Origin of the sequence: Klebsiella pasteurii, assembly GCF_018139045.1 — a bacterium.
GTDB classification, from domain to species: Bacteria; Pseudomonadota; Gammaproteobacteria; order Enterobacterales; family Enterobacteriaceae; genus Klebsiella; species Klebsiella grimontii.
Genome location: NZ_CP073236.1, coordinates 2,234,549 through 2,463,696, shown reverse-complemented (window position 1 = coordinate 2,463,696; position 229,148 = coordinate 2,234,549). Strand labels below are relative to the sequence as shown.

Annotated in this window: 213 protein-coding genes, 7 tRNA genes and 4 pseudogenes (1 of these 224 cut by a window edge); 146 read left to right on the top strand and 78 right to left on the bottom strand. The window is 56.1% G+C overall.

Annotated features, from left to right (window positions below):
* The first annotated feature begins 49 nt into the window (after positions 1-49).
* Together guaA and KCG39_RS11485 are read left to right on the top strand one after the other, a co-directional pair.
* The gene (guaA, locus tag KCG39_RS11490) at positions 50-1,627 is read left to right on the top strand and encodes a glutamine-hydrolyzing GMP synthase (protein ID WP_004123537.1); all 1,578 of its coding nucleotides are present in this window, start codon (positions 50-52) and stop codon (positions 1,625-1,627) included.
* A gap of 331 nt (positions 1,628-1,958) precedes the next feature.
* Entirely contained in the window at positions 1,959-2,117 is a 159-nt protein-coding gene (locus KCG39_RS11485; RefSeq protein WP_049112977.1) for a helix-turn-helix domain-containing protein, read from the top strand.
* Here the strand turns inward: KCG39_RS11485 and KCG39_RS11480 are convergent.
* From KCG39_RS11480 to mdlC, 5 genes are all read right to left on the bottom strand, one after another.
* Positions 2,114-3,022 (bottom strand): ketopantoate reductase family protein, encoded by a 909-nt coding sequence (locus KCG39_RS11480; protein WP_142468029.1) that lies wholly within the window; start codon positions 3,020-3,022, stop codon positions 2,114-2,116. The two genes, KCG39_RS11485 and KCG39_RS11480, sit on opposite strands and share 4 nt — an antisense overlap.
* Positions 3,019-3,249 carry a hypothetical protein gene (locus KCG39_RS28080; protein ID WP_420844549.1) on the bottom strand — a complete coding sequence of 77 codons (231 nt, stop codon included), beginning with the start codon at positions 3,247-3,249 and terminating at the stop codon, positions 3,019-3,021. The genes KCG39_RS11480 and KCG39_RS28080 overlap by 4 nt, the downstream gene beginning before the upstream one ends.
* A gap of 162 nt (positions 3,250-3,411) precedes the next feature.
* Positions 3,412-4,890, bottom strand: coding sequence for an aldehyde dehydrogenase family protein (locus KCG39_RS11470; protein ID WP_142468028.1), 1,479 nt, complete (start codon positions 4,888-4,890; stop codon positions 3,412-3,414).
* Between the two features lie 34 nt (positions 4,891-4,924).
* Positions 4,925-6,259: an MFS transporter gene (locus KCG39_RS11465; RefSeq protein WP_142468027.1), complete on the bottom strand. Its 1,335-nt coding sequence runs from the start codon at positions 6,257-6,259 to the stop codon at positions 4,925-4,927.
* Positions 6,260-6,329: 70 nt separating this feature from the next.
* A complete protein-coding gene (gene mdlC, locus KCG39_RS11460; protein ID WP_142468026.1) occupies positions 6,330-7,919 on the bottom strand; it encodes a benzoylformate decarboxylase in 1,590 nt (529 codons plus the stop codon).
* Between the two features lie 119 nt (positions 7,920-8,038).
* Here mdlC and KCG39_RS11455 point away from each other — a divergent pair, with 119 nt between their 5' ends.
* Positions 8,039-8,944 (top strand): LysR family transcriptional regulator, encoded by a 906-nt coding sequence (locus KCG39_RS11455; protein ID WP_004123517.1) that lies wholly within the window; start codon positions 8,039-8,041, stop codon positions 8,942-8,944.
* A 90-nt stretch (positions 8,945-9,034) separates the two neighbouring features.
* Positions 9,035-9,244: pseudogene (locus tag KCG39_RS11450) on the top strand (transposase); the annotation flags it as partial.
* Positions 9,245-9,964: 720 nt separating this feature from the next.
* Here the strand turns inward: KCG39_RS11450 and KCG39_RS11445 are convergent.
* Positions 9,965-11,161 carry an MFS transporter gene (locus tag KCG39_RS11445; RefSeq protein ID WP_087828495.1) on the bottom strand — a complete coding sequence of 399 codons (1,197 nt, stop codon included), beginning with the start codon at positions 11,159-11,161 and terminating at the stop codon, positions 9,965-9,967.
* A 98-nt stretch (positions 11,162-11,259) separates the two neighbouring features.
* Between KCG39_RS11445 and KCG39_RS11440 the strand changes: the two genes are divergently transcribed.
* Positions 11,260-12,147 (top strand): LysR family transcriptional regulator, encoded by an 888-nt coding sequence (locus KCG39_RS11440; protein WP_004123509.1) that lies wholly within the window; start codon positions 11,260-11,262, stop codon positions 12,145-12,147.
* Positions 12,148-12,163: 16 nt separating this feature from the next.
* Here KCG39_RS11440 and KCG39_RS11435 read toward each other — a convergent pair whose 3' ends face one another.
* Positions 12,164-12,355, bottom strand: coding sequence for a YfgG family protein (locus KCG39_RS11435; RefSeq protein ID WP_004123505.1), 192 nt, complete (start codon positions 12,353-12,355; stop codon positions 12,164-12,166).
* A gap of 370 nt (positions 12,356-12,725) precedes the next feature.
* Between KCG39_RS11435 and KCG39_RS11430 the strand changes: the two genes are divergently transcribed.
* Positions 12,726-14,948, top strand: a complete 2,223-nt coding sequence (locus KCG39_RS11430) for an EAL domain-containing protein (RefSeq protein WP_004123503.1) — start codon at positions 12,726-12,728, stop codon at positions 14,946-14,948.
* Between the two features lie 37 nt (positions 14,949-14,985).
* Here KCG39_RS11430 and ppx read toward each other — a convergent pair whose 3' ends face one another.
* From ppx to purM, 4 genes are all read right to left on the bottom strand, one after another.
* Positions 14,986-16,527, bottom strand: coding sequence for an exopolyphosphatase (gene ppx, locus KCG39_RS11425; protein ID WP_004123501.1), 1,542 nt, complete (start codon positions 16,525-16,527; stop codon positions 14,986-14,988).
* A 3-nt stretch (positions 16,528-16,530) separates the two neighbouring features.
* Positions 16,531-18,591, bottom strand: coding sequence for a polyphosphate kinase 1 (gene ppk1 / locus KCG39_RS11420; RefSeq protein WP_004123499.1), 2,061 nt, complete (start codon positions 18,589-18,591; stop codon positions 16,531-16,533).
* Positions 18,592-18,770: 179 nt separating this feature from the next.
* Positions 18,771-19,412, bottom strand: coding sequence for a phosphoribosylglycinamide formyltransferase (gene purN, locus KCG39_RS11415; protein WP_004123497.1), 642 nt, complete (start codon positions 19,410-19,412; stop codon positions 18,771-18,773).
* Positions 19,409-20,446, bottom strand: coding sequence for a phosphoribosylformylglycinamidine cyclo-ligase (purM, locus tag KCG39_RS11410; RefSeq protein WP_049114485.1), 1,038 nt, complete (start codon positions 20,444-20,446; stop codon positions 19,409-19,411). The genes purN and purM overlap by 4 nt, the downstream gene beginning before the upstream one ends.
* A 265-nt stretch (positions 20,447-20,711) precedes the next feature.
* On the opposite strand from purM, the gene bglK reads away from it, so the two are divergent.
* From bglK to KCG39_RS11385, 5 genes are all read left to right on the top strand, one after another.
* Positions 20,712-21,605: a beta-glucoside kinase BglK gene (gene bglK / locus KCG39_RS11405; protein WP_049114486.1), complete on the top strand. Its 894-nt coding sequence runs from the start codon at positions 20,712-20,714 to the stop codon at positions 21,603-21,605.
* Positions 21,606-21,614: 9 nt separating this feature from the next.
* Positions 21,615-23,045, top strand: a complete 1,431-nt coding sequence (locus KCG39_RS11400) for a 6-phospho-beta-glucosidase (protein ID WP_139529066.1) — start codon at positions 21,615-21,617, stop codon at positions 23,043-23,045.
* 183 nt (positions 23,046-23,228) lie between these two features.
* Positions 23,229-23,855 (top strand): uracil phosphoribosyltransferase, encoded by a 627-nt coding sequence (upp, locus tag KCG39_RS11395; protein ID WP_004123492.1) that lies wholly within the window; start codon positions 23,229-23,231, stop codon positions 23,853-23,855.
* Between the two features lie 95 nt (positions 23,856-23,950).
* Positions 23,951-25,240, top strand: a complete 1,290-nt coding sequence (gene uraA / locus KCG39_RS11390) for a uracil permease (RefSeq protein ID WP_142468025.1) — start codon at positions 23,951-23,953, stop codon at positions 25,238-25,240.
* A 95-nt stretch (positions 25,241-25,335) separates the two neighbouring features.
* A complete protein-coding gene (locus KCG39_RS11385; protein ID WP_211811628.1) occupies positions 25,336-26,037 on the top strand; it encodes a DnaA inactivator Hda in 702 nt (233 codons plus the stop codon).
* Between the two features lie 28 nt (positions 26,038-26,065).
* Here the strand turns inward: KCG39_RS11385 and arsC are convergent, their stop codons facing one another.
* Together arsC and bepA are read right to left on the bottom strand one after the other, a co-directional pair.
* Positions 26,066-26,425 carry an arsenate reductase (glutaredoxin) gene (arsC, locus tag KCG39_RS11380; protein WP_004123487.1) on the bottom strand — a complete coding sequence of 120 codons (360 nt, stop codon included), beginning with the start codon at positions 26,423-26,425 and terminating at the stop codon, positions 26,066-26,068.
* A 9-nt stretch (positions 26,426-26,434) separates the two neighbouring features.
* Positions 26,435-27,898 (bottom strand): beta-barrel assembly-enhancing protease, encoded by a 1,464-nt coding sequence (gene bepA / locus KCG39_RS11375; protein WP_004123486.1) that lies wholly within the window; start codon positions 27,896-27,898, stop codon positions 26,435-26,437.
* A gap of 229 nt (positions 27,899-28,127) precedes the next feature.
* Between bepA and KCG39_RS11370 the strand changes: the two genes are divergently transcribed.
* Positions 28,128-29,195: an AI-2E family transporter gene (locus KCG39_RS11370; protein WP_004123481.1), complete on the top strand. Its 1,068-nt coding sequence runs from the start codon at positions 28,128-28,130 to the stop codon at positions 29,193-29,195.
* 78 nt (positions 29,196-29,273) lie between these two features.
* Here KCG39_RS11370 and bcp read toward each other — a convergent pair whose 3' ends face one another.
* Both bcp and KCG39_RS11360 read right to left on the bottom strand, forming a co-directional pair.
* On the bottom strand, positions 29,274-29,744 hold the full coding sequence (gene bcp, locus KCG39_RS11365; protein WP_004104423.1) for a thioredoxin-dependent thiol peroxidase: 471 nt from the start codon (positions 29,742-29,744) through the stop codon (positions 29,274-29,276).
* Between the two features lie 3 nt (positions 29,745-29,747).
* Positions 29,748-30,317 carry a glycine cleavage system transcriptional repressor gene (locus KCG39_RS11360; RefSeq protein WP_004123480.1) on the bottom strand — a complete coding sequence of 190 codons (570 nt, stop codon included), beginning with the start codon at positions 30,315-30,317 and terminating at the stop codon, positions 29,748-29,750.
* Between the two features lie 153 nt (positions 30,318-30,470).
* On the opposite strand from KCG39_RS11360, the gene dapA reads away from it, so the two are divergent.
* The 6 genes from dapA to ypfH all read left to right on the top strand — a co-directional run bounded on the left by dapA (position 30,471) and on the right by ypfH (position 37,001).
* A complete protein-coding gene (dapA, locus tag KCG39_RS11355) occupies positions 30,471-31,349 on the top strand; it encodes a 4-hydroxy-tetrahydrodipicolinate synthase (protein ID WP_004123477.1) in 879 nt (292 codons plus the stop codon).
* Positions 31,350-31,365: 16 nt separating this feature from the next.
* Positions 31,366-32,400 carry an outer membrane protein assembly factor BamC gene (bamC, locus tag KCG39_RS11350; protein WP_004123476.1) on the top strand — a complete coding sequence of 345 codons (1,035 nt, stop codon included), beginning with the start codon at positions 31,366-31,368 and terminating at the stop codon, positions 32,398-32,400.
* A 108-nt stretch (positions 32,401-32,508) separates the two neighbouring features.
* Positions 32,509-33,222 (top strand): phosphoribosylaminoimidazolesuccinocarboxamide synthase, encoded by a 714-nt coding sequence (gene purC, locus KCG39_RS11345; RefSeq protein ID WP_004104417.1) that lies wholly within the window; start codon positions 32,509-32,511, stop codon positions 33,220-33,222.
* Positions 33,223-33,342: 120 nt separating this feature from the next.
* Positions 33,343-34,212 (top strand): KPN_02809 family neutral zinc metallopeptidase, encoded by an 870-nt coding sequence (gene ypfJ / locus KCG39_RS11340; RefSeq protein WP_004123474.1) that lies wholly within the window; start codon positions 33,343-33,345, stop codon positions 34,210-34,212.
* 12 nt (positions 34,213-34,224) lie between these two features.
* Positions 34,225-36,225, top strand: a complete 2,001-nt coding sequence (locus KCG39_RS11335) for a tRNA(Met) cytidine acetyltransferase TmcA (protein ID WP_142468024.1) — start codon at positions 34,225-34,227, stop codon at positions 36,223-36,225.
* Between the two features lie 77 nt (positions 36,226-36,302).
* On the top strand, positions 36,303-37,001 hold the full coding sequence (ypfH, locus tag KCG39_RS11330; protein WP_004123469.1) for an esterase: 699 nt from the start codon (positions 36,303-36,305) through the stop codon (positions 36,999-37,001).
* A 220-nt stretch (positions 37,002-37,221) separates the two neighbouring features.
* Here ypfH and KCG39_RS11325 read toward each other — a convergent pair whose 3' ends face one another.
* The 3 genes from KCG39_RS11325 to KCG39_RS11315 are packed head-to-tail and all read right to left on the bottom strand — an operon-like array spanning position 37,222 to position 38,937.
* Positions 37,222-37,425 carry a YpfN family protein gene (locus tag KCG39_RS11325; protein WP_004123464.1) on the bottom strand — a complete coding sequence of 68 codons (204 nt, stop codon included), beginning with the start codon at positions 37,423-37,425 and terminating at the stop codon, positions 37,222-37,224.
* Positions 37,426-37,452: 27 nt separating this feature from the next.
* Positions 37,453-38,580, bottom strand: a complete 1,128-nt coding sequence (dapE, locus tag KCG39_RS11320) for a succinyl-diaminopimelate desuccinylase (protein WP_049115203.1) — start codon at positions 38,578-38,580, stop codon at positions 37,453-37,455.
* A gap of 3 nt (positions 38,581-38,583) precedes the next feature.
* Positions 38,584-38,937, bottom strand: coding sequence for an ArsC family reductase (locus KCG39_RS11315; protein ID WP_004123458.1), 354 nt, complete (start codon positions 38,935-38,937; stop codon positions 38,584-38,586).
* A gap of 385 nt (positions 38,938-39,322) precedes the next feature.
* Here KCG39_RS11315 and ypfM point away from each other — a divergent pair, with 385 nt between their 5' ends.
* Positions 39,323-39,382 (top strand): protein YpfM, encoded by a 60-nt coding sequence (ypfM, locus tag KCG39_RS11310; protein WP_100181659.1) that lies wholly within the window; start codon positions 39,323-39,325, stop codon positions 39,380-39,382.
* Between the two features lie 137 nt (positions 39,383-39,519).
* Here the strand turns inward: ypfM and acrD are convergent, their stop codons facing one another.
* A complete protein-coding gene (acrD, locus tag KCG39_RS11305; protein WP_049115205.1) occupies positions 39,520-42,633 on the bottom strand; it encodes a multidrug efflux RND transporter permease AcrD in 3,114 nt (1,037 codons plus the stop codon).
* 381 nt (positions 42,634-43,014) lie between these two features.
* Here acrD and aegA point away from each other — a divergent pair, with 381 nt between their 5' ends.
* The 3 genes and pseudogenes from aegA to KCG39_RS11290 all read left to right on the top strand — a co-directional run bounded on the left by aegA (position 43,015) and on the right by KCG39_RS11290 (position 46,768).
* On the top strand, positions 43,015-44,979 hold the full coding sequence (gene aegA, locus KCG39_RS11300; RefSeq protein WP_142468023.1) for a formate-dependent uric acid utilization protein AegA: 1,965 nt from the start codon (positions 43,015-43,017) through the stop codon (positions 44,977-44,979).
* Positions 44,980-45,037: 58 nt separating this feature from the next.
* Positions 45,038-45,635: pseudogene (gene nudK, locus KCG39_RS11295) on the top strand (GDP-mannose pyrophosphatase NudK).
* Between the two features lie 65 nt (positions 45,636-45,700).
* Positions 45,701-46,768 carry a DUF1176 domain-containing protein gene (locus tag KCG39_RS11290; protein WP_123828973.1) on the top strand — a complete coding sequence of 356 codons (1,068 nt, stop codon included), beginning with the start codon at positions 45,701-45,703 and terminating at the stop codon, positions 46,766-46,768.
* Here KCG39_RS11290 and tkt read toward each other — a convergent pair.
* Complete coding sequence (gene tkt / locus KCG39_RS11285; RefSeq protein WP_049112885.1) at positions 46,737-48,731, bottom strand: transketolase; 1,995 nt, start codon at positions 48,729-48,731, stop codon at positions 46,737-46,739. The two genes, KCG39_RS11290 and tkt, sit on opposite strands and share 32 nt — an antisense overlap.
* Before the next feature lie 290 nt (positions 48,732-49,021).
* On the opposite strand from tkt, the gene maeB reads away from it, so the two are divergent.
* From maeB to eutR, 18 genes are all read left to right on the top strand, one after another.
* Positions 49,022-51,301 (top strand): NADP-dependent oxaloacetate-decarboxylating malate dehydrogenase, encoded by a 2,280-nt coding sequence (gene maeB, locus KCG39_RS11280; protein ID WP_142468022.1) that lies wholly within the window; start codon positions 49,022-49,024, stop codon positions 51,299-51,301.
* Positions 51,302-51,459: 158 nt separating this feature from the next.
* Complete coding sequence (gene eutS, locus KCG39_RS11275; RefSeq protein WP_004123425.1) at positions 51,460-51,795, top strand: ethanolamine utilization microcompartment protein EutS; 336 nt, start codon at positions 51,460-51,462, stop codon at positions 51,793-51,795.
* Positions 51,796-51,807: 12 nt separating this feature from the next.
* Positions 51,808-52,287 carry an ethanolamine utilization acetate kinase EutP gene (gene eutP, locus KCG39_RS11270; protein ID WP_049112883.1) on the top strand — a complete coding sequence of 160 codons (480 nt, stop codon included), beginning with the start codon at positions 51,808-51,810 and terminating at the stop codon, positions 52,285-52,287.
* Complete coding sequence (gene eutQ, locus KCG39_RS11265; RefSeq protein ID WP_004123422.1) at positions 52,265-52,957, top strand: ethanolamine utilization acetate kinase EutQ; 693 nt, start codon at positions 52,265-52,267, stop codon at positions 52,955-52,957. The genes eutP and eutQ overlap by 23 nt, the downstream gene beginning before the upstream one ends.
* Positions 52,954-53,757, top strand: coding sequence for an ethanolamine utilization cob(I)yrinic acid a,c-diamide adenosyltransferase EutT (gene eutT / locus KCG39_RS11260; protein WP_004123421.1), 804 nt, complete (start codon positions 52,954-52,956; stop codon positions 53,755-53,757). Before eutQ ends, eutT begins: the two co-directional genes overlap by 4 nt.
* Entirely contained in the window at positions 53,754-54,770 is a 1,017-nt protein-coding gene (gene pta / locus KCG39_RS11255; protein WP_004123420.1) for a phosphate acetyltransferase, read from the top strand. Before eutT ends, pta (KCG39_RS11255) begins: the two co-directional genes overlap by 4 nt.
* A gap of 36 nt (positions 54,771-54,806) precedes the next feature.
* Positions 54,807-55,097 carry an ethanolamine utilization microcompartment protein EutM gene (gene eutM, locus KCG39_RS11250; RefSeq protein ID WP_000387720.1) on the top strand — a complete coding sequence of 97 codons (291 nt, stop codon included), beginning with the start codon at positions 54,807-54,809 and terminating at the stop codon, positions 55,095-55,097.
* 114 nt (positions 55,098-55,211) lie between these two features.
* Positions 55,212-55,499 (top strand): ethanolamine utilization microcompartment protein EutN, encoded by a 288-nt coding sequence (gene eutN, locus KCG39_RS11245; protein ID WP_004123418.1) that lies wholly within the window; start codon positions 55,212-55,214, stop codon positions 55,497-55,499.
* An 11-nt stretch (positions 55,500-55,510) separates the two neighbouring features.
* Positions 55,511-56,914 (top strand): aldehyde dehydrogenase family protein, encoded by a 1,404-nt coding sequence (locus tag KCG39_RS11240; RefSeq protein ID WP_004123415.1) that lies wholly within the window; start codon positions 55,511-55,513, stop codon positions 56,912-56,914.
* A 10-nt stretch (positions 56,915-56,924) separates the two neighbouring features.
* Positions 56,925-57,764 carry an ethanolamine utilization protein EutJ gene (gene eutJ / locus KCG39_RS11235; protein WP_142468021.1) on the top strand — a complete coding sequence of 280 codons (840 nt, stop codon included), beginning with the start codon at positions 56,925-56,927 and terminating at the stop codon, positions 57,762-57,764.
* On the top strand, positions 57,754-58,941 hold the full coding sequence (gene eutG, locus KCG39_RS11230) for an ethanolamine utilization ethanol dehydrogenase EutG (protein WP_004123413.1): 1,188 nt from the start codon (positions 57,754-57,756) through the stop codon (positions 58,939-58,941). The genes eutJ and eutG overlap by 11 nt, the downstream gene beginning before the upstream one ends.
* 170 nt (positions 58,942-59,111) lie before the next feature.
* A complete protein-coding gene (eutH, locus tag KCG39_RS11225; protein ID WP_004123412.1) occupies positions 59,112-60,344 on the top strand; it encodes an ethanolamine utilization protein EutH in 1,233 nt (410 codons plus the stop codon).
* Complete coding sequence (gene eutA, locus KCG39_RS11220) at positions 60,341-61,744, top strand: ethanolamine ammonia-lyase reactivating factor EutA (RefSeq protein ID WP_004123411.1); 1,404 nt, start codon at positions 60,341-60,343, stop codon at positions 61,742-61,744. The genes eutH and eutA overlap by 4 nt, the downstream gene beginning before the upstream one ends.
* Before the next feature lie 11 nt (positions 61,745-61,755).
* Positions 61,756-63,117: an ethanolamine ammonia-lyase subunit alpha gene (eutB, locus tag KCG39_RS11215; RefSeq protein WP_004123409.1), complete on the top strand. Its 1,362-nt coding sequence runs from the start codon at positions 61,756-61,758 to the stop codon at positions 63,115-63,117.
* Positions 63,118-63,137: 20 nt separating this feature from the next.
* A complete protein-coding gene (gene eutC, locus KCG39_RS11210; RefSeq protein WP_032742185.1) occupies positions 63,138-64,031 on the top strand; it encodes an ethanolamine ammonia-lyase subunit EutC in 894 nt (297 codons plus the stop codon).
* Between the two features lie 9 nt (positions 64,032-64,040).
* A complete protein-coding gene (gene eutL / locus KCG39_RS11205) occupies positions 64,041-64,700 on the top strand; it encodes an ethanolamine utilization microcompartment protein EutL (RefSeq protein WP_004123400.1) in 660 nt (219 codons plus the stop codon).
* Positions 64,701-64,710: 10 nt separating this feature from the next.
* Positions 64,711-65,202 carry an ethanolamine utilization microcompartment protein EutK gene (eutK, locus tag KCG39_RS11200; protein WP_211811602.1) on the top strand — a complete coding sequence of 164 codons (492 nt, stop codon included), beginning with the start codon at positions 64,711-64,713 and terminating at the stop codon, positions 65,200-65,202.
* A gap of 48 nt (positions 65,203-65,250) precedes the next feature.
* Complete coding sequence (gene eutR / locus KCG39_RS11195; protein ID WP_004123391.1) at positions 65,251-66,303, top strand: HTH-type transcriptional regulator EutR; 1,053 nt, start codon at positions 65,251-65,253, stop codon at positions 66,301-66,303.
* 132 nt (positions 66,304-66,435) lie between these two features.
* Here the strand turns inward: eutR and hemF are convergent, their stop codons facing one another.
* The gene (gene hemF / locus KCG39_RS11190; RefSeq protein WP_049113195.1) at positions 66,436-67,335 is read right to left on the bottom strand and encodes an oxygen-dependent coproporphyrinogen oxidase; all 900 of its coding nucleotides are present in this window, start codon (positions 67,333-67,335) and stop codon (positions 66,436-66,438) included.
* Positions 67,335-68,210, bottom strand: a complete 876-nt coding sequence (gene amiA, locus KCG39_RS11185; RefSeq protein WP_004870750.1) for an N-acetylmuramoyl-L-alanine amidase AmiA — start codon at positions 68,208-68,210, stop codon at positions 67,335-67,337. Before amiA ends, hemF begins: the two co-directional genes overlap by 1 nt.
* Positions 68,211-68,421: 211 nt before the next feature.
* Here amiA and KCG39_RS11180 point away from each other — a divergent pair, with 211 nt between their 5' ends.
* The 9 genes from KCG39_RS11180 to cysM all read left to right on the top strand — a co-directional run bounded on the left by KCG39_RS11180 (position 68,422) and on the right by cysM (position 75,976).
* Complete coding sequence (locus tag KCG39_RS11180) at positions 68,422-68,847, top strand: GNAT family acetyltransferase (protein ID WP_004104360.1); 426 nt, start codon at positions 68,422-68,424, stop codon at positions 68,845-68,847.
* Entirely contained in the window at positions 68,834-69,283 is a 450-nt protein-coding gene (locus tag KCG39_RS11175) for a DUF2919 domain-containing protein (RefSeq protein ID WP_004123385.1), read from the top strand. The genes KCG39_RS11180 and KCG39_RS11175 overlap by 14 nt, the downstream gene beginning before the upstream one ends.
* Positions 69,284-69,346: 63 nt before the next feature.
* Complete coding sequence (locus KCG39_RS11170) at positions 69,347-69,922, top strand: RpoE-regulated lipoprotein (RefSeq protein WP_004123384.1); 576 nt, start codon at positions 69,347-69,349, stop codon at positions 69,920-69,922.
* 96 nt (positions 69,923-70,018) lie between these two features.
* The gene (locus KCG39_RS11165) at positions 70,019-70,918 is read left to right on the top strand and encodes a Dyp-type peroxidase (protein ID WP_004123382.1); all 900 of its coding nucleotides are present in this window, start codon (positions 70,019-70,021) and stop codon (positions 70,916-70,918) included.
* A 219-nt stretch (positions 70,919-71,137) separates the two neighbouring features.
* Complete coding sequence (cysP, locus tag KCG39_RS11160) at positions 71,138-72,154, top strand: thiosulfate/sulfate ABC transporter substrate-binding protein CysP (protein WP_004123380.1); 1,017 nt, start codon at positions 71,138-71,140, stop codon at positions 72,152-72,154.
* On the top strand, positions 72,154-72,987 hold the full coding sequence (gene cysT, locus KCG39_RS11155; RefSeq protein WP_004123378.1) for a sulfate/thiosulfate ABC transporter permease CysT: 834 nt from the start codon (positions 72,154-72,156) through the stop codon (positions 72,985-72,987). Before cysP ends, cysT begins: the two co-directional genes overlap by 1 nt.
* Positions 72,987-73,862, top strand: a complete 876-nt coding sequence (gene cysW / locus KCG39_RS11150) for a sulfate/thiosulfate ABC transporter permease CysW (RefSeq protein WP_004123376.1) — start codon at positions 72,987-72,989, stop codon at positions 73,860-73,862. The genes cysT and cysW overlap by 1 nt, the downstream gene beginning before the upstream one ends.
* Complete coding sequence (gene cysA, locus KCG39_RS11145; RefSeq protein ID WP_004123374.1) at positions 73,852-74,946, top strand: sulfate/thiosulfate ABC transporter ATP-binding protein CysA; 1,095 nt, start codon at positions 73,852-73,854, stop codon at positions 74,944-74,946. The genes cysW and cysA overlap by 11 nt, the downstream gene beginning before the upstream one ends.
* Before the next feature lie 118 nt (positions 74,947-75,064).
* Complete coding sequence (gene cysM, locus KCG39_RS11140) at positions 75,065-75,976, top strand: cysteine synthase CysM (RefSeq protein WP_211811601.1); 912 nt, start codon at positions 75,065-75,067, stop codon at positions 75,974-75,976.
* Here cysM and KCG39_RS11135 read toward each other — a convergent pair.
* From KCG39_RS11135 to ptsJ, 5 genes and pseudogenes are all read right to left on the bottom strand, one after another.
* Positions 75,973-76,377, bottom strand: coding sequence for a YybH family protein (locus KCG39_RS11135; RefSeq protein WP_004123370.1), 405 nt, complete (start codon positions 76,375-76,377; stop codon positions 75,973-75,975). The two genes, cysM and KCG39_RS11135, sit on opposite strands and share 4 nt — an antisense overlap.
* 45 nt (positions 76,378-76,422) lie before the next feature.
* Positions 76,423-76,908, bottom strand: a pseudogene (locus KCG39_RS11130) (glutamine amidotransferase-related protein); the annotation flags it as partial.
* 33 nt (positions 76,909-76,941) lie between these two features.
* A protein-coding gene (locus KCG39_RS11125; RefSeq protein ID WP_208431119.1) for an IS3 family transposase occupies positions 76,942-78,077 on the bottom strand; the annotation gives its coding sequence in 2 pieces (ribosomal slippage) (positions 76,942-77,831 and positions 77,831-78,077; 1,137 coding nt in all).
* A gap of 104 nt (positions 78,078-78,181) precedes the next feature.
* Positions 78,182-78,403 (bottom strand): annotated as a pseudogene (locus KCG39_RS11120) (glutamine amidotransferase); the annotation flags it as partial.
* 14 nt (positions 78,404-78,417) lie between these two features.
* Entirely contained in the window at positions 78,418-79,716 is a 1,299-nt protein-coding gene (ptsJ, locus tag KCG39_RS11115) for a MocR-like B6 salvage transcription factor PtsJ (RefSeq protein WP_123828982.1), read from the bottom strand.
* An 82-nt stretch (positions 79,717-79,798) separates the two neighbouring features.
* On the opposite strand from ptsJ, the gene pdxK reads away from it, so the two are divergent.
* Together pdxK and KCG39_RS11105 are read left to right on the top strand one after the other, a co-directional pair.
* Entirely contained in the window at positions 79,799-80,665 is an 867-nt protein-coding gene (gene pdxK, locus KCG39_RS11110; protein WP_004123362.1) for a pyridoxine/pyridoxal/pyridoxamine kinase, read from the top strand.
* Positions 80,662-80,901, top strand: a complete 240-nt coding sequence (locus tag KCG39_RS11105; protein ID WP_004123360.1) for a hypothetical protein — start codon at positions 80,662-80,664, stop codon at positions 80,899-80,901. Before pdxK ends, KCG39_RS11105 begins: the two co-directional genes overlap by 4 nt.
* A gap of 40 nt (positions 80,902-80,941) precedes the next feature.
* On the opposite strand, the gene crr is transcribed toward KCG39_RS11105, so the two are convergent.
* The 5 genes from crr to cysZ all read right to left on the bottom strand — a co-directional run bounded on the left by crr (position 80,942) and on the right by cysZ (position 85,796).
* Positions 80,942-81,451: a PTS glucose transporter subunit IIA gene (gene crr, locus KCG39_RS11100; RefSeq protein ID WP_000522253.1), complete on the bottom strand. Its 510-nt coding sequence runs from the start codon at positions 81,449-81,451 to the stop codon at positions 80,942-80,944.
* Positions 81,452-81,493: 42 nt separating this feature from the next.
* Positions 81,494-83,221, bottom strand: a complete 1,728-nt coding sequence (gene ptsI, locus KCG39_RS11095; RefSeq protein ID WP_004123358.1) for a phosphoenolpyruvate-protein phosphotransferase PtsI — start codon at positions 83,219-83,221, stop codon at positions 81,494-81,496.
* 44 nt (positions 83,222-83,265) lie between these two features.
* A complete protein-coding gene (gene ptsH, locus KCG39_RS11090) occupies positions 83,266-83,523 on the bottom strand; it encodes a phosphocarrier protein Hpr (protein WP_002913505.1) in 258 nt (85 codons plus the stop codon).
* Positions 83,524-83,903: 380 nt separating this feature from the next.
* Positions 83,904-84,875, bottom strand: coding sequence for a cysteine synthase A (gene cysK / locus KCG39_RS11085; RefSeq protein WP_004123356.1), 972 nt, complete (start codon positions 84,873-84,875; stop codon positions 83,904-83,906).
* 159 nt (positions 84,876-85,034) lie between these two features.
* Positions 85,035-85,796 (bottom strand): sulfate transporter CysZ, encoded by a 762-nt coding sequence (cysZ, locus tag KCG39_RS11080; RefSeq protein WP_004123354.1) that lies wholly within the window; start codon positions 85,794-85,796, stop codon positions 85,035-85,037.
* Between the two features lie 230 nt (positions 85,797-86,026).
* Here cysZ and zipA point away from each other — a divergent pair, with 230 nt between their 5' ends.
* The 3 genes from zipA (at position 86,027) to KCG39_RS11065 (ending at position 89,341) form a co-directional block, all read left to right on the top strand.
* Entirely contained in the window at positions 86,027-87,031 is a 1,005-nt protein-coding gene (zipA, locus tag KCG39_RS11075) for a cell division protein ZipA (RefSeq protein WP_185910496.1), read from the top strand.
* Positions 87,032-87,105: 74 nt separating this feature from the next.
* A complete protein-coding gene (ligA, locus tag KCG39_RS11070) occupies positions 87,106-89,130 on the top strand; it encodes an NAD-dependent DNA ligase LigA (protein WP_142468020.1) in 2,025 nt (674 codons plus the stop codon).
* Positions 89,123-89,341, top strand: coding sequence for a DUF3820 family protein (locus tag KCG39_RS11065; protein WP_004123346.1), 219 nt, complete (start codon positions 89,123-89,125; stop codon positions 89,339-89,341). The genes ligA and KCG39_RS11065 overlap by 8 nt, the downstream gene beginning before the upstream one ends.
* Here the strand turns inward: KCG39_RS11065 and KCG39_RS11060 are convergent.
* The gene (locus KCG39_RS11060; protein WP_004123343.1) at positions 89,338-90,336 is read right to left on the bottom strand and encodes a bile acid:sodium symporter family protein; all 999 of its coding nucleotides are present in this window, start codon (positions 90,334-90,336) and stop codon (positions 89,338-89,340) included. The genes KCG39_RS11065 and KCG39_RS11060 overlap by 4 nt on opposite strands.
* An 89-nt stretch (positions 90,337-90,425) precedes the next feature.
* Between KCG39_RS11060 and KCG39_RS11055 the strand changes: the two genes are divergently transcribed.
* From KCG39_RS11055 to KCG39_RS11040, 4 genes are all read left to right on the top strand, one after another.
* Positions 90,426-91,352 (top strand): LysR family transcriptional regulator, encoded by a 927-nt coding sequence (locus tag KCG39_RS11055; protein ID WP_004123340.1) that lies wholly within the window; start codon positions 90,426-90,428, stop codon positions 91,350-91,352.
* A 122-nt stretch (positions 91,353-91,474) separates the two neighbouring features.
* Entirely contained in the window at positions 91,475-92,308 is an 834-nt protein-coding gene (xapA, locus tag KCG39_RS11050; protein ID WP_004123338.1) for a xanthosine phosphorylase, read from the top strand.
* A 61-nt stretch (positions 92,309-92,369) separates the two neighbouring features.
* Complete coding sequence (locus tag KCG39_RS11045) at positions 92,370-93,626, top strand: nucleoside permease (protein WP_123828988.1); 1,257 nt, start codon at positions 92,370-92,372, stop codon at positions 93,624-93,626.
* A 98-nt stretch (positions 93,627-93,724) separates the two neighbouring features.
* Positions 93,725-94,609, top strand: a complete 885-nt coding sequence (locus KCG39_RS11040) for a LysR family transcriptional regulator (protein WP_004123327.1) — start codon at positions 93,725-93,727, stop codon at positions 94,607-94,609.
* A 248-nt stretch (positions 94,610-94,857) separates the two neighbouring features.
* On the opposite strand, the gene KCG39_RS11035 is transcribed toward KCG39_RS11040, so the two are convergent.
* From KCG39_RS11035 to KCG39_RS11020, 4 genes are all read right to left on the bottom strand, one after another.
* Positions 94,858-94,933, bottom strand: a tRNA-Lys gene (locus KCG39_RS11035).
* 4 nt (positions 94,934-94,937) lie between these two features.
* A tRNA-Val gene (locus KCG39_RS11030) sits at positions 94,938-95,013 on the bottom strand.
* A gap of 46 nt (positions 95,014-95,059) precedes the next feature.
* Positions 95,060-95,135, bottom strand: a tRNA-Val gene (locus KCG39_RS11025).
* 44 nt (positions 95,136-95,179) lie between these two features.
* A tRNA-Val gene (locus tag KCG39_RS11020) sits at positions 95,180-95,255 on the bottom strand.
* A 259-nt stretch (positions 95,256-95,514) separates the two neighbouring features.
* On the opposite strand from KCG39_RS11020, the gene gltX reads away from it, so the two are divergent.
* Positions 95,515-96,927, top strand: coding sequence for a glutamate--tRNA ligase (gene gltX, locus KCG39_RS11015; RefSeq protein WP_142468019.1), 1,413 nt, complete (start codon positions 95,515-95,517; stop codon positions 96,925-96,927).
* A 63-nt stretch (positions 96,928-96,990) separates the two neighbouring features.
* Here gltX and KCG39_RS11010 read toward each other — a convergent pair whose 3' ends face one another.
* Both KCG39_RS11010 and KCG39_RS11005 read right to left on the bottom strand, forming a co-directional pair.
* On the bottom strand, positions 96,991-97,386 hold the full coding sequence (locus tag KCG39_RS11010; protein WP_004123323.1) for a YfeC-like transcriptional regulator: 396 nt from the start codon (positions 97,384-97,386) through the stop codon (positions 96,991-96,993).
* Between the two features lie 4 nt (positions 97,387-97,390).
* A complete protein-coding gene (locus KCG39_RS11005) occupies positions 97,391-97,744 on the bottom strand; it encodes a YfeC-like transcriptional regulator (protein ID WP_004123321.1) in 354 nt (117 codons plus the stop codon).
* Positions 97,745-97,963: 219 nt separating this feature from the next.
* Here KCG39_RS11005 and KCG39_RS11000 point away from each other — a divergent pair.
* The 3 genes from KCG39_RS11000 to KCG39_RS10990 all read left to right on the top strand — a co-directional run bounded on the left by KCG39_RS11000 (position 97,964) and on the right by KCG39_RS10990 (position 100,542).
* A tRNA-Ala gene (locus tag KCG39_RS11000) sits at positions 97,964-98,039 on the top strand.
* A 41-nt stretch (positions 98,040-98,080) separates the two neighbouring features.
* Positions 98,081-98,156: transfer RNA gene (locus tag KCG39_RS10995), tRNA-Ala, on the top strand.
* A 205-nt stretch (positions 98,157-98,361) separates the two neighbouring features.
* Positions 98,362-100,542, top strand: a complete 2,181-nt coding sequence (locus KCG39_RS10990; protein ID WP_049114640.1) for an EAL domain-containing protein — start codon at positions 98,362-98,364, stop codon at positions 100,540-100,542.
* Positions 100,543-100,572: 30 nt separating this feature from the next.
* Here the strand turns inward: KCG39_RS10990 and KCG39_RS10985 are convergent, their stop codons facing one another.
* Positions 100,573-101,775: a NupC/NupG family nucleoside CNT transporter gene (locus KCG39_RS10985; RefSeq protein WP_142446731.1), complete on the bottom strand. Its 1,203-nt coding sequence runs from the start codon at positions 101,773-101,775 to the stop codon at positions 100,573-100,575.
* 347 nt (positions 101,776-102,122) lie between these two features.
* On the opposite strand from KCG39_RS10985, the gene KCG39_RS10980 reads away from it, so the two are divergent.
* The gene (locus KCG39_RS10980) at positions 102,123-103,358 is read left to right on the top strand and encodes an Nramp family divalent metal transporter (protein ID WP_004123315.1); all 1,236 of its coding nucleotides are present in this window, start codon (positions 102,123-102,125) and stop codon (positions 103,356-103,358) included.
* Between the two features lie 48 nt (positions 103,359-103,406).
* On the opposite strand, the gene KCG39_RS10975 is transcribed toward KCG39_RS10980, so the two are convergent.
* Both KCG39_RS10975 and mgrA read right to left on the bottom strand, forming a co-directional pair.
* Positions 103,407-103,757, bottom strand: coding sequence for a DUF2502 domain-containing protein (locus KCG39_RS10975; protein WP_004123311.1), 351 nt, complete (start codon positions 103,755-103,757; stop codon positions 103,407-103,409).
* A 130-nt stretch (positions 103,758-103,887) separates the two neighbouring features.
* Entirely contained in the window at positions 103,888-104,880 is a 993-nt protein-coding gene (gene mgrA / locus KCG39_RS10970; protein WP_004123308.1) for an L-glyceraldehyde 3-phosphate reductase, read from the bottom strand.
* A gap of 176 nt (positions 104,881-105,056) precedes the next feature.
* On the opposite strand from mgrA, the gene KCG39_RS10965 reads away from it, so the two are divergent.
* On the top strand, positions 105,057-106,718 hold the full coding sequence (locus tag KCG39_RS10965; protein ID WP_142468018.1) for an alpha-keto acid decarboxylase family protein: 1,662 nt from the start codon (positions 105,057-105,059) through the stop codon (positions 106,716-106,718).
* Here the strand turns inward: KCG39_RS10965 and KCG39_RS10960 are convergent.
* Positions 106,715-107,950 carry an ion channel protein gene (locus KCG39_RS10960; protein ID WP_049114642.1) on the bottom strand — a complete coding sequence of 412 codons (1,236 nt, stop codon included), beginning with the start codon at positions 107,948-107,950 and terminating at the stop codon, positions 106,715-106,717. The two genes, KCG39_RS10965 and KCG39_RS10960, sit on opposite strands and share 4 nt — an antisense overlap.
* A gap of 254 nt (positions 107,951-108,204) precedes the next feature.
* Here KCG39_RS10960 and glk point away from each other — a divergent pair, with 254 nt between their 5' ends.
* Complete coding sequence (gene glk / locus KCG39_RS10955) at positions 108,205-109,170, top strand: glucokinase (RefSeq protein WP_142468017.1); 966 nt, start codon at positions 108,205-108,207, stop codon at positions 109,168-109,170.
* A 46-nt stretch (positions 109,171-109,216) separates the two neighbouring features.
* On the opposite strand, the gene KCG39_RS10950 is transcribed toward glk, so the two are convergent.
* Both KCG39_RS10950 and KCG39_RS10945 read right to left on the bottom strand, forming a co-directional pair.
* On the bottom strand, positions 109,217-109,960 hold the full coding sequence (locus tag KCG39_RS10950; RefSeq protein ID WP_004123296.1) for a LytR/AlgR family response regulator transcription factor: 744 nt from the start codon (positions 109,958-109,960) through the stop codon (positions 109,217-109,219).
* Between the two features lie 11 nt (positions 109,961-109,971).
* The gene (locus KCG39_RS10945; protein ID WP_004123293.1) at positions 109,972-111,669 is read right to left on the bottom strand and encodes a sensor histidine kinase; all 1,698 of its coding nucleotides are present in this window, start codon (positions 111,667-111,669) and stop codon (positions 109,972-109,974) included.
* Between the two features lie 379 nt (positions 111,670-112,048).
* On the opposite strand from KCG39_RS10945, the gene alaC reads away from it, so the two are divergent.
* The gene (gene alaC, locus KCG39_RS10940) at positions 112,049-113,287 is read left to right on the top strand and encodes an alanine transaminase (RefSeq protein ID WP_004123291.1); all 1,239 of its coding nucleotides are present in this window, start codon (positions 112,049-112,051) and stop codon (positions 113,285-113,287) included.
* Positions 113,288-113,327: 40 nt separating this feature from the next.
* Here alaC and ypdK read toward each other — a convergent pair whose 3' ends face one another.
* Positions 113,328-113,399, bottom strand: coding sequence for a membrane protein YpdK (gene ypdK / locus KCG39_RS10935; RefSeq protein WP_077777854.1), 72 nt, complete (start codon positions 113,397-113,399; stop codon positions 113,328-113,330).
* Between the two features lie 364 nt (positions 113,400-113,763).
* Positions 113,764-114,951: a cyanate transporter gene (locus KCG39_RS10930; RefSeq protein ID WP_123828998.1), complete on the bottom strand. Its 1,188-nt coding sequence runs from the start codon at positions 114,949-114,951 to the stop codon at positions 113,764-113,766.
* 166 nt (positions 114,952-115,117) lie between these two features.
* On the opposite strand from KCG39_RS10930, the gene cynR reads away from it, so the two are divergent.
* On the top strand, positions 115,118-116,023 hold the full coding sequence (gene cynR / locus KCG39_RS10925; protein WP_049114644.1) for a transcriptional regulator CynR: 906 nt from the start codon (positions 115,118-115,120) through the stop codon (positions 116,021-116,023).
* 203 nt (positions 116,024-116,226) lie between these two features.
* Here the strand turns inward: cynR and KCG39_RS10920 are convergent, their stop codons facing one another.
* Together KCG39_RS10920 and KCG39_RS10915 are read right to left on the bottom strand one after the other, a co-directional pair.
* Positions 116,227-117,090: a hypothetical protein gene (locus KCG39_RS10920; protein ID WP_004123282.1), complete on the bottom strand. Its 864-nt coding sequence runs from the start codon at positions 117,088-117,090 to the stop codon at positions 116,227-116,229.
* Positions 117,091-117,639: 549 nt separating this feature from the next.
* Positions 117,640-117,894 (bottom strand): hypothetical protein, encoded by a 255-nt coding sequence (locus tag KCG39_RS10915; protein WP_032742184.1) that lies wholly within the window; start codon positions 117,892-117,894, stop codon positions 117,640-117,642.
* A 644-nt stretch (positions 117,895-118,538) separates the two neighbouring features.
* Between KCG39_RS10915 and KCG39_RS10910 the strand changes: the two genes are divergently transcribed.
* Positions 118,539-118,874: a lysozyme inhibitor LprI family protein gene (locus tag KCG39_RS10910; protein WP_049114645.1), complete on the top strand. Its 336-nt coding sequence runs from the start codon at positions 118,539-118,541 to the stop codon at positions 118,872-118,874.
* Positions 118,875-118,955: 81 nt separating this feature from the next.
* Here KCG39_RS10910 and KCG39_RS10905 read toward each other — a convergent pair.
* Both KCG39_RS10905 and KCG39_RS10900 read right to left on the bottom strand, forming a co-directional pair.
* Positions 118,956-119,027: transfer RNA gene (locus KCG39_RS10905), tRNA-Arg, on the bottom strand.
* A 74-nt stretch (positions 119,028-119,101) separates the two neighbouring features.
* Entirely contained in the window at positions 119,102-119,998 is an 897-nt protein-coding gene (locus KCG39_RS10900) for a formate/nitrite transporter family protein (RefSeq protein WP_142468016.1), read from the bottom strand.
* Between the two features lie 257 nt (positions 119,999-120,255).
* Here KCG39_RS10900 and mlaA point away from each other — a divergent pair, with 257 nt between their 5' ends.
* Positions 120,256-121,017, top strand: coding sequence for a phospholipid-binding lipoprotein MlaA (gene mlaA, locus KCG39_RS10895; protein ID WP_004123272.1), 762 nt, complete (start codon positions 120,256-120,258; stop codon positions 121,015-121,017).
* 62 nt (positions 121,018-121,079) lie between these two features.
* On the opposite strand, the gene fadL is transcribed toward mlaA, so the two are convergent.
* Complete coding sequence (gene fadL / locus KCG39_RS10890) at positions 121,080-122,444, bottom strand: long-chain fatty acid transporter FadL (RefSeq protein ID WP_075208544.1); 1,365 nt, start codon at positions 122,442-122,444, stop codon at positions 121,080-121,082.
* A gap of 372 nt (positions 122,445-122,816) precedes the next feature.
* Here fadL and KCG39_RS10885 point away from each other — a divergent pair, with 372 nt between their 5' ends.
* The 4 genes from KCG39_RS10885 to sixA all read left to right on the top strand — a co-directional run bounded on the left by KCG39_RS10885 (position 122,817) and on the right by sixA (position 127,411).
* Positions 122,817-123,101: a YfcZ/YiiS family protein gene (locus tag KCG39_RS10885; protein WP_004123267.1), complete on the top strand. Its 285-nt coding sequence runs from the start codon at positions 122,817-122,819 to the stop codon at positions 123,099-123,101.
* Between the two features lie 160 nt (positions 123,102-123,261).
* On the top strand, positions 123,262-124,572 hold the full coding sequence (gene fadI, locus KCG39_RS10880; protein WP_004123265.1) for an acetyl-CoA C-acyltransferase FadI: 1,311 nt from the start codon (positions 123,262-123,264) through the stop codon (positions 124,570-124,572).
* Positions 124,572-126,716: a fatty acid oxidation complex subunit alpha FadJ gene (fadJ, locus tag KCG39_RS10875; RefSeq protein ID WP_142468015.1), complete on the top strand. Its 2,145-nt coding sequence runs from the start codon at positions 124,572-124,574 to the stop codon at positions 126,714-126,716. Before fadI ends, fadJ begins: the two co-directional genes overlap by 1 nt.
* Positions 126,717-126,925: 209 nt before the next feature.
* Entirely contained in the window at positions 126,926-127,411 is a 486-nt protein-coding gene (gene sixA, locus KCG39_RS10870) for a phosphohistidine phosphatase SixA (protein WP_032741921.1), read from the top strand.
* Positions 127,412-127,430: 19 nt separating this feature from the next.
* On the opposite strand, the gene smrB is transcribed toward sixA, so the two are convergent.
* The gene (gene smrB / locus KCG39_RS10865) at positions 127,431-127,982 is read right to left on the bottom strand and encodes an endonuclease SmrB (RefSeq protein WP_004123257.1); all 552 of its coding nucleotides are present in this window, start codon (positions 127,980-127,982) and stop codon (positions 127,431-127,433) included.
* Between the two features lie 167 nt (positions 127,983-128,149).
* On the opposite strand from smrB, the gene prmB reads away from it, so the two are divergent.
* From prmB to KCG39_RS10835, 6 genes are read left to right on the top strand one after another with little or no spacing between them, the layout of a single operon-like run.
* On the top strand, positions 128,150-129,082 hold the full coding sequence (gene prmB, locus KCG39_RS10860; protein ID WP_142468014.1) for a 50S ribosomal protein L3 N(5)-glutamine methyltransferase: 933 nt from the start codon (positions 128,150-128,152) through the stop codon (positions 129,080-129,082).
* A gap of 37 nt (positions 129,083-129,119) precedes the next feature.
* The gene (gene aroC, locus KCG39_RS10855) at positions 129,120-130,205 is read left to right on the top strand and encodes a chorismate synthase (protein ID WP_004123252.1); all 1,086 of its coding nucleotides are present in this window, start codon (positions 129,120-129,122) and stop codon (positions 130,203-130,205) included.
* A gap of 3 nt (positions 130,206-130,208) precedes the next feature.
* Complete coding sequence (gene mepA / locus KCG39_RS10850; RefSeq protein ID WP_004123249.1) at positions 130,209-131,033, top strand: penicillin-insensitive murein endopeptidase; 825 nt, start codon at positions 130,209-130,211, stop codon at positions 131,031-131,033.
* Positions 131,033-131,842 carry a sulfite exporter TauE/SafE family protein gene (locus KCG39_RS10845; protein ID WP_004123247.1) on the top strand — a complete coding sequence of 270 codons (810 nt, stop codon included), beginning with the start codon at positions 131,033-131,035 and terminating at the stop codon, positions 131,840-131,842. Before mepA ends, KCG39_RS10845 begins: the two co-directional genes overlap by 1 nt.
* Complete coding sequence (locus KCG39_RS10840) at positions 131,842-132,390, top strand: elongation factor P hydroxylase (protein WP_004123243.1); 549 nt, start codon at positions 131,842-131,844, stop codon at positions 132,388-132,390. The genes KCG39_RS10845 and KCG39_RS10840 overlap by 1 nt, the downstream gene beginning before the upstream one ends.
* 31 nt (positions 132,391-132,421) lie before the next feature.
* Positions 132,422-132,700 carry a YfcL family protein gene (locus KCG39_RS10835; RefSeq protein ID WP_004123241.1) on the top strand — a complete coding sequence of 93 codons (279 nt, stop codon included), beginning with the start codon at positions 132,422-132,424 and terminating at the stop codon, positions 132,698-132,700.
* A 54-nt stretch (positions 132,701-132,754) separates the two neighbouring features.
* Here KCG39_RS10835 and mnmC read toward each other — a convergent pair whose 3' ends face one another.
* A complete protein-coding gene (gene mnmC, locus KCG39_RS10830; RefSeq protein ID WP_087829185.1) occupies positions 132,755-134,743 on the bottom strand; it encodes a bifunctional tRNA (5-methylaminomethyl-2-thiouridine)(34)-methyltransferase MnmC2/FAD-dependent 5-carboxymethylaminomethyl-2-thiouridine(34) oxidoreductase MnmC1 in 1,989 nt (662 codons plus the stop codon).
* Positions 134,744-134,901: 158 nt separating this feature from the next.
* On the opposite strand from mnmC, the gene fabB reads away from it, so the two are divergent.
* Positions 134,902-136,119, top strand: coding sequence for a beta-ketoacyl-ACP synthase I (gene fabB / locus KCG39_RS10825; protein WP_004123236.1), 1,218 nt, complete (start codon positions 134,902-134,904; stop codon positions 136,117-136,119).
* 206 nt (positions 136,120-136,325) lie between these two features.
* Positions 136,326-137,501, top strand: a complete 1,176-nt coding sequence (locus KCG39_RS10820; RefSeq protein ID WP_004123233.1) for an MFS transporter — start codon at positions 136,326-136,328, stop codon at positions 137,499-137,501.
* A 40-nt stretch (positions 137,502-137,541) separates the two neighbouring features.
* Here KCG39_RS10820 and flk read toward each other — a convergent pair whose 3' ends face one another.
* Positions 137,542-138,501: a flagella biosynthesis regulator Flk gene (gene flk / locus KCG39_RS10815; protein WP_004123231.1), complete on the bottom strand. Its 960-nt coding sequence runs from the start codon at positions 138,499-138,501 to the stop codon at positions 137,542-137,544.
* A gap of 110 nt (positions 138,502-138,611) precedes the next feature.
* Here flk and pdxB point away from each other — a divergent pair, with 110 nt between their 5' ends.
* The 15 genes from pdxB to hisP all read left to right on the top strand — a co-directional run bounded on the left by pdxB (position 138,612) and on the right by hisP (position 152,758).
* On the top strand, positions 138,612-139,748 hold the full coding sequence (gene pdxB / locus KCG39_RS10810) for a 4-phosphoerythronate dehydrogenase PdxB (protein ID WP_049114649.1): 1,137 nt from the start codon (positions 138,612-138,614) through the stop codon (positions 139,746-139,748).
* 62 nt (positions 139,749-139,810) lie between these two features.
* Positions 139,811-140,824, top strand: a complete 1,014-nt coding sequence (locus KCG39_RS10805; RefSeq protein WP_004123225.1) for an aspartate-semialdehyde dehydrogenase — start codon at positions 139,811-139,813, stop codon at positions 140,822-140,824.
* Positions 140,824-141,636, top strand: a complete 813-nt coding sequence (gene truA / locus KCG39_RS10800; protein ID WP_004123224.1) for a tRNA pseudouridine(38-40) synthase TruA — start codon at positions 140,824-140,826, stop codon at positions 141,634-141,636. Before KCG39_RS10805 ends, truA begins: the two co-directional genes overlap by 1 nt.
* Before the next feature lie 27 nt (positions 141,637-141,663).
* The gene (locus KCG39_RS10795) at positions 141,664-142,323 is read left to right on the top strand and encodes a DedA family protein (RefSeq protein WP_004123217.1); all 660 of its coding nucleotides are present in this window, start codon (positions 141,664-141,666) and stop codon (positions 142,321-142,323) included.
* Positions 142,324-142,517: 194 nt separating this feature from the next.
* Positions 142,518-143,432 carry an acetyl-CoA carboxylase, carboxyltransferase subunit beta gene (gene accD / locus KCG39_RS10790; RefSeq protein WP_004870882.1) on the top strand — a complete coding sequence of 305 codons (915 nt, stop codon included), beginning with the start codon at positions 142,518-142,520 and terminating at the stop codon, positions 143,430-143,432.
* Positions 143,433-143,504: 72 nt separating this feature from the next.
* A complete protein-coding gene (folC, locus tag KCG39_RS10785) occupies positions 143,505-144,773 on the top strand; it encodes a bifunctional tetrahydrofolate synthase/dihydrofolate synthase (RefSeq protein ID WP_112165573.1) in 1,269 nt (422 codons plus the stop codon).
* Complete coding sequence (gene dedD, locus KCG39_RS10780; protein ID WP_087829167.1) at positions 144,763-145,452, top strand: cell division protein DedD; 690 nt, start codon at positions 144,763-144,765, stop codon at positions 145,450-145,452. The genes folC and dedD overlap by 11 nt, the downstream gene beginning before the upstream one ends.
* Before the next feature lie 199 nt (positions 145,453-145,651).
* Positions 145,652-146,140, top strand: coding sequence for a colicin V production protein (gene cvpA, locus KCG39_RS10775; protein ID WP_004104143.1), 489 nt, complete (start codon positions 145,652-145,654; stop codon positions 146,138-146,140).
* Positions 146,141-146,173: 33 nt separating this feature from the next.
* Positions 146,174-147,691 (top strand): amidophosphoribosyltransferase, encoded by a 1,518-nt coding sequence (gene purF, locus KCG39_RS10770; RefSeq protein ID WP_004123211.1) that lies wholly within the window; start codon positions 146,174-146,176, stop codon positions 147,689-147,691.
* Positions 147,692-147,827: 136 nt separating this feature from the next.
* On the top strand, positions 147,828-148,397 hold the full coding sequence (locus tag KCG39_RS10765) for a UbiX family flavin prenyltransferase (protein ID WP_049114653.1): 570 nt from the start codon (positions 147,828-147,830) through the stop codon (positions 148,395-148,397).
* Between the two features lie 291 nt (positions 148,398-148,688).
* Positions 148,689-149,471 (top strand): lysine/arginine/ornithine ABC transporter substrate-binding protein ArgT, encoded by a 783-nt coding sequence (gene argT, locus KCG39_RS10760; RefSeq protein WP_004123206.1) that lies wholly within the window; start codon positions 148,689-148,691, stop codon positions 149,469-149,471.
* A 257-nt stretch (positions 149,472-149,728) separates the two neighbouring features.
* On the top strand, positions 149,729-150,511 hold the full coding sequence (gene hisJ, locus KCG39_RS10755; protein WP_004123203.1) for a histidine ABC transporter substrate-binding protein HisJ: 783 nt from the start codon (positions 149,729-149,731) through the stop codon (positions 150,509-150,511).
* A gap of 66 nt (positions 150,512-150,577) precedes the next feature.
* Positions 150,578-151,264, top strand: coding sequence for a histidine ABC transporter permease HisQ (locus KCG39_RS10750; RefSeq protein ID WP_004123199.1), 687 nt, complete (start codon positions 150,578-150,580; stop codon positions 151,262-151,264).
* On the top strand, positions 151,261-151,977 hold the full coding sequence (hisM, locus tag KCG39_RS10745; protein ID WP_004123196.1) for a histidine ABC transporter permease HisM: 717 nt from the start codon (positions 151,261-151,263) through the stop codon (positions 151,975-151,977). Before KCG39_RS10750 ends, hisM begins: the two co-directional genes overlap by 4 nt.
* 7 nt (positions 151,978-151,984) lie before the next feature.
* The gene (gene hisP, locus KCG39_RS10740; RefSeq protein WP_004123193.1) at positions 151,985-152,758 is read left to right on the top strand and encodes a histidine ABC transporter ATP-binding protein HisP; all 774 of its coding nucleotides are present in this window, start codon (positions 151,985-151,987) and stop codon (positions 152,756-152,758) included.
* A gap of 41 nt (positions 152,759-152,799) precedes the next feature.
* On the opposite strand, the gene KCG39_RS10735 is transcribed toward hisP, so the two are convergent.
* The 6 genes from KCG39_RS10735 to yfcG form a co-directional block, all read right to left on the bottom strand.
* Positions 152,800-153,297: a GNAT family N-acetyltransferase gene (locus tag KCG39_RS10735; protein ID WP_087829184.1), complete on the bottom strand. Its 498-nt coding sequence runs from the start codon at positions 153,295-153,297 to the stop codon at positions 152,800-152,802.
* Between the two features lie 67 nt (positions 153,298-153,364).
* The gene (locus KCG39_RS10730; RefSeq protein WP_004123189.1) at positions 153,365-153,931 is read right to left on the bottom strand and encodes a hypothetical protein; all 567 of its coding nucleotides are present in this window, start codon (positions 153,929-153,931) and stop codon (positions 153,365-153,367) included.
* A 3-nt stretch (positions 153,932-153,934) separates the two neighbouring features.
* Positions 153,935-154,189 (bottom strand): hypothetical protein, encoded by a 255-nt coding sequence (locus KCG39_RS10725; RefSeq protein WP_004123187.1) that lies wholly within the window; start codon positions 154,187-154,189, stop codon positions 153,935-153,937.
* A 215-nt stretch (positions 154,190-154,404) separates the two neighbouring features.
* Entirely contained in the window at positions 154,405-155,298 is an 894-nt protein-coding gene (locus KCG39_RS10720) for a TIGR01777 family oxidoreductase (RefSeq protein WP_142468013.1), read from the bottom strand.
* A gap of 23 nt (positions 155,299-155,321) precedes the next feature.
* Positions 155,322-155,684, bottom strand: a complete 363-nt coding sequence (folX, locus tag KCG39_RS10715; RefSeq protein WP_004104107.1) for a dihydroneopterin triphosphate 2'-epimerase — start codon at positions 155,682-155,684, stop codon at positions 155,322-155,324.
* A 65-nt stretch (positions 155,685-155,749) separates the two neighbouring features.
* Entirely contained in the window at positions 155,750-156,379 is a 630-nt protein-coding gene (gene yfcG / locus KCG39_RS10710) for a GSH-dependent disulfide bond oxidoreductase (protein WP_004123183.1), read from the bottom strand.
* A 208-nt stretch (positions 156,380-156,587) separates the two neighbouring features.
* Between yfcG and yfcF the strand changes: the two genes are divergently transcribed.
* Genes yfcF through yfcD form a run of 3 tightly spaced genes read left to right on the top strand, consistent with a single transcriptional unit; the run spans position 156,588 to position 158,453 of the window.
* Positions 156,588-157,232, top strand: coding sequence for a glutathione transferase (gene yfcF, locus KCG39_RS10705; protein WP_004123181.1), 645 nt, complete (start codon positions 156,588-156,590; stop codon positions 157,230-157,232).
* Between the two features lie 56 nt (positions 157,233-157,288).
* On the top strand, positions 157,289-157,840 hold the full coding sequence (gene yfcE, locus KCG39_RS10700; RefSeq protein WP_004123174.1) for a phosphodiesterase: 552 nt from the start codon (positions 157,289-157,291) through the stop codon (positions 157,838-157,840).
* A gap of 58 nt (positions 157,841-157,898) precedes the next feature.
* A complete protein-coding gene (yfcD, locus tag KCG39_RS10695; RefSeq protein WP_004123172.1) occupies positions 157,899-158,453 on the top strand; it encodes an NUDIX hydrolase YfcD in 555 nt (184 codons plus the stop codon).
* Positions 158,454-158,455: 2 nt separating this feature from the next.
* Here yfcD and KCG39_RS10690 read toward each other — a convergent pair whose 3' ends face one another.
* On the bottom strand, positions 158,456-159,475 hold the full coding sequence (locus KCG39_RS10690) for a LacI family DNA-binding transcriptional regulator (RefSeq protein ID WP_004123170.1): 1,020 nt from the start codon (positions 159,473-159,475) through the stop codon (positions 158,456-158,458).
* A gap of 236 nt (positions 159,476-159,711) precedes the next feature.
* Between KCG39_RS10690 and KCG39_RS10685 the strand changes: the two genes are divergently transcribed.
* The 5 genes from KCG39_RS10685 to KCG39_RS10665 all read left to right on the top strand — a co-directional run bounded on the left by KCG39_RS10685 (position 159,712) and on the right by KCG39_RS10665 (position 163,692).
* Complete coding sequence (locus KCG39_RS10685) at positions 159,712-160,155, top strand: PTS sugar transporter subunit IIA (RefSeq protein WP_139529136.1); 444 nt, start codon at positions 159,712-159,714, stop codon at positions 160,153-160,155.
* A 79-nt stretch (positions 160,156-160,234) separates the two neighbouring features.
* Positions 160,235-160,507: a PTS sugar transporter subunit IIB gene (locus KCG39_RS10680; protein WP_004123166.1), complete on the top strand. Its 273-nt coding sequence runs from the start codon at positions 160,235-160,237 to the stop codon at positions 160,505-160,507.
* Positions 160,508-160,527: 20 nt separating this feature from the next.
* Positions 160,528-161,919, top strand: a complete 1,392-nt coding sequence (locus tag KCG39_RS10675) for a PTS ascorbate transporter subunit IIC (RefSeq protein WP_049087141.1) — start codon at positions 160,528-160,530, stop codon at positions 161,917-161,919.
* Complete coding sequence (locus KCG39_RS10670; RefSeq protein WP_139529135.1) at positions 161,916-162,746, top strand: transketolase; 831 nt, start codon at positions 161,916-161,918, stop codon at positions 162,744-162,746. The genes KCG39_RS10675 and KCG39_RS10670 overlap by 4 nt, the downstream gene beginning before the upstream one ends.
* On the top strand, positions 162,739-163,692 hold the full coding sequence (locus KCG39_RS10665; protein ID WP_087829164.1) for a transketolase family protein: 954 nt from the start codon (positions 162,739-162,741) through the stop codon (positions 163,690-163,692). The genes KCG39_RS10670 and KCG39_RS10665 overlap by 8 nt, the downstream gene beginning before the upstream one ends.
* A 46-nt stretch (positions 163,693-163,738) precedes the next feature.
* Here the strand turns inward: KCG39_RS10665 and pta (KCG39_RS10660) are convergent, their stop codons facing one another.
* Positions 163,739-165,883 (bottom strand): phosphate acetyltransferase, encoded by a 2,145-nt coding sequence (pta, locus tag KCG39_RS10660; RefSeq protein ID WP_004123158.1) that lies wholly within the window; start codon positions 165,881-165,883, stop codon positions 163,739-163,741.
* Positions 165,884-166,083: 200 nt separating this feature from the next.
* Complete coding sequence (gene ackA, locus KCG39_RS10655) at positions 166,084-167,286, bottom strand: acetate kinase (protein ID WP_004123156.1); 1,203 nt, start codon at positions 167,284-167,286, stop codon at positions 166,084-166,086.
* Between the two features lie 335 nt (positions 167,287-167,621).
* Between ackA and yfbV the strand changes: the two genes are divergently transcribed.
* The 4 genes from yfbV to KCG39_RS10635 all read left to right on the top strand — a co-directional run bounded on the left by yfbV (position 167,622) and on the right by KCG39_RS10635 (position 171,238).
* Complete coding sequence (yfbV, locus tag KCG39_RS10650; RefSeq protein ID WP_004123154.1) at positions 167,622-168,077, top strand: terminus macrodomain insulation protein YfbV; 456 nt, start codon at positions 167,622-167,624, stop codon at positions 168,075-168,077.
* Between the two features lie 86 nt (positions 168,078-168,163).
* Positions 168,164-168,658 carry a YfbU family protein gene (locus tag KCG39_RS10645; protein WP_004123152.1) on the top strand — a complete coding sequence of 165 codons (495 nt, stop codon included), beginning with the start codon at positions 168,164-168,166 and terminating at the stop codon, positions 168,656-168,658.
* A gap of 11 nt (positions 168,659-168,669) precedes the next feature.
* Complete coding sequence (locus KCG39_RS10640) at positions 168,670-169,329, top strand: sugar phosphatase (RefSeq protein ID WP_032742182.1); 660 nt, start codon at positions 168,670-168,672, stop codon at positions 169,327-169,329.
* Between the two features lie 76 nt (positions 169,330-169,405).
* Entirely contained in the window at positions 169,406-171,238 is a 1,833-nt protein-coding gene (locus tag KCG39_RS10635) for an SLC13 family permease (RefSeq protein WP_004123147.1), read from the top strand.
* Between the two features lie 52 nt (positions 171,239-171,290).
* Here KCG39_RS10635 and yfbR read toward each other — a convergent pair whose 3' ends face one another.
* A complete protein-coding gene (gene yfbR / locus KCG39_RS10630) occupies positions 171,291-171,890 on the bottom strand; it encodes a 5'-deoxynucleotidase (protein WP_004123145.1) in 600 nt (199 codons plus the stop codon).
* A gap of 87 nt (positions 171,891-171,977) precedes the next feature.
* Positions 171,978-173,195, bottom strand: coding sequence for an alanine transaminase AlaA (alaA, locus tag KCG39_RS10625; protein WP_004123143.1), 1,218 nt, complete (start codon positions 173,193-173,195; stop codon positions 171,978-171,980).
* A gap of 889 nt (positions 173,196-174,084) precedes the next feature.
* Between alaA and KCG39_RS10620 the strand changes: the two genes are divergently transcribed.
* From KCG39_RS10620 to KCG39_RS10520, 21 genes are all read left to right on the top strand, one after another.
* Positions 174,085-175,011, top strand: coding sequence for a LysR family transcriptional regulator (locus KCG39_RS10620; RefSeq protein ID WP_142445920.1), 927 nt, complete (start codon positions 174,085-174,087; stop codon positions 175,009-175,011).
* Between the two features lie 651 nt (positions 175,012-175,662).
* Complete coding sequence (gene nuoA, locus KCG39_RS10615) at positions 175,663-176,109, top strand: NADH-quinone oxidoreductase subunit NuoA (RefSeq protein WP_004123140.1); 447 nt, start codon at positions 175,663-175,665, stop codon at positions 176,107-176,109.
* 15 nt (positions 176,110-176,124) lie between these two features.
* The gene (gene nuoB, locus KCG39_RS10610) at positions 176,125-176,799 is read left to right on the top strand and encodes an NADH-quinone oxidoreductase subunit NuoB (RefSeq protein WP_002913178.1); all 675 of its coding nucleotides are present in this window, start codon (positions 176,125-176,127) and stop codon (positions 176,797-176,799) included.
* A gap of 86 nt (positions 176,800-176,885) precedes the next feature.
* A complete protein-coding gene (gene nuoC / locus KCG39_RS10605; RefSeq protein ID WP_004123133.1) occupies positions 176,886-178,694 on the top strand; it encodes an NADH-quinone oxidoreductase subunit C/D in 1,809 nt (602 codons plus the stop codon).
* A gap of 2 nt (positions 178,695-178,696) precedes the next feature.
* The gene (gene nuoE / locus KCG39_RS10600) at positions 178,697-179,197 is read left to right on the top strand and encodes an NADH-quinone oxidoreductase subunit NuoE (protein ID WP_004104075.1); all 501 of its coding nucleotides are present in this window, start codon (positions 178,697-178,699) and stop codon (positions 179,195-179,197) included.
* A complete protein-coding gene (gene nuoF, locus KCG39_RS10595; RefSeq protein ID WP_004870941.1) occupies positions 179,194-180,531 on the top strand; it encodes an NADH-quinone oxidoreductase subunit NuoF in 1,338 nt (445 codons plus the stop codon). The genes nuoE and nuoF overlap by 4 nt, the downstream gene beginning before the upstream one ends.
* An 87-nt stretch (positions 180,532-180,618) precedes the next feature.
* Positions 180,619-183,345 carry an NADH-quinone oxidoreductase subunit NuoG gene (gene nuoG, locus KCG39_RS10590; protein ID WP_142468011.1) on the top strand — a complete coding sequence of 909 codons (2,727 nt, stop codon included), beginning with the start codon at positions 180,619-180,621 and terminating at the stop codon, positions 183,343-183,345.
* On the top strand, positions 183,342-184,319 hold the full coding sequence (gene nuoH / locus KCG39_RS10585; RefSeq protein WP_004104068.1) for an NADH-quinone oxidoreductase subunit NuoH: 978 nt from the start codon (positions 183,342-183,344) through the stop codon (positions 184,317-184,319). Before nuoG ends, nuoH begins: the two co-directional genes overlap by 4 nt.
* A 14-nt stretch (positions 184,320-184,333) precedes the next feature.
* Entirely contained in the window at positions 184,334-184,876 is a 543-nt protein-coding gene (nuoI, locus tag KCG39_RS10580; protein WP_004104066.1) for an NADH-quinone oxidoreductase subunit NuoI, read from the top strand.
* 10 nt (positions 184,877-184,886) lie between these two features.
* Entirely contained in the window at positions 184,887-185,441 is a 555-nt protein-coding gene (gene nuoJ / locus KCG39_RS10575) for an NADH-quinone oxidoreductase subunit J (protein ID WP_004123127.1), read from the top strand.
* Positions 185,438-185,740 (top strand): NADH-quinone oxidoreductase subunit NuoK, encoded by a 303-nt coding sequence (gene nuoK, locus KCG39_RS10570; RefSeq protein WP_004104062.1) that lies wholly within the window; start codon positions 185,438-185,440, stop codon positions 185,738-185,740. The genes nuoJ and nuoK overlap by 4 nt, the downstream gene beginning before the upstream one ends.
* Complete coding sequence (nuoL, locus tag KCG39_RS10565; RefSeq protein ID WP_004123124.1) at positions 185,737-187,578, top strand: NADH-quinone oxidoreductase subunit L; 1,842 nt, start codon at positions 185,737-185,739, stop codon at positions 187,576-187,578. Before nuoK ends, nuoL begins: the two co-directional genes overlap by 4 nt.
* A 313-nt stretch (positions 187,579-187,891) precedes the next feature.
* Complete coding sequence (gene nuoM / locus KCG39_RS10560) at positions 187,892-189,421, top strand: NADH-quinone oxidoreductase subunit M (RefSeq protein WP_004870953.1); 1,530 nt, start codon at positions 187,892-187,894, stop codon at positions 189,419-189,421.
* Between the two features lie 6 nt (positions 189,422-189,427).
* Positions 189,428-190,885: an NADH-quinone oxidoreductase subunit NuoN gene (gene nuoN / locus KCG39_RS10555; RefSeq protein WP_004123120.1), complete on the top strand. Its 1,458-nt coding sequence runs from the start codon at positions 189,428-189,430 to the stop codon at positions 190,883-190,885.
* 202 nt (positions 190,886-191,087) lie between these two features.
* On the top strand, positions 191,088-191,639 hold the full coding sequence (locus tag KCG39_RS10550; protein WP_004123118.1) for a tyrosine-type DNA invertase: 552 nt from the start codon (positions 191,088-191,090) through the stop codon (positions 191,637-191,639).
* Positions 191,640-192,065: 426 nt separating this feature from the next.
* Complete coding sequence (locus KCG39_RS10545; RefSeq protein WP_142468010.1) at positions 192,066-192,602, top strand: fimbrial protein; 537 nt, start codon at positions 192,066-192,068, stop codon at positions 192,600-192,602.
* 62 nt (positions 192,603-192,664) lie between these two features.
* Positions 192,665-193,327 (top strand): fimbrial biogenesis chaperone, encoded by a 663-nt coding sequence (locus tag KCG39_RS10540; protein WP_142445921.1) that lies wholly within the window; start codon positions 192,665-192,667, stop codon positions 193,325-193,327.
* Positions 193,328-193,357: 30 nt separating this feature from the next.
* A complete protein-coding gene (locus tag KCG39_RS10535; RefSeq protein ID WP_004123113.1) occupies positions 193,358-195,907 on the top strand; it encodes a fimbria/pilus outer membrane usher protein in 2,550 nt (849 codons plus the stop codon).
* Between the two features lie 19 nt (positions 195,908-195,926).
* Positions 195,927-196,967 (top strand): fimbrial protein, encoded by a 1,041-nt coding sequence (locus KCG39_RS10530; RefSeq protein WP_142468009.1) that lies wholly within the window; start codon positions 195,927-195,929, stop codon positions 196,965-196,967.
* Between the two features lie 12 nt (positions 196,968-196,979).
* Positions 196,980-197,489: a fimbrial protein gene (locus KCG39_RS10525; RefSeq protein WP_142468008.1), complete on the top strand. Its 510-nt coding sequence runs from the start codon at positions 196,980-196,982 to the stop codon at positions 197,487-197,489.
* 34 nt (positions 197,490-197,523) lie between these two features.
* On the top strand, positions 197,524-198,054 hold the full coding sequence (locus KCG39_RS10520; protein ID WP_211811600.1) for a tyrosine-type recombinase/integrase: 531 nt from the start codon (positions 197,524-197,526) through the stop codon (positions 198,052-198,054).
* A gap of 48 nt (positions 198,055-198,102) precedes the next feature.
* On the opposite strand, the gene rnz is transcribed toward KCG39_RS10520, so the two are convergent.
* Positions 198,103-199,023 (bottom strand): ribonuclease Z, encoded by a 921-nt coding sequence (gene rnz, locus KCG39_RS10515; protein ID WP_049112318.1) that lies wholly within the window; start codon positions 199,021-199,023, stop codon positions 198,103-198,105.
* 59 nt (positions 199,024-199,082) lie between these two features.
* Between rnz and KCG39_RS10510 the strand changes: the two genes are divergently transcribed.
* The 7 genes from KCG39_RS10510 to menE all read left to right on the top strand — a co-directional run bounded on the left by KCG39_RS10510 (position 199,083) and on the right by menE (position 206,665).
* The gene (locus KCG39_RS10510; protein ID WP_004123108.1) at positions 199,083-199,544 is read left to right on the top strand and encodes a GNAT family N-acetyltransferase; all 462 of its coding nucleotides are present in this window, start codon (positions 199,083-199,085) and stop codon (positions 199,542-199,544) included.
* Positions 199,545-199,641: 97 nt separating this feature from the next.
* Positions 199,642-200,937: an isochorismate synthase MenF gene (menF, locus tag KCG39_RS10505; protein WP_142468007.1), complete on the top strand. Its 1,296-nt coding sequence runs from the start codon at positions 199,642-199,644 to the stop codon at positions 200,935-200,937.
* Positions 200,938-201,014: 77 nt separating this feature from the next.
* Positions 201,015-202,685, top strand: coding sequence for a 2-succinyl-5-enolpyruvyl-6-hydroxy-3-cyclohexene-1-carboxylic-acid synthase (gene menD, locus KCG39_RS10500; protein WP_142468006.1), 1,671 nt, complete (start codon positions 201,015-201,017; stop codon positions 202,683-202,685).
* Complete coding sequence (menH, locus tag KCG39_RS10495; RefSeq protein WP_004123103.1) at positions 202,682-203,440, top strand: 2-succinyl-6-hydroxy-2,4-cyclohexadiene-1-carboxylate synthase; 759 nt, start codon at positions 202,682-202,684, stop codon at positions 203,438-203,440. Before menD ends, menH begins: the two co-directional genes overlap by 4 nt.
* 14 nt (positions 203,441-203,454) lie before the next feature.
* Positions 203,455-204,312: a 1,4-dihydroxy-2-naphthoyl-CoA synthase gene (menB, locus tag KCG39_RS10490; RefSeq protein ID WP_004123101.1), complete on the top strand. Its 858-nt coding sequence runs from the start codon at positions 203,455-203,457 to the stop codon at positions 204,310-204,312.
* The gene (gene menC / locus KCG39_RS10485) at positions 204,312-205,277 is read left to right on the top strand and encodes an o-succinylbenzoate synthase (RefSeq protein ID WP_112165591.1); all 966 of its coding nucleotides are present in this window, start codon (positions 204,312-204,314) and stop codon (positions 205,275-205,277) included. Before menB ends, menC begins: the two co-directional genes overlap by 1 nt.
* Entirely contained in the window at positions 205,274-206,665 is a 1,392-nt protein-coding gene (gene menE / locus KCG39_RS10480; protein WP_049114238.1) for an o-succinylbenzoate--CoA ligase, read from the top strand. Before menC ends, menE begins: the two co-directional genes overlap by 4 nt.
* Here menE and KCG39_RS10475 read toward each other — a convergent pair.
* From KCG39_RS10475 to KCG39_RS10460, 4 genes are all read right to left on the bottom strand, one after another.
* Positions 206,642-207,265: a DUF2238 domain-containing protein gene (locus KCG39_RS10475; protein WP_004123096.1), complete on the bottom strand. Its 624-nt coding sequence runs from the start codon at positions 207,263-207,265 to the stop codon at positions 206,642-206,644. The genes menE and KCG39_RS10475 overlap by 24 nt on opposite strands.
* Before the next feature lie 105 nt (positions 207,266-207,370).
* Positions 207,371-208,891, bottom strand: a complete 1,521-nt coding sequence (locus KCG39_RS10470; protein ID WP_004123094.1) for a tripartite tricarboxylate transporter permease — start codon at positions 208,889-208,891, stop codon at positions 207,371-207,373.
* An 11-nt stretch (positions 208,892-208,902) separates the two neighbouring features.
* On the bottom strand, positions 208,903-209,334 hold the full coding sequence (locus tag KCG39_RS10465) for a tripartite tricarboxylate transporter TctB family protein (protein WP_004123092.1): 432 nt from the start codon (positions 209,332-209,334) through the stop codon (positions 208,903-208,905).
* Positions 209,335-209,349: 15 nt separating this feature from the next.
* A complete protein-coding gene (locus tag KCG39_RS10460; RefSeq protein WP_369894088.1) occupies positions 209,350-210,324 on the bottom strand; it encodes a Bug family tripartite tricarboxylate transporter substrate binding protein in 975 nt (324 codons plus the stop codon).
* A gap of 140 nt (positions 210,325-210,464) precedes the next feature.
* Between KCG39_RS10460 and tctD the strand changes: the two genes are divergently transcribed.
* Positions 210,465-211,139, top strand: a complete 675-nt coding sequence (tctD, locus tag KCG39_RS10455) for a transcriptional regulator TctD (protein ID WP_004123089.1) — start codon at positions 210,465-210,467, stop codon at positions 211,137-211,139.
* Positions 211,126-212,541 carry a sensor histidine kinase gene (locus KCG39_RS10450; protein ID WP_004123087.1) on the top strand — a complete coding sequence of 472 codons (1,416 nt, stop codon included), beginning with the start codon at positions 211,126-211,128 and terminating at the stop codon, positions 212,539-212,541. The genes tctD and KCG39_RS10450 overlap by 14 nt, the downstream gene beginning before the upstream one ends.
* Here KCG39_RS10450 and nudI read toward each other — a convergent pair.
* A complete protein-coding gene (gene nudI / locus KCG39_RS10445; RefSeq protein ID WP_049115596.1) occupies positions 212,533-212,958 on the bottom strand; it encodes a nucleoside triphosphatase NudI in 426 nt (141 codons plus the stop codon). The genes KCG39_RS10450 and nudI overlap by 9 nt on opposite strands.
* 184 nt (positions 212,959-213,142) lie before the next feature.
* The gene (locus KCG39_RS10440) at positions 213,143-214,591 is read right to left on the bottom strand and encodes a catalase (protein WP_123829021.1); all 1,449 of its coding nucleotides are present in this window, start codon (positions 214,589-214,591) and stop codon (positions 213,143-213,145) included.
* A gap of 270 nt (positions 214,592-214,861) precedes the next feature.
* Here KCG39_RS10440 and KCG39_RS10435 point away from each other — a divergent pair, with 270 nt between their 5' ends.
* From KCG39_RS10435 to yfaU, 6 genes are all read left to right on the top strand, one after another.
* Entirely contained in the window at positions 214,862-215,404 is a 543-nt protein-coding gene (locus KCG39_RS10435) for a YfaZ family outer membrane protein (protein ID WP_004123076.1), read from the top strand.
* Positions 215,405-215,500: 96 nt separating this feature from the next.
* Positions 215,501-216,697 carry a nicotinamide mononucleotide deamidase-related protein YfaY gene (locus KCG39_RS10430; RefSeq protein ID WP_049115592.1) on the top strand — a complete coding sequence of 399 codons (1,197 nt, stop codon included), beginning with the start codon at positions 215,501-215,503 and terminating at the stop codon, positions 216,695-216,697.
* 204 nt (positions 216,698-216,901) lie between these two features.
* A complete protein-coding gene (locus KCG39_RS10425; protein ID WP_004123072.1) occupies positions 216,902-217,684 on the top strand; it encodes an IclR family transcriptional regulator in 783 nt (260 codons plus the stop codon).
* 13 nt (positions 217,685-217,697) lie between these two features.
* Positions 217,698-218,903, top strand: coding sequence for an L-rhamnonate dehydratase (rhmD, locus tag KCG39_RS10420; protein WP_004123070.1), 1,206 nt, complete (start codon positions 217,698-217,700; stop codon positions 218,901-218,903).
* Positions 218,904-218,955: 52 nt separating this feature from the next.
* Positions 218,956-220,245: an MFS transporter gene (locus tag KCG39_RS10415; protein ID WP_004123068.1), complete on the top strand. Its 1,290-nt coding sequence runs from the start codon at positions 218,956-218,958 to the stop codon at positions 220,243-220,245.
* A 14-nt stretch (positions 220,246-220,259) separates the two neighbouring features.
* Positions 220,260-221,063 (top strand): 2-keto-3-deoxy-L-rhamnonate aldolase, encoded by an 804-nt coding sequence (yfaU, locus tag KCG39_RS10410; RefSeq protein WP_004123066.1) that lies wholly within the window; start codon positions 220,260-220,262, stop codon positions 221,061-221,063.
* A gap of 23 nt (positions 221,064-221,086) precedes the next feature.
* Here the strand turns inward: yfaU and glpC are convergent, their stop codons facing one another.
* From glpC to glpA, 3 genes are read right to left on the bottom strand one after another with little or no spacing between them, the layout of a single operon-like run.
* Positions 221,087-222,265, bottom strand: coding sequence for an anaerobic glycerol-3-phosphate dehydrogenase subunit GlpC (glpC, locus tag KCG39_RS10405; protein WP_087829149.1), 1,179 nt, complete (start codon positions 222,263-222,265; stop codon positions 221,087-221,089).
* Positions 222,262-223,521 (bottom strand): glycerol-3-phosphate dehydrogenase subunit GlpB, encoded by a 1,260-nt coding sequence (gene glpB / locus KCG39_RS10400; RefSeq protein ID WP_211811599.1) that lies wholly within the window; start codon positions 223,519-223,521, stop codon positions 222,262-222,264. The genes glpC and glpB overlap by 4 nt, the downstream gene beginning before the upstream one ends.
* On the bottom strand, positions 223,511-225,133 hold the full coding sequence (glpA, locus tag KCG39_RS10395) for an anaerobic glycerol-3-phosphate dehydrogenase subunit A (RefSeq protein ID WP_142468004.1): 1,623 nt from the start codon (positions 225,131-225,133) through the stop codon (positions 223,511-223,513). The genes glpB and glpA overlap by 11 nt, the downstream gene beginning before the upstream one ends.
* Positions 225,134-225,404: 271 nt before the next feature.
* On the opposite strand from glpA, the gene glpT reads away from it, so the two are divergent.
* Positions 225,405-226,751, top strand: coding sequence for a glycerol-3-phosphate transporter (glpT, locus tag KCG39_RS10390; protein ID WP_004123062.1), 1,347 nt, complete (start codon positions 225,405-225,407; stop codon positions 226,749-226,751).
* Positions 226,752-226,760: 9 nt separating this feature from the next.
* The gene (gene glpQ / locus KCG39_RS10385; protein ID WP_004123061.1) at positions 226,761-227,831 is read left to right on the top strand and encodes a glycerophosphodiester phosphodiesterase; all 1,071 of its coding nucleotides are present in this window, start codon (positions 226,761-226,763) and stop codon (positions 227,829-227,831) included.
* Positions 227,832-227,902: 71 nt separating this feature from the next.
* On the opposite strand, the gene yfaE is transcribed toward glpQ, so the two are convergent.
* Both yfaE and nrdB read right to left on the bottom strand, forming a co-directional pair.
* Positions 227,903-228,157, bottom strand: coding sequence for a class I ribonucleotide reductase maintenance protein YfaE (gene yfaE / locus KCG39_RS10380; RefSeq protein ID WP_004123060.1), 255 nt, complete (start codon positions 228,155-228,157; stop codon positions 227,903-227,905).
* Positions 228,157-229,148, bottom strand: partial view of a class Ia ribonucleoside-diphosphate reductase subunit beta gene (gene nrdB, locus KCG39_RS10375; protein ID WP_211811598.1) — the 3' portion only. It continues 139 nt past the right edge of the window; only the last 992 of its 1,131 coding nucleotides appear in the window; the start codon falls outside the window, past its right edge; it ends in the stop codon at positions 228,157-228,159. Before nrdB ends, yfaE begins: the two co-directional genes overlap by 1 nt.

The following is a 229,148-nucleotide window of genomic DNA, read 5'->3' as shown; positions in this document are numbered from 1 at the left end:
CGCCGGGCGATTTATTTAACCTGTATTACTTGCCTCGGAATTATCGTCAATGACGGATAACATTCATAAACATCGTATTCTTATCCTGGACTTCGGTTCTCAGTACACCCAGCTGGTTGCGCGTCGCGTTCGTGAATTAGGTGTCTATTGCGAACTGTGGGCATGGGACGTGACTGAAGCTCAAATTCGTGAGTTTAATCCTAACGGCATTATTCTTTCCGGCGGCCCGGAAAGCACCACCGAAGATAACAGCCCGCGCGCGCCCCAGTATGTCTTCGAAGCCGGCGTGCCGGTATTCGGCGTATGCTACGGCATGCAGACCATGGCTATGCAGTTGGGCGGACACGTTGAAGCGTCTAATGAGCGTGAGTTTGGCTATGCGCAGGTTGAAGTTCAGACCGATAGCGCCCTGATCCACGGTATTGAAGATGCGCTGAGCGCGGATGGTAAGCCGATGCTGGACGTCTGGATGAGCCACGGCGACAAAGTTACCGCCATCCCGTCTGACTTCGTCACCGTCGCCAGCACCGAAACCTGCCCGTTCGCCATTATGGCTAACGAAGAGAAGCGCTTTTACGGCGTGCAGTTCCATCCGGAAGTGACCCACACCCGTCAGGGTCTGCGCATGCTTGAGCGTTTCGTACGCGATATCTGCCAGTGTGAGGCGCTGTGGACGCCGGCCAAAATTATCGACGATGCCATCGAACGCATTCGTCAGCAGGTTGGCGACGATAAAGTGATTCTCGGCCTCTCCGGCGGCGTGGATTCCTCCGTTACCGCTATGCTGCTGCACCGCGCCATCGGCAAAAACCTGACCTGCGTCTTCGTGGATAACGGTCTGCTACGTCTGAATGAAGCCCAGCAGGTTATGGACATGTTTGGCGACCGTTTCGGCCTGAACATTGTTCACGTTGAAGGCGAGGCGCGTTTCCTGACCGCGTTGGCGGGGGAAAACGATCCGGAAGCGAAGCGTAAAATCATCGGCCGTGTATTCGTTGAGGTTTTCGACGAAGAAGCGCTGAAGCTGGAAGATGTGAAATGGCTGGCGCAGGGGACTATCTACCCTGACGTGATCGAGTCTGCGGCTTCCGCAACCGGCAAAGCGCACGTTATCAAATCTCACCACAACGTGGGTGGTCTGCCGAAAGAGATGAAGATGGGCCTCGTTGAGCCCCTGCGCGAGCTGTTCAAAGATGAAGTGCGTAAGATTGGCCTCGAGCTGGGTCTGCCGTACGACATGCTGTATCGCCACCCGTTCCCGGGACCGGGCCTCGGCGTGCGCGTGCTGGGCGAAGTGAAGAAAGAGTACTGCGACCTGCTGCGTCGCGCTGATGCCATTTTCATCGAAGAGCTGCACAAAGCCGATCTGTACAACAAAGTGAGCCAGGCATTCACCGTATTCCTGCCAGTTCGCTCCGTTGGCGTCATGGGCGATGGCCGTAAGTACGACTGGGTGGTTTCCCTGCGTGCTGTCGAAACCATCGACTTTATGACCGCGCACTGGGCGCATCTGCCGTACGATTTCCTCGGCCGCGTGTCCAACCGCATCATCAATGAAGTCAACGGTATTTCCCGCGTGGTGTATGACATCAGCGGTAAGCCGCCGGCGACCATTGAGTGGGAATGATTTCACGTCTGGCAACAGCCTGCACGTAAAAGCAGTAAAGTACCTGTAAGCCCGCGTAACAGCGGGCTTTTTTGTTTTTGTGTCTGGCACTTTCTGGCAGCTGTTAGCAACGGGAAGCACGGTTTTTTCAATGGAATTTTTGATGGTACTCTCTGGTTTTGAATTTTGATCTCCTCCCTGAAAACAGTACCAGGGTCACCTTGCTGGTGTGGATTTCACAGCGCTCACGAGAGTGCTACCAGTTGGCCGCCAAGCCCAGGGAGCGCGGCCTGCAGTATCTGGAAAACCTGACGCTGCTGATCGAAAGTACTTCAGGGAGCCCCAGCGCATCATGACCGAAGCCAAGCGCAATCTTATCTACACCTCGATGACGGTTGGCCAGGTCGCCGACAGCCTGGGGTTCGTCGAGCAGGCTTACTTCTCACGGTTCTTCAAGCGCACAACGGACCTGACCCTGAAGGCGTTTCGCCTTCAGCGCCGGGAAATCTAGCCTTCGCTCAACTTCACCAGGCTGAACAGCATCTCCAGCACTGGCGTGGCGACGCCCAGGCGCTTGCCACGCTCGACCACCGCGCCATTGATGAAATCGATCTCGGTTTTGCGACCTGCCTCGACATCCTGCAGCATCGACGGTTTGTGCTGCTGGTGATTGCGAAAGGCATAGTCGACAGCAGCGATAACCCGCCGCTGATCAGCATCAACGCCAGCAGCCTGTGCAACCGCCACGGTTTCGCTGACGATGCGGGAGGTCACCTGCCGTCCCTCTTCAGCGTGGCCGACCGCGCCCACGGTCCGGCGGGTCACCGCGCAAACCGAATTGAGCGCTGCGTTGAACGCCACCTTCTCCCAGATCGACACCTGCACCTGCGGATCGGCCTTGCACGGCAAACCGGCCTGGCTAAAATTCGCCGCGATTTCGTGCACGGTCGGGCTGTCCTTACCATTGCCTGTCCAGATATTGATGTGCCCTTCGCCGTGGCTGTGCACCACGCCAGGCGCGACAAGGTCTGCCGGCAAGTTGGTCATGCCGACGATGATGCGCTCGGCCGGAACCACGCGGGCGATGAGCTCGGCATTGCCCAGCCCGTTCTGCACCGAAAGCGCCCAAGTCTTCGGCCCCACCAGGTGGCGCACTGACTCGATGGCGGCGGCGGTATGAAACCCCTTGGTAAAGATCACCAGCAGGTCGAAGTGGCCTGTCACTTGGTGTGCACGAGAGATCGGCACCCTGACGCTTTCCTGTACGTCAGGCGTCTCCAGGCGCAAGCCCTGGCGAGAGATGACCTCGATGGTCGTCTCCGACGCCTCCACGAAAGACACGTCCTGTCCAGCCAAGGCCAGGCGCGCACCAAACAGTCCGCCCATCGCCCCTGCGCCCACTATTGCAATTTTCATTGCTGCTCCTTCGAGTAAATGAATGGCCACTTCAGGAAGCCATTCTCTGTCTCACAAATAAATGCGTACCCGGCAAAACATAAATGCCGTCTATGTCCTGAGGCATTGCACCACCGCTGGCCCACGCCATGACCGCCGATTGTCAGGGTGGTCATGGCGCCGTAACTCTTGTTGTCGATATCGCCATACAATGCTTTGCCGTCTTCACGGTTCTGGGAGTGGCGCAACTCGGTCTGCAGCGAGTAGCCGGTCGACAAGACGGACGGTTGGACAAGTCCAGGTAATGCTGCTGATAAATGTCCTCGATCTGGCCGTAGAAAACAGAAGAATCACGGCGTCAGTGGATTCGCAGGACCAGGCGCAAGCCGAAAGGAACCTGCGCCAGTATGCTAGAACGGGTATTTGCGTGGTGTCATCTGCACGCTGATCCAGTGATCGGTGGTGAATTCCTCGATTGCCCACTCACCGTTGAAACGCCCCAGCCCCGAGTTCTTCTCACCGCCAAAGGGAGCGTGTGCCTCGTCGTTGACCGGAATGTCGTTCACATGGGTCATGCCAGCCTTGATTCGACGCGCGAAACGCGCGCCGCGCTCCAGGTCGGCGGTGAACACGGCGCTAGATAGCCCGAACTCGCTGTCGTTCGCAAGCGCCAGCGCGTGGGCCTCATCTCGCGCGCGCTGAATGCCGACCAGCGGGCCGAAAATTTCGTCGCGGGTGATCTCCATTTCTTCCGTCACATCGGCGAACACGTGAGGCGGCAGCAGTTGCCCACGCACGTCACCTTCGACGACTGGACGGGCACCCTCCTCCCTGGCCCGCGCTACCTTGCTCAGCAACGTGTCCAGTTGCTTGCGGTTGATGATAGGCCCGACCACGGTATCCGGCTCGCTGGGGTCGCCCACCTTCAACGCCTTGACCCTTTCGGCATAGCGCTCGACGAAGCGGTCATACAGTGCGTCCTCGACGATGATGCGGTTGATCGCCATGCAGATCTGCCCCTGGTGCAGGAACTTGCCCATCACCGCCGCTGCTACCGCCTGCTCCAGGTCGGCATCGGCCAGCACCACGAACGGGCTGTTGCCGCCCAGCTCCAGTGCCACGTGCTTGAGGTGCTTGCCACCGCTGGCGATACGGCCAATGTTGGCGCCCACAGGGGTCGAGCCCGTGAAGGAGATGAATTTGGGTACCGGATGCTCGACGAACGCATCACCAATCTCGGCACCAGAGCCGACCAGCACGCTAATCACGCCTGCCGGAACGCCGGCTTCCTCGAAGATGCGCGCGGCCAGCAGGCCGCCCGTCACGGGGGTATCGCTCGCGGGCTTGATCACCACGGCATTGCCCAGGGCCAATGCCGGTGCCACCGAACGCTGGGTGAGGTGGAGCGGGAAGTTCCATGGGCTGATCACCCCCACCACACCCAGAGGCTCTCGGTAAACGCGATTTTCCTTGCCTGGGACGTTGGACGGCAGAATGCGCCCGTGCACCCGCGCCGGAAAAGAGGCTGACTCCAGGGTGATGCTGCGCGCAGCGCCCCACTCGATTTGCGCCTTGATGCGGGTACTGCCCGACTCGCGGATGATCCAGCCGATGATCTCCTCGCGACGCTCATCGAAGATCTGCACCGCACGGTGCAGGATGGCCGAGCGCTGCCCCGGTCCTATCATCGCCCACTCGACCTGGGCGCGCTGCGCGGCCTGATAGGCTTCGTCCAGGTCATCGCGGGTAGCCTGCTTGATCTGCAGCAGGGTTTCTCCGTTGTACGGATCGCTGACCAGCAGTGATTGCGGCGCACTGCCTTCACGCCATGCGCCGGCAATCGGCAGCAGGTGAAGATCGCGATACGGCGTGTGATTGACTTGACTCACGGAATATCTCCTTTATCAGCATTGGGCACGTTGTTCAGTGATGGGTGTCTGCCGGCTGGGCATTCAAGCTCACGCTGGCAACGGCCCTTCTTTTGATCATGGCAATGGCGAAAATCGCCACCAATCCGGGGACCGCGCAGAGAATGAAATTGATCTGCAGTGGCAGGTTTATGCTCAGCATCAGGCCGCCCATTGCCGGGCCAGCCACGGCCCCGAAACGGCCAATTGCCGAACACCAACTCACGCCCGTCGCACGGATCTCGCTCGGGTACTGCTGTGCAGCGAAGGCGTGGATGACGGCCAGGGTGCCGATGGTGGTGGCACCGGCGATCAGCAACATAGCGTTGAGCAACAGCGGGCCAGGCTTGATACCCAGCGTGCAGAGTGAGATCACCGCCAGCAGAAAGAACAGTATCAACGTGGGCTTGCAGCCCCAGCGATCGGCGAGCCAGCCACCACCCAGGGCGCCGAAGGTGGCGCCAATGTTCAAGGTCACCAGGAACATCAGGCTCGAACCCAGCGGGAAGCCACCGGCGACCATGATCTTCGGTAGCCAAGTATTGAGCCCATAGACCATCAGCATGCACATGCCAAACCCCAGCCACAGGAACATCGTACCCACGCCACGTCCTTCGGTGAACAGACGCGACAACGGTGCCGCGCTCGAAGTGCGTACGGGCGCATCGAAACGTACCTGGTCAGCGTCGACGGCGGGATCGATGCGTTTGAGCAGCGCACTGGCCGCGGCCTTGTCCTTTTTCAGCAGGAAGTTCAGCGACTCGGGCAGCTGGCGGTACATCCACGGCAGGAACAGCAGCGGGATGCCGCCCACCAGAAACGTTGCCTCCCATCCAAAGCGAGGAATGATAAACATGGCTACCAGAGCAGAAAAAATTGCCCCGATCGAGTAGAAGCTGAGCATGATAGTGGTCATTCGGCTGCGACGTGCTTTCGGTGTCAGATCATTCATCAACGCGACGATGTTGGGGATCGCCCCCCCCAGCCCGACGCCGGTGACGAAACGCAGAGTTGCGAAACTCTCCGCATCCCAGGCCCACGCGGTACCCAGCGTGCAAACACTGGCCAGCGTCATGGCGCTGAGAATAACTTTGCGCCGTCCCAGGCGATCAGCCAGCGGGCCGATGACGACAGCGCCGAACATCATGCCGAACAGCGCGGCACTGCCCATCCAGCCGGCAATGACCGGAGTCAATGCCCAATGCTCCATCAATTGCGGCACGACAGAGCCGTAGATGACCAGGTCATAGCCATCGAACAGCATGATGAAGGAACACCAGAAAAGTAGGGTATAGTGGAGTTTTCCAAGCGGAGCGGAGCCCGCGACATCCAAGGCACGTCGTTGAGTCATTGTTGTATCTCTTATTGTTGTTATCGAGATTAGTGAGCGAGGCGCCGGCGGCGACCACGTTCACATGAGGTCAGTGAGGCTGGATGGTCAGGGTCGGCACCTCGATGACGGTGGGTTCATTGGCGTCCAGCGCAGTTCGTAGTGCCGCCTTGAAGCTGTCCCGGGTATCGGTGTATACGGCCTTGACCCCATAGCCTTTGGCAATGGCACAGAAGTCCAGGCCGGGAACGTCAAGGCCAGGGGAGTCCTCGGCCTTGAGCACCCCGGCAAACCAGCGCAGGGCACCGTAGGTGCCGTTCTTGAGGATGATGAACACCACGGGTACCCGGTATTGCGCGGCCGTCCAGAGCGCGGTGATGCCGTAGTTGGCAGAGCCATCACCGATCAGTGCGACAACTCGGCGCTGCGGTTGGGCGAGCTGCACGCCAACGGCGGCCGGCAGGCCGAAGCCCAGGCCACCCGCTGCCGGGAAGTAATAGCTGCCTGGATGACGCAGGTTCATGCGCTGCCAGAATGCCGTGGTTGTCGAGGTTGATTCCTTGACATAGATGGCATCGTGCGGGGCGACTGCATCGAGTACATCGAACAGCGTTTCCGGGTGCAGGTGGTGCGGCTCGTCGGTGACACACTCAGGCGCAGCGAGTGCTTCTGGATACGGCCGGGACTGCTGGACGACTTCTTCGGCCAGCACGCGCAGGGTTTCCTTGATGTCGCCGACCAGCGCATGGCCCATGGGTGCTCGTGCAGCCTCTAGCGGATCGGAGGTGATGTGCAGCAGTTGCGCCCCGACCGGCAGGTAATCACCGGGGGCAAACTGGTGATAACGGAACACCGGCGCACCCACCACGATGATCAGGTCATGGCCTTGCAGGGTCTTGCTGATGCCAGCGATAGCCGCTGGCAGCACGCCCCGGAAGCTGGGGTGACGGGTAGGGAACGGGCAGCGCGACGCCGACGGGGCGATCCAGACGGGCATGCGCAGCTTGTCAGCCAGGGCCACTGCGTGGTCGTTGGACAGCGTCGCATCGACATCGGGGCCCAGTACCAGCACCGGATTGCGTGCGTCTTGCACTTGCTGGACCAGCACCTGCAGTTGCCGAGCGTCTGGCGTACCTGCCGTCTGCACGTCGCGCTCGATCAGGTGCTCGACGCCGGGTCCCGAAGGCTGATCCCAGTCATCGTAAGGAATCGACAGGTACACCGGTGCTTTCGGCGTGGTGTTCGCATACTGGATCGCCTGGCTCAGGGCACGCGGTACGTCCTGGGCGTTGGCTGGTTCGTAGCTCCACTTCACCAACGGCTTGGGCAGTTGCGTAGCATCTACGTTGGCCAGCATGGCCTCTACCCCGATCATCGGTCGCACTTGCTGACCCGCGGTGATCACCAGGGGGCTGTGCGAGTACCAGGAGTTGGTCAGCGCGCCCATACCGTTCCCCGTGCCTGCCGCAGCATGCAGGTTGACGAACGCCGGCTTGCCGCTGGCCAGCGCATAACCGTCGGCCATGCCCACCACCGCACCTTCGTGAAGGCCGAGTACGTACTGAAAGTCTTCCGGGAAGCTCTTCAGGAACGGCAGTTCGTTGGAGCCGGGGTTGCCAAAGATGGTGGTCATGCCGTGGCGGCGCAGTAGCGCATATGCAGCGGAGTGAATTGTTTTCATAAAGTTAATATTTAGTAAATGTCATGTAGTTCAACTGTAGAGAGATGACTAAAATCGATCAAATAAATACTTTGACTTCAGCGCATAAACACTATCTATATACAACGGGAGATTAGCCAATGGCCGGTTTCGACCTCAACCTGATCACGACTTTCGTCACGCTCTATGAAACCCAGAGTGTCACCGTGGCTGCTGAGCGACTCTGCGTGACTCAGCCATCAGTGAGCTATGCATTGGCCAAACTCAGGGAACAGTTCGATGACGCCTTATTCGTACGTAACCAACAAGGCATGCAACCTACGCGGCTGGCTACTCAGCTCTATGAGGGATTCAAGGAAGCCAGCCGTAGCATCAATGATGCCGTTTCTGAGGCACGCAAATTTTCCCCATCAACCTCAAAGCGACGTTTTCGCCTTGCCTTGTCGGATTTGGGGGAAATTGCTTTGCTGCCAAGAGTGCTCGACCGTCTCAACCAGATGGCGCCGAGTATCGAGCTTGACATCGTGCCGCTTGAGATCGACCAGGTCGCAACATGGCTGAACGATGGGCATATCGACGCGGCTATCTGTAGTCAGATATTGCCGGGGGCCGGCATTACCCACCAAAGGCTGATGAGCGAGCAATACTGTTGCCTGGTCGATGACGCTCATCCACGTATTGGCACGCAGATGAACATGCAGCAATTTCTCGCCGAACCCCATGCAATTGTCACCCGAACATCCGGCCATGGCATGGTAGAAGACGTCCTGAAAAAAATGGCCGTCGAGCGCCGAGTGCGGCTACGCATCCCACATTTTTCGGTACTGCCAAAGATCATCCCCGGGACTGAGATGATCACTATCTTGCCCTATCGCATTGCCTGGAGCTTTTGCGAATTTCCAGGAGATAAGCCATTGAAAGTCGTCGATCTACCTTTCGAGGTACCATCTTTCGAAGTGACCCTGCACTGGCATTCGCGAAGTGAAAAATCCACTTCGCTGAAGTGGTTCTGCGAGCAGATTGAGGCTGCACTTGGTGAGCCTTAAGACCGCTACCGGCAGATTCTGTTGAAAAAGTAGCGACCTCTCCGTGCCGACGGCAGAATCACTCTGTCGGTGAACGCGGGGACGAACAGCATGATGGGACCGCTACCGGGTGGACGGCTGCGCCTGTTCTACTCGTTCAATCTGGAAGACCATATCCCAGTCCAACACCTCCTGCGCAGTATCGACCAGTGTCTGGATCTGCGTGATCTACTCAGCTACCTTGCGGATTTCTACAGCTCCATCGGACGCCCCTCGATCGACCCAGAGTTGATGATGCGGATGCTGGTCATTGGCTACTGCTAAGTGGGCGATCGCTAATGGAGACAGGGATTTGTCCCGCGTAGCTCTCTCCGTTCTGGCAAAGGTAGCAGTCGTAATATCGCAAGATTTAAAGTGCTTAGTCGATGACCCTGCTGTCGTTACTTTGCCCTGCCACCAAGCATACCGCAGCAATATTGATTACCAGCGGCTTAGGTACTGGTGCCGTGAAAGTCGCAAGATCGTTATCGTTTACCAGGATAGAAACGGTATCGAGACGCAGCGTACCGTCTGGCCGTTCATGATGGGCTTATGTCACAGGAGCGCAAGTGGTGATCGCATGGTGTGAAATGCGTGAAGACTTTAGGGTATTCCGAGACGAGCGGATCAAGGTCGTCAAGTTTTGTGAGATGCAATACCCAGTCCTCACAGCCGTACTACGTAGAGACTGGATGCAGCGTCAAGCGCTGTTGGCAGTTCAGACAGGCTCTCAAAAGTGATGTTGATCCTTTATGGTATTTGTCATGGTTTTAAAGTTTTTCGTGCCTTGTAGGCTTCGGATTTACTGGTCTGTGCGGGGCTATTGATAATTGAGTGGGAATAAATTGTATTCTTTGCGTTAATTGAATAAAAAATAATGCCATTAGTGATTGACGTCATTAATGGCATTTTTCATAACAATATCGCCGGATTACGGCATTCCCTGAGACGATAAATACGGTTTGTCTTACCGAGAAATCAAAAGTCACAGGGGTCATACTGTCAGCCCCGTTCTTCAATCGCCGCGGGCGAACTCTCACGTTGATACCATGCAATTGACATCGCCAGGCCGAAAACCACCAGCGCCAGCGCGGCGGAAATCGCTAAACTGCCTCTCATCCCAAGATGATGATTCAGCCACGCGTAGGCAAACGGCGAGGCGGCGGCCAGCAGCTGCGCGGGAATCAACAAAATGCCGGTTCGCCGGGCATAATCCTCCGTGGCGAAAAGCTGCAGCGGCAGGGTGGCTTTAAATACGGTCGTCAGGCCGTTGATCGCGCCGTAACCCAGAACAAATCCACCAGCCGCCCAGGAGAGATATGACCCGCTCAGACCGAGCGCAAAGCAGAGCGGCATCGCCAGGGTGGTCAATATCGTTAGCCTTAACGGCGTAAGGGCGGAACCGGACGCGACTTCGAGAAAGCGCGCGCCGGTTTGCCCAATCCCCCACAGCATTCCCACTGCGACAGGCAGCCCAACGCTGGCGATAAACTCCGGAAGATGCGTCGAGGTACCGTTGGAAACGAAGGTCACCAGCGCAATCAGCGACGCGTAGAGCAGGGCGGAGCGCTTATCGCGGCCAGATAGCCGCTGGCGTTTAATCGCCAGCTGGGGTGGCGGCAATTTATTATTTGGCATTTTCCACAGCAGCATAGCGCTAAGCAGGCCGAACAGGGCATAGATCAGCAGCGCATGCCGCCAGTCCATCTGCGTCAGCAACCCTGCGCCGAGCGGCCAGAACAGAGCCGAAGCCAGCCCTCCGGCCAGCGTCACGCGCGAGATGATGAGTCTGGCGCTTTGCCCATAGATATTGACCAGCGCGGCAAACAGCGCGTCATAGAGCGCCAGGCGCATGCCGAACCCGGTCAGGGCCCAGGCGGCGAACCAGGCCGACAGGCTATGGACGTAAGCCATGATCAGGCAGCCTGCTGAAATCATCAGCGTACCTGTGACCACTATCCGTTGGCCGCCAAAGTGGGCCAGTAGCCGGGCGACAAATGGGGAGAGCATTGCCATCATGAGCATGGCGATAGTCAGGCCGAAGTAGATTTCCGTTGCGGCCCAGCCGGTCTCTTGGGCGATAGCTCTGGCGAAAGTGCCGGGCATATAAAACGATATTCCCCAGTTAATCAACTGGTTGCACCCGGCGGCAAGGGTGACAAAGCCCGGCGCGGAGAGTGATTTTGCAGGTGTTTTCATGATCGTCCATTTTGTTACGCTGTTGTCGGCAGCATACCCTGCACGCTATTGTGGAGGCAGGCCGGTCCATTTATGACCCTTATAAGAGAAACTTTGTGATGACGACGCTCAATCTGGGAAATCTGGCGACGTTCCGCCTGGTGGTACAGCGCGGAAGCTTCTCAGCCGCAGCTGACCTGCTGGGGTTGTCGCAGCCCGCGGTAAGCCTGCAGGTACGTCAGCTGGAACAATTTCTGCAGACCAGACTGCTTGAGCGCACCGGGCGAGGCATTAAGGCGACGGCGGCGGGAATCGCTTTGCTGGCGCATAGCGATCGGATTGAGCAGACGGTGAGCGCGGCGGTGCAATCGGTTAGCGAATTCAACCGTGAAATTAGCGGTTCGGTGACGCTGGGTACCGGGGCAACCGCCTGTATCCATCTATTACCTCCGCTGTTGCAGAAGCTGCATCAGGATCATCCTCTGCTGACGGTCAGGGTCACGGTTGGCAATACGCTGGAGGTCGTTCGGGCTATCGAAGAGAATCGGCTCGATCTTGGGCTTTGTACGCTACCGGCGAACGGACGCAGCCTGGCGGTAACGCCGGTATTAAATGAAGAGTTTGTCTGTATCTTCAGCGATGGGCAAGACGAGCTGTCCTCGCCGCTGACGCCAGAGATTCTGCAATCATTGCCGCTAATTGCTTTTGAAGCGGGTAGCGGAACCCGGGATCTGATTGACGGCTGGTTTCGCCATAATGGACTAATGGTCGTGCCCGTCATGCAGTTAGGCAGCATTGAGGCGATTAAGCGCATGGTGCGCGCGGGACTGGGATACAGCATTGTGCCGCGTATGGCGGTAGAGCATCCGCAGGATAGCATCGGCCTGAAGGTGCAATCGTTGACTCCGCTGCTGTATCGTCAGCTAGGCGTCGTTATGCGCCAGGATAAAATCATCAGCAAAGGCATTGCTGAATTGCTGCGTTTGCTACCTCAAATCGGTTGCTGAACGCGGTACGCAGCGCTTATTTTTGTACGGGCGTTTTCAGCGAGTCGGCAGGTTCAACAGTAATGGTGGATTGCTGCGACTGCTTCTTATCCTGATGATGATACCAGGCGCCGATGGAGGAGTAGACAAAGCGTCCAAAGAAGAAGATAAAGCTGATAAGCAGTACGATACGGGTCATGCGACGGTTAAATCGATGTCGTTTACGCATACTGGGTGCCTGACTCACAAAAGGTTCCTTAAAGTATACCCAAAGGATGGGCGATGTGCGTATTAAGGCACAGTAAAGCGGAAGGGTCAATTGATGAGAATGTAAAAATCCCAAGGCTAAAACATTAATAAATGTTATATAAGATAATCCTCGTATTTACATGCTTTCTGCTTATCGCAGATTGATGTTAAAAAAAAAGCATTATTAATATTAGCCTCGAGATTTCTTGATTTATATCAATCGTCTATTTTTTTCGACATCTAAAATCATCAGCAAGTTACGCGTTGTTATTCCTTGCGCGATTATGATGGTTGGTTGGATGCCTGCCTGAATATACCCTGCAGGATTTAGGGTTATCCGTAGAGCATCTATGAAAATAATTAAACTATACAGACAATATCGGGATAAATGGTGGGCGTTGCCGCTGATCTTGCCCATTCTTTTACTCCCTCTGGCAAGATGGGCTAACACCGATGCATTACTCAATGGTAATGAAGTTTATCTTTACTATTTACCCCTGGCGTTAGTACTGAGCCTGATGCTGTTTTTCGGCTGGGCCGCTTTGCCGGGCATCGTTCTCGGTTTGTTACTTACCATTACGCGCGGCATGACGCTGGAAGATTCCATCGGCGTGATTTTTCATTTTCTTATTCCGACGGTTCTTTGCTGGGGCGGGTATCGCGTTTTTGTCCCGCGCAGGCAGCAAATCTCGCACGGTAATGTGCGACTGATGCCTCAACGTTTATTCTGGCAGATGCTGCTACCATCACTGATCTTTCTTATCCTTTCCCAACTCGCCGAGTATTTGGGGATCCATCCGCGCGCAACCGGTTTGATTGGGGTCAACCCCTTAAGTTTGCGTTCGCTTATCACCTTTCAGGCCCTGATGGCCGGATGTTTGACCGGCGTGCCGCTATGCTACTTTCTGATTCGAATTATCCGCAACCCGCTCTATATTCGGGGTTTTGTTTCTCAGATTCGCCTGCAGATCGATCCAAGAATAAAGCGCTTAGAATTTATTTTATGGGTGGCAGTGCTGATCTTTTTATTGGTGCTGCTATTAATGCCGTTGAATAGTACGAGCACTATTTTTAGCACGAATTATACCTTGTCCTTGGTTATGCCCGTGATGCTGTGGGGGGCGATGCGTTTTGGCTATCGCTTCATTTCATTGGTTTGGTCCCCTATATTGATTGTTATTATCCACTTTCATTATCAATATCTCCCGCATTCACCGATTTACAGTAATCAGCTAGCTATTATCTCCTCAAGCTATCTGGTGTTTTCATTTATTATCGCCTATATGGCGATGCTGGCGACGCAGCAGAGAATTTTTTATGCGCGCATGCACAGGATGGCCTTTATGGATCCGGTTGTACGCTTGCCCAATATCCGGGCGCTAAGTCGGGCGTTAAATAAATTCTCCTGGTCAGTGGTGTGCTTCTTACGCATTCCCGAGCTGGAAATATTGGGCCGCCATTACGGCGTTCTGTTGCGTATTCAGTACAAACAACTGCTGGCCGAGTCGCTCAGCGAGCTATTGCAGCCTGGTGAGGATATCTATCAGATGGCCGGGCACGAGCTGGTTATCCATCTGCACAGTGAAGACCATCAGCAGCGAATCCCCCTGCTGTTTGACCACCTCAAAAAGTTTCGCTTTGTCTGGAATGGTATGCCGCTGCAGCCGCCCGTGGGACTCAGCTATTGTAACGTTCGCTCTCCGGTGACGCATCTGCATTTACTGCTTGGAGAACTCAGCGGCGTGGCTGACCTTTCGCTGGCGACCGGAAGTCCTGAAAATTTACAGCGCCGTGGCGCCATTAATACGCAGCAGGAGCTGAAAGACAAAGTCACGATAATGAATCAGCTGGTAAAGGCGCTGGAGCACGATCGCTTTATTCTGATGGCACAACAGATAGTCGGCATCCGGGGGGATAGCTATCATGAAGTTCTGCTGAGAATGCTGAATGACAACGATGAAATCATCATGCCTGATGTCTTCTTACCGGTGGCGCACGAGTTTGGACTGTCGGCGCGCATCGACAGTTGGGTCCTCGAACATACGCTGATCTTTATGGACAAGCGGCGCAAAAAGCTTCCTGGAATGCGTCTGGCGATAAATATTTCACCTTTTTCTGTGAGTAACAGCCATTTCCATCAGCAGGTAAAAACGCTGCTGGAGCATTATGACATCGAACCCTGGCAGATTATTTTTGAGCTGACGGAGAACCATTCGCTTACCAATCCCGAGCAGGCACGGAAAACCCTGGCGCAGCTTCAGGACCTGGGCTGTCGGGTCGCGATTGATGATTTTGGCACCGGCTATGCCAGCTATGCGCGGCTGAAAACGCTGAATGCGGATTTGCTGAAAATTGACGGCAGTTTTATTCGTAATCTGGTGACCAGCAGTCTGGACTATCAGGCCGTTGCCTCTATTTGCCTTCTGGCGAGGATGAAAAATATGCAGGTGGTGGCTGAATATGTCGAAACGCCAGAGATTCGTCAGGCCGTGGTTTCACTGGGGATCGATTATATGCAGGGCTATGATATCGGCAAGCCGGCCCCGCTTGAGGCGTTGGTTGAGGATGAATAAGCGAATGGGCCGGATTTTCCGGCCCATATGAGTGAAGCTAGCTTGCCGCGTCAGGCTTCTCTTCTTCGCTGATTTTCAGCCACCAGTCAGGTACGCCTTCCCAGTACTCCTGCTCTTTTTCCAGATCGAGCAATACCAGCGCATTCTGGCTAAACCAGTCATGCGGGAAGGTCAGCGTCCAGTGGTTCGCCTCGGTTTTCAGCGTAAGGGTTGGCGGCGTGGTCGTCGCCTGTCGCTGGTTATTCAGCAGCACCCCAAGGCGCAGCAGCTGTATTAACGGCAGAAACTGCTTTTTCTTAAACAGCGTAAAACGCGGTAAATCATCCAGCTTAATCGCTTTACGGTGATAGCGAACTAAGGTGGCCATCAGCATCTGCTGTTCCTGATTAAAGCCCGGCAGATCGCTGTTTTGCAGGATGTAAGCCGAATGGCGGTGCATGCCGCTGTGGTTAATATTTAAGCCGACTTCATGCAGCATGGTCGCCCATTTCAGCAGCGCCGCCAGATGAGGGTTCGCAAGCTTGGGATTCTGCTCCTGCCATTGCTCAAAAATATGCGTGGTGGTCTCCAGTACCCGACGCGCCTGCTCGCGGTCGATATTGTACTGGTTCGCCAGACTTTGTGCGGTGCGGCTACGGATATCCTGGTGACGGAAACGTCCTTCCATCTCGTACAGTACGCCTTCGCGCAGCGCGCCGTCGGATAAGCGCAGCTCTTTAATCGCCAGCGCGTCAAACACCCCGCAAAGAATCGCCAGGCCGGGAGCAAAAACGGCTTTACGATCTTCCGAGAGTCCAGGCAGGCTCAGCGAGTCGAAGTTTTTATACTTCAGTAGTTCTTCGACCAGCATCTCAAGGCGCTCTGGGGTGATAAAGCCGTCTTTCTCACCCATGGCCACCAGCACTTCGTGAGCGGCTTTAATGGTGCCCGATGCGCCGAGGGCGACGTTCCACCCCTGGATGCGGAACTGCCAGGCCAGGGTTTCCAGCTTTTGCACGGCCGACAGACGCGCGCGCTGGAAATTCTCTTTGTTGATGACGCCGCCAGCAAAGTAGGCCTGAGAGAAGCTCACGCAGCCCATACGGCGGCTTTCCACCAGACGAGGCTCGAAATCCTCGCCGATCACCAGTTCGGTAGAGCCGCCGCCGATATCGATGACCAGCTTACGCCCTCGCTCCGGCTGCGTATGCTCCACGCCCATAAAAATCAGACGCGCTTCCTCGTTGCCGGGGATGATTTCAATGGGGTAGGGGATGACCTGCTCCGCGCGCTTAAGGAACTCTGCGGCGTTTGTCGCCTGGCGCAGCGTGTGCGTGCCGACGATGCAGACGCTTGACGGGTCAAAACCCTGCAGGCGCTCGGCGAACAGCGACAGGCAGTTCAGCCCGCGCGTCATAGCCTCTTCGCTCAGTACAGAGTTTTCATCCAGACCATCGGCCAGATGTACCCGCTGTTTCAGACGACCGATGATCTGCATAGCCCCGTCAACGACACGGGCGATCACCATATGAAAACTGTTCGAACCGAGGTCGACCGCAGCGAACTCCTGCGGCCGAGGGGCATTTTCGTTTATTGGCATAGGTTAGTCGGGCTGTTCAAGTGATTTGAGGTAGTCGTATATCGCCATCTGTGCACGGACTTTGCGGCGATTGCCGCGCGGCACGTAGCGATTGCTCAGTTCTTTATCAAGATAGCGCGCTTTCACTGTATCGTTGAAGAGGAGATCGAAAATATCCAGCACCCGCTGCTTCAGGCGCGGATCCAGCAGCGGCGCGGCCACTTCGATACGATAGTCAATATTGCGCGTCATCCAGTCCGCGGACGATAGCCAAACCTGTTTATCGCCGCCGTTTTCAAAGCAATAAACGCGGTCATGCTCAAGGAAACGGTCAACAATGCTGGTCACGCGAATATTTTCGCTGATTCCTTCCAGACCGGGGATCAGCGAACACATACCACGAATAAGCAAATTAACCGGCACGCCGGAGCTTGAAGCGGCGTAGAGACGGTCTACCAGACCTTTATCGACCAGGTTGTTCAGCTTCAGCATGATGCCCGACGGCTGACCATTTTGCGCGTTGGCGATTTCACGATCGATCATCTCATAAAGCAGACGACGTGAGTTTTGCGGCGACACTAGCAGATAATCGAAGCTGACCGGGCGGTAGGGGTTTTCAATAAAGTTAAATACCCGGCGGACTTCATTGGTGATGCGCGCATCGGCGGTCAGCAGCGAGTAGTCGGTATAAAGCCGCGCGGTTTTTTCGTTGAAGTTGCCGGTGCCGATATGCGCATAGCGCACGACTTCATCGCCCTCTTTTCGCGAAACCAGGAACAGCTTGGCGTGGATCTTGAGGCCCGGCGCGGAGAAGATAACGTGCACGCCGGCTTCGGTCAGGCGCTTAGCCCAATGAATATTGGCTTCTTCATCGAAACGCGCCTGCAGCTCAACGACCACCGTCACTTTCTTACCGTTGTGGGCGGCATGAATCATCGAATCGATAATCCGTGAATCTTTCGCGACGCGGTAGATGTTGATTTTGATAGCCAGCACGCTTGGGTCGAAAGAGGCCTGGCGCAGCAGCTCAAGGACGTGTTCGAACGTATGGTACGGGTAGTAAAGCAGCACGTCGCGTTCGCGGATTGCGTCAAAGCCGTTGCGGAATTTATCGAACCACAGATGACGCAGACGCGGCATCGGTTTGTTGACCAGATTCGCTTTGCCCACGTTGGGGAAGCCGATAAAGTCTTTAAAGTTGTGGTAACGACCGCCCGGCAGCATCGAATCGTAGTTGGAGATGGAGAGCTTATCGCGCAGCATTTCGACCATTGCGTCGGGCATATCGCGCTGATAAACGAAGCGCACCGGCTCGGCGGTCAGACGCTGTTTCAGGCTGGAGGACATCAGCTCCATCAGGCTCGATTCCATCTCGTGCACCAGATCGTATTCGGCGTCACGGGTCATTTTCATCGAGTAGGCGTTCAGCGCGTCGTAATCGAAAAAGCCCTTGAAGATATCATCCAGGCAGTAGCGCAGGATGTTATCTAGTAAAATCATCGGCTTGCGGCGGCGAGGCGCTTCCGGCGGCAGGTTAACAAAACGCGGCACCTTGTCAGACGGAATCTCAAGCAGCGCGTAATTAATGGTATCTCCGCGGATAATTTCGACGGCCAGGTAGGTGTAATCATCCTTCAGAAACTGCACTAAATCCGTTTCGCGGTTAATCAGGATTGGCGTGATGTGCTGACGAAGATACAGCTTGAAGTAGTTACGCAGCCAGGACTGCTGGTTGACGGAGAGCTGGCGTTCGTTGATCAGGAAAATCTGGTTACGCGCCATTTCCAGCAGCAGCTCGTTGTATAAACCGTCAAACTCCTGATCGGCCTTGAGCACGCGAGCCTGGATTTTGCCTAGCAGGTGACGTGAGTGGGCGGTACTGCCTTGTTCTTCGCTAATGATGATGCGGCGCTTAAGCTCGGCGAACCGCACTTTATAAAATTCATCGAGGTTATTGGAGTAAATCCCCAAAAAGCGCATGCGCTCGATCAGCGGATTGCTTTTGTCCGCCGCTTCCTGAAGTACGCGTTCGTTAAAGGACAACCAACTGAGTTCTTTTTCGATGTATAGCTTTTCCTGGCCCATTACAGCTCACACTCCGTTTTACTCACAGGACATAGACTATTATGACGAAATTTTCCGCATAGCGATTCACTCTGTCACAACTATATGACAGTAAGAAGAACTATTTCTTCAATATGATTGATTGTTAAACGATTTTAATCAAAAAAAAGCCCCGCGTGGATAAAACGCAGGGCGATGGGTTACTCTTCGGCGGCGTAGCCTTGCGGCGGTAGCTTTATTTCATCAAGCCAGGCTTCGTTTCCTTCCGCGCGCAGGCGGCCATCGACAAACCAGCTGATTGCCAGGGGATAGATATCGTGTTCCTGAGCTTGTACTCGGGCGGTAATGTCGTCTTCGGTATCTTCAGCGAACACCGGTACCTTAGCCTGCAGAACCACCGGGCCTCCGTCCAGCTCATCGGTCACAAAATGCACCGACGTCCCGTGCTCCTCATCGCCATTTTCCAGCGCCTGGCGATGGGTGTGCAGCCCCGGATATTTTGGCAGCAGGGAAGGGTGGATATTCAGCATACGCCCCTGATAGTGGGCGACAAACGCCGGGCTAAGAATCCGCATGTAGCCGGCGAGAACCACCAGATCCGGCGCGTAAGCGTCGATCTCGTGCATCAGCTCGCGGTCGAAAGCTTCCCGGTTGGCAAACTGGCTGGCGGCGAGCGCGTGTGCCGGAATATTGGCCGCGCGGGCGCGCTCAAGGCCGAATGCGTCGGCCTTGTTGCTGAAGACTGCACGCAGGGTGCCGTTGATTTTTTTCCGGGCGCAGGCGTCAATAATCGCCTGCAGGTTGCTACCGTTACCGGAAATCAGCACCACGATGTTTTTCATTCAATAACCACACGCTGTTCGGAATCAGAGGCTTTGATATACCCTATTTTCCATGCGCTTTCACCTTTGTCGTTCAGGAAGGCAATGGCTTTATCCGCTGCTTCCGCCGGCAGCGCGATAACCATGCCGACGCCGCAGTTAAAGGTGCGATACATTTCGTGGCTGCTGACGTTACCGGCGGTTTGCAGCCAGTTGAATACGTCCGGCCACTGCCAGGAGGATTCATCGATGACTGCCTGAGTGTTGTCCGGCAGCACGCGCGGAATGTTTTCCCAGAAGCCGCCGCCGGTCAGGTGGGCGATGGCGTGCACGTCGACGTTGGCAATCAGGTCGAGTACGGATTTCACATAAATTCGGGTCGGCGCCAGCAGATGGTCGGCCAGCGGCTTACCGTTGAGATCGGTGGTTTGCGGGTCAACGCCGCTGACTTCGATAATTTTGCGCACCAAAGAGTAGCCGTTAGAGTGCGGGCCGCTGGAAGCCAGCGCCACCAGCACGTCGCCATCGGCCACTTTGCTACCGTCGATAATTTCTGATTTTTCTACCACCCCAACGCAGAAACCGGCCACGTCATAATCTTCGCCGTGGTACATGCCCGGCATTTCCGCCGTCTCGCCGCCCACCAGCGCGCAGCCTGACTGCAGGCAACCTTCGGCAATGCCGCTGATTACGCTCGCCGCAGTATCGACATCCAGTTTGCCGGTCGCGTAGTAATCAAGGAAGAACAGCGGCTCTGCGCCCTGAACCACGAGGTCGTTTACGCACATAGCGACCAGGTCGATACCGATAGTGTCGTGACGCTTCAGGTCCATCGCCAGACGCAGCTTGGTGCCGACGCCGTCGGTGCCGGAGACCAGAACCGGTTCGCGATATTTCTGCGGCAGCGCGCACAGCGCGCCGAATCCGCCCAGTCCACCCATCACTTCCGGGCGGCGGGTTTTCTTCACCACGCCCTTAATACGGTCGACGAGAGCGTTGCCTGCATCAATATCCACGCCGGCATCTTTATAGCTGAGAGAGGTTTTATCGGTCACTGCGAAGTCTCCACGCGTTTGCGGTAGCAATAAAAAACGGCGCAATTCTAACAGGGATAGCAAACGTTTGCGAGCCTGCTTTGCAGTCGACGTTAAACGGCCGTTAAGTGCGCAAATTTGATACTGTTCACGAAAATGAAACCGGGTACATTCTTCTGCTTGCCAGCGTTGCTGGGAATAATCATCATGCCAATGAAACCGGTTTCTTTTGTGCTGCAAGCAGAGAGAAACCGCGAATTTGATGGATTCTGGAGGAAAGCTGAGGATGAAAATTGCCGCATTTGATATCGGTGGCACGGCGTTAAAAATGGGGGTAATGACGCGCGAAGGCACGCTGCTGGAGAAAGGAAAGCAGGCCATCATCGACAGCGACGGCGACCAGATCCTGCAGGCAATGCTGGCGTGGATCGCCGCGCATCCGGCGTGCGAAGGGGTGGCCATCAGCGCGCCCGGCTACGTTAACCCGCATACCGGCTTTATCGAAATGGGCGGCGCCATCCGTAAATTCGATAACTTCGCCATCAAGAGCTGGCTTGAGCAGCAGCTGCGCCTGCCCGTGGCCATTGAGAACGATGCTAACTGCGTGCTGCTGGCCGAGCGCTGGCGGGGTAAAGCTGCCGATATGAGCAACTTTCTGGTCCTGACCATCGGTACCGGCATCGGCGGGGCTATTTTCTGTAATAACCAACTGGTCCACGGCGCGCGTTTCCGCGCCGGGGAGTTCGGCTATATGCAAACCGCGCGTCCGGGTACCCGCGATGTACGGCGCTATTCGATGAATGAAAACTGCACGCTGCGCGTGCTGCGCCATCGCTACGCTGAGCATATCGGTAAGGCGCTGGAAGAGGTGACCGGCGAAGAGATTTTTGACCGCTACGATGCGGGCGACGCCACCTGTCGACGTCTGGTCGCGGAATTCTTTAACGGCCTGGGCACCGGGCTATATAACCTCGTCAACTTATTCGATCCGCAAACGATTTTGATCGGCGGCGGGATTGTGGAACGGCCGGGTTTTCTGTCGCTGCTGCGAGAACATCTGGCCTGGTTTGGCATTGCGGAATATATCGACACCGTTAGCCACGGCAACGATGCCGGGCTGGTAGGCGCGGTTTACCATTTCAATCAGCAATACCGGTCGCATAGCGGCGACTGCGCATAGGGAGAGAACATGTCCGGATTTAAAGAAGGTTTTCTGTGGGGCGGCGCGGTGGCGGCGCATCAGCTGGAAGGCGGCTGGAAAGAGGGCGGTAAAGGGGTGAGCGTCGCCGACGTGATGACCGCTGGCGCGCACGGCGTACCGCGCGAAATCACCGATGGCGTGCAGCCGGGGAAAAACTACCCCAACCACGAAGCGATTGATTTTTATCATCGCTATAAAGACGACATTAAGCTGTTTGCCGAAATGGGCTTCAAATGCTTCCGCACCTCCATTGCCTGGACGCGCATCTTCCCGCTGGGCGATGAGCAAGAACCTAACGAAGCCGGGCTGCAGTTTTACGACGACCTGTTCGATGAGTGCCTGAAGCACGGTATTGAGCCGGTAATTACGCTCTCCCACTTCGAAATGCCGTACCATCTGGTGACGGAGTATGGCGGCTGGCGTAACCGTAAACTGATTGATTTCTTCGTCCGCTTTGCCCGGGTGGTGTTTGCCCGCTACCAGCATAAAGTGAAGTACTGGATGACCTTCAATGAGATCAATAACCAGGCCAACTTCCACGAAGATTTTGCGCCGTTCACCAACTCCGGACTGAAATATCTGCCGGGTGAGGACCGCGAGCCGGTCATGTTTCAGGCGGCGCACTATGAGCTGGTCGCCAGCGCGCTGGCGGTTAAAGCCGCCCGCGAAATTAACCCGTCATTGCAGATTGGCTGCATGATCGCCATGTGTCCGATTTACCCGCTGAGCTGCGCGCCCAACGACATGATGATGGCGATGAACGCCATGCATCGCCGCTACTGGTTTACCGACGTTCACGTGCGTGGCCGTTATCCGCAGCACCTGTTGAACTACTTCGAGCGTCGCGGTTTTGCGCTGGACATCACCGAAGAAGACCGCGTAGCGCTGACTCAGGGCTGCGTCGACTATATCGGCTTTAGCTACTATATGTCGTTTGCCACGAAAGCAACGGATGATAATCCGCAGCTGGATTATGATGAAAGCAAGAGCCTGGTTTCCAACCCGTACGTGCAGAAGTCAGACTGGGGCTGGCAGATTGATCCGGTCGGGCTGCGCTACTCCCTGAACTGGTTCTGGGACCATTACCAGCTGCCGCTGTTTATCGTTGAGAACGGCTTCGGCGCCATCGACGTGCGCGAAGCGGACGGATCGGTAGACGATCAGTATCGTATTGACTACCTTTCCGCCCATATCGCCGAGATGAAAAAAGCGGTAGTTGAGGATGGCGTCGACCTGATGGGCTATACCCCGTGGGGCTGTATCGATCTGGTTTCCGCGGGAACCGGTGAGATGAAAAAACGCTACGGCTTTATCTACGTGGATAAAGATAATGAGGGCAACGGCACGCTGGCGCGTAGCCGTAAGAAATCTTTTACCTGGTATCAGCAGGTGATCGGCAGCAACGGCGAAAAGCTATAAAACTGCCGTAAAGCCCCATTCAGCCCCGCCTTCGCGGGGTTTTTTTATTTTGTCTTATACTGGCTCAGGCAGCGTAAAGCATTTTGGTTGATCCCGGTCAAACATATCGGCTATGGCGTAAAAGGTAAAAGGCGGTATAATCCGGCGATTTTTTTTGTGGCTGCCCCTCAGAGGAGAAAGAGAATGAAGATCGTGGAAGTGAAACACCCACTCGTCAAACACAAGCTGGGCCTGATGCGTGAGCACGACATCAGCACCAAACGCTTCCGTGAACTCGCCTCAGAAGTTGGCAGCTTACTGACTTATGAAGCAACTTCCGATCTGGCGACTGAAAAAGTCACCATTGAAGGCTGGAACGGCCCGGTTGAAATTGAGCAGATCAAAGGCAAGAAAATTACCGTTGTGCCGATTCTGCGCGCGGGTCTGGGAATGATGGAAGGCGTGCTTGAGCACGTACCTAGCGCACGCATCAGCGTGGTGGGCATCTACCGTAACGAAGAGACGCTTGAGCCGGTTCCTTACTTCCAGAAGCTGGTATCCAATATTGACGAACGCATGGCGCTGGTGGTTGACCCGATGCTGGCAACCGGCGGTTCAATGATCGCCACCATCGACCTGCTGAAAAAAGCGGGCTGCAGCAGCATTAAGGTGCTGGTTCTGGTGGCGGCGCCGGAAGGCATCGCCGCGTTGGAGAAAGCGCATCCGGACGTTGAGTTGTACACCGCGTCCATTGACCAGGGCCTGAACGAGCACGGATACATTATTCCGGGGCTCGGCGACGCCGGCGATAAGATTTTTGGTACGAAATAATTGATGAAGTAGAAAAAGCCGACTTTGAGAGTCGGCTTTTTTTTGAATAAAACACACCAACAGCAATCAACAAACGACTCTCAGAGGAAAATGCTATGACGCGCCGTGCTATCGGGGTGAGTGAAAGACCGCCGCTTTTACAGACAATCCCGCTTAGTTTGCAACATCTGTTCGCCATGTTTGGCGCAACGGTACTGGTGCCCGTTCTGTTCCATATCAACCCGGCCACGGTACTGCTGTTTAACGGCATCGGAACGCTGTTATATCTTTTCATCTGCAAAGGCAAAATCCCGGCTTATCTTGGATCGAGCTTTGCGTTTATCTCCCCGGTACTGCTTTTGCTGCCGCTGGGTTACGAAGTCGCTCTCGGCGGATTCATCATGTGCGGCGTGCTGTTTTGCATCGTCTCCTTTATCGTCAAAAAAGCTGGAACCGGCTGGCTGGACGTGATGTTCCCGCCGGCGGCGATGGGCGCGATTGTCGCGGTTATCGGCCTGGAGCTGGCGGGCGTGGCGGCGAATATGGCCGGTCTGCTGCCCGCTGACGGACAATCGCCGGACAGCAAAACCATTATTATTTCGATGGTGACGCTGGCGGTGACGGTTTTCGGTTCGGTGCTGTTCCGCGGTTTCCTGGCGATTATCCCGATTTTAATCGGCGTCCTGGTCGGCTACGCGCTCTCCTTCGTGATGGGCGTCGTCGATACCACGCCAATCGCCGAGGCCCACTGGTTCGCGCTGCCGACCTTTTACACCCCGCGCTTTGAATGGTTTGCGATTTTCACCATTCTGCCCGCCGCGCTGGTGGTGATCGCCGAGCACGTTGGACATCTGGTAGTAACGGCCAATATCGTCAAGAAAGATCTCGTCCGCGATCCGGGCCTGCATCGTTCAATGTTTGCCAACGGCCTGTCTACGGTGATCTCCGGCTTCTTTGGCTCAACGCCAAACACCACCTACGGCGAGAACATTGGCGTGATGGCGATCACCCGCGTCTACAGCACCTGGGTTATCGGTGGCGCGGCGATCATCGCGATTCTGCTCTCCTGCGTCGGCAAGCTGGCGGCGGCGATCCAGATTATCCCGCTGCCGGTAATGGGTGGCGTCTCGCTGCTGCTGTACGGGGTCATCGGCGCTTCGGGTATTCGCGTGCTGATCGAATCTAAAGTCGATTACAACAAGGCGCAGAACCTGATTCTGACCTCCGTTATCCTGATCATCGGCGTCAGCGGGGCGAAAGTACATATCGGCGCCGCTGAGCTGAAAGGCATGGCGCTGGCGACCATTGTTGGCATCGGTCTGAGCCTGATCTTCAAGCTGATAAGCGTGCTGCGTCCGGAAGAGGTGGTCCTCGACGCTGCGGATAGCGAAGAAGCGAAACATTGATCCCTATACCGGGCGGCGATCCCGCCCGGTTCTCTCCTTGCCTATTTCTGTGCTAAACTCTCCGCGTTTTTCTGCAAGCCTATGTTGAGGTCCATCTGAACGCACCGGCACAGCTCTCTTTGCCACTGTATCTTCCCGATGATGAAACTTTCGCGAGTTTCTGGCCGGGCGATAACCCTTCTCTTCTTGCCGCCCTTCAGAACGTGCTGCGGCAGGATCATAGCGGATACATCTATATCTGGTCACGGGAAGGGGCGGGGCGCAGCCATCTCCTGCACGCGGCCTGCGCGGAGCTCTCCCAGCGCGGCGATGCGGTGGGTTACGTTCCTCTGGATAAACGGACGTGGTTCGTTCCTGAAGTGCTGGATGGAATGGAACAGCTCTCGCTGGTTTGCATCGATAATATTGAGTGTGTGGCGGGCGATGAACTGTGGGAAATGGCGATTTTCGACCTCTATAACCGCATTCTCGAGTCCGGTAAAACACGGCTGTTGATTACCGGCGACCGACCGCCGCGCCAGCTCAAGCTGGGCCTGCCGGATCTGGCTTCGCGTCTTGACTGGGGGCAAATTTACAAGCTGCAGCCGCTGTCGGATGAAGACAAGCTCCAGGCGCTTCAACTGCGCGCGAGGCTGCGTGGTTTCGAAATGCCGGAAGATGTCTGCCGCTTCCTGCTTAAGCGGCTGGATCGCGAAATGCGTTCGCTGTTTATGACGCTCGATCAGCTCGATCGCGCTTCAATTACCGCCCAGCGCAAGCTAACCATTCCTTTCGTGAAAGAGATCCTCAAGCTTTAGCGGAGCCGTGGCTTGAGGACCCGATCGTTTAGTTAACGATGTCCAGAACCTGTTCCGGCGGACGACCGATGCGGGCCTCGCCGTGGCTGACGACGATAGGCCGCTCAATCAGCTTTGGATTATCAATCATTGCCTGGATCAGCGCTTCTTCGCTGAGCTGCGGATTCGCGAGATCGAGTGATTTATAGAGATCTTCTTTCTGGCGCATTAACTCGCGCGCGCTGGCCATTCCCAGCATCTTCAGCAGCTGGCGCAGCGTTGCGGTATCCGGCGGCGTCTCCAGGTAGAGCACCACTTCAGGATCGATACCGTTAGCCTTCAGCAGGCTCAGGGTGTCGCGACTCTTGGAGCAGCGCGGGTTGTGATAGATTTTGACCGTATCGGACATGAGATCTCCTTACATTTTCTGGTACGGTTTGAAGCGTTCCTGCAGCTGACGCAGCTGATCGATACGCGCATCGTAGCGGGCCTGCTGCAGACTGCCTAATTTGACCTGTGAACTGGCGCTGCTGAGTAGGGTAATGGCCTGATCGAGTCGGCCAACCAGCGCCATGCCCTCCGCGCGCGCTGCCAGCTCCTGATCGCGATTTCCCAGCTTAGCTTCTGCTTGCGCCAGCAAATCCCAACCATTGACGTCATCTTTATTGTTAAAGGTATAGCGGTTAAGGATCGTCGCCGCTTCCCCCGGCTGCCCGCCTTCCAGCAGGGCGTTGGCGAGGTTGAGCTGTAGTACCGGGTTAGTACGCAGTTCGCGGGCGCCCTTCAGGCGGTTAATCGCGTCAGTGGCTCGCTTTTGTCCGAGGTCGATATCGGTCGCCAGGTCAAGGTACCAGGCATTTTGCGGTTCGGCGCTCAGCAGCGGCTGTAGCGTTTTGCGCGCCAGATCGTAATTGTTGCTGCCCATCGCCAGCAGCGCGCGGCCGTACTGGGCGGCGTGCTGTTCGCGAATATTGCCTTTTTCCCAGCTGCTCAGCAGGTCGTTGCCTAGCTTATTGTCGCCGGAGGTGTACATTCCCAGCGTTCTGGCTTTTGCCAGGTAGAAGTCAGCCGAGGATTGCACGACCACCGGGCGCATCTGGTTCGCACGGTTGCGGGCGTCGGCGAGACGGCTTTCCGGCAAGGGGTGGGTTAGCAGCATTTCCGGCGGCCGGGTCGAGTAGCGCGACTCGTCAAGCAGCTTGCCCATAAACGCCGGCATCGCCTGCGGATCGAAACCTGAACGTTGAAGGACCTGAATACCAATGCGGTCTGCCTCTTCCTCGTTTTGGCGGGTAAAGCTGATCAGCCCCTGCTGGCTGCCCGCCAGGGTGCCGGTCAGCGCGGCCATACCGGCCTGTGGGCTGGCCATCGCCAGCAGAATCGACCCCAAAGCGCCAACCCAGGTCAGCGGAGCGTTACGCTTTTGGTCTTCCATCGCGCGGGCAAGGTGGCGCTGGGTGACGTGAGAAATTTCGTGCGCCATTACCGACGCCAGCTCGCTTTCATTATCCGAGTAGCGGAACAGCGCCGAGTGCAGTACGACGTTACCGCCGAAGAAAGCAAAGGCGTTTATTTGATCGTTATTAATCAGATAAAAGTGGAACGGAGTGCGCACCGAATTGGCGTGCGACACCAGGCGCATGCCTAAACCGTTGATATATTGCACCAGCAGCGGATCGTTAATTAACGGCGCGCTGCCGCGCAGCTGGCGCACGTAGTAATCTCCCATCTGCATTTCCTGGCCAATGGAGAGCGTGCTTCCTGCGGAGGTGCCCATGTCCGGCAGAGTGTCTGCGGTATCGGCAAAAGCAGGTAATATTGAACCCAGCGTCAGCGACGCTATGACGGTCGCCACCAGCGTTTTCTTCAACTGCCTGAACATAACCTCTGTCCTGTAATGTAGGTGTGCCAGTTTGACCGATTGTGCGGCGTAATGTTCCCTGACCGCAAGCAGGTCCAGCGAGTTTAGCCGTCGTTTGCGGCGTTGCAAATATGATATTCACCCGACCGTTAATGTTTGTGGTTTTACCCATAAAAAGCGAAGTCTTTTTTGTGACATTTCGATACAATTCCTGAGATTGTTACAGCTCCGCTCTTCAGGGAAGGGTTTTATGCTCCAGATGTTAATGCAGTGGTACCGTCGTCGGTTCAGCGATCCGGAGGCGATAGCGCTGCTGGTCATTTTGCTGGCTGGGTTCGGCATTATGTTTTTCTTCAGCGGCCTGCTGGCACCTTTATTAGTGTCGATTGTTCTGGCCTATCTGCTGGAGTGGCCCACCGTCAGACTGGAGCGTATCGGGTTTTCACGTACCTGGGCCACCTCGGTCGTTCTGATTCTGTTCGTCGGCATTCTGCTGCTGATGGCGTTTGTGGTGATGCCGGTTGCCTGGCAGCAGGGTATTTATCTGATCCGCGATATGCCGGGGATGTTGAATAAACTTTCCGATTTTGCCGCGACGGTGCCGCGCCGTTATCCGGCCTTAATGGATGCCGGCATTATCGACGCGATGGCGGAGAACATGCGCAGCCGCATGTTAACCGTCGGCGACTCGGTGGTGAAGTATTCGCTGGCTTCGTTGGTCGGGCTGCTGACCCTGGCGGTCTATCTGGTGCTGGTGCCGCTGATGGTTTTCTTTCTGCTGAAGGATAAAGAGCAGATGCTTAACGCCGTACGCCGTGTGCTGCCGCGCAACCGCGGCCTGGCCGGGCAGGTATGGAAAGAGATGAACCAGCAAATTACCAACTATATTCGCGGTAAGGTGCTGGAGATGATTGTCGTCGGCGTGGCGACATGGATTGGCTTTATCCTTTTTGGCCTCAACTATTCGCTGCTGCTGGCGGTGCTGGTGGGGTTCTCGGTATTAATCCCCTATATCGGCGCGTTTGTGGTCACCATTCCGGTGGTGGGCGTGGCGCTGTTCCAGTTTGGCGCGGGAACCGAGTTCTGGAGCCTGTTTGCGGTGTACCTGATTATTCAGGCGCTGGATGGCAACCTGCTGGTGCCGGTACTCTTCTCGGAAGCCGTTAATCTGCATCCGCTGGTGATTATTCTGTCGGTGGTGATTTTTGGCGGTCTGTGGGGATTCTGGGGCGTGTTCTTCGCGATTCCGCTGGCGACGCTCATCAAAGCGGTGGTGCACGCCTGGCCGGATGGCCTGATAGTGGAAGACGAGCATTAGCGCGAAGCCGCAAGAAATGCCCTAAAAAAAGACGCCGGGTGGTTGAGAACGACCCGGCGTCTTGCGTTTGTCTTAGCGTCAGGCGTTTTCTTTCAGCCAGTTCAGCACCACGTCGTGGTGATTGCTGGTTTTGAAATCATCAAACACATGTTCGATTTTGCCGTTGGCGTCGATGAGGAAGCTAATACGATGGATACCGTCGTAGGTTTTCCCCATAAAGGTTTTTTCACCCCAGATACCAAACTGCTCGCATACCTGATGATCTTCATCAGACAGGAGAGTGAAGTTCAGCAGCTCTTTTTCGGCGAAACGGGAGAGTTTTTCTGGTTTATCCGTACTGATACCCAGTACTTCAACGCCTGCTTTTTTCAGGTCGTCCATATTATCGCGTAAACCGCACGCCTGTACGGTGCAGCCCGGGGTCATGGCTTTCGGATAAAAATAAACCAGAACACGCTGTCCCTGGAAGTCGGTCAAATTTACTTCCTCGCCGTCCTGGTCCGGTAAGCTAAATTTCGGTGCAATATCACCGGCTTTCAGTGGGTTCATCACTCAAACTCCATCCTGTTCATCATGCTGTGAATAATTAACAATGTTAATACTGCCTTGTGCATTCAGTTCTGTACATAGGGCTTTGAACGCTTGTTCGATATTTGATGCATTTTGCGTAGTCGGGCTGTGTGCGGTGATCTGGATAAAAAGCTGCGCTGACTCGTCGTTCGCACCGGGCTGAGTGCGGGAAACCAGCTCGGCAATGTTCATTTTCCACGTATCGCACAGCGCCGTAAATCGCTCAATGATATGCGGTGAATCCGGCACCTCAACCTGAACCCAGACGGTGTTCTGCATCGCCTGAGGCGGCCTCGCGGTTGTACGCTTCATCACGATAAGCAGATCCAGCTCGGCGCCTTTCAGCGGCAGAGTTGACTCAATCAGGTTAATTGCATTCCACGAGCCGGAAAGCAGCATGATAAACGTAAACTCATCGCCAAGCATGGCCAGCCGACTGTCTTCAATATTACAGCCGCAGCTGCTGACGTGACGAGTGATCGTATTCACGATGCCTGGGCGGTCAGCACCCAACGCGGTAATAACCAGATAGTGTTGTAATGAGGCTGTCAAACCTGTTCTTCCTTTAAAAAGGTGAGGTAACGTTAGGAAAGCATAAAAAAAACCGGCATACAACATCCCTGATGGCATCGGGTCTCTTGCTTTTATTGCGACTCCAAACGTAACATTGAGAATCTTGTCCCACTTATGCTCTGAGGATGGCCCATGTTTACGGGAAGTATTGTAGCGCTTGTCACGCCGATGGATGAAAACGGCAACGTCTGCCGGTCAAGCCTGAAAAAACTGATTGATTATCATGTCGCCAGCGGAACCTCGGCGATTGTTTCGGTAGGAACTACCGGAGAGTCCGCAACATTGAGCCATGAAGAGCATGGTGATGTGGTCATGCAGACGCTGGAACTGGCCGACGGGCGTATTCCGGTTATTGCCGGCACCGGTGCAAATGCAACCGCAGAGGCGATTAGCCTGACCAAACGATTCAACGATAGCGGCGTGGTTGGCTGCCTGACGGTAACGCCGTATTACAACCGCCCGACCCAGGAAGGGCTGTTCCAACACTTTAAAGCTATCGCAGAGCATACTGACCTGCCGCAAATCCTGTATAATGTGCCGTCCCGTACCGGTTGCGATATGCTGCCTGACACCGTTGGCCGTCTGGCGGAAATTAAAAATATTATCGGTATTAAGGAAGCGACGGGGAACTTAAGCCGCGTTCATCAGATCAAAGAGCTGGTTTCAGATGACTTTATTCTGCTGAGCGGCGATGACGCGACCGGAATGGACTTTATGCAGCTTGGCGGTCATGGCGTGATTTCCGTAACGACAAACGTTGCGGCGCGTGAAATGGCCGAGATGTGCCGACTGGCGCTAGCAGGTCAATTTGCCGAAGCTCGTGCGATTAACCAGCGTCTGATGCCATTGCATACCAAATTATTTGTCGAACCCAACCCTATCCCGGTCAAATGGGCCTGTAAGGCGTTGGGTCTTGTGGCGACCGATACGTTACGCCTGCCGATGACCCCGATTACCGAAAACGGTACTAAGGTCGTTACCGCAGCGCTGAAGCATGCCGGTTTGCTGTAAAGTTTAGGGAGATTTGATGGCTTACTCAGTACAGAAGTCGCGCCTGGCGAAGGTTGCGGGTGTTTCGCTGGTTCTACTCCTCGCGGCCTGTAGTTCTGACTCGCGCTATAAGCGTCAGGTGAGCGGCGACGAGGCCTATTTGCAGGCAACGCCGCTTAGTGAACTTCACGCGCCAGCAGGGATGATCCTGCCGGTTCAGGTGGGTGATTATAATATTCCGGTTGCAACCAGCACCGGTAACACAGGCAAAGCCCTGGACATTCGTCCGCCAGCCCAGCCTCTGGCGCTGGTCAGCGGCGCGCGTACGCAGTTCAGCGGCGATACCGCGACGCTGATGGTGGAAAACGGTCGCAGCGGTTCGCTGTGGGCGCAGGTGGCAAGCATCGTGCAGTCGAAAAACTACACTATCGCTAAACGCGACGATGCTAGCCAGACGCTGAATACCGACTGGGTCGAGTGGAATCGCCTCGATGAAGATCAGCAGTACCGTGGTCGCTATCAAATCTCAGTTAAGCAGCAAGGCTATCAGCAGGCGGTGATCGTGAAGCTGGTGAATCTGGAGCAGGCGGGTAAACCTGTTGCCGATCCGGCTTCGCTGCAGCGCTACAGTACCGCCATGCTGAACGTCATTTCCGAAGGTCTGGATCTGAACGCCACTAGCGCGCAGAACGCGGCGCAGAAAAACGCCGGGGCGACCTTCGACGTGCAGAGCGGCGCTGATGATACCGGCCTGCCGATGCTGATCGTTCGCGCGCCGTTTAACCTGGTGTGGCAACGCCTGCCGGGCGCGCTGGAAAAAGTGGGTATGAAGGTCACCGATAGCTCTCGTTCTCAGGGTAGCTTCTCAGTCACCTATAAACCGCTTTCCGACAGCGGCTGGACCGATCTGGGCGCTCGCGACCCGCAGCTGGTATCCGGCGATTATAAACTGCAGGTCGGGGACCTCGATAACCGCAGCAGCCTGCAGTTCATCGACCCGAAAGGCCATACGCTGACGCAGTCGCAAAATGATGCCCTGGTTGCCGTATTCCAGGCCGCATTAAGTAAGTAATTAACAGGGCTGGAGCAATCCGGCCCTTTTTAATGTATAGTGACGCAAACGTGTGCGTCGGCAGAAAAGCACAAATTTTTATCGTTAATCATCACTGGAGTGACAAAGATGCAAAAGCAAGCTGAGTTGTATCGTGGTAAAGCGAAGACGGTATACAGCACCGAAAACCCGGATCTGTTGATACTCGAATTCCGTAACGATACGTCAGCAGGGGACGGCGCTCGCATTGAGCAGTTCGATCGTAAAGGCATGGTGAACAACAAGTTTAACCATTTCATTATGAGCAAGCTGGCGGAAGCGGGTATCCCGACCCAGATGGAAGCGCTGTTGTCCGATACCGAGTGTCTGGTTAAAAAGCTGGATATGGTGCCGGTGGAGTGCGTGGTGCGCAACCGCGCCGCCGGGTCGCTGGTGAAACGCTTAGGCATTGAAGAAGGCATTGAGCTGAACCCGCCGCTGTTCGATCTGTTCCTGAAGAACGACGCCATGCACGATCCGATGGTCAATGAATCTTATTGCGAAACCTTTGGTTGGGTGAGCAAAGAGAACCTGGCGCGGATGCAGGAGCTGACCTACAAAGCTAACGATGTGCTGAAAAAGCTATTTGACGACGCGGGTCTGATCCTCGTGGACTTCAAACTGGAGTTCGGTCTGTTCAAAGGCGAAGTGGTGCTGGGAGATGAATTCTCTCCGGACGGCAGCCGTCTGTGGGATAAAAAAACCATGGATAAAATGGATAAAGACCGCTTCCGCCAGAGCCTCGGCGGCCTGATTGAAGCCTACGAAGAAGTCGCTCATCGCCTGGGCGTGAAACTCGACTAATCCCCCGACGCCAGAAGAAGTTTTCTTCTTCTGGCGCTCTTCTTGCTGTTTCCTGTGGTAATCCTCCGCTGAACCGCCTACGATCTTATTCATTGGTTAATATGATGAATTGAGGTGCTTATGCGCTGGCAAGGACGTCGCGAAAGCGACAATGTGGAAGATCGTCGTGGTCAATCTGGTTCACCGATGGGCGGCGGAGGCGGTTTTCGTCTCCCCAGCGGCAAAGGCGGCATCGTGCTGCTGATTATTGTCCTGGTGGCGGGCTATTACGGCGTAGATTTAACCGGCATGCTGACCGGCGAACCGGTATCACAACAGCAAACCACCACTCAACGCTCCATCAGCCCGCAGGATGAAGAGGCCGCGAAATTCACGAAGGTGATTCTGGCGGACACGGAAGATACCTGGGGCGCGATTTTTAAAGATATGGGCCGCCAGTACGCGCAGCCGAAGCTGGTGATGTATCGCGGCGCGACGCGGACCGCCTGCGGCACCGGCCAATCGGTGATGGGGCCTTTTTACTGCCCTGCGGACAGCACGGTGTATATCGACCTGTCATTCTACGATGAGATGAGAAACAAGCTTGGCGCCGGCGGCGATTTCGCGCAGGGCTACGTTATTGCCCACGAGGTTGGCCATCACGTACAAAAGCTGTTGGGTATTGAACCGAAAGTGCGCCAGCTGCAGCAAAATGCTTCGCAGGCGGAAGCGAATCGTCTGTCGGTAAAAATGGAGCTACAGGCGGACTGCTTTGCCGGCGTTTGGGGCTACAACATGCAGAAGCAAGATTACATGGAGACCGGCGATCTGCAGGAAGCGCTGAACGCCGCAGAGGCGATTGGCGACGATCGCTTGCAGCAGCAGAGCCAGGGGCGCGTCGTGCCGGACAGTTTTACCCACGGAACGTCCCAGCAGCGTTATACCTGGTTTAAACGCGGCTTCGATAGCGGCGACCCGGCGCAGTGCAACACCTTCGGCAACGCGCTGTAATGCTTTTTTGTCATGGATGAACTGCGTCACCTGACGGCGCAGATGGCGCGCGAAGGCATTCGTCGTCTGCTGGTTCTCAGCGGCGACGATGCCTGGACCCTGCGCCAGGCGCAAACAGTACGTACCGCGCTGTCCGGAGACGGGCTGTGGGTTGGTCCGCGTCCGATGCCCGAGCCGTACGTCTCGTCTACCGCCCTGAAATCGCTGCTGGGCCGCGAATTCCAGCACGCCTTTTTCGATGCCCGCGAGGGTTTTGACGTCGCGGCGTTTGCCGCGTTAGCCGGTACGCTGCGCGCCGGGAGCTGGCTGGTATTGCTCGTGCCCGACTTCGTGCAATGGCCGGCTCGTCCTGATGCGGATTCCCTGCGCTGGAGCGACGCTCCCGACCCCATCTCTACGCCGAATTTTGTTTATCGTTTTTGCCAACAGATTAGTGCGAATAACGCGTCCATTCTCTGGCGGCAGGGCGAGGAATGCATGGTGCCGGCATTTGCCGCGCGACCGCGATGGCGTCCCGCCGATGGTCATCCGCAGGCGGAGCAGGCCGCCGTGCTTGCCGAACTGGCCCGTTTCCCTCCCGGCATTGCGGCGCTAACCGCCGAGCGCGGGCGAGGAAAGTCCGCGCTCGCGGGAATGCTTATTCGCCATCTGGGGGGAGATGCCATCGTCACGGCGCCGGCGCGGGGAGCGACGGAGGTCATGGCGGCTTTCGCTGGCGAAAACTTGCGCTTTATGGCCCCCGACGCATTGCTGGCTTCCGGTTGTAGCGCCGGATGGCTGATTGTCGATGAGGCAGCGGCCATCCCCGGGCCGCTGTTGCGCCAGCTTGTCTCCCGCTTCCCGAAGACGCTATTGACCACCACCGTGCAGGGGTACGAAGGGACCGGGCGCGGCTTTTTGCTTAAGTTTTGCGCCAGCTTTGCGCACTTACGGCAGTTTAGCCTGACGGCGCCCATTCGTTGGGCGAGCGGCTGTCCGCTGGAGGCGGCGATCGCGCAGCTGCTGCTGTTTAGCGATGAGACCTTTCAGCACGCGCCAGGCGGCGATATCGCCCTGGAAAGCGTCAGCCAGGAGAGCTGGCGGCGACAGCCAGCGTTACCGGAAGCGATGTATCAACTGCTTTCCGGGGCCCACTATCGCACGTCGCCGCTTGACCTCCGGCGCATGATGGATGCGCCGGGGCAGCATTTTACCTGCGCCCGCAGCGGCAACCGCATCGCCGGGGCGCTGTGGTTGGTCGAAGAGGGCGGTCTGGAGCCATCCCTTAGCCAGGCGGTGTGGGCCGGCTACCGCCGTCCGCGCGGCAATCTGGTGGCGCAGTCGCTGGCGGCGCACGGCGGCAGCCCGCTGGCGGCCACGCTGACAGGGTTGCGCATCAGCCGTATTGCCGTGCATCCGGCTCGCCAACGCGAGGGGGTGGGGCAGCGGCTGGTGGAGCAGGCGACGTCGCAGGCTGAGGACCGGGATTATCTGTCGGTGAGTTTTGGCTACACGCCTGAGCTGTGGCGCTTCTGGCAACGCTGCGGTTTTACGCTGGTGCGATTGGGCACGCATCGGGAAGCCAGCAGCGGCTGTTATACCGCGATGGCGCTCTATCCTCTCAGCGAAGCGGGCCAGCGCCTGGCAAGCGAAGAAGCTCGACGGCTGCAGCGCGATGAGTACTGGCTGCGCGACTGGCGAGATGAGCCTGTGCCGCTGACGGCGCTGAAAGCGACTATTCTTACTGAAGAAGACTGGCTGGAGGTGGCGGGTTTTGCTTTTGCCCATCGTTCGCTACTGACCTCGGCGGGTAGCCTCAATCGCCTGCTTATGCTGGTGGAGCTGCCGCTTCCGGCGCTACGGGGCCGCCTGCAGCAGCAGGATGAGACCGCGCTTTGCCGAACGTTAGATTTATCCGGACGGAAAGCGCTGCTGGCCAGGCTGCGCGAAGAAGCGGCGCAGGCGCTGCTCAGCCTGGATGAAAACCGCGCCAACGACCTGCGCCAGCAGGTTCACATGCTGCAATTTTTTTAACTAACTCCTTCAGTTAAATGGCATGGTCATATTTCGCCTGCGGCGTAAACTTCCTTGCAGACATTAAGGAGACAGCCATGAAACACGATCATTTTATTGTTCAAAGCCCCGCGACACCTGCACAGCAACTGCTGCTGCTGTTTCATGGCGTCGGCGATAACCCGGTGGCAATGGGGCAAATCGGTAGCTGGTTTGCGCCGCTCTTTCCCGAGGCGCTGATCGTCAGCATCGGTGGCGCGGAGCCGTGCGGTCCGCCTCCGGGGCGCCAGTGGTTTTCCGTGCAGGGTGTCAGCGAAGAAAACCGCCAGCAGCGCGTGGATGCGATCATGCCGACCTTCATTGAAACGGTGCGCTACTGGCAGCAGCAGAGCGGCGTCAGCCCGCAGGCGACGGCGCTGATCGGCTTCTCGCAGGGGGCGATTATGTCGCTGGAGAGCATTAAAGCCGAGCCGGGTCTGGCATCGCGGGTGATCGCCTTTAACGGCCGATATGCGACGCTGCCGGAGACGGCGACGACCGCGACCACCGTTCACCTGATCCACGGCGGCGAAGATCGGGTTATCGATCTGGCGTGGGCGGTAGCGGGGCAGGAAGCGCTACAGCAGGCCGGCGGTGACGTGACGCTGGATATTGTTGAGGATTTGGGGCACGCGATTGACGATCGTAGTATGCAGTTTGCCCTCGATCATCTGCGCTTTACCGTACCGAAGCACTATTTCGACGAGGCCCTCAGCGGCAGCACACCGAAAGATAGCGATATTATTGAGCTGCTGTGAATAATAAACCCGGAGGCGGCGCGATGCGCCTGTCCGGGCAACCGGACCTGCAAACGAGCTGGAAACCGGTAGCCCGGGCAAGGCGCGTTAAGCGCCGCCCCCGGGAAAAGAGCGCAGAGTGGGATATTTTCCCGGAGCCGATACTGCGCATCTGTCCGGGTTACTTGACCCGCGTCGTACAAGCCGGGCGATTTCTTTGCTGCAATCTCAAATAAAATGCTTACTTCTTCTTCGACGGGTCGTTCTTCGGCCAGTCGTCGTCATCGTCCCACTTGTCGTTGAAGTCGCGATGCGGCGGCAGATCCGGCTTATTGTTGAGAAATTTTTTGTGGTCAACGCGGGTAAGATCTTTAATCACGTTGATCATTACGCCCACCAAAAATACCAACACCAGAACCCACCAGTATTTCGTTAGCCAATCCATGCGCTTACCTCTTCTCTATTGATGCCATCAGGCGACCAGCTGTTCCATGATGCGTTGGTACATCCGCGCCAGCAGCTGGAGGTCGGCGGCATTCACACACTCGTTTATTTTATGAATGGTGGCGTTCACTGGCCCCAGTTCAACCACCTGCGCGCCCATACGCGCGATGAAGCGCCCGTCGGAGGTGCCGCCGTTGGTCAGCAGCTGCGGTTTGATTTCATTATAGTGCTCAATGGCGTTAACCACCGCATCAACCAGCTTACCGCGGCTGGTCAGGAACGGCTGGCCCGAGAGCCACCAGTCGACGCTGTAGCGCAGCGAGTATTTCTCGAGCAGGGCCACGACGCGCGCTTTAATCATTTCGTCGGTCAGCTCGGTACTAAAGCGGAAGTTGAACTGGACGAACATATCGCCGGGAATCACGTTGTTGCTGCCGGTCCCGGACTGCACGTTGGCGATTTGCATACTGGTCGGCGGAAAGAATTCGTTGCCCTTATCCCACTCAACATTCACCAGCTCCGCCAGCATCGGCGCGGCGCGGTGAACCGGGTTATCGGCGAGGTGCGGATAGGCCACGTGCCCTTGCACGCCGTGAATGGTCAGGTTGCAGGTCAGCGAGCCGCGACGGCCGTTTTTCACCACATCGCCGACGACTTCGGTGCTCGAGGGTTCACCGACCAGACAGTAGTCCAGCCGCTCGTTGCGCGCCATCAGCGCTTCCACAACCTTAACGGTACCGTTTTTGGCGCTGGCCTCTTCATCCGAGGTGATTAGAAAGGCCAGACGGCCCTTATGGTCCGGATACTGGGCGACAAAGCGTTCGGCGGCAACCACCATCGCCGCAAGCGAGCCTTTCATATCGGCCGCGCCGCGGCCAAACAGCATGCCGTCGCGAATAGTGGGCTCAAAAGGGGGATTAATCCAACGATCGGCGTCGCCCGATGGAACGACATCGGTATGACCGGCGAACGCCAGCGTTTCCCCGCGCCCGCGCCAGGCCCAGAAGTTTTGGGTATCCCCGAAATCCATCGGTTCAACGGTAAAGCCAATCGCACGCAGACGTTCAATCATTAACGCCTGGCATCCCGCATCATCGGGGCTGAGGGAAGGGCGGCGAATAAGCTGCTGAGCCAGCTCAATGACCGGGCAAGACATAGACTACACCTCGTTAAACTGCTGATAACTTGATTCACTGAAACCCAGCAGCATAGGCTGACCGGGCGCGCAGAGCAATGGGCGTTTAATGATTGCCGGCATTTCCAGCATCAGTTTCGCCGCAGCGTCGGCGTTATTGATGCTGGCGCGGACCGTTTCATCCAGCTTGCGCCACGTCGTCCCTCGGGTGTTAAGCAGCGCTTCCCAGCCGAGTTCAGCGATAAAGGTGTCTAATAAACTGCGATCCAGACCGTCGACACGATAATCATGAAAACGATATTCTATTTGATGGGCTTCCAGCCAGCGGCGGGCCTTTTTTATGGTGTCGCAGTTTTTTATCCCGTACATGGTGAGCATGATTAAACCTTTTCCGTTGAATTAAATGATTGGCTAAGATTCTTCCGAATATATAAGCCTTTAATAAATAATACGTGAATTGTTTTAATAAATATCGTTTTTTCCCCTGATATATATCTAGGGTTACACTCTGAACGTTTTTTGCGCGCCGAACGGCGGCTACTGCTAGCGGCAGGGCGGATCCTGGCGCGATAGGCTAATGGACGAATGTTGCTAAATGTTGCTGTTGGTCACATTAAATTGCACGAATTGGGCTCATAGTACTTACGAATGAAAGGGGTATTCAGCAGGGAGGTAATGATAGTCATCAGAGCGATAGCGCAAACCATCTTTAAACCATCAATGAATTTGCATAAAATCACCCATAATAATAAGAGAGGCTATTATGATTGAACATGAACTGGGGAACTGGAAAGACTTTATCGAAGGCATGCTTCGTAAATAGTTTTCCGCAATAAAAGCATGGCGATTTCACAGGCAGAATAATAATGCAGTTGAAGCGACCACATGAAAAAGGCGACCTGTCCGGTCGCCTTTTCTGTTATTTAGCCCCGGCGAAAATATCGTCAGGGCGCGTCCCGATTATTGCGGCCGTTCCTTGAGCGGGAAGCGGCGGCGCACCAGCACGAAGAACAGCGGCACGAAGAAGATAGCCAGCACCGTAGCGGAAATCATACCGCCCATCACCCCGGTGCCGACGGCATGCTGGCTGCCGGAGCCCGCCCCGGTACTGGTGGCCATCGGCAGTACGCCGAAGATAAACGCCAGCGAGGTCATCAGGATCGGCCGCAGACGCTGGCGGCAGGCGGAGAGGGTGGCGGTAAGCAAATCTTCGCCTTTCTGATTCAGCTCATTGGCAAATTCGACAATAAGAATGGCGTTTTTCGCCGACAGACCGATCACCGTCAACAGGCCCACCTGGAAATAGACATCGTTTTCCAGCCCGCGCATCCAGGTCGCCAGCAGTGCGCCGATAACCCCCAGCGGCACCACCAGCATCACCGAGAACGGCACCGACCAGCTTTCGTACAGCGCCGCCAGGCACAGGAACACCACCAGCAGCGAAATGGCGTACAGCGCTGGCGCCTGCGCCCCGGAGAGGCGTTCCTGATAAGACATCGCCGTCCATTCGAGACCAAAGCCGTTCGGCAACTGCTGGGCCAGCTCTTCCATAATCGTCATGGCGGTACCGGTACTGACGCCCGGCGCGGCTTCACCGACGATTTCTACCGCCGAGTAGCCGTTATAGCGCTCCAGACGCGGCGAACCGGTCTCCCAGCGTGAGGTGGCGAAGGCGGAGAAGGGCACCATCGTGCCGCTGCTGTTGCGTACGTACCACAGATTGATATCGTCCGGCAGCATGCGATACGGCGCCGCCGCCTGAACGTAGACCTTCTTCACGCGGCCGCGATCCATAAAATCGTTGACGTAGCTTGACCCCCACGCGGTCTGCAGCGTGTCGTTGATATCGTCAATAGAGACGCCCAGCGCCTGCGCTTTACGCTGATCGATATCCACCTGCAGCTGCGGGCTATCGTCGAGGCCGTTGTGGCGCACGCGGGTGAGCTGGTTATTTTTAGCGGCCAGCTCCAGCAGGGTATCGCGGGCGGCCATCAGCGCTTCGTGCCCGTTGCCCGCGTGATCTTCCAGTTCCATATCGAAACCGGCGGAGCTGCCCAGACCGCTGATGGCAGGCGGGCTGCTGGCAAAAACGCGGGCTTCTTTAATTTTATTAAACGCTTTGGTTGCACGCTCGATGATGGCGAAAGAGGAGCCGGTGGTGGGATCGCGTTGGTCCCAGTCCTTCAGGCGTACGAACATACGCGCCACGTTCTGGCCGTTGCCGCCGGGGCCGGAACCGATGGTCGCAAACACCGATTCAACGTTTTGTTTCTCATTTTTCAGGAAGTAGTCTTCCGCCTGCTGCACCACCTTCAGGGTTTGCTGCTGGGTTGAACCGCTTGGTAGCTGCACCGAGGTGGTAAACATGCCGCGGTCTTCCAGCGGCAGGAACGACGTAGGCAGATGCAGGAACAAAAAGACCATTCCGCCCAGCAGCAGGACGTAGATCATTATCCAGCGCAGCGAGCGATGAAGAATTTTGCCGACCGCGGTTTCGTAGCGGCTGGCGTTACGGTTAAAGGTGCGGTTAAACCAGCCGAAGAAGCCCCGTTGTCCGTGGGTTTCGCCTTTGTGAACCGGTTTTAACAGCGTGGCGCACAGCGCTGGCGTCAGGATCATCGCCACCAGAACCGACAGCACCATCGCCGAGACAATGGTAATAGAGAACTGACGATAGATCGCGCCGGTAGTGCCGCCGAAGAAGGCCATCGGCACAAATACCGCCGATAGCACCATGGCGATACCGACCAGCGCGCCCTGGATCTGGCCCATTGATTTTCGCGTCGCTTCACGCGGCGAGAGGCCCTCCTCACTCATGATACGCTCGACGTTCTCCACCACCACGATGGCATCGTCCACCAGCAGGCCTATCGCCAGCACTACTGCGAACATGGTTAAAGTGTTAATGCTGTAGCCGCAGGCGTAGAGGACGGCAAAGGTCCCCATCAGCACTACCGGAACGGCGATCGTGGGAATCAGCGTGGCGCGAAAATTTTGCAGGAACAGATACATCACGAGGAACACCAGCGCGATGGCCTCAAGCAGCGTTTTCACCACGTCGGTAATCGACGCCTTCACGAATGAGGTGGTTTCGTAAGCGACTTTATATTCCAGGCCGTGCGGGAAGTACTGGGAGAGTTCGTTCAGGCGGTCGATCACGCGTTCGGCGGTCGCCATTTCGTTCGCGCCGGACGCCAGTTTTATCCCCAGTCCGGATGCCGCCTGGCGGTTGTAGCGGCTGAGGTAATCGTATTTTTCCGCCCCCATCTCGACGGTGGCGACATCGCCAAGGGTGACCTCCGAACCGTCCTGATTAACCCGCAGGGTAATATCACGGAACTGTTCCGGCGTTTGTAACAGCGATTGTGAATTAATCGTCGCGTTGAGTGCCTGTTTATCCACCGACGGCGTGCCGCCCAGCTGGCCGACGGCGATCTGCGCGTTTTGCGAAGAGATGGCATCAGTGACGTCTTTTGCCGTCATCTGAAAGCTGTTGAGTTTGGCCGGATCGAGCCAGATGCGCATCGAATACTGCGAACCATAGGCGTCAATATCGCCTACGCCGTTGACCCGGCTGAGCGGGTCCTGAATATTACTGGCAACGTAATCGGCTATATCCTGTTTATCCATACTGCCGTCGGTAGAGACGAAGGCGATCGTCAGGATATTGGTATCCCCGGTTTTACGCACCGTTACGCCCTGGTTCTGGACGGCCTGCGGCAGTTTACGCATCGCCGATTGCAGCTGATTCTGCACCTGCTGGACGGCTTCATCCGGATCGGTCCCGGCGGTAAAGCTCAGCGTCACGGTGGCCTGCCCGGTGCCGCTGCTCTGGGATGACATATACATCAGGTTGTCGAGGCCGGTCATATTCTGCTCGATAACCTGAGTGACCGTATTTTCCAGCGTCTGTGCCGAAGCGCCGGGATAGTTCGCTGTGATCCGCACGTTGGGTGGGGCAAGTTCGGGATATTGCTCAACGGGAAGCGACAAAATTGCGAGGGTACCGGTCAGGCATAAAAGGATTGCCAGAACCCACGCAAAAATGGGGCGATCGATAAAAAAATTCGCCATCAGAATTAGGACCTCATTTTGCACATTTTTTTGTTATTGCACAGCCTGTGACACTCTAGCGGCAAGCCCTCAGGCAATCGTGGAGAAAATAAGGAGATAGTGTAATTTATCGTGTGCCTTTTATGGCAGCGTAAAGAATTCTCTTTCTTCCTCTATCTGCTCCTTCCTTTCGGCGCGCCGCCGCGGTGGCGCAAACGTAGCGCATTATTACTTAGCTAAATAAAACGTGATTTCATTTAAGTCAAAAAAATTGATCCACCTCGGGTTATTACCAAAAAATCGGCAACCTGTGCAAATGCACATTGTTCCTGCACCGTTTTGTCGGGTAATAGATAGTCATGCGAATTGAGGGGTTATTCACCACGAAGACTGAAGGATGTCATGAACCACTTTATTTTAAGCGATAGTCATAAGTGCATCGGATGCAAGGCTTGTGAAGTTGCCTGCGTCATGGCGCATAACGATGAGCAGCATGTATTGACCCCGCAGCGTTTTCTGCCGCGTATTACCGTTATCAAGCGCGAGCAAAAACGTAACGCCGTAACCTGCCACCATTGTGAAGGGGCGCCGTGCGCCCGCAGTTGTCCAAATGACGCCATCAGCCAGCTTAACGGCAGCGTCCAGGTGAATCAGGAGAAATGCATCGGCTGTAAATCCTGTATGGTTGCCTGCCCGTTTGGCGTGATGCAGATCGTCCTGACGCCGGTAGAGGAGGGCAGAGTCAAAGCGACGGCGCACAAATGTGATTTGTGCGATGGTCGCGAAGAGGGGCCCGCCTGCGTGCAAAACTGCCCGGCCGGGGCGCTGGAGCTGGCGACGGACAGTACGCTGATGAATCTGGCGAAACAGCGGCGTCAGCGCGCGGCGCGTTTGGGTCATCCCGGCGCGGCGGTATTGGCGTGTTCCGCCGGAAAAGTCGCGCAGATGGCCGCGACGCCGCCGCGCGGCGAGCCCGACAAACTAACTGCCGAAGCGCGTAAGGCCAATTTTGCCGAAATTTATCTGCCGTTCACTGCCGGACAGGCTAATCGCGAGGCGGAACGCTGCCTGAAGTGCGGCGAACACAGCATTTGTGAATGGACCTGCCCGCTGCACAACCACATTCCACAGTGGATTGAGCGGGTGAAAGAGGGGGATATCGCCGCCGCCGTTGAGCTTTCTCATCAGACCAACTGCCTGCCGGAAATAACCGGCCGAGTCTGCCCGCAGGATCGCTTGTGCGAAGGGGCCTGCACGCTGCGCGATGAGCACGGTTCGGTGACCATCGGCAATATTGAACGCTATATCTCCGACCAGGCGCTGGCCAACGGCTGGCGGCCGAATCTTTCGCAGGTCGTTGAAAGCGGCAAGCGGGTAGCGATTATCGGCGCGGGTCCTGCCGGGCTTGCCTGCGCCGACCGGCTGGTGCGCAACGGCGTGAGTCCGGTGGTCTTTGATCGCCATCCGGAAATCGGCGGCCTGCTGACCTTTGGTATTCCGGCCTTTAAGCTGGATAAATCTCTGCTGGCCCGGCGGCGGGAAATCTTTACCCAGATGGGCGTGCGCTTTGAGCTGAACCGTGAGATAGGCAAAGATATCCCGCTGACGACGCTGCTTGATGACTATGACGCGGTATTTATTGGCGCCGGAACCTATCGCTCGATGAAAGCGGATCTACCGAACGAAGACGCGCCCGGCGTATATGACGCGCTGCCGTTCCTGATCGCCAACACCAAACAGGTGATGGGGCTGCTTGAGCTGCCGGAAGAGCCTTACGTCAACACCGAAGGGCTGAACGTCGTGGTGCTCGGCGGCGGCGATACGGCGATGGACTGCGTGCGCACCGCGCTGCGCCACGGCGCGAAGCAGGTGACCTGCGCCTATCGTCGCGATGAGGCCAACATGCCCGGTTCGAAGAAAGAGGTGAAAAACGCGCGCGAAGAGGGGGCATTATTTGAATTTAACGTCCAGCCGGTGACCCTGGAGCTGAACGAAGAGGGGCATGTCAACGGCGTACGCTTTCTGCGCACCCGGCTTGGCGCGCCTGACGCTCAGGGACGCCGCAGCCCGTCGCCGATCCCCGGAAGCGAGTTTGTCATGCCCGCCGACGCGGTGATCATGGCCTTCGGTTTCCATCCGCACGGTATGCCGTGGCTGGAATCCGTCGGCGTTAAGCTCGACAGCCGCGGCCGAATTAAGGCCAATGTGGAAAGCCGCTACCGCTATCAGACCACCCATCGCAAAGTATTTGCCGGCGGCGATGCGGTGCGTGGCGCCGATCTGGTGGTGACCGCCATGGCAGAAGGCCGCCACGCGGCGCAGGGGATCATGGACTTCCTCGAGGTTAAATCGATTCCGCTTCACTGACGACAACGCGGGCTTCACAGCGTAATATGGCATCGTCATTTCACGCTGTGGGGCCCGTATGTCACTCAATATCAACGTTATCAAAGATAAAATCCTCTCCGAAAACTGGTTCGTTTTACGCAACATGACCTATGAGCTGACGCGCAGCGATGGAAGCGTGGTTCGCCATAAACGTGAAGTCTACGATCGCGGCAACGGCGCTACCATCTTGCTGTATAACCGCCATAAGCAGACCGTCGTGCTGGTTCGCCAGTTCCGCATCGCGACTTGGGTTAACGGCAACGAAGACGGGATGTTGATCGAAACCTGCGCCGGGCTGCTGGACAGCGACGAGCCGGAGGCGTGCGTGCGCAAAGAAGCCATTGAAGAGACCGGCTTCGAAGTCGGTGAAGTGCGCAAACTGTTTGAACTGTTTATGTCGCCCGGCGGCGTCACCGAGCTTATCCATTTCTTTATTGCCGAATATAATGATACTCAGCGGGCCAACGGTGGTGGCGGCGTTGATGATGAAGATATTGAGGTGCTGGAGCTTCCTTATAACCGGGCGCTGGAGATGATGGCGAACGGGGAGATCCGCGATGGCAAAGCGGTGATCCTGCTGCAATATTTGCAAACCTCCGGGCTGATGAACGGGGATCTCTGATAAATCCGATTGAGTAAAACCTCGCCGCTGGTGAACATAGCCGCTGTGTATGGCGTTTTCTCCGGGGTTGTGCCGCTCATGTTGCATCGGGTTATTTTATTTCTGCTTTTCGGTTTACTGCCGACATCGCTGGTGCGGGCGGCGCCGGCGCAACAGCTCTTCAATGACTGGCAGGTAACCTGCAACAATCAGAATTTCTGCGTGGCCCGCAACGTCGGGCTGCATCACGGCCTGGTCATGACCCTCACCCGCAGCGCCGGGGCGGCCACCAGCGCCAGCCTGCGTATTGAGCTCGGCGGCGTGGGCAACCCGGTCGCGGCGCTGGCGCCTATTGCGCCGCGCCTTCGCCTCGATGGTAAACCCCTGTCTTTGGGCGATAAACATTGGCAGATCGCCGACAAACTGCTTAAAACCGACGATAGCGTCACCATTGATGCTTTCCTGCAGCAGGTGCAGGACGCGCAGATGATGACGCTTGAAAATGGCCTACAGAGTATCTCGTTACAGGGGCTGAAAGCCGCTCTGCTGTTTATCGATAACCGGCAGAAGCGCGTGGGTAGCGAAACCGCGTGGGTGGGAAAGGGGGAAGAGCCGCCGCTCAGCGTTCCACCAGCGCCTGCGCTGCGGTCGGTAGCGAGAATCGACGTCGCGCAATCGCCCCTTAGCCGCGATGAACTTAACGATCTCATGGATTACGGCAACGAGCGCATGAACAGCAGCGCCTGTTCGCTGGATCCGTTTCGCCGCGAGGTTCGGGTTGCCGCGCTAACCGACGATAAGGTTTTGCTAATGACCAGCTGCGAAGCGGGCGCCTACAACACCATTTGGCTGGCCTGGCTGGTGTCGCGTCAGCGACCGTATATTGCTCACCCGCTACGGCTTACGCTGCCTTTCCAGCCGCCCGGCGATGTGCCGCGTGACGTAGAGCTGGTGAACGCCCGCTACGACGATCGACGCCAGGAGCTGGTGACGCTGGATAAAGGGCGCGCGCCCGGCGACTGCGGGACGCAAACGCGCTGGCGCTATGACGGCCAGCGCTTTAGCCTGGTACGCTACGCGCAGCAGCCGCAGTGCGATAACTGGCAGGGGCCAGACGCCTGGCCCACGCTATGGGTTACCCGTTCTGTACCTCGTCCCCTACGTTGACGATATGCTCAACGGTGAAGCCGAAGTAAGGGAAAAGTTTATCGGCCGGGGCCGATTCACCGTAGCCGGTCATACCGACAATTTTTCCTTTGAGTCCCACATATTTATACCAGTAGTCGGCGATCCCGGCCTCCACGGCAACGCGGGCGCTGACGTCTGATGGCAGTACGGACTCCCGATAGGCTTCATCCTGGGCATCAAATACGTCGGTCGATGGCAGGGAGACCACGCGCACGTTCACCCCTTTGGCCAGCAGCTTTTCTGCGGCCAGTACGGTGATCTCGACCTCTGAACCGGTGGCTATCAGGATCAGGTCCGGCTTGCCGCCGGCGTCCTTCAGTACGTAGCCGCCGCGGGCGATATTCTGTACCTGTTCCGGCGTGCGCGCCATTTGTGCCAGATTTTGCCTTGAGAGGATTAGCGCCGTCGGCCCGCTATGACGCTCTACCGCCAGTTTCCACGCCACCGCGGCCTCGACCTGATCGCATGGTCGCCAGGTGCTGAAGTTTGGCGTCAGTCGCAGGCTGGCCAGCTGTTCTACCGCCTGGTGCGTCGGACCATCTTCGCCGAGACCGATGGAGTCGTGGGTATAGACCATGATTTGCCGCGCTTTCATCAACGCCGCCATACGCGCCGCGTTGCGGGCATATTCGACGAACATCAGGAAGGTGGCAGTATAAGGTACAAACCCGCCGTGGTGGGCGATGCCGTTGGCGATGGCCGTCATCCCGAATTCACGTACGCCGTAGTGAATATAGTTGCCCGCCGGATCTTCTTTCAGCGAAGTCGAACCTTTCCAGATAGTCAGGTTACTTGGCGCGAGGTCAGCGGAGCCGCCCAACAGTTCTGGTAGATGCGGGCCGTAGGCATCAAGGGCGTTTTGCGAAGCCTTACGCGTGGCGATTTTCGCCGGGTTGGCCTGCAGCTCAGCGATATATTTCCGCGTTGTTTCATCCCACGACTCAGGCAGTCCGCCGCTCATGCGCCGCGTAAACTCCGCTGCCAGCTGAGGATGGACCTGCTGATAGGCGGCAAACTTCTCCTCCCAGCTTTTCTGCGCTTTTTGTCCCTTTTCACGCGCGTCCCAGGCGCGGTAGATCTCTTTCGGGATCTCAAACGCCGGGTGATGCCAGCCCAGCTGCTGGCGCGCCAGCGCCACTTCCTGTTCGCCCAGCGCTGCGCCGTGGGCCTCTTCTTTACCGGCTTTATTCGGTGAACCAAAGCCTATTACCGTACGGCAGATAATCAGCGAAGGTTTGTCCTTCACGCTCTGGGCTTCCAGAATCGCTTTCTTCACGGCTTCGGGATCGTGGCCGTCAATTTCATGAACCACATGCCAGTGATAGGCCTCGAAGCGTTTTGCCGTGTCATCGGTAAACCAGCCTTTGGTTTCGCCATCAATGGAAATACCGTTGTGGTCGTAGAAGCCGATGAGTTTACCCAGTCCTAACGTACCCGCCAGAGAGCAGACTTCGTGAGAAATCCCCTCCATCAGACAGCCATCGCCCATAAACACGTAGGTAAAGTGATCGACGATCTCATGGTCTGGCTGATTAAACTGCGCCGCCAGCGTACGCTCGGCGATAGCCAGCCCCACCGCGTTCGCCAGCCCTTGCCCCAGCGGCCCGGTGGTGGTTTCAACCCCCGGGGTATAGCCGATTTCCGGGTGCCCCGGCGTTTTGGAATGCAGCTGACGGAAGTTTTTTATCTCTTCGATGGGCAAGTCATAGCCCGTCAGATGCAGCAGGCTGTAGAGCAGCATCGACGCGTGGCCGTTGGAGAGAATAAAGCGGTCGCGATCGTACCATTGCGGGTTTTCAGGATTGTGCTTAAGGAAATCGTTCCACAGCACCTCTGCGATATCGGCCATGCCCATCGGCGCGCCGGGGTGGCCGGAGTTGGCTTTCTGGACTGCATCCATACTCAGGGCGCGGATGGCGTTAGCGAGTTCTCTACGGGACATAATGTGCTCCTGAAACAATAGGTTGCATGAGTTTTTATTGGTTTAGGATAGAGAGGATGATGAGTTGCATAACTAAAAAGCATAGCAGACGGGGCTATCATTGCTTCTGAAACTAAGTTACATAAACATTATAAATCGATAACAAATATAACTTTGTTATGGCGAGAGTTTGGCGGTGTTCAAAGTTTACGAAGCCGTCAGGCGAGATACTAGGTGACCCTTTAGGGTGAACACCAGGTAGGCCATTACGCTTCACCCCCCTACGATCGATACGTGAAAGGAACGATAAAATGGATGAGCAGTTAAAACAAAGCGCCCTTGATTTCCACGAATTCCCGGTCCCCGGAAAAATCCAGGTCTCCCCGACAAAACCGCTGGCAACCCAACGCGATCTGGCCCTGGCCTACTCGCCGGGCGTCGCCGCGCCCTGTCTGGAAATCGAGAAGGACCCGCTGGCAGCCTATAAATATACCGCGCGCGGCAACCTTGTGGCGGTGGTCTCCAACGGCACGGCCGTACTGGGGCTGGGCAATATCGGCGCGCTGGCCGGTAAGCCGGTGATGGAAGGCAAAGGCGTTCTGTTTAAAAAGTTCGCCGGCATCGATGTGTTCGATATTGAAGTCGATGAGCTGGACCCGGACAAATTTATCAACGTCGTCGCGGCGCTGGAACCGACCTTCGGCGGTATTAACCTCGAAGACATCAAAGCGCCGGAGTGCTTTTACATCGAGCAAAAGCTGCGCGAGCGCATGAATATTCCGGTCTTCCATGACGATCAGCACGGGACGGCGATTATCAGTACCGCGGCGATTCTCAACGGACTGCGGGTGGTGGAGAAAAACATTTCCGACGTGCGGATGGTGGTTTCCGGCGCGGGCGCAGCGGCGATCGCCTGTATGAACCTGCTGGTGGCACTGGGAATGCAGAAACACAACATCGTGGTCTGCGACTCGAAAGGCGTTATCTATAAGGGCCGTGAGCCGAATATGGCGGAAACCAAAGCGGCCTATGCGGTAGAAGACAGCGGCAAACGCACGCTGGATGACGTGATTGACGGGGCGGACATTTTCCTCGGCTGCTCCGGTCCGAAAGTGCTGACTCAGGAGATGGTGAAGAAAATGGCCCGCGCGCCGATGATTCTGGCGCTGGCCAACCCGGAGCCGGAAATTCTGCCGCCGCTGGCGAAAGAGGTACGCTCCGATGCGATTATCTGTACCGGCCGCTCTGACTATCCGAACCAGGTAAACAACGTTCTGTGTTTCCCGTTCATCTTCCGCGGGGCGCTGGACGTCGGCGCAACGGCGATTAACGAAGAGATGAAGCTGGCGGCGGTACACGCGATTGCCGAGCTGGCACACGCCGAACAGAGCGAAGTGGTGGCCTCCGCCTACGGCGATCAGGATCTGAGCTTCGGCGCGGAATATATCATTCCGAAACCGTTCGACCCGCGGCTGATCGTTAAGATCGCCCCAGCGGTGGCGAAAGCGGCGATGGACTCCGGCGTGGCGACTCGCCCGATCGCCGATTTTGATGCCTACATTGAGAAGCTCAGCGAGTTCGTCTACAAAACGAACCTGTTTATGAAGCCGATTTTCTCCCAGGCGCGCAAAGAGCCGAAGCGGGTGGTACTGGCGGAAGGCGAAGATACCCGCGTCCTGCACGCGACTCAGGAGCTGGTCTCTCTTGGGCTGGCGAAACCGATCCTGATCGGCCGCCCGGGCGTGATTGAAATGCGAATCCAGAAGCTGGGGCTGCAGATTAAAGCCGGGATTGATTTTGAGATCGTGAATAACGAATCCGACCCGCGCTTTAAAGAATACTGGAACGAATATTACAGCCTGATGAAGCGCCGCGGGATCACTCAGGAGCAGGCGCAGCGGGCGGTGATCAGCAACACCACGGTGATCGGCGCGATCATGGTGCAGCGCGGCGAAGCCGATTCGATGATCTGCGGCACCATCGGCGACTATCACGAGCACTACAGCGTCATACAGCCGCTGTTCGGCTACCGCGATGGGGTCCATGCGGCCGGGGCGATGAACGCGCTGCTGCTGCCGAGCGGCAACACCTTTATCGCCGACACTTATGTCAATCACGATCCGTCGCCGGAGCAAATTGCCGAAATCACCCTGATGGCGGCGGAAACGGTTCGTCGTTTCGGTATTGAACCGCGGGTGGCGCTGCTGTCGCACTCGAACTTCGGCTCCTCGGACTGCCCGTCCGCCAGCAAAATGCGCCATGCGCTGGAGCTGGTGAAGGCGCAGGCGCCGGAGCTGATGATCGATGGCGAAATGCACGGTGATGCCGCGCTGGTGGAAAGCATTCGTAATGAGCGGATGCCGGACAGCCCGCTGAAAGGTTCGGCCAATATTCTGGTGATGCCGAATATGGAAGCCGCGCGTATTAGTTACAACTTACTTCGCGTTTCCAGCTCCGAAGGCGTCACCGTCGGACCGGTGCTGATGGGCGTCGCGAAGCCGGTGCATATCCTGACGCCAATTGCTTCGGTACGACGTATCGTGAATATGGTCGCGCTGGCGGTTGTTGAAGCGCAAACTCAGCCGCTGTAATTTAATTTAATTATTTCAGGCGCGGGAATTCTCCCGCGCTTTTTTATTTCTGTTTATAAGTGATCTATCTCACCTTTCAAATCAACTTGCCGAATTTTGTTATTTACTCCAGCGGAAACTTGTCACGATAAGCGCAAGTTTTAGCGGAGCGGTGAGCCATGGATAAAGAACGCATCATTCAGGAATTTGTACCCGGCAAGCAGGTTACGCTGGCGCATCTGATTGCGCATCCGGGGGCGGAACTGGCGAAAAAGATCGGCGTTCCCGAATCCGGCGCTATCGGCATTATGACCTTAACCCCTGGAGAAACTGCCATGATCGCCGGTGATTTAGCGATGAAGGCCGCCGATGTGCATATCGGTTTTCTCGACCGGTTTAGCGGCGCGCTGGTGATTTACGGCTCGGTTGGCGCGGTTGAAGAGGCGCTGCTGCAGACGGTAAGCGGGCTCGGTAGATTATTAAATTACACCCTCTGCGAGTTAACCAAAAGCTAATTAGAGGCGGCGATGAAACGTATTGCATTTGTCGGTACGGTGGGCGCGGGAAAAACAACGCTTTTTAATGCGCTGCAGGGAAATTATTCCCTCGCGAGAAAAACGCAGGCCGTGGAATTTAATGAAGATGGTGACATCGACACCCCGGGAGAATATTTCAGCCATCCGCGCTGGTACCACGCATTAATTACCACGCTGCAGGATGTCGATACGCTGATTTATGTCCACGCGGCCAACGATACCGAAAGTCGCTTACCCGCCGGGCTACTGGATATTGGCGCGAATAAACGACATATCGCCGCGATTAGTAAAACGGATGTGCCGGACGCCGACGTCGCCGCGGTGCGGCAACTGCTGTACGAGATGGGGTTTCAGGAACCGATTTTCGAACTCAACGGTCACGACCCGCAAAGCGTAAAGCATCTGGTGAATTACCTGAGTGAGCTCAGCCAAAAGGAGGAAGGGGCAGGTGAAGAAACTTATCACAGCTAACGATATTCGTGCGGCCCACGCACGAGGCGAAGCGGAAATATCGGTTGTGCTGCGCGCCAGCATCATCACCCCGGAAGCCCGCGAAGTCGCGGAGCTGCTGGGCGTCGCCATCCACGAGTGCGATGAATCTGCGCCAGAGCCTGCGGCACCGGCGGCAGAGGATAAAACCGAAAGCCAGCGCATTCGCGAAACCATTATCGCGCAGCTGCCGGAAGGGCAGTTTACCGAAAGCCTGGTGGCGCAGCTGATGGAAAAAGTGATGAAGGAGAAGCAGTCGCTGGGGATGGACGCGATGCAGCCCAGCTTTAAGGCGGTCACCGGTAAAGGCGGTGTAAAAGTTATTGACGGCGGCAGCGTGAAGTTCGGCCGCTTCGACGGCGCGGAGCCGCACCGGGTCGGCCTGACGGATTTAATTACCGAGCAGGACGGCAGCAGCATGGCCGCCGGGTTTATGCAGTGGGAAAACGCTTTTTTCCCGTGGACGCTGAACTATGACGAGGTCGATATGGTGCTGGAGGGCGAACTCCACGTGCGCCATGAAGGCGAAACCATGGTGGCCAGGGCCGGGGACGTGATGTTTATCCCGAAAGGCTCCAGCATTGAATTCGGTACGCCGTCGACGGTGCGTTTTCTGTACGTCGCCTGGCCTGCGAACTGGCAATCGCTATGAAAGATTTCATCACCGAAGCCTGGCTCAGAGCGAATCATACGCTCAGCGAAGGGGCAGAAATTCATCTGCCCGCCGACGCCCGCCTGACGCCATCGGCCCGGGAGCTGCTGGAAAGCCGCCGTTTGCGCATCAAGTTTATCGACGAGCAGGGCAGCCTGTTCGTTGATGACGAAGCGCAGCAGCCGCAGCCGGTGCACGGTTTGACCAGCAGCGACACGCACCCGCAGGCCTGTTGCGAACTGTGCCGTCAGCCGGTGAAGAAAAAGCCGGACACCCTGACCCATCTGACGGCCGACAAAATGGTCGCCAAAAGCGACCCGCGGCTGGGTTTTCGCGCCGCCCTCGACGCCAGCATCGCCCTGGCAGTATGGCTACAAATTGAACTGGCGGAGCCCTGGCAGCCGTGGCTGGCGGATATCCGTTCGCGCCTCGGCAACATTATGCGCGCCGACGCCCTGGACGAACCGCTGGCGGCACAGTCCATCGTCGGGCTGAACGAGGATGAACTGCATCAGCTTTCCCACCAGCCGCTGCGCTATCTCGACCACGATCATCTGGTGCCGGAAGCCAGTCACGGCCGCGATGCCGCGCTGCTCAATCTGCTGCGCTGCAAAATTCGTGAAACGGAAACGGTCGCCGCGCAGGTCTTTATTACCCGCAGTTTTGAGGTATTGCGCCCGGACCTTCTGCAGGCGCTGAACCGCCTCTCCAGCACCGTCTACGTGATGATGATTTTAAGCGTTGCCAGGCATCCGCTGACCGTCAGCCAAATCCAACAGCGTCTGGGAGGGGAGCAATGATTATTGAACGCGCCCGTCAGCTCGCTTTGCGTTCGCCCGCCCGGGTGGTGTTTCCGGACGCGCTGGATATTCGCGTCCTCAAAGCGGCGCACTACCTCCAGCAGCAGGGGCTGGCAAAGCCGATTTTGATCGCCAGCCCTTTCGCCCTGCGCCAGTTCGCCCTAAGCCACCGCCTGCCGATGGACGGTATGCAGATCGTCGACCCGCTCAGCAACCGGCAAATACGCGCAGCGTTTGCCCGGCGCTGGCTGGACCGCGCCGGGCAAAAAACGCCGCCGGACGCCGAGGAAAAACTCAACGACCCGCTGATGTTCGCCGCCGCCATGGTCGGCGCCGGTCAGGCCGACGTATGTATTGCCGGCAATCTCTCCTCGACGGCGAATGTGCTGCGCGCCGGATTACGCATTATTGGCCTTCAGCCTGGCTGTAAAACGCTGTCGTCGATTTTTCTGATGCTTCCGCAGTACGCCGGACCGGCATTAGGGTTCGCCGACTGCAGCGTAGTGCCGCAGCCGACGGCGGCGCAGCTGGCGGATATCGCCATCGCCAGCGCGGAGACATGGCAGGCCATCACCGGCGAAGAGCCGCGGGTGGCGATGTTGTCGTTTTCCAGCAACGGCAGTGCCCGTCATCCCAACGTCGCCAACGTACAGCAGGCCACCGGGATCGTACGCCAGCGCGCCCCGCAGCTGATGGTTGATGGCGAACTGCAGTTTGACGCCGCCTTCGTACCGGAGGTCGCCGTGCAAAAAGCGCCCGCCAGTCCGCTACAGGGCCGGGCCAACGTGATGGTTTTTCCCTCGTTGGAGGCGGGCAACATTGGCTACAAAATCGCCCAGCGCCTGGGCGGCTACCGCGCGGTCGGGCCGCTGATTCAAGGACTTGCCGCGCCGCTTCACGACCTCTCTCGAGGCTGTAGCGTGCAGGAAATTATCGAACTGGCGTTAGTGGCAGCCGTGCCGCGCCAGACTGACGCGAGCCGGGTAAACCACTCGCAAACACTGGTTGTATAAACGGTCCCGTTCTGGACCCCATGAGAGGAAAACACAATGGAAGCATTAGGAATGATTGAAACCCGGGGCCTGGTTGCGCTGATTGAGGCCTCTGACGCGATGGTCAAAGCCGCGCGCGTGAAGCTGGTTGGCGTGAAGCAGATTGGCGGCGGTCTGGTGACCGCGATGGTGCGCGGCGACGTGGCGGCGTGCAAAGCGGCCACCGATGCGGGTGCCGCGGCGGCGCAGCGCATTGGCGAGCTGGTCTCTGTGCACGTTATTCCGCGCCCGCATGGCGATCTGGAAGAGGTATTCCCCATCAGTTTCAAAGGCGACAGCAATATTTGACTCACGGCCGGATAAGCCGCGCAAGCGCCGCTATCCGGCATTAACGCGCGCTATTGCCTGATGGCGCTGCGCTTATCAGGCCTACGACTCACCACGTAATCCAGGGAGGCGGGTATGAAACTGGCAGTCGTCACGGGACACATTGTCTGCACCGTCCGCCATCAGGGGCTGGCGCACGACAAGCTGCTGATGGTGGAGATGATTGATGCCGCAGGGAAGCCTGACGGGCAGTGCGCCGTCGCCACCGATAGCATCGGCGCGGGAGCCGGGGAATGGGTTCTGCTGGTGAGTGGAAGCTCGGCGCGACAGGCGCACCGCAGCGAGGCGTCTCCTGTCGATTTGTGCGTCATCGGTATCGTCGATGAAGCGGTGGCCGGCGGTCAGGTGATTTTCCATAAATAGGACTGAACATCATGAATCAACAGGATATTGAACAGGTGGTGAAAGCGGTACTGCTGAAAATGACGGACAGCAGCAAGCCGGACAGTACCGTTCATGAGATGGGCGTCTTCGCCTCCCTTGATGACGCCGTCGCGGCAGCAAAAGTGGCTCAGCAGGGGCTGAAAAGCGTGGCGATGCGTCAGTTGGCGATTCACGCCATTCGCGAGGCGGGCGAAAAGCACGCCAGGGAATTAGCGGAGCTGGCGGTTAGCGAAACCGGCATGGGCCGCGTGGAGGATAAATTTGCCAAAAACGTGGCGCAGGCGCGCGGCACGCCGGGCGTGGAGTGCCTCTCTCCACAGGTGCTGACCGGCGATAACGGCCTGACGCTGATTGAAAACGCGCCGTGGGGCGTGGTGGCCTCGGTCACCCCATCCACCAACCCGGCGGCGACGGTGATTAATAACGCCATCAGCCTGATTGCCGCGGGCAACAGCGTGGTGTTCGCCCCGCATCCGGCGGCGAAAAAGGTCTCTCAGCGGGCGATTATGCTGCTCAACCAGGCGGTGATTGCCGCGGGTGGTCCGGCCAATCTGCTGGTCACCGTGGCGAACCCGGATATCGAAACGGCCCAGCGGCTGTTTAAGTACCCCGGCATTGGTCTGCTGGTGGTCACCGGCGGGGAAGCGGTGGTGGAATCCGCGCGTAAACATACCAATAAACGTTTGATCGCCGCTGGGGCCGGTAACCCGCCGGTAGTGGTCGACGAAACCGCCGACCTGGCGCGCGCCGCGCAGTCCATTGTCAAAGGCGCCTCGTTTGATAACAACATCATCTGCGCCGACGAAAAGGTGCTGATCGTGGTCGATAGCGTTGCCGACGAACTGATGCGCCTGATGGAAGGCCAGCAGGCGGTGAAGCTCAGCACCGCTCAGGCCGAGCAGCTTCAGCCGGTGCTGCTTAAAAATATCGATGAGCGCGGCAAAGGCACCGTCAGCCGCGACTGGGTTGGCCGCGACGCCGGCAAGATTGCCGCAGCCATCGGCCTGAACGTTCCGCAGCAGACGCGCCTGCTGTTCGTTGAAACCCCGGCCAGCCATCCGTTTGCCGTCACCGAACTGATGATGCCGGTGCTCCCGGTGGTACGGGTTGCCAACGTCGACGAAGCCATCGCGCTGGCGGTTCAGCTGGAAGGCGGCTGCCACCATACGGCGGCGATGCACTCGCGCAATATCGACAACATGAACCAGATGGCGAACGCCATTGATACCAGCATTTTCGTCAAAAACGGGCCGTGCATCGCCGGGCTCGGCCTGGGCGGGGAAGGCTGGACCACCATGACTATCACCACGCCAACCGGGGAGGGGGTGACCAGCGCGCGTACCTTTGTCCGCCTGCGCCGCTGCGTGCTGGTAGACGCCTTCCGAATTGTATAAGGGACGACCGATGGCACACGACGAACAACGTTGGCTCACGCCCCGGCTGCAAAAAGCGGCAACCCTGTGTAACCAGACGCCTGCGCTCAGCGGTTCGCCGCTGTGGCTGGGTGTGGATTTAGGTACCTGCGATGTGGTGTCGATGGTGGTCGACGGTGACGGGCAGCCGGTTGCGGTGTGCCTCGACTGGGCGGACGTGGTGCGCGACGGCATCGTCTGGGATTTCTTCGGCGCCGTTACCATCGTGCGCCGCCATCTCGACGCGCTGGAACGGCAGCTTGGCTGCCGCTTCACTCATGCGGCGACCTCATTTCCTCCGGGCACCGATCCGCGTATTTCGATCAACGTGCTGGAGTCCGCAGGGTTAGAGGTGAGTCACGTACTCGATGAACCGACCGCGGTGGCGGACCTGCTGCAGCTCGATAACGCCGGCGTGGTGGATATCGGCGGCGGCACCACCGGGATCGCCATCGTGAAGCGCGGCAAAGTGACCTACTCCGCCGATGAAGCGACCGGTGGCCACCATATCTCCCTGACTCTCGCTGGTAACCGTCGCATTCCGCTGGAAGAGGCGGAGCAGTTCAAGCGCAGCAACGCGCAGGAGATTTGGCCGGTGGTGAAGCCGGTGTACGAAAAGATGGCGGAGATCGTCGCTCGTCATATTGACGGTCAGGAAATTGCCGATTTGTGGCTGGCGGGCGGCTCGTGCATGCAGCCGGGCGTGGATGTGCTGTTTCGTAAGCGCTTCCCGGAATTACAGGTGCATTTACCGCAGCACAGCCTGTTTATGACCCCGCTGGCGATAGCCAACAGTGGAAGTGAGAAAGCGGAGGGAATCAATGCAAGCTGAACTGCAGACGGCGCTTTTTCAGGCATTCGACACCTTGAATTTGCAGCGGGTGAAAACCTTCAGCGTGCCGCCGGTGACGCTGTGCGGCCTCGGCGCGCTCAGCGCCTGCGGCCAGGAAGCGCAAGCGCGAGGCGTAAAGCATCTGTTTGTGATGGTCGACAGCTTCCTGCATCAGGCGGGAATGACTGCCGGGCTTGCGCGCAGCCTGGCGGTGAAAGGCGTGGCGATGACCGTCTGGCCCTGTCCGCCAGGAGAGCCGTGCGTTACCGACGTCTGCGCGGCGGTGGCGCAGCTGCGCGAAGCGAAGTGCGACGGCGTGGTGGCCTTTGGCGGCGGTTCGGTGCTGGACGCGGCGAAAGCGGTGGCGCTGTTGGTCACCAACCCGGAGCAAACGCTAAGTGAGATGACGGAAAGCAGCATACTGCGCCCGCGTCTGCCGCTGATTGCGGTGCCGACGACCGCCGGAACCGGCTCAGAAACCACCAACGTGACGGTGATTATCGATGCGGTCAGCGGGCGCAAGCAGGTGCTGGCCCACGCCTCGCTAATGCCGGACGTGGCGATTCTCGACGCCGCCCTGACCGAAGGCGTTCCGCCCCAGGTGACGGCGATGACCGGGATAGACGCGCTGACCCACGCCGTAGAGGCATACAGCGCGCTCAACGCGACGCCCTTTACCGATAGTCTGGCGCTTGGTGCGATAGCGATGATTGGCCAGGCGCTGCCTAAGGCCGTGGGCTACGGTCACGATCTTGCCGCCCGCGAAAGTATGCTGCTGGCTTCCTGCATGGCGGGAATGGCTTTTTCCAGCGCCGGTCTGGGCTTATGCCATGCGATGGCGCATCAGCCCGGCGCGGCGCTGCATATTCCCCACGGCCAGGCCAACGCCATGCTGCTGCCAACGGTGATGGCGTTTAACCGCATGGTATGCCGCGAGCGGTTCAGCCAAATCGGCCGGGCGCTCACCGCTAAAAAAACCGATGACCACGAGGCAATTGCCGCCGTAGAGGCGTTGATCGCCGAAGTGGGCCTGAGTCAACGACTCTCAGATGCCGGCGCAAAGCTTGAGCATTTCAGCGCGTGGGCGCAGGCGGCGCAGGAGGACATTTGTCTGCGCACCAATCCACGCACCGCTGCCCGGGAGCAGATTATCGAGCTGTACGCGGCGGCGCACTGATGCGGCCTTAACACCGGCGAATTTTCCCGGAGGCGATGCTGCGCATCTGTCCGGGCTACAAGCCTGGCAAGCCGCGCTGAACCGGTAGCCCGGGCAAGGCGCTTTGCGCCGCCCCCGGGGGAAGGCCGCAGAGTGTTAATACAAATCATAAATGACAGGGAGTAAAGGCTATGGGAATTAACGAAATCATCATGTACATCATGATGTTCTTTATGCTGATTGCCGCCGTGGACAGGATCCTGTCGCAGTTTGGCGGTTCGGCGCGCTTTCTCGGCAAGTTTGGCAAAAGTATTGAAGGATCCGGCGGCCAGTTCGAAGAGGGCTTTATGGCGATGGGCGCGCTGGGCCTGGCGATGGTCGGGATGACCGCGCTGGCGCCGGTACTGGCGCATCTGCTCGGGCCGGTGATTATTCCGCTGTATGAAATGCTCGGCGCCAACCCGTCGATGTTCGCCGGAACGCTGCTGGCCTGCGATATGGGCGGCTTCTTCCTCGCCAAAGAGCTGGCGGGCGGCGACGTGGCGGCATGGCTCTATTCCGGCCTGATCCTCGGGGCGATGATGGGGCCGACGCTGGTGTTCTCCATTCCGGTCGCGCTCGGCATTATCGAGCCCTCCGACCGCCGCTACCTGGCGCTGGGCGTACTGGCCGGGATCGTCACGATTCCGATCGGCTGTATCGCCGGCGGCCTGGTGGCCATGTACTCCGGCGTGGAGATTAATGGACAGCCGGTAGAGTTCACCTTCGCGCTGATCCTGATGAATATGATCCCGGTGCTTATTGTCGCGGTGCTGGTAGCGCTGGGGCTGAAGTTTATTCCGGAAAAAATGATCAACGGCTTCCAGATCTTCGCCAAATTTCTGGTGGCGCTGATCACTATCGGCCTGGCGGCGGCGGTCATCAAGTTTCTGCTTGGCTGGGATCTGATCCCAGGACTCGACCCGATTTTTATGGCTCCCGGCGACCAGCCCGGCGAGGTGATGCGCGCTATCGAAGTTATTGGTTCGATCTCCTGCGTGCTGCTCGGCGCTTACCCGATGGTACTGCTGTTGACCCGCTGGTTTGAAAAGCCGCTGATGCGCGTCGGTAATCTGCTGAAAATCAATAATATGGCCGCCGGCGGCATGGTGGCGACGCTGGCTAACAACATCCCAATGTTCGGCATGATGAAGCAGATGGATACCCGCGGCAAAGTGATCAACTGCGCGTTCTCCGTGTCTGCCGCTTTCGCGCTGGGCGACCACCTGGGCTTCGCCGCCGCCAACATGAACGCCATGATTTTCCCGATGATCGTCGGCAAGCTGATCGGCGGCGTCACCGCTATCGGCGTGGCGATGCTGCTGGTGCCAAAAGATGAAAATGTACCCGCGGCAGCGAAAACCGAAGCGGAGGCGCAATCGTGAAAACTCGCCAGCTGCTGAGCGTTGGTATCGATATCGGCACCACTACCACTCAGGTGATCTTCTCCCGCCTTGAACTGGTTAACCGTGCGGCGGTGTCGCAGGTGCCGCGCTACGAATTTATCAAACGCGAAATTAGCTGGCAAAGCCCGGTCTTCTTCACCCCTGTCGATAAGCAGGGCGGTCTAAAGGAGGCCGAGCTCAAGGCGCTGATCCTGGCCCAGTATCAGGCCGCCGGCATTGCCCCCGAATCGGTGGACTCCGGGGCGATCATTATTACCGGCGAAAGCGCGAAAACCCGCAACGCCCGGCCGGCGGTGATGGCGCTCTCTCAGTCGCTCGGCGATTTCGTGGTGGCCAGCGCCGGGCCGCACCTGGAGTCGGTGATTGCCGGTCACGGCGCCGGGGCACAAGCCCTGTCGGCACAGCGCCTGTGCCGGGTTCTCAACATTGATATCGGTGGTGGCACGTCAAACTATGCCCTGTTTGACGCCGGCAAAGTCAGCGGCACCGCCTGCCTCAACGTCGGCGGTCGCCTGCTGGAGACCGACAGCCAGGGGCGCGTGGTCCATGCGCATCAGCCTGGACAGATGATTGTCGATGCGGTTTTCGGTCCTGGAACCTGCGCCCGCTCGCTGACCGCCGGGCAGCTGGCCCAGGTGGCGCGGCGGATGGCGGAGCTGATCGTCGAAGTCATTGACGGCGCGCTCTCTCCGCTGGCGCAACGGCTGATGCAAACCAGCCTGCTGCCCGCAGGGGCGATACCCGAGGTAATTACCCTTTCTGGCGGAGTGGGCGAGTGCTATCGCAACCAGCCCGCCGACCCGTTCTGCTTTGCGGATATCGGGCCGCTGCTGGCTACGGCGCTGCATGAGCATCCGCGCCTGCGTGAGATGAACGTGCAGTTCCCGGCGCAAACCGTGCGCGCCACGGTGATTGGCGCCGGCGCGCACACGCTTTCGCTCTCTGGCAGCACCATCTGGCTGGAGGGAGTTCAGCTACCGCTGCGCAACCTGCCGGTGGCGATCCCGCCTGATGACGCCGATCTGCTGAGCGCCTGGCAGCAGGCGCTGATGCAGCTCGATCTGGATCCTAAAACGGATGCTTACGTGCTGGCGCTTCCCGCATCGCTACCGGTGCGCTACGCCACCCTGCTGGTGGTGATTGACGCGCTATTAGCTTTTGTCGCGCGCTTTCCCAACCCGCATCCACTGCTGGTGGTGGCGGAGCAGGACTTTGGCAAAGCGCTGGGCATGCTGCTGCGTCCTCAGCTGCAACAACTCCCGCTGGCGGTCATCGATGAGGTGAGCGTACGGGCGGGGGACTATATCGACATTGGTACGCCTCTTTTTGGCGGATCGGTTGTGCCGGTGACGGTGAAATCACTCGCATTTCCTTCCTGAGGGAACGACTTATGAAACTAAAGACCACATTGTTCGGCAATGTTTATCAATTTAAGGATGTAAAAGAGGTGCTGGCTAAAGCCAACGAACTGCGTTCGGGGGATGTGCTGGCGGGCGTGGCGGCGGAAAGTTCGCAGCAGCGCGTGGCGGCGAAGCAGGTGCTCTCCGATATGACGGTCGCCGATATTCGTAACAACCCGGTGATTCCGTATGAAGAGGATTGCGTGACGCGCCTGATCCAGGACGACGTCAACGAAACCGCCTATCAACGGATTAAAAACTGGACCATCAGCGACCTGCGCGAATACGTGCTGAACGATGAAGTCAGTAGCGACGATATTGCGTTTGTGCGTAAAGGGCTGACCTCGGAAGTGGTGGCGGCGGTGGCGAAGGTCTGCTCCAACGCCGACCTGATCTACGGCGCGAAGAAAATGCCGGTGATTAAAAAAGCCAACACCACCATCGGCTTGCCGGGCACCTTTAGCTGCCGCCTGCAGCCGAACGATACCCGCGATGACGTGCAGAGCATTGCTGCGCAAATCTACGAAGGGCTCTCTTTCGGCGCGGGGGATGCGGTGATCGGCGTCAACCCGGTGACCGATGATGTGGAGAACCTGACCCGCGTCCTTGATACCGTCTACGGCGTTATCGATAAATTCAATATCCCGACCCAGGGCTGCGTGCTGGCGCACGTCACCACCCAGATTGAAGCGATTCGCCGCGGCGCCCCGGGCGGCTTGATCTTCCAGAGCATCTGTGGCAGCGAAAAGGGGCTAAAAGAGTTTGGCGTGGAGCTGGCGATGCTCGACGAAGCGCGCGCGGTGGGGGCCGAGTTTAACCGCATCGCCGGGGAGAACTGCCTGTACTTTGAAACTGGGCAGGGCTCGGCGCTGTCGGCTGGCGCTAACTTCGGCGCCGATCAGGTGACGATGGAGGCGCGTAACTACGGCCTGGCACGGCACTACGATCCGTTCCTCGTCAATACCGTGGTGGGCTTTATCGGGCCGGAGTATCTCTATAACGATCGGCAGATTATTCGCGCCGGTCTCGAAGATCACTTTATGGGCAAGCTGAGCGGCATCTCGATGGGCTGCGACTGCTGCTACACCAACCATGCCGACGCCGACCAGAACCTCAATGAAAACCTGATGATTCTGCTCGCCACCGCCGGCTGCAACTACATCATGGGCATGCCGCTCGGCGACGACATCATGCTCAACTATCAGACCACCGCATTTCACGATACCGCCACCGTCCGTCAGCTGCTGAATTTACGGCCGTCGCCGGAGTTCGAACGCTGGCTGGAAACCATGGGCATTATGGCAAACGGTCGTCTGACCAAACGGGCGGGCGATCCGTCACTGTTCTTTTGATGACGCGGGGATGACACATGATGGATCAAAAGCAGATTGAAGAAATTGTACGCAGCGTGATGGCGTCAATGGGACAACCGCAAACGGCTGCGCAAGCGCCTGAGGCGGAGGTGGCGAAATGCGCCAGCCGGTGCGAGGTCGCGGCGGAGAGCTGCGCGTTGGATTTAGGTTCGCCAGAGGCGAAAGGCTGGATTGGCGTGCAGCAGCCGCATCGCGCGGAAGTGCTGACCGAACTGAAACGCAGCACCGCGGCGCGCGTGTGTACCGGTCGCGCCGGTCCGCGTCCGCGCACCCTTGCGCTGCTTCGCTTCCTCGCCGACCACTCCCGTTCCAAGGATACGGTGCTGAAAGAGGTGCCGGAGGAGTGGGTGAAAACCCAGGGCCTACTGGAGGTTCGCTCCGAGATTAGCGACAAGAACCTCTACCTGACGCGCCCGGATATGGGCCGTCGGCTGAGTCCGGAGGCGATTGAGGCGCTGAAGGCGCAGTGCGTGGCGAATCCTGACGTTCAGGTGGTGGTGTCCGATGGCCTCTCTACCGACGCGATCACCGTCAACTATGAAGAGATCCTACCACCGCTGCTGTCGGGCCTGAAGCAGGCCGGGCTGAAGGTCGGTACGCCATTCTTCGTCCGCTACGGGCGGGTCAAAATTGAAGATCAGATTGGCGAAATCCTCGGCGCGAAGGTGGTGATTTTGCTGGTGGGTGAACGCCCGGGGCTAGGGCAGTCGGAAAGCCTCTCCTGTTACGCCGTTTATTCGCCGCGCGTAGCGACCACCGTCGAAGCGGACCGGACCTGTATTTCAAATATTCACCAGGGCGGCACGCCGCCGGTAGAAGCCGCCGCGGTGATCGTCGATTTGGCCAAACGCATGCTGGAGCAGAAGGCTTCCGGCATCAACATGACTCGGTAAGGAGGCATCATGCCTGCATTAGATTTAATTCGCCCTTCAGTGACGGCCATGCGCGTGATTGCTTCAGTGAATGACGGCTTTGCCCGCGAGCTTAAATTACCGCCACATATACGTAGCCTCGGACTCATCACGGCGGATTCAGATGATGTGACTTATATTGCCGCTGACGAAGCGACAAAACAGGCGATGGTCGAAGTGGTGTATGGCCGCTCTCTCTACGCCGGCGCGGCTCACGGTCCGTCGCCAACCGCAGGTGAAGTGCTGATTATGCTGGGCGGCCCGAATCCGGCGGAAGTTCGCGCCGGTCTGGATGCGATGGTGGCGCATATCGAAAATGGGGCCGCGTTCCAGTGGGCCAACGATGCCGAAGATACGGCGTTTCTGGCGCACGTGGTGTCACGAACTGGCTCTTATCTCTCGTCTACCTCCGGTATCGCATTGGGCGATCCGATCGCTTACCTGGTAGCGCCGCCGCTGGAGGCGACCTTCGGCATCGATGCGGCAATGAAATCGGCCGACGTTCAGCTGGTGACCTACGTGCCGCCGCCGTCGGAAACCAACTATTCCGCCGCGTTTTTGACGGGTAGCCAGGCCGCCTGTAAAGCCGCCTGCAATGCCTTTACCGATGCCGTTCTGGATATTGCCCGTCATCCAATTCAGCGCGCGTAAGGGGGAAGCGATGATCAACGCCCTGGGATTACTGGAAGTGGACGGTATGGTCGCCGCCGTTGACGCGGCGGATGCGATGCTGAAGGCGGCCAACGTGCGGCTGCTCAGCCATGAGGTCCTCGACCCCGGCAGGCTGACGTTGGTGGTGGAAGGCGACCTGGCGGCATGCCGGGCGGCGTTGGATGCCGGCAGCGCTGCGGCGCAGCGTACGGGGCGCGTTATTAGTCGTCGGGAGATCGGTCGTCCTGAAGAGGATACCCAGTGGCTGATCGGCGGCTTTCAACGGCCGCCGAAAGCGCCCGAGCCGCCTGAGCGGTCCGAGGAAGCGGAATCCTCCGCGCCCTTACTGACGCTGCTGGCGTCGGCGCGTCAGGGAATGACGGCCGGGGAAGTGGCCGCACATTTCGGCTGGTCGTTTGAGGAAGCCAGGAAGGCGCTGGAGCAGCTGTTTTCTACCGGAGCGTTGCGTAAACGCAGTAGCCGCTATCGCTTAAAAAATTAACCTGTCGGAGGTGCCGGGATCGTGAAAACGCTCCCGGTTTAAAAGATCATGAAAAAGAAAACACCGGCCAACCTGCACCATCTTTATCATGAAGCATTACCCGAAGACGTTAAGCTAACGCCGATGGTCGAGGTGGACAACGTCCACCAGCGGCGAACCACCGATGTCTATGAACATGCCCTGACGATTACCGCCTGGCAGCAGATTTACGATCAGCTTCATCCGGGGAAATTCCACGGTGAATTTACCGAAATCCTGCTCGATGATATTCAGGTCTTTCGTGAATATACCGGTCTGGCCCTGCGCCAGTCTTGCCTGGTGTGGCCTAACTCGTTCTGGTTCGGTATTCCGGCCACTCGCGGCGAGCAGGGATTTATTGGCTCACAGTGTCTCGGCAGCGCCGAAATCGCCACCCGGCCCGGCGGCACGGAGTTCGAACTCAGTACGCCGGACGATTACACCATTCTTGGGGTGGTTATTTCAGAGGACGTGATTACCCGCCACGCGGGCTTCCTGCATCACCCGGAAAGAGTGCTGCATATGTTGCGTAACCAGTCGGCGCTGGAAGTCAAAGAGCAGCATAAAGCGGCGCTGTGGGGCTTCGTGCAGCAGGCGCTGGCGACGTTCAGCGAGAACCCGGAAAACCTGCATCAGCCCGCTGTGCGCAAAGTGTTGGGCGATAATCTGCTGCTGGCGATGGGGGCGATGCTGGAGGAGGCGCAACCGATCGTCACCGCCGAGAGCATCAGCCATCAGAGTTACCGGCGGCTGCTGTCCCGGGCGCGGGAGTATGTACTGGAGAATATGTCGGAGCCGCTGACCGTTCTCGACCTGTGCAATCAGCTGCACGTCAGCCGCCGTACGCTGCAAAACGCCTTTCACGCAATTCTCGGAATAGGACCGAACGCGTGGCTGAAGCGTATACGCTTAAACGCGGTGCGCCGGGAGCTGATCAGCCCGTGGTCGCAGAGCGCCACGGTTAAGGATGCCGCAATGCAGTGGGGATTCTGGCATCTGGGCCAGTTCGCCACCGATTATCAGCAGCTGTTCGCCGAGAAACCGTCGCTGACGCTGCATCAGCGGATGCGGCAGTGGGCGTGATGGCGATTGATTTACCGGATGGCGTTTCATGCCGTTATCGTAGGCCTGTAAGCGTAGCGCTATCGGGCAAAGCAGCGCCGGATGGCGGCGTAAACGCCTTATCTGGCCTACGAACCGCGCCATCAGGCAATTTTATACCCAGTCGCGAACCTGAATGAACTCGCCAAGCGCCGCTTCCGGGCTATCCGCTGCCGGCTGGTAGTTATATTCCCAGCGTACCAGCGGCGGCATTGACATCAGGATGGACTCGGTGCGGCCGCCGGTTTGCAGGCCGAACAGGGTGCCGCGATCCCATACCAGGTTAAACTCCACGTAGCGCCCGCGACGGTAGAGCTGAAAATCCCGCTCGCGTTCACCCCATGCTATTTCCCTGCGTCGCTCGACAATCGGCAAATACGCCTCGGTATAGCCGTTACCCACCGCCTGCATAAAGTCAAAGCAATGATCGAAGCTGGGGGTATTCAAATCATCGAAAAACAGGCCGCCGATGCCGCGCTGCTCGTTACGGTGTTTGAGAAAGAAATAATCATCGCACCACTTTTTATAACGCGGATAAACGTCTTCGCCGAAGGGCTGGCACAGATCGCGGGCGGTACGATGCCAGTGCACGGCATCTTCTTCAAAGCCGTAGTAGGGGGTTAAATCGAAGCCACCGCCGAACCACCATACCGGATCGGCGCCCGGTTTTTCCGCGATAAAGAAGCGCACGTTGGCATGGCTGGTGGGGATATAGGGGCTGCGCGGATGCACGACCAGCGAGACGCCCATCGCTTCAAAGCTGCGGCCAGCCAGCTCAGGACGGTGAGCAGTAGCGGAAGCCGGCATCGCATCGCCGTGCACGTGCGAAAAGTTAACCCCAGCCTGCTCAAAGATCCCGCCATCGCGCAGCACCCGGCTGCGCCCGCCGCCGCCGCCTTCCCGTCGCCAGCTATCTTCGACAAATTCGTCGCCGTCAACGGCGCTGAGCTTTTGGCAGATAGCATCCTGGAGCTGAAGGAGGAAGGCTTTTACCTGGTGCGCGTCGGGTCTCATTAACGTCTCTTCGAATGGGCTTTCTGGTTATCGAACCAGTGGAAATAGCTGATAATGCCGTTGGCAATCGCTGTGGCGATTTTCTGCCGGAAGGCAGTGGTGCCGAGCAGTTTTTCTTCGTTCGGATTGGTAATAAACGACGTCTCTACCAGTACCGACGGAATCGATGGCGATTTCAGCACCACGAACGCCGCCTGTTCGGTATTGCGGCTGTGCAGCTTATGCACTGGCTTAATCTTTTTCAGGATATGCGAGCCTAGCGTCAGGCTGTTTTTGATGGTATCAGTTTGTACCAGGTCGAACAGCACTTGCTGCAATAGGTGGTCTTTATCCGTCGTTTTCTTGCCGGCCACTTCATCCGCCCGGTTTTCACGGTCCGAGAGATATTTCGCCATGGCGCTACTGGCGCCGCGGTTGGAGAGGGCGAAAACGGAGGCGCCGGCCGCGCTCGGGTTGGTGAAGCCATCAGCGTGAATTGACATAAACAGATCGGCGCCGTGCTGGTGGGCGATCTCCACGCGGTCATAGAGCGGAATAAAGGTGTCGCCGCTGCGCGTCAGGCGCGCATCGATACCGTTGCTACGCAGGATGCTGCGCACGTTTTTAGCGATCGCCAGCACTACGTGCTTCTCTTTTGAACCGTTATGGCCGATAGCGCCGGTGTCAATACCGCCATGGCCCGGGTCGAGCATCACGACGCGTTTGGCGCCTTTTTTCTTCGCTGCGGGTTTGCTGTGCCCATTGGATGTTTTCAATGGCTGTTGTTCTTTCGCGCTGGCCTGTGAGGCGATCCCTGAAAGCGTGATTGCTGCCAGCCCGGCTTTCAGCACCTGGCGGCGCGAAGCAAGTATTTTTAAAGGTTTAAAAGTGCTCATTCGGCCTGAATTGCAAACAAGTGGTAACCAATGTTATATCGTATCGTGTTTTCTGATACGACCATTCAAAATAAGAATTGTTTTACTTTTCATTTCAATACATGACAAAGTCATATTATGCCATTTTTTGCGGCTCATTGCGCCTGATATTGGCTATCGGGCACAATCGCGCCATAATCTCTGTTTTTAACCGTCAATGGTGGGGAATACCATGGAGATACGCGTTTTTCGCCAGCAAGATTTCGAAGAGGTCATTACCCTGTGGGAGCGTTGCGATCTCCTGCGACCATGGAACGATCCGGAAATGGACATTGAACGTAAGCTGAACCACGATGCCAGCCTGTTTCTGGTCGCCGAGGTTAACGGGGAAGTGGTCGGCACGGTGATGGGCGGTTATGACGGTCATCGCGGGTCTGCCTATTATCTTGGCGTGCATCCTGAATATCGCGGACGCGGTATTGCTAACGCGCTGCTTAACCGGCTGGAGAAAAAGCTGATAGCCCGCGGTTGCCCGAAAATAAACATTATGATACGCGAAGATAATGACGTGGTGCAGGGGATGTACGAACGCCTTGGCTATGAGCATTCAGATGTACTGTGCCTCGGCAAGCGCCTAATTGAAGATGAAGAATACTGAGTTTATCCCCGCCGATTTTGATACCCACGGCCGCCTGCGTTTGCCGTTTCTTTTTTGGTGCGTACTGCTGCTTCAGGCGCGAACATGGGTGCTGTTTCTGATGGCCGGCGCGTCACGGCAGCAGGGCGACGCGCTGCTGAATCTGTTTTATCCGGACCACGATAATTTTTGGCTGGGATTGCTCCCCGGCATCCCGGCGGTGCTGGCGTTTATTATTAGCGGGCATCGTCAGCGCTTTCCCCGGCTCTGGCCCCTGATGCGCTGGTTGCTGGCGCTTTCCCAGCTATTGCTGTTGGTCTGGCAACCACTGCTGTGGATGAGCGGCGAATCGCCCTCGGCGGTGACCATCGGCCTGCTGGCGGCGGATCTTTATGCGCTCTGGTGGCTGTTAAGCAGCCGTCGGCTGCAGGCCTGTTTTCGCGAAGAACAGGTTTAACGGCACTTTTTGCCGATCGCGCACTCCAACATGCGTTGAATAAATCAGAAAGGACACTCAGTCATGAAATCGCTACGTTTATTTCTCTGCGCATTACCGCTGGCTTTAACCGGCTGCTCGACGATGAGCTCGGTTAACTGGTCGGCGGCCTATCCGTGGAACTGGTTTGGTTCCTCCACGGAAGTGACCGAACAGGGCGTAGGCAACCTGACGGCGTCAACGCCGCTGAACGAACAGGCGATCGGCGATGCGCTCGGCAGCAGCTACCGCCTGCGCAGCGGCATGAAAACGGCTAACGGTAATATTGTGCGCTATTTCGAAGCGTTAAAAGATGGCAAGGTCGCGCTGACCATTAACGGCGAGAGCGGGACTATCAGCCGCATCGACGTGCGCGATAGCAATATCAAAGCCGCCAGCGGCGTGAAAATTGGTACCCCGTTCAGCGATATCTACAGCAAGGCGTTTGGCAACTGCCAGAAAGGCAGCAACGACAACGGTGCCGTGGTGGAATGCAAGGCCGAGGGCAGCCAGCATATTAGCTATGCTTTCACCGGCAACTGGAGCGGTCCTGAAGAGTTAATGCCCTCCGACGACACGCTGAAGAACTGGAAGGTGAGCAAGATTATCTGGCGCCGCTAATTTGATCTGAAGTGATTCGAGGTCCTGAAAAAGCGGGTACAATAGCGCCTTAAAAAAGCCACAGCGTTGTGGCTGTCCTATTTTTCAGGAGGAGCGATGTCTCAGGTTCAGAGCGGCATTTTGCCGGAACATTGCCGTGCGGCGATTTGGATTGAAGCAAATGTCAAAGGCGATGTTGACGCCCTGCGTGAAGCCAGCAAAGTGTTTGCCGATAAGTTAGCCACCTTTCAGGCGAAATACCCGCAAGCGAAGCTGGGGGCGGTGGTGGCTTTTGGCCATAACGTCTGGCGCCAGCTGAGCGGCGGCGTTGGGGCCGAAGAGCTAAAAGACTTTCCGGCCTACGGCAAAGGTCTGGCGCCGTCGACCCAGTACGATGTGCTGATCCACATTCTCTCCGCGCAGCATGAGCTGAACTTCTCTGTGGCGCAGGCGGCCATGTCTGCTTTTGGCGCAGCAGTTGATGTTAAAGAAGAGATTCATGGCTTTCGCTGGATTGAAGAGCGCGATCTGAGCGGCTTTGTCGACGGTACTGAAAACCCGGCCGGCGAAGAGACGCGCCGTGAAGTGGCGGTGATTCAGGATGGCGTCGATGCGGGCGGCAGCTACGTATTCGTGCAGCGCTGGGAGCACAACCTCAAGCAGCTTAATCGCATGAGCGTCCCTGACCAGGAGATGATGATCGGCCGCACCAAAGAAGCCAACGAAGAGATTGACGGCGACGATCGTCCGGACACCTCTCACCTGAGCCGCGTGGATCTGAAAGAAGAGGGAAAAGGGCTGAAGATTGTCCGTCAGAGCCTGCCGTACGGCACCGCCAGCGGTACCCACGGCCTCTACTTTTGCGCTTACTGCGCCCGTCTGTACAACATTGAGCAGCAGCTGCTGAGCATGTTCGGCGATACTGACGGTAAGCGTGATGCGATGCTGCGTTTTACCAAACCGGTGACCGGCGGATACTACTTCGCGCCTTCGCTGGATAGACTGCTGGCGCTGTAAGATTTCCCCTCTCCCCACAAGGGGAGGAAACCGTTCGGCACCGCAGGCAAGCGTCGAACGGTTTCCGGTTCTGAATGCGTGATTCAGATAAGCTTTGCCATTTCCTTATTCTCTTTTCGACTTCCAAATCGCCAAACGGTATATAAAACCGTTACTCCTTTCATAGCCGTTATAAATATGATGATCAGCAGAAAATCATCATATTGATAAGGGTGCGCAATGGCCGTTAAATCATTAACAAAAGGATATCTGGCGCTGGCTGCTTCTGTGCTGCTGGTTGCGCAGGCGCAGGCGACGGAACTGCTGAACAGTTCCTACGATGTTTCCCGCGAGCTGTTTGCCGCCCTTAACCCGCAGTTTGAACAGCAGTGGGCGAAAGATAACGGCGGCGATAAGCTGACGATTAAACAATCTCATGCCGGGTCATCAAAACAGGCGCTGGCGATTCTGCAAGGGCTTAAGGCCGACGTGGTGACCTACAATCAGGTGACCGACGTCCAGATTCTGCACGACAAAGGCAAACTGATCCCGGCGGACTGGCAAAGCCGTCTGCCGAATAACAGCTCGCCGTTTTACTCGACGATGGGATTCCTGGTGCGTAAAGGCAACCCGAAAAATATCCACGACTGGAATGACTTAGTGCGTTCCGACGTGAAGCTGATTTTCCCGAACCCGAAGACCTCCGGCAATGCCCGTTACACCTACCTGGCTGCCTGGGGGGCCGCGGACAAAGCTGACGGCGGCGATAAAGCGAAAACCGAGCAGTTTATGACTCAGTTTCTGAAAAACGTCGAGGTGTTTGATACCGGCGGGCGCGGCGCAACTACCACCTTTGCCGAGCGTGGGCTTGGCGATGTGCTGATTAGCTTCGAGTCTGAAGTGAATAACATTCGTAAACAGTACGAAGATCAGGGCTTTGAGGTGGTCATTCCTAAAACCAATATCCTCGCTGAATTCCCGGTTGCCTGGGTGGATAAAAACGTGCAGGCCAACGGAACGGAGAAAGCGGCGAAAGCCTACCTGAACTGGCTCTATAGCCCGCAGGCGCAGACGGTCATCACGGACTATTACTATCGCGTGAACAACCCGAAAGTGATGGATTCCCTGAAAGAGAAATTCCCGCAGACCGAGCTGTTCCGCGTGGAAGATAAATTTGGTTCCTGGCCGGAAGTGATGAAAACCCATTTTGCCAGCGGCGGTGAGCTGGACAAACTGCTGGCGGCGGGGCGTAAGTAATGTTTGCAGTATCGACTAAACGCGTGCTGCCGGGCTTTACCTTAAGCCTCGGGACCAGCCTGCTGTTCGTCTGCCTGATCCTATTGTTACCGCTCAGCGCGCTGGTGATGCAGCTTGCCCAGATGAGCTGGGCGCAGTACTGGGATGTGGTCACCAACCCGCAGGTGGTAGCGGCCTATAAAGTGACGCTGCTCTCGGCGTTTGTGGCGTCGATTTTTAACGGCGTGTTCGGTCTGCTGATGGCGTGGATCTTAACCCGCTACCGCTTCCCGGGCCGCACGCTGCTTGATGCTCTGATGGATTTGCCGTTTGCGCTGCCGACGGCCGTTGCCGGCTTAACCCTCGCGTCGCTCTTCTCCGTGAACGGGTTGTACGGCGAGTGGCTGGCGAAATTTGATATTAAAGTCACCTATACGTGGCTCGGTATCGCGGTGGCCATGGCCTTTACCAGCATCCCGTTTGTGGTGCGTACCGTGCAGCCGGTGCTGGAAGAGCTGGGCCCGGAATATGAAGAAGCGGCGGAAACCCTGGGCGCCACGCGCTGGCAGAGCTTTCGCAAGGTGGTGCTGCCGGAGCTTTCCCCGGCGCTGATGGCCGGCGTTGCGCTGTCCTTTACCCGCAGCCTCGGGGAGTTCGGCGCGGTGATTTTTATCGCCGGCAACATTGCGTGGAAAACGGAAGTGACCTCGCTGATGATTTTTATCCGTTTGCAGGAGTTCGATTACCCGGCGGCGAGCGCGATCGCTTCGGTGATCCTCGCTGCCTCGCTGCTGCTGCTGTACTCGATTAACACTCTGCAAAGTCGCTTTGGTCGACGTGTGGTAGGTCACTGATGGCGGAAGTTACGCAATTGAAGCGATACGATGCGCCCCGCATCAACTGGGGTAAATGGTTTCTGATAGGTGCGGGCGTGCTGGTTTCTGCCTTCATCCTGATTGTGCCGATGGTCTATATCTTCGTGCAGGCCTTTAGCAAAGGCCTGATGCCGGTGCTGCAAAATCTTGCAGACCCGGACATGCTGCACGCCATCTGGCTAACGGTCATGATTGCCTTGATTACCGTACCGGTAAACCTGGTTTTCGGTACGCTGCTGGCGTGGCTGGTGACGCGCTTTACCTTTCCAGGCCGTCAGCTGCTGTTGACGCTGCTGGATATACCTTTTGCCGTCTCGCCGGTGGTGGCGGGTCTGGTTTATCTGCTGTTTTACGGTTCTAACGGTCCGCTGGGCGGCTGGCTCGATGAGCATAACCTACAGATTATGTTTGCCTGGCCGGGCATGGTCCTGGCGACCATTTTTGTGACCTGTCCGTTTGTGGTCCGCGAACTGGTGCCGGTGATGATGAGCCAGGGCAGTAATGAAGATGAGGCGGCGATTCTGCTCGGCGCTTCGGGCTGGCAGATGTTCCGCCGGGTTACGCTGCCCAACATTCGCTGGGCGCTGCTCTACGGCGTGGTGCTGACTAACGCCCGCGCGATTGGTGAATTCGGCGCCGTGTCGGTGGTTTCCGGCTCAATTCGCGGCGAAACCTTATCGCTGCCGCTACAAATTGAACTACTGGAGCAGGATTACAATTCCGTCGGTTCCTTTACCGCCGCCGCCCTGCTGACGTTAATGGCTATTTTGACCCTATTTTTGAAGAGTATGGTGCAATGGCGTTTGGCCAATCAGGAAAAACGCGCGCAACTGGAGGGAAATCATGAGCATTGAGATTGCCAATATTAAGAAGTCTTTTGGTCGCACGCAGGTGCTGAATGATATCTCGCTGGATATCCCCTCCGGACAGATGGTCGCGCTGCTGGGGCCGTCAGGCTCCGGGAAAACCACGCTGCTGCGTATCATCGCCGGGCTGGAAAATCAGTCCAGCGGCCATATCCGTTTTCACGGTACCGACGTCAGCCGCGTGCATGCACGCGACCGTAAAGTCGGCTTCGTGTTCCAGCACTACGCGCTGTTTCGCCATATGACGGTGTTCGACAATATCGCCTTTGGCCTGACGGTACTGCCGCGTCGTGAACGACCAAATGCTGCCGGCATCAAGGCAAAAGTCACCAAACTGCTGGAGATGGTCCAGCTGGCGCATCTGGCGGATCGCTATCCGGCCCAGCTTTCCGGCGGGCAGAAGCAGCGCGTCGCGTTAGCGCGCGCGCTGGCGGTTGAACCGCAGATTCTGCTGCTGGATGAACCTTTTGGCGCGCTGGACGCCCAGGTACGTAAAGAATTGAGACGCTGGCTGCGTCAGCTGCACGAAGAGCTGAAATTTACCAGCGTATTTGTCACGCACGATCAGGAAGAGGCGACCGAAGTTGCCGATCGCGTGGTGGTCATGAGCCAGGGCAATATCGAACAGGCCGATGCGCCCGATCGGGTATGGCGCGAGCCGGCCACTCGTTTTGTGCTGGAGTTCATGGGCGAAGTTAACCGCCTGAAGGGAACCCTTCGCGGCGGTCAGTTCCACGTCGGCGCGCATCGCTGGCCGTTGGGCTATACCCCGGCGTACCAGGGGCCGGTCGATCTGTTCTTGCGTCCGTGGGAAGTGGATATCAGCCGTCGTACCAGCCTGGATTCGCCGCTGCCGGTACAGGTGCTGGAAGCGAGCCCGAAAGGCCACTACACCCAATTAGTTGTGCAGCCTCTCGGGTGGTATGACGAACCGCTAACCGTGGTGCATCAGGGTGAAGATGCGCCGCACCGCGGGGAACGCCTGTTTGTTGGCCTGCAGAACGCGCGTCTGTACAACGGCAATGAACGTATTGAGCCGCGCGAGGAGCTTGCTCTGGCTGAATCGGCCTGATAGCTTATTGCATAGTTTATCGCCCGGTGGCGCTTCGCCTATCGGGCCTACAGTTATCACTACGTCTTGTAGGCCGGGTAAGCGAAGCGCCACCCGGCTTTTTTATTGAGTAGAAATCGTGAATACACTCGAACACACCATCGGCAACACTCCTCTGGTCAAACTGCAGCGCATGGGGCCGGACAACGGCAGCGAAATATGGGTCAAACTCGAAGGCAACAATCCCGCGGGCTCGGTGAAAGACAGAGCGGCGCTGTCGATGATTGTCGAGGCTGAAAAGCGCGGAGAAATTAAGCCCGGTGATGTGCTGATTGAAGCGACCAGCGGCAACACCGGCATTGCGCTGGCGATGATCGCCGCGCTTAAAGGCTATCAGATGAAGCTGCTGATGCCGGACAACATGAGCCAGGAGCGCCGTGCCGCCATGCGCGCCTACGGCGCGGAGCTAATTCTGGTGACGAAAGAGCAGGGAATGGAAGGTGCGCGTGACTTAGCGTTAGAAATGGCACAGCGCGGCGAAGGCAAGCTGCTCGATCAGTTCAACAACCCGGACAACCCGGACGCGCACTACACCACCACCGGGCCGGAAATCTGGCGGCAGACCGACGGGCGGATCACCCATTTTGTCTCCAGTATGGGCACCACCGGCACCATTACCGGCGTATCGCGTTTTCTGCGCGAGCAGGATAAAGCGGTGAGCATCGTCGGACTGCAGCCGGAAGAGGGGAGCAGTATTCCCGGAATTCGCCGCTGGCCTGCCGAATATATGCCGGGTATTTTTAACGCGCAGCTGGTGGACGTGGTGCTCGATATCCATCAACAGGATGCCGAAAACACCATGCGGATGCTGGCGGTGAAGGAAGGGATTTTCTGCGGCGTCAGTTCCGGCGGCGCGGTGGCGGGCGCGTTGCGCGTTGCCCGCGAAAATCCCGGCGCGGTAGTGGTGGCGATCGTTTGCGATCGCGGCGATCGCTACCTTTCTACCGGTGTATTTGGCGAAGAGCACTTTACCCAGGGCGCGGGAATTTAAACTTCGGGCATGTCGAGCAGGTCGGTTCCGTAGGAGTTGTCCACGGTGCAGAGCCAGCGTTCGCCCTGCTGACGAAAGACATAGGTTGCGCGCCGCGTGACCTGTGTTATCCCGGCTTCTGTCGGGATATCCAGTCGGGTCTCCATAATCACCAGCGCATTATCGCCGCCTTCGATGATCTCCATTTTTCCCTGCGTCACCACCAGCCGGTGCTGGAAATAGTCGGCAATGGCGATAAACGCGTTGCGAATATTTTCTTTGCCTCTGACCACCATGCCTGGTTTGACGACAAGCGCGGCGTCTTCAGCGTAATATTCCATCAGTGTTGCGTAATCTTCCTGGGAGATAGCGCGATCGCAGGCTTCGATGGCGGCTTTAAGTTGCGGGTTGGGATTGTGCATTTCTGGCGATCCTCGCATTGTCGGGCTTGAATAAAAGCGTTTTGCTTACTTTGCCGTCAGCTTATCAAGGAACACCCATAGCTTCTCATTCATTTCGCGATAATCCCAGGCGCGCATCTCCTGTTCACTGCGAATGAAACGCCTGCCTCTGGCGGCGCTGAGCTCCAGCTGTGAATGAGAGATCAGCAGCTCGATGACCTCAGCATCAAACTCCATGTGGCACTGGAAGCCATAGACCCGGTCGCTGTATTTCACAATTTGCCGCGGGCAGCCTTCGCTGGAGGCCATCACTTCCGCCTCTGGCGTCAGGCCAGGCATATCGTTATGCCAGTGGCCGACGACCAGCGAGGGGCCAAAATGGGCCAGTTTGTCATCCTGCAGACCTGCGGTGGTGAGCGTGATAGGATAGTGGCCGACCTCTTTTTCTGGACTCTGCATAACCGGCGCGCCCAGCGCTTCACCGATAAGCTGCGAGCCGAGACAAATCCCCACCACGATCCGCCCGGCGGCAATGGCCTGTGCAATCAAATGGACTGACCCCACAACAGTAGACATTTCCTGTCCTCACGACGAGGCCTGTTCAAAGGCCTCCGGACTGACGCCGCCGAGGTGGCTGTGACGCCGGGTCCGGTTGTAGAACACTTCAATGTAATCGAAGATATCCGCCCGGGCCAGATCCCTGGTTTTATATATGCGTTTTCTGATCCGTTCTTTTTTCAGCGAACTGAAGAACGATTCGGCCACCGCATTATCCCAGCAGTTGCCACGCCTGCTCATGCTCGGCGCCAGGTTATTGGCCCGGCAGAAGCGCTGCCAGTCGTCACTACCGTACTGGCTGCCCTGATCGCTATGTACGATAACCTCGCCGTCCGGTTTTCGACGCCACACGGCCATCATCAGCGCGTCGAGCGCCAGTTCGCGTGAGAGAGTGGGTTTCATCGACCAACCGACCACATTACGGGCGAAGAGATCGATAACCACCGCCAGATACAGCCAGCCCTGCCAGGTGCGGATATAAGTAATATCGGTGACCCAGACCTGATTGGCCCGGACAACGGTAAACTGCCGCTGCACACGATTAGGCGCAACCACTGAAGGTCGGCCAGCGATACGACGCGGAGCTTTATAGCCGCGCACGGCTTTAATCCGGTTCAGTTGCATAATGCGGCCCACCCGGTTTTTACCGCAGATTTCCCCGATTTCGTTCAGGTCGCCATGAACCCGGCGGTAACCGTATACGCCTCCGCTCAGTGAATAGGAGTCACGGATAAGCGTCAGCAGACGCTGGTTATCTTTATCCCGCGCGGAGACCGGGTTATGCAGCCACGCATAAAACCCGGCCCGGGCAACGCACAACACCCGACACATCGTCATGACACCCCATACAGAGCGGTGCTCATTGATAAAGCGGTACTTCAGTCGGGCTCCCTTGCAAAGTACCGCGCGGCCTTTTTCAGTATGTCCCGTTCTTCCTCAGTGCGCTTCAGTTGGGCCCTGAGCTTCAGGATCTCGCTTTTCGCTTCCAGTAAATCACGGGCATGCTGCTCGCTGTTATCGGGTTTAATAGCCCGTAACCACTTATAGAGACTGTGTGCTGAAACGCCCAGCCGGTCAGAAACTTCGGCGACGGAATAACCGCGTTCCGTTATCTGACGGACGGCTTCTTCCTTAAATTCAGGTGTAAATCGTGGTGTGCCCATACGCTCCTCCTATGCTCAAACTATAGGGCAGGATCGTCTACCGGGGCGGGGTCAGTCCAACTATAGGGCAGGATCGTCTACCGGGGCGGGGTCAGTCCAAAACGCTGCTCGGCGTGGCTATCAAACCAGGGGCACTCAGTTAATGTTGTGCGCGGAGATTGTGGGCCGCCGAGCACAACCAGCATATCAAAAGCATCGGCGTTTTCCGGGAGCGCATCTCCCGCATATACCCGCGACCAGCTGGTACCGTAGCCGCGCGCCTGCGCCCAGCGCAGGTAAGCCCCCGGCGCTTCAAAGACTTCATGGACGATAAAGTGGATCTGCATAGCGTTAACTCCCGTCACTGTTGTTGTAATACCTGGTATAAGTCATTGGCGAGCTTATTAATTTCATTATCGTTAAGCGTTGCAAGCGACAACCGCAGCCCGTGCGCTGGGGCGCGAATGCCGAACGTTTCGCCTTCGCGAACCAGCCAGCCGGCGTGCGCCAGACGGAGCGCCACCGGCTGGCTCGGCTCCTGCAGCGGGAACCAAAAATTAAGCCCGTCTCCTGGCGTCAGGTGGGTGATTCCGCGGCTGGCGAGGGCGGCAATCAGCTTTTCATGCTGCTGACGATAGTGGCGCCGGGTTTCCGCCAGAGAGGCCATAAAGGCGTTGTCGTTAAGGCAGGCGATGACCAGATCCTGCAACAGATGGCTGACCCATTGGCTACCGGAATTAAGCCTCAGTCGCAGCGCCGCCGACGTGTCGGCGTCGCTGGCGACGATGGCCAGACGCATATCCGGCCCCAGGGTTTTTGACAGGGAGCGTACCAGCGCCCAACGCTGGCTTTCCACGGCGATAGGGGAGTACCAGGGCGTGGCGGAGAGCAGCGCGAAATGATCGTCAACAATTACCAGAACCTGCGGATAGCGGGCCAGTATTTGGCGTATTGCCCGGGCGCGGGAATCGCTGAGGCTACAGCCGGTCGGATTGTGCGCGCGCGGGGTGATAATGACCGCCCGGGCGCCGTTGCGCAGCGCCTCTTCAAGGGACTCAGGTTGCATGCCTTCCCCGTCGACCGGCACCGGGGAAGGGTGAAAACCGGCATAGCGCAGCATATTGATGCTGCTGAGAAAGCAGGGATCTTCAATGGCCACGCTATCGCCGGACAGCAGCAGGGCGCATAGCAGGCGCTCAAGCGCATCGACGGCGCCGCTGGCGAGGTTAATCTCGGCGTCCATCTCCAGATCCGGGTTAACCCAGCGGCTGGCCCACGCGGCCAGCCGAGGCTCAACCGCCGCATCGCCGTACAGACGGGGCGTTAAAGCAATCGCACCGAGGGAGTGCTTGAGGTCCGCCAGGCGAGCGGGATCGGGATTACCGCTGGAAATATCCTTCAGCGGCGAAGAGGGATCGCCCCCTTCAATGGCGGGAAGAGTATTATGCGTTTTAATGGCGGTGCCATTACGCCCTTGACTGATGGCCAGACCGGAGGTTACCAGGCGCTTATAGGCGGCAGCGACGGTATTGCGATTAACCGCCAGCTTGCCAGCCAGCTCGCGGACCGGCGGCAAAATATCGCCAGGCTTGAGCGCGCCGCTTTGTACCAGATGGCGGATGTTATCGAAGATCTCACTGGCAGTTTTTCCAACGATCATTATTGACCTATGACAAAATGAATTTTAGCATAGGACGAATGATAATCAGAGTCTGACTCGCTGTCCAGCGGGAGGAGAAAGGATGGATCAGCAAGATGAAATACAATCGGTGCTCTTTAACGATAAAAGCCGGGCGCTGCAGGTCGATATTGTGGCCGTGCAGTCGCAGGTGGTCTACGGCAGCGTAGGCAACAGTATTGCGATACCGGCGATAAAGCAGCATGGCCTGCGGGTCATCGCGGTGCCGACGGTGCTGTTCAGCAATACGCCGCACTATGATACTTACTATGGCGGCGTTATCCCGGAAGAGTGGTTTGCCGGCTATTTAAAGGCGCTGGAGGAGCGTGACGCGCTCCGCGAGCTGCGGGCGGTAACGACCGGCTATATGGGCAGCGCCGTGCAGATTAAGCGTCTGGCGCAATGGCTGCTGCGCATTCGCGAGCACCATCCTGAACTGTGTATTATCGTTGATCCCGTCATTGGCGATGTGGATAGCGGCATCTACGTCAAGGCCGAGATCCCTGAAGCCTACCGTGCGCATTTGCTCCCGCTGGCTCAGGTGATCACGCCCAATCTGTTTGAGCTGGAGACGCTAAGCGGCCTGCCTTGTCATAATCAGCAGGAGGCGATTATTGCCGCCCGTAGTCTGCTCTCTGATTCACTGAAATGGGTCGTTATTACCAGCGCACCGGGAGCGGATAGCGCCACGATCAACGTGCTGGTGGTTAGCGCAGAGTCGGTCGAGGTGATCGAACATCCGCGTGTAGAAACCGACCTTAAGGGAACGGGCGATCTTTTTTGCGCCGAACTGGCCTGCGGCCTGGTGGGCGGAATGCCGCTGGGCGACGCCGCTAAAGTCGCCGCGCAGCGGGTGCTGGCGGTTATGACGTGGACCGATGAACAGGGCTGCGATGAGCTCATTCTGCCGCCGAGAGGGGAAGGAGTATGAAGAGCTATCGCTTAGTGGTGCGTCAGCAGGGAAGAGTCGTCGGTCATTTTGAAACGACCGGCAGCGAAGCGCTGGAAGATATCTGCGAAATTGGTTCGCTCTTTGGCGCCGTGGGTGGATATCAGTGTGATTTGCTGGTTTCTGATAGCGAGAAGCGGATTCTGGAAAGCAGTCCAGAAGGGATGAAAATACTTTCGCGAGAGAAGCGCTACCGGCCGTTTAAAGCGGCGATATAAAAAAATGGCGCCGAGAGGCGCCATTCTTCTGCGGCAAGAATTACTTCTTGATGCGGATAACCGGAGTTTCACCCACGGTTACGCTACCGGACAGTTTGATCAGCTCTTTGATCTCGTCCATGTTGGAGATAACAACCGGAGTCAGGGTAGACTTGGCTTTCTCTTCCAGCAGCGGCAGATCGAATTCGATAACCGGGTCGCCGACTTTCACGCGCTGGCCTTCTTCAGCGATACGTTTGAAGCCTTCGCCTTTCAGTTCAACGGTATCAATACCGAAGTGAACGAACAGTTCAATGCCGCTATCAGATTCGATTGAAAAAGCATGGTTGGTTTCAAAAATTTTACCGATGGTACCATCTACCGGCGCAACCATTTTGTTGCCAGTAGGTTTGATAGCAATGCCATCACCCACAATTTTTTCCGCGAAAACTACATCCGGCACGTCTTCAATGTTGACGATCTCGCCAGAGAGCGGGGCAACAATCTCAATAGTTCCGGTGTCTTTTTTGTCATCAGAAACCAGAGATTTCAATTTATCGAACAAACCCATGATCTTCTCCTAAGCAGTAATTTGGGCCGCGCATCTCGTGAATTAGCAGATTGTTTTTTCTTCAATGAACTTGTTAACCAGCGTCATTAACTCGTCCGTTGTCGGTTGAGCAAGAGCCTGCTCTGCTAATACTTTCGCATCTTCGAAGTTCGTGTTACGGATAATCTTCTTGATGCGCGGGATGGAAATGGCGCTCATAGAGAACTCGTCCAGACCCATACCCAGCAACAGAAGTGTAGCACGTTCATCGCCCGCAAGCTCACCGCACATGCCAGTCCATTTGCCTTCAGCATGAGAAGCATCAATAACTTGCTTAATCAGCGTCAGCACGGACGGGGACATTGGCTGGTAAAGATGTGAAATCATATCATTACCACGGTCAACTGCCAGAGTATACTGCGTTAAATCATTGGTACCGATACTAAAGAAATCAACTTCTTTGGCTAAGTGACGAGCAATTGTCGCAGCGGCTGGGGTTTCCACCATCACGCCAATCTCAATGGACTCATCAAAAGCTTTACCTTCGTCGCGCAGTTCCTGTTTGTAGATTTCGATCTCTTTCTTCAGTGCACGCACTTCTTCAACAGAGATGATCATCGGGAACATGATGCGCAGTTTACCGAAAGCGGAAGCACGCAGGATTGCACGAACCTGGTCGCGCAGAATCTCTTTGCGATCCATGGCGATGCGCACCGCGCGCCAGCCGAGGAACGGGTTCTCTTCTTTCGGGAAGTTCATATACGGCAGCTCTTTGTCGCCGCCGATGTCCATGGTGCGAACGATAACCGCCTGCGAGCCGCACGCTTCGGCAACGGCTTTGTAAGCGGCGAACTGTTCTTCTTCAGTTGGCAGCGAGTCGCGGTCCATGAACAGGAATTCTGTACGATATAAGCCAACGCCTTCTGCGCCGTTACGCTCGGCACCTTCAACGTCGCGTACGGTACCGATGTTTGCGCAGACTTCAACCTGATGGCCGTCCAGCGTGATTGCCGGCAGGTCTTTCAGCTTAGCCAGTTCCGCTTTTTCTTCAGCGACCTGAGCCTGCAGGTTGCGCAGTTCTTCGATTTGTTGGTCGTTCGGGTTAACCAGAACCTGATTATTCACCGCGTCGAGAACCAGATAGTCGCCGTTTTTCACCTGGCTGGTCACGCTGCCGGTGCCCACGATGGCCGGCAGTTCAAGGGAACGCGCCATGATGGAGGTGTGGGAAGTACGGCCGCCTGCGTCGGTAATGAAACCCAGTACCTTGTTCAGGTTCAGCTGCGCGGTTTCAGACGGAGTGAGGTCAGCGGCAACCAGAATAACTTCATCCTGAATCGCGCTCAGATCGATGATGGCCAGACCGAGGATGTTGCGCAGCAGGCGCTTACCGATGTCGCGTACGTCAGCTGCACGCTCTTTCAGGTATTCGTCATCCAGTTCTTCCAGGGCAGTAGCCTGACCTTCGATAACTTCATTGGCTGCCGCATCGGCAGTCATATGCTTATCTTTAATCAGGGCTATGATTTCCTGCTCAAGCTCCTCATCTTCCAGCAGCATGATGTGCCCTTCGAAGATGGCTTCTTTTTCTTCACCGAAAGTTTCACCAGCTTTGGTTTTGATGACCTCCAGCTGGGCGGAGGCCTTGGAGCGGCCGTTCAGAAAACGTTCAACTTCCTGATCAACCTTATCGGCAGAAATTTTCTTCCGGTCGATGACAATTTCATCTTCTTTCAGCAGAAGAGCTTTGCCGAAAGCGATACCCGGGGATGCTAAAATGCCTGAAATCATAACCCTACCTTACTTGTGACTGATATTAAAAAGAACCCGTGAACTTACTCGAGTTCAGCCATCAGTTTAACCAGATGCTCAACTGCTTTCTGCTCATCTTCGCCTTCGGCAGAGAGAGTCACAACGGTACCCTGGGTCAGGCCCAGAGTCTGCAGTTTGAACAGGCTTTTGGCGCTGGCGCTTTTGCCGTTGGAGGTTACAGTGATCTCAGAAGTGAAGCCTTTTGCTTCTTTAACAAACTGAGCAGCAGGGCGGGTGTGCAGACCGTTCGGAGCGGTAATAGTAACTTCTTGCTGGAACATTATATTTCCCCAACTTATAGGTTTAGTGTTGTGGACCTAAAGTTTAGCCTAACGGCCAAACTTTAGCCTGTATCGTTAGCGCCGGCATCACGTATCCGGCTCCGGCACCAGCAGCGGTGAATCGCTGTGGAAACCTTCGGCCGTTAACGTCTACCACGTCATTAAACATTATGCCGCTAAAGGAAGACTTGAACCAAATCATAAAATCGATTCAGCTTATGGAAATCCAAATCGGAATAATTTCGCGCATCGAAATAAATGTGCTGGTTAAATACCAGACCCAACGAAGTGAATCAATGCCAGGAGGGGTAAAAGTTTGACGTGTGCCACAAAAAAGCACCTGAAAAGGTGCTTTTTTACACGATATTAACAAGCTGGCATTACTGTTGCAGTTCTTTCTCAGTGAAGAGATCGGCAAACAATGCGGTGCTTAAATAGCGCTCACCTGAAGAAGGTAGGATAACCACAATATTCTTATTGGTAAAGGATTCATCCTGCTGCAGCTTCAGCGCAGCGGCAACGGCGGCGCCGGAAGAGATCCCGGCCAGAATGCCTTCCTCTTCCATCAGGCGGCGCGCGGTGGAAATGGCTTCTTCATTGGTGATCGCAATCACTTTATCCACCAGTTTCAAATCCAGGTTGCCTGGGATAAAGCCTGCGCCAATACCCTGAATTTTATGCGGTCCGGGCTTAAGCTCTTCGCCCGCCAGCGCCTGGGCGATAACCGGGGAATCGGTGGGTTCAACGGCAACGGTAATTAGATCTTTTTTACCTTTGGTGCCTTTGATATAACGGCTCACGCCGGTCAGTGTACCGCCAGTACCGACGCCGGAGATAAATACGTCAACCTGACCATCGGTATCTTCCCAGATTTCCGGGCCGGTGGTTTTTTCATGAATTTCCGGGTTCGCCGGATTGCTGAACTGCTGCAGCAGGAGGAATTTTTCCGGATTGCTGGCGACAATCTCTTCGGCTTTCTGGATGGCGCCTTTCATGCCTTTAGCGCCTTCGGTCAGCACCAGATTGGCGCCCAGGGCCTTCAGCAGCTTGCGGCGTTCGATGCTCATGGTCTCCGGCATGGTCAGCGTCAGCTTATAGCCGCGCGCCGCAGCCACGTAGGCCAGAGCGATACCGGTATTACCGCTGGTCGGTTCCACCAGCTCAACGCCGGGTTTCAGCACGCCGCGTTTTTCGGCATCCCAAATCATATTGGCACCGATACGGCATTTTACGCTAAAGCTCGGGTTACGAGATTCTACCTTTGCCAGGATGCGCCCGTTACCGATGCGGTTCAGTCGTACCAGCGGCGTATGGCCGATAGTCAGGGAGTTGTCTTCAAAAATCTTACTCATGGCCCGTCCTTAACTGTATGAAATTTGGGAGTACGGCTTCAGCATACCCGCTTAAAGAATATGCGGAAGTAAGGATTTAGCATATCTATATTCGGAAGAGAAATAATGACAAGCCAGAAGTAATAAGGAGCGGCATAAGCCGCTCCGAAAGCGATAGCGCTACTTCCACATCGCGTGTTTGTCGCGGTAGCAATCAACCCACATTGCCGTCGCGCCGCAAATCGCGACGGGCAGGATGACCAGGTTCAGCACCGGGATCATGGTAAACAGGCTGGTCAGGGCGCCAAACTGCATATTGGTCACTTTACGCGTGCGCAGCGCCTGACGCATCGTTTTAAACGGTACCTTATGGTTATCAAAAGGATAGTCGCAGTACTGAATTGCCAGCATCCAGGCGCTGAACAGGAACCACAGCACAGGAGCTATGGTCTGGCCGATACCGGGAATAAAGTAGAGGATCAGCAAAACGATGGCCCGCGGGAGATACCAGGCGAACTTCTGCCACTCGCGCTTCATGATGCGCGGCACATCTTTCAGAATGCCGAAAACCCCGACGTCCGGCGGCGTCGCACCCGTCAGGCGCGCTTCAAGCTGCTCGGCCAGCAGGCCGCTGAAGGGAGCGGCAATCCAGTTGGCGATTGTCGAGAAGAAGTAGCCGAAGACAAGCAGAATCGAAATGACCACCATGGGCCACAGCAGATAGTTAAGCCATTGCAGCCATTCAGGAACATGGCTCATCAAAGAGGGGATCCAGCTGTCGAGACGGGTGAACAACCACCAGAATGCGCCGCCCATCAGAATAATGTTGACGAGCAAAGGGAGGAATACGTATCGACGTATCCCCGGCAGCCCGATCAGCTTCCAACCCTGCGAAAAGTAGTAGACGCCACTGCGCGGGGTCGTTACGGATGATGAAACCATAGTCAGGTAATGCTCCTTTTTTGACATCCAGGCTGAATGCCGGGCTATTTTATCGGGTTAGCAGACAATAACCAGTTAGGAAATGTTCGAAAAAACAGCAAAAAGCACGATTTAGTTCATCTTTATGTAGTGAAAGCCCCACACGCACTTGCACTTGATGTAATCGGCAAATACTCTTAGTGAGTAAATGTTTGCCGTGGTGGCAAGGTGTTAGAACAACAGAGAATATAATGATGCAGGATTTGCGTCTGATATTAATCATTGTTGGCGCGATCGCCATAATCGCTTTACTGGTGCACGGTTTTTGGACCAGCCGTAAAGAGCGCTCCTCGATGTTTCGCGATCGCCCACTGAAACGTATGAAGTCACGCGACGATGAAGAGTCGGAAGGCGACGACTTTAATGACGATGTTGAAGGCGTTGGTGAAGTCCGGGTTCATCGGGCCAGTCATGCGCCGAATGGCGTTCATGGGGAGCATGAAGCACCTCGTCAGCCGCAGCACCAGTATCAGCCTCCTTATGAGCGTCAGGCGCAGCAGCCACCTGTGCGCCCGGAAGAGCCTGTCCGTGCAGCGCAGCCGCCGCAACAACCGCCTGTTCACCCCCAGGCCCCGGTTCAGCAACCGCATCACGCCGTGCCGCCTCAACAGCCGGTGATGCAGCCGCCGCAGCAGGTCCAGCCGCCGCAGCCACAGCAACCTGTTCAGCATGTGCAGCAGCCGGTTCAACAACCTGCCGTCGCTCCAGAGCCTCAGCCGGCGCCAGAACCTCAGGCCCCTGCATCGCAGCAGGCCGCCCCGCAGCCTAAAGAGCGTAAGGAGACGGTCATCGTGATGAACGTCGCCGCGCACCATGGTTCACAGCTCAATGGCGAGCTGTTAATCAATAGCATCCAGCAGGCGGGTTTCAAATTTGGCGATATGAATATCTTTCATCGCCATCTCAGCCCGGACGGCAGCGGTCAGGTGCTCTTCAGCCTGGCCAATATGGTTAAGCCCGGTACCTTCAATCCGGACAGTATGGCGGATATGATGACGCCAGGGGTCACTATCTTTATGCAGGTTCCATCCTTTGGCGATGAACTGCAAAACTTTAAGCTGATGCTGCAGTCCGCGCAGTACATTGCCGATGAAGTCGGCGGCGTAGTACTGGACGATCAGCGTCGGATGATGACGCCGCAAAAACTGCGTGAATATCAAGATCGAATTCGTGAAGTGAAAGAGGCTAACGCCTGATTCATCTTCTTGCGTTTCATCTACTTATCCTGAACCCCCGCCCGTCGGGGGTTTTTTATCATTGATGGTGTGATATGGAATCGAACGAACAAAAACTGACTGAACTGCGAACCACGCTTCGCCATCATGAATACCTGTACCACGTCATGGATACGCCGGAAATTCCTGATGCTGAATACGATCGGCTGATGCGTGAACTACGTGAACTGGAAGCTCAACATCCTGAATTGATTACGCCCGATTCACCTACCCAGCGCGTCGGCGCCGCACCGCTAGCCGCGTTCAGCCAGATTCGCCATGAAGTGCCGATGCTGTCGTTGGATAACGTTTTCGATGAAGAGAGCTTCCTTGCGTTTAATAAACGCGTTCAGGATCGTCTGAAAAATACCGATGACCTGACCTACTGCTGTGAGCTTAAACTCGATGGCCTGGCGGTCAGTATCCTGTATGAAAACGGCGTACTGGTACAGGCGGCGACCCGCGGCGATGGAACAACCGGTGAAGATATCACCTCCAACGTACGCACCATTCGCGCTATCCCTCTGAAGTTACACGGTGACAATATTCCACAGCGGCTTGAGGTTCGCGGAGAGGTTTTCCTGCCGCAGGCAGGGTTTGAAAAAATTAATGAAGAGGCGCGGCGAACCGGCGGTAAAGTCTTTGCTAACCCGCGTAACGCGGCGGCGGGGTCTTTACGCCAGCTCGACCCGCGGATTACCGCGAAGCGTCCACTCACTTTCTTTTGCTACGGCGTGGGCGTACTGGAAGGCGGCGAGCTGCCGCGTAGCCACTCAGCGCGCTTGCAGCAGTTTAAGTTCTGGGGGCTGCCGGTTAGCGAGCGTGTAAAGCTCTGCCATTCGCCAGAGGAAGTGCTTACTTACTATCACAAAGTTGAAGAAGATCGGCCGAATCTGGGGTTTGATATCGACGGTGTGGTTATCAAAGTGGATTCGCTTGATCTCCAGGAGCAGCTTGGTTTCGTGGCCCGCGCGCCGCGCTGGGCAGTGGCGTTTAAGTTTCCGGCCCAGGAGCAAATGACTTTCGTGCGCGACGTCGAGTTTCAGGTTGGCCGTACTGGCGCCATCACGCCGGTAGCGCGTCTGGAGCCAGTACAGGTCGCCGGAGTTCTGGTTAGCAACGCAACGCTGCATAATGCTGATGAAATAGAACGCCTGGGGCTGCGCATCGGCGATAAGGTGGTTATTCGCCGCGCCGGGGATGTTATCCCTCAGGTCGTGAACGTCGTCCTCTCAGAACGCCCGGAGGAGACGCGTGAAATCGTGTTTCCCACGCATTGCCCGGTATGTCATTCCGACGTTGAACGCGTAGAAGGCGAAGTGGTGACGCGCTGTACCGGCGGCCTGATCTGCGGCGCCCAGCGTAAAGAAGCACTCAAGCACTTTGTCTCCCGTCGCGCCCTGGATGTGGAGGGGATGGGCGATAAAATCATCGATCAGCTGGTCGAAAAAGAGTATGTGCATACGCCTGCCGATCTTTTTCAACTGACGCCGGGTAAGCTTACCGGGCTCGATCGCATGGGGCCAAAATCAGCGCAGAACGTGGTGGATGCGCTGGAGAAGTCAAAAGAGACCACCTTTGCCCGTTTCCTTTACGCGCTGGGGATCCGTGAAGTCGGAGAGGCGACGGCAGCCGGTTTAGCGGCCCACTTTGGCACCATTGAGGCGCTGGAGCAGGCATCGATTGACGATCTGCAAAAAGTGCCTGATGTCGGGATTGTGGTCGCCACGCACGTGCGTAATTTCTTTGCCGAAGAGAGCAACCGCGAAGTGATTGCTCAGTTGCGTAAAGAAGGCGTCCGCTGGCCGGCGCCGGTGGTGGTCAATGCTGAAGAGATTGATAGCCCATTTGCCGGGAAAACGGTGGTTCTGACCGGTAGCCTGAGCCAGCTCTCCCGTGATGAGGCGAAAGCCCAGCTGGTTGCGCTGGGCGCGAAGGTGGCGGGCAGCGTGTCGAAGAAGACCGACCTGGTCATCGCCGGGGAGGCGGCGGGCTCTAAGCTTGCCAAAGCGCAGGAGTTGGGAATTGCGGTGATCGATGAAAACGAAATGCTGCGTCTGCTCGGAGAGTCGCGTGGATAAAGATCAGCTTATTGAGATTGCCAATACGGAAATGCCGTTTGGTAAATACAAAGGGCGGCGTTTAATCGATGTGCCGGAAGAGTATTTGCTGTGGTTTGCCCGTAAGGATCAATTTCCCGCCGGGCATCTTGGCGAGCTGATGGCGTTAACGCTATTGATTAAAACTGAAGGGCTGACCAGCCTGGTCGAGCCCCTTAAGCGCCCGCGTTAGGCTTCGGAGGCGCGGCTTTTCTCCTGCGCCTGTAACGCTTCGGCCTGGCGCTTATAGCGCCGCGCCAGCACCGCGCAGACCATAAGCTGAATCTGATGGAAGATCATCAGCGGCAGCACCATTATCCCCAGGATAGAGGTCGGGAAGAGAATATTGGCCATCGGAATGCCGTTCGCCAGGCTCTTCTTCGACCCGCAGAAGACAATCGTAATTTCATCCGCTTTATTAAACCCGCACCTGCGCGCCACAAACACGTTGATAGCAATTACAATCGCCAGCAGCACGATGCTGACAATAACGATAAACAGTAGCGATCCAATGCCGACTTTGTGCCAGATACCGTTAACCACCGCCTCGCTGAACGCCGAATAGACCACCAGCAGGATGGAGGTCTGGTCGGTTTTCGAGATCCATTTTTTATGTTTTGCCACCCAGTTGCCTATCCACGGGCGAGAGAGGTGCCCCAGCACAAACGGCAGCAGCAATTGCAGCATAATCTTGCCGACCTGCTCCAGACTTCCGCCCGCGCCGTGCAGATTCATCAACAGGCCGACCAGCAATGGCGAAATGAAGATCCCGAGCAGGCTTGAGGCCGAAGCCGAACATACTGCAGCCGCAACGTTGCCGCCCGCCAGAGAAGTAAACGCAATGGCCGACTGGACGGTGGCAGGAAGAATACAGAGGTAAATAAACCCGGTGTAGAGCGCCGGATCGACGTTAACGGGCGCCCACCAGGCGAACAGCACGCCAAGAACCGGAAAGACGATAAACGTGCTGCACATGACCCAGAGATGTAAACGCCAGTGGCTGCCCCCGGCAACAATCGCCTCACGCGAGAGTTTGGCGCCGTGCATAAAGAACAGCAGCGCGATCGCGGCGGTCGTTAAATGTTCGAAGAAAGGGACAAATCCACCGCGAGCAGGGAAAAAAGAGGCCAGCAGTACGACGGTGACTAACGTCAGGGTGAATGGATCAAGAATGCGGAAAAATTTCATAAACGCTCCTGAAAATCGATGCCGCTATTGTGCTTTCTTTAGTTTGAGAAATAAAATCGATTTATTGCATCTATTCATGAAAAAAAGAGATGAATTATTCGCTGCGTCAGTTAAAAGTTTTTGTGACCGTTGCCCGCGTTAAAAGCTTTAGTCGGGCAGGGGAGAGTATTGGTCTTAGCCAGTCTGCGGTAAGCCATAGCGTAAAAGAGCTGGAGCATCAGACCGGCGTACGCCTGCTTGACCGAACGACGCGTGAAGTGGTGCTCACGGAGGCCGGACAGCAGCTGGCGGCCCGGCTTGAGCGCTTGCTGGATGAACTCAATAGCACGCTGCGTGAGGCCGGTCGCGTCGGGCAGCAGCTGATGGGTACCGTCCGGGTGGCGGCCAGCCAGACCATTTCCGCCCATTTGATCCCACAGTGTATTGCCTACAGTAACCGGCGCTATCCGGAGATAGATTTCGTTCTGCACGATCGTCCTCAGCAGTGGGTGCTGGAGAGCATCCGCCAGGGAGAAGTGGATTTTGGTATCGTTATCGATCCCGGCGCCGCTACCGATTTACAGTGCGAGACGGTTCTCGCTGAACCATTCTTGCTGCTTTGTCGCAGCGATCACCCTTTTGCCGGACGGGACGCGGTGAGCTGGCAGGAACTACAGCCCCAGCGGCTGGTTTTGCAGGATTATGCTTCTGGCAGCCGTCCGCTGATTGATGCCGCGCTCTCAGGATTTGCTGTAACCGCGAACATCGTGCAGGAGATTGGGCATCCGGCCACGCTATTTCCGATGGTTGAGTCGGGGATAGGTATCAGCATATTACCCGCATTAGCGCTGCCGCTCCCGCAGGGAAGCCGTTTGCAAGTGAAGCGGCTGACTCCGGTAGTGGAACGCCAGTTGATGCTGGCGCGGCGCAAAAATCGCTCGCTGTCGACTGCCGCGGAAGCGCTGTGGGAGGTGGTGCGGCTGCAGGCGGCCCGGCTTACTGCCTTACGCGAGAACGACCCCTTGTATCAGAAATGAAATCAATAGCTTTTTGATATCAAACTTCCGGGAAAACTGTATTGGTAATCGATTGCGTCGCATCGTTATAACAAGATGGTAGCCAATCATTTTATCCATTCTTCAGTTTTTAAGGACAGCTTATGAGCGACACGCTTTTCTCACAGAACCCCTGGTATAGCGCCGATATTATTCGCGGATATAAGCCGGATTTTACGCCGCGGGTGGCCTTTATCCTGGGGTCGGGTCTTGGGGCGCTGGCGGAACAAATTGAAGATGCGGTGGCGATTTCCTACGAGAAGCTGCCCGGCTTCCCGGTGAGTACGGTCCACGGCCATGCCGGTGAACTGGTGTTGGGAAATCTGGCCGGCGTTCCCGTTGCCTGTATGAAAGGGCGTGGGCACTTCTATGAAGGGCGGGGTATGACGGTGATGACCGATGCTATCCGCACGCTAAAGCTGCTGGGGTGTGAACTACTGTTTTGTACTAACGCGGCCGGCTCTTTACGTCCGGAAGTAGGGCCGGGAAGCCTGGTGGCGCTCAGCGATCATATTAACACGATGCCGGGCACGCCAATGGTAGGCCTGAATGATGAACGTTTTGGCGAGCGTTTTTTTTCTCTGGCCAACGCCTATGATGCGGATTATCGCGCCGTTCTGCAGAGCGTGGCGGCGGAGGAAGGGTTTCCGCTGACCGAAGGTGTATTTGTTTCCTATCCCGGGCCGAATTTTGAAACGGCAGCAGAGATTCGCATGATGCAGATTATTGGCGGCGATGTGGTGGGGATGTCCGTTGTGCCGGAAGTGATTACCGCCCGTCATTGCGGATTAAAAGTGGTAGCAGTCTCAGCCATTACCAATCTGGCTGAGGGGCTGGGCGATGTGACATTATCTCACGCGCAAACCCTGGCGGCGGCCGAGCTCTCCCGACAGAACTTTATCAACCTGATCTGCGGCTTCTTACGCAAACTGGCCTGAAAGAATAATAAATATGACCCCGCTTGCGGGGTCTTACTTTAATGGCAAGGAACGGAAAAAAATGAGTATCGCCTCTCGCTTAAAGCTCATGTCGTTTTTGCAATATTTCATCTGGGGAAGCTGGCTGGTCACCCTGGGTTCTTACATGATAAACACGTTGCATTTCACCGGCGCAAACGTCGGTATGGTCTATAGCTCCAAAGGGCTGGCGGCTATTATCATGCCCGGCGTTATGGGGATTATTGCCGATAAATGGCTACGTGCGGAACGGGCATATATGCTCTGCCACCTGGTCTGCGCAGCAGTGCTCCTTTATGCGACGACCGTAACCGACCCGGATACCATGTTCTGGGTGATGCTGATTAACGCGATGGCCTACATGCCGACCATCTCCTTGTCTAACAGCGTTTCCTACTCCTGCCTGGCGCAGTCCGGCCAGGATCCGGCGACCGCGTTTCCTCCTGTTCGCGTATTTGGCACTCTTGGTTTTATTGTCGCCATGTGGACGGTGAGCCTGATGGGACTGGAGCTGAGCAGCGCGCAGTTGTATATCGCCTCTGCCGCGTCGTTATTACTGGCGATTTATGCGCTTACGCTACCGAAAATTCCTGTGACCGAGAAGAAACCTGGCACCACATTGTCCGCGAGGATGGGACTGGATGCATTCGTATTATTTAAAAATCCGCGGATGGCCATTTTCTTTTTCTTCGCGATGATGCTCGGGGCGGTACTGCAAATAACTAACGTCTTCGGTAACCCCTTTCTGCATGATTTCGCCCGTAACCCGGCGTTTGCCGACAGCTTTGTTGTGCGTTATCCCTCTATTTTGCTTTCAGTTTCGCAGATGGCGGAAGTCGCCTTTATTCTCACCATTCCTTTCTTTCTGAAACGCTTTGGCATTAAAACGGTCATGCTGATGAGTATGCTGGCGTGGACGCTACGCTTTGGCTTTTTTGCCTTTGGCGATCCGTCTCCGTTCGGTTTTGTTCTGCTGCTGATGTCGATGATTGTCTACGGCTGCGCATTCGACTTCTTTAATATTTCAGGGTCGGTGTTCGTTGAGCAACAGGCGGGGGCTCATATTCGCGCCAGCGCGCAAGGGTTGTTTATGACCATGGTGAACGGTGTTGGCGCATGGGTAGGTTCGATTCTCAGCGGCATGGCCGTGGATTACTTCTCTATTGATGGCGTAAAAGAGTGGCAGACCATCTGGCTGGTGTTCGCGGCCTATTCATTGCTGCTGGCGGCTATTTTTGCCGTTTTTTTCAAATATAAACATGAACCTGAGGAGCTAATGAAGAAAGAGTTGGCCCATTAATCCTCTTCTGCGGCGGGCACATGTTCCGCCGTTTCATTTTTTCTGATGCAGTGTGGTAACTTTGCGCATTATCTTTATGCCCCAGGAGCGCATGAGCCATGGAACGCACGCATCGTATTGATCTGAAGTTATTGCGCTATTTTCTGGCTGTTGCAGAAGAGCTGCATTTTGGTCGTGCGGCGGCCCGTCTGAACATGTCGCAACCCCCGCTCAGCATTCACATTAAAGATCTGGAGCAGCAGCTCGGCACGCTATTGTTTGTTCGTCACTCCCGCAGCGTGGCCTTGACCCACGCAGGAAGAATCCTCATGGAGGAGTCCCGTCGTCTGCTTTCCAGCGCGCATCAGGCGCTGGCGCGAGTGGAGCAGATTGGGCGGGGCGAGGCCGGGCGGGTTGAGTTGGGCGTGATAGGCACCGCAATGTGGGGAAAAATGCGCCCGGTGATGCGTCGTTTTTTGAAAGAGCATCCTAACGTGGAAGTGCTTTTCAGAGAGAATATGCCCGCGATGCAGATGGCGATGCTAGAACGACGCGAGCTGGATGCCGGCATCTGGCGAATGGCGACGGCGCCTTCCCCAGGATTTACCAGCCTGCGCTTGCATGAGTCCTCTTTTCTGGTGGCCGTGCCGGAAGAGCACCCCCTTGCCGCGCGTAAGGCGATCCCGCTTGCGGCGTTGCGTAACGAATATTTTGTCACTATGCCCTCAATACATACCGACTGGACGTTTTTACAACGCGTTTGCCAGAGCGCCGGATTCTCGCCGATGATTATCCGTGAGGTAATGGAGCCGCAAACGGTGCTGGCGATGGTCAGTATGGGGATCGGTATTACGCTCATCGCCGACAGCTATGCGCAAATGATGTGGCCGGGGGTTGTGTTTCGTCCGCTGGAAGAGCGCATACCCGCTGATTTATATATCGTCTATGATCAGCAGCAGGCGACGCCCGCGCTGGAGAAACTGGTTGCGACGCTAGTGAACTAAGCGTTATTGGCGAATGGTAAAGTAAAAGCCTGCTCCGGCTTTGTGTATCGCAGATAGCAAAAAAGCGCCTTTAGGGCGCTTTTTACATTGGTGGGTCGTGCAGGATGACTCGCTTCGCTCGCCCTTCGGACAACGCTACGCGTTGTGCAAAATTGTTCCCAACAATTTTGTCGACTCGAACCTGCGGCAGGTTCGAATCTTACATATTGCAGATAGCAAAAAAGCGCCTTTAGGGCGCTTTTTTACATTGGTGGGTCGTGCAGGATTCGAACCTGCGACCAATTGATTAAAAGTCAACTGCTCTACCAACTGAGCTAACGACCCGAAGTGGTGGGTGATGACGGGATCGAACCGCCGACCCCCTCCTTGTAAGGGAGGTGCTCTCCCAGCTGAGCTAATCACCCACTTCGGTACTTCATTTTACGACAAGAAATCCAGCTGGCGAGAAAGTGGTGGGTGATGACGGGATCGAACCGCCGACCCCCTCCTTGTAAGGGAGGTGCTCTCCCAGCTGAGCTAATCACCCACTTCTCAATTTCTTGCTACACGGCGGAGACTACGTAAAGTAGTTGGTGGGTGATGACGGGTTCGAACCGCCGACCCCCTCCTTGTAAGGGAGGTGCTCTCCCAGCTGAGCTAATCACCCCCGCTGTGTGGAGTCGCATTATAGGGAGAGTTGAAAATGAGTCAACGCCTTTTCTAAATAATTTGTTTGTTCGTCGTAAAATTAAACAAAACGATCGCAATGTCATCTGTGGCGCATGATTTATAAACAAAAAGGGTAAAGCGTGACGTTGAAACGGTAACAACATTGAGGAATCAGCCCACGGTGTTAGAATATTCCCCCATAAAATCCAACGTACACTGCCGCATGTCGGCACCTTTATCAAACGTAAGGCCACTTCATGAAAATCAAAACTCGCTTCGCGCCCAGCCCGACAGGCTATCTGCACGTTGGCGGCGCGCGTACTGCTCTCTATTCCTGGCTTTTTGCACGTAACCACGGCGGTGAGTTTGTGCTGCGTATTGAAGATACCGATCTTGAGCGCTCCACGCCGGAGGCCATTGAAGCCATCATGAATGGTATGAACTGGCTGAGCCTGGAATGGGATGAGGGTCCGTACTTCCAGACCAAGCGTTTTGATCGCTATAACGCCGTCATTGATGAAATGCTGCAGGCGGGCACGGCCTATAAATGCTACTGCTCCAAAGAGCGTCTGGAAGCGCTTCGTGAAGAACAGATGGCGAAAGGTGAAAAGCCGCGCTATGACGGCCGCTGCCGTCATGGCCACGAACATCATACTGACGACGAACCTTGCGTGGTCCGTTTTGCCAACCCGGAAGAGGGTTCTGTTGTTTTTGACGATCAGATCCGCGGTCCGATCGAATTCAGCAACCAGGAGCTGGACGATCTGATCATCCGTCGTACCGACGGTTCCCCGACCTACAACTTCTGCGTAGTTGTTGACGACTGGGATATGGAGATCACCCACGTTATCCGTGGCGAAGACCATATTAACAACACCCCGCGGCAGATTAACATCCTGAAAGCGCTGAATGCGCCGGTGCCGGTTTACGCCCACGTTTCGATGATTAATGGCGATGATGGTAAAAAACTCTCCAAGCGTCACGGAGCGGTCAGCGTTATGCAGTATCGCGACGACGGCTACCTGCCAGAAGCGCTGCTGAACTATCTGGTGCGTCTGGGATGGTCCAGCGGCGATCAGGAGATTTTCTCTCGCGAAGAGATGATTAAACTGTTCAGTCTGGGCGCGGTGAGCAAGTCTGCCAGCGCGTTCAACACGGAAAAGCTGCAGTGGTTGAATCACCACTATATCAATTCACTGGCCCCGGAATATGTGGCAACGCATTTACAGTGGCACATTGAGCAGGAAAATATCGACACCCGTAACGGGCCTCAACTGGCTGAGCTGGTGAAACTGCTGGGTGAGCGCTGCAAAACGCTTAAAGAGATGGCGGCGAGCTGCCGCTATTTCTATGAAGATTTTGCTGAGTTTGATGCCGATGCGGCGAAAAAACATCTGCGTCCTGTTGCCCGTCAGCCGCTGGAAGTGGTGCGCGACAAATTAGCCGCCATTAGTGACTGGACGGCGGAAAATGTCCATCATGCTATTCAGGCAACGGCCGATGAGCTGGAAGTGGGGATGGGAAAAGTGGGGATGCCGCTGCGCGTCGCGGTGACCGGCGCAGGCCAGTCTCCGGCGCTTGATGTAACCGTGCATGCAATCGGTAAGTCACGTAGCGTAGAACGAATCAATAAAGCGCTGGCTTTTATTGCTGAACGGGAAAGTCAATAATCCTGATAGTAATATCGGGAGTTTTAAAACGGTGGGGCAAGCTAACCCCGCCGTTTTTTTTGCCTATTTTTTAGCATCAGCAATCCCTAGCCGGGATAGAAAACCGCTAATCCCTTCGCGGGCAAGAAGATCGCGCAGGTGCAACTGCTCTGCGGGGGTCATCAGGCGCATGGTCTCGACAATCTGGCGCCAGATCGTATCAGCATCATTCACAAAGTATTTGACGACTGGTTCCGCCAGCTGGTTATCAATGGTCAAATGCCGCAGCGCCGGGATATTTGCCAGGAAATCGATTACTGCTTTGTCGATGACAATCAGGCGAGCGCGCCCGCCTTTCACTCCGGGTATGGCTTCCGTCCGCCAATTTTGCTCTCTGGCCCAACGGTTAATGGTTTGCCGGGCGAGGTTAAGGCACTCGGCGAGCTCCGCTGGGGTCATTTTATCTTTAAGTTTCATCATGCTTTCACCGATCGCGGATACCCAGTCGGTTGAGTAGCCCGGTGATCCCTTCACGCAGCAGCAGCGACATAAACAGCTTTTGCTCTCCCGGCGTCATCTCTTTACATAGCGTAAGCAGCAAAGATTCCAGATCGTTATCGGTTGCGGAATAGGGAACGGGGTTTTCGGCTACGCGCTGTGCGCTGCGGATAAACTCGCGAACCTGCTCATTAACATGTACGAGGCGCGCTTTACCGCCCTGCACGCCGGGACGCGGGGAAGTTTGCCACCCCTCTTTGCGTACCCATTTGTTAATCGTTTGCCGGCTGAAGCCAGTCAGATGCGCTATTTCTTCAGGTGTCATTCGTTCCTTGAGCATACTATTTCCTGAGTAAATATGTGGGAATTAGTTGCACATGTTATAGCATCCTTTTAAAGGAAAGCGTGACATGTTTAGCTTCTGGCTGCGATAAGGCTCGCAATGTCAGCCGTTTGCCTGCTTTTTCAGCGATCAAATAGCTGGGATTGATTTTGCCGTTGACACCTGGCGAAGGAATTCATATTATGCCGCCCGTCAACACGACACGCTTTACGTTACGGGGCTATAGCTCAGCTGGGAGAGCGCTTGCATGGCATGCAAGAGGTCAGCGGTTCGATCCCGCTTAGCTCCACCAAAACCTGCACCCATCAGGTTTGGTTCGTAAAGAGGTCCTGTGGGGCTATAGCTCAGCTGGGAGAGCGCTTGCATGGCATGCAAGAGGTCAGCGGTTCGATCCCGCTTAGCTCCACCAAATTCGGAACCCTCGCTACGGCGGGGGTTTTTTGTTTGTCTGACGGACCGAGGAAATGTAAAGCATTCTTTGAATAAGTCAGCAAACCTCTGCGTTAAGTAATTTCAGATTTTTTCACTATTTAAAATCTTGCCTGCCTTTATTAAGCAACATAATATCTGTTGCCTAAATATATTTATTGCAGCTGGAGTTTTAATTAACAATAATGATTGATCATCTTAACATTAAGATCAAAAAAACTCTGCTGGCACTTCTGGTCTGCCTTATCGCAATTCCGCTGTCCCGATTTATTTCCCCACAAACCATTATTGACGGAAATCAAATTTATCTGGCATGGTTACCGCTGAGCTTAATGTATTCCGTGCTTTTTATTTTTGGTCGCTACGCTGTTGCACCATTGATTATCGCGTTTGCGATCACCAATGCCTGGATAATCGATTTGACGCTAGCCCAGGCGCTGATCCTGCTATTCTGCCAGCTCTTCTCGGTTTTTGTCTCCTGCGCTATTATCCGCTTTCAGCTTGGAAGGCGCTGGCGCGCCGGGCTGACGGCAAAACATATGGGCGCGAGGATTTTTTGGGGAGGCTTTTTCGCCCCACTCCTGTTGAAGGTCACGATGTATCTGGCGGGGCGCTTTTTTTCGTTTCCGCTGGCGATCTCAAGCTATTTCGGCAATATGTCAGTTATTTACACCATTATCGATATACAAAGCCTGATTAGCGCCGCATTAATTTTTACGACATTCTTTTATTATCCGTTGCGGATGATTATCAGTCCGCGTTATGCGCGAGCATTCTACCGCAATCTTTGTCACGCGTGGCGGAAGCGCGAGCAGCGGGTATTTACGTTGTATTGGTTTGTGGCCCTGACGGCAATATTACTGGTGCTGTGTACGCCTTATGACTCTGTTTTTATTGCCGGTTATTTAGTCCCGCTTATTTTCATTTTATACTTTATTGGTATTAGCCGCCTGGGACATGCGCTGATTCGCATTTCATGGTCCATTTCCGCCTTTTTACTCGTAGCGTATAACGAGAATTTTTTACATGGGGTACAAACTGAATATTCACTATCGTTTGTTCTTTCAGTATTAATTTGTTTCACTATCTGCTTGTTTTATATGGCGGATATCTATGCACGCAGTGAAAGAATGAAGTTCAGATGGCGGGATCAGGCGGAAGAAGATCCGCTAACCGGTTTACCGAATCTACGCGCGCTGGAGAGTCACCTACGGCAAAACCCTGCTGTTGCCATCAGCAGCCTGCGTATTCAGAATCTGGATTTTCTGAGCCGCCATTACGGCATGATGATGAGAGTGGAGAGCAAAAGGCAGATTGCCCGCAAACTACAGCCGCTATTGGCTCAGGGAGAACGCATATATCAGCTCCCCGGCAGCGAGCTGTTGCTGGTACTCAATGGCCCGGAGCCAGAGGCGCGTTTAAATCATATTGTTTCCACGCTTAACCATAAAAAGTTTAGTTGGAACAACCAGGCGTTGGATCTGGAATTTGGCGCATCATGGGGCGGCTACAGCGGCATAGAATCTGAGCTTCACCCGATGCTTGGTCAGCTTAGCTGGTTATCGGAGCAGGCTGGGGCAGGGCGGCGCGTATTAGCGTTGGACGCGGCGCAGGAGCAGATATCCGATCAAACGAGCGAACAGGTACGGCTGCTGGCGAAAATTAAACAGGCGCTTAGTGAGCGCGGAGTGGTGTTATACGCTCAGCCGATCCGCAATGCCTGCGGAGAAGGGTACTATGAGATACTTAGTCGTATGCGCTGCGGTAATACCATCATTACACCCGATAGGTTTATTCCACTGATTGCGCAATTTAACCTGAGCCAGCGTTTTGATATGCAGGTACTGGAAACGCTGTTTAGTTCGCTCAAACACCACCACGGTCGGCATTTCTCCGTTAACCTGCTGCCCTATACGCTGATGCAAAAGGATAGCGCGGCGCAAATCATCGCTCTGTTTAAACGCTATAACCTGTCGGCAGAGGCGATAACGATTGAAGTTACCGAGGAGCAGGTGTTTTCCGATGTTGAGACCAGCATGCATAACATCCAGCTGCTGCGAGATTTCGGCTGTGGCATCGCGATTGATGACTTTGGTACCGGCTACGCTAACTACGAGCGCCTGAAAAGCCTGCAGGCCGATATCCTGAAAATTGACGGCTGCTTCGTGCGTGATATCGAGACCGATCCGCTGGATGCCATTATGGTCAAATCTATTATTGAAATGGCTAAGGTTAAGAAAATGAAGGTGGTGGCGGAATACGTTGAAACGCCTGAGCAGCGGGAAAAGCTTCTTGAGTTAGGTGTTGATTATCTACAGGGGTATCTGATCGGTAAGCCGCTGCCGTTGAGCGAACTGCAGGCATGAAAAAGCCGGGACTTGCCCGGCTTTCGCTAATTACAGAACCAGCGCGGCGATAGATGCAGAGAGCACGCTCACCAGCGTAGAACCGTACACCAGCTTCAGGCCAAAGCGGGAAACTACGTTACCTTGCTCTTCATTCAATCCTTTAATTGCCCCGGCGATAATACCGATAGAGGAGAAGTTAGCGAAGGAGACCAGGAAGATAGAGATGATACCTTCCGCACGCGGAGAGAGCGTGGCGGCAACTTTCTGCAGATCCATCATGGCGACGAATTCATTAGAAACCAGTTTGGTGGCCATAATACTCCCTACCTGCAGCGCTTCACCCGCCGGTACGCCCATTACCCACGCTACCGGATAGAAGATATAGCCGAGGATCCCCTGGAAGGAGATACTATAGCCGAACCAGCCGGTGACGGTGGCGAACAGGGCGTTCAACGCGGAAATCAGCGCGATGAAGCCAATCAGCATGGCGGCAACGATAATCGCCACTTTAAAGCCCGCCAGAATGTATTCACCCAGCATCTCGAAGAAACTTTGGCCTTCATGCAGGTTGGACATCTGCAGGTTTTCTTCGCTTTTGTCGACGCGGTACGGGTTAATCAGCGACAGAACGATAAAGGTGCTGAACATGTTCAGTACCAGCGCCGCGACCACATATTTTGGCTGCAGCATGGTCATGTACGCGCCCACGATAGACATGGAGACGGTAGACATCGCGGTCGCCGCCATGGTGTACATGCGGTTGCGGGACATCTTGCCAAGAATATCTTTATAAGCGATGAAGTTTTCAGACTGGCCCAGAATCAGGGAGCTGACAGCGTTAAAGGATTCCAGCTTGCCCATGCCGTTGATTTTGGACAGTACGGTACCGATAGCGCGAATGACGATAGGTAGAATGCGAATATGCTGCAAAATACCGATCAGCGCAGAAATAAAGACGATCGGGCACAAAACTTTCAGGAAGAAGAACGCCAGACCTTTGTCGTTCATGTTGCCGAAGACGAAGTTTGTCCCTTCATTAGCGAAACCGAGGAGTTTTTCAAACATCTCGGAGAAGCCCTTCACAAAACCCAGACCAATGTCAGAGTTCAGGAAGAACCAGGCCAGCAGCACTTCAATGACCAGCAGCTGAATGACATAACGAATACGAATCTGCTTACGGTTGTGGCTGACCAACAGGGCCAGAATGGCCACCACTACGATCGCGAGAATAAAGTGCAGGACGCGGTCCATATTTGCTCCAAACATGAGGCAGGTTAAATTTCTTTGCACATTCTATGTAACAAGCGCAAAGAAAACGAGAGCTGGAACACACTATTGCAAGGATATGTGACTAATGGCAAAAATAGTGATCAACCATGCATTTTTGTTATGTTACGTAAAGGTTTTAAAAGTTGCTCTCTTGTACTATTCTGGTGATTAATTAAAAGCGTTTATCAGTTCCCCGGTTTATCAGTTGCCGACCCGCTATCGTTCCCTCCTATCACAGCAATCATTATCACCATTTCAAATGAACTTGATAATCATTCGCATTTTGATAGCATGAAACATAGCAAAGGCTATATTTCCAGAGGCAGAAAATGACAAACAGTCGCGTTGAGAATAGCAGCGGTCGCGCAGCGCGCAAGATTAAGCTCGCCCTGATGGGGCCGGCGTTCATTGCTGCCATTGGCTATATCGATCCGGGTAACTTCGCCACCAACATCCAGGCCGGCGCCAGTTTTGGCTATCAGCTGCTATGGGTGGTGGTATGGGCTAACCTGATGGCGATGCTGATTCAGGTGATGTCGGCGAAGCTGGGCATTGCCACCGGAAAAAATCTGGCAGAACAAATTCGCGACCACTACCCGCGTCCTGTAGTCTGGTTTTACTGGGTGCAGGCCGAAATCATCGCGATGGCGACCGACCTTGCCGAATTCATTGGCGCGGCTATCGGATTTAAGCTGGTGCTCGGCGTGTCATTGCTACAGGGCGCGGTGCTGACGGGGATTGCGACGTTCCTGATTCTGATGCTGCAGCGTCGCGGTCAAAAGCCGCTGGAAAAAGCGATTGGCGGACTGCTGCTGTTCGTCGCCGCGGCGTATGTCGTAGAGCTTATCTTCTCCCAGCCCGCGCTGGCGCCGTTGGCGAAAGGGATGCTTGTTCCGTCTCTGCCGACTAGCGAGGCGGTATTTCTTGCCGCCGGGGTGCTGGGGGCGACCATCATGCCGCATGTGATCTATCTACATTCATCCCTGACTCAGCACCTGCACGGTGGCACGCGGAAAGAGCGCTATAACGCCACGCGCTGGGATGTGGCGATTGCCATGACGATCGCGGGCTTTGTTAATCTGGCAATGATGGCAACCGCCGCTGCGGCCTTCCACTTCAATGGTCACACCGGCGTTGCCGACCTTGATCAGGCCTATCTGACGCTTGAACCCTTGCTGAGCCACGCGGCAGCCACCATCTTTGGCCTGAGTCTGATTGCGGCGGGTTTATCTTCTACGGTTGTTGGGACCCTGGCGGGGCAGGTGGTGATGCAGGGCTTTATCCGCTTTCATATCCCGCTGTGGTTTCGTCGGGCGATCACCATGCTGCCGTCGTTTATCGTGATTTTAATGGGGCTGGATCCCACGCGTATTCTGGTGATGAGCCAGGTATTGCTGAGTTTCGGTATTGCCCTCGCGCTGGTGCCGCTGCTGATATTCACCAGCGACTCCCGCTTGATGGGCGATCTGGTCAATTCCCGGTGGGTAAAACTGCTGGGGTGGGCGATTGTCGCCGTCGTTGTAGCGCTTAACGGCTGGTTGATTGTTGGGACGATATTCAGTTAAGCGCGATAATGAAAAAGGGAGCCGGATGGCTCCCTTTTATGATGAATATTAATGGTGGCCGTGGCCATGTCCGCGACCGCCGCCTGGTCCACGACCCCAACCGCCGCGTCGGTCATCACGGTCATTCCAGCCTTCACGATAGCCGCGCTCGTAGGCTTTACGTTTATCCCAGCCGCGATGCCAGCCGTTATCGTGACGACGCCAGCGGTTATCGCGCCATTCATAGTGTCGACGCCAATAATCACGGTCGCGCCAGCCGCCACCGTCCCAGTAGTTACCATAATTGTCGCGATCGCCAATTTGTAATTTTATTGATGGCAACAGGGTGATTTCACCAGCATTAGCGACCAATGGCGCTGAAGCCAGAAGCACTGCAGCCAAAATCAGTGACCTGAACATACTCTTCTCCTTCACGATCGGGGCCGTTGTCGGCCTGTTAACCTGATATTACGGGGCAGTAAAGCCCCGTCGTATCGGAGGAACTCCTAAATCGCCAGTGAGAGCACTTTTTGCTAAAGTAACAATGAATTTACACCGCAAGGATCGCGTCGATGGTTGCCCGCTCTTCGGCGCTGAAATGGCGGTTTTCCAGCATGCCAACTGCATCGTCGAGCTGTGAGGTTTTACTGGCGCCAATCAGTGCTGAAGTGACTTTCTCATCGCGCAGCACCCAGGCCAGCGCCATCTGCGAAAGCTTCTGCCCGCGGGATTCGGCCAGCGCGTCCAGTTGGCGAACTTTTTCCAGTTTGCTTTCAGTAAGCTGATCCGGTTGCAGGAACCGGCTGCCGCTGGCGGCGCGGGAGTCAGTCGGTATGCCGTGCAGGTAACGGTTAGTTAACTGGCCGCCCGCCAGCGGTGAAAACGCTATACTTCCCACCCCAGCGGTGTGCAGGAAATCCAGTAATCCCTCTTCGACCCAGCGTTCAAACATCGAATATTTTGGCTGATGAATCAGGCACGGCGTGCCGAGATCGTTAAGGATGTTGACGGCTTGCCGGGCCTGTTCGAGCGGATAGTTGGACAAGCCGACGTACAGCGCCTTGCCCTGGCGGACGATGTGGTCCAGCGCGCGCATGGTTTCCAGCAGCGGCGTTTCGGGGTCAGGGCGGTGGTGGTAGAAAATGTCGACATAGTCCAGGCCCATTCGTTTAAGGCTTTGATCGAGGCTGGCGATCAGGTACTTGCGCGATCCCCAGTCGCCATAGGGGCCGTCCCACATGGTGTAACCGGCTTTGCTGGAGATGATCAGCTCATCGCGATAGGGCAAAAAATCCTCTTTCAGAATACGGCCAAAATTGCTCTCCGCCGATCCCGGCGGTGGCCCGTAGTTATTGGCTAAATCGAAATGGGTTATGCCGAGATCGAATGCGTGACGCAGAAGCTGACGGCTGGTTTCCACCCGCGTTTCATCGCCAAAATTATGCCAAAGCCCCAGAGAAATTGCCGGTAGCTTTAGTCCGCTATGACCGCAGCGGCGGTATTCCATCGTTTGATATCGCGTGGCGTTTGCCTGGTAAACCATACTTCCTCCGCAGATAAAACAGGGTTGTGTATACGTTTACACTAAAGAATGTTTGGCACCGAGTATACTCCCTGAACGCGTAAATTTTACTTGCCACCGCATTTGTTGGGTGCAATGTGGACAGCGCAACTGCTTATTCAATACTCAACTTATCTGTATGAGAGGAGAGTAAGGATATGCAACCGACTTACACCATTGGCGATTATCTGCTGGATCGTCTCGTAGACTGCGGTATAGACCGCTTGTTTGGCGTACCTGGTGATTACAATTTACAGTTCCTCGACAGCGTTATTGCGCATCGGAATCTAGGGTGGGTAGGTTGTGCAAACGAGCTAAATGCGGCTTATGCCGCTGATGGCTATGCGCGTATCAAGGGCGCAGGCGCGCTGTTGACTACTTATGGCGTCGGCGAGCTGAGCGCGCTGAACGGCATCGCCGGGAGCTACGCCGAACATGTACCGGTCCTGCATATCGTTGGCGCTCCCTGTACCGGCGCACAGCAGCGCGGCGAGCTGCTGCACCATACGCTTGGCGATGGCGATTTCAGCCACTTTTCGCGTATGAGTGAACAAATTACCTGCTCACAAGCGGTGCTGGCGGCGGGAAATGCCTGCCATGAAATAGACCGGGCTCTGAGCGAAATGCTAACCCACCATCGCCCCGGTTATCTGATGCTGCCGGCCGATGTGGCGAAGGCAAAGACCACCCCGCCTGCTCATCGTTTGCGTATTCAGGGGCTGCCCGCCGATGAGAACCAGCTGGCGGGTTTCCGCGAGCACGCCAAACGGATGCTAAGAAGCAGCCGTCGCGTATCGTTGCTGGCCGATTTTCTCGCCCAGCGCTATGGGCTACAAAACGCGCTTCGAGAGTGGGTGGCGAGGGTCCCCGTTGCTTACGCCACGATGCTCATGGGCAAAGGCCTTTTTGATGAACAGCAGAGCGGTTTTGTCGGGACTTACAGCGGGATAGCCAGCGCGGAGGAAACTCGCGATGCTATCGAAAACGCGGATACCATTATCTGCATCGGCACGCGTTTTACCGACACCATTACTGCCGGCTTCACCCAGCACCTTCCGCTGGAAAAAACGATAGAAATACAGCCCTTTGCCGTCCGGGTTGGCGATCGCTGGTTCAGCCGGGTGCCCATGGAAAAGGCGCTCGCCATTTTAATCGAGCTCTCTGCCAGCCTGGCGGCAGAATGGGTTTCGCCGAATTTTCAGGCGCCCGGCGTGAGCGGCGCGCCAGAGGGGAACCTGACGCAGAAAAATTTCTGGAATACGGTGCAGAAACAGCTTCGCCCTGGAGACATTATCCTTGCCGATCAAGGTACCGCCGCTTTTGGCGCCGCTGCGCTTAAGCTTCCGGTCGACGCGACGCTGATCGTCCAGCCGTTATGGGGATCGATAGGCTTTACCCTTCCAGCGGCCTACGGGGCGCAAATCGCGGCAGCGGAGAGAAGGGTGGTGCTGATTGTGGGCGATGGTGCAGCGCAGTTAACTATTCAGGAACTGGGATCGATGCTCAGAGATAAGCAGCGTCCGCTGATTTTGTTGCTCAACAACGAAGGCTATACGGTCGAGCGCGCCATTCACGGCCCCGAACAACGCTACAACGATATTGCGCTCTGGGACTGGAATCGTCTGCCTGACGCTTTCGCTCCCGACGTCCCTTCCCGCTGCTGGCGAGTGACGCGCACGCAGGAGCTGCAGGAAGCGATGAATAGCAGCGTCGCCTCAGACAGGCTGACGCTGGTGGAGGTGATGCTGCCAAAAATGGATATCCCCGATTTTCTGCGTACGGTCACTCAGGCACTGGAGGAGAGAAACAGCCGCGTTTAATCGTTGGGGCGTTTGGCGATCATCAGCGGTTTCCCGGCAAGTAATAGCCAGGCGGGAAGCATAACGATGCACAGCAGCGGAAGTAACGTGGAATCTGGCACCACGACCGCTGCCATAAACAGGCTCAACCAGCCATCGCGCGTCACCACCAGCGTCAGTCCGAGGATCGCACAGGAAACGGTGATCGCTGCCGGGACGGCATCCACGTGCGCATGAAGCATCAGTCCGAGCGCGACGCCGACGAACACTGCCGGGAAAATCCGCCCGCCGCGAAAACCGCAGGCGGCGGCCAGCACCAGCGCCGCCAGCTTCACCAGAGCAATAAGCATGAAATCGCTGGCGGTCAACGTCTGGCTAAAGGCTAATTGCTGCATTTCTTCAAGGCCTTTGAAAAGGGTGATATGCCCGCCGATGACGCCCAGGATCCCCAATAAAAATCCGCCGATACCGAGGGTTAAGATCGGATTTTTCAGTCGTTGCATCAGCGCGTGTAAACGCGGCAGGCACCAAACGCCAACCATGCCGACCGCAATAGCAATAAGCGTAACGATAGCCCCGCTAAAGATATCGACAAGCCGCCACTGATTGTAGTGCGCGATAGGTAGCGAAAAATTGGGGTGGAAAAAAAGCCCAGTGGTCAAAGAGCCCGCTGCCGCGGCAAGCATTGGTGCGAAGAGCCGGTCCCAAAGCGGGACATCGTTACTGCTGTTCAGCGTTTGCGAAAAGATCAGCGCCGCAGCAACAGGCGTACCGAATAGCGCTCCGATGGTGCCGGAAGAGGCAAGTATCGTCCAGTCGAGCGCGCTGACTCGGGGGAAAAGGCGCGAGCCAAGCGCCACCGTCAGAGCGATATTCATCACCATAATAGGATGTTCCGGCCCCAGGCTAACGCCGCCTGCCAGGCCGATTATCAGCGCCGCGAGCAGGCCGGGCAGCGCGCTGGGGCTCACCGGGGCGCCAATAAGCGACTCGGTGGCCGGATCGGGGCCGGCGTGCCCAGGGCTAAAACGTACGACCAGACCCACGGCAATGCCGGTGCAGGTGAGGATAGCAATCGTCCAGACAGGGCCGCTGGCGTTCATGCCCAGGGCTCCGGGTAGGCTACTCCAGAGAATATTCTGCAACATGGCTGCCGTTTTCATCGCCACAATTAATACCAGGCTGGCAGCAATACCGATCACGATTGCGGGTATCGATAACAACAGCATCGTTCTGGCGCGCGGGTGCAGCATGAAAATATCCTTCTGAAAATTTCGAAGCACTACTTTGCCCGGACGCGTTTAGGGCGTTGGCGCAAATGGTGCTGAAACGATAAAGTAACGAGGTAGCCTGGCGATCGTGCCGCACAATATTTTCATAAATTACAGCCTAACTGTGATGTAGGTCGCTAAACAAAGGGCGCTTATACGTTGGTCGTTGTTGTTAGGTCGTCATGAATTTAGAGTGTGCCAAAGAATCATTTTGACTTTAGCGGAGCCGTAACGGAATGACAAAATTTGCTTTAGTAGGGGACGTTGGCGGAACGAATGCCCGTCTGGCGTTATGCGATCTTGCAAGCGGAGAAATATCCCGAGCCAAGACCTATTCCGGGCTCGATTATCCCAGTCTTGAAGCCGTTGTTCAGGTCTATCTGGAAGAGCATAACGTCACGGTAGAAGATGGCTGTATTGCCATCGCCTGTCCGATTACCGGCGACTGGGTGGCGATGACCAACCACACTTGGGCATTTTCTATCGCTGAGATGAAGAAGAACCTGGGGTTCTCACATCTGGAAATCATTAACGATTTTACTGCGGTATCGATGGCAATCCCCATGCTGAAAGCTGAACATCTGATTCAGTTTGGCGGCGCGAAGCCGGTGGAAGGCAAGCCGATTGCCGTTTATGGTGCTGGTACCGGGCTGGGCGTCGCTCATCTGGTACACGTTGATAAACGCTGGGTGAGTCTGCCGGGCGAGGGCGGCCATGTGGATTTTGCGCCCAATAGCGAAGAAGAAGGCATTATTCTGGAAGAACTGCGTACCGAGCTGGGGCACGTCTCTGCCGAACGCGTATTATCTGGACCTGGGTTAGTCAATCTTTATCGTGCGATCGTTAAGTCTGATGGGCGTCTGCCGGAAAACCTGCAGCCTAAGGATGTCACCGAACGCGCGTTGGCTGATACCTGCATCGATTGCCGTCGCGCCCTGTCGCTGTTTTGCGTCATTATGGGGCGATTTGGCGGTAACCTGGCGCTAACGCTCGGCACCTTTGGCGGCGTGTATATTGCTGGCGGCATTGTTCCGCGCTTCCTCGAATTCTTTAAAGCTTCCGGCTTTCGCGGCGGTTTTGAAGATAAAGGCCGGTTTAAAGCCTTCGTCCAGGATATTCCGGTGTATCTGATCGTTCACGACAATCCGGGACTGCTGGGCTCCGGCGCGCACCTGCGTCAGACGCTCGGACAGGTTCTGTAAGCTCTGTCTCTCTTACCCGAATAAAATCATTATTCGGGTAAATCCTCTACAGATGCATGAGTTGGCGAAACTCTTTCACCTTGCTGCGGCTCACCGGAACCTGAAACTCAAGATCGCGTAGCCGCAGAATATAGGTGTTGTTGAACCAGGGTTCGATTTCGCGAATTTTGTTCAGGTTGACGCAGTACGAGCGGTGGCAGCGGAAAAAGTGCGCTGGCGGCAGCTTGTTGCAGAACTCCGTGATATTCATTGGCATCACGAACGACTCCTTCCGTGTATAAACAAATGTCATCTTTTCATGCGCTTCCGCGTAGTAAATATCGTGGATGCTGGTGACAATAATGCGCTCATCTTTAATCAGATTAATCGTGTCGTTTTCCCGGGTTGGATTGGGCGCTGCCCCGGTAGCGATGCTAGACTGCTGCTGTTGCAGCCAGGCGCTGTTCAGCTTTTGCAGCATGTTGATAATGCGTGATTCCTGGTAGGGTTTAAGGATGTAATCGAACGCCTCCAGCTCAAAGGCTTCCACCGCATGCTCCTTCCACGCGGTAATAAAAACGATAAAGGGCTTGTGCGCGAACTGGCTGATGTTTTGCGCCAGCAGTACGCCATCCAGCGACGGGATGTTGATATCGAGAAAAATAGCGTCGACTTTGTTGTGCTGTAAAAACTTCAGCACATCGAGTCCGTCGTCAAAGGTCCCGACAATCTCCATTTCACTATGGGTATTAATCAACCAGGTGAGCTCTTGCTGCGCGAGGAACTCATCTTCCACAATGATGACTTTCATTTTATCTCCGCTCATGACAGCAGCGACTCCGTAGCCACCTGGGGCGCGTAGTGGGTTGGCACATAGAAAGCGATTTCGGTCCCCGGCGTCAGGCGTCGGATATGCAGGCCTTCTCCGTACAGTAGCTTGACCCGATGATGAACGTTGAGTAAACCGATTTTATTTCCCGGCATTTCGTCAGCCTCTACCCTCGCTACCACCGCCGGGTCGATACCGTTCCCCGTATCGCGAACGCTAATCCGTACTCGATTCCCGCACTCATTAATGCCGATGGTCACCACGCCTTTCCCTTTGCAGGGCTGAATTCCGTGGACGATGGCATTCTCCACCAGCGGCTGAATAAGCAGACTGGGGATCATAAAGCTGACTTCATCATCAATATCATAAATCACCGTCAGCTTGTCGCCGAAGCGGGCCTGTTCAATCGCGATATAATCCTTGATTTGATACAGCTCCCTTTTGATATCTATTTGTTCATCATCTTTTAATTCAATGTTGTAGCGTAAATAGCGCGACAAATTAAAAATTAACTGGCGCGCGGTGTCTGGATTCATGCGAATCGACGACGAAATGGCGTTCAGGGCATTAAATAAGAAATGGGGATTAATTTTACTCTGCAGCGCGCGCAGTTCAGCTTTATTGGCCATTTCACGCAGCTGTTCAGCGCGGGAGACCTCCAGCTGTGTGGAGATGATTTGCGACAGGCCAATCGCCATTTCCTGCAATGAAGAGGTGATGCGGTGCGCGTGGCAGTAATAGATTTTTAGCGTACCGGTGACGACGCCTTTTTCCCATAGCGGAATGACCAGCATGGAGTGTATTTCCGGCGTCCGGTGAGCTTCATCATTGTTTTTAATAATGATTTTTCCATAGCGGATCGCCTGTTGCGTCGTTGGGCTAATAAAGTCGTCGTTGTTGCGGTAGTTGATTTCACCAACCCCGACGTAGGCCATGACGTGCTGGGTATTGGTAATGGCGACGGCATCGGCATTAATGTCGCGGCGGATAATATCGCAGACCTGACGCAGGGACTCGCTGTTGACGTGGCGAAACAGCGGTAGCGTTTTGTTGGCGATGTCGAGCGCCAGTTTTGCCTGGCGGGCGGCGCTGGCTTCCTTTTCGCCCTCAACACTCTGCACCAGTAAAACGATAAAGCCGATACATACGCTGCCGAGGATCATCGGAATACCGATTTTTGACACGATATCGATCCCCAGCGCCAACGAAGGCGCCCATACGACCACGAGGATCATGGTTAACGTTTCGCATAGCATGCCGGCGAGGATCCCTGCTTTCCAGCGCTGCGCTTTAGGCACTTTACGACTGATAAAACCGGAGAGCAGACCGGCGACGATGCTGGTAATAAAACAGGGGACGGCGGTGACGCCATCAATATCGATCAGGTAGCGATGTACCCCGGCGATCGCGCCGACAATCGCCCCAACCCAGGGGCCGAACAGGATCCCGCCGGACATGACCGCGATAATACGCACGTTGACCAACGATCCTTCGACCGGTACGCCTGACCAGGTACTGAACAGGGCAAAGAGGGAGAAGATCGCGGTAACGGCCAGCAGCTCTTTTGGCGTATGCGCGGATTTATGTAGAAGTTCACGAAACAGGCGCAGACGAATGAGGAAAAAGAGGCAAATCAGCATTAATGCCGCACGGTCAAAAACCGCCAGCAGCATAGTAAATATTTCGTGCATGTGTGCGCCGTGTTAATCGCGAGAAAGCAACATGATAGAAAACCTCGCGGCAGAAGGCCAGCTGAAGGCATGAATAGGGAAAAGTCTTACAAATAAAAGGGGATTAATGATAAAGACCTGAGATTCAATAGCGTCTACTGATGAAAAACGATTCAGGTTAAATTATAGATATCAATATGTTAATTTTAATGAGCCAGGCGAGATGGGGGAAGAACGTTGCTGCCCTATTTTGCTGAACTGATGCCCGTTTTTACCGCCAGAAATTTTTTTTGCCTTTCCCCTCGACAGCGGGAATTTTTTCGGGTTATTTTCTAAACGTGCTGCACATGCAGCAGCGTCGCTCGGACGGTCCGGGCGCTAACGTTAATCCGAGGAATCTATGGCTGAATTCAGTCCTGAACGCCGTTTTACGCGTATCGATCGTCTCCCCCCGTACGTTTTTAATATCACTGCTGAGCTGAAAATGGCTGCGCGACGCCGCGGCGAAGATATTATTGATTTCAGCATGGGTAACCCCGATGGCGCGACCCCGCCGCATATCGTTGAGAAGCTATGCACCGTTGCCCAGCGTCCCGATACGCACGGCTATTCCACCTCTCGCGGTATTCCGCGTCTGCGCCGGGCGATTTCTCGTTGGTATCAAGAGCGCTATAACGTTGAGATCGATCCGGAATCAGAAGCGATAGTAACCATTGGTTCAAAAGAGGGACTGGCGCATCTGATGCTGGCGACGCTTGACCATGGCGATACCGTACTGGTGCCGAATCCCAGCTATCCTATTCACATTTATGGGGCGGTAATCGCCGGAGCCCAGGTGCGTTCAGTACCTCTCGTTGAAGGCGTGGATTTTTTCAATGAGCTCGAGCGCGCCATTCGCGAGAGTTACCCGAAGCCGAAAATGATGATCCTCGGTTTCCCTTCCAACCCGACCGCGCAGTGCGTCGAACTGGAGTTCTTTGAGAAAGTCGTGGCGTTGGCGAAGCGTTATGACGTACTGGTTGTGCACGATTTGGCCTACGCCGATATTGTTTATGATGGCTGGAAAGCGCCCTCTATTATGCAGGTTCCCGGCGCGCGCGATGTTGCCGTCGAATTCTTTACGCTATCGAAAAGCTACAATATGGCGGGCTGGCGTATCGGCTTTATGGTTGGCAACAAAACGTTGGTTAATGCGCTGGCGCGTATTAAAAGCTACCACGACTACGGCACCTTCACCCCTCTACAGGTTGCGGCTATTGCGGCGCTTGAAGGCGATCAGCAGTGCGTTCGTGACATTGCCGAGCAGTATAAGCGCCGTCGCGATGTGCTGGTGAAAGGACTGCATGAGGCCGGATGGATGGTGGAATGTCCGAAGGCGTCAATGTATGTATGGGCGAAGATCCCGGAACAGTATGCGGCGATGGGCTCACTGGAGTTCGCTAAAAAGCTGCTGCAGGATGCTAAAGTCTGCGTTTCGCCGGGCATTGGCTTCGGGGACTACGGCGATACGCACGTACGCTTCGCTTTAATTGAAAACCGCGATCGTATCCGCCAGGCGGTGCGCGGCATTAAATCCATGTTTCGTGCAGACGGGCTGCTGCCCGCCTCGACGAAGTTAACCAGCGAAAGCAACGAATAAAAAAAGGAGCCGAGAGGCTCCTTTTTTAACACCGTTACAGCTAGATCATCAGGGCGAAAGTACCGGCCCAAACGATGACCATAAAAGAAATGCCCATTAAAAAATATTTCACGACTCATCACTCCGCGATCTCGGCGAGACGCCTTAAATGAATTTGCTCTTCATTGTCTGTTCAACTATCGCTCACAAAAATTCTCTTTTTCCGATGGCGATAGCTGTAAATTCTGAGCTCAAACGGCTCCAGATGGCGCTAATGTACGCCTAAAAAATGAGGGAAACAAGATCCATTTTTTTATTAATTTTTAGTTACTTACGAGTGTCGTGATTCGGCGACACATTAATTTCATTCGGTATTAAATTTTTTCCGGCGACGGTCGTCAGCGATAATTTTGTCTACCGATATAGTCGTTTGATTTTGGGCTTTTTTCTTCTGGAAAGCGGGGCGGGACAAACGCCCCGCGCGGTGAAAAACGGGTTTAGCGAATGGCTGAATGCGAACGCTGCCACTCTTGCGGATAGCGCGAGGGGGCAAAACGCAGCGTGATGACCATCAAGGCTAAGATACAAACGGCGTGCAGCATCCAGTCGAGCTGGTAGTTGCCGCTTAAACTTCGCAACAGCCCTGATAACCACGGAGAAAGTCCTGCAACAATAAAGCCCACTCCTTGCATAAAAGCCACCAGTCGGCCAGCAATGGCAGGGTGACTGGCGTGATCGAGCGCCAGTACCAGGCACAGCGGAAACGCGCCGCCTAAGCCAATACCGCAGCTGATAGCCCAGACAAAGGGTATCTGCTGCGGTAGCCAGATAAAGCCGCAGAAGCCGATGAGCTGTAATGACAACGCCGCCATCAGCAGCTTACGTCGATCTTCCTGTCTGGCCAGAATGGGCAGCAGAAGCGCTCCACCAGTCTGGCCGACGGTCATCAACGCCAGCAGGGTGCCGCTGAACTGCGCGCTGTATCCCGACTGCATATAGTATGGGGGCAGCCAGGCTATCAGGCTGGCATAACCGCCGTTAATCAAACCAAAATAGAGGCTGAGCGCCCATGCCCGACGATGGCGAAAAAGAGTCTCCGGGAGCCCTGATGGCGGCTGAGCGGGTAATGTACGGCTTAGCGGCCACCAGCAGAGGAGCGCGGCGGCGGCGGGTAAGGCCCACCACGCAAGCGCGTGATACCAGATAGCGCTATGCTGCGCCAACCACGGTGTGAATGCGGCCCCCAGGCCGCCGCCACCCATCAGCGCCGCTGACCAGAGTCCCATCACCTGCGGCGTCCGACGATGAAAAAGACGCTTTATCACCGCGGGAATGAGCGCCTGAATCACACCAATGCCGATGCCGCCAAGGAGCGCGCTGCTGATGAGTAGCATGCTCTGCGGCGCCAGCTCACGAAGCAAAGCCCCGGCGATTATCGTTAACAGGCCGAGAGCGATACTTTGCCGCTCGCTAAATTGAGCATTAATCCAGCCGCCGGCGAGCGCCAGCAGACCCATGGCCATTACCGGCAGCGCGGTGAGCAGGGAAGCGAGCGTGAAGCTCATTCCGCTCACCTGTAGGAGCTGCGGTAGGAGAGGGCCAACAGAGGTCAGCAGCGGACGCATATTTATACCAATAAGCACCAGCACCAGCAGCATGGCGCTATTGCGCTGCGTCAGATGCATCGCTGAGCCGCCGCAGTGAGTTTCGTGCTGTGGTAAGAATGGAGGCAACTCATGCCAATCTCCTGTGGCGTTTGGTCAAGAAGCGCGAACAGAGTACGTAACTTATTTCATAAGTTAAAAGACTTAATTATGATTGAGTTCATTTGAATTGCTTATGGATGAATTCATGTTGCTGCGCCACCTCAATTACTTCATTGCCGTCGCTGAACAAGGCGGTTTTACGCGAGCGGCAGCCATGTTGCACGTTTCGCAACCGGCTTTGTCGCAACAGATTCGACAACTGGAAGAAACTCTGGGCGTACAGCTTTTTGATCGCAGCGGGCGCAATACCCGCCTGACGGATTCAGGTAAGGTGTGGTTAATTTACGCGCGTCGGGTTTTACAGGGGTTGGCTGAAGGGCAGCGTGCGCTAAATGACGTTGAAGATCTGCAGCGTGGCACGCTACGTGTCGCGATGATGCCGACCTTTACCACGTATTTTATGGGGCCGCTAGCGGCTGCCTTTTATCAGCGTTACCCGAATATTACGCTGGATATACAAGAGTTAGCGCAGGATCGGATGGAGACCCTTCTGCTAAATGACGAACTGGATGTCGGTATTGCTTTTGAAGGCAGCAATTCGCGGGATATTGTATCTCAGCCGTTGTTCTCGGAAACCCTGGCGCTGGTGGTAGGACGCTATCATCCCCTGGCGGCGGCTCGCTGCATAGAGCTGACCGCGCTCAATGATGAGTCGCTGATTCTACTGAGTAGCGCTTTCGCCACCCGTGAACAAATCGATCGCTACTGCCGCCAGCGTGAGATTCAACCGAAAGTACAGATGGAGGCAAACTCGATTAGCGCAGTGCTGGCCGTTGTTGAACGCACGTCGCTGGCAACCCTACTTCCGGCTGCCATTGTTCTGGGGCGCGATGATTTAACCGCGATTGAACTCGCCCCATCGTTGCTGGAAAGAACCGCGTGTTTGCTACAGCGCAAGGGGGCCTGGCAAAGCGCCGCAGCCCGCCAATTTAGGCTAATGGCGCATCAGGCTGCAACAGAACTGAGCGCTGGGCTTTCAGAACTCGAATAAGAGATATTTAACGTTACGTTGATGTGCTGTTTAGAAAGTAATTCATAAACATGAAGCACCTTCATATAGGATAGTGTTATTATGAGGTGAATTCACATATGAATTCATATTGAAGTGCGTTTAACATATTGAGAATAAATTATGCGCCACCGTCCCCATGGCGCTAAAATGTTTCATCCTGAAATCATTATATTAAATACTTGTCATTTGAACGTGTATTCTGATGCCGGAAGATTAATGCTGCCGTAGCTTGAAACCACACCTTCAGACCTGAGTTTATCCATGGCAATATTAAAAATTTTATTTTTCCTGTTTTCCGTGGCGTTAAGAATGTTATCGCCAAAATGTGGATTGGATTGAATTATATGATTGATAAATTCGATGAGTAATTTATTTTGCATGATACTTGAGGAGGGGGCCATATCTTGATCGTCAGGCACGTTTAAGGTTTTTTCAGCAAGTTCGAGAGGGCGGCTGCTGATGGTATGTTCGTAAATTTTCTCAATCGCCTGACACGTGATATACAGCTTATTGAGCGTGATGGTTGGCCTCTCATCCTTATCAGGTATGAAGTGGCAAAAGAGGACATTTGTTGCAGGGGATATAATGCTAATCCTCTGCTCAGTAATGGTGCCATCGGCCGTTTCCAGTACCTCGGTTAAATTTCTGGTGTCGCAGTACCATAAGCCAGAGACGGAAACCCGGAGCTTCAGCTGGGTAACAGGCATGCCATATTGCGCTTCCTGTTTTGGTTCACTGTCATTGAACTTGAAAATTTTGTTTATTTTTGAATGGCGTGACCAGGATCTTTCGCTAATGCTCAATTCATCAATATTTGGTGCATTGAGAAAATAGAGATTGTTGCCGCCCTGGTCATGCTGGAACGCGCCCTTTAGTGTACCGTTGGTTCTACCCAATTTTGTGCAAAGGGTTATAGCACCAATATCATGCCAATGAAGCAAATCTTCTATTTCACAATTCAACAATTTTTTAGCGCGAGAGATTGAACAATATTCCAGAGGAGGAAGATTGTTTAGTTTCCATATGTTTCTTTCTTTTCTTTCCATGATCGCTATTATCTTATGAAAAATAGGTTGGTTGGGATATCTAAAGTTGACCTCTATCGGCGTTGCGATGATTTCTATTCACACTGAATATTTATCAGAACCGATAGCGTATATCAATTATTGCGTCTGAGTATCAATGTTGAATCTGGTCAGGGTACTATCTTTCACGCATCTTATCAGCTTCCCTGTAATAATTAAACGTATCGCTAGTAAAAAAATTATAATTGCTTGCTATTACTATAGGGAATTAATTGTTCTTTATTATTTTGTTTGTGAATTAAATTCATGGTTGTTATGTGAGGTTTTTGATAATACATGCGACTGATGCTTAATTACTAAACGAGCTATCTTGAATGCGGAACATCTTATTAAACGTTTCTGTTAGCCGATGTGATGGCTGGTATCACGTAATCATCTGTTTTAGCTCAGGCTCGTAGGTTAAAGATCCTGCTATCAAAGCAGGCTGAATGTCTTCTGCAGGAATTAAATTGCGGTATTGCCGGTGATCATACCAATGAAAATACGGTGGGTATACCCACCGTACTGTTTTTATTTTTTCACTGCACTTTTGGCAGCACTTTTTGCGTTATCGCAGGCAGCCTGGTTTTTTGCACAAGCGTCTTTGGCTGCTTTTGCTTCTTTCTGCGCATCGGCTTTTGCCGTTGACTTTGCCTGGGCGCACTGCGTTGGGTTGTCCTGGCAGGCTGATTTAGCCTTTGAAACGACCTGACCGTTTGCCGCGCTCGCAGCGCCACAAGCCATAAGTGCACAGATGCCCAGCGCCATTGCGATTTTTTTCATCATATCTATCCAAATAATCAAATCAGGGAGGGCAAAAGGCTGTCCGCAAGTCCTGCATAGAACCCTATTCATGTTGCAGACATCCTGCCCCGTGAAGTCGCGGATCGCTGAGAGGGTAACTTCTCATCCGCCATAAACCGCCGGACGCGCTGCTTTTAAGCAGCGCTGATGCTGAAACAATCGCGGTTCAGCGCATCCGGCAGCGCGAAGAATACGTGACGCTAAAGATTTATCTACTGGGATTGTTTTGCGAATCGTAACGGCAGGAAACAATAAACAATGATAACTACTGTGAATGATAGGGTTTTATTTATCTTTTTGATTTTAATGGAATAAAATTTAAAGATGGGACCTGTTGCGCGGGATGATTCTGAAGAAGGTTACGGTAACAAAATATTCCCCCTCCCCGGTAAGCAGTGTTGATGTCATCCAGACTGCTAATTCAGTCATGCTGTAGGCCGCTTCATCATCGGGATAAAAAGGAGGGCGACTTATCCGATCGGAGCCGTAAGATAGATTAAGTTTATTCACTGACAGCACGGATAGTTCAGAGCGTCAGTGTGTCAAAAGCATACGTTGGGCTTATAGCAAGGGCACTCGTCATAAACGGGGTGTACAAATGGCGGGAGTGCGGAAATGGAGCGTATATGAAGATAAGAGAAGTGCTGATGGCTATTGCTGTGCTGTATCCGTTAGCGGGGTACTCAGCCAGTTTTGATTGTCAGAAAGCGATGCAGGCGGATGAGAAGGCTATCTGTGCTGACCGGAGCCTGAACGATATGGATGTTGCGATGGCAACGAAGTATCAGTTCCTGCGGGGGCTTTTTCCAATGGGGACGCGCGGTAGGATGATGGATGCACAAAAAGCATGGCTCCATAGCCGGCAGAAGTGTGGTAGCGATATCAGCTGTTTGACAAAATTATATGAAGGCCGATTACAGCAACTTGATGAGATCTATGCCGGGATTGATAAACCTCTGTGATTCAGATGATTCGATCTTAACGTTTTTTCTGCGGTAGTGATACTCAAGGGATTTTGCGAACTGAGCCGAACGACTCAAAAGTGTCCCCTGCAGGAATCGAACCTGCAACTAGCCCTTAGGAGGGGCTCGTTATATCCATTTAACTAAGGGGACAAAGCGCCGGGATTATAGCGTTATTTTCGGCGCACGTTAAGCTTGCGCGGGCCAACTGCTTAATCTATAGCCACTTAGCGCTTTTTTGCCTCTTCGGCTGCACGAGCCTTCTTCTCGTGACTCATGTCATTGCGGATCTGCGCATGGCTTAATAAAGCGAAAATAAAGGTCCCGCCGCATATGTTGCCGGCAAGTGTTGGCAGAGCAAAAGGCCAGATAAATTCCTGCCACGGCAGCGTTCCGTTAAATACCAGGTAGAAAATCTCGACGCTGCCAACCACAATATGCGTGGTGTTCGCCAGGGCGATAAGCCAGGTCATCAGAATGATGACGACAATCTTTGCGGAACCTGCGGCAGGGAACATCCACACCATTGTTGCGACCAGCCAGCCGGAAATAATCGCATTGGCAAACATCTCCAGCGGGGGATTTTGCATCACCTTCAGGCTAATTTTGAGAAAAGCCTCGCGAGTGGGCTCATCAAAAACAGGCATCACATCAAACGCCCATGCTGCGATCGCAGTCCCTATCAGGTTACCGGCCAGCACGACTCCCCATAGACGCAGCAGCAGGCCAATATTGCCGAGCGTGGGTTTGTGCATAATCGGCAGGACGGCGGTGACGGTGTTCTCGGTAAACAGCTGTTGGCGAGCGAGGATGACGATTACAAAACCAAAGGTGTAGCCGAGATTTTCCAGCAAAAAACCGCCGGGAAGTTCGCTAAGATGAACATGGAAGATACCTTTGGCGACCAGCGAAGCCCCCATTGAAAGCCCGGCGGCAATCGCTGACCAGAGTAGCGCCATAGCATCGCGCTCAAGCTCTTTCTCACCCTCCTGACGAATCACTTCATGGGTGGCCATTGCTTGTGAAGGCAGCCGTTCTTCATCAACCTCAATTTCTTCACCATTCTGTTTTTCATCACTTTCTACCTCAACATCTTCACTATCATGGTGAGTTTGCGGCTTCATCACTTTTCCTCAACGACGGGTCTTTATTATAATCGTAGAGCGGTTTCGGCTGTTTGGGTCGGATAAGCTCCTAAATTCTTCGCAATGACAAGATTAGCAATACGGAAATTGCAAAATGTGTATAGAATCGGGACATCAACAATGATGCTAAAAAAGGCTATGCTGAAAGCAGGCACATGCTTACGGGCGATATCTTAATGGAGGCAGCTGTCCCCCGATAACCCCCAGCGATAGCTAAATTTAACAGGGAGACACCTATGAATTTTCGCCTGTCGGCGCTTGCGCTTGGCGCCACATTGCTGGTGGGGTGCGCCAGTTCTAATTCTGGCGATCAACCACAGGGGCGTTCAGATCCGCTTGAAGGCTTTAACCGTACCATGTTCAACTTCAACTTTAATGTTGTCGATCCCTATGTTCTTCGCCCGGTCGCGGTGGCGTGGCGTGATTATGTTCCGCAGCCTGCGCGTAATGGTCTGAGTAATTTTACCAGCAACCTTGAAGAGCCAGCGGTAATGGTGAACTCCTTCCTGAAAGGCGATCCCTATAAAGGAATGGTGCACTTTACGCGTTTCTTCTTGAACACCATCCTTGGGATGGGGGGCCTGGTTGATGTGGCCGGGATGGCGAATCCGAAACTGCAGCGCGTTGAGCCTGCACGCTTCGGTAGCACGCTGGGTCACTATGGCGTCGGCTATGGTCCATATGTGCAACTGCCTTTCTACGGCAGCTTCACCCTGCGTGATGAAGGGGGGGATATGGCTGATGACTTGTATCCGGTTCTTTCCTGGCTGACATGGCCGATGTCTATTGGTAAATGGATGGTTGAGGGCGTTGAAACACGCGCGCAGCTGCTGGATTCAGACGGCTTGCTTCGTCAGTCCTCCGATCCGTATATCTTAATGCGTGAAGCCTACTTCCAGCGTCACGACTTTATCGCCAACGGCGGTAAACTTTCTCCGAATGAGAACCCCAACGCGCAGGCGATTGAAGGCGATCTTAAAGATATCGATTCACAGTAACCGACGGGTTGAAAGTAAAAAGGGTGAACATGATGTTCACCCTTTTTTGTTGCTGCTGAGGATCAGAAACGGTAGTTGAAGTTCGCGCCGTACAGCCAGGCTTTACCTTCTGATTTAAAGGTATACGGCCCTTCTGTAAATTCAACGTGCTGACCGTGCATATAAGACACACCGACGTCGACTGAGGCATCTTTATTAAAGGCGTAAGTCGTACCGGCGCTGAGCCACAGGCGATCCTGGTCCGGAATAGAGATAGAGCGATTGGAAGCCGGGACCGGGCTATCATCAAAGGCGATACCGGTACGGAAGGTCCAGTTATCGTCATAATAATAGGTGGTACCCAGCGCGATACGATAGGAATCTTTAAAACCTTCGTCTTTATAGAACAGCGTTTCGCCACCGCTGGTTTTGGTTGCTTTCAGCTCCTGGAACTGGCTCCAGCTGGTGTATGCCAGGCTGTAGTGAACGGCCCATTTTGGCGCCACGCGGTTATACCCTGAAATTTCCCACATTTCTGGCAGATTCAACGTTAGAGAACCGCCAATCGTGGAGCCGCCGGTGCCGTACGGCAGGCCCAGGCCCAGAGCAGAGTTGATGGGGTTGAGGGAAGACGGCAGGCTGCTCTTATAATCCCCATCAAAATCAACTTTAATTTCAGAGCGATAGGTCAAACCGTAGCGGTTGTTTTTATCGACTTCATATAAAATACCGGCATTCCAGCCAAAGCCCCATTCATCACCCTTCAGGCGAGCAATTTGGGTGTCGCGGCTGATACCGCCGGCCTGTTGACCAATTGCCGCCGCCTGAGCCGGGGAGAGTTTGCCTGCTTTCACCATTCCCGGTAGCTGAGCGCCGATGATTTCCGGTAAATCGCCCGCATAGCGCTCTAATTTCGCCCGCGCGTAGACGGCGTCAAAACCCAAACCAAAACTCCAGTGGTCGTTGAGGCGATATGCGCCGCTCAGGTTCAGGTTGAGCGTTTCGAGATCGGTCGTACCGCCCATCGAGCCTGCGGCAAAATCGTTGTTGAACTCGGTGGCTAAACCATAGTTCGACGTAAGGGAAGCTCCCCAACCGAACTGGTCGTTAATCGGCGCCACGAAGTGCAGATTCGGCACCCATGCGGTTGGCGCGATATTGTCCTGGCTGGCGTCATTACCGATAACTGAACTGCCGGTGACGTTGACATCAGGATCGACGAAAATGGCGCCGCCCGAGAAGGTTGGGCGGTCGAACATCATGATTAACGCCGGGTTACGGCTGGCGTTGCCCGCATCATCAGCAATAGCGCCTTCACCTGAATAGGCGCGACCAAGGCCCGATGAAGAGAATTCGTTTAGCTGGAAGCCTGCTGACCAGGCCTGGGTTGAAACCATTGCTACAGCCACTGCAAGGGCAGATTGGGTAAGGCGGGTTTTCTGGCTCATGCCCATAACCTCATAGAGTTATTTTTTATTTAAACAATGTTACATGCTGTAACAGGAGCGCGAAGTGTAGGGTCTGCTTTACGACAGAGAAATCAGACCAGTGCGCTGAGTATAGGTCTGACCAGATGATATGTTGCAAGTTTGTTTATAAGTTTTTTCAATTGTGATCTAAGAAACGCGATCCAGTTGGCAATTTTGCCGAGGCAGCTGATACCCAAAGTGGGCGGTTTTTGTTTTGGATCATTTTTAAGTGTGATTTCGGTCACTTATCCCGTTTGTCGCCATTAACGACTGGAGGCTGGCATGCCCCGGGCGTAAAATAAGCACATTGTTTGTCTGGCACTTTGAGTGCATATACAGAGGAAATCTACGATGAGTAAATGCAGTGCTGATGAAACCCCGGTTTGCTGCTGTATGGATGTTGGCACCATTATGGACAACACCGATTGCACCGCATCCTATAGCCGCGTGTTTGCGAACCGTGCCGAAGCAGAAGAAACGCTCGCCGCATTAAGCGAAAGAGCGCGTAACGTTGAATCTGAGCCGTGCAAAATCACCCCGAACTTTACAGACGTTAATGGCGGCGTGAAGCTGGATATCGATTTCGTGTTCAGCTGTGAAGCTGAAACTCTGATTTTCCAGCTCGGCCTACGCTAATCCTTCCCCCGGACGCCCCTCATGTCAGGGGCGTTACCTTTTCTAATCAATGTGTTTTGGCTCCCACTTTTTCGCTTCCCCGATTGGCTTAATGTAAAATATTAGTTAAAACTGTTATCAGGTCAGACCACTTTGTTTTATCGGTTAACAGGGGAGCGTTATGAGTCAGGCATTACCGCTAGTCACCCGCCAGGGCGATCGTATCGCGATAGTCAGCGGTCTACGTACTCCGTTTGCCCGACAGGCGACGGCTTTCCACGGCGTGCCGGCCGTTGATTTAGGTAAACTGGTGGTCGGCGAAATGCTGGCTCGCAGTACTATCCCCGCGGACATAATAGAGCAGCTGGTATTTGGTCAGGTGGTGCAAATGCCGGAAGCGCCGAATATCGCCCGGGAAATTGTACTGGGGACCGGCATGAGTGTGCATACTGACGCCTATAGTGTCAGCCGCGCCTGCGCGACCAGCTTTCAGGCGGTGGCCAACGTCGCGGAAAGCCTGATGGCAGGCACTATTCGCGCGGGTATCGCCGGCGGGGCCGACTCCTCTTCCGTATTACCCATTGGCGTCAGCAAAAAACTTGCCCGAACGCTGGTTGACGCCAATAAAGCCCGTACCCTGGGGCAGCGCCTTAAGCTATTTTCCCGTCTGCGTTTTCGCGACCTTCTGCCCGTACCGCCAGCCGTTGCCGAATACTCAACCGGGCTGCGAATGGGGGATACCGCCGAACAAATGGCGAAAACCTGGGGTATCACTCGCGAACGGCAGGATGCGCTGGCGCTTCGTTCGCACCAGCTTGCCGCCAAAGCCTGGGAGGAAGGGAAGCTATCGGCAGAAGTGATGACGGCATACACGCCGCCGTTCCGTGAGCCGCTGGAGCAGGACAATAATATTCGTAAAAATTCAACCCTGGCGGATTACCAAAAGTTACGCCCGGCTTTCGATCGTCAACACGGGAGCGTGACCGCCGCTAACAGTACGCCGCTAACCGATGGGGCGGCGGCGGTGATCCTGATGACCGAGTCCCGGGCGAAAGAGCTGGGTCTTGTCCCGCTGGGCTATCTGCGAAGCTACGCTTTCACCGCGATTGATGTTCGCCAGGATATGCTTCTGGGCCCGGCCTGGTCGACGCCGCTGGCGCTGGAAAGAGCGGGGCTGACGCTGGCTGATTTGACCTTAATAGACATGCACGAAGCTTTTGCCGCGCAAACGCTGGCCAACCTGCACTGTATGGCCAGCGATCGCTTTGCCCGCGAAGTGCTTGGCCGCTCTCAGGCTATCGGGGAAGTGGACGAGAGTAAATTTAACGTGCTGGGCGGCTCGATTGCCTACGGTCATCCGTTTGCCGCCACCGGCGCGCGGATGATCACCCAAACGCTGCATGAGCTGCGGCGTCGCGGCGGAGGTTTTGGGCTGGTCACCGCCTGCGCGGCGGGGGGATTGGGTTCAGCGATGGTTCTGGAGGCTGAATAATGGAAACCGTATCGGCATTTACGCTTGAGGTTCGCCCGGACAATATCGCCGTCATCACCATTGACGCGCCCGGCGAAAAAATGAATACCCTGAAAGCTGAGTTCGCCAGCGAGGTACGGGGGATCATCCGTCAGATCCGTGACAACAAGGAACTGCGCGGCGCGGTGTTTATCTCGGCAAAACCGGATAATTTTATCGCCGGGGCGGATATCAATATGATTGCCCGCAGCCATTCCGCGCAGGAGGCGGAGGCGCTTGCCCGTCAGGGTCAGCAAATCATGGCCGAGATCCACGGGCTGCCGATTCCGGTGATTGCCGCTATCCACGGCGCATGCCTGGGCGGCGGGCTTGAGCTGGCGCTGGCCTGCCACGGGCGGGTATGCAGCGATGACGATAAAACCCGGCTTGGCCTCCCGGAAGTACAGCTGGGGCTGCTGCCCGGCTCCGGAGGAACTCAGCGTCTACCGCGATTAATTGGCGTCAGCGGCGCGCTGGAGATGATCCTCACCGGTAAGCAGCTTCGCCCGCGACAGGCCCTGAAGGCGGGGTTGGTCGATGAGGTGGTGCCGCAGACTATCCTGCTGCGAACCGCGGTTGAACTGGCGCTCAAGGGCCGCCCGGCAAGCCGCGCTGTTCCGGCGCGTGAACGTATTCTCGCAGGCCCGCTTGGCCGCAGCCTGCTGTTTCGTCTGGTGGCGAAAAAGACGCATCACAAAACCCAGGGGAACTACCCGGCTACAGAGCGCATTTTGCAGGTGATGGAAACCGGACTGGCGCAGGGCTGCAGCAGCGGATACGCCGAGGAGGCCCGCGCTTTTGGCGAGCTGGCGATGACGCCGCAATCGCAGGCGCTACGGTCGATTTTTTTCGCCAGCACCGATCTGAAAAAAGATCGCGGCGCGGATGCTGAACCCGTCGCGCTGCGCAGCGTGGGCATTCTGGGCGGAGGACTCATGGGGGGCGGTATCGCTTACGTCACCGCCTGCAAAGGCGGATTACCGGTACGCATTAAGGACATCCAGCCGCGTGGGATAAATCACGCGCTGAAGTATAGCTGGGATCTGCTCGATATACAGGTGCGCCGCCGCTATCTGCGCGCCAGCGAGCGCGATCGCCAGATGGGGTTAATATCCGGTTCGCTGGATTACCAGGGATTCGCACATCGCGATGTGGTGATTGAAGCGGTGTTTGAAGATCTTGCGCTCAAGCAAAAAATGGTCGGCGAAGTTGAACAGCACTGTCGTCCGGAGACGATCTTTGCTTCTAACACGTCGTCTTTACCGATCGGCGAGATCGCGGCGCATGCAAGCAGGCCGCAGCGGGTCATCGGGCTTCATTTCTTTAGCCCGGTAGACAAAATGCCGCTGGTGGAGGTGATTCCACATAGTGGTACGGATCGGCAGACAATTGCGACGGCGGTTAAGCTGGCTAAACTGCAGGGTAAAACGCCGATTGTCGTCGCCGATAATGCGGGCTTTTATGTTAACCGCATTCTGGCCCCCTACATCAATGAAGCCATGCGCCTGTTGATGGAAGGCGAGCCGATAGAGCATATTGATAACGCTTTGGTTAAATTCGGTTTTCCGGTTGGCCCGATTCAGCTCCTTGATGAAGTGGGGATCGATACCGGCACCAAAATTATCCCAGTGCTGGAGGCCGCATGGGGAGAACGTTTTAGCCCGCCTGCAAACATCATTAGCTCGATTCTGAATGACGATCGCAAAGGGAGAAAAAATAACCGGGGTTTCTATCTTTATGCGGCAAAAGGGCGTAAAAGCAAAAAACGGCCCGATCCTGCGATCTACGCTTTACTGGGTATTTCCTCTCCACAGGCGCGCTTGTCCGCGCAGCAGGTGGCGGAACGTTGCGTGATGATGATGCTTAACGAAGCGGCGCGCTGCTTCGATGAGCGAGTGGTTCGCAGCGCCCGCGATGGTGACATCGGCGCCGTGTTTGGCATTGGTTTTCCGCCGTTTCTTGGCGGCCCGTTCCGCTATATGGATACCCTGGGAGCGGGGGAGGTGGCGGCGATACTGCAGCGCCTGGCCGCTCAATACGGCCCGCGTTTTACACCATGTGACACTTTGTTACACATGGCCGAGCAGGGGGCGACCTTTTGGCCCGCTGAGGAACGTACGACCTAAGTTGTGGTCAAAGAAGGTAAATCCGGCAATGAACGGCGCTGAGCTTTGGCGATTTTGTAAGCAATAGTTGACTATACTTACGCCATTGAGGTAAAAAACAGCGTTTCATTCGTTGAATGGATCAGGCACAATGCCCGGCCACCGGGTCACCTGCGTATCGTCTACGTGGGTAAGACCGCGGTGCTTCTGGTTAACAAAAGCGGTGCAATATGCAAGTTTTTATCATGCGTCACGGCGACGCTGCCCTCGATGCAGCCAGTGACTCGGTTCGTCCATTAACCGTCTGCGGTTGCGATGAGTCTCGTCAGATGGCTACCTGGCTGAAAGGTCAAAAAGTGGATATTGAGCGGGTTCTTGTGAGTCCCTACCTGCGTGCTGAACAGACGCTGGAAATTGTTGGGGAGTGCATGAATCTGCCAAAAGATGTCGACGTGATGCCGGAACTCACGCCGTGCGGCGACGTTGGCATGGTTAGCGCTTATTTGCAGGCGCTGGCAAATGAAGGTGTGGCGACGGCGCTGGTCGTGTCTCACCTCCCTCTGGTGGGGTATCTTGTCTCAGAGCTGTGCCCGGGGGAAACTCCCCCGATGTTCACCACTTCGGCGATTGCCTGCGTCACGCTTGATTCCAGCGGCAAAGGCGAGTTCAACTGGCAAATGAGCCCCTGCAATTTGAAGATGGCTAAGGCTATCTGATTCCCTCCGGGGCTGACGTTTACGGAAGCTCCGGCGGTTGCCACTCTTCAACTTCAATCAGTACCAGCAGTGCGGCGTCTCCGCCGTACTCTTTTGGTGCCTGATGAAACGCCATAATATGTGGGTGCTGAGCCAGCCACAGCGGCGTTTGCTGTTTGAGAATATGCTTCCCATGCCCGTGCATTACGCAGGCGCAGAATACGTGCTCGCGACGGCAGGCGGCAATCAAGGCTCCCAGTTCCTGCTTGGCCTGCTGCTGGGTTAAACCGTGCAGGTCGAGAAACAGCTCCGGCGAATAATCACCCCGACGCAGCTTTTTCAGCTCAAAATGGCTGACGTCTGAGCGCACATATTTAACCGACCCTTCGGTATTCAGCAGTGGCTGAAACTCATCGGAAAAATAGTGGCTGTTATCCGCTTGCTCCTGGAGCAGCCGCTTGGGCGGTACTTCAGCGATTTTTTTACGCTGCGGGCGATGAACGATGGTGTCTTGCTTAATCTGACGCGTGCCGGTCATCAACTGCCGGAACAATGCCTGATCCTCCTCGCTTAGCGATGTTTTCTTTTTCATTACCTGATCTCATTTTTTCTTTGTCGGTAGTTTACCCGACTCGCCACGCATCCAGGCAAGGAAAACCTATTTTTCCCCCTCCGCCTGACGTAAGAATGCTGATTTATCCCCGTCTTCGTGGCAAACTAGCCGCCGAATTTATAGCAGAGCGTGCCCTGGGGGATAGCGTGGATAAAATTTTTGTTGATGAAGCCGTTAATGAGCTTCATACCATTCAGGACATGCTGCGTTGGGCGGTAAGCCGCTTTAGCGCCGCAAATATCTGGTACGGACACGGCACCGATAACCCGTGGGATGAAGCCGTACAACTGGTGATGCCGTCACTGTATCTGCCGCTTGATATTCCGGAAGATATGCGTACGGCGCGTCTGACTTCAAGCGAAAAACATCGCATCGTTGAGCGCGTCATTCGCCGTATTAACGAGCGCATTCCGGTCGCTTATCTGACCAATAAAGCCTGGTTCTGCGGCCATGAGTTTTACGTTGATGAGCGCGTGCTGGTGCCGCGTTCGCCGATTGGCGAACTCATTAACAACCATTTTTCCGGCCTGATTGACCACTATCCGCAGCACATCCTCGATATGTGCACCGGCAGCGGCTGTATCGCTATCGCCTGCGCATACACTTTCCCGGAAGCGGAAGTCGATGCGGTGGATATTTCTCCTGACGCGCTGGCCGTGACCGAGCAGAACGTGGAAGATCACGGCTTAATTCATAACGTGACGCCTATTCGCTCCGATCTATTCCGCGATCTGCCGAAGGTACAATACGATCTGATCGTGACCAATCCGCCGTACGTCGATGAAGAAGATATGTCCGACCTGCCGGGCGAATATCGCCATGAACCGGTTCTGGGACTGGCCTCCGGTAGCGATGGCCTGAAATTGACCCGCCGGATCCTGGCCTGCGCGCCGGATTATCTCAGCGATGACGGTATCCTGATTTGTGAAGTCGGTAACAGCATGGTACATCTGATGGAGCAATATCCTGACGTGCCGTTTACCTGGCTGGAGTTTGAAAACGGCGGCGATGGCGTCTTTATGCTGACTAAACCGCAGCTGATTGCCGCGCGCGCGCATTTCGGTATTTATAAAGACTAAAACAACACGCAAACATAACGACAAAAACGGAGCCGTGATGGCAGGAAACACAATTGGACAACTCTTTCGCGTCACGACGTTCGGCGAGTCGCATGGCCTGGCGCTGGGCTGCATTGTTGACGGCGTGCCGCCAGGCATTCCGCTAACCGAAGCCGATCTCCAGCACGATCTCGATCGTCGTCGTCCGGGAACCTCGCGCTATACCACCCAGCGCCGCGAGCCGGACCAGGTGAAGATCCTCTCCGGCGTATTCGAGGGCGTAACCACCGGGACCAGCATTGGCCTGCTGATTGAGAATACCGACCAGCGTTCTCAGGACTACGGTGCCATTAAGGACGTTTTCCGTCCGGGACACGCAGACTACACCTACGAGCAGAAATATGGTCTGCGCGACTATCGCGGCGGCGGTCGTTCCTCCGCGCGTGAAACCGCTATGCGCGTGGCCGCCGGGGCGATTGCCAAGAAATTCCTTGCCGCGAAATTCGGTATTGTGATTCGCGGTTGCCTGACCCAGATGGGCGATATCCCGCTGGCGATAAAAGCGTGGGATCAGGTAGAGCAGAACCCGTTCTTCTGCCCGGATCCGGACAAAATCGAAGCGCTTGATGAACTGATGCGCGGCCTGAAAAAAGAGGGCGACTCCATCGGGGCGAAAGTCACGGTGGTGGCCGATGGCGTACCGCCGGGGCTGGGCGAACCGGTGTTTGACCGTCTGGATGCCGATATCGCGCACGCGCTGATGAGCATTAATGCGGTGAAGGGCGTAGAAATTGGCGATGGTTTTGAGGTGGTGAAACTGCGCGGCAGCGAAAACCGCGATGAAATTACCAAAGCGGGCTTCCAGAGCAACCACGCGGGCGGCATTCTCGGCGGCATCAGCAGCGGTCAGCAGATCGTGGCGAATATCGCGCTGAAGCCGACCTCCAGCATTACCGTACCTGGACACACGATCAATCGCTTAGGCGAAGAAGTTGAGATGATCACCAAAGGGCGTCACGATCCTTGCGTCGGTATTCGCGCGGTACCTATTGCCGAAGCGATGCTGGCGATCGTGTTAATGGATCACTTTATGCGTCAGCGCGCGCAAAACGGCGACGTGACGACATCAATTCCACGCTGGTAATAGATGAAAAAAACCGTTATCGCACTGCTGGCGCTTCTCGCCAGCGGTACCAGTCTGGCGGCAACGCCGTGGCAGAAAATCACGCAGCCCGTTAGCGGCAGCCCGCAGTCCATTGGCGCGTTTGCCAATGGCTGTATCGTTGGCGCGCAGGCGCTGCCGTTAAACGCCACCGGCTATCAGGTGATGCGTACCGATCAAAACCGCTACTTCGGCCATCCGGACCTCGTGCAGTTTATTCAGCGTCTGAGCAATCAGGCGCACAATAAAGGCATGGGAACGGTGCTGATTGGCGACATGGGTATGCCAGCCGGGGGACGCTTTAACGGCGGCCACGCCAGCCATCAGTCCGGGCTGGACGTCGATATTTTTCTTCAGCTGCCGCAGGCGCGCTGGAGTTCAGCTCAGCTGCTGAAGCCGCAGGCTCTGGATCTGGTGGCCCGCGACGGCAAGCGCGTGGTGCCGTCGTTGTGGAGCCCGCAAATCAGCCAGCTGATTAAGATGGCGGCGGAAGATAGCGAAGTCACGCGTATTTTCGTCAACCCGGCGATTAAGCAGCAGCTGTGCCTTGATGCCGGTAACGATCGCGACTGGCTACGCAAGGTCCGCCCGTGGTTCCAGCACCGCGCGCATATGCACGTGCGCCTGCGCTGCCCGGCAGGCAGCCTCGAGTGTGAAGACCAGACCCCGCCTCCGGCCGGCGACGGCTGCGGCGCGGAATTGCAAAGCTGGTTTGAACCCCCTAAGCCGGGATCAACCCCTCCTGTGAAGAAGACGCCGCCTCCGCTGCCGCCTTCCTGCCAGGCGCTACTGGATGAGCATATTCTTTAATGGATAGTTTTCTCGACGTTTTTATGGTGTCACCGACGGTACTGGTCGTACTGTTCTTCGTGGCCATTCTGGCGGGTTTCATCGATTCTCTGGCGGGCGGCGGCGGGTTATTGACCGTGCCGGCCCTGATGGCGGCGGGTCTTCCCCCTGCGCAGGCGCTGGCCACCAACAAGCTGCAGGCCTGCGGCGGGTCGCTTTCCGCTTCGCTGTATTTCATTCGCCGCAAGGTGGTGAATCTGGCCGATCAGAAGCTCAATATTCTGATGACCTTTCTCGGCTCGACCGGCGGCGCGCTGCTGGTTCAGCACGTTCAGTCCGACGTTCTTAAGCAAATACTGCCCATTCTGGTTATCGGTATCGGCCTCTATTTTCTGCTGATGCCGAAGCTCGGTGAAGAGGACCGGCAGCGCCGTCTGTATGGCCTGCCGTTTGCCCTGATTGCCGGCGGCTGCGTTGGCTTTTACGACGGTTTCTTTGGCCCGGGCGCCGGATCTTTTTACGCGCTGGCGTTCGTCACGCTGGCCGGGTTCAACCTGGCGAAATCGACCGCGCATGCAAAATTGCTGAATGCGACCTCTAACGTTGGCGGCCTGCTGCTGTTTATCATCGGCGGTAAGGTCATTTGGGCTACCGGCTTTGTGATGATGGCTGGGCAATTTATCGGCGCTCGCGCGGGATCGCGGCTGGTGCTGAGCAAAGGACAGTCACTGATTCGACCGATGATCGTCGTGGTGTCGGCGGTGATGAGTGCAAAACTGCTTTATGACAGCCATGGACAGGAGATCCTCCACTGGCTGGGGATGAACTAATGAACAGCACGCATAAATATGAACAGCTGATCGAAATCTTCGACGGCTGTTTTGCTGACGATTTTAATACCCGTCTGATTAAAGGCGATGACGAACCGATCTATCTTCCGGCAGATGATGATGTGCCGTACAACCGCATCGTCTTTGCCCACGGCTTTTACGCCAGCGGACTGCACGAGATATCGCACTGGTGTATTGCCGGAAAGGCGCGCCGTGAGCAGGTTGATTTCGGTTACTGGTACTGCCCGGACGGCCGCGACGCGATGACCCAGTCTAAATTTGAAGACGTCGAGGTGAAGCCTCAGGCGTTTGACTGGCTGTTTTGCGTGGCGGCGGGATATCCCTTTAACGTCAGCTGCGACAACCTGGAAGGGGATTTTGAGCCTGACCGCATCGCTTTTCAGCGGCGCGTGCATGCCCAGGTGATGACCTATCTGGAGCAGGGGATCCCCGAGCGTCCCGCGCGTTTCATTCAGGCGCTGCAAGAATATTACCAAACGCCGCCCTTGACGGCAGAACAGTTCCCGTGGCCGGAAGACCTGCACTAAGGCCACGCTTTACATACTATGAGGAAAGAAGATGATCGCGGAGTTTGAATCACGCATTCTGGCGTTAATAGATAATATGGTCGACCACGCCAGTGATGACGAACTGTTTGCCGGCGGTTATCTGCGCGGCCACCTGACGCTGGCGGTGGCCGAGCTGGAAGGAGAGGACGAGCATACTGCGCAAGCGGTGCATGACAAAGTAGCCCAGAGCCTGGAAAAAGCCATCAGCGCGGGCGAACTGTCGCCGCCGGATCAGATTCTGGTGCAGGAAATGTGGAACAGTCTGTATCAGAAGGCGATGCAGAAATAGTTCTGCTCTTCGCCAAAGCCCGGCGATCGCTCCGCCGGGCCCGTTTTCCCTCAATTATTTCACCGCTTTCCCTTTCAGCAGCTTTCTGACCCACAGCCGGTTAGGGTTCAGCGCCGCCAGCGTTTCTTTATCCATGGGGAGTGGCTCATGGCTCATTTGCGACGCCAGAATTTCAGCCGCCAGCGGCGCGGAGCACAGGCCGCGTGAACCCAGCGCGCCCAGCATATACAGGTTGCGGTAAACCGGCGCTTCTCCGGCCTGCTCCTGATGTTCAGCCAACGAGGCATATGCGCTTAAGGTAGCGTCATAATCAGGTACGTTGCCGACCATCGGCAAATGATCGCGGGTTGCACAACGCACGCCGCTGCGTGACTGATTTGCGCTCACGTCTACCTCCCGCGTCCATTCCGCCTGCGGGAAGCAGTCAATCAGGCGTTGCCGATTCTGCTGCTGATCGTCGGCGCTAAATGCGGCTTCTGCTTGCCCTCGGTGGTAGCTTGCGCCAATGCAGTGTTGCTTATTATGCGGGTTTTGCGGCGTCAGGTAGCCGTTGTAGCACAGGACCTGGCGCAATTTCGATAGCCCTGGCGTCGTCGGAATATGGCTAACCTGACCGGCAACCGGGTACATGGGAAGATGCTCCGTCTGGCTGAAGTGGGTCAACTTATGGCCGTTGGCCAGTATCACGACCTCGTGGTACTGCCGTTGGTTTAACTGCCAGCCGCCATTGTCTGCGCTGAGAGCCTTTACCGGGTAATCATAGTGAACGAGGAGTCCGCGAGTCGCGGCGAGAGCCAGCAGCTCAGTGGTTAACTGCTGCGGACAAAGCCAGCCGCCTGCCGGATAGGCGATGCCGCCGCAGCCGGTTTCGACACCGGTTTGTTGCTCTGCGGCCTCGGCGTTCACGGCGACGGCGATTTCTGGCGGAAGATTAAGCTCAATCATCTGAGCGATTTTCTGCGCGCTTTTTGCATCCCAGCCCAGCTGCGTCACGCCGCACCATTCATGATCGAACATCACCGGCAGCGTGTCGTACAGGCGGCGGGCGAAAGTAAACGCCGCTGGGAAGAAGCGGGCAAGGGCGGGATCGTGCTGGCTGAGCAGCGGATAGAGCGCACCCTGGCGGTTTCCGGAGGCGCCTTCGGCCGGCGCGCTGTCGGCGCAGTATAACGTCACCTGCCATCCGCGGCGCAGCAGCGCCAGCGCGAGCAGGGCGCTGGCGATCCCCCCGCCGATAATCGCGGCATCGCGATGTTCCGTACCGCTGCGGGCAAACCACGGCGCGCGCGCGGGGATCTCCAGCGTCTGAAGCATTTCACCGGTGAGCATTTCGCGCTTGCGGCCAAAACCTTTGCGCTTCTGCATGCTGAAGCCGGCTTCCTGCAGCCCGCGACGCACAAAACCGGCGGAGGTGAAGGTCGCCAGGGTGCCGCCGGGTCTGGCCAGTCGGGCCATCGCCGCAAACAGCTCCGCTGTCCACATGTCCGGGTTTTTTGCGGGGGCAAAGCCGTCGAGAAACCAGGCATCTACCTGCCGATTAAGCGAATCATCGAGCTCGTTGGTCAGCTGATTAATATCGCCAAACCACAAGTCCAGCGTGACCCGACCCTCGTCCAGCAGCAGACGATGGCAGCCCGCGATGGGCAGAGGCCACTGCGCCTGCAGCTGCTCGGCCCAGGTTGCAAGTTCCGGCCAGCGCTGGTGAGCAAGGCGCAGGTCGTCCGCTTTCAGCGGAAATTTTTCGAAACTGATGAAATGTAATCTTTGCAGGGTAGCTTGTGGATTCTCACGGTGAAAAACGTCAAACGCCTGCCACAGCGTGAGGAAATTGAGGCCGGTACCGAACCCGCTTTCGGCAACCACAAAAAACGGGCGGGGATGTCCTGGAAAACGTTCATTGAGCCGATTGCCGCCGAGGAAGACGTAGCGCGTCTCTTCCAGACCGTTGTCATTGGAAAAGTACACATCGTCAAAATCTCGGGAAACAGGTGTACCCTCAGCGTTGAATTCCAGGTTGGCAGGTTGTATGGCGTTTTGTTTCACGTAAGTTACTCGAATCACAAGGCGTAGAACGATCTTAACGATGTGTGCCTGAGGGCGCAAATTTATACACAAATTGGCTGATCGGACTTGTTCGGCGTACAAGTGTACGCTATTGTGCGACTCGAAACTTACTATAGTGCGACTTACAGAGGTATTGAATGAAACGTGCAGTGATTACTGGCCTGGGCATCGTTTCCAGTATTGGTAATAACCAGCAGGAAGTCCTGGCATCTCTGCGTGAAGGACGCTCCGGGATCACTTTCTCTGAAGAGTTTAAAGATTCGGGAATGCGCAGCCACGTATGGGGCAACGTCAAACTGGACACCACCGGCTTGATCGACCGTAAAGTGGTTCGTTTCATGAACGATGCCTCTATCTATTCCTATCTCTCTATGCAGCAGGCTATTGAAGATGCTGGCCTGAAAGATGAAGTCTATCAGCAAAACCCGCGCGTGGGTCTGATTGCCGGTTCCGGCGGTTCTTCTAAATCTCAGGTTTTCGGCGCTGACGCAATGCGCAGCCCGCGCGGCCTGAAAGCGGTTGGCCCTTACGTGGTGACCAAAGCGATGGCGTCCGCGGTGTCCGCTTGCCTTGCAACACCGTTCAAAATCTACGGTGTGAACTACTCCATCAGCTCCGCTTGCGCGACTTCCGCACACTGCATCGGTAACGCTGTTGAACAAATCCAACTGGGCAAACAGGATATCGTGTTTGCTGGCGGCGGCGAAGAGCTGTGCTGGGAAATGGCGTGCGAATTCGATGCGATGGGCGCGCTGTCCACCAAATACAACGAAACGCCGGAAAAAGCGTCCCGTACCTATGATACCCACCGTGATGGTTTTGTTATCGCGGGCGGCGGCGGTATGGTTGTGGTTGAAGAGCTGGAACATGCCCTGGCGCGCGGCGCGCACATCTATGCTGAAATCGTTGGTTACGGCGCAACGTCCGATGGCGCAGACATGGTTGCCCCGTCCGGTGAAGGTGCGGTTCGCTGCATGAAGATGGCGATGGACGGTGTTGATACGCCGATTGACTATCTGAACTCCCACGGCACTTCTACCCCGGTAGGCGATGTGAAGGAGCTGGGGGCGATTCGTGAAGTCTTTGGCGATAACAGCCCGGCTATCTCCGCGACCAAAGCGATGACCGGTCACTCCCTGGGCGCCGCTGGCGTACAGGAAGCTATCTACTCCCTGCTGATGCTGGAACACGGCTTTATTGCGCCGAGCATCAACATTGAAGAGATGGACGAGCAGGCGGCTGGCCTGAATATCGTGACCGAGCCGACTGAACGCGCGCTGAAGACCGTGATGTCTAACAGTTTCGGCTTTGGCGGGACTAACGCTACGCTGGTGATGCGCAAATACAGCGCATAACGAGCACACTTTACAAGGGGAGCCCGTTGGCTCCCCTTTTTTGTATTCTTGACAGACCCCTGCGCGAAAAGGCAAACTCCTGCCACAACATTAGTCTCTCAGATAATGCGTAAGCGTTTAACGTCATCCAACGCGCCTTAACCCTGATAATCAGGTGGAGAGGGCGTGGCTATCACCTCGCCTTACTCTGCGAACTGGAGTAAAGCATGTCCGCAGTCACTGAAACAAAACATAACCCTTCAGCGAATGGTTCGCTGTTTCGCATCACTTTTGCCGTTTTTCTGACCTATATGACCGTCGGCCTGCCGCTACCGGTTATCCCCTTGTTTGTCCATCAGGAACTGGGATTCGGCAACACCATGGTTGGCATCGCTGTCGGTATTCAATTTCTGGCGACCGTATTAACTCGAGGCTATGCCGGCCGCCTTGCCGACCAGTACGGCGCCAAACGCTCTGTACTTCAGGGGATGCTGGCCTGCGCGCTGGCGGGTGGCGCCTGGCTGTGCGCGGCGCTGCTGCCGGTGCCGGTCATGGCGAAGTTTGGCCTGCTGGTGCTTGGCCGCCTGATTCTGGGGTTTGGGGAAAGCCAGCTGCTCACCGGGAATTTAAGCTGGGGGATGGGGCTGGTGGGTCCCATGCGATCCGGTAAAGTCATGTCGTGGAACGGCATGGCGATCTACGGCTCGCTGGCGGCCGGGGCCCCGCTGGGGCTGCTAATTTACAGCCATTACGGCGTCGCGGCGCTGGCCTGCGTCACCATGGTACTGCCGTTAGTGGCCTGGGCGATTAACGGCACGGTGCGTAAAATTCCTGCTCACGGCGGCGACCGCCCGTCGCTGTGGAGCGTGGTCGGAATGATCTGGCGGCCCGGTATCGGTCTTGGTCTTCAGGGCGTTGGCTTCGCGGTAATTGGTACCTTTGTCTCTTTGTATTTCGCCAGCAATGGCTGGGCGATGGCCGGCTTTACGCTGACCGCGTTTGGCGGGGCATTCGTGCTGATGCGCGTGCTGTTTGGCTGGATGCCGGATCGCTTCGGCGGGGTAAAAGTGGCCATCGTTTCGCTACTGATTGAAGCGATAGGCCTGGCGCTGCTTTGGCAGGCGCCCAATGCCTGGATCGCGCTGGCGGGCGCGGCGCTAACCGGCTGCGGATGCTCGCTTATCTTCCCGGCGCTGGGCGTCGAGGTCGTGAAGCGGGTACCACCGCAGGTACGGGGAACGGCGCTTGGCGGCTATGCCGCGTTTCAGGATATCTCTTACGGCGTCACCGGCCCGCTTACCGGGCTGCTCGCGACTTCGTTGGGCTACTCTTCGGTCTTCCTGGCTGCGGCGATATGCGCCGTGCTGGGGATCCTGGTTACCCTGGTGTCGCTGCGTAAGTAGCGCTTCATTCGGCCCGGCATGCGGGCCGAATGATATGTCCTTAAATCACCAACCACAACAGGGCAAGCACCACGATAACTGCCAGCGCGATAACCCACGGTTTTTTCAATGCCAGCCGCGTTGAGGCGGGAGGCGCCTGAACCGGCGGGATCGCCAGCGTCTCCTGGGCTCTGGCTACCCTGAGCACAAAAATTTTGTTAAGCAGCGTCAACAGCTGCGCTGCGCTGAGCGGCGTTTGCGCCGTCGCGTGCCAGTGGGTTTGGGCAAAATCCATCACTCTTTGCCATTCTGCGGCTTCAAGCGGCTGTTTTAATGCGGCCTGCAGCGAGGTCAACGTCGGCGCAGCCTGCGAACTGAGCGTTTGCCGCGCGTGGAGCCAGTACGAGAGGGGCGTAAAGTGGGTAGCCGGGATCAGCTCTCCGCTCTTGACGCCGCTTAGCTCCAGCATGGATTGCCAGATAAGCTTGCTGGACTCGCCGGTGGCCGCGGCGAGTTTAGTCACCTGCTGATTGAGCGTGTTGTGTTCTGCTGGCAGCAGCGGACGATGCGTTGGCGGGCGCTGCTGCGGCTGAGGAATCGAGAGCTGGCCGCTTTGCAGGAGTTGCAGAACATTCTCCAGCTGCGGCTGGGTCAAGGCATGCAGCGCGGTTTGACCGTCATGCTGACGAATATAATCGCTGACCGCCTGGCGATTGTTGCCCTGGTTCAGCAGTTCGCTCAGCTGCGCCAGGATTTGCCGACGGTGATGATTTTGCTGGGCGAGGATTAAGCGCTGGTTCAGGCTGTTCTCGGCGGCGGCAAAATGGCTTGCCAGCAGCGGCGCGTCGTTTTTCAGGCTAAGATCGTGTTTTACGCAGGCCCACACTTCCGCATTTTGCTGCGAGGTTAAGGCCACCAGGCGCGTAATGAGCCGCTCAAGCGCGGTGCGCTGCTGAGTGGTGAGCGGAGGTTCGCCCGATCCCGGAGGGCGTTCGGACATACCTGAAACGGGTTGCGTCATGATTAATCCTTTGCGTATTGCTGTACTAAGGGCCGGGTGATGATGTTCCTGGCGGCCAGATTATGGCACACTTCCCCGGTTTACTCTCGCTCTCAGACAGGTACTGAACCGTGAAAATCCTCGTTGATGAAAATATGCCCTATGCGCGCGAGCTTTTTAGCCGCCTGGGGGAAGTCAAGGCCGTTGCTGGCCGCCCTGTCCCGGTCGATGCGTTGAATGACGCCGATGCGCTGATGGTGCGATCCGTCACCAAAGTTAACGAAGCGCTGCTTTCCGGCAAGGCGATCAAATTTGTTGGCACCGCGACGGCGGGTACCGATCATGTCGATCAGGCGTGGCTGCATCAGGCGGGAATCGGCTTTTCCGCGGCCCCGGGCTGCAACGCTATCGCGGTGGTGGAATATGTTTTTTCCGCGTTATTAATACTGGCCGAACGCGATGGTTTTGCGCTTAGCGACCGTACCGTCGGGATCGTGGGCGTCGGCAACGTGGGCGGGCGCCTGCAAAAGCGCCTTGAGGCGCTGGGAATAAAAACTCTGCTTTGCGATCCGCCGCGCGCCGATCGTGGCGATGAGGGCGATTTTCGCACCCTCGACGAGCTGGTGCAGGAAGCGGACATTCTGACTTTCCACACGCCGCTCTATAAGGAAGGGCAGTACAAAACGCTGCACCTGGCGGATGAAGCGCTGATTCGCCGCCTGAAGCCGGGGACGATTTTAATCAACGCCTGCCGTGGGCCGGTGGTGGATAACGGCGCGCTGCTGCAGCGGCTGCAGGCCAATCAGTCCTTAAGCGTGGTACTGGATGTCTGGGAGCCGGAGCCGGACCTGAATACCGAATTGCTCAAGCGGGTGGATATTGGTACGCCGCATATTGCCGGTTATACCCTTGAAGGAAAAGCGCGCGGTACGACGCAGGTTTTTGAGGCCTACAGCGCGTTTATTGGTCATCCACAGCAGGTGGCGCTGGACACGTTGCTGCCGGCGCCGGAGTTTGGCCGCATTACGTTGCACGGGCCGCTCGATCAGGCAACGCTAAAACGGCTGGCGCATTTGGTGTATGATGTGCGCCGCGATGATGCGCCGCTGCGAAAAGTCGCGGGCGTTGTGGGCGAGTTCGACAAACTGCGCAAAAATTATCAGGAACGCCGTGAATGGTCTTCGCTATACGTGCAGTGCAGCGATGCGCAGGCGGCGACGCTGTTGCGCCAACTGGGCTTCAACGCCGTACATCATCCTGTTCGTTAATATCATCTTAATGCTCCTGCTGGATAATCCGGCAGGGCTGCTTTTTTCTGGAGTACACCACCATGTCTGAAGGCTGGAATATTGCCGTACTGGGCGCAACGGGCGCCGTAGGCGAAGCCCTGTTCGAAACGCTTGCCGATCGTCAGTTCCCGGTGGGGGATATTTATGCCCTGGCGCGTAGCGATAGCGCCGGGGAACATCTGCGTTTTTCGGGCAAATCGGTAGTCGTACAGGATGCGGCCGAATTCGACTGGACTCAGGTCCAACTGGCCTTTTTTGCCGCCGGTGTCGAAGCGACCGCGGCGTATATCGAAGACGCCACAAATGCGGGCTGTCTGGTGATTGATTTAAGCGGTCTGTTTGCGCTGGAGCCGGACGTGCCGCTGGTGGTGCCGGATGTCAACCCGTTCGTGCTGGCGGATTATCGCAATCGTAACGTTATTGCGGTACCGAATAGCCTGACCAGCCAGCTGCTGTCGGCGTTAAAACCGCTGATCGATCAGGGCGGCCTGTCGCGCATCAGCGTGACCAACCTGCTGTCCGCCTCCGCCCACGGTAAAAAAGCGGTGGATGCGCTGGCAGGGCAGAGCGCCAAACTGCTCAACGGTATTCCGATCGATGAGGACGACTTCTTCGGCCGCCAGCTGGCGTTCAATATGCTGCCGCTGCTGCCCGATCGGGAAGGAAGCGTGCGCGAAGAGCGTCGTATCGTCGATGAAGTCCGCAAAATTCTGCAGGATGATGGCCTGATGATCTCCGCAAGCGTCGTTCAGTCACCGGTATTCTACGGTCATGCGCAGATGGTCAGCTTTGAAGCGCAGCGCCCGCTGGCGGCGGAAGAGGCGCGCGATGCCCTTAGCCGCGGCGAAGATATCGAGCTGTCAGAAGAGGGCGAGTTCCCGACACAGGTCGGCGATGCTTCCGGTAATGCCCGCCTTTCCGTCGGCTGCGTGCATAACGATTACGGGATGCCGGAGCAGGTGCAGTTCTGGTCCGTCGCCGATAACGTCCGTTTTGGCGGCGCGCTGATGGCGGTGAAAATCGCTGAGAAGCTGGTTCAGGAGTATCTGTACTGATGTCTGAGATGGAGCAGCCGGTGGTCTACAAAATTGCGCTGGGCATCGAATATGATGGCAGCAAGTACTACGGCTGGCAGCGGCAGAATGAAGTTCGCAGCGTGCAGGAGAAGCTGGAAAAAGCGCTTTCGCAGGTGGCGAATGAGCCTATTAACGTTTTTTGCGCCGGCCGTACGGACGCCGGCGTTCACGGCACCGGTCAGGTGGTGCATTTTGAAACGCGCGCGCAGCGTCAGGATGCCGCATGGACGCTGGGCGTTAATGCCAATTTACCCGGCGACATTGCGGTTCGCTGGGTAAAGCCGGTTCCGCAAGACTTTCACGCTCGCTTTAGCGCCACGGCGCGTCGCTATCGTTATGTTATCTATAATCATCGTCTGCGACCGGCGGTATTGAGCCGCGGCGTAACCCATTATTATCTCCCGCTTGATGCGGAGCGGATGCAGCGCGCCGCTCAGTGTCTGCTGGGAGAGAATGATTTCACCTCGTTTCGTGCGGTACAGTGCCAGTCGCGCACGCCGTGGCGCAACGTGATGCACATCAACGTCACCCGTTATGGTGCATATGTGGTGGTGGACATCAAAGCGAATGCCTTTGTACATCATATGGTAAGGAACATTGTCGGCAGTCTGATGGAAGTAGGTGCCGGTAACCAGCCAGAGAGCTGGATTGCAGATCTTCTGGCGGCAAAAGACAGGACGCTTGCCGCCGCAACGGCAAAAGCGGAAGGATTGTATCTGGTGTCGGTGGACTATCCGGCCCGCTACGACCTCCCGGTCATGCCGATGGGCCCGCTGTTTCTGGCGGACTAACCGGATTATTAAGGGCTAACGCAAACTATGGACCTGATTCACTTTTTAATTGATTTTATCCTGCATATTGATGTGCATCTGGCTGAGCTGGTCGCGGAGTACGGCATTTGGGTATACGCGATTTTATTCTTGATTCTGTTCTGCGAAACCGGCCTGGTGGTCACGCCGTTCCTGCCGGGGGATTCGCTGCTGTTTGTGGCTGGCGCGCTCTCCGCGCTGCCGACCAACGATCTCAACGTGCATTTAATGGTGCTGCTGATGGTCATTGCCGCGATTGTTGGCGATGCCTTGAACTACACGATTGGCCGGCTGTTTGGTGAAAAGCTTTTCAGCAATCCCAATTCGAAAATTTTCCGCCGCAGCTACCTGGATAAGACCCATAGCTTCTACGAACGACACGGCGGTAAAACCATCATCCTGGCCCGTTTCGTGCCAATTGTCCGAACGTTTGCGCCGTTTGTGGCAGGAATGGGGCATATGTCCTATCGTCATTTTGCGATGTATAACGTTGTTGGCGCGCTGCTGTGGGTACTGTTGTTTACCTATGCAGGTTATCTGTTCGGCGATTTGCCGATCGTACAGGAAAACCTTAAGCTGCTGATTGTGGCGATTATCGTCCTCTCCGTATTGCCTGGCGTGATTGAAGTCATCCGCCACAAGCGGGCGGCGGCGAAACAGGCGAAATAACGCGGCGACGTTCTTCGGGCGGTATGCCGCCGTCCGAAGAGTGAAGTGTGAGCGGTTCGACCACTTTTTTATCCCATGTTACGGGATGTTATGATTTAATGTGCAACATTCATGGTCTGTGAGGGGCAAAAATGGCATTATGCGCCCCTTGCGACAAAACTGGCATCGACCAGGTTCAGGTAGAAAGGTTATCAATGAGCTGGATTGAACGAATTAAAAGCAATATAACCCCCACCCGTAAGGCAAGTATCCCTGAAGGTGTATGGACCAAGTGCGACAGCTGCGGACAGGTATTGTACCGCGCAGAGCTGGAGCGCAACCTGGAGGTTTGCCCTAAGTGCGATCACCACATGCGCATGTCGGCGCGCAACCGCCTGCATAGCCTGCTGGACGAAGGTTCTCTGGTGGAGCTGGGAAGCGAGCTCGAGCCGAAAGATGTGCTGAAGTTCCGCGATTCGAAAAAGTATAAAGACCGTCTGGCGTCCGCCCAGAAAGAGACTGGCGAAAAAGACGCGCTGGTGGTTATGAAAGGCACCCTGCACGATATGCCGGTTGTTGCCGCCGCTTTCGAATTCTCCTTTATGGGCGGGTCAATGGGCTCAGTGGTCGGCGCGCGCTTTGTTCGCGCGGTTGAGCAGGCGCTGGAAGACAACTGCCCGCTGATTTGCTTCTCCGCATCCGGCGGCGCGCGTATGCAGGAAGCGCTGATGTCGCTGATGCAGATGGCGAAAACCTCCGCTGCGCTGGCGAAAATGCAGGAGCGCGGCTTGCCGTATATCTCCGTGCTGACCGACCCAACCATGGGCGGTGTCTCGGCGAGCTTTGCAATGCTGGGCGATCTCAACATCGCTGAGCCAAAAGCGCTGATCGGCTTTGCCGGCCCTCGCGTTATTGAGCAGACCGTTCGCGAGAAGCTGCCGCCGGGGTTCCAGCGCAGCGAGTTCCTGATCGAGAAAGGGGCGATCGACATGATCGTACGCCGCCCGGAAATGCGTCTGAAGCTGGCCAGTATCCTGGCGAAGCTGATGAACCTTCCGGCGCCAAATCCGGAACCCGCTCACGAAGGCGAGGTGGTGCCGCCGGTACCGGATCAGGAACCAGAGGCCTGATAATGGAGAGGGCAGGCCTGACGGCGCTGCCCTTTTTTATACGCGTAGCGATCTTAACTCTTGCCGGACATCATGGAAAAACAACCTATTCCTCAGGCCACGTCGCCCCTGGCTACGTGGCTTTCTTATCTGGAGCATCTGCACAGCAAAACTATCGATCTCGGGCTGGCGCGCGTCAGCGAGGTCGCGCAGCGGATGGCGGTATTAAAACCGGCGCCGTTTGTCTTCACGGTGGCGGGGACCAACGGTAAAGGCACTACTTGCCGTACCCTGGAGTCGGCGCTGATGGCGGCGGGTTACAAGGTTGGGGTTTACAGTTCGCCGCATCTGGTGCGCTACACCGAGCGGGTGCGCGTGCAGGGCGAGGAGTTGACGGAGCTGGCGCATACCACCTCTTTTGCCGAAATTGAAGCCGCGCGCGGTGAGATTTCCCTGAGCTATTTTGAGTTCGGCACGCTTTCCGCGCTGTGGCTGTTTCAGCAGGCGCGGCTGGATGTGGTGATTCTTGAGGTGGGTCTTGGCGGCCGGCTGGATGCGACCAATATCGTCGATGCCGACGTGGCGGTGGTGACCAGTATTGCCCTCGACCATATCGACTGGCTGGGGCCGGATCGCGAAAGCATCGGCCGCGAAAAGGCGGGTATTTTCCGCGCCGGAAAAGCGGCCATCGTCGGTGAACCCGACATGCCGTTGACCATTGCTCAGGTGGCGGATGAAAAAGGGGCGCGGCTCCAGCGCCGTGACGCTGACTGGCGGTACGAGGCCGGGGAACAAGGCTGGTCTTTCTACGATCGGCTGGGGGCATTGACCGATCTGCCGCTGCCGCAGGTTCCGATGCCGAATGCGGCTACGGCGATTGCGGCCCTGCGCGCCAGCGGGCTTAAGGTTAGCGAGCAGGCGATTCGTGATGGCGTACAACGCGCGATGCTACCGGGGCGATTCCAGATAATTAGCGAGGCTCCCCGGACGATCCTTGATGTTGCCCATAATCCGCACGCGGCGGCATATCTCGCGGGGCGTCTCAGAACCTTATCGAAAACGGGGCGCGTGCTGGCGGTTATTGGTATGCTGCATGACAAGGATATTGCAGGTACGCTGGCAAATCTGCAGACGGAAGTTGACGACTGGTACTGCGCGCCGCTGGAAGGGCCGCGTGGAGCCACGGCGGAGCAGCTGCTGGAACATTTGCGCACAGGCAAAGTCTATATTAGCGTCGCGCAGGCGTGGCATGCCGCGATGGCGGACGCCAGGCCTGAAGATACGGTGCTGGTATGTGGTTCATTCCACACGGTGGCGCATGTAATGGAAGAAATAGACGCGGGGAGAATCGGTGGCGAGTAAGTTTCAGAACCGTTTAGTCGGGACGATTGTGCTAGTGGCGCTGGGGGTGATTATCCTGCCAGGGCTGTTGGATGGTCAGAAAAAACATTATCAGGATGAGTTTGCCGCGATCCCGCTGGTGCCAAAGCCGGGGGATCGCGATGAGCCGGATATGCTGCCTGCAGCGACTCAGGCGCTGCCTTCGCAGCCTCCGGAAGGGGCGGCGGAAGAGGTGCGAGCAGGCGATGCCGCTGCGCCATCGCTGGATCCGTCGCGTATACCGGTGAACAACAACAGCTTTGATGTGGTGCAGGAGCCGGTTGTGACGCCTAAGCCACAGCCCAAACCTCAGCCGAAGCCTCAGCCTAAGCCGGTAGAGAAACCACAGGCGCAGCAGGTTGCGGCGCAGACGCCGCCGCCTAAACCGCAGCAGCAGGCTGAAATCCCGGCGCCGACCGGCAAAGCGTATGTTGTGCAACTGGGCGCGCTGAAGAACGCCGATAAGGTTAACGAGATTGTTGGTAAGCTGCGTGCTTCTGGCTTTAAAGTTTACACGTCGCCTTCGACGCCGGTGCAGGGTAAAATCACCCGTATTCTCGTGGGGCCGGATACTTCGAAGGATAAGCTGAAAGGCCAGCTAGGTGAGCTGAAGCAGATTTCAGGACTTAGCGGCGTGGTCATGGGCTACAGCCCGAACTAACTCTCTCTTTTTTAAAGGAGTAGAGGGCCGGAACCCCTGTCTGACGCGCCCTGAAGAGGCGAAAGACAGTATGGCGTTGAATGTTTTTTCAGCGCCATTTTTATTTCTGTAGGGCACGGAAATCCCTACGCAAACGTTTTCTTTTTCTGTTAGAATGCGCCCCGAACCGGACGACAGGGCGTAAAATCGTGGGACGTATATGGTCTGGATTGATTACGCCATAATAGCGGTGATTGGTTTTTCCTCTTTGGTCAGCCTGATCCGCGGCTTTGTTCGTGAAGCTTTATCGCTGGTAACCTGGGGATGCGCTTTCTTTGTTGCCAGTCATTACTACACTTACCTGGCTGTCTGGTTCACGGGCTTTGAAGACGAACTGGTCCGAAATGGGATTGCTATCGCGATACTGTTTATCGCAACGCTTATCGTCGGCGCTATCGTTAACTTTGTGATAGGTCAGCTGGTGGAAAAAACCGGCCTGTCGGGAACCGACAGGGTGTTAGGGATCTGCTTTGGCGCCCTGCGCGGGGTGTTAATCGTCTCAGCGATTCTGTTCTTTCTCGATAGCTTCACCGGTATGGCGAAAAGCGAAGACTGGCAAAAGTCTGAGCTTATCCCTCAGTTCAGTTTCGTTATCAGATGGTTCTTTGACTATCTGCAGAGCTCGTCAAGTTTCTTGCCCAAAGCATAAGCGTTGGGATGTAGCTTAACGAGGAAAAGACGTATGTGCGGTATTGTCGGTATCGCCGGTGTTATGCCGGTAAACCAGTCCATTTATGACGCGTTAACGGTGCTTCAGCATCGTGGCCAGGATGCCGCAGGCATCATCACCATTGATGCGAACAACTGTTTCCGTTTGCGTAAGGCGAACGGACTGGTGAGCGACGTTTTTGAAGCTCGCCATATGCAGCGTATGCAGGGCAATATGGGTATTGGTCACGTTCGTTACCCGACGGCTGGCAGTTCCAGCGCCTCCGAGGCACAGCCTTTCTACGTCAACTCGCCGTATGGCATTACGTTGGCGCACAACGGTAACCTGACTAACGCTCACGAGCTGCGTAAAAAGCTGTTTGAAGAAAAACGCCGCCACATCAACACCACCTCTGATTCCGAAATTCTGCTCAACATCTTCGCCAGCGAGCTGGACAATTTCCGCCACTACCCGCTGGAAGCAGACAACATTTTTGCGGCGATCGCTGCCACCAACCGCCAGATTCGCGGCGCTTACGCCTGCGTGGCGATGATTATCGGCCACGGTATGGTCGCCTTCCGCGACCCGAACGGCATCCGTCCGCTGGTGCTGGGTAAACGCGATATTGGCGATGGCCGCACCGAATATATGGTCGCTTCGGAAAGCGTAGCGCTGGATACGCTAGGCTTTGAGTTCCTGCGCGACGTGGCGCCTGGCGAAGCGGTGTATATCACCGAAAAAGGCCAGCTGTTCACTCGTCAATGCGCGGAGAACCCGGTCAGCAACCCGTGCCTGTTCGAATACGTTTACTTTGCGCGTCCGGACTCCTTCATCGACAAAATCTCCGTCTACAGCGCCCGCGTTAATATGGGGACTAAGCTGGGTGAGAAAATTGCCCGTGAGTGGGAAGATCTGGATATCGACGTGGTCATTCCTATCCCGGAAACCTCCTGCGATATCGCGCTGGAAATTGCCCGTATTCTCGACAAACCTTACCGCCAGGGCTTTGTTAAAAACCGCTACGTTGGCCGTACCTTTATCATGCCGGGGCAGCAGCTGCGCCGTAAGTCCGTGCGCCGTAAGCTTAACGCCAACCGCGCCGAATTCCGCGATAAGAACGTGCTGCTGGTGGATGACTCCATCGTGCGCGGCACCACCTCAGAGCAGATTATCGAGATGGCGCGCGAAGCAGGGGCTAAGAAGGTGTATCTGGCCTCCGCTGCGCCGGAAATTCGCTTCCCGAACGTGTATGGCATCGATATGCCGACCGCCAATGAGCTGATCGCGCACGGGCGTGAGGTGGACGAGATTCGCCAGATCATCGGCGCCGATGGCCTGATTTTCCAGGATCTGGACGATCTGATTGACGCGGTGCGCGCGGAGAATCCGGATATTCAGCAGTTTGAATGCTCGGTGTTCAACGGTATCTACGTCACTAAAGATGTCGATCAGCAGTATCTGGACTATCTCGATTCCCTGCGTAACGACGATGCGAAAGCGGTTCAGCTGCAGAACGAAGTCGAAAACTTAGAGATGCATAACGAAGGGTAATCCTTTGATTTGCCGAAAGCCCGTGGTCCGATGGCCGCGGGCTTTTTTATTTTCTCGCACCAATTGCGGGTCCGCGGTTGCGTCAGGGGCTATAATCCGGCAAAGTCTGCGCCATTGTGGGAAAAGGGCAATCAACGTGAAGCGACTCATTATCGGCATTTCTGGCGCCAGCGGCGCAATCTACGGCGTGCGTTTGCTCCAGGTCTTGCGCGAGGTTTCTGATGTCGAAACCCATCTTATTCTAAGCCAGGCCGCGCGGCAGACGCTGGCGCTGGAGACAGATTTCTCCCTGCGCGAGGTGCAGGCGTTAGCCGATGTGGTGCACGATGCCCGCGATATCGCTGCCAGCATCTCTTCCGGCTCTTTTAAGACCGCCGGAATGGTGATTTTGCCGTGTTCGATGAAGACCCTCTCCGGCATTGTTCATAGCTATACCGATGGTCTGCTGACCAGGGCGGCGGACGTGGTGCTTAAAGAGCGCCGCCCGCTGGTGCTGTGCGTACGGGAAACGCCGTTCCACCTTGGTCACCTGCGTCTGCTGGTCCAGGCGGCGGAAATGGGCGCGGTGATTATGCCGCCGGTTCCCGCGTTTTATCATCGGCCAAAGACCCTTGATGACGTGATAAACCAGACGGTCAACCGCGTTATCGATCAGTTTGATATTTCTCTTCCTGAAGACCTCTTTACCCGCTGGCAGGGAGCGTAAAGCGCACTAAGATAGTGCGCTTTATTCACATCTGCATTGCCGCAGTGCAATTTTGTAGCCTCGATCAAATCCTCAACATTTAATTTGTTTTTTTGCGCTGCGGCACTGCGGTTTATCCGTTATTGCTGGTATCTTCCCTTTTAAGACAAACTTGCAACCTTTATTTAACAAATTTAACGCCATTTGCAGCACGCACTGAGAAAATGGCATAAAACGTGCAAGATTTTATCGGCAGCACAAATAACAAAATAACGCATCGCATAACAACATCACGACACTTAAGGGTAACCTATGAAGAAGACGGTTCTGGCTCTCTCTTTAATGATGGGCATTTGCAGCGCCTCCAGCGCATTCGCTGCGCTGCCGCAGAGTATTCGCATTGGCACCGATGCCACCTACGCGCCTTTCTCTTCTAAGGATGCGAAAGGGGATTTCGTGGGTTTTGACATTGATTTGGGCAATGAGCTCTGTTCGCGTATCAAAGTAAAATGTACCTGGGTTGGCAGCGATTTCGACTCCCTGATCCCGTCGCTGAAGGCCAAGAAAATCGACGCCATCATCTCTTCGTTGTCGATTACTGAAAAACGCCAGCAGGAAATTGCGTTTTCTGACAAGCTCTACGCCGCCGACTCGCGCCTGATTGCCGCGAAAGGCTCGCCGATTCAGCCGACGCTGGAATCGCTGAAAGGCAAGCATGTCGGCGTGCTTCAGGGCTCTACCCAGGAGGCCTATGGTAATGAACGCTGGCGCAGCCACGGCGTCGATGTTGTGGCTTATCAGAACCAGGATTTGATCTACTCAGACCTCTCCGCTGGCCGTCTTGACGCCGCATTGCAGGATGAAGTGGCCGCGAGTGAAGGTTTCCTCAAACAACCCGCCGGTAAAGATTTTGCGTTTGCCGGTCCTTCCGTTAAAGACAAAAAATTCTTCGGTGATGGTACCGGCATCGGCCTGCGTAAGGACGATAGCGAGCTGAAGGCCGCGTTTGATAAAGCGTTGGCTGACATGCGTAAAGACGGCACCTACGACAAAATGGCGAAGAAGTACTTCGACTTCAACGTTTACGGTGACTAAGACGTCCGCTGGCCCGGACGCCGGGCCACGCGCATCTATTTCTGCCCCTTATTGGTGCGCTCACGCTTTTGTGGATCTTTTTGGTGCAAAAAATTCCACGCGGGATGTTAAAAAAATGCATAGTTAAGCGTTTCTGGTGCGAAAAAATTTGCTTCCCGGCGCGGAATGTTTTGCCTTACCGGGGCGAATAATGGCACGATAACTGCCGTAAGTACTTCTAATAAATCCGTTAGAATGACAGTCTGTTGAGGATAGTTATGAAAAAACTGGCGTTGTCTCTCTCTTTAGCGCTGGCCCTTTCCAGCGTTTCCACTGTATTCGCAGCCATTCCGCAAAAAGTCCGCATCGGCACCGATCCTACTTATGCCCCGTTCGAATCCAAGAATGCACAGGGTGAATTGGTTGGTTTTGACATCGATCTGGCAAAAGAACTCTGTAAGCGCATCAATACGCAATGTACCTTTATTGAGAACCCGCTGGACGCGCTGATCCCGTCTTTAAAAGCGAAGAAAATCGATGCCATTATGTCTTCGCTTTCAATCACCGAAAAACGTCAACAGGAAATTGCCTTCACCGACAAGCTTTACGCGGCGGATTCGCGCCTGGTCGTGAAAAAAGGCAGCGATATTACGCCAGACCTCGCGAAGCTGAAAGGCAAACGCGTTGGCGTTCTGCAGGGCACCACTCAGGAAACCTACGGTAACGAGCACTGGGCACCGAAGGGTATTGAAATTGTTTCCTACCAGGGGCAGGACAATATTTATTCTGACCTGACCGCTGGACGTATCGATGCTGCGTTCCAGGATGAAGTCGCCGCCAGCGAAGGTTTCCTCAAGCAGCCTATCGGTAAGGATTATCAGTTCGGCGGCCCGTCGATTAAAGACGAGAAGCTGTTCGGCGTCGGCACCGGTATGGGGCTACGTAAAGAAGACAACGAACTGCGTGAAGCATTGAATAAAGCCTTTGCCGAGATGCGCCAGGACGGCACCTACGACAAGCTGGCGAAGAAATATTTCGATTTTAACGTGTACGGCGACTAATCATCCCGCGTACCCCATCGCGCGTGATTTCACGCGTGATGGTTGATGACAGACAGGGCAGACAGCATGCTGTACGGGTTTTCACAGGTTATATTTCAGGGCGCGCTGGTCACCCTTGAGCTGGCGTTAAGCTCGGTCGTTCTGGCGGTGCTTATCGGCCTGGCGGGCGCTGGGGCGAAACTTTCCAATAATCGTCCATTAGCGCTGATTTTTGAAGGCTATACCACTTTAATCCGCGGCGTACCCGATCTGGTGCTGATGCTGCTGATTTTCTACGGGCTGCAGATTGCGCTCAACAGCGTGACCGATGCGCTTGGTCTGGCGCAGTTTGATATTGACCCAATGGTGGCGGGTATCATCACGCTGGGCTTTATTTACGGCGCCTACTTTACCGAAACTTTTCGCGGCGCTTTCCTGGCTGTGCCGACGGGGCATATTGAAGCGGCGACGGCCTTCGGCTTTAGCGGCGGGCAAACCTTTCGTCGCATTCTGTTCCCGGCAATGATGCGCTATGCGCTGCCTGGAATAGGCAACAACTGGCAGGTGATCCTCAAAGCGACCGCGCTGGTCTCGCTGCTGGGGCTGGAGGATGTGGTCAAGGCAACCCAGCTGGCGGGTAAAAGCACCTGGGAGCCGTTCTACTTCGCTATCGTCTGCGGCCTGATTTATCTTGTATTTACAACGGTTTCCAATGGTGTGCTGCTGATGCTCGAACGCCGTTACTCTGTGGGCGTGAAGAGGGCTGACCTGTGATTGACATTATTCAGGAGTACTGGAAATCCCTGCTGTGGACCGACGGCTACCGCTTTACCGGCGTCGCGATTACGCTCTGGCTGCTGATCTCTTCCGTGGTGATGGGCGGCATCCTGGCCATTTTCCTCGCGATAGGCCGCGTGTCGAGCAACAAATTTATCCGGTTCCCCATCTGGCTATTCACCTATATCTTTCGCGGCACGCCGCTGTACGTTCAGCTGCTGGTGTTCTATTCCGGGATGTATACGCTGGAAATCGTCAAAGGCACTGAACTACTGAACGCCTTCTTTCGCAGCGGGCTGAACTGTACGGTGCTGGCGCTGACGCTGAATACCTGCGCCTATACTACGGAGATTTTCGCCGGGGCGATTCGTTCAGTGCCGGCAGGCGAGATAGAGGCCGCTCGGGCGTATGGTTTTTCCTCGGTTAAAATGTATCGCTGCATTATCCTCCCTTCCGCGCTGCGTATCGCTCTGCCTGCATACAGCAACGAAGTGATTCTGATGCTGCATTCCACCGCGCTGGCTTTTACCGCCACGGTGCCGGATCTGCTGAAAATTGCCCGCGATATTAACTCGGCAACCTACCAGCCGTTTACCGCCTTTGGTATTGCCGCAGTACTGTATTTAATTATCTCGTATGTGCTGATTAGCCTGTTCCGCAGAGCGGAAAAGCGCTGGCTCCAGCACATCAAACCTTCTTCGACGCACTGAGAACGCCATGTCCGACAATAAATTAAATGTAATCGATCTGCATAAACGTTACGGTGAGCATGAGGTACTGAAAGGCGTCTCACTGCGGGCGAAAGCCGGAGACGTGATCAGTATTATTGGTTCATCCGGCTCCGGTAAAAGTACCTTTTTGCGCTGCATTAACTTTCTTGAAAAGCCCAGCGAAGGGACGATTGTTGTTAACGGGCAAAACATTGGCCTGGTTCGCGATAAAGACGGTCAGTTAAAGGTTTCTGATAAAAACCAGCTACGTTTACTACGTACTCGCCTGACGATGGTATTCCAGCATTTTAACCTGTGGAGCCATATGACGGTGCTGGAAAACGTGATGGAAGCGCCGATTCAGGTACTGGGTCTGAGCAAACAGGAAGCCCGCGATCGGGCGGTCAAATATCTGGCAAAAGTCGGTATTGACGAACGCCAGCAGATTAAATATCCGGTGCACCTCTCCGGCGGCCAGCAGCAGCGCGTTTCCATTGCCCGCGCGCTGGCGATGGAGCCCGACGTACTGCTGTTTGATGAACCGACATCGGCGCTTGACCCTGAACTGGTAGGCGAAGTGCTGCGCATTATGCAGCAGCTGGCGGAAGAGGGAAAAACCATGGTCGTGGTAACGCATGAAATGGGCTTTGCGCGCCATGTCTCTTCGCACGTGATTTTCCTGCATCAGGGCAAGATTGAAGAAGAAGGGCACCCTGACGATGTTTTCGGCAATCCGAAAAGCCCGCGCCTGCAGCAGTTCCTGAAGGGCTCGTTAAAGTAGTACTGTCTATGCCTCCGGCGGAATCCCCTCCGCCGGGACGGCTAGCGCTCCAGCCGATACACCCAGTCATCGAAATCCATTCCGTTCAAATGATACGCTTTTTCAAGCACCTGAATGCGGATAAAACCGTGTTTTTCCAGCAGGCGGGAAGAGCCAGCGTTATTGCCCAGCACCCAGGCATTTATCGCGTGAACGCCGAGTTGGTTAAAGCCGTAGTCGCAAATCGCTTTTAACGCTTCGCTGGCATAGCCCTTTCCCTGTGCATCGGGCATAAGAGCGTATCCGACATCCGCTTCGTGCGGATTTTTACCACTGATGCGCAGGCCAATATCGCCAACCGCCTCGCCGCTGCTGTCGCGCAATACGAATACGCCAGGGTCAGCGCAGCGGGATTCAAACAGCGCCCGCAGCGCTGGCTCTTCAAGAACCTCGCCCATATAGCGCATCACTTCCGGGTCTCGCCGTAAGCGCAGGAAAAATGGCCAGTCGGATGCGTGAAACGGCGAGAGGCGCAGGCGCGGCGTAGTCAGTATTATCATCATGCAGTCCATAGAGGTGGATTATTCCGCCACCTTAACACCATAAAGCGCCGGAATGTTTACGCGTCTAAGCGAGCGTCGGTGAAGCCCGGTGCTGATTTTCGAGCCCGCGGAGATAGCGCAGCACGGTGTTGCTCTCTTGTGTCGCCCTCAACTGCAGCGCCAGGTTGAAGTTGTCCAGCACCTCGGCGTGGGCGACCAGCGGCGAATCCCCGGCAAGCCGTCCCTCCATCACCAGCCAGCCGACGACGGTTTTCCAGCGCCACAGCGGCGAATTGCCTTTCACGCGTTGTACCGGCCCTGGAAACTGCCCCGAGCCTCGTGCGCCATCTTTCAATAAGGCGATGGCCTGTCGCGTCAGGCCGGTGAGTTCAGCAATATCGCTTAATCCTACCAGCGCGGAATCGACGGATTCGACCCGCGCATTCAGGGCCGGAGCGGATTCGATATCGGCAATCGCTGACAAAATGGCCTGTTCGAGAGAGGCGCATTCGCGGTCGAACTCCACATAGACTGCCGTTCCGTAAAAGCAGACCAGGGCATCAGCGCAGCCTGCCGCATGCAGCGCATCCTCCAGCCCCACGGTATGCGCGGTGACGCCGGAGAGTGTGAGCGTAAAGTTATACAGCGCCATGGTTTAATCCTTCTTGTGGTTAATCTGACCCGATACGGGTATCAGACAGCGATCGACCATGCGGATGATTTGCCTGGCATGGTGAATGGGCACCGCCGGCGTTGACCAGATGCTCATCATGTGTTCCCGATGGCGGGCTGTTCCGCACATTAGTCGTCCAAAACAGTGCGCGCTTTTGCCGCCAGAGAGAAGAATCCAGCCGCGCGCCAGCGCGTAGTCAATTGCGGCTCTGATATGTTTATCCAGATGTTCCTTCATCAATGTGTCCTGCTAATATTGAATATGATGTTGACGAATGTCAACGCCGGGTAAGGTAAAATCACACGCAGGGGTTATGACAGAGTGAAGGGGAGATCGCTGGAATGAGATTCACAGTTAAGACGCGACAAGCGTGGTGGTTTTTGCGCGCTGCGAGGAGGGTTCCACGAATAACAGATCAGGGAGATCGCCGGGATCTCCCTGAAGGCCCTGAACTATTTCAGCACATCGGCCAGGGCTTGTTCCAAATCGTACCAACGAAAGACAAATCCGGCTGCTTCCAGGCGTTTTGGCAGCGCGCGCTGGCCGCCGAGTACCAGAACGGAAGATTCTCCCATCAGCAGGCGAATCGCCGCCGCCGGGACGCGGAAAATGGCGGGCCGATTCAACGCATGACCCAGCGCGTGGGAGAACTGCTCGTTGCGCACCGGGTAAGGGGAAACCATATTAAACGGCCCCCGCAGGTCATTATCCAGCAGCCAGAGTATACCGTTGACCATGTCGTCGATATGGATCCACGCCAGATATTGCCTTCCGCTACCGATAGGGCCGCCGAGGCCAAGTTTAAAAGCTGGCGTCATTTTGGCCAGAATGCCGCCGCGCGGCGCCAGCACCACGCCGGTACGCAGCAGGCAGACGCGGGTGCGATCGCTCTGCGCTTCACAGGCGATTTGCTCCCAGCGGGCGCAAAGCTTATGGGTAAACTCGTTATGCGGCGGCTCTTCTTCGGTAACCACGACTTCACCGAGGTCGCCATAGTAACCGGTGGCGGAACCGCTTATCAGCACCGCGGGTGGCGTATCGCTGGCGTTGAAGAGCTTGACCAGCTTTTGCGTGATATCCCAGCGGCTGTGGCAGAGACGCTGTTTCTGCTCCGCCGTCCAGCGTTTATCGGCGATCGGCTCGCCTGCCAGGTTAATGACGGCATCAATGCCGTTGAGGTTCGCCTGATGCTCGAAATCGCGCCACAGGGTGACGCGCGAATCGAGGCGGCTTTTGGCCTTTTCAGGGCTGCGCGTTGAAACCGTTATGTGATGCCCCAGCTCCAGCAGCCGGGGAATCAGATGTCGGCCAATCAGGCCGGTACCGCCAGTAAGCAGAACGTTCATAGCGCCTCCCTAAGGTGATGCGTCTAACGCCGCCAGCTCATCGTCATGGATACCGAATCGGCGTAGCGCAGCGCGTGCAGTTTATCGATCTCTACTTCAGCATAAGTGACCCAGTGATGTTCGCGTGCGATATCGAGCACATCCTGAGTTAATTTTTCCAGCAGAGAGAAGCGGTTATTCTCAATATGGCTAATAATGCGCTTGGTGATGGTGCGGTAGTTCAGCGCATCGTTAATGTCTTCGCTGTTGCGTGATTTCTCCGCCGGATAGTGGATAGCGACGTTAACCACCACGTCCTGGCGGTTGGCGATCTCTTCCTCTTTAATTCCGATAAAAGTACGCAGGCGCAGGTTCTTAATTCGAATAATGGCGTCTGGTTGAGACATGGCAGGCTTCCTCCGTGTAGTAATTTCCGCCATCATACATCAAAGCTTCCCGGGCGAGCAGGGGGTTAATGGGCTTCTGTTTTCAGCAGCGCTTCAACGGTGGCCGGGCGCTGGCGAATGCGCTCAAACCAGTTATGCACCGCCGGAAAACTGGCGAGGTCGATACGCTGGCGCTGATGGGCATTCACCCACGGCCAGCAGGCGATATCGGCGATGCTGTAGTGGTTGCCGCCAAGCCAGGGGCTCTCGCCAAGGCGCCGATTGAGCACGCCATACAGACGCTGCGTTTCCACCTGATAGCGTTCAATGGCGTAGGGCACCGCCTGCGGAGCAAAGTGGTTGAAATGATGATTTTGCCCGAGCATCGGCCCTAACCCACCGACTTGCCAGAATAACCACTGTAGCGTAACGTGGCGTTCGCGGAGTTCGCCGCTCAGTAATTTGCCAGTTTTTTCAGCCAGATAAAGCAGGATTTCTCCGGACTCAAACAGGCTTAACGGGGCGCCGCCGTCGGCGGGAGTATCGTCAACGATCGCCGGGATCTTGTTGTTCGGTGAGATCGCCAGAAACGGCGGTTTAAACTGCTCCCCTTTACTGATATCCACCCGGATCAGGCGGTAAGGCAGCTGCGCTTCTTCAAGAAATAGCGTGATTTTGTGGCCATTAGGGGTGGGTGCATAGTAAAGATCGATCATGAGAGTCCCTCGCCGTCACAGGTCGCAAACTTTTCGAGTATAGGTGAACTGGCGTCATCCGGCAGGTTTACCTCATTCTGGATGACTTTCGCCGAGCGCGTACACCTCAGAGAAGTATGTAAGATCCTGAGGGTAGCGGTCAGTGACATCCTCTGAAAGACAGGATATGTTGGCGTATCGCCCCATTACATTAGCCATTGAGGATGCTATGAGCCAGCCCGCGATTACCCTGTGGTCCGACGCCGATTTTTTCTCGCCATATGTGATGTCCGTATACGTTGCCCTGCAGGAAAAGAGCCTGCCTTTTACCCTAAAAACCGTCAACCTTGACAGCGGCGAGCATCTGCAAAGCGGCTGGAAAGGCTACAGCGCAACGCGACGCGTACCGCTGCTGGAGATCGGCGAGTTTTTTCTGAGCGAATCCTCTGCGATTACCGAATATCTGGATGAGCGCTTTGCGCCCCCGGAATGGGAGCGGCTTTACCCGCATGATCTGCAAAAGCGCGCGCGGGCGCGTCAGGTACAGGCCTGGCTGCGCAGCGATTTAATGCCGATCCGTGAAGAGCGTTCCACGGACGTGGTCTTTGGCGGAGCAAAGAAGCCTCCGCTCAGCGACGCCGGGCGAAAAAGCGCCGCGAAGCTGTTTGAAACGGCTGGCTTACTGTTGTCCCACGGCGGGCAGAATCTATTTGGCGAGTGGTCCATTGCCGATACCGACCTGGCGCTGATGCTCAATCGACTGGTCCTTAACGGCGATGAGGTCCCCGCCGCGCTGGCGGATTACGCCGTCTTCCAGTGGCAGCGGGCGTCGGTCCAGCGCTACGTCGCACTCTCAGCCAAACGCGCGGGCTGATAAGCTTCAGCGGTTCCGTTATCATAGACGCATCGTCATGCGTGGAGATAAATAGTATGAAGCTGATGTTTGCCTCGGATATCCACGGCTCTCTGCCTGCCGCTGAACGCGTGCTTGAGCTGTTCGCGCGCAGTGGGGCGCAGTGGCTGGTTATCCTCGGCGATGTGCTTAATCACGGGCCGCGTAACGCGCTTCCCGAAGGCTATGCCCCAGCCCAGGTTGCGGAGGCGCTTAATAGCGTGGCGGAGCGGGTGATTGCCGTACGCGGCAACTGCGACAGCGAAGTCGATCAGATGTTGCTTCATTTCCCCATTACCGCCCCCTGGCAGCAGGTTTTGAGCGAGCGAACCCGCCTTTTTCTGACCCACGGACATCTGTATAGCCCCGATAATTTGCCTCCCCTCGCCGCTGGCGATGTGCTGGCTTATGGTCATACTCATATTCCGGTTGCCGAGAAACGCGGTGAGATTTTCCTCTTCAATCCCGGCTCGGTCAGCATCCCTAAAGGGGGATTTACCGCCAGCTACGGTCTGCTGAACGAGGGGCAATTGCAGGTTTTAGCACTCGATGATAATCAGGTTATTGCAGAGGTCGCAATTTACCCGTAATTTACCCCTCAACCGTATAGACGCGCCGTAAGAGCGCTTTAAAAAGTAAGGTTTCCTGATGGCGGAACAGAATCATTTGGCAAGCACAGAATGGGTCGATATTGTTAATGAAAACAATGAGGTGATAGCACAATCCAGCCGCGAACAAATGCGCGCGGAGTGTTTGCGTCATCGGGCGACCTACATTGTTGTTCATGATGGGATGGGCAAAATCCTGGTACAGCGTCGTACCGAAACGAAAGATTTTCAGCCGGGAATGCTGGACGCTACCGCCGGCGGCGTGGTGCAGGCTGACGAGCAAATGCTGGAGTCCGCGCGCCGCGAAGCGGAAGAGGAGCTCGGCATTGCCGGCGTGCCTTTCGCTGACCACGGCCAGTTCTACTATGAGGATAAACATTGCCGCGTCTGGGGCGGTCTGTTCAGCTGCGTGTCACACGGGCCTTTTGCTTTACAGGAGGAAGAGGTGAGCGAAGTGTGCTGGCTGACGCCGGAAGAGATCACCGCCCGCTGCGACGAGTTCACTCCGGATTCATTAAAAGCGCTGGCGCTGTGGATGACCCGCAATGCCAATAATGAGTCAGCAAAAGCTGAAAAGCAGGAAGAGGCCGAGTAGTTTTAACAGCTATCCCTCATGCATAAACTGGATGCGATGGGCCTTCTGTCGCTCCAGTTTCCCTCGCTAAGTCGCTCCAGTAGTGCACGGCCGGCTTCGATGCCAATCTTATGGTGCGGTACCGCCATCGTCGTTAACGGCGGCTGGCAGACCCGGCTTACGTCGCTATCCCCAAAGCCGACAACGGCTAAATCATCAGGAACTTTGATGCGCCGACGCTGACATTCATACAGCGCTCCGCATGCCAGCTCATCGGAAACGCAAACCAGCGCATCCAGTTCCGGCCATGCGAGCAAAAACTCCGGCAGCTGCGAAGCGCCGGTGGAAAAGTTGGCGGGCAGCGCGGCGTTAATTACCCGGTTAGGCGACATATGATGGCGCAGCATGGCTTTATACCACCCCTGCAAATGCTGCTGAAAAATCCACTGTTCCTGATTGGCGCACAGTAGACCGATATTCTGATAGCCGCGGTGGATAAGCATTTCCGTCAGCTCGAACATCGCCGCCACGTTATCGATGCCGATATTCATGTCGATAGGATCGGCGCGCATCGCGCCCATCTCCACCACCGGAATCGAGGCGTTCTGCAGCCAGTGGCGTACGGTATCGCTGTGCTCAACGCTCAGTAGAATGGCGGCGGCGATGTTAGAAGCCAGCAGCGTTTCCAGTAGTTTCTCTTCCTGCTCCAGACGATGCTGCGATTCCGCCAGCATGATTTGATAACCTGCTGGCTGTAATATTTGCTGAAGTCCGGCGAACATTGCCGAGCAGCCCGCCTCCGTCAGATTCGGCACGACCATCGCTATGGTTCTTGAGGACGCGGAAGCCAGTGCGCTAGCGGCGAGGTTAGGCATATATCCCAGTTCTTGCACCGCCGCTTCGATTTTTTCGCGAAGCTTATCGGAAACCTGTTCCGGCGTACGAAGGGCGCGGGACACGGTCATGGTACCCACTCCAGCCAACTGAGCAACATCGGCGATGGTCACCTTTCCGGTGCTACGCCGTTTTCGGGTTAGAGACATACATATTCCTGCTAAACAGACGCTTTTTATTATCATCCATTACTTCACGTGTCAGGGAGTATACGCCTTAAACGGGACTTTTTGCTGCGTTTTGATGGGATGATTGCGAATTGATAGCGCTATCACAAATCTGAATGTTCAACGTTGGTAGCGCTATCTTTGTGATCTTTATCCCAGATAACTATTGCCTGCTTGCATAAAGTTTGCCCATCTTTTGTTAAAAGACGAGGGGTAAAATGCTTAAGACATGGCTCTCTGATACCACCATCACGTTACGGCAGAAGGTAGAAAGCTGGCAGCAGGCACTGGACATCTGTGCCAGACCGCTGCTTGAAGCCGGAGTTATAGAACCTGAATATGTAGCGGCGATCATTGAGCAGCACCGTAAGCTAGGGCCTTACTATGTGTTGGCTCCGGGCCTGGCAATGCCGCATGCGCGGCCGGAAGAGGGGGCGAAAGGTTTAGGTCTCTCGCTGCTGAAACTCGAACAGGGCATTTCCTTTGGCTCTAAAGACTTCGACCCGGTCGATATTATTATTATGCTGGCGGCGCCGGATAAGCACAGTCATATTGAAACGATCTCTGCGCTGGCGGAATTATTTTCCAGCGATGAAGATATGAATAAATTACATCAGGCAACCAACCTGGAGGAGATAAAAACTATCATCACGCGTTTCTGATTTAATTTTATTATCCGACTTATAACCCATTACGCACCTGCGTGATGCGGACCTACTCTACCCAAAAAAGGTGATAACAATGAAAATTATGGCAATTTGCGGTTCCGGCCTGGGCAGCAGTTTTATGGTTGAGATGAATATTAAAAAAGTGCTCAAAAAACTCGAAATTGAAGCCGAGGTGGAACATTCCGATCTGTCCTCGGCAATCCCCGGTGCGGCAGATTTATTCGTCATGGCTAAGGATATTGCCGCCAGCGCCAGCGTCCCGGAAAGCCAGCTGGTGGTGATTACCAACATCATCGATATTAACGAACTCGAAGCGCAGCTGCGTGCGTGGTTCGCCAGACAATAACTATTTATAGCGAGGTGGATATGTTTATCCTTGAAACGCTGAATTTTGTTGTTGATATTCTAAAAGTACCCTCGGTGCTGGTCGGTTTAATTGCGTTAATTGGCCTGGTAGCGCAAAAGAAATCTTTCTCCGATGTCGTCAAGGGAACCATTAAAACTATTCTGGGTTTTATTGTTCTCGGCGGCGGCGCGACGGTATTAGTCGGTTCGCTGAATCCACTGGGGGGCATGTTTGAGCATGCTTTTAATATTCAGGGTATTATTCCTAATAACGAGGCGATTGTTTCTATTGCGCTGGAAAAATACGGCGCTTCAACCGCGCTGATTATGGCGTTCGGGATGGTAGCGAATATTGTAGTCGCCCGATTTACGCGTCTGAAGTATATCTTCCTGACCGGCCACCACACCTTCTACATGGCTTGTATGATCGGCGTGATTCTTACCGTGGCGGGTTTTGAAGGTATCGGGCTGGTCTTTACCGGTTCCCTGATCCTCGGCCTGGTGATGGCGTTCTTCCCGGCGCTGGCCCAGCGCTATATGAAGCGTATTACCGGTACAGATGACATCGCTTTCGGCCACTTCGGCACCCTGGGCTATGTCCTTTCGGGATGGATCGGTAGCGTCTGCGGTAAAGGCTCGCGTTCAACCGAAGAGATGAACCTACCGAAAAACCTGAGTTTCCTGCGTGACAGCTCCATCTCCATTTCGCTGACCATGATGATTATCTATTTGATTATGGCGGTGAGCGCGGGGCGTGAATATGTTGAAAGCACTTTCAGCGGCGGCCAGAACTACCTGGTATACGCCATCATTATGGCGATTACCTTCGCCGCCGGGGTGTTCATCATCTTGCAAGGGGTACGTCTAATCCTGGCGGAAATCGTACCGGCCTTTACCGGATTTTCGGAGAAGCTGGTGCCTAATGCCCGTCCGGCGCTGGACTGCCCGGTAGTCTATCCCTATGCGCCCAATGCGGTACTGATTGGCTTTCTGTTCAGCTTCCTGGGCGGCCTGGTCGGGCTGTTCCTCTGCGGGCAGTTCAAGTGGGTGCTGATCCTGCCCGGCGTGGTGCCGCATTTCTTTACCGGCGCGACCGCCGGCGTGTTTGGCAACGCCACCGGCGGACGGCGCGGGGCGATGATAGGGGCGTTTGCCAACGGTCTGCTGATCACCTTCCTGCCGGTACTGCTGTTGCCGGTGCTGGGCGCGATTGGCTTTGCCAACACCACTTTCTCGGATGCGGATTTCGGCGCCGTCGGTATCGTGCTGGGCAACCTGGCCCGCTATCTGTCGCCGTTTGCTATTACCGGCCTTGTGGTGGCGTTGTTCGTACTGCTGGTGGTGTACAACGTTTTTGCGAAAAAGAGATCTGCGGGCGGCGGCGCGCAGGAGAACAGCGGAGCTAAATCATGAATGTGAAAGAAGTAACCCAACTGGCGCGGGACATTCGCGTCGCCACCCTTAAATCACTAACGGATCTTGGTTTCGGCCATTACGGCGGCAGTATGTCGGTCGTGGAGACGCTGGCGGTATTGTACGGCGCGGTGATGAAAATTGACCCCGCGGACCCGGACTGGCCAGAGCGCGACTACTTTGTGTTATCAAAAGGTCATGCCGGCCCCGCGCTGTACAGCACATTAGCGATTAAGGGATATTTTCCGCTGGAGGAGCTGAGTACGCTAAACCAGAACGGTACGCGGCTGCCAAGCCACCCGGATCGGTTGAAAACGCGCGGGGTGGATGCCACTACCGGCTCTCTGGGGCAGGGGATTTCCATCGCCGGCGGAATGGCGCTGTCGCATAAGCTGGCGGGACGGGCGAATCGGGTATTCTGCATCGTTGGCGACGGTGAGTTGAATGAAGGCCAGTGCTGGGAAGCGTTCCAGTTTATTGCCCATCATCGCCTGAATAATCTGACCGTGTTTGTTGACTGGAACAAGCTACAGCTTGACGGCAGGCTGGATGAGATCATTCGCGCTTTTAATCTGGAAGATAAATTCCGCGCCTTTGGTTTTGATGTTGTTACCGTCAAAGGCGATGACATCCCCGGACTGCTGGCGGCGGTTCAGCCCGTTCCTCCCGCCGATGCGCGCCCGCGGGTCGTTATTCTCGATAGCGTGAAAGGCCAGGGCGTGCCGTATCTCGAGAATCTCAGTAACAACCATCACTTGCGCCTGACTGACGAGATGAAAAAGACGCTAAACGAGACGATTCGCCAGCTGGAGGCCGAACATGATTAAAGTTGCACCTGCAGGACAAAAAGATGCCATAGAGATGCGTAAAGTCTATGCCGGGTTTGTCGCGCAGCAGATTGAAGCCCATAGCCCGATTATCGCCCTGGAAGCGGATCTGATGAGCTCTATGGCGATGGATGGCGTCGCGAGGCAGCATCCGCAGCACGTCATCAACTGCGGCATTATGGAAGCGAACGTGATTGGTACCGCCGCCGGACTATCGTTGACCGGGCGTAAGCCGTTTGTCCATACCTTTACCGCTTTCGCCAGCCGCCGCTGCTTCGACCAGTTGTTTATGGCGCTGGACTATCAGCGGAACAACGTCAAGGTGATCGCTTCTGACGCCGGGGTGACCGCCTGCCATAACGGCGGAACCCATATGTCGTTTGAGGATATGGGTATTGTGCGCGGCCTCGCGCATTCGGTGGTGCTGGAAGTGACCGATGCGGTGATGTTTGAGGATATCCTGCGGCAGCTTATCGATCTCGACGGTTTTTACTGGGTACGCACGATCCGCAAACAGGCGCCGAGCGTCTACGCGCCGGGTTCGACGTTTACGATTGGCAAAGGTAATGTGCTGCGCGAAGGTGAAGACATCACCTTGATTGCCAACGGGATCATGGTGGCGGAAGCCCTTGAGGCAGCACGTCAACTTGAGCAGGAAGGGGTCAGCGCGGCGGTGATTGATATGTTTACCCTGAAGCCTATCGACCGTATGCTGGTGAAAAATTACGCCGAAAAAACCGGGCGTATCGTGACCTGTGAAAACCACAGTATTCATAACGGACTGGGATCGGCGGTGGCGGAAGTCCTGGTGGAGACCTGCCCGGTTCCGATGCGTCGTGTGGGGGTGAAGGAGCGTTATGGCCAGGTGGGAACGCAGGACTTCTTGCAGAAGGAGTATGGCCTGACGGCGCATGATATTGTCTCGGCGGCGCGAGAGCTGCTGTAAATAAAAAGGCGACCCTGAGGTCGCCTTTTTTCATGCAGCGGGCAGATTATGCTTGCTGCTGGGACGACTGAATCGCGGTCAGGGCGATGGTATAGACGATATCGTCAACCAGCGCGCCACGGGACAGGTCGTTCACCGGCTTACGCATCCCCTGCAGCATCGGCCCGATAGAGATCAGGTCGGCAGAACGCTGTACGGCTTTGTAAGTGGTGTTACCGGTGTTCAGGTCCGGGAAGATGAACACGGTAGCGCGGCCAGCAACCGGAGAGTTCGGCGCTTTGGATTTCGCTACGTCAGCCATAACCGCAGCATCGTACTGCAGCGGGCCGTCGATCATCAGGTCAGGACGTTTTTCCTGCGCCAGACGAGTCGCTTCGCGTACTTTCTCAACATCGCTGCCGGCGCCAGAGGTACCGGTGGAGTAGGAGAGCATGGCTACGCGCGGTTCGATGCCGAAGGCAATCGCGGAGTCTGCGGACTGGATAGCGATTTCAGCCAGCTGTTCAGCGGTCGGATCCGGGTTGATCGCGCAGTCGCCGTAAACGTAAACCTGTTCCGGCAGCAGCATGAAGAATACGGAGGAGACCAGAGAGCTACCCGGCGCAGTTTTGATCAGCTGCAGCGGCGGACGGATGGTGTTGGCGGTGGTGTGAACCGCACCGGATACCAGGCCGTCGACTTCGTCTTGTTCCAGCATCAGGGTGCCGAGAACCACGTTGTCTTCCAGCTGCTCGCGGGCAACCGCTTCGGTCATGCCTTTGCTCTTACGCAGCTCGACCAGGCGAGCAACGTAGCTTTCGCGAACCACTTCCGGGTCAACGATTTCAATACCGGCGCCCAACTCTACGCCCTGAGAAGCGGCAACGCGGGTGATTTCATCCGGGTTACCCAGCAGTACGCAGGTCGCGATACCGCGCTCGGCGCAGATAGCCGCGGCTTTAACGGTACGCGGTTCGTTGCCTTCCGGCAGAACAACACGCTTGCCTGCTTTACGCGCCAGCTCGGTGAGCTGATAGCGGAAGGCTGGCGGAGAGAGACGACGGCTGCGCTCGGAAGTCGCGGTCAGGGATTCAATCCAGTCGGCGTTGATATAGTTAGCCACGTATTCCTGAACTTTCTCAATACGCTCGTGATCGTCAACCGGCACTTCCAGGTTGAAGCTCTGCAGGCTCAGAGAGGTCTGCCAGGTGTTGGTGTTAACCATGAATACCGGCAGGCCGGTAGCAAACGCGCGTTCGCACAGCTTGCTTACGCGCGGGTCCATTTCATAGGCCCCGGTCAGCAGGATAGCGCCGATTTCCACGCCGTTCATCGCGGCCAGGCAGGCGGCGACCAGTACGTCAGGACGGTCTGCGGAAGTAACCAGCAGAGAGCCTGCGCGGAAGTGTTCCAGCATGTGCGGAATGCTACGCGCACAGAAGGTGACGGACTTCACGCGGCGGGTATTGATGTCGCCTTCGTTGATGATGGTGGCGTTCAGGTGATGCGCCATATCAATCGCACGAGTGGCGATCAGATCGAAGCTCCACGGCACCGCGCCCAGAACCGGTAATGGGCTACCGCTCTGCAGCTGAGCCGGATCGATCTTCACGACTTTTGCTTTGGAAGAGTCGTCAAAGATTTCCGACAGGTCCGGGCGAGTACGGCCCTGTTCGTCAACCGGTGCATTCAGCTTGTTGACGATGACGCCGGTGATGCTGGTGTTTTTCGCGCCGCCGAAGCTGCTGCGAGTCAACTCAATGCGCTCTTTCAGCTGTTCCGGAGTATCGGTACCCTGGGACATCACAAAGACGATTTCAGCGTTAAGCGTTTTCGCGATTTCGTAGTTCAGAGACTGGGCAAACTGATGTTTGCGGGTCGGGACCAGACCTTCAACCAGCACCACTTCCGCATCCTGCGCGTTGGCGTGGTAGTTGGCGATGATCTCTTCCATCAGCACGTCTTTCTGGTTGCTGGAGAGCAGCGACTCAACGTGGCTCATTTTCAACGGTTCTGCGGCCGGAAGGTCGGAGTTCGCGCGAATGATGGTGGTAGTCTGGTCTGGCGCATCGCCACCGGCACGCGGTTGAGCGATAGGTTTAAAGACGCTCAGGCGAACGCCTTTACGTTCCATAGCACGGATAACACCGAGGCTGACGCTGGTCAGGCCTACGCTGGTTCCGGTAGGGATCAGCATGATTGTACGGGACACGATATATCCTCTTTCGTTACCGCCAGTATCAGGCGGGATACAAAACTGCACCACCAGCTTCCCGTCATACTTCAAGTTGCATGTGCGTTGGCTTTACTCGCTCACCCCAGTTACGTACTACTCGTACGCTCCTGGGGATTCTCTGCGTCGCCGCCTTCCTGCAACTCGAATTATTTAGGGTTATGGCTGGCGGTGTGGAATCAGGCGGTCAGACGGTTGGCGTCCTGCGCGATGACCAACTCTTCGTTGGTCGGAATGACGATAGCCGGGCGAGTGCCTTCTTTGTTGATGAAGCCAGACTTACCGAAACGGGCAGCCAGGTTACGCTCGTGATCAACTTCAAAGCCCAGTACGCCCAGTTTACCCAGAGACAGTTCGCGAACCATCGCGGCGTTCTCACCGATACCACCGGTGAATACGACGGCGTCCAGACGACCATCCATCAGCGCGGTGTAGGAGCCGATATATTTTGCCAGGCGGTGGCAGTAAACGTCCATGGCACGTTTAGCGTCAGCTTTTTCCTGGTAGTTGTCTTCAACGTAGCGGCAGTCGCTGGTCACTTCGGTCAAACCGAGCAGGCCGGACTCTTTGGTCAGCATTTTGTTGATGGCGTCTACGCTCATGCCCAGGGCATCGTGCAGATGGAAAATGATTGCCGGGTCGATATCGCCAGAACGCGTACCCATCACCAGACCTTCCAGCGGAGTCAGACCCATGGAAGTGTCAACGCATTTACCGTTGCGGATAGCGGAAACGGAACCACCGTTGCCCAGATGGCAGGTGATGATGTTCAGCTCTTCAACCGGTTTGTTCAGAACTTTCGCGGCTTCCTGAGTCACATAGAAGTGGCTGGTGCCGTGCGCGCCGTAGCGACGTACGCCGTGTTCTTTGTACAGGCTGTACGGCAGGGCATAGAGGTAAGATTCTTCCGGCATGGTCTGATGGAACGCGGTGTCGAACACGGCAACGTTCTTGTCTTTCAGATTAGGGAAGGATTTCAGGGCTTCTGCGATACCGATCAGGTGCGCCGGGTTGTGCAGCGGGGCGAAAGAGGCGGAGTCTTTAATTCCCTGAATAACCGAGTCATCGATAACGACGGAGCTGGTGTATTTTTCACCACCGTGAACGATACGGTGGCCGATTGCGGTCAGCTGAGCAGACAGTTCTGGTTTTTGTGCCAGAATAGTGTTAACGATAAAGTTCAGCGCTTCACTGTGAGCAGCGCCAGCGCCTAATTCGGCTTCTTGCTTGCTGCCGTCCATTTTCCATTTGATACGGGCTTCAGGAAGATGGAAACATTCTGCTAAACCAGACAGGTATTCATCACCGTTGACGGCATCAAGGATAGCGAATTTCAGAGAGGAGCTACCGCAGTTCAGAACCAGTACTAACTTACTCGACATGGAAGTACCTTTTATGATACGTGGCTAAAAAAACGTCAGTGTGTCACAAAGCGTAGCGCAGGATGACATCGACATTTATGATTAACATCATGCCTTGTACTGTTTTCGGCACGATGAGAGAAGTACATTTGATTTTATGTCATTTTGCATAATTTTCAGCCAGTGGCAGAATATGCGATAATTTGACTAACCTGGTAAAAGGGTCTAACCGCCCCTCAGGTGCGCACAGAATACCTGATTGAGTGCGTCATTGCCAAAATCTTTTGAACGTTGTCATGCACAGTTGGTGTTTTGCACAAATTTTTTAAGTTTTATATGTAAAGTTGAGGTAAGCCATGTCCGGTCCCGAGAATCGCTCTGTGAGTTTTTTTGGCTTGTTTCGCCACGGGCAGCACTATGCAAAGACCTGGCCTCTGGATAAGCGCCTTGCCCCGGTGTTTATTGAAAACCGTATTATTCGCGCCACGCGTTATGCGATTCGTATCATGCCGCCGGTGGCGATTTTCACGCTGTGCTGGCAAATCGCCCTCGGCGGCCAGTTGGGCCCGGCCGTCGCCACCGCGCTGTTTGCGCTGAGCCTGCCGATGCAGGGTTTATGGTGGTTGGGTAAGCGTTCAGTGACGCCGCTGCCGCCGTCGATACTGAACTGGTTTTATGAAGTGCGCGGTAAACTGCAGGAGGCCGGGCAGGCGTTAACGCCGGTAGATGGCAAGCCCGATTATCAGGCTTTAGCTGACACGCTTAAGCGCGCCTTCAAACAACTGGATAAAACTTTCCTTGATGATTTGTAATTTCATCGGGAAAACGCATATAAAAGAAGGCGCATAATTCATGCGCCTTCTTTTTTCACGCCGTAAAAGTGCAACAGGAGTCAAAAATGGAAATGACCAATGCGCAGCGTCTGATTCTGTCGAATCAATACAAAATGATGACGATGCTCGATCCGGACAACGCTGAACGCTACCGCCGCCTGCAGACCATCATTGAGCGTGGATACGGGCTGCAGATGCGCGAGCTGGACCGCGAGTTTGGCCAGCTTACCGAGGAAACGTGTCGTACTATCATTGATATCATGGAGATGTATCACGCGCTGCATGTCTCCTGGACAAACCTGAAGGACGCCAGCGGGATTGACGAGCGACGGGTCACCTTCCTCGGCTTCGACGTGGCGACCGAAGCCCGCTATCTCGGTTATGTCCGCTTTATGGTTAACGTTGAAGGGCGCTACAGCCACTTTGACGCCGGTACTCACGGCTTTAACTCCCAGACCCCGATGTGGGAAAAATACCAGCGCATGCTGAGCACCTGGCACTCCTGCCCGCGTCAGTACCATTTAAGCAGTAACGAAATTAACCAGATTATCAACGCCTGATGGAGGTTCCCGTGCAGTGTAAAGGTTTCCTGTTTGATCTTGACGGGACATTGGTCGATTCGTTGCCGGTTGTGGAGCGTTCGTGGTGCAAATGGGCGGATCGATTCAGTATCCCTCATGATGAGGTGTTGAACTTCATTCATGGCAAACAGGCGATAACCTCATTACGTCATTTTCTTCCCGGCCGCAGCGAAGAAGAGATTCAGTCCGAGTTCGTCTGGCTGGAAAAGGTCGAAGCAACGGATACGGATGGCGTAACGGCGCTGCCGGGAGCGGTGGCGTTGCTGAGGACACTTGATGACGTGGGGATTCCGTGGGCGATAGTGACGTCAGGTTCGATTCCCGTCGCCCATGCTCGTCACCGCGCTGCGGGGCTGCCTGAGGCTGAGGTTTTCGTCACCGCCGAGCGCGTAAAGCACGGGAAACCCGCTCCGGACGCCTATCTGCTGGGGGCCGAGCTGTTAGGGCTGGCGCCGGGAGATTGCGCCGTGGTGGAGGATGCCCCTGCCGGGCTGCTCTCTGGGCTGAATGCCGGTTGTCGGACTATCGCGGTCAATGTGCCCGCCGATGCGCCGCGTCTTGATGAAGCTGATTTGGTGTTAACGACGCTTGAAAATCTGCTGGTTGAGCGCCTGCCTGACGGCAATGTGAATGTTAGCCTTAAAGATTAATCTCATGATTTAGCCCCGCGCCGGCGGGGCTTTTTTATGCCAAACTTCCAACTCCATCTTCTGACAAGGATAAGTTGTGAACGGTGAACTGATTTGGGTGTTATCTCTTCTTGCCGTAGCCGTCGTACTCTTTGCCACCGGCAAAGTGCGCATGGACGCTATCGCGTTGCTGGTGATTGTCGCTTTTGTCCTTAGCGGCACTTTAACGCTCAGCGAGGCCTTCTCGGGATTTAGCGATCCCAACGTTATCCTTATCGCCGCGCTTTTCATTATTGGCGATGGGCTGGTGCGTACCGGGGTTGCCACCAAAATGGGCTCCTGGCTGGTAAAGGTTGCCGGTAATAGCGAAACCAAAATGCTGGTCTATTTAATGCTAACCGTTGCCGGATTAGGCGCTTTTATGAGCTCGACCGGCGTGGTGGCCATTTTTATTCCCGTGGTGCTCAGCGTGTCAATGCGCATGAACACGTCACCTTCGCGGTTGATGATGCCGCTCAGTTTTGCCGGACTTATTAGCGGGATGATGACTTTGGTGGCAACACCGCCCAACCTGGTCGTCAACAGCGAGCTGTTACGCGAAGGGCTGCAAGGATTCAGCTTTTTTAGCGTCACGCCTATAGGCCTGGTGGTGCTGGTTCTGGGCGTTTTCTATATGCTGGTGATGCGCTTCATGCTAAAGGGGGACGAAGGCGAACAGGTCCGCGATGGCCGTAAGCGAAGCACCTTCCGCGATCTTATCAAAGATTATCATCTCACGGGGCGCGCGCGTCGCCTGGCCATTCGCCCCGGCTCGCCGATGATTGGCCAGCGCCTGGACGACCTGAAGCTACGCGAACGCTATGGGGCGAACGTTATCGGCGTTGAGCGCTGGCGGCGCTTCCGGCGGGTTATCGTTAACGTTAACGGCGTATCGGAGTTCCGCGCCCGCGACGTTTTGCTGATCGACATGTCGGCCTCCGATGTGGATTTACGCCAGTTCTGTGGCGAGCAAATGCTGGAGCCCATGGTACTGCGCGGCGAATACTTTTCCGATCAGGCGCTTGACGTAGGGATGGCGGAAGTCTCTCTGATCCCGGATTCCGAACTGATTGGCAAGACGGTGCGCGAAATCGCCTTTCGTACCCGTTTCGATTTGAACATTGTGGGTCTGAAACGCGATGGCAAAGCTCTTGACGGCGCGGTCACCGATGAAGCTTTGCAGCTTGGCGATATCATGCTGGTGGTGGGGAACTGGCGGCAGATAGCCCTGCTGGCCAAGCGAGGTCGTGACTTTGTGGTGCTGAATATGCCCATTGAGGTCAATGACGCCTCGCCGGCGCACAGCCAGGCGCCGCATGCGATTTTCTGTCTGGTGCTGATGGTCGCGCTGATGCTGACTGACGAAATTCCGAACCCCATAGCGGCGATCGTGGCCTGTCTGCTGATGGGTAAATTCCGCTGTATTAACGCCGAAAGTGCCTATAAAGCCATTCACTGGCCGAGCATTATTTTGATCGTCGGGATGATGCCTTTTGCTCTGGCGCTGCAGAAAACCGGCGGCGTTGATCTGGTGGTACAGGGATTAATGGACGTGGCGGGAAGTAAAGGACCGTACCTGATGCTTGGCTGTCTGTTTGTGATGTGCGCGGCTATCGGCCTGTTTATATCCAATACCGCCACCGCGGTGCTGATGGCGCCCATTGCGCTGGCCGCGGCAAAGTCGATGGGCGTTTCGCCTTATCCTTTTGCGATGGTGGTCGCCATGGCGGCCTCGGCGGCGTTTATGACGCCGGTATCGTCGCCGGTGAATACCCTGGTACTGGGGCCGGGTAAATACTCATTCAGCGATTTTGTCAAAATCGGCGTGCCGTTTACTATCCTGGTGATGGTGGTGTGCGTTCTGCTGATCCCGATGCTGTTTCCGTTCTGATTCAGCAACGTTCTTCCCCGGTCAGGCTGAGGCTGGCCGGGGAGTGATTATTTTATAAAGGTGAATCCTGGCTGATTTCATCAAGCGAAAGGTGGAAGCTCGGCACGAAAACATGCATAAAGTAGTCCATCTCAGCGCTGCGGCGCGATTCCAGCGTTTTCTCAAGGCGGCCTTTGGCCAGCAGAAATTCATTATTCCCCGCCGATAGCTCTTCCAGACACTTCAGGTAGGCACAAAGCGCATCGGCCTGCTTAACAAGGGATTTTTCCTCTTCGCTGTAGTGCTGTTCGTCGATGAGCGGCTCAAAAATATCGCGCAGTTCATCAGGAACCATATCGACCAGCTTCTGCTGGGCGATTTTCTCGATGGCTTTGTATTCTTGCGCGATCTGCGAGTTGAAATATTTTACCGGCGTCGGCAGGTCGCCGGTCAGGACTTCCGAGGCATCGTGATACATCGCCAGCAAGGCAATGCGCTCGGCGTTAACCTGACCGCCAAATTTACGATTTTTGATCGCCGCCAGCGCATGGGCCACCATCGCGACCTGTAAGCTGTGTTCGGAGACGTTTTCGGTGCGCACATTACGCATCAGCGGCCAGCGGTTGATCAGTTTCAGGCGGGAGAGGTGGGCAAAGAAATGACTCTGACTCATAGGAACCCTTAATCAGTTACAACGTCGGGTGACATTGTGCGCAGGGATTGCCGCCGGATGCAAATCCCGGCGGCTGGGTAGATGCAATCAGAGCTGGTGGTAGCCGGAAAGGAAACGGCCGAAACGGGTAATTGCCATTTCAAGATCGTCTTCGCGCGGAAGGGTCACAATACGCACGTGGTCCGGCCACGGCCAGTTAAAGGCGGTACCCTGAACCAGCAGGACTTTTTCCTGTAGCAGAAAATCGAGCACCATTTTTTGGTCATCGTGAATATTAAAGCGCTTAGCGTCGATTTTCGGGAACATATACAGCGCGCCTTTCGGCTTGGTGCACGATACGCCTGGAATGTCGTTAATCAGCTCCCAGGCGCGATTGCGCTGTTCATATAAACGCCCGCCTGGAACAATAAATTCGCTGATGCTCTGATAGCCACCGAGAGCGGTTTGGATCGCATGCTGGGCCGGGACGTTGGCGCACAGGCGCATAGAGGACAGCATTTCCAGGCCTTCGATATAGCCTTTTGCGTGTTTCTTCGGCCCGTTAAGCACCATCCAGCCCTGGCGAAAGCCGGCAACGCGGTAGGTTTTTGACAGGCCGTTAAAGGTCACGGTGAGCAGGTCCGGGGCCAGCGGCGCAATTGAGTGGTGCTGCGCCTCATCATAGAGGATCTTATCGTAGATCTCATCGGCGAAAATAATCAGATTATGCTGGCGGGCGATCTCGACGATCTCCATCAGCAGCTCTTTTGAGTAGACCGCGCCGGTTGGGTTATTCGGGTTGATAATCACGATACCGCGGGTACGCGGGGTGATTTTCGCGCGGATATCGTCGAGGTCCGGGAACCAGTCGGATGACTCATCGCAGAGATAATGCACCGCTTTACCGCTGGAAAGCGCGACCGCGGCGGTCCAGAGCGGATAATCCGGCGCCGGAACCAGCATTTCATCGCCGCTGTTCAGCAGCGCCTGCATGGCCTGAACGATAAGTTCGGAAACGCCATTGCCGATATAAATATCTTCGACCGTCACATCGCGCATGCCTCGAGCCTGGTAATGCTGCATGATGGCCTTACGTGCGGAATAGAGGCCCTTTGAATCGCTATAGCCCTGGGAAGTCGGGAGATTGCGGATGACGTCAACGAGGATTTCGTCAGGCGCGTCAAAGCCAAACGGCGCTGGGTTGCCGATGTTCAGCTTCAGGACTTTGTTGCCTTCTTCTTCAAGGCGTTTTGCCTCTTTCAGAACCGGGCCGCGGATGTCGTAACAGACGTTATCTAACTTGCTGGATTTTTCGATGGGGGACATGAACCTTGACCTTTTAGCTGTTATCGCCACTCCCTGCCGTGGAAGTCAGCACGGAATAATGTACTCCGCATCCCCGCTGTTTTGAAGGGTTAACAGGAGAAGATTTTGCTATTCATATTTTTTTGGATTAATTGATTTCTCTGGTGGGGTAGTGTTTTGTTTATACAATAAACCTTCAATTCTTTCATTGGTGGTCATAAATTGTGTTCTTTTCTAATTCTATAAACGTTTATCTGGTTTGTTGATTTGACGGGAATGCGTGCTTATTTCTTGCGCAAAAGCTGCGTCACTTTCTTATGTACGTTTAATTCACAATACACAGAATGTGTTAACAACTTTACCAGGTATTTTTAATGAAAAGCATTTAATTGATAAATGGGTTTTATTTTATGCAAGGAATATTCTTAGGTTTGTAATTTAATTAAAGCGCTGGTCAGCATTTAAAATTGCCTGAGATAATACTGATTAACGCTTATAAATATTGTGGTTTTCGGTTAGAATAACATCGTTAATACTGATAGATGACTATGCCAGATAGCCTGTTTCTTTATTAATACATTGTTATTGCAGGTTTTTGTTATCTTTCTGAGCGCTATGGCAAAGTTTTTCGCTGGTGCAGATGCAGGCAATGGTCATTGACGGCTATTTTTTGCGTCTCATCACAAAAAACAATGCGCCGTAATTAAAAGCGCTCAGGCATACGAGCAAAATATTACTCTGAAATTCCGCGCATTTGCTGCTGATGAGTGCTTTCTAATGCAATAACGTTCGTCCAGTTGTTCATCCGTCTGTCCGTGGCGGGTAACGCGAAGCTTAAGGATTAGCCGGAAACCTGGAGCACAGCATCAACAAGGCAGGTAAGCATTAGCCGCCTGAATGTGAAGCAAATATGATAAATGAAAATCGTTCGATACTAAATTTAGACCTCGACCTCTTGAGAACCTTTGTTGCCGTCGCCGATCTCAATACATTTGCCGCTGCTGCCGTAGCGGTATGCCGGACTCAGTCAGCGGTAAGCCAGCAGATGCAGCGGCTGGAGCAACTGGTTGGCAAAGAGCTTTTTGCTCGCCACGGGCGCAATAAGCTTCTGACCGAGCAGGGCATTCAGCTGTTGGGCTATGCGCGGAAGATTCTGCGTTTTAATGATGAAGCCTGTATGTCGCTAATGTTTGGCAGCCTGCAGGGAACGCTGACCGTGGGAGCCTCTGATGAGACAGCGGATACCATTTTACCGTGCCTGTTAAACCGGATTGGTAGTTTTTATCCCAGGCTGACGCTGGAAATCAAAGTCCTCAAACACCTTGATATCGTCGATATGTTGAAGAGTGGGGCAATCGATCTTGCGCTGACCACCCGACAAACCCAGGGGTCTGACATGCTGACGCTGCGCACGTCGCCAACGCTGTGGTACTGCGCAGCGGATTATGTCCTCCCTCAGGGCGAGTCTGTCCCGCTTGTTTTGCTGGATGCCCCGGATCCGTTTCGGGAAGAGATCGTAGAGGTACTCAACGCCGCCGGCATTATGTGGCATCTTTCCCATGCGGCAAGCTCAATGGCGGGGGTGAAGGCGGCGGTGAAAGCCGGGCTTGGCGTAACCGCGCAACCGGTAGAGATGATGAGCCCCGAATTTCGCGTACCGGGCCGGAGTGATGGTTTACCCGTGCTGCCGGATACCCACTACATGCTGAACTGCAATCCGCAGAAGGCAAGCGAGCTGACGCAGGCCATTTTTCAGTCGCTGAGCGCAGAGTACCAGCCGTGGTCCACGCCACGCGTTTATACCCCTGAAGGGGGAGATAATTCCCTTATTTCCTGAGCGGGAAAAGCTAACAAACATCACAAAAACTGGTAACAAAATGTAAGTGTAAAAACGAACCCCAGACGTGTGAAATCGCCGCTGCGGTTCGTTTTTTTCAAATTTTATTGATTAATAGAAAGTTTTGTTGATATCTTTTGAGCTAAATCAGTAAGTTAGAACTGCTCCTCCTCTCATTTCTCGACTTTTCTCTGCACTTTCAATACTTCCTGCTAATGTTAAAAAACCATCTGGTTTGTTGCTGTTTTCTTGGTTGAATTAACAAAAGCGTGTCGCAGATCAAGAAAATACCCCTCCTTAGGGGGAGGAATCGTGTCTGAATCCTGTCAAAATAGGCGGGTCATTTTGATTTACGGCGGAAACGGACACGATTCAACAACACTAAACCCGAACAGTATGCAAGGTTATTCCGCATGAAAGGGCATTTAATGTTAATGAAAAAAATCCAATGTAAATTAATGTTGTGAAAACTTTTGTTAAAGTTGACAAAAGGTTAATGAAAGGAGTAAAAAGCCACCGCAACTGGCCTTCCACATCACCCAGGGACGCTTTTTTGCACGGCTATTTTTTTATTCCTCCCCGTGAAACGCTGTGGCGTTCATCTGCCAGTAAGAGCAGAGGGTTTTAGCGCTACACTTTTTTGGTTAAGCAATGCGTATGTCAACATCCACTGAAGTCATCGCTCATCATTGGGCATTCGCTATATTTCTCATCATCGCTATCGGCCTGTGCTGCCTGATGCTCGTCGGCGGCTGGTACCTTGGCGGACGCGCGCGCGCGCGAAGCAAGAACACGCCGTTTGAATCCGGGATCGACTCCGTCGGTTCGGCTCGCTTACGTCTTTCTGCGAAGTTTTATCTGGTTGCCATGTTCTTCGTTATCTTTGACGTGGAAGCCCTGTATCTCTACGCATGGTCGACCTCTATCCGTGAAAGCGGTTGGGTCGGCTTTGTGGAAGCCGCAATTTTCATTTTAGTGCTACTGGCTGGTCTGGTTTACCTCGTTCGTATTGGCGCTCTGGACTGGACGCCTGCGCGCTCCCGTCGCACGCTGGTTAACCCGGAAACAGACAGTCCCACTAACCGTCATACGCAGTAAAAGCGAGGCAATAAGATGGATTATACGCTCACCCGCATCGATCCTAACGGTGAGAACGACCGTTACCCCCTGCAAAAACAGGAGATCGTAACCGACCCCCTGGAGCAAGAAGTCAACAAAAGCGTGTATATGGGGAAACTCGAACACGCCTTACATGACATGGTTAACTGGGGCCGTAAGAACTCAATCTGGCCTTACAACTTCGGCCTTTCTTGCTGCTACGTGGAAATGGTGACGTCATTCACCGCGGTGCATGACGTTGCGCGCTTTGGTGCAGAAGTATTACGTGCCTCCCCGCGTCAGGCTGACCTGATGGTGGTCGCCGGCACCTGCTTTACCAAAATGGCGCCGGTCATTCAGCGTCTTTATGACCAGATGCTGGAGCCGAAGTGGGTTATCTCGATGGGCGCATGCGCCAACTCCGGCGGAATGTACGATATTTACTCTGTCGTGCAGGGCGTGGATAAGTTTATTCCGGTCGATGTTTACATCCCGGGCTGCCCGCCGCGTCCGGAAGCGTATATGCAGGCGCTGATGCTGCTGCAGGAATCCATTGGTAAAGAACGTCGTCCGCTCTCTTGGGTGGTAGGCGATCAGGGCGTTTATCGCGCCAATATGCAGTCGGAACGCGAGCGTAAACGCGGCGAACGTATTGCAGTGACCAATCTGCGGACTCCGGACGAGATTTAACTTGCGCCTGCGGGCGGGATGAAAACTTCGCAAATCAATCTACTACAGCGCGAAGTCTCGCCGGCAGTCACCACGGACCTTTTGCAATGGTGAACAATATGACCGATTTAACCGCGCATGACGCCGCACCAGCCTGGCAAACCCGCGATCACCTTGATGACCCGGTGATCGGCGAACTGCGCAACCGTTTTGGGCCGGATGCCTTTACCGTTCAGCCCACCCGCACCGGCGTTCCGGTGGTTTGGGTGAAGCGCGAACAGCTGCTTGAGGTGGGTGATTTCCTGAAGAAGTTGCCGAAGCCTTACGTGATGCTGTTTGACCTGCATGGCATGGACGAACGTCTGCGCACGCACCGCGATGGTTTACCCGCCGCGGATTTTTCCGTTTTCTATCACCTGATTTCAATCGACCGCAATCGCGACATCATGCTCAAGGTTGCATTGTCTGAAAACGATCTGCATCTGCCGACCTTCACCAAACTGTACCCGAACGCCAACTGGTATGAGCGTGAAACCTGGGAGATGTTTGGCGTCACCTTCGATGGTCACCCGAATCTGCGCCGCATCATGATGCCGCCGACCTGGGAAGGCCACCCGCTGCGTAAAGACTACCCGGCGCGTGCAACCGAATTTGACCCGTTTGAGCTGACCAAAGCCAAACAGGATCTGGAAATGGAAGCGCTGACTTTCAAACCGGAAGAGTGGGGCATGAAGCGCGGGACCGAAAACGAGGACTTTATGTTCCTTAACCTCGGCCCGAACCACCCCTCCGCGCACGGTGCGTTCCGTATTATTTTGCAGCTTGATGGCGAAGAGATCATCGACTGCGTTCCGGATATCGGCTACCACCACCGCGGCGCTGAGAAGATGGGTGAGCGCCAGTCCTGGCACAGCTACATTCCGTATACCGACCGTATTGAGTACCTCGGCGGCTGCGTTAATGAGATGCCGTACGTGCTGGCGGTGGAGAAACTGGCGGGAATAACCGTGCCGGATCGCGTCAACGTCATCCGCGTAATGCTTTCCGAGCTGTTCCGTATCAACAGCCATCTGCTGTACATCTCCACCTTTATCCAGGACGTCGGGGCGATGACGCCGGTGTTCTTTGCCTTTACCGACCGCCAAAAGATCTACGATCTGGTGGAAGCGATTACCGGCTTCCGTATGCACCCGGCCTGGTTCCGTATCGGCGGCGTCGCGCACGACCTGCCCCGCGGTTGGGATCGCCTGCTGCGTGAATTCCTCGAGTGGATGCCGAAGCGTCTGGATTCCTATGAAAAGGCCGCGCTGCGCAACTCCATCCTGATCGGTCGTTCGAAAGGGGTTGCCGCCTACAACGCCAAAGAAGCGCTGGAGTGGGGCACCACCGGCGCGGGCCTGCGCGCGACCGGCATCGGCTTCGACGTGCGTAAATGGCGTCCTTATTCTGGCTATGAAAACTTCGACTTTGAAATCCCGACCGGCGGTGGCGTCTCCGACTGCTACACCCGCGTGATGCTGAAAGTGGAAGAGCTGCGCCAGAGCCTGCGCATTCTTCAGCAGTGCCTCGATAACATGCCGGAAGGCCCGTTCAAGGCGGATCACCCGCTGACGACGCCGCCGCCGAAAGAGCGCACGCTGCAGCATATTGAAACCCTGATTACGCACTTCCTGCAGGTTTCCTGGGGCCCGGTCATGCCGGCGCAAGAATCCTTCCAGATGATTGAAGCGACCAAGGGTATTAACAGTTACTACCTGACCAGCGACGGCAGCACCATGAGCTACCGTACCCGCGTGCGCACGCCAAGCTTCGCACACCTGCAGCAGATCCCGGCCGCTATTCGCGGCAGTCTGGTCTCCGACCTGATTGTCTATCTGGGTAGTATCGATTTTGTTATGTCAGACGTGGACCGCTAATTATGCACGAGAATCAACAACCACAAACCGAGGCTTTTGAGCTGAGTGCGGCAGAGCGTGAGGCGATTGAGCACGAAAAGCACCACTACGAAGACCCGCGTGCGGCGTCCATTGAAGCGCTGAAGATCGTTCAGAAGCAGCGCGGTTGGGTGCCGGACGGCGCAATCTACGCTATCGCCGATGTGCTGGGGATCCCGGCCAGCGACGTAGAAGGCGTGGCGACCTTCTACAGCCAAATATTCCGCCAGCCGGTAGGCCGTCACGTGATTCGCTACTGCGACAGCGTGGTGTGCCATATCACCGGGTTCCAGGGCATTCAGTCGGCGATCGAGAAGAAGCTGGATATCAAACCGGGTCAAACCACCTTTGATGGCCGCTTCACTCTGCTGCCGACCTGCTGCCTGGGCAACTGCGACAAGGGGCCGACCATGATGATTGATGAGGACACTCACAGTTATCTGACGCCGGAAGCGATTCCTGACCTCCTGGAGCGGTATAAATGAAAACCATTATTCGTACTGCCGAAACCCATCCGTTAACCTGGCGTCTGCGCGACGACAAACAGCCGGTATGGCTGGATGAATACCAGAGTAAAAACGGCTACGCCGGGGCGCGTAAAGCGCTCTCCGGCATGGCGCCGGATGAAATCGTCACTGCGGTAAAAGACGCCGGCCTGAAAGGGCGCGGCGGCGCGGGCTTTTCCACCGGTCTGAAGTGGAGCCTGATGCCGAAAGACGAGTCCATGAACATCCGTTACCTACTGTGTAACGCCGATGAAATGGAACCGGGCACCTATAAAGACCGCCTACTGATGGAACAGCTGCCGCACCTCCTGGTGGAGGGCATGCTGATCTCCGCATTCGCGCTGAAAGCCTACCGCGGCTATATCTTCCTGCGCGGCGAATATATCGAAGCGGCGCAGCACCTGCGCCGGGCCATTGCCGAAGCGACCGAAGCGGGTCTGTTGGGTAAAAATATCCTTGGCACCGGTTTTGACTTCGAACTGTTTGTGCACACCGGGGCAGGGCGCTATATCTGCGGCGAAGAAACCGCGCTGATCAACTCCCTCGAAGGCCGTCGCGCCAACCCACGTTCGAAGCCGCCGTTCCCGGCCAGCTCCGGCGTCTGGGGGAAACCGACCTGCGTAAACAACGTTGAAACCCTGTGCAACGTTCCGGCGATTCTGGCCAACGGCGTCGAGTGGTATCAGAACATCTCTACCAGTAAAGACGCCGGCACCAAGCTGATGGGCTTCTCTGGCCGAGTGAAGAACCCGGGCGTCTGGGAGCTGCCGTTCGGCACCACCGCGCGCGAAATTCTGGAAGATTACGCGGGCGGCATGCGCGATGGTCTGAAGTTTAAAGCCTGGCAGCCGGGCGGCGCGGGCACTGACTTCCTGACCGAAGCGCATCTCGACCTGCCGATGGAGTTCGAAAGCATTGGTAAAGCGGGCAGCCGTCTGGGCACCGCGCTGGCGATGGCGGTTGACCATGAGATTGGCATGGTGCCGCTGGTACGCAACCTGGAAGAGTTTTTCGCCCGAGAGTCCTGCGGCTGGTGTACGCCCTGCCGTGACGGCCTGCCGTGGAGCGTGAAAATTCTGCGCGCTCTCGAGCGTGGCGAAGGTCAGCCGGGGGATATCGAGACGCTTGAGCAGCTGTGTCGATTCCTCGGTCCGGGTAAAACCTTCTGCGCGCACGCGCCGGGTGCGGTTGAGCCGCTACAGAGCGCGATTAAATATTTCCGCGAAGAATTCGAAGCTGGCATTAAACAGCAGTTCAGCAATACCCATGCAATCAACGGGATTCAGCCGAACCTGCTTAAGACGCGCTGGTAATGTATCCACAAAATCATTCAGGTTGCCTCTACGTTGGCTGCCTGAATGAATAAGTGGAAAAGATTTTTTTACTTTGGAAGCACGCTAATGGCTACGATTCATGTAGACGGCAAAGAGTACGAGGTCAACGGAGCGGACAACCTGCTAGAAGCTTGTCTCTCTTTGGGCCTGGATATTCCATACTTTTGCTGGCATCCGGCGCTAGGGAGCGTCGGTGCTTGCCGCCAGTGTGCGGTGAAGCAATATCAGAACGCGGAAGACACGCGTGGCCGCCTGGTGATGTCCTGTATGACACCGGCATCCGACGGCACTTTTATTTCCATCGACGACGCAGAAGCGAAGCAGTTCCGCGAAAGCGTAGTTGAGTGGCTGATGACCAACCACCCGCACGACTGTCCGGTGTGCGAAGAGGGCGGCAACTGCCACTTGCAGGATATGACCGTAATGACCGGTCATAGCTTCCGTCGCTACCGCTTTACCAAGCGTACTCACCGCAACCAGGATCTTGGGCCGTTCATCTCTCACGAAATGAACCGCTGTATCGCCTGCTACCGCTGCGTTCGCTATTACAAAGATTATGCAGACGGCACCGATCTTGGCGTTTATGGCGCTCACGACAACGTCTACTTCGGACGCCCGGAAGACGGGATGCTGGAAAGCGAGTTCTCCGGCAACCTGGTGGAAGTCTGTCCGACCGGCGTGTTTACCGATAAAACGCACTCCGAGCGTTATAACCGTAAATGGGACATGCAGTTTGCGCCAAGCATCTGCCAGCAGTGTTCCGTCGGCTGTAACATCAGCCCCGGCGAACGCTATGGCGAACTGCGTCGTATCGAAAACCGCTATAACGGTACCGTTAACCGCTACTTCCTCTGCGACCGCGGTCGTTTCGGCTACGGCTATGTGAATCTCAAAGACCGTCCGCGTCAGCCGGTTCAACGCCGCGGCGACGATCTGATTACCCTTAACGCCGAGCAGGCGATGCAGGGTGCGGCGGATATTCTGCGTCAGTCGAAGAAAGTAATCGGTATCGGCTCTCCGCGCGCCAGCCTCGAAAGCAACTTCGCGCTGCGCGAACTGGTCGGCGCCGGGAACTTCTATACCGGCATTGCTAAAGGTGAACAAGAACGCCTGCAGATGATGCTGAAAGTGCTGCGCGATGGCGGTATTCATACCCCGGCGCTGCGCGAGATCGAATCCTACGATGCGGTGCTGATCCTCGGCGAAGACATCACCCAGACCGGCGCGCGTATCGCGCTGGCGGTGCGTCAGGCGGTGAAAGGCAAAGCGCGTGAAATGGCGGCGGCGCAGAAAGTCGCCGACTGGCAGATCGCCGCGATCCTTAACATCGGCCAGCGCGCGAAGCATCCGCTGTTTGTCACCAATATTGATGACACCCGCCTCGATGACATCGCCGCATGGACCTACCGCGCGCCGGTGGAAGATCAGGCGCGACTCGGTTTTGCCATCGCCCATGCGCTGGACGAAAGCGCCCCGGCGGTAGAAGGGCTGAGCGGCGAGCTGAAAGGCAAAATTGACGTGATCGTTCAGGCGTTAGCCGGAGCGAAAAAACCGCTGATTGTCTCCGGAACCAACGCCGGCAGCATTGAAGTTATTCAGGCGGCGGCCAACGTGGCGAAAGCCCTGAAAGGTCGCGGCGCCGATGTCGGCGTGACGATGGTCGCCCGCGCGGTCAACAGCGTTGGCCTCGGCATGATCGGCGGCGGCTCGCTTGAAGAAGCGCTGAGCGAACTGGAAACCGGCTCTGCCGATGCGGTTATCGTGCTGGAAAACGACCTGCACCGCCACGCTTCAGCCGCCCGCGTTGATGCGGCGCTGGCGAAAGCGCCCCTGGTGATGGTGGTTGACCATCAGCGTACGGCGATTATGGAAAAAGCGCATCTGGTGCTCTCCGCGGCAAGCTTTGCGGAAAGCGACGGTACCGTGGTCAACAACGAAGGTCGCGCCCAGCGCTTCTTCCAGGTTTACGACCCGGCCTACTACGACGCGAAAACCGTAATGCTGGAGAGCTGGCGTTGGCTGCACTCATTGCACAGCACCGTGAACAACCGTCAGGTTGACTGGACCCAGCTGGACCACGTGATTGACGCCGCCATTGCCGCCCTGCCGCAGCTGGCCGGGATCAAAGACGCCGCGCCGGATGCGACCTTCCGCATTCGCGGTCAGAAGCTGGCCCGTGAACCGCACCGCTATAGCGGTCGTACGGCGATGCGCGCCAACATCAGCGTGCATGAACCCCGTCAGCCGCAGGATAAAGACACCATGTTCGCCTTCTCCATGGAAGGGAACAACCAGCCGTCCGCGCCGCGCTCGCAAATTCCGTTTGCCTGGGCTCCGGGCTGGAACTCACCGCAGGCGTGGAACAAGTTCCAGGATGAAGTGGGCGGTAAACTGCGCCACGGCGATCCGGGCGTGCGTTTGATTGAAGCTTCCGCCAGCGGTCTTGAGTACTTTACCGCGGTACCAGCAAGCTTCCAGGCAGAAGACGGGAAATGGCGTATCGCGCCTTACTATCATCTGTTCGGCAGCGACGAGCTGTCGCAGCGTTCTCCGGTATTCCAGAGCCGCATGCCGCAGCCGTACGTTAAGCTGAACCCGGCAGATGCCGCGAAGCTTGGGGTGAACGAAGGTGCAATGGTCTCTTTTAGCGTTGATGGCCAGGCGCTTAGCCTGCCGCTGGTAATCTCGGCGGGGCTGACGGCAGGACAGGTTGGCTTACCGATGGGCATGCCAGGGATTGCGCCGGTGCTGACCGGAGCGCGTATTGATACTCTGCAGGAGGCGAAAGCATGAGTTGGTTAACTCCCGATCTCATCGACATTCTGTTAGGCATCCTTAAAGCGGTAGTGATTCTACTGGTGGTGGTCACCTGCGGCGCGTTTATGAGCTTCGGCGAACGTCGTCTGTTGGGCCTGTTCCAGAACCGTTACGGACCTAACCGCGTGGGCTGGGGCGGTTCGCTGCAGCTCGTCGCCGACATGATCAAGATGTTCTTTAAAGAGGACTGGGTTCCGCGCTTCTCGGATCGCGTGATCTTTACTCTGGCGCCGGTGATCGCCTTTACTTCGCTGCTGCTGGCCTTCGCCATCGTGCCGGTCAGCCCGACGTGGGTGGTGGCCGATCTGAACATCGGCATTCTGTTCTTCCTGATGATGGCAGGCCTGGCGGTCTATGCGGTACTGTTCGCCGGCTGGTCGAGCAACAACAAATACTCGCTGCTTGGCGCGATGCGTGCTTCTGCCCAGACCCTGAGCTACGAAGTGTTCCTCGGGCTTTCCCTGATGGGCGTGGTGGCGCAGGCCGGTTCATTCAACATGACCGATATCGTCAACAACCAGGCGCATCTGTGGAACGTCATCCCTCAGTTCTTTGGCTTCGTGACCTTTGCGATTGCGGGCGTAGCGGTATGTCACCGTCATCCGTTTGACCAACCGGAAGCGGAACAGGAGCTGGCTGACGGTTACCATATCGAATACTCCGGCATGAAGTTCGGTCTGTTCTTCGTCGGTGAATATATCGGGATTGTCACCGTATCGGCGCTGATTGTGACGCTGTTCTTCGGCGGCTGGAATGGCCCATGGTTACCTCCTTTCATCTGGTTCGCGCTGAAAACCGCGTTCTTTATGATGATGTTCATTTTGATCCGCGCATCATTACCGCGTCCGCGTTATGACCAGGTAATGTCCTTTGGCTGGAAGGTATGCCTGCCGTTAACGCTGATCAACCTGTTGGTAACGGCGGCTGTCATTCTCTGGCAGGCGCAATAAGGGGTGAATTGACCATGACCTTAAAAGAATTATTGGTAGGGTTTGGCACCCAGGTCCGCAGTATCTGCATGATCGGGATGCACGCCTTTGCCAAACGAGAAACTCGGATGTACCCGGAAGAGCCGGTATATCTGCCGCCGCGCTACCGTGGCCGCATCGTGCTGACGCGCGATCCGGACGGCGAAGAGCGCTGCGTTGCCTGTAACCTGTGTGCGGTAGCCTGTCCGGTAGGCTGTATCTCTCTGCAAAAAGCGGAGACCAAAGACGGTCGCTGGTACCCGGAGTTTTTCCGCATCAACTTCTCGCGCTGTATTTTTTGCGGCCTGTGCGAAGAAGCGTGCCCGACCACGGCGATTCAGTTGACCCCGGACTTTGAGCTGGGCGAATACAAACGTCAGGATCTGGTGTACGAAAAAGAGGATCTGCTGATTTCCGGTCCGGGTAAATATCCGGAATATAACTTCTACCGGATGGCGGGTATGGCAATCGACGGCAAAGATAAGGGCGAAGCAGAGAACGAAGCTAAGCCTATCGACGTCAAGAGCCTGTTACCGTAAGGAGAGGGCAATGGAATTCGCTTTTTATATCTGTGGCCTGATAGCCATCCTCGCAACCCTGCGGGTGATCACCCACACCAATCCGGTGCACGCGCTGCTGTACCTGATTATTTCGCTGTTGGCGATTGCCGGGGTGTTCTTCTCGTTAGGGGCCTACTTTGCCGGTGCGCTGGAAATTATTGTCTACGCCGGGGCCATTATGGTGCTGTTCGTGTTCGTGGTGATGATGCTCAATTTGGGCGGCAGCGAAATCGAACAGGAGCGTCAGTGGCTGAAACCCGGGATCTGGATTGGTCCAGCCATTCTTTCCGCGGTGCTGCTGGTGGTGATCGTTTACGCCATTCTCGGCGTTAACGATCAGGGTATCGACGGCGCGGCGATTAACGCCAAAGAGGTGGGTATCGCGCTGTTTGGGCCGTACGTACTGGCGGTGGAGCTGGCCTCCATGCTGCTGCTTGCGGGCCTGGTTGTCGCCTTCCATATCGGCCGTGAAGAACGCGCCGGGGAAGTGCTGAGCAACCGTCCGAACGACAGCGATAAAAGAAAAACGGAGGAACACGCATGATCCCCTTAACACATGGACTGATCCTCGCCTCTGTCCTGTTTGTCCTCGGCCTGACGGGGCTAGTTATCCGCCGCAATCTGCTGTTTATGCTGATTAGCCTGGAGATCATGATCAATGCCGCCGCGCTGGCTTTCGTGGTTGCAGGGAGCTACTGGGGCCAGACCGATGGCCAGATAATGTATATCCTCGCCATCACGCTCGCCGCCGCGGAAGCGAGTATCGGCCTGGCGCTGCTGCTGCAGCTCCATCGTCGTCGCCAGAACCTGAACATCGATTCAGTAAGTGAGTTGCGCGGATGAACATGCTTGCCTTAACCATTCTTTTGCCATTGATTGGCTTTGTTTTGCTGGCCTTCTCCCGTGGCCGCTGGTCGGAAAATTTATCCGCCACCGTGGGTGTGGGCTCGGTAGGCCTGGCGGCGCTGGTCACGGCGTTTGTCGGCGTAGACTTCTTCGCCAACGGCAAACAGGCGGTCAGCGTACCGCTGTGGACCTGGATGTCGGTCGGCGACTTCAACATCGGCTTCAATCTGGTGCTGGACGGCCTCTCTCTGACTATGCTGTCCGTGGTCACCGGCGTCGGCTTCCTGATCCACATGTTCGCCTCCTGGTATATGCGCGGTGAAGAGGGTTACTCCCGCTTCTTCGCCTATACCAACCTGTTTATCGCCAGCATGGTCGTTCTGGTGCTTGCGGATAACCTGCTGCTGATGTACCTCGGCTGGGAAGGCGTGGGCCTGTGCTCCTATCTGTTGATCGGCTTCTACTACACCGATCCGAAGAACGGCGCGGCAGCGATGAAAGCGTTTGTGGTGACCCGCGTCGGCGACGTATTCCTGGCGTTCGCGCTGTTCATTCTCTACAACGAGCTGGGCACCCTGAACTTCCGCGAAATGGTCGAACTGGCGCCTGCGCACTTCGAAGCAGGTAATAACATGCTGATGTGGGCAACCCTGATGCTGCTGGGCGGCGCGGTGGGTAAATCTGCCCAGCTGCCGTTGCAGACCTGGCTGGCGGACGCGATGGCGGGTCCAACCCCTGTCTCCGCGCTGATCCACGCCGCGACCATGGTCACCGCCGGTGTTTATCTGATTGCTCGTACTCACGGCCTGTTCCTGATGACCCCGGAAGTACTGCATCTGGTGGGGATTGTCGGGGCGGTGACGCTGGTACTGGCAGGTTTTGCCGCCCTTGTGCAGACCGATATCAAACGCGTACTCGCGTATTCCACCATGAGCCAGATTGGCTACATGTTCCTCGCGCTTGGCGTGCAGGCATGGGATGCGGCAATTTTCCATCTGATGACCCATGCGTTCTTTAAAGCGCTGCTGTTCCTGTCGTCCGGTTCGGTGATTCTCGCCTGCCATCACGAACAGAATATCTTCAAGATGGGCGGCCTGCGTAAGTCAATTCCGCTGGTATACGTCTGCTTCCTGGTAGGGGGTGCCGCGCTGTCCGCGCTGCCGCTGGTGACTGCCGGCTTCTTCAGTAAGGATGAGATTCTGGCGGGCGCGATGGCGAATGGTCATCTTAATCTGATGGTCGCCGGTCTGGTCGGGGCGTTTATGACCTCCCTGTACACCTTCCGTATGATTTTCATCGTGTTCCACGGTAAAGAACAAATTCACGCTCATGCAGGGAAGGGGATTACCCATCATCTGCCGCTGATTGTGCTGCTGGTGCTCTCGACCTTTGTTGGCGCGCTGATTGTGCCGCCGCTGGAAGGCGTGCTGCCGCAGACCACCGAGCTTGAACACGGACGCGTCATGACGCTGGAAATCGCCTCCGGGGTGATTGCCATCGCCGGCATTCTGATTGCCGCCTGGCTGTGGCTGGGTAAACGCACGCTGGTGACGTCGATTGCCAACAGCGCGCCGGGTCGTCTGCTCGGTACCTGGTGGTACAACGCCTGGGGCTTTGACTGGCTGTATGACAAAGTGTTCGTTAAGCCGTTCCTCGGCGTGGCGTGGCTGCTGAAGAGCGATCCGCTGAATGCCCTGATGAACATTCCGGCGATCCTTTCCCGCTTCGCAGGCAAAGGCCTGGTGGTGAGCGAGAATGGCTATCTGCGCTGGTATGTTGCTTCTATGGGCATCGGCGCGGTCGTGGTGCTGGCGCTGCTGATGGTATTGCGTTGAGTTTGTTGGCTGGTTGAACGATTGCCGGATGGCGCTGTGTTTATCCGGCCTACAAACCCAAAATTATTTTTAGAATTCGTTTAAAATCTGTTCCTGAAGTACAGGCGTCATCGGCGAAGTCAGATCGGAGACCGCCAGCGCAGATCGACCGGAGCGTACTTGAGTACGTGAGGATGATTCGCGAAGCTCAGCCCTACGGGGCCGTCCTTACGGACGTTCGAAACGCGCTGCGTTTTGTGTGAGCACTGGCAGGATTCGGGCTGGCGAGCGAGATAGCCTGAGCAGGAGTAAAATATAAGGGACATACTTAGCTATGTTATTACCCTGGTTAATACTAATTCCCTTCATCGGCGGCTTCCTGTGCTGGCAGACTGAACGCTTTGGCGTGAAGATGCCGCGCTGGATCGCGCTGATCACTATGGGATTGACGTTTCTGCTTGGCCTGCAGTTGTGGATGCAGGGCGGCTATTCTCTCACGCAATCTACTGGTATTCCGCAGTGGCAGTCGGAATTCGTGATGCCGTGGATCCCGCGATTCGGTATTAGCATTCATCTGGCTATCGACGGTCTGTCGCTGCTGATGGTGGTGCTGACCGGGCTGCTCGGCGTGCTGGCGGTGCTCTGTTCATGGCGCGAAATTGAAAAATATCAGGGCTTTTTCCATCTTAACCTGATGTGGATCCTCGGCGGCGTGATCGGCGTATTCCTGGCTATCGACCTGTTCCTGTTCTTTTTCTTCTGGGAAATGATGCTGGTGCCGATGTACTTCCTGATCGCGCTGTGGGGCCATAAGGCCTCCGACGGTAAAACGCGTATCACGGCGGCAACCAAGTTCTTCATTTATACCCAGGCGAGCGGGCTGGTGATGCTGATTGCCATCCTGGCGCTGGCGTTTGTCCACTTCAACGCTACCGGCGTGTGGACCTTCAACTATGAAGAACTGCTGAAAACCCCGATGTCCCACGGCGTGGAATACATGCTGATGCTGGGCTTCTTTATCGCTTTCGCGGTAAAAATGCCGGTGGTTCCGCTGCACGGCTGGCTGCCGGATGCGCACTCTCAGGCGCCGACCGCCGGTTCTGTTGACCTCGCGGGGATCTTGTTGAAAACCGCGGCCTACGGCCTGCTGCGTTTTGCGTTGCCGCTGTTCCCGAACGCTTCCGCCGAATTTGCCCCTATCGCCATGTGGCTGGGCGTCATCGGTATTTTCTACGGCGCGTGGATGGCCTTCAGCCAGTACGATATCAAGCGTCTGATTGCTTACACCTCTGTTTCCCATATGGGCTTCGTGCTGATTGCTATCTACACCGGCAGCCAGCTGGCTTACCAGGGCGCGGTGATTCAGATGATTGCCCACGGCCTGTCCGCTGCTGGCCTGTTTATTCTTTGCGGCCAGCTGTACGAGCGCCTGCATACGCGCGATATGCGTCAGATGGGCGGCCTGTGGAGCAAAATTAAGTGGCTGCCGGCGCTGTCGATGTTCTTTGCGGTCGCGACCCTCGGGATGCCGGGTACCGGTAACTTCGTCGGCGAATTTATGATTCTGTTCGGCAGCTATAAAACCGTACCGGTGATTACTATTATTTCTACCTTCGGTCTGGTGTTCGCTTCCGTGTACTCGCTGTCGATGCTGCATCGCGCGTACTTTGGTAAAGCAAAAAGCGAAATCGCCGCGAAAGCGTTGCCGGGAATGTCCCTGCGTGAACTGTCGATCATCCTGCTGCTGGTTGTTCTGCTGGTGCTGCTGGGCTTCTTCCCACAGCCGATTCTGGACACCTCGCACTCTGCGATGAGCAACATTCAGCAGTGGTTTGTTAATTCTGTTTCTACTACAAGGCCGTAATTCGCCATGACAATAACTCCACAACAACTGATCGCACTGCTACCGCTGCTGATCGTCGGCTTGACGGTGGTGGTTGTGATGCTCTCCATTGCGTGGCGACGCAATCATTTCCTCAATGCCACGCTGTCGGTTCTCGGCCTGAACGCCGCGCTGATATCACTCTGGTTCGTGGGTCAGAACGGAGCGATGGACGTCACGCCGTTGATTCGCGTAGATGGCTACTCGATGCTCTACACCGGGCTGGTGCTGCTGGCGAGCCTCGCCACCTGTACTTTCGCCTACCCATGGCTTGAGGGTTACAAGGACAATAAAGAAGAGTTCTATCTGCTGGTGCTGATTGCCGCGCTGGGCGGCATTCTGCTGGCGGGCGCTAACCATCTGGCGGCGCTGTTCCTCGGCATCGAACTGATTTCGCTGCCGCTGTTCGGCCTGGTCGGCTACGCCTTCCGCCAGAAACGCTCGCTGGAAGCCAGCATCAAGTACACGATTCTGTCCGCGGTTGCCTCTTCGTTCCTGCTGTTCGGTATGGCGCTGGTATATGCCAATTCCGGTAACCTTTCGTTCCTGGCGCTCGGTAAGAGCCTGACGGATGGCATGCTGCACGAGCCGCTACTGCTGGCCGGTCTTGGTCTGATGATTGTCGGCCTTGGCTTTAAGCTGTCGCTAGTGCCTTTCCACCTGTGGACGCCGGACGTTTACCAGGGTGCGCCTGCGCCGGTCTCCACCTTCCTGGCGACCGCCAGTAAGATCGCCATCTTCGGCGTGGTGATGCGTCTGTTCCTCTATATGCCGGTTGGCGGCAGCGAGGCGGTACGCGTGGTGCTGGGCCTGATCGCCTTTGCGTCGATTATCTTCGGTAACCTGATGGCGCTGAGCCAGACCAATATCAAACGTTTGCTCGGCTACTCATCCATTTCCCATCTTGGCTACCTGCTGGTGGCGCTGATTGCCCTGCAGAGCGGCGACATGTCGATGGAAGCGGTGGGGGTTTACCTGGCCGGTTACCTGTTCAGCAGCCTCGGCGCGTTCGGCGTGGTGAGCCTGATGTCCAGCCCGTACCGCGGCCCGGATGCCGATTCGCTCTACTCCTACCGCGGCCTGTTCTGGCATCGTCCGATTCTGTCGGCGGTGATGACGGTGATGATGCTGTCTCTTGCCGGTATCCCGATGACGCTGGGCTTTATCGGTAAATTCTACGTGCTGGCGGTAGGTGTGCATGCGCACCTGTGGTGGCTGGTCGGGGCGGTAGTGCTGGGTTCAGCGATTGGCCTCTACTACTACCTGCGCGTGGCGGTGAGCCTCTATCTGAGCGCGCCGGAGAAACTGAATCGCGATGCGCCGTCTAACTGGCAGTACAGCGCCGGGGGCATCGTGGTGCTGATCTCCGCGCTGTTGGTGCTGGTGCTGGGCGTATGGCCGCAGCCGTTAATCAGTATCGTACAGTTGGCTATGCCGCTGATGTAATGATATTGGTCGTGGGTAAAAAGGATCGCTTCGGCGATCCTTTTTTTATCTGCGCGAAAACGGTGGGCTCTACTCTTTAATATTTTTTGTAATATTCATGCTTTTTATCATATTAAGCTCACTTTACATTTCCACTCATCCTCTTATTTTCCGTACTATTATTACTACGCACAATGTTGTGTTTTGTAGATGGAGAAAATGAATGAAAACAAGGCGTAAGCATTTGACCGTCGGGGAGGTTCAGCGTTTGGTTGAAGCCGCCAGGCGGGGGGCTAACCCGGAACGCGATGTCTGTTTACTGTGGATGTGTTTTAATCATGGGTGTCGGGTGAGCGAAATTCGCCACTGGAAGCTCTCTGATATCGATATTCAAAGTGGGGTCATTTATATTCGTCGGCTGAAAAATGGCTTTTCAACCACGCATCCTATTTATAAACAAGAGGTAAAGGTACTCAACGAGTGGCTGCGCGTGCGTAATAATTACCCCGGGAATAATTCCGGCTGGCTCTTTTTATCACGAAATGGCCAGCCTTTATCCCGCCAGAGAATATATCAGATGATGAAAAATCTGAGCCTTGTTGCTCAGTTGGAAATCAATGCGCATCCGCATATGCTGCGCCACGCGTGCGGTTTCGCGCTGGCGAATAACGGGGTGGATACACGATTAATCCAGGATTTCCTTGGACACCGGAATATTCAGCATACGGTTATCTATACGGCAAGTAATGATGCAAGATTTAGAGAGGTTTGGTAAATGGAATAGTCATTTTGTATCAAACTGACTCCTATGCTATCCACAGGTGGTAACAATGTCAATTTATGATTAACAATATTTTTTATTATTATTTTCATGTGGTTGTATTAAATATAGGTGTCATTTATTTTTTTGGTTTCTTTAATTGGCTTCATGTATGGTTTGTGCCTCTTCCCACTCTTTAGTTTTTTATCGTGTTTATTAGGCTTTTCCCTGGTAAATATGAAATAAAAAATGCCTTCCCTGGCGATATATATTTCAATTAATTGAAGTGGTCAAATTGATACATAATGACCACTTCGTAATATTATATCCATTTCATGGGTCAATGTTTTGTTGCGTTATTAGTATCAAACGTAAATAAAAGGATGCGCAGGGTATTGCGCTTATAAGTGAATGCATTGACTGCATTGAAAAGGATAAATCATGAAAAAAACATTACTTGCTGCTGTTGTCGCTGGTTGCGCGGCGTTCTCTGGTGCTACGCTGGCGGATGACGGTCAGGTGAAGTTTATCGGCGATATCATTGATGCTGGCTGCGACGTGGTGAACGACCTGTCCAACCCGCTGGAAGTTCAGATGGGGCAGATTGCCAAGACCGCGTTTAGCGGTACCGGGTCTACTGCGGCTGAACAGAATTTCGCGATTAAACTGGAAAACTGCCCGACTACCGTCGCTAAAGCATCGGTACTGTTCTCCGGCGCCAACGTCAACGGGGATAATGATAAACTGCAGCTGACCGGCGCGGGCGTCGATCCGGACGTGGCGACCGGCGTGGCCCTGCAGCTGGTTGATGCTAGCAGCAACTCGACGCTGCCGCTTTATACTCGTTCTGCCAGCCTGTCCATCCCGGCTACCGGCAATATCGATCTGCCGTTCCGCGTCCGTTATATCCAGACTGAGACCTCCATCGTTGCCGGTAAGGCTGACGGTACAGCCAACTTCACCATCAGCTATAACTAATTTTCCGTCTATATGACAGTGTTAGCGAGCCCTATGTGGCTCGCTTTTCCAGGGAGCTGGAGATGCAAAAATACCTGAAAGTGCTAATAGCTGGATGGCTGTTGGTCGGTGCCGCGGCGCATGCGGGAGTGGTTACCGGCGGTACTCGCCTGATCTATCCCGGCGGTAAAAAAGAGTCCTCACTGAGCGTAACCAATAATGACGCTACGCCTTATCTCATTCAAAGCTGGGTTGAGAGTAATAAAGGTGCTGCCCCTTTTCTGTTAACGCCGCCTTTATTTCGCCTTGAGGGCGAACAGCAAACCCGACTGCGGGTCATTTACAGCGGCGGTTTAGCGGAAAATAAAGAAAGCATGTTCTGGATGAACATTAAAGCGATTCCCTCCTCGCAGGCTAAAGCCGGCGCCAATACCTTACAGATCGCTATCAAAACGCGTATCAAATTGATTTATCGCCCCAAATCCGTCGAAGGAACACCGGAAATGGTGACGGAGCAGCTTCGCTGGACGCGTAGCGGTAATACCTTACAGGTCACTAATCCCACCGCCTTTTATATGAATTTTGCCGAAGTCAAAGTTGGCGGCGCCGAAGTCAAAGAAGCGAACTGGGTGGGACCGGGGGAAACGGCGCGTTTTCAATTGCCGAACGTCAGCGCCGGCGCTTTGCAGTGGAAACTGATTAACGATTACGGCGGTATCGGCGCGCTGCACCGCGCGAGTTTGTAGAGGCTTTCAGGCCAGGGAGTTCCAGAGAAAATGAAGAATAATCATAATAAATGGCGGCTTAACCGGATAGCCGGCGCTCTGGCCGTTGCGCTGCTACCGCTGAGTGATGAGGTCCTGGCGCGGGATGTTTTTAACCCGGCACTGTTGGAAATGGATGGCCCCCATACGGGCGTCAGGGATTTATCCGCTTATGAGCAGGCGGGCGGGCAGCTGCCGGGCACCTATCGGGTAGATATTTATCTTAACAACGTTTTTATGGATACCCGCGATGTGGCGTTTCAGCAGAGCAAAGGCCCGGGAGCTACGGAATTGCAGCCTTGCCTGACGGTAGAAGAGCTTGCCGCATGGGGCGTGCGCGTCGTCCAATTTCCTGAATTAGGGCACAAGTCACCCCACTGCGCGGATATTAGCGTTATACCGCAGGCAAAAGCCGATTTTCGCTTCAGCCAGCAGCGCCTGCTACTAAGCTTTCCTCAGGCGGCGGTGTCCAGCGCAGCCCGAGGCTGGGTAGATCCGAAACAGTGGGATGACGGAGTGACGGCGCTGCTGCTCAATTACTCGTTTAGCGGGGCAAATAACTGGTCACGCCAGAACGATACGCCGGACAGCGATAACCAATACGTTAACCTGCGTCCCGGAATCAACATCGGGCCGTGGCGTCTGCGGAACTACACGACCTGGGCGCGCAGCAGCAGCGGTGGAGAATCCAATAATAGTTGGGACACGGTATATACCTATGCGCAGCGCAGCATCAATGCGCTACAGGGGGTGATGACGCTGGGCGATAGCAGCACGGATGCCGATGTTTTTGAGGGCGTTCCCTTCCGTGGGGCGATGCTGGCTTCCGATGACGATATGCTGCCGGAAAGCCTGCGCGGCTATGCGCCCGTCGTTCGCGGGATTGCGCGTACTAATGCTCAGGTCATTATTCGCCAGAACGGCTATGAGATTTACCAGACCTACGTTGCGCCTGGCGCTTTTGAAATCACCGATATGTACCCGACCGGCGGTTCCGGTGATTTAGCCGTCACCATCAAAGAAGCGGATGGCAGCGAGCAGAATCTGATCGTGCCTTACGCTTCGCTCCCGGTCCTGCAGCGCGAAGGGCGCCTGAAATATAGCGTCACCTCTGGCGTATATCGCGCCTACGACAACAGCATTGACGAAACGCCTCTCAGCCAGGCGACGGCGATTTACGGCTTGCCCTGGGGGTTAACCCTTTACGGCGGCGGCCAGTTTAGCAGCAAATACCAGTCGGTGGCGTTGGGTATGGGGAAAAACCTCGGTGAACTGGGCGCCGTCTCGACCGATATCATCCAGGCCTGGTCGACAAGACAGGATAAAGAGAAAGAGAGCGGGCAGTCGGTACGTGTCCGTTACAGCAAAGACCTTCCTGGTTTGGGAACCAACGTGAGTCTGGCAGGGTATCGCTATGCGACCAGCGGTTTCTGGGATATGCAGGAAGTGCTGGATACCTATCGGGATGACACCTACACGCCTTCTATTGAACGGCGGCGCAATCGGGGAGAGGTCACGGTCAGCCAGAGCCTGGGCGAAGAGTTGGGATCGCTGTCGCTGAGCTATATCCGCGAAGACTACTGGAACAGCGGTCGCACCATGGAGTCCGTTGGCGTTGGATATAACAACAGCTGGCACGGCATCAGCTATAGCATGAACTACAGCTATAACCGCAACACTACCGACCAGAACACCGGTAAGCGTAATGACGAAGACCACCTTTTCGCCCTGAGCATCAGCGTGCCGCTGGGGGAATGGCTGCCGAAGCCGGTTTATGCCAACTACTCCCTGAACAGCAGCAAAAATGGCTCAACCAGCAATAACCTGGGTCTCTCCGGCACCTTGCTGGAGCGTAACAACCTGAGCTGGAGCGTACAGGAAGGCTATACCAGCCAGGGAAGAGGGGAGAGCGGTAGCCTCAACGCAGACTGGCGGGCGACCTACGCTGAGATTACCGGCGGCTACAGCCATGATAAATACAGCCATCGTCTGAACTACGCCCTGCGCGGCGGAGCGCTGGTGCATGAAAACGGCCTGACGCTGGGGCAGCCTTTCGGCGAAACCGTTGCGTTAATCAAGGCGCCCGGCGCCGCGGGCGTCGGCGTGAATAGCCAGACCGGGGTCAGAACCGACTGGCGGGGCTACACCGTTGTACCTTACGCCTCGCCGTATCGTAAGAATATCCTGACGCTCGATACCACGACGATGCCGGATGATGTCGACCTCGAATTGGCGACTCAGACCGTTGTGCCTACCCGTGGGGCGGTGGTTCGCGCAAATTATGCCACCAGCGTGGGTAATCGGGTGCTGATGACGGTGCGTCAGGAGAGTGGACAGCTTCTCCCTTTCGGCGCCATGGTCAGCGTCCCAGGGACTGCGTCATCTGAGCAGGCTTTTATCGTTGGAGATGGCGGACAGGTCTACCTGACCGGGCTGGAATCTAACGGCATTCTTAACGCGAAGTGGGGCGCCGGGACGCAGGAACGCTGCCAGATCCACTATACGCTGCCGTCAGCAAAACAACTTACCGGCATCATTGTAGCCCAGGCGCTTTGCCGTTAATCGAAAGGATGCAGAGACAATGAAACGATTTTCATGGGGAATAGTAGCGGGCCTGACGGCGCTGGCGATATCGCCGCAGGCGATGGCGACATCCGGGTGGTGTCAGACGAATAGCGGGAGTGTTTTTCAGGACAGTTTTTCTTTTACTGAAACATTTACTAATCCCTCGCAAAACCAGGCAGGGATGGAGTTTCTTCGTGTATATGAATGGAATACCGGGGGAACGTATCAGGCGAGGTGTGAATGTGATGCGACCACGCTTAATACATCGACTTTTTTTAAAACGACAATACCTGGCCTTGCTGCAACGCAAACGCGAAATGGCTTAAATTATTATCGTCTGAATCCATACCTGGAAATCGCTAGTGAGCTATATATCGCCGGAAAATTAAACCAGTTTGTGCCGACGCCGGTACTGGATAAGAGTAACAATTACATTAACTCATTCCCATGTAATACCACAGGTACAATTTTTGACACCGGTTCGAAAGGGTATATTTCACTCTATTTTACCCGGCCGTTTGTTGGCCGGGTGACAATTCCCCCGACGATAATCCTCAATGTTTATGGGACGCGAAAGAAGGGGAGCTATAGCGCTACTCCGATGACCCAAATCACCATGAACGGTTCGGTTACGGTTCCGCAATCGTGTGAGATAAATACCGGTCAACCGATTAACATTGATTTTGGCGATATTGCCGCCAACCACTTTAAAACAATAAATCAGATGCCCACAGGATTCACCCCGCACACGGTAAATATGACGGTGGCGTGCACCAACATTTCCGCCGGGGTAAAAATAGCGCTCTCATTCCAGGGCGCGGCCGATACCCACGACAGCACTGCGCTGGCGACTACCAATAGCGATATTGCGGTGCGCATTGAAAATATTACCGGCGTCAAAATACCCGTTATTTCAGGGATGCTGCCGGTCAGTTTTAATTACCCGAGCCAGAGTGGGGACACGACCATGAAAATCTATCCGATTAATACCACGGGGCATTTACCCGGCGGAGGTGGATTTACCGCTACGGCGACCATTCAGGCAGAAATTGAATAGCAGGAGTGAATAATGAAAAAGGCGCTATGGCTGGTATTATTGCTACCCGTTTTTTCATCTTCGGGCGGGGTCCCTTTGAATGTTAAGGGCAATATTTATTACCTCCCCTGTGACGTAAGTACCGATACGCAATATCAAGAGGTGAATTTCGGCCCGCTTCCAAATATCGACTTTCAAACGCCCGGCAACGCTTCTGAGTGGAAAACTTTTTACCTGAATGTCGAAAATTGTCCGGCCGGGACTACGAAAGCCACGGTAAAATTTGATGGTGTGACGGACGACGACGATGCCACACATTTCGCCAATATGGCCGCCAGCGACGCGGCGCAGTATATCGCGCTGCAAATAACCAGCAGCGATCATTCTACAACCTATAAAAATCAGGATCAGATGAGCATTGCTATCAACGGAAGCACCGGAAAAGGTATTTTCCCGCTGGCTGCCCGTTTATATTCAACCCGGGGTAGTGCAAAGGTGGGTAAATTTGAGTCTGTCGTACAGCTGACGTTTACCTATCAGTAACCTTATAAGCTAAATGGATGAAAAGGAATGGCGTATGCAGGAAGATACGGAATATCTGAGCGTAAAGGATGTTGAGCGTCTGGTACTTGCCGCACATTATTGTGCTCACCCGGAAAGAAATAGCTGCATGATCCAAATGTGCTTTTTGCACGGTTGCCGAATTAATGAAATTACCGCTCTGACTTTGCAGGATATCGATCTACCGCGGAAAAGGGTTTATATCCGCCGAGCGCGTCACGGTATCTCAGGTTATCACCCTTTACAGCCAAAAGAGGTTGTCTCGTTACAGCGCTGGCTGCTGGCCAGAGAGTGTTATCCTGCTCATAATGATTTGCTGTTTATCTCCTCCCGGGGAAACCAGATGACTCGCCAGCGTTTCTATCAAATTATTCGTGAGTGCTGCGGGCTGGCGAAGCTAAAGCAAAATATTCACCCGCGGATGCTGCGCCATGCCTGCGGCTATGAACTGGGGAAAAAAGGTATTGATGACGACTCTATCCAGGATTACCTGGGTTATCGGAATTTGAAATCTATCCTGCGTTATAACAGCTACGTTGAAGAGTAGCTGGCGGCGCATTCGCGGCTTTTTTATCTGCCGCGTTACGCCTCTTTTTTATTCTACGGTATAGACCATGAAATCTTCCGCCAGCACGGTAGACGGGAATATCTCTTGGCATTCTGCCAGCAGACGCTGGCAGCCTTCAGCGTCATAGCGAGAACTAAAATGCGTGGCGATAAGGGTACCGACGCCAGCGTCGTGCGCCAGCGCGGCGGTTTGCTGGCTGGTTGAATGCCCGCGGCTGTTCGCTTTTTCCGCCATCGCCTGTTCGAGCGTCACCTCATGGACCATAACATCCACGCCGCGGGCCAGCTCCAGCGCCGCCGGGCAGGGGGCGGTATCGCCGAAAATTGCCAGCTTCTTACCCGGCGTCGTAGGGCCGAGATAGCGTCTACCGTCAATCATACGTCCATCTTCCAGCTCAACCGTCAACCCCTGTTTTAAGCGCTGGAACAACGGACCGGGGGGCACGCCTTCGGCGATAAGCTGAGCGGCATCAAGGGTACCCGGCTTATCATGCTGTTCGATACGATAGCCGTAGCATTCGACCGGATGGTTTAACGGCCAGGCGGTAACCCGAAAGCCAGCTTCATCAAGCACCAGCCCCGGCTCGACTTCGACGATAGCCAACGGGTAATCGGTCCAGGAACCGCTCAGGCGCAGCGCGGTTTCCACAAACTCTTTAAGCCCCTTTGGCCCGTACAGCGTCAGCGGCAGAGTATTGCCCTGCATCGAGCGGCTGCACAGCAGGCCGGGGAGGCCGAAAAGGTGATCGCCATGTAAGTGGGTGATAAAAATCTTGTTCAGTTTGCCGGGGTGACAGGCGGTGCGCAGAAACTGATGCTGAGTTCCCTCTCCGCAGTCGAACAGCCACATCTCCGCCATTGTTGGCTGTTGCAAATTCAGCACTATCGACGTCATATTACGCGTACGGGTCGGCACGCCAGCGGATGTCCCCAAAAAAAGTAATTCCATCGTCCAGTATCCTCAGGGCGTGGGTCAAAAAGTAAAGTATACCAACTAAGGAACCGCAGATGATGACATGGCAGGATCTTCACCACGCCGAACTGACCGTCCCCCAGCTATATGCTGTGCTGAAATTACGCTGTGCGGTGTTTGTTGTCGAACAATCCTGCGTCTATCAGGACGTCGACGGCGATGATCTGGTGGGAGAGAACCGCCATCTTCTCGGCTGGCGCGGCGATGAACTGGTGGCCTACGCGCGCATTCTCAAGAGCGATGACGAGTTTGAACCGGTAGTGATTGGCCGGGTGATTGTCAGCCCGGCGGCGCGCGGCGAGAAGCTGGGTTATCAGTTGATGGAACAGGCGTTGGCCAGCTGCCGTCAACACTGGCCGCAAAAGGCCATCTATCTTGGCGCCCAGGCGCACCTGCAAAAATTCTACGCCAGCTTCGGTTTTGTGCCGGTGACCGAGGTTTACGACGAGGACGGCATCGACCATATCGGCATGGCGTACGAAATCGCCACCCACTGACCGTCGCGCGAATTAAAAACCGCTCCCTCATCGTGGGTACTGCTATTCCTCAGTAGTACCCCGTATAATGTGGGGTTTTTACTCCGTGGAGGTTCGCGTGCTGTCTGTTTCCACCGCGCTGGAAAGCCTATACCGCTGCCTGGATGAAGCGTTCCCGCCATCGCCCGGCACGCGAATTTTCGATGTTCCCTTTGCGCTGAATGACGCTTTTGATCCGCTGCTGTGGTGCGGTCATCAGCGGCAGTGGCCGCAGTTCTACTGGCAGCAGCGCAGCGGCGATGAAGAGCTGGCGGCGCTGGGGGCGGTAAAAACCTTTGCTTCCCTGACGCTGGCGCACGCTTTTTTGCGCCAGCAGGGGCGTGATGACCTGCGAATTTGCGGCCTTAACGCCTTTCATCCTCAGCGGGGTTTGCTGCTATTGCCGAGGCTGGAGTGGCGTCGCCTGGGCGGCAGCGCCACGCTGCGTCTGGCGCTATCCAGCGAGACGTCGCTTTGCGACGATGCCCGCGCGGCGCGTGAATTTCTCGATTCTCTGGTGGCGAAACAGGCGCAACCTACTGCGGTGCCCTCTCTGCTTAGCGAACAGCATTTCCCGGCTTATCCGCAGTGGCGAGGGCTGATTACGCAGGCGACGCAGGCGATAGCGGCGGGGGAAATGGACAAAGTGGTCCTGGCTCGCGCCACCGATTTGCATTTCGCCGCGCCGTTAAACGCCGGATCGATTATGGCCGCCAGCCGCCGCAGTAACCTCAACTGCTTCCACTTCCTGATGGCCTTCAACCCGAGAGAGGCATTCGTGGGTTCAACGCCGGAACGGCTGTGGCGGCGGCGCGGCGCGCTATTACGTACCGAAGCGCTGGCGGGAACCGTCGCCGGCGATGCGGACGATCGGCAGGCCCAGCGTTTGGGCAACTGGCTGATGGGCGACGATAAGAATCAGCGCGAAAATATGCTGGTGGTAGAGGATATCTGTCAGCGGATGCAAGGTGAGACGCGCGCGCTGGAAGTGCTGCCGCCGCAGATTGTCCGTTTGCGTAAAGTTCAGCATCTGCGGCGCTGCATATGGGCCGAGCTGGACAACCCCGATGATGCCCGCTGTCTTCATCTGCTCCAGCCCACGGCGGCGGTCGCGGGTTTGCCGCGCCAGGTGGCGCTGGATTTTATCAGCCGTCATGAGCTTTTTACCCGCGGCTGGTATGCAGGCTCCGCCGGCTATCTGTCGCTGGCGCAAAGCGAATTTTGCGTCTCTCTGCGTTCGGCGAAAGTCGAAAACCATACGCTCAGACTGTACGCCGGGGCGGGGATCGTCAGCGGCTCCGACCCTGAGCAGGAGTGGCAGGAAATTGAAAATAAAGCCGCAGGATTGCGTTCGTTACTGCTTACAGAAACATAGATAAAACGATGCATATCAAAACGGCAACAGTCTGCTTTATCTATACTTAGCCTCAATATTTGATACTGGACAAATTCATGTCAGTAAGCGCATTTAACCGACGCTGGGCGGCGGTGATCCTTGAAGCTTTGACGCGCCACGGCGTGCAGCACATCTGCATTGCGCCCGGATCGCGCTCGACGCCTTTAACCCTGGCGGCGGCGGAAAACCGCGCGTTTATTCACCATACCCACTTTGACGAACGCGGTCTTGGCCATCTGGCGCTAGGACTGGCGAAAGCCAGCGGCCAGCCGGTGGCGGTGATTGTGACCTCCGGTACCGCGACGGCCAACCTCTATCCGGCGCTGATTGAAGCCGGGCTGACCGGCGAAAAACTCATTTTGCTGACCGCCGACCGGCCGCCGGAGCTGATCGACTGCGGGGCGAATCAGGCCATACGCCAGCCGGGCATGTTCGCCTCGCATCCGTCGCACACAATATCCCTTCCGCGCCCGTCGCAGGATATCTCCTCCCGCTGGCTGGTCTCGACCCTCGACCAGGCGCTCGGCGCGCTGCATGGCGGCGCCGTTCATATTAACTGTCCGTTTGCCGAACCGCTGTACGGCGATATGGACGACAACGGCGCCGAGTGGCAGCGGCAGCTTGGCGACTGGTGGCAGAGCGATAAGCCCTGGCTGCGCCAGTCTCTGCAGACCTCGAGCGAAAAGCAGCGCGACTGGTTTTTCTGGCGCCAAAAACGCGGCGTAGTGGTCGCCGGGCGGATGAGCGCGGAAGAGGGCGTAAAGGTTGCCGAGTGGGCGAAAACGCTCGGCTGGCCGCTGATTGGCGATGTGCTCTCGCAAACCGGGCAGCCGCTTCCCTGCGCCGATCTGTGGCTCGGCAACGGAAACGCGGTCAGCGAACTGGCGCAGGCGCAAATCATTGTCCAACTGGGCAGCAGCCTGACCAGCAAGCGCGTTTTGCAGTGGCAGGCCACCTGCGAACCCGAAGAATACTGGCTGGTGGACAACCTACCGGGGCGTCTGGATCCTGCCCAGCATCGTGGTCGTCGCCTGGTCTGCGCCATCGACCGCTGGCTTGAGCTGCACCCGGCGGAAAAACGCCAGCCGTGGGCCGTCATTATTCCTGAACTGGCGCGCCAGGCCTGGCAGGCGGCGGTCGCCAGCAGCGAGGCGTTCGGCGAGGCCCAGCTGGCGCAGCGAATCCGGCGCTATCTGCCGGATCAGGGCCAGCTGTTTGTCGGCAACAGCCTGGCGGTACGTTTAATTGACGCGCTGTCGCAGCTACCGGCAGGTTACCCGGTCTACAGCAATCGCGGGGCCAGCGGAATCGACGGCCTACTGGCGACGGCGGCCGGGGTGCAGCGCGCCAGCGCGCGCCCTACGCTGGCTATCGTCGGCGATCTGTCGGCGCTTTACGATCTCAACTCGCTGGCGCTACTGCGTCAGGCTTCAGCGCCGATGGTGCTGATTGTCGTCAACAATAACGGCGGGCAGATTTTTTCCCTACTGCCCACGCCGCAGGAGCAGCGAAGCCAGTTCTATCTGATGCCGCAGAATATCCATTTCGCGCACGCGGCGGCGATGTTCGATCTGACTTATCATCGCCCTGCGGACTGGAATGAACTGGAACAGGCGCTGGACGTTGCCTGGCGAGCCCCCGGCGCGACGCTGATTGAGCTGGTGGTCAACGAAACCGACGGTACGCAAACTTTGCAGCGGCTGCTGGCCCAGGTGAGTCAGCTATGATCCTCCACGCGCTGGCCGAACGCGGCCAGCCGGGCCATCCCTGGCTGGTCTTTTTGCACGGTTTTTCTGGCGATTGTCGCGAATGGCTGACGGTCGGGCAGGCGTTCGGCGCGTATTCGCGTCTCTATATTGACCTGCCGGGCCACGGCGGTTCAGCGAAAATTGCGGCAAACAGCCTGGCCGAGGTTAGTCATCTTATTGAGAAAACGCTTAATAGTTACAACATACTTAAGTACTGGCTGGTGGGTTACTCCCTCGGCGGACGGGTGGCAATGTACTTTGCCTGCCAGCCGCGCGAAGGGCTCTGCGGGCTGGTTGTTGAGGGAGGGCATCCGGGGTTAGCGGATGAAAACCAACGCTTGTTGCGCCGTCGCAACGATGCCGCCTGGGCGGAACGCTTTCGCCGCGAGCCGCTGACCCAGGTGTTTGCCGACTGGTATCAGCAACCGGTCTTTGCTTCCCTTGATGCAGCGCAGCGGGCGGCGCTGATTGCGCTACGCAGCCGCAATAACGGCGGTACGCTGGCGGCAATGCTGCAGGCCAGTTCGCTGGCTGAACAGCCCGATCTGCGCGAGGCGTTACGGGCGCGCGAGTTCCCTTTTCACTACCTTTGCGGCGAACGCGACAGCAAGTTTCGCGCCATCGCCGATGAGCTATCGGCCACCACGCACGTGATTAATCATGCCGGACACAACGCGCATCGGGAAAACCCCGGTGCAGTCGTAGCTTGTCTGGCGCAGTTTTTAGCGAGTTAACTGAAGGACACTTTATGATCTCTCTTGATGAAGCAATGCTTTACGCCCCGATTGAATGGCAGGACTGCTCCGAAGGCTACACCGACATTCGTTACCAAAAATCGGCGGACGGGATTGCCAAAATCACCATCAACCGCCCACAGGTACGCAACGCATTTCGTCCGCTGACCGTCAAAGAGATGATTCAGGCGCTGGCGGATGCCCGCTATGACGACAATATCGGCGTCATCGTGCTGACCGGTGAAGGCGATAAAGCGTTTTGCGCCGGCGGCGATCAGAAGGTCCGCGGCGACTACGGCGGCTATCAGGATGATTCCGGCGTTCATCACCTTAACGTTCTCGATTTCCAGCGTCAGATCCGCACCTGCCCGAAACCGGTGGTGGCGATGGTTGCGGGTTATTCCATCGGCGGTGGCCACGTCCTGCATATGATGTGCGATCTGACCATCGCGGCGGAAAACGCTATCTTTGGTCAGACCGGCCCAAAAGTCGGCTCTTTCGACGGCGGCTGGGGCGCCTCCTATATGGCGCGCATCGTCGGGCAGAAAAAAGCCCGTGAGATCTGGTTCCTGTGCCGCCAGTACGACGCGCAGCAGGCGCTGGATATGGGTCTGGTCAATACCGTGGTGCCGCTGGCGGATCTGGAAAAAGAGACCGTGCGCTGGTGCCGGGAAATGCTGCAAAACAGCCCGATGGCGCTGCGCTGCCTGAAGGCGGCGCTGAACGCCGACTGCGACGGTCAGGCGGGACTGCAGGAGCTGGCGGGTAACGCCACCATGCTGTTTTACATGACCGAAGAGGGTCAGGAAGGGCGCAACGCTTTCAATCAGAAGCGTCAGCCGGACTTCAGCAAATTTAAACGGAATCCGTAATGCGGCAGGCGCAGGTCTACCGCTGGCAGCTACCGATGGATGCGGGAGTGGTGCTGCGTGAACGGCGGTTAAAAACCCGCGATGGTTTGCTTCTGCGCCTGCGCGACGGCGAGCGCGAAGGCTGGGGGGAAATTTCTCCCCTGCCGGGATTCAGCCTGGAAACGCTGGATGAGGCGGAGACGGTGCTGTTGGCGTGGGCAAGCGCCTGGCGCGATGGCGAGGGCGGCGCGCTGCCGACCCTGCCGTCAGCGGCTTTCGGCGCGAGCTGCGCGTTGGCGGAACTGTGCGGCGAGCTGCCGCAGACGGCGGATTATCGCGCGGCGCCGCTCTGTTCCGGCGACCCGGACGAGCTGTTCGCCAGGCTTTCGCTGATGCCCGGCGAGAAGGTCGCCAAGGTCAAAGTCGGCCTGTATGAGGCGGTGCGCGACGGCATGGTGGTCAATCTACTGCTGGAGGCGATTCCCGATCTGACGCTGCGCCTCGACGCTAACCGCGCCTGGACGCCGCTGAAAGCGCAGCAGTTCGCTAAATATGTTAATCCGCACTATCGCAGCCGCATCGCCTTTCTCGAAGAACCCTGTAAAAACCGCGACGATTCACGCGCTTTTGCGAAAGAAACGGGTATCGCTATTGCCTGGGATGAGAGCCTGCGCGAGGCGGACTTTAGCTTTGCCGCCGAGCCGGGGCTGCGGGCGGTAGTGATTAAACCGACGTTGACCGGCAGCCTGCAAAAAGTGCGGCAGCAGGTGGCGCAGGCGCATGCGCTGGGGCTGACGGCGGTCATCAGCTCATCCATTGAGTCGAGCCTTGGCCTGACGCAACTGGCGCGAATCGCCGCCTGGCTGACCCCAAACACGATACCCGGTCTGGACACCCTGAGCCTGATGCGTGCCCAACTGGTGCGCCGTTGGCCGGAAAGCGATCTGCCGTGTCTGAACGTTGATGACCTGGAGCCGCTGCTGTGACCTTTAGCGACTGGCCCTGGCGCCACTGGCGGCGGCTGCGGGAAGAGGCTCAGGCGCTGCGCCTGAACGAGCGGCGGCTAAGCTGGCGGGAGCTGTGCGCGCAAATTGATGCGCTGGCGGCGGGATTTCACGCCCGGGGCGTTCGCGACGGCGATGGCGTGCTGCTTCGTGCTTACAACCAGCCCGATGCTCTGCTGGCGTGGCTGGCCCTCCTGCAGTGCGGCGCGCGCGTCCTGCCGCTGAATCCTCAGTTGCCGGCTCCTCAGCTGGCGGAACTGCTGCCGTCTTTGGGTCTGCGCCACGCGCTGGTGCTAAACGGCGGCGACCTTCCGGCGGCGCTTAATCCATTAGCGTTGCACGCCGGCGACGGCGTCCACGCGGTCGACTGGCGAGAAGATCGTATCGCGTCCATGACGCTAACCTCGGGGTCGACGGGACTACCGAAAGCGGCGGTGCACGCTTTTCGCGCCCATCTTGCCAGCGCAGAAGGCGTGCTGGCGATGATACCCTTTGCGCAGCAGGACGACTGGCTGCTGTCGCTGCCGCTGTTTCACGTTTCCGGCCAGGGTATTCTCTGGCGCTGGCTGTTTGCTGGCGCAGGCCTGACGGTACGCGACAAGCAGCCGCTGGAACACGCTTTACGCGGTTGTACCCACGCCTCCCTGGTACCGACTCAGCTTTGGCGTCTGCTTAACGGCGACGCCAGGGTGTCGTTAAAAGCGGTTCTGCTCGGCGGCGCGGCGATTCCGGTGGCGCTAACCGAGCAGGCCGGTCAGCGCGGTATCCGCTGCTGGTGCGGCTACGGGCTAACCGAGTTTGCCTCGACGGTATGCGCCAAGGAGGCGGACGGCCTGGCGGACGTCGGGCGGCCACTGCCGGGGCGCGAACTGCGGATTGTCGACGGTGAGGTCTGGCTGCGGTCGGACAGCATGGCTGAAGGCTACTGGCGCGATGAGCAAATAGTTCCACTGGTTAATGAACACGGCTGGTTTGCTACCCGCGATCGCGGCAGGCTTGATAACGGCAATCTGACCATTCTCGGAAGAATGGATAATCTCTTTTTCAGCGGCGGGGAGGGCATTCAACCGGAAGAGGTGGAGCGGGTCATTGGCGCTCACCCTTGGATCCAGCAGATTTTTATCGTGCCGCAGGATGACGCGGAGTTTGGCCAGCGGCCGGTGGCGGTGGTGGAGTGCGGCGAGCATTACGACCCGTCCGCGCTGGCGTGCTGGTGCGCCGATAAGCTGGCGCGCTTTCAGCTGCCGGTGCGCTGGCTGCGGTTGCCTGAATCGCTGAAAACCGGCGGCATTAAAATTTCCCGCCGGGCGCTACGTGACTGGGTCAACCAGCAGGCCATACCCGGCTCAGACGCGCTGGACGTTCAGTAGCTGCTTCGTATGCCAGCGGCCCAGCGCAAAAACGGTGGTCAGCGCGCCGAGCAGGGCGCAAAACATATCCGACTGGGTATCCCAGGGATCGCCCTGGGTGCCGAGAAACTCCTCTGCGCCCTGTCCCAGCGCCAGCGCCGCCCACCATTCGATCAGTTCATAGACGGCGCTAATCGCCAGCGCAATACAGCAGACCAAGAAACCGAGCATTTTCCGCCCGTGAACGTAGCCACCGCGCAGCAGAATCTCCCGCGCCGCCAGCGCCGGCACCAGTCCCTGGAAAAAGTGCCCCAGCTTGTCATAGGGGTTACGGCTCAGTCCCAGCCATGCCTGTACGTCAAAACCGATGGGCACTTTCGCATAGGTGTACATGCCGCCGACCATCAAAATGATGGCATGGAAGAAAATCAGCGTGTAAAGCAGCGGCGTCAGCGGATAGCGCGAGCGCGTGGCCAGCAAAAGCGGAACGATGATGATCACCGGCGTGACTTCCATCAGCCAGGTAAGCTTATCCCCCGCGCTGATACCGGTGTAAACAAGAATCAGGGCCAGCGCCAGCGCGGCGAATGTTAACCCCGAACGGGATGCGGCGACGGTCATAACGGATCACCAGAAAGTTAAAACGATAACTATCAGGCAGATGTGGTGGAAATTCAACGTATACCGTCATTGGCGGCGCTGAGCGACCGCCAATGACGTTGAGCATCAGGAGGAGGGCAGATCGCCCTGCGTATTAAGCTGACGTTTGCGCCAGTACCGCAGCAGCGGGGGGACAACAATCACCGCGATGGCCAGAAACAGAAGCGTTTTCGTCACGCCGCTTTGCCACAGAATCGCCACGTTGCCATTGCTGATGGACAGCGCGCGGCGCAGGTTCTGCTCCAGCATCTCTCCCAGCACAAACCCTAAGATCAGCGGCGACATCGGGAAGTGCATCTTACGCATAATGTAGCCCAGCACGCCCAGCCCAACCATCAACAGCAGGTCGAAGGTGGTGCTGTGTACGGCGTAGACGCCGACCGCGGACACGGCGGCGATAGCCGGGGCCAGAAACCATAGCGGTATCGTCAGCATGCGGGTGAACAGGCCGATCAGCGGAATGTTCATAATCAGCAGCATCACGTTGGCGATCAGCAGCGCGGCAATTAACCCCCAGACGATATCCGGCTGTTCGGTAAACATCGCCGGTCCCGGCGTGATGTTGTAGAGGGTCAGGGCGCCCATCATCACCGCGGTGGTCCCGGAGCCGGGAACGCCGAGCGTGAGCATCGGAATAAACGAGCCGCAGGCGGAGGCGTTGTTCGCTGCTTCCGGCGCCGCGACGCCGCGAATATCGCCCTTCCCGAAGGTGTCGCTATTGCCGCTGAGCTTTTTCTCGGTCATATAGGTGATAGCGCTGGCAATGGTCGCCCCTGCGCCCGGCAGAATGCCGACAAAGAAACCCACCACCGATGAGCGCAGGGTCGCGCCCACGCACTGGCCCGCCTCTTTGGCGTTAAACAGCATGCGTCCGGTTTTCCGTACCAGCTTCTGCCCGCCGCTGGTGCTTTCCAGCATCAGCAAAATCTCCGAAACCGAAAAGAGCCCGATCACCACCACGATAAACTGCACGCCATCGGAAAGATGAACGCTGTCGAAAGTGAAGCGGTACACGCCGGTATTGGCATCAACGCCTACCGTCGCCAGCCCCAAACCGATTAACGCGGCGAGAAACGACTTCAGCGGATTTTCCGCCATCATGCTACCAAGGCAGGCGATGGCAAAAATCATCAGGGCGAAATATTCTGCCGGACCGAACGCCAGCGACCACTGCGCCAGCACCGGCGCGAACAGGATGATCCCGCCGATAGCGATCATTGAACCAACAAAGGAGCTCACGGCAGAGATCGACAGCGCTACGCCGCCACGTCCCTGCTGCGCCATCGGATAACCGTCGAGAGCGGTCATAATGGCGGCGGCATCACCGGGGACGTTAAGCAGGATAGACGAAATGCGTCCGCCGTATTCACAACCAATATAGACCGTAGCCAGCAGGATTAACGCTGATTCCGCGGGCAGGTGCAGAGCAAAGGCCAGCGGCAGTAAGATCGCGACACCGTTAATCGGGCCCAGACCCGGCAGGAGACCGACGATAGTGCCCACAAAGCAGCCAATTAGCGCGATGGTCAGGTTGCCCGGCGTCATGGCAACGGCGAAGCCCTGTGATAAATAAATCCAGATATCCATAACCTTCTCCGTTAACTCAACCAGATGCCGAGCGGCAGGGTGACATCAAGCAGGGCGTCAAAGACGTACCACAGCGCGATGCCCATCGCGACGCCGGCTACCCCGGCAGCGGGCAGCGTGGCGCCAAACAGCAGGCCAAACACGGCGGTCAGCAGCGCGGTGGCCAGAGGAAAACCCAGCCACTCAAAACCCCACGCATAGATCCCCAGCGCCACCACCATAGTTAATAGACGTTGTAAAACCCGGCGCCCGGGCCACGTGATAGCGTCGGGCCGACGCAGAAGCAGCAAGACAGAGCACACCAGCATCAGGCCGATAATGCCGACCGGGAAAGGACGTGGGCCGACAGGCTCATAGGCGTATTCGCTGTGAATTTGCCAGGCGATAAACATTCCACCCGCGCAGAGCAGCAGCCACACTCCGGCAAAAATACGATCGCTCATCGCAACCTCCGCAAATTATTTGGCCAGGCCAAAGGATTTCGCCTGCAGGCGATACGCTTCCACCTGTTTTTTGACATAGGCGTCCAGTTCCTTACCGTTCATGTTGAATTCAAACAGGCCGCGCAGCTCGCGCTGCTTTTTGAACGCGTCGGTCTGCTGCAATTTCGTGAACTCATCCACCCACCACTGATAGTCGGCGTCGCTGACTTTCGGACCTACGAAGAAGCCGCGAATAATCGGCCAGACCAGGTCGTAGCCCTGCTCTTTGGCGGTGGGGACATCGGCGAGCGCGCCCGGTAGCCTTTCGTTAGCGAACACCGCCAGCACGCGGATTTTATTGCCCTGGAGATAAGGCACCATTTCGCTGAGATCGCCGGAAACCGCCTGCACGTGATTGCCCAGCAGCGCGGTGACCGGTTCGCCGCCGCCCTCAAAGGCCACGTAGCGCATTTTGTGTGGATCGACGTTCGCTTTTTGCGCCAGCAGCGCCGCTTTCATCCAGTCCTGGCTACCGATTGAGGCGCCAGCGCCGATGACGATACTGGCGGGATTTTTTTCCATCGCCGCCATAAACGACGGCAGGTCTTTCCACGGCGAGTCGGCGCGGACGGCGATCATGCCGTAATCGGTGCCGACGCTGGCCAGCCAGCGCACATCATCCACGCCGTAGCGGCCAAACTTACCCTGCGCCAGGTTGAGCAGCGAGCCGCCGGAGAAAGCGACTACGGTACCGGGTTCGCCGGGGCGCTGGGCGACGATCGCGTTGTAGGCCACTGCCCCTACGCCGCCGGGCATGTAGGTGACGCGCATCGGTTTTTCGATGGCGCCGGTTTCCATCAGGCTGACCTGGATCAGCTTGCAGGTGAGATCGAAGCCGCCGCCGGGCTTGGCGGGCGCGATACATTCGGTACGGGAAGGCGCCTCGGCGGCCAGGGCAGAGGCGGTTAAAAGGCATAATGCAATGGCGCTAGCACGGCGCAGGAATGGCATATTCATAAGCTTCCTCAGTCAGATACAGGGGACGTTTTTTTAATTATGTGAACCGGCATGTGGCTATTCGGTTGCGTGATTGTTAAAACAATTACCTTTCATTTCCCTTTCAATGCAGCAGCAACTTTTCAGGATGTGATATGCGTCTCTTACTGGCAGAAGATAACCGTGAGCTGGCTCACTGGCTGGAGAAAGCGCTGGTGCAGGGCGGGTTTGCCGTGGACTGCGTATTTGATGGCCGGGCGGCCGATCATCTGCTGCAAAGCGAAAAATATGCGCTGGCGGTGCTGGATATCGGCATGCCGGGACTCGACGGCCTGGAGGTGGTGCAGCGCTTGCGAAAGCGCGGGCAGACCCTTCCCGTCCTGCTGTTAACCGCCCGCAGCGCGGTGGCGGATCGGGTTAAAGGGCTGAACGTCGGCGCCGATGACTATTTACCAAAACCTTTTGAGCTCGAAGAGCTGGATGCCAGGCTGCGCGCGCTGCTGCGGCGTAGCGAAGGCCAGGTGCATGAGGTGCAACAGATCGGCTCTCTGGAATATCGCGATGAAGGCTATTTTTTACTCTGCGGACAAACGCTGTCATTGACGCCGCGCGAGCAGGCGCTGCTGACGGTGCTAATGTTTCGCCGTACGCGGCCGGTGTCGCGCCAGCAGCTATTTGAACAGGTTTTCAGCCTGAACGATGATGTCAGCCCGGAAAGCATCGAGCTATATATCCATCGTCTGCGTAAGAAACTTCAGGAGAGCAACGTGCGTATCGTGACCCTGCGCGGCCTGGGCTACGTGCTGGAGCTCGCTCATGAGATGGGGTAAACCGCAGTCGTTATTCTCCCAACTGCTGCTGTTTCTCGGCCTGCCGCTGGTTTTGCTGTGGGGGCTGTCGGCGTTTAATAGCTACGTCAGCGCCCTGCAGGCGGCGACCCAGGCTTACGATCGTACGCTGCTCTCCTCTGCCCGCACGGTGGCGGAGCGCCTGGTGGTACGCCACGGCAGGCTGGAAGTGAATGTTCCCTGGGTGGTGCTCGATAGCTTCGAACTCAATATGAACGATCGCCTGTACTATAAAGTTCTCGATCCCGAGAGACGGGTGATTTCCGGTTTTGACGACCTGCCATCGATGCCGCCCTCAACCTCTCGTACCGAGCTCTATCCGGCGCTGGCGTGGTTTTATCATACCGAGTATCGCGGTCAGGCCATCCGCGTGGCGCGGCTGCTGCAGCCAGTTAACGAAGGCGGCGTTGTCGGAATGGCGGAAATCTATATCGCCGAAACGCTGCAGTCGCGGCGATGGCTGGCGGGGCAGCTGCTGTTTTCATCATGGATCTCGCAGGGGCTATTAGTGCTATTGACGCTGGTGCTCGCTGGCTGGTTGCTGCGCCGCGTGCTACGGCCAATGCGTCGGCTTTCGGCGCTGATGGTGCGGCGTGAACCCGGCCTGCTGACGCCGCTGCCGGAGCTGCTGCCGTGGTCGGAAACCCGTCTGCTGATCGTGGCCTTTAACCGCTATATCGACCGGTTACGGGTGATGATCTCCCGCCAGGAACGGTTTAGCGCCGACGCGTCTCATCAGCTCAAAACGCCGTTAGCGGTGTTGAAAACGCAGGCCTCAGTGGCGCTGGCGAGCGGCGATCCCCGGCTGTGGCGAGAGAGCCTGGAGGCGATGAGCGGCACGCTTGACAGTACGATTCTGCTCACTGAACGCCTGCTGCAGCTGGCCACCATCAAACGTAAAGAGCAGGGCGAACACGCGTTTCCGCCGGTGGACCTGTATGAGATTGTCCACAATAGCTGCTTTTCGCGTCTTCAGCAGGCGCGGAGCAAGGCTATCGATCTCGGCTATGAGGGCGAACCCTCGACGGTGACCATCGCCGGCGATGGCGTGCTGTTGAGCGAGCTGTGCGCGAATCTGCTGGATAACGCGATTCGCTATACGCCGCAGGGCGGTATCGTCACCGTCAGCCTGCATCGTGACGGAGAGGCGGTATTGCTGGACGTCGAAGACAGCGGGCCGGGTATCGATGATGCGCAGATTCAGCAGGCACTCATGCCGTTCCATCGTCTGGAAAACGTGGGTGATAACCCCGGCGCCGGGCTTGGCCTGGCGCTGGTCAGCGATATTGCGCGCCTGCACCGCAGCCATCCGCAACTGCTGCGCAGCGAAACGCTGGGCGGGCTGAAGGTCAGGCTGCGCTTTTTGCGCGCTTTTTCAGAGTAAGCCTTTCAGGGTGAGGGTCCTGCGGGTCGCCACGTTCAAATCATAGTGGGGAAGATCTTCGGCTTTCACCCAGGCGTAGTCCTGGAACTCTTCGTTGATTGTCACGTCGCGATTGGCGCTGATGCAGTCGAAGATCAGGTAAATCATATAAATCTCTTCCCGGTGGCCATCGGCGTAAGTTTTAACCCGGACGTCGTCGCTAAAGGTCCACGGAGTGATGTCGGTCAGCTGCAGTTTTTCGCCCAGCTCTTCACGAATTTCTCGCCGCAGCGCCTCTTCAATGCGTTCGCCCGGCTCGACGCCGCCGCCGGAGATCGCCCACTGGCCGGGAAATACGCCACGATCGTCGGCCATTTTGCACAGCAGGTAGTGGCCTTCATGTTGAATGAGCGGACAGACGATAGTCCTTTGACGCATGATTTCTCCTTAATGATGACAGGGATACTAACGGGAAGGCCCAGTTTGCGAGCCGCCCCGGCAAACCGCAAGCGAAAACGCGCGGCGAAGATGAGCGGTGTTAGGGTAAGCGCAGGGTATTGGGTCAGGGGCCATCATGGAACAGATAGCGCAAAATGGCAGCCTTAAGGGCTGCCATCAGTACTTATTCTCCGTGCTTTAAGAGCTGCAACGCCGCTGCAACACCTGCGCCGTAGTCGGGGTGGACTTCGCTGAACAGGCCAATTTGTCGCTGCTGAATAAAGTCAGGGATATCCCGCATATCATTGGCGATACGCTGAAACATACGCTGATGCTCATCTTCGCTTAATAGCTCAAACAGCCTGCGCGGCTGGCTAAAGTAGTCGCTATCTTCCCGGTGATCCCAGTGCGCCGCCGCGCCTTCAAGGCTTAAAGGCGGCTCGCTAAAGTCCGGTTGTTCCTGAAACACGCCAAAACTGTTGGGCTCATAGGTGACGCCGTTGCCGCTATTGCCATCAACGCGCATCGCGCCGTCGCGGTGATAGTTATGGAACGGGCAGCGCGGCGCATTGACCGGAATTTGATGATGGTTAATGCCCAGACGATAGCGCTGGGTATCGCCGTAGGAAAACAGCCGTCCCTGTAGCATCCGGTCCGGAGAGAAGCCCACGCCAGGCACCACGTTCGCTGGATTCATCGCGACCTGCTCAACCTCAGCGAAGTAGTTATCCGGGTTGCGGTTAAGTTCCAGTACCCCGACTTCAATCAGCGGATAATCGCCGTGCGGCCAGATTTTGGTCAGATCGAAGGGGTTGTAAGGGACCCGGCTGGCTTCTGCTTCCGGCATTATCTGCACGTAGAAGGTCCAGCGCGGGAAATCGCCTCTCTCAATCGACTCATAGAGATCGCGCTGCGAACTCTCGCGATCTTCTGCCACCAGGCGTTTCGCTTCATCATCCATCAGGTTGGCGATCCCCTGCTGGGATTTGAAGTGGAATTTCACCCAAAAACGTTCATTTTCAGCGTTGATAAAGCTGAACGCGTGGCTGCCGAAACCGTGCATATGGCGATATGAGCGCGGGATGCCGCGGTCGCTAAAGTCGATGGTTAACTGGTGCAGCGTTTCGGGAAGCAGGGAGAAAAAATCCCATTTCCAGGTCGGATTACGCAGGTTGGTCCGCGGGTCGCGTTTGACAACGTGGTTAAGGTCGGGAAATTTCAGCGGGTCGCGAAGGTAAAAAATGGGCGTATTGTTGCCCACCAGATCCCAGTTGCCCTCTTCGGTATAGAACTTGATAGAGAAGCCGCGGATATCGCGCTCGGCGTCAGCGGCACCGCGTTCTCCGGCGACGGTTGAGAAGCGCAGGAACAGATCGGTGGTTTTACCTATTTCGGCGAACAGTTTTGCGCGCGTATAGCGGGTGATATCGTGGGTGATAGTCAGTTTACCGTAAGCGCCGGAGCCTTTAGCGTGCATTCGGCGTTCCGGGATTACCTCACGGTCAAAGTGGGCCAGTTTTTCCAGAAACCAGACATCCTGCAGCAGCATCGGGCCGCGAGGACCTGCAGTGACGACATTATTATTATCGACGACCGGCGCGCCGGCGCCGGTGGTTAGTCCTTTCTTGCTCATCTTTATCTCCTGACAAAGTTTTATGTAACTTATTCATCTCCCTGAAGGAAAGAAATAAGCTGAGCACACTTTGTAGAATAAATAGCCAGCACGGACAATCTGGCTCTGGCTATCGAATTGATACCCGGAGCCGTTGGCAAAATCCCGGTAGCAACTGGTTACAATCACAATGGCAAACGTCGCTTTAGTTCATTGATTCCTTAGCATTCGGCAGTACAATTTCGCGGTTTTTTGGGATTTTCTTATTATTATTTTTCTGGATAGATAAAAATGAAAAAAAGCATATTTATGGCCCTCGCTGGCATGATGTTCGTCTCGACGGCGGCAAATGCGATCAGCGTCAGCGGGCAGGCCGGTGAGCACTACACCAATCTTGGCGTTGGATTCGGCACCGAATCGACCGGCCTGGCGGTAACCGGCAACTGGCTGCACAATGATGACGACGGCGATGCGGCGGGTCTGGGATTGGGCCTGAACATCCCCCTCGGGCCATTCCTGGCCACCGTGGGCGGCAAAGGCGTTTACACCAATCCAAACAACGGCGATGAGGGCTACGCGGCGGCGGTTGGCGGCGGTCTGCAGTGGAAAATCGGCGACAGCTTCCGTCTGTTCGGCGAATACTATTACTCTCCGGATTCACTCTCCAGCGGCATCGACAGCTATCAGGAAGCCAATGCCGGCGCGCGCTTTACCATTATGCGTCCTCTGAGCATCGAAGCCGGCTACCGCTACCTCAACCTGGCGGGTAAAGACGGCAACCGCGATAACGCAGTCGCGGACGGTCCGTACGTCGGCGTCAACGCCAGCTTCTAATCTCTTCGGCGCGGTATTCCGCCGCGCCTGATTTTCAGGCTTTTTCGCCAGCCGCTTTGCGATATAGTATTTCTACTTATCAGGCTGGAGTTCACAATGTTAAACGTGGAAATGCTGTCCACCGGCGATGAAGTGCTGCATGGGCAAATCATCGATACCAATGCCGCGTGGCTGGCGGATTTCTTTTTTAATCAAGGATTACCCTTAAAGCGTCGCCATACCGTTGGTGACGATCTCGACTCCCTGGTGGCGATTTTACGCGAGCGTAGCGAGCATGCCGATGTGCTGATCGTCAACGGCGGTCTGGGGCCGACCAGCGACGACCTGAGCGCGCTGGCCGCCGCGACGGCCAAAGGCGAAGGGTTGATTTTGCACGAAGCGTGGCTGGAAACCATGACCCGTTTCTTTGCTGAGCGTGGAAGGCCCATGGCCGCCAGCAATCGTAAACAGGCGGAAATTCCGCAAAGCGCCGAGATGATCGATAACCCGGTTGGAACCGCCTGCGGTTTTGCCGTGCAGCTAAACCGCTGCCTGATGTTTTTTACCCCCGGCGTGCCTTCTGAATTTAAGGTGATGGTCGAGCAGGAAATTTTACCGCGCCTGCGCGAACGTTTCCCGCTGCCTGCTGCGCCGCTGTGTCTGCGTTTGACCACCTTCGGCCGTTCCGAAAGCGAACTGGCGCAGAGCCTCGATCATCTGCAGCTGCCGCCGGGCGTGGTGATGGGGTATCGCTCCTCGATGCCGATTATTGAACTGAAGCTGACCGGACCCGCTGAACAGCGCGAGGCGATGCTGGCGCTGTGGCCGGAAGTGCAGAAAGTGGCCGGAGAGAGCATGATTTTCGAAGGCACCGAAGGCCTGCCCGCGCAGATCGCCCGTCGTCTGCAGGAGCGTCAGCTAAGCCTGACGCTGAGCGAGCAGTTTACCGGCGGCCTGCTGGCGTTACAGCTTTCACGCGTCAATGCGCCGCTGTTGGCCAGCGAAGTCATTCCTTCGCAGGAAGAGACCCTGGCGCAGTCCGCGCGTTGGGCGGCGGAGCGGCGCGAGAAACATTTTGCCGGCCTGGCGCTGGCGGTCAGCGGCCAGGAGAGCGATCACCTGAATTTTGCGCTTTCCACGCCGGACGGCACCCACGCGCTGCGGGTGAAATTCACCACCAGCCGCCACAGCGTCCAGGTGCGTCAGGAGGTATGCGCGATGATGGCCCTGAACATGCTGCGCCGTTGGCTAAACGGCCAGCCGGTGGCTGGCGAGCACGGCTGGATTAACGTCGTCGAATCTCTCTCGGTGTAAAAAATCCTCCGCGTCGGGAGTCCTTCCCGACGCGGGCTGAGTCCAGCCAGCTGTACTTGCTTTTAAATATTCTGTGCACTACCTCGCATTTTTATCCCTCCGAACGTCCACCCTGCTGGAATAGCGTCGTCATTTGAAGCCGCTCACAATTTATCCGCCTGACAACCGCAACACTGATTCCAGTATTCAGGATTGGAGTCCAGTATGTTGGAATCAAGCAAAGTCCCGGCGCTGACCCGCGCCATTGATATTCTCAATTTGATCGCCCGCATCGGTCCCTGCAGCGCGGCGACCATTATTGACGAACTGGGTATTCCGAAAAGTACCGCCTATCTGCTGCTGGGAGAGCTGAAAAAACAGCGCTTCCTCAGCATGGATAATCAGGATAACTACTGCCTGTGGACCAAGCTGGTTGAGCTAGCCGGGCAGGCGCTGAGCAAAATGGACCTGCGCGAGCTGGCGCGTCCACGCCTGACGCAACTGATGGATCAGTGCGGGCTGCTCTGCCACCTGGGCATTATCGACAGCGGCAACGCCTACTACATTCTGAAGATTGAGTCCCCGGCCACCATCAGCGTGCGCTCGCATGAGGGTAAGAGCCTGTCGCTGTATCGCTCCGGTATCGGTAAATGCCTGCTGGCCTGGCAGCCCGAGCGGGTTCAGGAGTCGATTATCAGCGAGCTGCGGTGGGAACGGGCGACGCCAACCACTATCACCAGCGCCCAGCAGCTTCGTGATGAGCTGGGGCGTATTCGCGCCCGCGGCTGGAGCTTCGATAACGGCGAAGACTATCCCGACGTTCGTTGCGTGGCCGCGCCGGTGTTTAACGCCAATAACGAGCTGACCGCCGCCATTTCCGTGGTGGGTACTCGTCTGCAAATCAATGAAGACAATCGCGATTACCTCGCCGGTAGGGCGATTGCCTGCGCCAAAGATATTTCCCGTCTGCTGGGGTGGAAGAGCCCCTTCGAACAACAAGCCTCATAATAAGGAGAAGATCATGACCCTACCGAAAATTAAACACGTCCGCGCCTGGTTTATCGGCGGCGCTACCGCAGAGAAAGGCGCTGGCGGCGGCGATTATCATGACCAGGGGGCAAATCACTGGATTGACGATCATATCGCCACGCCGATGAGCAAATATAAACAGTATGAACAGTCCCGCCAGTCGTTTGGCATCAACGTTCTCGGCACGCTGATCGTTGAAGTGGAAGCCGAAAACGGGCAGACCGGTTTTGCGGTGTCGACCGCGGGCGAGATGGGCTGCTTTATCGTGGAAAAACATCTGAACCGCTTTATCGAAGGTAAGTGCGTCAGCGATATCAAACTGATTCATGACCAGATGCTCAACGCCACCCTTTACTACTCCGGATCTGGCGGCCTGGTGATGAATACCATCTCCTGCGTTGACCTGGCGCTGTGGGATCTATTCGGCAAAGTGGTTGGGCTGCCGGTTTACAAACTGCTGGGCGGCGCGGTGCGCGATGAAATTCAGTTCTACGCCACCGGGGCACGTCCGGACCTGGCAAAAGAGATGGGCTTTATTGGCGGCAAAATGCCGACCCACTGGGGGCCGCACGATGGCGACGCGGGGATCCGCAAAGATGCCGCGATGGTGGCCGATATGCGCGAAAAATGCGGACCGGACTTCTGGCTGATGCTGGACTGCTGGATGAGCCAGGACGTTAACTACGCCACTAAACTGGCCCACGCCTGCGCGCCGTCTAACCTTAAGTGGATCGAAGAGTGCCTGCCGCCGCAGCAGTACGAAGGCTACCGCGAGCTGAAACGCAATGCGCCAGCCGGCATGATGGTCACCAGCGGCGAGCACCACGGCACGCTGCAATCTTTCCGCACGCTGTCGGAAACCGGCATCGATATTATGCAGCCTGACGTGGGCTGGTGCGGCGGCCTGACCACGCTGGTGGAAATTGCGGCGATCGCCAAATCGCGCGGCCAACTGGTGGTGCCGCACGGCTCGTCGGTCTATTCGCACCACGCAGTTATTACCTTTACCAACACGCCGTTCAGCGAGTTTCTGATGACCAGTCCGGACTGCTCAACGATGCGTCCACAGTTTGACCCGATTCTGGTTGACGAGCCGGTGCCGGTAAACGGGCGCATTCATAAAAGCGTGCTGGATAAACCGGGCTTCGGCGTCGAGCTGAATCGCGACTGCAACCTGAAACGTCCTTATAACCACTGATCCCGTCGTGCCGCACAGCGCAGATGTGCGGCCCATTGTTGAGGATATTACGATGAGCAACACCTTGCTTGAGAGCGTGGTGAAGAAAAACCGCGCCCGTTTGATCCCTTTTATGCTGGCGCTGTACGTGCTGGCGTTTCTTGACCGTTCGAATATCGGCTTTGCCAAAGAGACTTACCAGCTGGATACCGGCCTGAGCAATGAGGCCTATGCGCTGGGGGCGGGGATTTTCTTTGTGGTGTACGCCTTTCTCGGGGTGCCTGCCAACCTGCTGATGCGCAAATTCGGCGCAAGAAAATGGATCGGCTGCACCACCTTGCTGTGGGGGCTTCTCTCCGCGGCGATGGCGTGGGCGGATACCGAAGCGAAGTTTCTGCTGGTGCGCACCCTGCTGGGCGCCGCGGAAGCGGGCTTCTTCCCGGGTATGATCTACCTGACTTCCCAGTGGTTCCCGCAGCAGAACCGCGCCAGCATTATGGGGCTGTTTTATATGGGCGCGCCGCTGGCGCTGACCCTCGGGTCGCCGCTCTCCGGCGCGCTGCTGGAAATGCACGGCTTTATGGGGCATCCCGGCTGGTTCTGGATGTTTATCATTGAGGGGCTGCTGGCGGTCGGCGCCGGGTTCTTTACCTTCTTCTGGCTTGACGATACGCCGCAGAAGGCGCGTTTCCTGAGCGCTGCCGAAAAACAGGCGTTAATCAGCGAGCTGGCCAGCGAAGAGCAGAAAAAGGTGACCTCGCGTTTGTCCGATGCGTTGCGCAACGGCCGCGTCTGGCAGCTGGCGATTATCTATCTCACCATTCAGGTGGCGGTTTACGGCCTGATCTTCTTCCTGCCAACCCAGGTTGCCGCGCTGCTCGGCACCAAGGTGGGGTTCGTGGCGTCGGTGGTGACCGCGATCCCGTGGGTGGCCGCGCTGTTCGGTACCTGGCTGATTCCCCGTTATTCCGATCGTACCGGCGAGCGGCGTAATGTGGCGGCATTTACCCTGCTGGCAGCAGCAATCGGCATCGCGGTCTCTGGCCTGGTTTCACCGGTGCTGGCGATTATCGCGCTGTGCGTTGCCGCCGTGGGCGTCATTGCCGTACAGCCAGTGTTCTGGACCATGCCGACGCAGCTGTTGTCCGGCACGGCGCTGGCCGCGGGCATCGGTTTCGTCAACCTGTTTGGTGCCATCGGCGGTTTTCTGGCCCCGATTATCCGCGTCCAGGCTGAAACAATGTTCGCGAGTGATTCTGCCGGATTAGTGACGCTCGCCTGCGTGGCGATTGTCGGAGTTGTTATTATCTTTTCGCTGCGCGTCAATCGCACGGTACCGCAGGCTGGCAGCGTACAGCATTAATGTAAGGGAGAACTATGAACGCAATTTTATCGAACTCATTTAAAGCGGGATTGTTGCAAGGGGAAGCGCAAATCGGCCTGTGGCTGAGCTCAACCTCTTCGTATATGGCTGAGATTGCCGCCACCTCGGGTTACGACTGGCTGCTGATCGACGGTGAACATGCGCCCAATACCATTCAGGACCTGTATCATCAGCTGCAGGCCATCGCGCCCTACGCCAGCCAGCCGGTTATTCGCCCGGTGGAGGGCAATCGTAGCCTGATTAAACAGGTGCTGGATATCGGCGCCAGAACGCTGCTGATCCCGATGGTCGATACCGCTGAACAGGCGCGGGAGATCGTCTCGGCTACCCGCTATCCGCCGGTGGGCACCCGCGGCGTCGGGGCCGGGGTGGCCCGCGCCGCGCGCTGGGGGCGGGTGGAGAACTATATGGCGCAGGCCAACGATGAACTGTGCCTGCTGATTCAGGTGGAGAGCAAAACGGCGCTTGATAATCTGGATGCGATCCTCGAAGTGGAAGGGATTGACGGCGTCTTTATCGGCCCGGCTGACCTATCGGCCTCGCTGGGGTTTCCGGATAACGCCGGTCACCCGGAGGTGCAGCGGATCATTGAGCAGAGCATCCGCCGCATTCGCGAAGCGGGAAAAGCCGCTGGATTCCTGGCCGTTGACCCGGAGATGGCGCACAAAGCGCTGGCGTGGGGGGCCAATTTTGTCGCCGTGGGCGTTGATACCAACTTGTATACCAGCGCGCTGGATAAACGGCTGGCGATGTTCAAGCCGATAGCCGAACAGGCGGAGGGAAAGGGGAGCTATTAGTCCCCCCGCAGCCGGTGCTGGTATCAGGCCAGCGCCTGCGCCAGCAGAGAGATGGGATGTTCGCAGCGTTTGCTGGTGGACATCTCAATCTGCCATTTGCAGGTTTCACAATCGGTCACCACCAGGTCAGCGCCGCTCTCCTCAATTTGCCGGAACAGCGGCGCGCCAATGGCCTGCGATGAGTCGTAGTTCTCCGACTTAAACCCGTAGGTGCCGGCAATGCCGCAGCATTGAGAGTCGAGTACCTCCAGCTGCAAACCGGGGATCAGCCGCAATAGCTCAAGGGTATACAGCGACCAGCCCATTTTCTCCATATGACAGGGGGTGTGGTAGACCACCTTCAGCGGCAGCGGTTTTAGCTGCAGAGGCCGCCCATCATCCAACTGACGCCAGATCCAGCGGGTAGCCAGCTCAATGCGATCGCGAACGTCGCGGTTCTCAATATCGAGTACGTGCGGGTATTCATCGCGTAGGGTAAAGGTGCAGGTTGATGAGGTGGCAATAATGGGGAGGCTATTTTCCCGCATTGCGGTGACGTTGCTCTGCGCCTGTTTGCGCGCCCTGGCAAAGAAACCGTTGGCAATCAGCGGCACGCCGCAGCACTTCTCCTTACTTAATAACTGCACGCCGATGCCCATGGCGTTCAGCACCCGGATAAGATCTTTGCCCAGCTGTGGGTGGTTGTAGTTGACATAGCAGCCGTGAAAAAACGCCACCTGTTCGGCGTACTGCGCCTGCTGAGCAGACAGCTGACGATACGCGCGGCGAAAGGTGCCAAAACCATATTTCGGCAGCGTGCGGCGGTGATCGATTTTAAGCGCGGCATCGAGGAGTCGCCGTACCGGCTTCAGCCCGGTGGTGGCGTTCACCAGCGGGGCAAATGGCGTGGAGAGGGTGCCCATCAGGTCGGTGTGGCTGAGTATCGTATCGCGCAGCGTGGGCTTTTGTCGGCTGTACTCCATGCGCGCCCGCTGGATAATATCGCCGATTTTGACGTCTGAAGGGCAGGCGACTTCGCAGCGTTTGCAGTTGATGCAGTATTTTAACGCCTCGTCGTAGAGCGTGCCGTCTTTCAGGCGCAGGCGCTCGCCGTCCGGCCCGGCCTGTTTTGGCCCAGGATAGCGCGGGTTAACCCGGCTGACCGGGCAGGCGGTGGTGCAAACGGTGCATTTAATGCAGTGTTCAAAACGCGTGTCGTTCATGACTCACCTCCGGCAAGCTCGCCGATTAGCCTTGCGGCGTGCAGCGCGGTGACCGCGCAGACGCCGCCGCCGCATCCCAGCGCGATGGCATCAAAACCGCCGAGAATGGAACCTACGGCGAACAGATTCTCCAGCGTCTGTCCCTGAAGCTGCGGACGCAGAGCCGTATCGGTTTTCAGGCCGAAACGCTGCCAGGGCTGGGAAGCAAAAAAGTCCTGCTGATACCAGCTCTCCCGCGGCAGCGTCTGCTGTAGGTCAAGGCCAAGAATCGGCTCGCGCACGCCGCTGCGTTCGGCGACCAGACCATTGCTGAAAAAGCTGCCGCTGGCCAGCACCGCGAAGCGCGGGCGCAGCGGGATATCACCGTGGTTGCGCGTCCAGATAGCATTAACGATACCGGTCTGCTGGCTGATATTGATGACTTCGTCCCCGGTAAGCCAGGTACCGCCGCCGCGGATAAAATGCCGCTGGAGCTGGGCGTGCAGGCGCATCCCCGGCACCGACGGCGGCAGCGTAGGCAGCAGGCGCAGCGGGCAGGGAAGACGCTGCTGTAGCCACTGGTACAGGCGATCGTCGGCGAGGCCGAAGCAGGCGGGCATGATAATGAAACTGTGCCGCTGCGCCAGCGGGCGCAGCGCCGCCAGCAGCGCCGGCCACTGCGTTTCATCATCCAGACGGCGGGCGATATTGGCGGCGCGAAATTCGGATGGGCTATCGCGCAGAACATCAAGGAGCGGTAAATCTATCTCCTGCGCTTCGGCGTTAACGCCGTACTGGTTCAGCGAGGCGGCGGCAAGATGCGGCTGGAAGTCGCCGAATCCGCTGATGCCGACCACGCAGACGCCCTTGGCGGGCAGCGGAGCGGTGGCAATCTCCTGTGGCGAAAGCCAGGCCGCGCGTAAGGTTCCCAGCGGCGTCACGCGCAGATGAGGCTGGCTGGCCTCTCCCTGCATGGCGATACCGCAGTCGGCAAACAGGGCCTGTGCCTGGCTGGCGTAATCCATTACCCGTTCGGCGCCGAGCCTGGCATAGGAATGCTCGGGAAGCTGGCGGGCCAGCTGGCTGATGCCGTGAGCAACATCGGTGACGGTTTCGCCATTTGGCAGCGTCGAGAGCAGATCCAGCGAGGCGGAAGAGAAGTGCAGGGCGCTTTGACCGCGGCTAATAATCACGCTGCGCAGGCCGCGCCGATTAAGCGCCAGCCCGCAGAGTAGTCCGGCGAGACCGCCGCCGATAATGGCGCAATCAAACTTCATCCTGATGCTCCTTTTGTAATCCGCACAGGCCGAGATAGACCCAGCGGGTGAACTCGCTTTCACGCAGCGCGTCTCCCCAGGCCACCGGCTGGACGCCTTTCCAGCGTTCGTTCAGAAATTCAGACAGCTGGGTAAGGGAGCGCGCGGAGGTGGTGACGTTAAAACGCGCGAGCAGCCCGGCGGCCCGGCAGGCGCACAGTTCGCCCTGACAGGTGCCCATGCCGACGCGGGTGCGCCGGCGCAGGTCGAGCAGGTTTTTCACCGCCAGGTTTTCGACCGCGTACTGAACCTCGCCGGCGGTGACCGCTTCGCATTCGCAGACCAGGCTGCGGTGCTGGCGGCTATCGCCAAGCCAGACGGGGGTACGATCGCCGTGGCGGTAAATGGCCGACCCGCGCAGCGATGCCGGTAAAGAGATGATTTTGCGTAGCGTGGTTTCCGTCGGCTCCTGCGAGCCGGGAAGCGGCGCATCAGCGGTTGTACAGGGGGCGGTATTGCCGAGCTTCCGGCATACCGCATCCGTAGCCCACTCCGCCATCAGGCGGTAGGTCATCAGCTTACCGCCGGTGATAGTGATAAAACCTTCCATGCCGTCGCGCCGGGCGTGGTCGAGCAGCACGATGCCGCGGCTGACGCTGCGTCCACTGGGATCGTCATCGCTGGCGACCAGCGGACGTACGCCGGAGTAGGCGCGCAGTATCCGGGTCCGCCCCATGATCGGCGCCAGCTTTTCCCCCTCGCGCAGTAGCGTATCGACTTCCCCGGCCGTCACCCGGTTGTCGTCAATTTCATCATAGGGAATTTGCATCGAGGTGGTGCCAATCAGCGAAATGGTATCGCCGGGTACCAGGATATCGGCGTCAGCCGGTTTGCGGCAGCGGTTAATAACCTGACGGTTAATGCGGTGGTCGAGGATCAGCAGCGATCCTTTTGCCGGAAACATCGCGATGCGCAGGTCGGCATACTCTGCGATGCGCTGCCCCCAGATACCGGCGGCGTTGACCACCACCTGAGCGCGCAGGTTGAGCGGTTCACGGCGCTGACGATCGTAGAGCGCTACCCCCAGGACGCGATCGCCCTCGCGCAGCAGGCCGGTGACTTCGCAGCCGGTGAGGATAGTGGCGCCATGTTCGCGGGCATCGAGCATATTCGCGGCGGTGAGGCGGAACGGATCGACGGTGCCGTCCGGTACCTGCACCGCGCCAAGCAGCGCGGGGTTCACGGCAGGCTCCAGGCGCAGCGTCTCGGCGGGCGTCAGAGGCTGCGCTTCAATACCCGCCTGCTGGCAGGCGTTGATAAAGGTGTGTTGATACGCCGGATCGTCTTCCGGCAGGGTAATAAAGAGTCCGCTGGTGGGCTCAATGCAGTGGCGGGCGATGCGACGTAAGATGCGGTTTTCGCTGATGCACTCGCGCGCCGATTCGCTATCGGTTACCGCATAGCGCGCGCCGCTGTGCAGCAGGCCGTGGTTACGCCCGGTCGCGCCGGTAGCGATATCGTAGCGCTCAACCAGCGCCGCCTTCAGTCCGCGCAGCGCGCAGTCGCGCGCGATCCCGGCGCCGGTTGCGCCGCCGCCAATAATAATGACGTCATATTCACGACTATCGGCCATCTCCCTGTCCTCTGTTTTCTTTTTACATCATTTAGCCACATCAATAGCGTTTAATGTTTGATTTCGAGCATATTTGCGCGTAATTCGAGCATTTGTTGTGACTTTGTGCGCATATTAGAAAGCGCTGTCATATTTCTGTAACAAAGTGTGCGACATTTCACAGTATTAGATTTACGCTTTGCCTACTATCGCGACCAAATCAGAAGTCAGTGAATAAATTACGTTTTTTTGCGTCGACGTCAGAAGAACAGCAATGGCCACGGAGGCTGATATGTTAAGTATATTTAAACCCGCAGCGCATAAGGCGCGTTTGCCAACGGCGGAAATCGACCCCTTATATCGTCGATTACGTTGGCAGATCTTTATCGGTATCTTCTTCGGATATGCCGCTTACTATCTGGTTCGTAAGAACTTTGCTTTGGCGATGCCCTATCTTATCGAACAAGGATTCTCCCGTGGCGATCTCGGCTTTGCGCTTTCCGGTATCTCCATCGCCTACGGATTTTCGAAATTCATCATGGGCTCGGTCTCAGATCGTTCGAATCCGCGCATTTTTTTACCGGCAGGGCTGATCCTGGCCGCGCTGGTGATGCTGGTCATGGGCTTCGTCCCCTGGGCGACCTCCAGCATTATGGTGATGTTCGTGCTGCTGTTCCTGTGCGGCTGGTTCCAGGGGATGGGCTGGCCGCCGTGCGGGCGCACGATGGTGCACTGGTGGTCGCAAAAAGAGCGTGGCGGTATTGTGTCGGTATGGAACTGCGCGCATAACGTCGGCGGCGGGATCCCGCCGCTGCTGTTTCTGCTGGGAATGGCGTGGTTTAACGACTGGCACGCGGCGCTGTATATGCCGGCTTTCGGCGCGATCCTGCTGGCGATTTTCGCCTTCGCGATGATGCGCGATACCCCGCAGTCCTGCGGCCTGCCCCCTATCGAAGAGTACAAAAACGATTATCCTGACGACTACAGCGAGAAGCATGAAGAAGAGCTGACCGCAAAGCAGATCTTTATGCAGTACATCCTGCCGAACAAGCTGCTGTGGTACATCGCCGTCGCTAACGTATTTGTCTATCTGCTGCGTTACGGCATTCTTGACTGGTCGCCGACCTATCTGAAGGAAGTTAAGCACTTCGCGCTGGATAAATCATCCTGGGCCTACTTCCTTTATGAATACGCGGGGATCCCGGGCACGCTGCTGTGCGGCTGGATGTCGGATAAAGTGTTTAAAGGCAACCGCGGCGCGACCGGCGTCTTCTTTATGACCCTGGTCACCATTGCCACCGTCGTTTACTGGCTGAACCCGCCGGGTAATCCGGGCGTGGATATGGCCTGCATGATCATCATCGGCTTCCTTATTTATGGTCCGGTGATGCTGATTGGCCTGCACGCGCTGGAGCTGGCGCCGAAAAAAGCCGCCGGCACCGCCGCGGGCTTCACCGGCCTGTTCGGCTATCTCGGCGGCTCGGTAGCCGCGAGCGCTATCGTTGGCTATACCGTCGATTTCTTCGGCTGGGACGGCGGCTTTATGGTAATGATCGGCGGCAGCGTGCTGGCTGTCCTGCTGTTGATTATCGTGATGCTGGGTGAACGACGTCATCACCAGCAGATGAAACAAGGCTAAGGAGCTGCGATGAAAAGTCAATTAACCGCCCTGATGAGCGGAATGCTGCTGGCCGCTACCGCGCTCTCTTTCAGCGCCGTCGCAGGGGAGAAAATCGTTATCGCCCACCGCGGCGCCAGCGGCTATCTGCCGGAACATACCCTGCCGGCAAAAGCGATGGCGTATGCTCAGGGGGCCGATTACCTTGAGCAAGACCTGGTGATGACTAAAGACGACCGGCTGGTGGTACTGCATGACCACTATCTGGACCGGGTGACCGACGTGGCGCAGCGTTTCCCGCAGCGGGCGCGTAAGGATGGCCGCTTCTACGCCATCGACTTTACGCTCGCCGAGATAAAGTCGCTGAAGTTTACCGAAGGGTTTGAGCCGAAAGATGGCAAGAACGTGCAAACTTATCCGGGCCGTTTCCCGATGGGGAAATCTGATTTCCGTATTCATACCTTTGAAGAGGAGATTGAGTTTGTGCAGGGGTTGAACCATTCGACCGGCAAAAACATCGGCATCTACCCGGAAATCAAAGCACCGTGGTTCCACCATCAGGAAGGCAAGGATATTGCCGTCAGTACGCTGAAGGTGCTGAAAGAGTATGGTTATACCCGCAAGCAGGATAAGGTCTATCTGCAGTGTTTTGACGCGGACGAGCTCAAACGTATTAAACACGAGCTGGAGCCGAAGATGGGGATGGATCTTAATCTGGTACAGCTTATCGCCTATACCGACTGGAATGAGACCCAGCAGCGGCAGGCCGACGGCAAGTGGGTGAACTACAGCTATGACTGGATGTTCAAACCAGGGGCAATGGCGCAGATAGCACAGTACGCTGACGGCATTGGTCCGGACTACCACATGCTGGTGGCCGAAGGTTCGAAGCCGGGTGAGGTGAAGCTGACGGCCATGGTGAAAGAAGCTCACGCCAGCCATATGCAGGTCCATCCGTATACGGTCCGCGCCGATCAGTTGCCGGAGTACGCAACCGACGTCAATCAGCTCTATAACGTGCTGTATCGCCAGGCGGACGTTGACGGCCTGTTTACCGATTTCCCGGATAAAGCGGTACAGTTTCTGAACGCGAAGCAGTAAAAAGCCGGGCTTACCCGGCCTGTGAACGGCAGTTTCATAGGTCGGGTAAGCGCAGCGCCACCCGATAAGGATTACATCTCGATTTCAATATCGCCTTGCGCCCGGCAGCAGCAGGGCAAAATCTCACCCGGCTGGACAAACGCCAGCGGCTCGGTGAGCCAGTCAACCTGGCCCGAAACCAGCCGTAGACGGCAGGAGCCGCAGTAGCCTTCGCGGCATTGATACTCCACGTCGATATTGTGCGATTCCAGAGCCGCCAGCAGAGAGGGATGTTCATCCTGACACTCAAGACGAGTGTCAGAAATCTTCAAAAAAATGCGTTTCATCAGAGCTGGAAGTTGCTCAGATCGTCGGCGTCGACTTCGGAATCGATCTGCCCGACGAGATAGGAACTGACTTCCACTTCCTGCGGCGCAACCTGCACGTTATCGGACACCAGCCAGGTGTTGATCCACGGGATCGGGTTGGAGCGGGTCTGGAACGGCAGATCGAGACCCACCGCCTGCATGCGGATGTTGGTAATGTACTCAACGTACTGGCAGAGAATATCTTTGTTCAGGCCGATCATCGAGCCGTCGCGGAACAGATAATCCGCCCACTCTTTTTCCTGCTGCGCCGCCTGCACGAACAGGTCGTAGCACGCCTGTTTGCACTCTTCGGCGATTGAAGCCATCTCCGGATCGTCGACGCCTGAACGCAGCAGGTTCAGCATATGCTGAGTACCGGTCAGGTGCAGCGCTTCGTCGCGGGCGATCAGACGGATAATCTTGGCGTTACCTTCCATCAGTTTGCGCTCGGCAAAGGCGAAGGAGCAGGCAAAGCTGACGTAAAAACGGATGGCTTCCAGCGCGTTCACGCTCATCAGGCACAGGTAGAGTTTCTTTTTCAGCTCGCGCAGGTTCACGGTGATAGTTTTACCGTTCACGCTGTGGGTGCCTTCGCCCAGCAGATGCCAGTAGCTGGTTAGCTCAATCAATTCATCGTAATAGCTGGAAATCCCTTCCGCGCGTTTCTGGATCTGCTCGTTGGTGACGATATCGTCAAACACCATCGCCGGATCGTTAACGATATTGCGGATGATGTGGGTGTAGGAGCGCGAATGAATGGTCTCTGAGAACGCCCAGGTTTCAACCCAGGTTTCCAGCTCCGGAATCGAAATCAGCGGCAGCAGGGCGACGTTCGGGCTGCGTCCCTGGATCGAGTCGAGCAGCGTCTGATATTTCAGGTTGCTGATAAAAATGTGCTTTTCGTGTTCCGGCAGCGTCTGGTAGTCGATGCGGTCGCGGGAAACGTCAACTTCTTCCGGACGCCAGAAGA

Excerpts from the sequence above, each read along its gene's own strand:
- KCG39_RS10520 (WP_211811600.1), top strand. The coding sequence starts at position 197,524 with ATGCAGGAAGATACGGAATATCTGAGCGTAAAGGATGTTGAGCGTCTG.
- KCG39_RS10440 (WP_123829021.1), bottom strand. The coding sequence starts at position 214,591 with ATGAGCAAGAAAGGACTAACCACCGGCGCCGGCGCGCCGGTCGTCGAT.
- KCG39_RS10820 (WP_004123233.1), top strand. The coding sequence starts at position 136,326 with ATGTCCGCAGTCACTGAAACAAAACATAACCCTTCAGCGAATGGTTCG.
- argT (WP_004123206.1), top strand. The coding sequence starts at position 148,689 with ATGAAGAAGACGGTTCTGGCTCTCTCTTTAATGATGGGCATTTGCAGC.
- menC (WP_112165591.1), top strand. The coding sequence starts at position 204,312 with ATGCGGCAGGCGCAGGTCTACCGCTGGCAGCTACCGATGGATGCGGGA.
- KCG39_RS10885 (WP_004123267.1), top strand. The coding sequence starts at position 122,817 with ATGAGTAAATGCAGTGCTGATGAAACCCCGGTTTGCTGCTGTATGGAT.
- KCG39_RS11440 (WP_004123509.1), top strand. The coding sequence starts at position 11,260 with ATGACGACGCTCAATCTGGGAAATCTGGCGACGTTCCGCCTGGTGGTA.
- KCG39_RS11485 (WP_049112977.1), top strand. The coding sequence starts at position 1,959 with ATGACCGAAGCCAAGCGCAATCTTATCTACACCTCGATGACGGTTGGC.
- fadJ (WP_142468015.1), top strand. The coding sequence starts at position 124,572 with ATGGAAACCGTATCGGCATTTACGCTTGAGGTTCGCCCGGACAATATC.
- KCG39_RS11055 (WP_004123340.1), top strand. The coding sequence starts at position 90,426 with ATGAATTATTCGCTGCGTCAGTTAAAAGTTTTTGTGACCGTTGCCCGC.
- KCG39_RS10990 (WP_049114640.1), top strand. The coding sequence starts at position 98,362 with ATGATTGATCATCTTAACATTAAGATCAAAAAAACTCTGCTGGCACTT.
- KCG39_RS10910 (WP_049114645.1), top strand. The coding sequence starts at position 118,539 with ATGAAGATAAGAGAAGTGCTGATGGCTATTGCTGTGCTGTATCCGTTA.
- mepA (WP_004123249.1), top strand. The coding sequence starts at position 130,209 with ATGAAAAAAACCGTTATCGCACTGCTGGCGCTTCTCGCCAGCGGTACC.
- KCG39_RS10690 (WP_004123170.1), bottom strand. The coding sequence starts at position 159,475 with ATGTCTCTAACCCGAAAACGGCGTAGCACCGGAAAGGTGACCATCGCC.
- KCG39_RS11325 (WP_004123464.1), bottom strand. The coding sequence starts at position 37,425 with ATGGATTGGCTAACGAAATACTGGTGGGTTCTGGTGTTGGTATTTTTG.
- cysK (WP_004123356.1), bottom strand. The coding sequence starts at position 84,875 with ATGAGTAAGATTTTTGAAGACAACTCCCTGACTATCGGCCATACGCCG.
- nudI (WP_049115596.1), bottom strand. The coding sequence starts at position 212,958 with ATGCGTCAAAGGACTATCGTCTGTCCGCTCATTCAACATGAAGGCCAC.
- bglK (WP_049114486.1), top strand. The coding sequence starts at position 20,712 with ATGAAAATTGCCGCATTTGATATCGGTGGCACGGCGTTAAAAATGGGG.
- KCG39_RS10675 (WP_049087141.1), top strand. The coding sequence starts at position 160,528 with ATGTTTATCCTTGAAACGCTGAATTTTGTTGTTGATATTCTAAAAGTA.
- eutT (WP_004123421.1), top strand. The coding sequence starts at position 52,954 with ATGAAAGATTTCATCACCGAAGCCTGGCTCAGAGCGAATCATACGCTC.
- mdlC (WP_142468026.1), bottom strand. The coding sequence starts at position 7,919 with ATGAAAACAATTCACTCCGCTGCATATGCGCTACTGCGCCGCCACGGC.
- cvpA (WP_004104143.1), top strand. The coding sequence starts at position 145,652 with ATGGTCTGGATTGATTACGCCATAATAGCGGTGATTGGTTTTTCCTCT.
- ligA (WP_142468020.1), top strand. The coding sequence starts at position 87,106 with ATGGAATCGAACGAACAAAAACTGACTGAACTGCGAACCACGCTTCGC.
- eutG (WP_004123413.1), top strand. The coding sequence starts at position 57,754 with ATGCAAGCTGAACTGCAGACGGCGCTTTTTCAGGCATTCGACACCTTG.
- yfbR (WP_004123145.1), bottom strand. The coding sequence starts at position 171,890 with ATGAGTCAGAGTCATTTCTTTGCCCACCTCTCCCGCCTGAAACTGATC.
- eutN (WP_004123418.1), top strand. The coding sequence starts at position 55,212 with ATGAAACTGGCAGTCGTCACGGGACACATTGTCTGCACCGTCCGCCAT.
- nuoJ (WP_004123127.1), top strand. The coding sequence starts at position 184,887 with ATGGAATTCGCTTTTTATATCTGTGGCCTGATAGCCATCCTCGCAACC.
- KCG39_RS10735 (WP_087829184.1), bottom strand. The coding sequence starts at position 153,297 with ATGATAATACTGACTACGCCGCGCCTGCGCCTCTCGCCGTTTCACGCA.
- KCG39_RS10540 (WP_142445921.1), top strand. The coding sequence starts at position 192,665 with ATGCAAAAATACCTGAAAGTGCTAATAGCTGGATGGCTGTTGGTCGGT.
- KCG39_RS10725 (WP_004123187.1), bottom strand. The coding sequence starts at position 154,189 with ATGAAGGAACATCTGGATAAACATATCAGAGCCGCAATTGACTACGCG.
- yfcD (WP_004123172.1), top strand. The coding sequence starts at position 157,899 with ATGGCGGAACAGAATCATTTGGCAAGCACAGAATGGGTCGATATTGTT.
- KCG39_RS11175 (WP_004123385.1), top strand. The coding sequence starts at position 68,834 with ATGAAGAATACTGAGTTTATCCCCGCCGATTTTGATACCCACGGCCGC.
- KCG39_RS11290 (WP_123828973.1), top strand. The coding sequence starts at position 45,701 with ATGTTGCATCGGGTTATTTTATTTCTGCTTTTCGGTTTACTGCCGACA.
- aroC (WP_004123252.1), top strand. The coding sequence starts at position 129,120 with ATGGCAGGAAACACAATTGGACAACTCTTTCGCGTCACGACGTTCGGC.
- nuoL (WP_004123124.1), top strand. The coding sequence starts at position 185,737 with ATGAACATGCTTGCCTTAACCATTCTTTTGCCATTGATTGGCTTTGTT.
- KCG39_RS10985 (WP_142446731.1), bottom strand. The coding sequence starts at position 101,775 with ATGGACCGCGTCCTGCACTTTATTCTCGCGATCGTAGTGGTGGCCATT.
- KCG39_RS11165 (WP_004123382.1), top strand. The coding sequence starts at position 70,019 with ATGTCTCAGGTTCAGAGCGGCATTTTGCCGGAACATTGCCGTGCGGCG.
- bepA (WP_004123486.1), bottom strand. The coding sequence starts at position 27,898 with ATGTTCAGGCAGTTGAAGAAAACGCTGGTGGCGACCGTCATAGCGTCG.
- uraA (WP_142468025.1), top strand. The coding sequence starts at position 23,951 with ATGACGCGCCGTGCTATCGGGGTGAGTGAAAGACCGCCGCTTTTACAG.
- KCG39_RS10670 (WP_139529135.1), top strand. The coding sequence starts at position 161,916 with ATGAATGTGAAAGAAGTAACCCAACTGGCGCGGGACATTCGCGTCGCC.
- pta (WP_004123420.1), top strand. The coding sequence starts at position 53,754 with ATGATTATTGAACGCGCCCGTCAGCTCGCTTTGCGTTCGCCCGCCCGG.
- alaA (WP_004123143.1), bottom strand. The coding sequence starts at position 173,195 with ATGTCCCCCATCGAAAAATCCAGCAAGTTAGATAACGTCTGTTACGAC.
- KCG39_RS11060 (WP_004123343.1), bottom strand. The coding sequence starts at position 90,336 with ATGAAATTTTTCCGCATTCTTGATCCATTCACCCTGACGTTAGTCACC.
- purN (WP_004123497.1), bottom strand. The coding sequence starts at position 19,412 with ATGAAAAACATCGTGGTGCTGATTTCCGGTAACGGTAGCAACCTGCAG.
- KCG39_RS11005 (WP_004123321.1), bottom strand. The coding sequence starts at position 97,744 with ATGCTCAAGGAACGAATGACACCTGAAGAAATAGCGCATCTGACTGGC.
- hemF (WP_049113195.1), bottom strand. The coding sequence starts at position 67,335 with ATGAGACCCGACGCGCACCAGGTAAAAGCCTTCCTCCTTCAGCTCCAG.
- KCG39_RS10460 (WP_369894088.1), bottom strand. The coding sequence starts at position 210,324 with ATGCCATTCCTGCGCCGTGCTAGCGCCATTGCATTATGCCTTTTAACC.
- zipA (WP_185910496.1), top strand. The coding sequence starts at position 86,027 with ATGATGCAGGATTTGCGTCTGATATTAATCATTGTTGGCGCGATCGCC.
- folX (WP_004104107.1), bottom strand. The coding sequence starts at position 155,684 with ATGTCTCAACCAGACGCCATTATTCGAATTAAGAACCTGCGCCTGCGT.
- KCG39_RS10415 (WP_004123068.1), top strand. The coding sequence starts at position 218,956 with ATGAGCAACACCTTGCTTGAGAGCGTGGTGAAGAAAAACCGCGCCCGT.
- nuoE (WP_004104075.1), top strand. The coding sequence starts at position 178,697 with ATGCACGAGAATCAACAACCACAAACCGAGGCTTTTGAGCTGAGTGCG.
- amiA (WP_004870750.1), bottom strand. The coding sequence starts at position 68,210 with ATGAGCACTTTTAAACCTTTAAAAATACTTGCTTCGCGCCGCCAGGTG.
- nuoM (WP_004870953.1), top strand. The coding sequence starts at position 187,892 with ATGTTATTACCCTGGTTAATACTAATTCCCTTCATCGGCGGCTTCCTG.
- eutR (WP_004123391.1), top strand. The coding sequence starts at position 65,251 with ATGAAAAAGAAAACACCGGCCAACCTGCACCATCTTTATCATGAAGCA.
- cysT (WP_004123378.1), top strand. The coding sequence starts at position 72,154 with ATGTTTGCAGTATCGACTAAACGCGTGCTGCCGGGCTTTACCTTAAGC.
- eutB (WP_004123409.1), top strand. The coding sequence starts at position 61,756 with ATGAAACTAAAGACCACATTGTTCGGCAATGTTTATCAATTTAAGGAT.
- yfbV (WP_004123154.1), top strand. The coding sequence starts at position 167,622 with ATGTCCGGTCCCGAGAATCGCTCTGTGAGTTTTTTTGGCTTGTTTCGC.
- eutS (WP_004123425.1), top strand. The coding sequence starts at position 51,460 with ATGGATAAAGAACGCATCATTCAGGAATTTGTACCCGGCAAGCAGGTT.
- KCG39_RS10975 (WP_004123311.1), bottom strand. The coding sequence starts at position 103,757 with ATGTTCAGGTCACTGATTTTGGCTGCAGTGCTTCTGGCTTCAGCGCCA.
- glpT (WP_004123062.1), top strand. The coding sequence starts at position 225,405 with ATGTTAAGTATATTTAAACCCGCAGCGCATAAGGCGCGTTTGCCAACG.
- nuoI (WP_004104066.1), top strand. The coding sequence starts at position 184,334 with ATGACCTTAAAAGAATTATTGGTAGGGTTTGGCACCCAGGTCCGCAGT.
- cysW (WP_004123376.1), top strand. The coding sequence starts at position 72,987 with ATGGCGGAAGTTACGCAATTGAAGCGATACGATGCGCCCCGCATCAAC.
- KCG39_RS11135 (WP_004123370.1), bottom strand. The coding sequence starts at position 76,377 with ATGCACAATCCCAACCCGCAACTTAAAGCCGCCATCGAAGCCTGCGAT.
- mgrA (WP_004123308.1), bottom strand. The coding sequence starts at position 104,880 with ATGGTTTACCAGGCAAACGCCACGCGATATCAAACGATGGAATACCGC.
- flk (WP_004123231.1), bottom strand. The coding sequence starts at position 138,501 with ATGACGCAACCCGTTTCAGGTATGTCCGAACGCCCTCCGGGATCGGGC.
- KCG39_RS10665 (WP_087829164.1), top strand. The coding sequence starts at position 162,739 with ATGATTAAAGTTGCACCTGCAGGACAAAAAGATGCCATAGAGATGCGT.
- xapA (WP_004123338.1), top strand. The coding sequence starts at position 91,475 with ATGAGCGACACGCTTTTCTCACAGAACCCCTGGTATAGCGCCGATATT.
- KCG39_RS10965 (WP_142468018.1), top strand. The coding sequence starts at position 105,057 with ATGCAACCGACTTACACCATTGGCGATTATCTGCTGGATCGTCTCGTA.
- nuoA (WP_004123140.1), top strand. The coding sequence starts at position 175,663 with ATGCGTATGTCAACATCCACTGAAGTCATCGCTCATCATTGGGCATTC.
- KCG39_RS10535 (WP_004123113.1), top strand. The coding sequence starts at position 193,358 with ATGAAGAATAATCATAATAAATGGCGGCTTAACCGGATAGCCGGCGCT.
- nuoK (WP_004104062.1), top strand. The coding sequence starts at position 185,438 with ATGATCCCCTTAACACATGGACTGATCCTCGCCTCTGTCCTGTTTGTC.
- menD (WP_142468006.1), top strand. The coding sequence starts at position 201,015 with ATGTCAGTAAGCGCATTTAACCGACGCTGGGCGGCGGTGATCCTTGAA.
- KCG39_RS10450 (WP_004123087.1), top strand. The coding sequence starts at position 211,126 with ATGAGATGGGGTAAACCGCAGTCGTTATTCTCCCAACTGCTGCTGTTT.
- purF (WP_004123211.1), top strand. The coding sequence starts at position 146,174 with ATGTGCGGTATTGTCGGTATCGCCGGTGTTATGCCGGTAAACCAGTCC.
- KCG39_RS10845 (WP_004123247.1), top strand. The coding sequence starts at position 131,033 with ATGGATAGTTTTCTCGACGTTTTTATGGTGTCACCGACGGTACTGGTC.
- purC (WP_004104417.1), top strand. The coding sequence starts at position 32,509 with ATGCAAAAGCAAGCTGAGTTGTATCGTGGTAAAGCGAAGACGGTATAC.
- KCG39_RS10680 (WP_004123166.1), top strand. The coding sequence starts at position 160,235 with ATGAAAATTATGGCAATTTGCGGTTCCGGCCTGGGCAGCAGTTTTATG.
- rhmD (WP_004123070.1), top strand. The coding sequence starts at position 217,698 with ATGACCCTACCGAAAATTAAACACGTCCGCGCCTGGTTTATCGGCGGC.
- KCG39_RS11430 (WP_004123503.1), top strand. The coding sequence starts at position 12,726 with ATGAAAATAATTAAACTATACAGACAATATCGGGATAAATGGTGGGCG.
- KCG39_RS11455 (WP_004123517.1), top strand. The coding sequence starts at position 8,039 with ATGGCCGGTTTCGACCTCAACCTGATCACGACTTTCGTCACGCTCTAT.
- glpQ (WP_004123061.1), top strand. The coding sequence starts at position 226,761 with ATGAAAAGTCAATTAACCGCCCTGATGAGCGGAATGCTGCTGGCCGCT.
- KCG39_RS11105 (WP_004123360.1), top strand. The coding sequence starts at position 80,662 with ATGAAGAGCTATCGCTTAGTGGTGCGTCAGCAGGGAAGAGTCGTCGGT.
- maeB (WP_142468022.1), top strand. The coding sequence starts at position 49,022 with ATGGATGAGCAGTTAAAACAAAGCGCCCTTGATTTCCACGAATTCCCG.
- KCG39_RS10645 (WP_004123152.1), top strand. The coding sequence starts at position 168,164 with ATGGAAATGACCAATGCGCAGCGTCTGATTCTGTCGAATCAATACAAA.
- KCG39_RS10510 (WP_004123108.1), top strand. The coding sequence starts at position 199,083 with ATGATGACATGGCAGGATCTTCACCACGCCGAACTGACCGTCCCCCAG.
- KCG39_RS10900 (WP_142468016.1), bottom strand. The coding sequence starts at position 119,998 with ATGAAGCCGCAAACTCACCATGATAGTGAAGATGTTGAGGTAGAAAGT.
- dapE (WP_049115203.1), bottom strand. The coding sequence starts at position 38,580 with ATGTCTTGCCCGGTCATTGAGCTGGCTCAGCAGCTTATTCGCCGCCCT.
- ypfJ (WP_004123474.1), top strand. The coding sequence starts at position 33,343 with ATGCGCTGGCAAGGACGTCGCGAAAGCGACAATGTGGAAGATCGTCGT.
- folC (WP_112165573.1), top strand. The coding sequence starts at position 143,505 with ATGGAAAAACAACCTATTCCTCAGGCCACGTCGCCCCTGGCTACGTGG.
- nuoG (WP_142468011.1), top strand. The coding sequence starts at position 180,619 with ATGGCTACGATTCATGTAGACGGCAAAGAGTACGAGGTCAACGGAGCG.
- alaC (WP_004123291.1), top strand. The coding sequence starts at position 112,049 with ATGGCTGAATTCAGTCCTGAACGCCGTTTTACGCGTATCGATCGTCTC.
- KCG39_RS10750 (WP_004123199.1), top strand. The coding sequence starts at position 150,578 with ATGCTGTACGGGTTTTCACAGGTTATATTTCAGGGCGCGCTGGTCACC.
- menH (WP_004123103.1), top strand. The coding sequence starts at position 202,682 with ATGATCCTCCACGCGCTGGCCGAACGCGGCCAGCCGGGCCATCCCTGG.
- sixA (WP_032741921.1), top strand. The coding sequence starts at position 126,926 with ATGCAAGTTTTTATCATGCGTCACGGCGACGCTGCCCTCGATGCAGCC.
- tctD (WP_004123089.1), top strand. The coding sequence starts at position 210,465 with ATGCGTCTCTTACTGGCAGAAGATAACCGTGAGCTGGCTCACTGGCTG.
- KCG39_RS10475 (WP_004123096.1), bottom strand. The coding sequence starts at position 207,265 with ATGACCGTCGCCGCATCCCGTTCGGGGTTAACATTCGCCGCGCTGGCG.
- KCG39_RS10530 (WP_142468009.1), top strand. The coding sequence starts at position 195,927 with ATGAAACGATTTTCATGGGGAATAGTAGCGGGCCTGACGGCGCTGGCG.
- hisJ (WP_004123203.1), top strand. The coding sequence starts at position 149,729 with ATGAAAAAACTGGCGTTGTCTCTCTCTTTAGCGCTGGCCCTTTCCAGC.
- eutP (WP_049112883.1), top strand. The coding sequence starts at position 51,808 with ATGAAACGTATTGCATTTGTCGGTACGGTGGGCGCGGGAAAAACAACG.
- arsC (WP_004123487.1), bottom strand. The coding sequence starts at position 26,425 with ATGTCCGATACGGTCAAAATCTATCACAACCCGCGCTGCTCCAAGAGT.
- mlaA (WP_004123272.1), top strand. The coding sequence starts at position 120,256 with ATGAATTTTCGCCTGTCGGCGCTTGCGCTTGGCGCCACATTGCTGGTG.
- yfcF (WP_004123181.1), top strand. The coding sequence starts at position 156,588 with ATGAGCCAGCCCGCGATTACCCTGTGGTCCGACGCCGATTTTTTCTCG.
- aegA (WP_142468023.1), top strand. The coding sequence starts at position 43,015 with ATGAACCACTTTATTTTAAGCGATAGTCATAAGTGCATCGGATGCAAG.
- ptsI (WP_004123358.1), bottom strand. The coding sequence starts at position 83,221 with ATGATTTCAGGCATTTTAGCATCCCCGGGTATCGCTTTCGGCAAAGCT.
- KCG39_RS10805 (WP_004123225.1), top strand. The coding sequence starts at position 139,811 with ATGTCTGAAGGCTGGAATATTGCCGTACTGGGCGCAACGGGCGCCGTA.
- cysA (WP_004123374.1), top strand. The coding sequence starts at position 73,852 with ATGAGCATTGAGATTGCCAATATTAAGAAGTCTTTTGGTCGCACGCAG.
- nuoN (WP_004123120.1), top strand. The coding sequence starts at position 189,428 with ATGACAATAACTCCACAACAACTGATCGCACTGCTACCGCTGCTGATC.
- eutJ (WP_142468021.1), top strand. The coding sequence starts at position 56,925 with ATGGCACACGACGAACAACGTTGGCTCACGCCCCGGCTGCAAAAAGCG.
- KCG39_RS10835 (WP_004123241.1), top strand. The coding sequence starts at position 132,422 with ATGATCGCGGAGTTTGAATCACGCATTCTGGCGTTAATAGATAATATG.
- fabB (WP_004123236.1), top strand. The coding sequence starts at position 134,902 with ATGAAACGTGCAGTGATTACTGGCCTGGGCATCGTTTCCAGTATTGGT.
- eutM (WP_000387720.1), top strand. The coding sequence starts at position 54,807 with ATGGAAGCATTAGGAATGATTGAAACCCGGGGCCTGGTTGCGCTGATT.
- KCG39_RS10550 (WP_004123118.1), top strand. The coding sequence starts at position 191,088 with ATGAAAACAAGGCGTAAGCATTTGACCGTCGGGGAGGTTCAGCGTTTG.
- KCG39_RS11040 (WP_004123327.1), top strand. The coding sequence starts at position 93,725 with ATGGAACGCACGCATCGTATTGATCTGAAGTTATTGCGCTATTTTCTG.
- KCG39_RS10730 (WP_004123189.1), bottom strand. The coding sequence starts at position 153,931 with ATGGCGCTGTATAACTTTACGCTCACACTCTCCGGCGTCACCGCGCAT.
- KCG39_RS10685 (WP_139529136.1), top strand. The coding sequence starts at position 159,712 with ATGCTTAAGACATGGCTCTCTGATACCACCATCACGTTACGGCAGAAG.
- hisP (WP_004123193.1), top strand. The coding sequence starts at position 151,985 with ATGTCCGACAATAAATTAAATGTAATCGATCTGCATAAACGTTACGGT.
- KCG39_RS10465 (WP_004123092.1), bottom strand. The coding sequence starts at position 209,334 with ATGAGCGATCGTATTTTTGCCGGAGTGTGGCTGCTGCTCTGCGCGGGT.
- pdxK (WP_004123362.1), top strand. The coding sequence starts at position 79,799 with ATGGATCAGCAAGATGAAATACAATCGGTGCTCTTTAACGATAAAAGC.
- KCG39_RS11480 (WP_142468029.1), bottom strand. The coding sequence starts at position 3,022 with ATGAAAATTGCAATAGTGGGCGCAGGGGCGATGGGCGGACTGTTTGGT.
- ypfH (WP_004123469.1), top strand. The coding sequence starts at position 36,303 with ATGAAACACGATCATTTTATTGTTCAAAGCCCCGCGACACCTGCACAG.
- KCG39_RS10950 (WP_004123296.1), bottom strand. The coding sequence starts at position 109,960 with ATGAAAGTCATCATTGTGGAAGATGAGTTCCTCGCGCAGCAAGAGCTC.
- cynR (WP_049114644.1), top strand. The coding sequence starts at position 115,118 with ATGTTGCTGCGCCACCTCAATTACTTCATTGCCGTCGCTGAACAAGGC.
- ppk1 (WP_004123499.1), bottom strand. The coding sequence starts at position 18,591 with ATGGGCCAGGAAAAGCTATACATCGAAAAAGAACTCAGTTGGTTGTCC.
- menB (WP_004123101.1), top strand. The coding sequence starts at position 203,455 with ATGATCTCTCTTGATGAAGCAATGCTTTACGCCCCGATTGAATGGCAG.
- KCG39_RS11240 (WP_004123415.1), top strand. The coding sequence starts at position 55,511 with ATGAATCAACAGGATATTGAACAGGTGGTGAAAGCGGTACTGCTGAAA.
- KCG39_RS10545 (WP_142468010.1), top strand. The coding sequence starts at position 192,066 with ATGAAAAAAACATTACTTGCTGCTGTTGTCGCTGGTTGCGCGGCGTTC.
- tkt (WP_049112885.1), bottom strand. The coding sequence starts at position 48,731 with ATGTCCCGTAGAGAACTCGCTAACGCCATCCGCGCCCTGAGTATGGAT.
- glk (WP_142468017.1), top strand. The coding sequence starts at position 108,205 with ATGACAAAATTTGCTTTAGTAGGGGACGTTGGCGGAACGAATGCCCGT.
- KCG39_RS11170 (WP_004123384.1), top strand. The coding sequence starts at position 69,347 with ATGAAATCGCTACGTTTATTTCTCTGCGCATTACCGCTGGCTTTAACC.
- nuoC (WP_004123133.1), top strand. The coding sequence starts at position 176,886 with ATGGTGAACAATATGACCGATTTAACCGCGCATGACGCCGCACCAGCC.
- rnz (WP_049112318.1), bottom strand. The coding sequence starts at position 199,023 with ATGGAATTACTTTTTTTGGGGACATCCGCTGGCGTGCCGACCCGTACG.
- dapA (WP_004123477.1), top strand. The coding sequence starts at position 30,471 with ATGTTTACGGGAAGTATTGTAGCGCTTGTCACGCCGATGGATGAAAAC.
- KCG39_RS10915 (WP_032742184.1), bottom strand. The coding sequence starts at position 117,894 with ATGATGAAAAAAATCGCAATGGCGCTGGGCATCTGTGCACTTATGGCT.
- nuoH (WP_004104068.1), top strand. The coding sequence starts at position 183,342 with ATGAGTTGGTTAACTCCCGATCTCATCGACATTCTGTTAGGCATCCTT.
- eutL (WP_004123400.1), top strand. The coding sequence starts at position 64,041 with ATGCCTGCATTAGATTTAATTCGCCCTTCAGTGACGGCCATGCGCGTG.
- KCG39_RS11045 (WP_123828988.1), top strand. The coding sequence starts at position 92,370 with ATGAGTATCGCCTCTCGCTTAAAGCTCATGTCGTTTTTGCAATATTTC.
- KCG39_RS10840 (WP_004123243.1), top strand. The coding sequence starts at position 131,842 with ATGAACAGCACGCATAAATATGAACAGCTGATCGAAATCTTCGACGGC.
- KCG39_RS10620 (WP_142445920.1), top strand. The coding sequence starts at position 174,085 with ATGATAAATGAAAATCGTTCGATACTAAATTTAGACCTCGACCTCTTG.
- acrD (WP_049115205.1), bottom strand. The coding sequence starts at position 42,633 with ATGGCGAATTTTTTTATCGATCGCCCCATTTTTGCGTGGGTTCTGGCA.
- glpA (WP_142468004.1), bottom strand. The coding sequence starts at position 225,133 with ATGGCCGATAGTCGTGAATATGACGTCATTATTATTGGCGGCGGCGCA.
- ptsJ (WP_123828982.1), bottom strand. The coding sequence starts at position 79,716 with ATGATCGTTGGAAAAACTGCCAGTGAGATCTTCGATAACATCCGCCAT.
- guaA (WP_004123537.1), top strand. The coding sequence starts at position 50 with ATGACGGATAACATTCATAAACATCGTATTCTTATCCTGGACTTCGGT.
- nuoF (WP_004870941.1), top strand. The coding sequence starts at position 179,194 with ATGAAAACCATTATTCGTACTGCCGAAACCCATCCGTTAACCTGGCGT.
- KCG39_RS11465 (WP_142468027.1), bottom strand. The coding sequence starts at position 6,259 with ATGACTCAACGACGTGCCTTGGATGTCGCGGGCTCCGCTCCGCTTGGA.
- KCG39_RS10980 (WP_004123315.1), top strand. The coding sequence starts at position 102,123 with ATGACAAACAGTCGCGTTGAGAATAGCAGCGGTCGCGCAGCGCGCAAG.
- yfcE (WP_004123174.1), top strand. The coding sequence starts at position 157,289 with ATGAAGCTGATGTTTGCCTCGGATATCCACGGCTCTCTGCCTGCCGCT.
- bamC (WP_004123476.1), top strand. The coding sequence starts at position 31,366 with ATGGCTTACTCAGTACAGAAGTCGCGCCTGGCGAAGGTTGCGGGTGTT.
- cysZ (WP_004123354.1), bottom strand. The coding sequence starts at position 85,796 with ATGGTTTCATCATCCGTAACGACCCCGCGCAGTGGCGTCTACTACTTT.
- yfaU (WP_004123066.1), top strand. The coding sequence starts at position 220,260 with ATGAACGCAATTTTATCGAACTCATTTAAAGCGGGATTGTTGCAAGGG.
- glpB (WP_211811599.1), bottom strand. The coding sequence starts at position 223,521 with ATGAAGTTTGATTGCGCCATTATCGGCGGCGGTCTCGCCGGACTACTC.
- yfcG (WP_004123183.1), bottom strand. The coding sequence starts at position 156,379 with ATGATCGATCTTTACTATGCACCCACCCCTAATGGCCACAAAATCACG.
- cysP (WP_004123380.1), top strand. The coding sequence starts at position 71,138 with ATGGCCGTTAAATCATTAACAAAAGGATATCTGGCGCTGGCTGCTTCT.
- accD (WP_004870882.1), top strand. The coding sequence starts at position 142,518 with ATGAGCTGGATTGAACGAATTAAAAGCAATATAACCCCCACCCGTAAG.
- bcp (WP_004104423.1), bottom strand. The coding sequence starts at position 29,744 with ATGAACCCACTGAAAGCCGGTGATATTGCACCGAAATTTAGCTTACCG.
- ackA (WP_004123156.1), bottom strand. The coding sequence starts at position 167,286 with ATGTCGAGTAAGTTAGTACTGGTTCTGAACTGCGGTAGCTCCTCTCTG.
- smrB (WP_004123257.1), bottom strand. The coding sequence starts at position 127,982 with ATGAAAAAGAAAACATCGCTAAGCGAGGAGGATCAGGCATTGTTCCGG.
- KCG39_RS10525 (WP_142468008.1), top strand. The coding sequence starts at position 196,980 with ATGAAAAAGGCGCTATGGCTGGTATTATTGCTACCCGTTTTTTCATCT.
- KCG39_RS10795 (WP_004123217.1), top strand. The coding sequence starts at position 141,664 with ATGGACCTGATTCACTTTTTAATTGATTTTATCCTGCATATTGATGTG.
- fadL (WP_075208544.1), bottom strand. The coding sequence starts at position 122,444 with ATGAGCCAGAAAACCCGCCTTACCCAATCTGCCCTTGCAGTGGCTGTA.
- ptsH (WP_002913505.1), bottom strand. The coding sequence starts at position 83,523 with ATGTTCCAGCAAGAAGTTACTATTACCGCTCCGAACGGTCTGCACACC.
- KCG39_RS11400 (WP_139529066.1), top strand. The coding sequence starts at position 21,615 with ATGTCCGGATTTAAAGAAGGTTTTCTGTGGGGCGGCGCGGTGGCGGCG.
- KCG39_RS10920 (WP_004123282.1), bottom strand. The coding sequence starts at position 117,090 with ATGGAAAGAAAAGAAAGAAACATATGGAAACTAAACAATCTTCCTCCT.
- KCG39_RS11370 (WP_004123481.1), top strand. The coding sequence starts at position 28,128 with ATGCTCCAGATGTTAATGCAGTGGTACCGTCGTCGGTTCAGCGATCCG.
- eutC (WP_032742185.1), top strand. The coding sequence starts at position 63,138 with ATGGATCAAAAGCAGATTGAAGAAATTGTACGCAGCGTGATGGCGTCA.
- KCG39_RS10430 (WP_049115592.1), top strand. The coding sequence starts at position 215,501 with ATGTTAAACGTGGAAATGCTGTCCACCGGCGATGAAGTGCTGCATGGG.
- KCG39_RS10435 (WP_004123076.1), top strand. The coding sequence starts at position 214,862 with ATGAAAAAAAGCATATTTATGGCCCTCGCTGGCATGATGTTCGTCTCG.
- truA (WP_004123224.1), top strand. The coding sequence starts at position 140,824 with ATGTCTGAGATGGAGCAGCCGGTGGTCTACAAAATTGCGCTGGGCATC.
- KCG39_RS10960 (WP_049114642.1), bottom strand. The coding sequence starts at position 107,950 with ATGCTGCACCCGCGCGCCAGAACGATGCTGTTGTTATCGATACCCGCA.
- KCG39_RS11445 (WP_087828495.1), bottom strand. The coding sequence starts at position 11,161 with ATGAAAACACCTGCAAAATCACTCTCCGCGCCGGGCTTTGTCACCCTT.
- KCG39_RS11435 (WP_004123505.1), bottom strand. The coding sequence starts at position 12,355 with ATGCGTAAACGACATCGATTTAACCGTCGCATGACCCGTATCGTACTG.
- KCG39_RS11180 (WP_004104360.1), top strand. The coding sequence starts at position 68,422 with ATGGAGATACGCGTTTTTCGCCAGCAAGATTTCGAAGAGGTCATTACC.
- KCG39_RS10470 (WP_004123094.1), bottom strand. The coding sequence starts at position 208,891 with ATGGATATCTGGATTTATTTATCACAGGGCTTCGCCGTTGCCATGACG.
- KCG39_RS10945 (WP_004123293.1), bottom strand. The coding sequence starts at position 111,669 with ATGCACGAAATATTTACTATGCTGCTGGCGGTTTTTGACCGTGCGGCA.
- KCG39_RS11010 (WP_004123323.1), bottom strand. The coding sequence starts at position 97,386 with ATGATGAAACTTAAAGATAAAATGACCCCAGCGGAGCTCGCCGAGTGC.
- KCG39_RS10930 (WP_123828998.1), bottom strand. The coding sequence starts at position 114,951 with ATGCATCTGACGCAGCGCAATAGCGCCATGCTGCTGGTGCTGGTGCTT.
- crr (WP_000522253.1), bottom strand. The coding sequence starts at position 81,451 with ATGGGTTTGTTCGATAAATTGAAATCTCTGGTTTCTGATGACAAAAAA.
- KCG39_RS10720 (WP_142468013.1), bottom strand. The coding sequence starts at position 155,298 with ATGAACGTTCTGCTTACTGGCGGTACCGGCCTGATTGGCCGACATCTG.
- upp (WP_004123492.1), top strand. The coding sequence starts at position 23,229 with ATGAAGATCGTGGAAGTGAAACACCCACTCGTCAAACACAAGCTGGGC.
- KCG39_RS11335 (WP_142468024.1), top strand. The coding sequence starts at position 34,225 with ATGGATGAACTGCGTCACCTGACGGCGCAGATGGCGCGCGAAGGCATT.
- eutK (WP_211811602.1), top strand. The coding sequence starts at position 64,711 with ATGATCAACGCCCTGGGATTACTGGAAGTGGACGGTATGGTCGCCGCC.
- eutH (WP_004123412.1), top strand. The coding sequence starts at position 59,112 with ATGGGAATTAACGAAATCATCATGTACATCATGATGTTCTTTATGCTG.
- fadI (WP_004123265.1), top strand. The coding sequence starts at position 123,262 with ATGAGTCAGGCATTACCGCTAGTCACCCGCCAGGGCGATCGTATCGCG.
- ppx (WP_004123501.1), bottom strand. The coding sequence starts at position 16,527 with ATGCCAATAAACGAAAATGCCCCTCGGCCGCAGGAGTTCGCTGCGGTC.
- KCG39_RS11315 (WP_004123458.1), bottom strand. The coding sequence starts at position 38,937 with ATGCTCACCATGTACGGGATAAAAAACTGCGACACCATAAAAAAGGCC.
- nuoB (WP_002913178.1), top strand. The coding sequence starts at position 176,125 with ATGGATTATACGCTCACCCGCATCGATCCTAACGGTGAGAACGACCGT.
- glpC (WP_087829149.1), bottom strand. The coding sequence starts at position 222,265 with ATGAACGACACGCGTTTTGAACACTGCATTAAATGCACCGTTTGCACC.
- yfaE (WP_004123060.1), bottom strand. The coding sequence starts at position 228,157 with ATGAAACGCATTTTTTTGAAGATTTCTGACACTCGTCTTGAGTGTCAG.
- gltX (WP_142468019.1), top strand. The coding sequence starts at position 95,515 with ATGAAAATCAAAACTCGCTTCGCGCCCAGCCCGACAGGCTATCTGCAC.
- KCG39_RS10425 (WP_004123072.1), top strand. The coding sequence starts at position 216,902 with ATGTTGGAATCAAGCAAAGTCCCGGCGCTGACCCGCGCCATTGATATT.